This window comes from Variovorax fucosicus (assembly GCF_030316825.1).
Lineage (GTDB): Bacteria > Pseudomonadota > Gammaproteobacteria > Burkholderiales > Burkholderiaceae_C > Variovorax > Variovorax fucosicus.
This window is the reverse complement of the sequence record NZ_JASZYU010000003.1, coordinates 223672-452697: the sequence shown is the minus strand read 5'-3', so window position 1 is coordinate 452697 and position 229026 is coordinate 223672. Positions and strand designations below refer to the sequence as shown.

201 protein-coding genes and 1 pseudogene (2 of these 202 cut by a window edge) are annotated in these 229026 nt (G+C 66.5%); 86 read left to right on the top strand and 116 right to left on the bottom strand.

Translation table 11 applies throughout. From position 1 onward, the window contains the following. A protein-coding gene (locus tag QTI05_RS19670; protein WP_286620419.1) for an SDR family oxidoreductase crosses the window boundary here: on the top strand, positions 1 to 341 show its 3' portion. 481 nt of this gene lie to the left of the window's left edge; the window shows 341 of its 822 coding nt (coding positions 482-822); the start codon falls outside the window, past its left edge; it ends in the stop codon at positions 339 to 341. 327 nt (positions 342 to 668) lie between these two features. On the opposite strand, the gene QTI05_RS19665 is transcribed toward QTI05_RS19670, so the two are convergent. The 6 genes from QTI05_RS19665 to QTI05_RS19640 all read right to left on the bottom strand — a co-directional run bounded on the left by QTI05_RS19665 (position 669) and on the right by QTI05_RS19640 (position 6240). Further along, on the bottom strand, positions 669 to 1097 hold the full coding sequence (locus tag QTI05_RS19665) for a cupin domain-containing protein (RefSeq protein WP_286620417.1): 429 nt from the start codon (positions 1095 to 1097) through the stop codon (positions 669 to 671). An 83-nt stretch (positions 1098 to 1180) separates the two neighbouring features. Then, positions 1181 to 2200 (bottom strand): Gfo/Idh/MocA family protein, encoded by a 1020-nt coding sequence (locus tag QTI05_RS19660; RefSeq protein WP_286620416.1) that lies wholly within the window; start codon positions 2198 to 2200, stop codon positions 1181 to 1183. A 77-nt stretch (positions 2201 to 2277) separates the two neighbouring features. Beyond that, positions 2278 to 3135 (bottom strand): shikimate dehydrogenase family protein, encoded by an 858-nt coding sequence (locus tag QTI05_RS19655; protein WP_286544414.1) that lies wholly within the window; start codon positions 3133 to 3135, stop codon positions 2278 to 2280. After that, positions 3132 to 4454: an ABC transporter substrate-binding protein gene (locus QTI05_RS19650; RefSeq protein ID WP_286620414.1), complete on the bottom strand. Its 1323-nt coding sequence runs from the start codon at positions 4452 to 4454 to the stop codon at positions 3132 to 3134. Before QTI05_RS19650 ends, QTI05_RS19655 begins: the two co-directional genes overlap by 4 nt. A gap of 35 nt (positions 4455 to 4489) precedes the next feature. Continuing rightward, on the bottom strand, positions 4490 to 5323 hold the full coding sequence (locus QTI05_RS19645) for a carbohydrate ABC transporter permease (protein ID WP_286620412.1): 834 nt from the start codon (positions 5321 to 5323) through the stop codon (positions 4490 to 4492). A 5-nt stretch (positions 5324 to 5328) separates the two neighbouring features. Beyond that, positions 5329 to 6240: a carbohydrate ABC transporter permease gene (locus QTI05_RS19640; RefSeq protein WP_286620411.1), complete on the bottom strand. Its 912-nt coding sequence runs from the start codon at positions 6238 to 6240 to the stop codon at positions 5329 to 5331. 132 nt (positions 6241 to 6372) lie between these two features. Here QTI05_RS19640 and QTI05_RS19635 point away from each other — a divergent pair, with 132 nt between their 5' ends. From QTI05_RS19635 to QTI05_RS19625, 3 genes are all read left to right on the top strand, one after another. Next, on the top strand, positions 6373 to 7194 hold the full coding sequence (locus tag QTI05_RS19635) for an IclR family transcriptional regulator (protein WP_286620409.1): 822 nt from the start codon (positions 6373 to 6375) through the stop codon (positions 7192 to 7194). A gap of 92 nt (positions 7195 to 7286) precedes the next feature. Beyond that, the gene (locus QTI05_RS19630) at positions 7287 to 7964 is read left to right on the top strand and encodes a hypothetical protein (RefSeq protein ID WP_286620408.1); all 678 of its coding nucleotides are present in this window, start codon (positions 7287 to 7289) and stop codon (positions 7962 to 7964) included. A 77-nt stretch (positions 7965 to 8041) separates the two neighbouring features. Continuing rightward, positions 8042 to 9103 (top strand): ABC transporter ATP-binding protein, encoded by a 1062-nt coding sequence (locus QTI05_RS19625; protein WP_286544401.1) that lies wholly within the window; start codon positions 8042 to 8044, stop codon positions 9101 to 9103. A gap of 97 nt (positions 9104 to 9200) precedes the next feature. On the opposite strand, the gene QTI05_RS19620 is transcribed toward QTI05_RS19625, so the two are convergent. Then, a complete protein-coding gene (locus tag QTI05_RS19620) occupies positions 9201 to 10751 on the bottom strand; it encodes a UxaA family hydrolase (protein WP_286620407.1) in 1551 nt (516 codons plus the stop codon). 27 nt (positions 10752 to 10778) lie between these two features. After that, positions 10779 to 11951 carry a fumarylacetoacetate hydrolase family protein gene (locus tag QTI05_RS19615; RefSeq protein WP_286620406.1) on the bottom strand — a complete coding sequence of 391 codons (1173 nt, stop codon included), beginning with the start codon at positions 11949 to 11951 and terminating at the stop codon, positions 10779 to 10781. 85 nt (positions 11952 to 12036) lie between these two features. Between QTI05_RS19615 and QTI05_RS19610 the strand changes: the two genes are divergently transcribed. Genes QTI05_RS19610 through QTI05_RS19600 form a run of 3 tightly spaced genes read left to right on the top strand, consistent with a single transcriptional unit; the run spans position 12037 to position 14646 of the window. Beyond that, positions 12037 to 12846: an IclR family transcriptional regulator gene (locus tag QTI05_RS19610; protein WP_286620404.1), complete on the top strand. Its 810-nt coding sequence runs from the start codon at positions 12037 to 12039 to the stop codon at positions 12844 to 12846. Positions 12847 to 12899: 53 nt separating this feature from the next. Beyond that, positions 12900 to 13703, top strand: coding sequence for a hydratase (locus tag QTI05_RS19605; protein ID WP_286620403.1), 804 nt, complete (start codon positions 12900 to 12902; stop codon positions 13701 to 13703). A gap of 52 nt (positions 13704 to 13755) precedes the next feature. After that, positions 13756 to 14646 (top strand): fumarylacetoacetate hydrolase family protein, encoded by an 891-nt coding sequence (locus QTI05_RS19600; protein WP_286620402.1) that lies wholly within the window; start codon positions 13756 to 13758, stop codon positions 14644 to 14646. A 108-nt stretch (positions 14647 to 14754) separates the two neighbouring features. Here QTI05_RS19600 and QTI05_RS19595 read toward each other — a convergent pair whose 3' ends face one another. Next, positions 14755 to 15495 carry a Crp/Fnr family transcriptional regulator gene (locus tag QTI05_RS19595; RefSeq protein WP_286620401.1) on the bottom strand — a complete coding sequence of 247 codons (741 nt, stop codon included), beginning with the start codon at positions 15493 to 15495 and terminating at the stop codon, positions 14755 to 14757. A 194-nt stretch (positions 15496 to 15689) separates the two neighbouring features. Between QTI05_RS19595 and QTI05_RS19590 the strand changes: the two genes are divergently transcribed. Next, on the top strand, positions 15690 to 18044 hold the full coding sequence (locus QTI05_RS19590) for a DUF6351 family protein (protein WP_286620400.1): 2355 nt from the start codon (positions 15690 to 15692) through the stop codon (positions 18042 to 18044). Position 18045: 1 nt separating this feature from the next. Here QTI05_RS19590 and QTI05_RS19585 read toward each other — a convergent pair whose 3' ends face one another. Beyond that, complete coding sequence (locus QTI05_RS19585) at positions 18046 to 18456, bottom strand: hypothetical protein (RefSeq protein WP_286620398.1); 411 nt, start codon at positions 18454 to 18456, stop codon at positions 18046 to 18048. Between QTI05_RS19585 and QTI05_RS19580 the strand changes: the two genes are divergently transcribed. From QTI05_RS19580 to QTI05_RS19560, 4 genes are all read left to right on the top strand, one after another. Next, entirely contained in the window at positions 18433 to 18771 is a 339-nt protein-coding gene (locus QTI05_RS19580) for a hypothetical protein (RefSeq protein ID WP_286620396.1), read from the top strand. The genes QTI05_RS19585 and QTI05_RS19580 overlap by 24 nt on opposite strands. Positions 18772 to 18822: 51 nt before the next feature. Then, complete coding sequence (locus QTI05_RS19575; protein WP_286620394.1) at positions 18823 to 19260, top strand: Hsp20/alpha crystallin family protein; 438 nt, start codon at positions 18823 to 18825, stop codon at positions 19258 to 19260. A gap of 19 nt (positions 19261 to 19279) precedes the next feature. Continuing rightward, positions 19280 to 19690 carry an Hsp20/alpha crystallin family protein gene (locus tag QTI05_RS19570; RefSeq protein ID WP_286620392.1) on the top strand — a complete coding sequence of 137 codons (411 nt, stop codon included), beginning with the start codon at positions 19280 to 19282 and terminating at the stop codon, positions 19688 to 19690. Positions 19691 to 20356: 666 nt separating this feature from the next. Then, entirely contained in the window at positions 20357 to 21067 is a 711-nt protein-coding gene (locus QTI05_RS19560) for a gamma-glutamylcyclotransferase (protein WP_286620391.1), read from the top strand. Between the two features lie 70 nt (positions 21068 to 21137). Here QTI05_RS19560 and QTI05_RS19555 read toward each other — a convergent pair whose 3' ends face one another. The 9 genes from QTI05_RS19555 to QTI05_RS19515 all read right to left on the bottom strand — a co-directional run bounded on the left by QTI05_RS19555 (position 21138) and on the right by QTI05_RS19515 (position 31549). Then, a complete protein-coding gene (locus QTI05_RS19555) occupies positions 21138 to 21914 on the bottom strand; it encodes an enoyl-CoA hydratase (protein ID WP_286620389.1) in 777 nt (258 codons plus the stop codon). A gap of 80 nt (positions 21915 to 21994) precedes the next feature. After that, positions 21995 to 23773, bottom strand: a complete 1779-nt coding sequence (locus QTI05_RS19550; RefSeq protein WP_286620387.1) for an acyl-CoA dehydrogenase C-terminal domain-containing protein — start codon at positions 23771 to 23773, stop codon at positions 21995 to 21997. Positions 23774 to 23789: 16 nt separating this feature from the next. Continuing rightward, positions 23790 to 24974 (bottom strand): acetyl-CoA C-acyltransferase, encoded by a 1185-nt coding sequence (locus QTI05_RS19545; protein ID WP_286620385.1) that lies wholly within the window; start codon positions 24972 to 24974, stop codon positions 23790 to 23792. Between the two features lie 2 nt (positions 24975 to 24976). Continuing rightward, positions 24977 to 26755, bottom strand: coding sequence for an AMP-dependent synthetase/ligase (locus tag QTI05_RS19540; protein ID WP_286620382.1), 1779 nt, complete (start codon positions 26753 to 26755; stop codon positions 24977 to 24979). After that, positions 26752 to 27951 carry an ABC transporter substrate-binding protein gene (locus QTI05_RS19535; protein ID WP_286620380.1) on the bottom strand — a complete coding sequence of 400 codons (1200 nt, stop codon included), beginning with the start codon at positions 27949 to 27951 and terminating at the stop codon, positions 26752 to 26754. Before QTI05_RS19535 ends, QTI05_RS19540 begins: the two co-directional genes overlap by 4 nt. 15 nt (positions 27952 to 27966) lie before the next feature. Continuing rightward, entirely contained in the window at positions 27967 to 28749 is a 783-nt protein-coding gene (locus QTI05_RS19530) for an ABC transporter ATP-binding protein (RefSeq protein WP_286620379.1), read from the bottom strand. A 4-nt stretch (positions 28750 to 28753) separates the two neighbouring features. Beyond that, positions 28754 to 29518 (bottom strand): ABC transporter ATP-binding protein, encoded by a 765-nt coding sequence (locus QTI05_RS19525; protein WP_286620377.1) that lies wholly within the window; start codon positions 29516 to 29518, stop codon positions 28754 to 28756. Between the two features lie 80 nt (positions 29519 to 29598). After that, positions 29599 to 30672 (bottom strand): branched-chain amino acid ABC transporter permease, encoded by a 1074-nt coding sequence (locus QTI05_RS19520; RefSeq protein ID WP_286544373.1) that lies wholly within the window; start codon positions 30670 to 30672, stop codon positions 29599 to 29601. Positions 30673 to 30676: 4 nt separating this feature from the next. Further along, a complete protein-coding gene (locus QTI05_RS19515; RefSeq protein ID WP_286544371.1) occupies positions 30677 to 31549 on the bottom strand; it encodes a branched-chain amino acid ABC transporter permease in 873 nt (290 codons plus the stop codon). Positions 31550 to 31760: 211 nt separating this feature from the next. Between QTI05_RS19515 and QTI05_RS19510 the strand changes: the two genes are divergently transcribed. Then, positions 31761 to 32351 carry a TetR/AcrR family transcriptional regulator gene (locus QTI05_RS19510; RefSeq protein ID WP_286620375.1) on the top strand — a complete coding sequence of 197 codons (591 nt, stop codon included), beginning with the start codon at positions 31761 to 31763 and terminating at the stop codon, positions 32349 to 32351. A gap of 47 nt (positions 32352 to 32398) precedes the next feature. After that, positions 32399 to 32887 carry a MarR family winged helix-turn-helix transcriptional regulator gene (locus tag QTI05_RS19505; RefSeq protein WP_286621116.1) on the top strand — a complete coding sequence of 163 codons (489 nt, stop codon included), beginning with the start codon at positions 32399 to 32401 and terminating at the stop codon, positions 32885 to 32887. A 116-nt stretch (positions 32888 to 33003) separates the two neighbouring features. Here QTI05_RS19505 and QTI05_RS19500 read toward each other — a convergent pair whose 3' ends face one another. Next, complete coding sequence (locus QTI05_RS19500; protein WP_286620373.1) at positions 33004 to 33885, bottom strand: LysR family transcriptional regulator; 882 nt, start codon at positions 33883 to 33885, stop codon at positions 33004 to 33006. Between the two features lie 151 nt (positions 33886 to 34036). Here QTI05_RS19500 and QTI05_RS19495 point away from each other — a divergent pair, with 151 nt between their 5' ends. The 4 genes from QTI05_RS19495 to QTI05_RS19480 all read left to right on the top strand — a co-directional run bounded on the left by QTI05_RS19495 (position 34037) and on the right by QTI05_RS19480 (position 38042). Then, positions 34037 to 35011, top strand: coding sequence for a Bug family tripartite tricarboxylate transporter substrate binding protein (locus QTI05_RS19495; RefSeq protein ID WP_286620371.1), 975 nt, complete (start codon positions 34037 to 34039; stop codon positions 35009 to 35011). Positions 35012 to 35013: 2 nt separating this feature from the next. Beyond that, positions 35014 to 35817: an alpha/beta fold hydrolase gene (locus tag QTI05_RS19490; protein ID WP_286544363.1), complete on the top strand. Its 804-nt coding sequence runs from the start codon at positions 35014 to 35016 to the stop codon at positions 35815 to 35817. An 8-nt stretch (positions 35818 to 35825) separates the two neighbouring features. Next, positions 35826 to 37097, top strand: coding sequence for a lipase family protein (locus tag QTI05_RS19485; protein ID WP_286544360.1), 1272 nt, complete (start codon positions 35826 to 35828; stop codon positions 37095 to 37097). Between the two features lie 258 nt (positions 37098 to 37355). Beyond that, positions 37356 to 38042, top strand: a complete 687-nt coding sequence (locus tag QTI05_RS19480) for an arylamine N-acetyltransferase family protein (protein ID WP_286620369.1) — start codon at positions 37356 to 37358, stop codon at positions 38040 to 38042. Between the two features lie 136 nt (positions 38043 to 38178). Here the strand turns inward: QTI05_RS19480 and QTI05_RS19475 are convergent, their stop codons facing one another. From QTI05_RS19475 to QTI05_RS19465, 3 genes are read right to left on the bottom strand one after another with little or no spacing between them, the layout of a single operon-like run. Next, positions 38179 to 38949 (bottom strand): fumarylacetoacetate hydrolase family protein, encoded by a 771-nt coding sequence (locus QTI05_RS19475; protein ID WP_286620368.1) that lies wholly within the window; start codon positions 38947 to 38949, stop codon positions 38179 to 38181. A 9-nt stretch (positions 38950 to 38958) separates the two neighbouring features. After that, positions 38959 to 39936 carry a Bug family tripartite tricarboxylate transporter substrate binding protein gene (locus tag QTI05_RS19470; protein ID WP_286546553.1) on the bottom strand — a complete coding sequence of 326 codons (978 nt, stop codon included), beginning with the start codon at positions 39934 to 39936 and terminating at the stop codon, positions 38959 to 38961. Between the two features lie 13 nt (positions 39937 to 39949). Then, positions 39950 to 41191, bottom strand: coding sequence for a pyridoxal-phosphate-dependent aminotransferase family protein (locus QTI05_RS19465; RefSeq protein WP_286620366.1), 1242 nt, complete (start codon positions 41189 to 41191; stop codon positions 39950 to 39952). Positions 41192 to 41316: 125 nt separating this feature from the next. Between QTI05_RS19465 and QTI05_RS19460 the strand changes: the two genes are divergently transcribed. Both QTI05_RS19460 and QTI05_RS19455 read left to right on the top strand, forming a co-directional pair. After that, positions 41317 to 42006 (top strand): GntR family transcriptional regulator, encoded by a 690-nt coding sequence (locus QTI05_RS19460; protein WP_286546551.1) that lies wholly within the window; start codon positions 41317 to 41319, stop codon positions 42004 to 42006. Positions 42007 to 42029: 23 nt separating this feature from the next. Further along, positions 42030 to 45074: an FAD-binding and (Fe-S)-binding domain-containing protein gene (locus QTI05_RS19455; protein ID WP_286620365.1), complete on the top strand. Its 3045-nt coding sequence runs from the start codon at positions 42030 to 42032 to the stop codon at positions 45072 to 45074. A gap of 69 nt (positions 45075 to 45143) precedes the next feature. Here QTI05_RS19455 and QTI05_RS19450 read toward each other — a convergent pair whose 3' ends face one another. Then, on the bottom strand, positions 45144 to 48164 hold the full coding sequence (locus QTI05_RS19450) for a PAS domain-containing protein (RefSeq protein ID WP_286620363.1): 3021 nt from the start codon (positions 48162 to 48164) through the stop codon (positions 45144 to 45146). An 86-nt stretch (positions 48165 to 48250) separates the two neighbouring features. Then, entirely contained in the window at positions 48251 to 49420 is a 1170-nt protein-coding gene (locus QTI05_RS19445) for a citrate/2-methylcitrate synthase (RefSeq protein WP_286620361.1), read from the bottom strand. A 140-nt stretch (positions 49421 to 49560) separates the two neighbouring features. Between QTI05_RS19445 and QTI05_RS19440 the strand changes: the two genes are divergently transcribed. From QTI05_RS19440 to QTI05_RS19420, 5 genes are all read left to right on the top strand, one after another. After that, entirely contained in the window at positions 49561 to 50514 is a 954-nt protein-coding gene (locus tag QTI05_RS19440) for a 2-hydroxyacid dehydrogenase (RefSeq protein ID WP_286620360.1), read from the top strand. Positions 50515 to 50533: 19 nt separating this feature from the next. Next, positions 50534 to 51226 (top strand): fumarylacetoacetate hydrolase family protein, encoded by a 693-nt coding sequence (locus tag QTI05_RS19435; protein ID WP_286621114.1) that lies wholly within the window; start codon positions 50534 to 50536, stop codon positions 51224 to 51226. Between the two features lie 29 nt (positions 51227 to 51255). Next, positions 51256 to 52230 carry a Bug family tripartite tricarboxylate transporter substrate binding protein gene (locus QTI05_RS19430; RefSeq protein ID WP_286620358.1) on the top strand — a complete coding sequence of 325 codons (975 nt, stop codon included), beginning with the start codon at positions 51256 to 51258 and terminating at the stop codon, positions 52228 to 52230. A 122-nt stretch (positions 52231 to 52352) separates the two neighbouring features. Then, entirely contained in the window at positions 52353 to 54398 is a 2046-nt protein-coding gene (locus tag QTI05_RS19425; RefSeq protein ID WP_286620357.1) for a bifunctional metallophosphatase/5'-nucleotidase, read from the top strand. A 33-nt stretch (positions 54399 to 54431) separates the two neighbouring features. Continuing rightward, positions 54432 to 55637: a tetratricopeptide repeat protein gene (locus QTI05_RS19420; protein ID WP_286620355.1), complete on the top strand. Its 1206-nt coding sequence runs from the start codon at positions 54432 to 54434 to the stop codon at positions 55635 to 55637. Positions 55638 to 55724: 87 nt separating this feature from the next. Here QTI05_RS19420 and QTI05_RS19415 read toward each other — a convergent pair whose 3' ends face one another. Both QTI05_RS19415 and QTI05_RS19410 read right to left on the bottom strand, forming a co-directional pair. Beyond that, positions 55725 to 56225, bottom strand: a complete 501-nt coding sequence (locus tag QTI05_RS19415) for a low molecular weight phosphatase family protein (protein WP_286544337.1) — start codon at positions 56223 to 56225, stop codon at positions 55725 to 55727. A 67-nt stretch (positions 56226 to 56292) separates the two neighbouring features. Then, positions 56293 to 57216: a DUF3616 domain-containing protein gene (locus QTI05_RS19410; protein WP_286657841.1), complete on the bottom strand. Its 924-nt coding sequence runs from the start codon at positions 57214 to 57216 to the stop codon at positions 56293 to 56295. An 83-nt stretch (positions 57217 to 57299) separates the two neighbouring features. On the opposite strand from QTI05_RS19410, the gene QTI05_RS19405 reads away from it, so the two are divergent. After that, positions 57300 to 59090, top strand: coding sequence for a SulP family inorganic anion transporter (locus tag QTI05_RS19405; RefSeq protein ID WP_444812940.1), 1791 nt, complete (start codon positions 57300 to 57302; stop codon positions 59088 to 59090). Positions 59091 to 59234: 144 nt separating this feature from the next. Next, positions 59235 to 61064: a tannase/feruloyl esterase family alpha/beta hydrolase gene (locus QTI05_RS19400; RefSeq protein ID WP_286620350.1), complete on the top strand. Its 1830-nt coding sequence runs from the start codon at positions 59235 to 59237 to the stop codon at positions 61062 to 61064. Here the strand turns inward: QTI05_RS19400 and QTI05_RS19395 are convergent. Beyond that, on the bottom strand, positions 61009 to 63345 hold the full coding sequence (locus tag QTI05_RS19395; protein ID WP_286620348.1) for an ATP-dependent DNA helicase: 2337 nt from the start codon (positions 63343 to 63345) through the stop codon (positions 61009 to 61011). The genes QTI05_RS19400 and QTI05_RS19395 overlap by 56 nt on opposite strands. Before the next feature lie 108 nt (positions 63346 to 63453). Here QTI05_RS19395 and QTI05_RS19390 point away from each other — a divergent pair, with 108 nt between their 5' ends. From QTI05_RS19390 to QTI05_RS19365, 6 genes are all read left to right on the top strand, one after another. Continuing rightward, positions 63454 to 64089, top strand: coding sequence for a GDSL-type esterase/lipase family protein (locus QTI05_RS19390; RefSeq protein ID WP_286657840.1), 636 nt, complete (start codon positions 63454 to 63456; stop codon positions 64087 to 64089). An 86-nt stretch (positions 64090 to 64175) separates the two neighbouring features. Then, positions 64176 to 64532, top strand: a complete 357-nt coding sequence (locus tag QTI05_RS19385) for a hypothetical protein (protein ID WP_286620344.1) — start codon at positions 64176 to 64178, stop codon at positions 64530 to 64532. 133 nt (positions 64533 to 64665) lie between these two features. Further along, positions 64666 to 66831: a TonB-dependent siderophore receptor gene (locus QTI05_RS19380; protein WP_286620342.1), complete on the top strand. Its 2166-nt coding sequence runs from the start codon at positions 64666 to 64668 to the stop codon at positions 66829 to 66831. A gap of 19 nt (positions 66832 to 66850) precedes the next feature. Continuing rightward, the gene (locus QTI05_RS19375; RefSeq protein ID WP_286620341.1) at positions 66851 to 67615 is read left to right on the top strand and encodes an ABC transporter ATP-binding protein; all 765 of its coding nucleotides are present in this window, start codon (positions 66851 to 66853) and stop codon (positions 67613 to 67615) included. Continuing rightward, on the top strand, positions 67612 to 69039 hold the full coding sequence (locus tag QTI05_RS19370; RefSeq protein ID WP_286544352.1) for an ABC transporter permease: 1428 nt from the start codon (positions 67612 to 67614) through the stop codon (positions 69037 to 69039). The genes QTI05_RS19375 and QTI05_RS19370 overlap by 4 nt, the downstream gene beginning before the upstream one ends. Then, positions 69036 to 70412, top strand: a complete 1377-nt coding sequence (locus tag QTI05_RS19365) for an ABC transporter permease (RefSeq protein ID WP_286620340.1) — start codon at positions 69036 to 69038, stop codon at positions 70410 to 70412. The genes QTI05_RS19370 and QTI05_RS19365 overlap by 4 nt, the downstream gene beginning before the upstream one ends. A 6-nt stretch (positions 70413 to 70418) precedes the next feature. Here QTI05_RS19365 and QTI05_RS19360 read toward each other — a convergent pair whose 3' ends face one another. After that, positions 70419 to 71435 (bottom strand): LacI family DNA-binding transcriptional regulator, encoded by a 1017-nt coding sequence (locus tag QTI05_RS19360; RefSeq protein ID WP_286620338.1) that lies wholly within the window; start codon positions 71433 to 71435, stop codon positions 70419 to 70421. 192 nt (positions 71436 to 71627) lie between these two features. Here QTI05_RS19360 and QTI05_RS19355 point away from each other — a divergent pair, with 192 nt between their 5' ends. The 8 genes from QTI05_RS19355 to QTI05_RS19320 all read left to right on the top strand — a co-directional run bounded on the left by QTI05_RS19355 (position 71628) and on the right by QTI05_RS19320 (position 80394). Then, the gene (locus QTI05_RS19355) at positions 71628 to 72941 is read left to right on the top strand and encodes an MFS transporter (RefSeq protein WP_286544317.1); all 1314 of its coding nucleotides are present in this window, start codon (positions 71628 to 71630) and stop codon (positions 72939 to 72941) included. 11 nt (positions 72942 to 72952) lie between these two features. Further along, on the top strand, positions 72953 to 73843 hold the full coding sequence (ltnD, locus tag QTI05_RS19350; protein ID WP_353505961.1) for an L-threonate dehydrogenase: 891 nt from the start codon (positions 72953 to 72955) through the stop codon (positions 73841 to 73843). Then, on the top strand, positions 73840 to 75156 hold the full coding sequence (gene otnK, locus QTI05_RS19345) for a 3-oxo-tetronate kinase (RefSeq protein WP_286544311.1): 1317 nt from the start codon (positions 73840 to 73842) through the stop codon (positions 75154 to 75156). Before ltnD ends, otnK begins: the two co-directional genes overlap by 4 nt. Next, positions 75153 to 75800 carry a class II aldolase/adducin family protein gene (locus QTI05_RS19340; protein WP_286620335.1) on the top strand — a complete coding sequence of 216 codons (648 nt, stop codon included), beginning with the start codon at positions 75153 to 75155 and terminating at the stop codon, positions 75798 to 75800. The genes otnK and QTI05_RS19340 overlap by 4 nt, the downstream gene beginning before the upstream one ends. A gap of 35 nt (positions 75801 to 75835) precedes the next feature. Then, positions 75836 to 76921: an alpha/beta fold hydrolase gene (locus QTI05_RS19335; protein WP_444812939.1), complete on the top strand. Its 1086-nt coding sequence runs from the start codon at positions 75836 to 75838 to the stop codon at positions 76919 to 76921. Between the two features lie 36 nt (positions 76922 to 76957). Next, positions 76958 to 77752, top strand: a complete 795-nt coding sequence (gene otnI, locus QTI05_RS19330; RefSeq protein WP_286620334.1) for a 2-oxo-tetronate isomerase — start codon at positions 76958 to 76960, stop codon at positions 77750 to 77752. 173 nt (positions 77753 to 77925) lie between these two features. Further along, complete coding sequence (locus QTI05_RS19325; RefSeq protein WP_286620332.1) at positions 77926 to 79017, top strand: ABC transporter substrate-binding protein; 1092 nt, start codon at positions 77926 to 77928, stop codon at positions 79015 to 79017. A gap of 63 nt (positions 79018 to 79080) precedes the next feature. Then, positions 79081 to 80394, top strand: coding sequence for a lytic murein transglycosylase (locus QTI05_RS19320; protein WP_286620330.1), 1314 nt, complete (start codon positions 79081 to 79083; stop codon positions 80392 to 80394). Here QTI05_RS19320 and QTI05_RS19315 read toward each other — a convergent pair. The 6 genes from QTI05_RS19315 to QTI05_RS19290 form a co-directional block, all read right to left on the bottom strand. Beyond that, positions 80391 to 81500 carry an ATP-binding protein gene (locus QTI05_RS19315; protein ID WP_286620328.1) on the bottom strand — a complete coding sequence of 370 codons (1110 nt, stop codon included), beginning with the start codon at positions 81498 to 81500 and terminating at the stop codon, positions 80391 to 80393. The genes QTI05_RS19320 and QTI05_RS19315 overlap by 4 nt on opposite strands. Positions 81501 to 81590: 90 nt before the next feature. Then, the gene (locus QTI05_RS19310; protein WP_286620327.1) at positions 81591 to 82214 is read right to left on the bottom strand and encodes an ATPase; all 624 of its coding nucleotides are present in this window, start codon (positions 82212 to 82214) and stop codon (positions 81591 to 81593) included. Beyond that, positions 82211 to 82576, bottom strand: a complete 366-nt coding sequence (locus tag QTI05_RS19305; RefSeq protein WP_286620325.1) for a TA system antitoxin ParD family protein — start codon at positions 82574 to 82576, stop codon at positions 82211 to 82213. Before QTI05_RS19305 ends, QTI05_RS19310 begins: the two co-directional genes overlap by 4 nt. Before the next feature lie 88 nt (positions 82577 to 82664). Further along, positions 82665 to 85337, bottom strand: coding sequence for a PAS domain S-box protein (locus QTI05_RS19300; protein WP_286620323.1), 2673 nt, complete (start codon positions 85335 to 85337; stop codon positions 82665 to 82667). After that, positions 85334 to 86320 carry an ABC transporter substrate-binding protein gene (locus QTI05_RS19295; RefSeq protein WP_286620321.1) on the bottom strand — a complete coding sequence of 329 codons (987 nt, stop codon included), beginning with the start codon at positions 86318 to 86320 and terminating at the stop codon, positions 85334 to 85336. The genes QTI05_RS19300 and QTI05_RS19295 overlap by 4 nt, the downstream gene beginning before the upstream one ends. 4 nt (positions 86321 to 86324) lie before the next feature. After that, the gene (locus QTI05_RS19290) at positions 86325 to 87053 is read right to left on the bottom strand and encodes a response regulator (protein WP_286544286.1); all 729 of its coding nucleotides are present in this window, start codon (positions 87051 to 87053) and stop codon (positions 86325 to 86327) included. A 280-nt stretch (positions 87054 to 87333) separates the two neighbouring features. On the opposite strand from QTI05_RS19290, the gene QTI05_RS19285 reads away from it, so the two are divergent. The 4 genes from QTI05_RS19285 to QTI05_RS19270 are packed head-to-tail and all read left to right on the top strand — an operon-like array spanning position 87334 to position 91965. Further along, entirely contained in the window at positions 87334 to 88752 is a 1419-nt protein-coding gene (locus tag QTI05_RS19285; protein WP_286621108.1) for an FAD-binding oxidoreductase, read from the top strand. Continuing rightward, the gene (locus QTI05_RS19280) at positions 88749 to 90065 is read left to right on the top strand and encodes a tetratricopeptide repeat protein (RefSeq protein WP_286620319.1); all 1317 of its coding nucleotides are present in this window, start codon (positions 88749 to 88751) and stop codon (positions 90063 to 90065) included. Before QTI05_RS19285 ends, QTI05_RS19280 begins: the two co-directional genes overlap by 4 nt. A 41-nt stretch (positions 90066 to 90106) precedes the next feature. Then, the gene (locus QTI05_RS19275; protein ID WP_286657839.1) at positions 90107 to 90259 is read left to right on the top strand and encodes a hypothetical protein; all 153 of its coding nucleotides are present in this window, start codon (positions 90107 to 90109) and stop codon (positions 90257 to 90259) included. Then, a complete protein-coding gene (locus QTI05_RS19270; RefSeq protein WP_286620316.1) occupies positions 90256 to 91965 on the top strand; it encodes a phospholipase D-like domain-containing protein in 1710 nt (569 codons plus the stop codon). Before QTI05_RS19275 ends, QTI05_RS19270 begins: the two co-directional genes overlap by 4 nt. 29 nt (positions 91966 to 91994) lie before the next feature. Here QTI05_RS19270 and QTI05_RS19265 read toward each other — a convergent pair whose 3' ends face one another. Genes QTI05_RS19265 through mltG form a run of 6 tightly spaced genes read right to left on the bottom strand, consistent with a single transcriptional unit; the run spans position 91995 to position 96518 of the window. Continuing rightward, entirely contained in the window at positions 91995 to 92660 is a 666-nt protein-coding gene (locus QTI05_RS19265) for an ankyrin repeat domain-containing protein (protein WP_286620314.1), read from the bottom strand. Further along, positions 92657 to 93463, bottom strand: a complete 807-nt coding sequence (locus tag QTI05_RS19260) for a TatD family hydrolase (protein WP_286620313.1) — start codon at positions 93461 to 93463, stop codon at positions 92657 to 92659. Before QTI05_RS19260 ends, QTI05_RS19265 begins: the two co-directional genes overlap by 4 nt. A gap of 49 nt (positions 93464 to 93512) precedes the next feature. Continuing rightward, complete coding sequence (locus QTI05_RS19255) at positions 93513 to 93887, bottom strand: PilZ domain-containing protein (protein ID WP_286544272.1); 375 nt, start codon at positions 93885 to 93887, stop codon at positions 93513 to 93515. Beyond that, entirely contained in the window at positions 93884 to 94888 is a 1005-nt protein-coding gene (locus QTI05_RS19250) for a DNA polymerase III delta subunit-related protein (RefSeq protein ID WP_286620311.1), read from the bottom strand. Before QTI05_RS19250 ends, QTI05_RS19255 begins: the two co-directional genes overlap by 4 nt. Then, positions 94885 to 95523: a dTMP kinase gene (gene tmk, locus QTI05_RS19245; RefSeq protein WP_286620310.1), complete on the bottom strand. Its 639-nt coding sequence runs from the start codon at positions 95521 to 95523 to the stop codon at positions 94885 to 94887. Before tmk ends, QTI05_RS19250 begins: the two co-directional genes overlap by 4 nt. Next, complete coding sequence (mltG, locus tag QTI05_RS19240) at positions 95520 to 96518, bottom strand: endolytic transglycosylase MltG (protein ID WP_286620308.1); 999 nt, start codon at positions 96516 to 96518, stop codon at positions 95520 to 95522. The genes tmk and mltG overlap by 4 nt, the downstream gene beginning before the upstream one ends. Before the next feature lie 98 nt (positions 96519 to 96616). On the opposite strand from mltG, the gene ygfZ reads away from it, so the two are divergent. Continuing rightward, positions 96617 to 97534, top strand: coding sequence for a CAF17-like 4Fe-4S cluster assembly/insertion protein YgfZ (gene ygfZ / locus QTI05_RS19235; protein ID WP_286620306.1), 918 nt, complete (start codon positions 96617 to 96619; stop codon positions 97532 to 97534). Between the two features lie 4 nt (positions 97535 to 97538). Here the strand turns inward: ygfZ and QTI05_RS19230 are convergent, their stop codons facing one another. Next, entirely contained in the window at positions 97539 to 98408 is an 870-nt protein-coding gene (locus QTI05_RS19230) for a YbgC/FadM family acyl-CoA thioesterase (RefSeq protein ID WP_286620304.1), read from the bottom strand. An 89-nt stretch (positions 98409 to 98497) separates the two neighbouring features. Here QTI05_RS19230 and QTI05_RS19225 point away from each other — a divergent pair, with 89 nt between their 5' ends. Then, complete coding sequence (locus QTI05_RS19225; RefSeq protein WP_286620301.1) at positions 98498 to 99607, top strand: SMP-30/gluconolactonase/LRE family protein; 1110 nt, start codon at positions 98498 to 98500, stop codon at positions 99605 to 99607. A 25-nt stretch (positions 99608 to 99632) separates the two neighbouring features. Here the strand turns inward: QTI05_RS19225 and QTI05_RS19220 are convergent, their stop codons facing one another. Further along, the gene (locus QTI05_RS19220; protein ID WP_286544250.1) at positions 99633 to 100550 is read right to left on the bottom strand and encodes a LysR family transcriptional regulator; all 918 of its coding nucleotides are present in this window, start codon (positions 100548 to 100550) and stop codon (positions 99633 to 99635) included. Between the two features lie 160 nt (positions 100551 to 100710). On the opposite strand from QTI05_RS19220, the gene QTI05_RS19215 reads away from it, so the two are divergent. Genes QTI05_RS19215 through QTI05_RS19200 form a run of 4 tightly spaced genes read left to right on the top strand, consistent with a single transcriptional unit; the run spans position 100711 to position 104459 of the window. Further along, positions 100711 to 101874, top strand: coding sequence for a DSD1 family PLP-dependent enzyme (locus QTI05_RS19215; protein WP_286620299.1), 1164 nt, complete (start codon positions 100711 to 100713; stop codon positions 101872 to 101874). After that, positions 101850 to 102266, top strand: a complete 417-nt coding sequence (locus QTI05_RS19210; RefSeq protein ID WP_286657838.1) for a RidA family protein — start codon at positions 101850 to 101852, stop codon at positions 102264 to 102266. The genes QTI05_RS19215 and QTI05_RS19210 overlap by 25 nt, the downstream gene beginning before the upstream one ends. Continuing rightward, a complete protein-coding gene (locus tag QTI05_RS19205) occupies positions 102263 to 103138 on the top strand; it encodes a GNAT family N-acetyltransferase (protein ID WP_286620296.1) in 876 nt (291 codons plus the stop codon). The genes QTI05_RS19210 and QTI05_RS19205 overlap by 4 nt, the downstream gene beginning before the upstream one ends. Before the next feature lie 43 nt (positions 103139 to 103181). Next, entirely contained in the window at positions 103182 to 104459 is a 1278-nt protein-coding gene (locus QTI05_RS19200) for an NAD(P)/FAD-dependent oxidoreductase (RefSeq protein ID WP_286620295.1), read from the top strand. A gap of 64 nt (positions 104460 to 104523) precedes the next feature. Here QTI05_RS19200 and QTI05_RS19195 read toward each other — a convergent pair whose 3' ends face one another. After that, positions 104524 to 105438: an alpha/beta hydrolase gene (locus QTI05_RS19195; RefSeq protein ID WP_286621106.1), complete on the bottom strand. Its 915-nt coding sequence runs from the start codon at positions 105436 to 105438 to the stop codon at positions 104524 to 104526. Positions 105439 to 105467: 29 nt separating this feature from the next. Then, positions 105468 to 106343: a 2-keto-4-pentenoate hydratase gene (locus QTI05_RS19190; protein ID WP_286620294.1), complete on the bottom strand. Its 876-nt coding sequence runs from the start codon at positions 106341 to 106343 to the stop codon at positions 105468 to 105470. A gap of 64 nt (positions 106344 to 106407) precedes the next feature. On the opposite strand from QTI05_RS19190, the gene gbd reads away from it, so the two are divergent. Then, positions 106408 to 107544 (top strand): 4-hydroxybutyrate dehydrogenase, encoded by a 1137-nt coding sequence (gbd, locus tag QTI05_RS19185; protein WP_286620292.1) that lies wholly within the window; start codon positions 106408 to 106410, stop codon positions 107542 to 107544. Positions 107545 to 107548: 4 nt separating this feature from the next. Here the strand turns inward: gbd and QTI05_RS19180 are convergent, their stop codons facing one another. Next, positions 107549 to 108133, bottom strand: a complete 585-nt coding sequence (locus QTI05_RS19180) for a hemerythrin domain-containing protein (protein ID WP_286544217.1) — start codon at positions 108131 to 108133, stop codon at positions 107549 to 107551. A gap of 158 nt (positions 108134 to 108291) precedes the next feature. Between QTI05_RS19180 and QTI05_RS19175 the strand changes: the two genes are divergently transcribed. Next, a complete protein-coding gene (locus QTI05_RS19175) occupies positions 108292 to 109689 on the top strand; it encodes a trypsin-like peptidase domain-containing protein (protein WP_286620290.1) in 1398 nt (465 codons plus the stop codon). A gap of 21 nt (positions 109690 to 109710) precedes the next feature. On the opposite strand, the gene QTI05_RS19170 is transcribed toward QTI05_RS19175, so the two are convergent. From QTI05_RS19170 to QTI05_RS19160, 3 genes are all read right to left on the bottom strand, one after another. Beyond that, positions 109711 to 110490, bottom strand: a complete 780-nt coding sequence (locus QTI05_RS19170; protein WP_286620289.1) for an MHYT domain-containing protein — start codon at positions 110488 to 110490, stop codon at positions 109711 to 109713. Positions 110491 to 110627: 137 nt separating this feature from the next. Then, positions 110628 to 111698 carry a patatin-like phospholipase family protein gene (locus QTI05_RS19165; RefSeq protein ID WP_286620288.1) on the bottom strand — a complete coding sequence of 357 codons (1071 nt, stop codon included), beginning with the start codon at positions 111696 to 111698 and terminating at the stop codon, positions 110628 to 110630. Between the two features lie 66 nt (positions 111699 to 111764). Then, positions 111765 to 114140, bottom strand: a complete 2376-nt coding sequence (locus QTI05_RS19160; RefSeq protein WP_286620287.1) for a Tex family protein — start codon at positions 114138 to 114140, stop codon at positions 111765 to 111767. Between the two features lie 170 nt (positions 114141 to 114310). Between QTI05_RS19160 and QTI05_RS19155 the strand changes: the two genes are divergently transcribed. Together QTI05_RS19155 and QTI05_RS19150 are read left to right on the top strand one after the other, a co-directional pair. Further along, positions 114311 to 115600 (top strand): OmpA family protein, encoded by a 1290-nt coding sequence (locus QTI05_RS19155; protein ID WP_286620285.1) that lies wholly within the window; start codon positions 114311 to 114313, stop codon positions 115598 to 115600. 1 nt (position 115601) lies between these two features. Next, entirely contained in the window at positions 115602 to 118778 is a 3177-nt protein-coding gene (locus QTI05_RS19150) for a caspase family protein (RefSeq protein ID WP_286620283.1), read from the top strand. A gap of 50 nt (positions 118779 to 118828) precedes the next feature. Here the strand turns inward: QTI05_RS19150 and QTI05_RS19145 are convergent, their stop codons facing one another. The 5 genes from QTI05_RS19145 to QTI05_RS19125 are packed head-to-tail and all read right to left on the bottom strand — an operon-like array spanning position 118829 to position 135785. Then, positions 118829 to 120931 (bottom strand): site-2 protease family protein, encoded by a 2103-nt coding sequence (locus tag QTI05_RS19145; RefSeq protein WP_286620281.1) that lies wholly within the window; start codon positions 120929 to 120931, stop codon positions 118829 to 118831. Further along, on the bottom strand, positions 120925 to 122277 hold the full coding sequence (locus tag QTI05_RS19140) for an efflux RND transporter periplasmic adaptor subunit (protein ID WP_286620280.1): 1353 nt from the start codon (positions 122275 to 122277) through the stop codon (positions 120925 to 120927). The genes QTI05_RS19145 and QTI05_RS19140 overlap by 7 nt, the downstream gene beginning before the upstream one ends. A 25-nt stretch (positions 122278 to 122302) precedes the next feature. Next, positions 122303 to 123088 carry an efflux RND transporter periplasmic adaptor subunit gene (locus QTI05_RS19135; RefSeq protein ID WP_286620278.1) on the bottom strand — a complete coding sequence of 262 codons (786 nt, stop codon included), beginning with the start codon at positions 123086 to 123088 and terminating at the stop codon, positions 122303 to 122305. After that, positions 123085 to 124986 (bottom strand): TolC family protein, encoded by a 1902-nt coding sequence (locus tag QTI05_RS19130; RefSeq protein WP_286620276.1) that lies wholly within the window; start codon positions 124984 to 124986, stop codon positions 123085 to 123087. The genes QTI05_RS19135 and QTI05_RS19130 overlap by 4 nt, the downstream gene beginning before the upstream one ends. 29 nt (positions 124987 to 125015) lie before the next feature. Then, a complete protein-coding gene (locus tag QTI05_RS19125) occupies positions 125016 to 135785 on the bottom strand; it encodes a cadherin-like domain-containing protein (RefSeq protein WP_286620274.1) in 10770 nt (3589 codons plus the stop codon). Positions 135786 to 136102: 317 nt separating this feature from the next. On the opposite strand from QTI05_RS19125, the gene QTI05_RS19120 reads away from it, so the two are divergent. From QTI05_RS19120 to QTI05_RS19110, 3 genes are all read left to right on the top strand, one after another. Then, positions 136103 to 136618 carry a hypothetical protein gene (locus tag QTI05_RS19120; RefSeq protein WP_286620272.1) on the top strand — a complete coding sequence of 172 codons (516 nt, stop codon included), beginning with the start codon at positions 136103 to 136105 and terminating at the stop codon, positions 136616 to 136618. Between the two features lie 68 nt (positions 136619 to 136686). Beyond that, on the top strand, positions 136687 to 137253 hold the full coding sequence (locus QTI05_RS19115) for a DUF2239 family protein (protein ID WP_286620270.1): 567 nt from the start codon (positions 136687 to 136689) through the stop codon (positions 137251 to 137253). A 125-nt stretch (positions 137254 to 137378) separates the two neighbouring features. Beyond that, the gene (locus tag QTI05_RS19110; RefSeq protein ID WP_286545420.1) at positions 137379 to 138677 is read left to right on the top strand and encodes an MATE family efflux transporter; all 1299 of its coding nucleotides are present in this window, start codon (positions 137379 to 137381) and stop codon (positions 138675 to 138677) included. A 35-nt stretch (positions 138678 to 138712) separates the two neighbouring features. On the opposite strand, the gene QTI05_RS19105 is transcribed toward QTI05_RS19110, so the two are convergent. From QTI05_RS19105 to QTI05_RS19050, 12 genes are all read right to left on the bottom strand, one after another. Further along, positions 138713 to 138919: a DUF2783 domain-containing protein gene (locus QTI05_RS19105; RefSeq protein WP_286620268.1), complete on the bottom strand. Its 207-nt coding sequence runs from the start codon at positions 138917 to 138919 to the stop codon at positions 138713 to 138715. After that, positions 138894 to 140510, bottom strand: coding sequence for an FAD-dependent oxidoreductase (locus QTI05_RS19100; protein ID WP_286620267.1), 1617 nt, complete (start codon positions 140508 to 140510; stop codon positions 138894 to 138896). Before QTI05_RS19100 ends, QTI05_RS19105 begins: the two co-directional genes overlap by 26 nt. A 98-nt stretch (positions 140511 to 140608) precedes the next feature. Then, positions 140609 to 140842 carry a hypothetical protein gene (locus QTI05_RS19095; RefSeq protein ID WP_286544181.1) on the bottom strand — a complete coding sequence of 78 codons (234 nt, stop codon included), beginning with the start codon at positions 140840 to 140842 and terminating at the stop codon, positions 140609 to 140611. Beyond that, the gene (locus QTI05_RS19090) at positions 140829 to 141176 is read right to left on the bottom strand and encodes a hypothetical protein (protein ID WP_286544180.1); all 348 of its coding nucleotides are present in this window, start codon (positions 141174 to 141176) and stop codon (positions 140829 to 140831) included. Before QTI05_RS19090 ends, QTI05_RS19095 begins: the two co-directional genes overlap by 14 nt. 71 nt (positions 141177 to 141247) lie before the next feature. Further along, a complete protein-coding gene (locus QTI05_RS19085; RefSeq protein WP_286620265.1) occupies positions 141248 to 142831 on the bottom strand; it encodes an MFS transporter in 1584 nt (527 codons plus the stop codon). A 65-nt stretch (positions 142832 to 142896) separates the two neighbouring features. Beyond that, positions 142897 to 143532, bottom strand: coding sequence for a PqiC family protein (locus tag QTI05_RS19080; protein ID WP_286544176.1), 636 nt, complete (start codon positions 143530 to 143532; stop codon positions 142897 to 142899). After that, positions 143529 to 145172, bottom strand: coding sequence for a PqiB family protein (locus QTI05_RS19075; RefSeq protein ID WP_286620264.1), 1644 nt, complete (start codon positions 145170 to 145172; stop codon positions 143529 to 143531). The genes QTI05_RS19080 and QTI05_RS19075 overlap by 4 nt, the downstream gene beginning before the upstream one ends. Continuing rightward, entirely contained in the window at positions 145169 to 145855 is a 687-nt protein-coding gene (locus QTI05_RS19070; RefSeq protein ID WP_286620262.1) for a paraquat-inducible protein A, read from the bottom strand. Before QTI05_RS19070 ends, QTI05_RS19075 begins: the two co-directional genes overlap by 4 nt. Continuing rightward, entirely contained in the window at positions 145852 to 146469 is a 618-nt protein-coding gene (locus QTI05_RS19065; RefSeq protein ID WP_286544169.1) for a paraquat-inducible protein A, read from the bottom strand. Before QTI05_RS19065 ends, QTI05_RS19070 begins: the two co-directional genes overlap by 4 nt. Then, the gene (locus QTI05_RS19060; protein WP_286620261.1) at positions 146462 to 147901 is read right to left on the bottom strand and encodes an MFS transporter; all 1440 of its coding nucleotides are present in this window, start codon (positions 147899 to 147901) and stop codon (positions 146462 to 146464) included. The genes QTI05_RS19065 and QTI05_RS19060 overlap by 8 nt, the downstream gene beginning before the upstream one ends. A 23-nt stretch (positions 147902 to 147924) precedes the next feature. After that, positions 147925 to 149106 (bottom strand): multidrug effflux MFS transporter, encoded by a 1182-nt coding sequence (locus tag QTI05_RS19055; RefSeq protein ID WP_286621104.1) that lies wholly within the window; start codon positions 149104 to 149106, stop codon positions 147925 to 147927. Between the two features lie 341 nt (positions 149107 to 149447). Continuing rightward, positions 149448 to 151232: an adenylate/guanylate cyclase domain-containing protein gene (locus tag QTI05_RS19050; RefSeq protein ID WP_286620259.1), complete on the bottom strand. Its 1785-nt coding sequence runs from the start codon at positions 151230 to 151232 to the stop codon at positions 149448 to 149450. A gap of 138 nt (positions 151233 to 151370) precedes the next feature. Between QTI05_RS19050 and QTI05_RS19045 the strand changes: the two are divergent. Then, a pseudogene (locus tag QTI05_RS19045) lies at positions 151371 to 151547 on the top strand (transposase); the annotation flags it as partial. Positions 151548 to 151562: 15 nt separating this feature from the next. Here the strand turns inward: QTI05_RS19045 and QTI05_RS19040 are convergent. Further along, a complete protein-coding gene (locus QTI05_RS19040) occupies positions 151563 to 153365 on the bottom strand; it encodes a sigma-54-dependent Fis family transcriptional regulator (RefSeq protein ID WP_286620258.1) in 1803 nt (600 codons plus the stop codon). Between the two features lie 274 nt (positions 153366 to 153639). Here QTI05_RS19040 and QTI05_RS19035 point away from each other — a divergent pair, with 274 nt between their 5' ends. Together QTI05_RS19035 and QTI05_RS19030 are read left to right on the top strand one after the other, a co-directional pair. After that, complete coding sequence (locus QTI05_RS19035) at positions 153640 to 155127, top strand: benzaldehyde dehydrogenase (protein WP_286620257.1); 1488 nt, start codon at positions 153640 to 153642, stop codon at positions 155125 to 155127. A gap of 14 nt (positions 155128 to 155141) precedes the next feature. Continuing rightward, positions 155142 to 155909, top strand: a complete 768-nt coding sequence (locus QTI05_RS19030) for a coniferyl-alcohol dehydrogenase (protein ID WP_286620255.1) — start codon at positions 155142 to 155144, stop codon at positions 155907 to 155909. On the opposite strand, the gene QTI05_RS19025 is transcribed toward QTI05_RS19030, so the two are convergent. After that, on the bottom strand, positions 155900 to 156400 hold the full coding sequence (locus QTI05_RS19025; RefSeq protein ID WP_286620253.1) for a hypothetical protein: 501 nt from the start codon (positions 156398 to 156400) through the stop codon (positions 155900 to 155902). The genes QTI05_RS19030 and QTI05_RS19025 overlap by 10 nt on opposite strands. Positions 156401 to 156565: 165 nt before the next feature. Here QTI05_RS19025 and QTI05_RS19020 point away from each other — a divergent pair, with 165 nt between their 5' ends. The 4 genes from QTI05_RS19020 to QTI05_RS19005 all read left to right on the top strand — a co-directional run bounded on the left by QTI05_RS19020 (position 156566) and on the right by QTI05_RS19005 (position 160118). Continuing rightward, positions 156566 to 157516, top strand: a complete 951-nt coding sequence (locus QTI05_RS19020) for a YcjF family protein (RefSeq protein ID WP_286621102.1) — start codon at positions 156566 to 156568, stop codon at positions 157514 to 157516. Between the two features lie 130 nt (positions 157517 to 157646). After that, positions 157647 to 158765 (top strand): DUF3182 family protein, encoded by a 1119-nt coding sequence (locus QTI05_RS19015; RefSeq protein ID WP_286620251.1) that lies wholly within the window; start codon positions 157647 to 157649, stop codon positions 158763 to 158765. A gap of 11 nt (positions 158766 to 158776) precedes the next feature. After that, the gene (locus tag QTI05_RS19010) at positions 158777 to 159553 is read left to right on the top strand and encodes an alpha/beta hydrolase family protein (protein ID WP_286544115.1); all 777 of its coding nucleotides are present in this window, start codon (positions 158777 to 158779) and stop codon (positions 159551 to 159553) included. A gap of 19 nt (positions 159554 to 159572) precedes the next feature. Then, a complete protein-coding gene (locus QTI05_RS19005; RefSeq protein WP_286620249.1) occupies positions 159573 to 160118 on the top strand; it encodes a DUF924 family protein in 546 nt (181 codons plus the stop codon). On the opposite strand, the gene QTI05_RS19000 is transcribed toward QTI05_RS19005, so the two are convergent. Genes QTI05_RS19000 through QTI05_RS18975 form a run of 6 tightly spaced genes read right to left on the bottom strand, consistent with a single transcriptional unit; the run spans position 160115 to position 164909 of the window. After that, a complete protein-coding gene (locus QTI05_RS19000) occupies positions 160115 to 161284 on the bottom strand; it encodes an MFS transporter (RefSeq protein ID WP_286620247.1) in 1170 nt (389 codons plus the stop codon). The two genes, QTI05_RS19005 and QTI05_RS19000, sit on opposite strands and share 4 nt — an antisense overlap. Next, complete coding sequence (locus tag QTI05_RS18995; RefSeq protein ID WP_286620246.1) at positions 161281 to 162684, bottom strand: amidase family protein; 1404 nt, start codon at positions 162682 to 162684, stop codon at positions 161281 to 161283. The genes QTI05_RS19000 and QTI05_RS18995 overlap by 4 nt, the downstream gene beginning before the upstream one ends. Positions 162685 to 162711: 27 nt before the next feature. After that, positions 162712 to 163263 (bottom strand): methylated-DNA--[protein]-cysteine S-methyltransferase, encoded by a 552-nt coding sequence (locus tag QTI05_RS18990; RefSeq protein ID WP_286620245.1) that lies wholly within the window; start codon positions 163261 to 163263, stop codon positions 162712 to 162714. After that, on the bottom strand, positions 163260 to 164165 hold the full coding sequence (locus QTI05_RS18985; protein ID WP_286620244.1) for a LysR family transcriptional regulator: 906 nt from the start codon (positions 164163 to 164165) through the stop codon (positions 163260 to 163262). Before QTI05_RS18985 ends, QTI05_RS18990 begins: the two co-directional genes overlap by 4 nt. Positions 164166 to 164182: 17 nt before the next feature. Beyond that, positions 164183 to 164659: a type II toxin-antitoxin system VapC family toxin gene (locus QTI05_RS18980; RefSeq protein ID WP_286544101.1), complete on the bottom strand. Its 477-nt coding sequence runs from the start codon at positions 164657 to 164659 to the stop codon at positions 164183 to 164185. Position 164660: 1 nt separating this feature from the next. After that, positions 164661 to 164909, bottom strand: a complete 249-nt coding sequence (locus tag QTI05_RS18975) for a type II toxin-antitoxin system Phd/YefM family antitoxin (protein WP_286544100.1) — start codon at positions 164907 to 164909, stop codon at positions 164661 to 164663. 134 nt (positions 164910 to 165043) lie between these two features. Between QTI05_RS18975 and QTI05_RS18970 the strand changes: the two genes are divergently transcribed. Continuing rightward, complete coding sequence (locus QTI05_RS18970) at positions 165044 to 166228, top strand: MFS transporter (protein WP_286620243.1); 1185 nt, start codon at positions 165044 to 165046, stop codon at positions 166226 to 166228. Positions 166229 to 166276: 48 nt separating this feature from the next. Then, positions 166277 to 167308, top strand: coding sequence for an aldo/keto reductase (locus QTI05_RS18965; RefSeq protein WP_286620242.1), 1032 nt, complete (start codon positions 166277 to 166279; stop codon positions 167306 to 167308). Positions 167309 to 167321: 13 nt separating this feature from the next. Here the strand turns inward: QTI05_RS18965 and QTI05_RS18960 are convergent, their stop codons facing one another. After that, positions 167322 to 167597 carry a hypothetical protein gene (locus QTI05_RS18960; RefSeq protein ID WP_286620240.1) on the bottom strand — a complete coding sequence of 92 codons (276 nt, stop codon included), beginning with the start codon at positions 167595 to 167597 and terminating at the stop codon, positions 167322 to 167324. 247 nt (positions 167598 to 167844) lie between these two features. Between QTI05_RS18960 and QTI05_RS18955 the strand changes: the two genes are divergently transcribed. Genes QTI05_RS18955 through QTI05_RS18945 form a run of 3 tightly spaced genes read left to right on the top strand, consistent with a single transcriptional unit; the run spans position 167845 to position 172012 of the window. Then, positions 167845 to 169047: an acetate/propionate family kinase gene (locus QTI05_RS18955; protein WP_286620238.1), complete on the top strand. Its 1203-nt coding sequence runs from the start codon at positions 167845 to 167847 to the stop codon at positions 169045 to 169047. After that, on the top strand, positions 169044 to 171413 hold the full coding sequence (locus tag QTI05_RS18950) for a phosphoketolase family protein (protein ID WP_286620237.1): 2370 nt from the start codon (positions 169044 to 169046) through the stop codon (positions 171411 to 171413). The genes QTI05_RS18955 and QTI05_RS18950 overlap by 4 nt, the downstream gene beginning before the upstream one ends. 44 nt (positions 171414 to 171457) lie before the next feature. Continuing rightward, the gene (locus tag QTI05_RS18945) at positions 171458 to 172012 is read left to right on the top strand and encodes a DUF1003 domain-containing protein (protein WP_286620235.1); all 555 of its coding nucleotides are present in this window, start codon (positions 171458 to 171460) and stop codon (positions 172010 to 172012) included. A gap of 18 nt (positions 172013 to 172030) precedes the next feature. Here QTI05_RS18945 and QTI05_RS18940 read toward each other — a convergent pair whose 3' ends face one another. The 21 genes from QTI05_RS18940 to QTI05_RS18840 form a co-directional block, all read right to left on the bottom strand. After that, on the bottom strand, positions 172031 to 172936 hold the full coding sequence (locus QTI05_RS18940; RefSeq protein WP_286620233.1) for an SDR family oxidoreductase: 906 nt from the start codon (positions 172934 to 172936) through the stop codon (positions 172031 to 172033). 87 nt (positions 172937 to 173023) lie between these two features. Continuing rightward, a complete protein-coding gene (locus QTI05_RS18935; protein WP_286620232.1) occupies positions 173024 to 173485 on the bottom strand; it encodes a GNAT family N-acetyltransferase in 462 nt (153 codons plus the stop codon). An 11-nt stretch (positions 173486 to 173496) separates the two neighbouring features. Then, entirely contained in the window at positions 173497 to 175290 is a 1794-nt protein-coding gene (locus QTI05_RS18930) for an FAD-dependent oxidoreductase (RefSeq protein ID WP_286620231.1), read from the bottom strand. A 26-nt stretch (positions 175291 to 175316) separates the two neighbouring features. Continuing rightward, a complete protein-coding gene (locus tag QTI05_RS18925) occupies positions 175317 to 176255 on the bottom strand; it encodes a glutathione S-transferase family protein (RefSeq protein WP_286620229.1) in 939 nt (312 codons plus the stop codon). Positions 176256 to 176287: 32 nt separating this feature from the next. Continuing rightward, positions 176288 to 177961: an isovaleryl-CoA dehydrogenase gene (locus QTI05_RS18920; RefSeq protein ID WP_286620227.1), complete on the bottom strand. Its 1674-nt coding sequence runs from the start codon at positions 177959 to 177961 to the stop codon at positions 176288 to 176290. A 24-nt stretch (positions 177962 to 177985) separates the two neighbouring features. Further along, the gene (locus tag QTI05_RS18915) at positions 177986 to 179002 is read right to left on the bottom strand and encodes an NADP-dependent oxidoreductase (RefSeq protein ID WP_286620226.1); all 1017 of its coding nucleotides are present in this window, start codon (positions 179000 to 179002) and stop codon (positions 177986 to 177988) included. Between the two features lie 21 nt (positions 179003 to 179023). After that, the gene (locus QTI05_RS18910) at positions 179024 to 179458 is read right to left on the bottom strand and encodes a PaaI family thioesterase (protein ID WP_286620224.1); all 435 of its coding nucleotides are present in this window, start codon (positions 179456 to 179458) and stop codon (positions 179024 to 179026) included. After that, positions 179455 to 180252 (bottom strand): SDR family oxidoreductase, encoded by a 798-nt coding sequence (locus tag QTI05_RS18905; protein WP_286620222.1) that lies wholly within the window; start codon positions 180250 to 180252, stop codon positions 179455 to 179457. Before QTI05_RS18905 ends, QTI05_RS18910 begins: the two co-directional genes overlap by 4 nt. Before the next feature lie 42 nt (positions 180253 to 180294). Further along, positions 180295 to 181689 (bottom strand): DUF2252 domain-containing protein, encoded by a 1395-nt coding sequence (locus QTI05_RS18900; protein WP_286620221.1) that lies wholly within the window; start codon positions 181687 to 181689, stop codon positions 180295 to 180297. Continuing rightward, on the bottom strand, positions 181686 to 181919 hold the full coding sequence (locus QTI05_RS18895) for a hypothetical protein (RefSeq protein WP_286544061.1): 234 nt from the start codon (positions 181917 to 181919) through the stop codon (positions 181686 to 181688). Before QTI05_RS18895 ends, QTI05_RS18900 begins: the two co-directional genes overlap by 4 nt. Next, entirely contained in the window at positions 181919 to 183769 is a 1851-nt protein-coding gene (locus QTI05_RS18890; protein ID WP_286620220.1) for an acyl-CoA dehydrogenase, read from the bottom strand. The genes QTI05_RS18895 and QTI05_RS18890 overlap by 1 nt, the downstream gene beginning before the upstream one ends. A 138-nt stretch (positions 183770 to 183907) precedes the next feature. Then, positions 183908 to 185083 carry an acetyl-CoA C-acyltransferase gene (locus tag QTI05_RS18885; protein ID WP_286620218.1) on the bottom strand — a complete coding sequence of 392 codons (1176 nt, stop codon included), beginning with the start codon at positions 185081 to 185083 and terminating at the stop codon, positions 183908 to 183910. Positions 185084 to 185120: 37 nt separating this feature from the next. Then, positions 185121 to 186590 (bottom strand): M20 family peptidase, encoded by a 1470-nt coding sequence (locus QTI05_RS18880; RefSeq protein WP_286620217.1) that lies wholly within the window; start codon positions 186588 to 186590, stop codon positions 185121 to 185123. A 20-nt stretch (positions 186591 to 186610) separates the two neighbouring features. Further along, positions 186611 to 188713 (bottom strand): 3-hydroxyacyl-CoA dehydrogenase NAD-binding domain-containing protein, encoded by a 2103-nt coding sequence (locus tag QTI05_RS18875; protein ID WP_286544050.1) that lies wholly within the window; start codon positions 188711 to 188713, stop codon positions 186611 to 186613. A gap of 185 nt (positions 188714 to 188898) precedes the next feature. Continuing rightward, on the bottom strand, positions 188899 to 189594 hold the full coding sequence (locus QTI05_RS18870) for an ABC transporter ATP-binding protein (protein WP_286544048.1): 696 nt from the start codon (positions 189592 to 189594) through the stop codon (positions 188899 to 188901). 1 nt (position 189595) lies between these two features. After that, entirely contained in the window at positions 189596 to 190363 is a 768-nt protein-coding gene (locus QTI05_RS18865) for an ABC transporter ATP-binding protein (protein WP_286544046.1), read from the bottom strand. Then, a complete protein-coding gene (locus tag QTI05_RS18860) occupies positions 190363 to 191661 on the bottom strand; it encodes a branched-chain amino acid ABC transporter permease (protein WP_286544045.1) in 1299 nt (432 codons plus the stop codon). The genes QTI05_RS18865 and QTI05_RS18860 overlap by 1 nt, the downstream gene beginning before the upstream one ends. A gap of 1 nt (position 191662) precedes the next feature. Continuing rightward, complete coding sequence (locus QTI05_RS18855; protein WP_286544044.1) at positions 191663 to 192610, bottom strand: branched-chain amino acid ABC transporter permease; 948 nt, start codon at positions 192608 to 192610, stop codon at positions 191663 to 191665. A gap of 96 nt (positions 192611 to 192706) precedes the next feature. After that, positions 192707 to 193942: a branched-chain amino acid ABC transporter substrate-binding protein gene (locus QTI05_RS18850; RefSeq protein WP_286620215.1), complete on the bottom strand. Its 1236-nt coding sequence runs from the start codon at positions 193940 to 193942 to the stop codon at positions 192707 to 192709. A gap of 153 nt (positions 193943 to 194095) precedes the next feature. Then, complete coding sequence (locus QTI05_RS18845; protein WP_286544040.1) at positions 194096 to 195739, bottom strand: 3-(methylthio)propionyl-CoA ligase; 1644 nt, start codon at positions 195737 to 195739, stop codon at positions 194096 to 194098. A 117-nt stretch (positions 195740 to 195856) separates the two neighbouring features. Next, positions 195857 to 197617: a carboxylesterase/lipase family protein gene (locus tag QTI05_RS18840; RefSeq protein WP_353505965.1), complete on the bottom strand. Its 1761-nt coding sequence runs from the start codon at positions 197615 to 197617 to the stop codon at positions 195857 to 195859. 229 nt (positions 197618 to 197846) lie between these two features. On the opposite strand from QTI05_RS18840, the gene QTI05_RS18835 reads away from it, so the two are divergent. The 6 genes from QTI05_RS18835 (at position 197847) to QTI05_RS18810 (ending at position 202539) form a co-directional block, all read left to right on the top strand. Beyond that, entirely contained in the window at positions 197847 to 198923 is a 1077-nt protein-coding gene (locus QTI05_RS18835) for an AraC family transcriptional regulator (RefSeq protein WP_286620212.1), read from the top strand. 63 nt (positions 198924 to 198986) lie between these two features. Then, entirely contained in the window at positions 198987 to 200468 is a 1482-nt protein-coding gene (locus QTI05_RS18830) for a protein adenylyltransferase SelO (RefSeq protein ID WP_286620210.1), read from the top strand. Beyond that, complete coding sequence (gene msrB, locus QTI05_RS18825; protein WP_286544034.1) at positions 200465 to 200890, top strand: peptide-methionine (R)-S-oxide reductase MsrB; 426 nt, start codon at positions 200465 to 200467, stop codon at positions 200888 to 200890. Before QTI05_RS18830 ends, msrB begins: the two co-directional genes overlap by 4 nt. Next, a complete protein-coding gene (locus QTI05_RS18820) occupies positions 200887 to 201429 on the top strand; it encodes a septation protein A (protein ID WP_286544032.1) in 543 nt (180 codons plus the stop codon). The genes msrB and QTI05_RS18820 overlap by 4 nt, the downstream gene beginning before the upstream one ends. Beyond that, complete coding sequence (locus QTI05_RS18815; protein ID WP_286544031.1) at positions 201426 to 201704, top strand: BolA family protein; 279 nt, start codon at positions 201426 to 201428, stop codon at positions 201702 to 201704. Before QTI05_RS18820 ends, QTI05_RS18815 begins: the two co-directional genes overlap by 4 nt. A gap of 49 nt (positions 201705 to 201753) precedes the next feature. Beyond that, a complete protein-coding gene (locus QTI05_RS18810; RefSeq protein ID WP_286620209.1) occupies positions 201754 to 202539 on the top strand; it encodes a foldase protein PrsA in 786 nt (261 codons plus the stop codon). A 12-nt stretch (positions 202540 to 202551) separates the two neighbouring features. On the opposite strand, the gene QTI05_RS18805 is transcribed toward QTI05_RS18810, so the two are convergent. After that, a complete protein-coding gene (locus QTI05_RS18805; protein WP_286544027.1) occupies positions 202552 to 203499 on the bottom strand; it encodes an adenylate/guanylate cyclase domain-containing protein in 948 nt (315 codons plus the stop codon). 426 nt (positions 203500 to 203925) lie between these two features. Here QTI05_RS18805 and QTI05_RS18800 point away from each other — a divergent pair, with 426 nt between their 5' ends. Further along, entirely contained in the window at positions 203926 to 204162 is a 237-nt protein-coding gene (locus QTI05_RS18800; protein WP_286544025.1) for a hypothetical protein, read from the top strand. A gap of 22 nt (positions 204163 to 204184) precedes the next feature. Here the strand turns inward: QTI05_RS18800 and QTI05_RS18795 are convergent, their stop codons facing one another. Genes QTI05_RS18795 through QTI05_RS18780 form a run of 4 tightly spaced genes read right to left on the bottom strand, consistent with a single transcriptional unit; the run spans position 204185 to position 207075 of the window. After that, positions 204185 to 205120 (bottom strand): LD-carboxypeptidase, encoded by a 936-nt coding sequence (locus QTI05_RS18795; RefSeq protein WP_286544022.1) that lies wholly within the window; start codon positions 205118 to 205120, stop codon positions 204185 to 204187. Next, positions 205117 to 206205, bottom strand: a complete 1089-nt coding sequence (gene tadA / locus QTI05_RS18790) for a tRNA adenosine(34) deaminase TadA (RefSeq protein ID WP_286620207.1) — start codon at positions 206203 to 206205, stop codon at positions 205117 to 205119. The genes QTI05_RS18795 and tadA overlap by 4 nt, the downstream gene beginning before the upstream one ends. 11 nt (positions 206206 to 206216) lie before the next feature. Next, positions 206217 to 206432, bottom strand: a complete 216-nt coding sequence (locus QTI05_RS18785) for a hypothetical protein (RefSeq protein ID WP_286544018.1) — start codon at positions 206430 to 206432, stop codon at positions 206217 to 206219. Further along, positions 206425 to 207075 carry an FMN-binding negative transcriptional regulator gene (locus tag QTI05_RS18780; RefSeq protein ID WP_286544017.1) on the bottom strand — a complete coding sequence of 217 codons (651 nt, stop codon included), beginning with the start codon at positions 207073 to 207075 and terminating at the stop codon, positions 206425 to 206427. Before QTI05_RS18780 ends, QTI05_RS18785 begins: the two co-directional genes overlap by 8 nt. An 88-nt stretch (positions 207076 to 207163) precedes the next feature. Here QTI05_RS18780 and QTI05_RS18775 point away from each other — a divergent pair, with 88 nt between their 5' ends. Continuing rightward, positions 207164 to 208207 (top strand): DUF72 domain-containing protein, encoded by a 1044-nt coding sequence (locus QTI05_RS18775; protein WP_286620205.1) that lies wholly within the window; start codon positions 207164 to 207166, stop codon positions 208205 to 208207. A 6-nt stretch (positions 208208 to 208213) separates the two neighbouring features. Here the strand turns inward: QTI05_RS18775 and QTI05_RS18770 are convergent, their stop codons facing one another. Next, positions 208214 to 208795, bottom strand: coding sequence for a 2'-5' RNA ligase family protein (locus QTI05_RS18770; protein ID WP_286620203.1), 582 nt, complete (start codon positions 208793 to 208795; stop codon positions 208214 to 208216). A gap of 215 nt (positions 208796 to 209010) precedes the next feature. On the opposite strand from QTI05_RS18770, the gene QTI05_RS18765 reads away from it, so the two are divergent. Together QTI05_RS18765 and QTI05_RS18760 are read left to right on the top strand one after the other, a co-directional pair. Then, a complete protein-coding gene (locus tag QTI05_RS18765; RefSeq protein WP_286620202.1) occupies positions 209011 to 209607 on the top strand; it encodes a DUF6088 family protein in 597 nt (198 codons plus the stop codon). Next, the gene (locus tag QTI05_RS18760; protein ID WP_286620201.1) at positions 209600 to 210610 is read left to right on the top strand and encodes a nucleotidyl transferase AbiEii/AbiGii toxin family protein; all 1011 of its coding nucleotides are present in this window, start codon (positions 209600 to 209602) and stop codon (positions 210608 to 210610) included. The genes QTI05_RS18765 and QTI05_RS18760 overlap by 8 nt, the downstream gene beginning before the upstream one ends. A 273-nt stretch (positions 210611 to 210883) precedes the next feature. On the opposite strand, the gene QTI05_RS18755 is transcribed toward QTI05_RS18760, so the two are convergent. From QTI05_RS18755 to guaB, 5 genes are all read right to left on the bottom strand, one after another. After that, positions 210884 to 211678 (bottom strand): restriction endonuclease, encoded by a 795-nt coding sequence (locus tag QTI05_RS18755; RefSeq protein WP_286657837.1) that lies wholly within the window; start codon positions 211676 to 211678, stop codon positions 210884 to 210886. A 239-nt stretch (positions 211679 to 211917) separates the two neighbouring features. Further along, on the bottom strand, positions 211918 to 213534 hold the full coding sequence (guaA, locus tag QTI05_RS18750) for a glutamine-hydrolyzing GMP synthase (RefSeq protein ID WP_286544006.1): 1617 nt from the start codon (positions 213532 to 213534) through the stop codon (positions 211918 to 211920). 10 nt (positions 213535 to 213544) lie between these two features. Continuing rightward, positions 213545 to 213979 (bottom strand): type II toxin-antitoxin system VapC family toxin, encoded by a 435-nt coding sequence (locus QTI05_RS18745; RefSeq protein ID WP_286544005.1) that lies wholly within the window; start codon positions 213977 to 213979, stop codon positions 213545 to 213547. Continuing rightward, entirely contained in the window at positions 213976 to 214224 is a 249-nt protein-coding gene (locus QTI05_RS18740; protein WP_286544003.1) for a type II toxin-antitoxin system Phd/YefM family antitoxin, read from the bottom strand. Before QTI05_RS18740 ends, QTI05_RS18745 begins: the two co-directional genes overlap by 4 nt. Positions 214225 to 214388: 164 nt before the next feature. Next, positions 214389 to 215858, bottom strand: a complete 1470-nt coding sequence (guaB, locus tag QTI05_RS18735; RefSeq protein WP_286544002.1) for an IMP dehydrogenase — start codon at positions 215856 to 215858, stop codon at positions 214389 to 214391. A 180-nt stretch (positions 215859 to 216038) separates the two neighbouring features. On the opposite strand from guaB, the gene QTI05_RS18730 reads away from it, so the two are divergent. Beyond that, entirely contained in the window at positions 216039 to 216560 is a 522-nt protein-coding gene (locus QTI05_RS18730; protein WP_286620196.1) for a DUF4124 domain-containing protein, read from the top strand. Positions 216561 to 216613: 53 nt separating this feature from the next. Here QTI05_RS18730 and QTI05_RS18725 read toward each other — a convergent pair whose 3' ends face one another. Both QTI05_RS18725 and QTI05_RS18720 read right to left on the bottom strand, forming a co-directional pair. Then, positions 216614 to 216943: an RnfH family protein gene (locus QTI05_RS18725; RefSeq protein WP_286543996.1), complete on the bottom strand. Its 330-nt coding sequence runs from the start codon at positions 216941 to 216943 to the stop codon at positions 216614 to 216616. Beyond that, a complete protein-coding gene (locus QTI05_RS18720; RefSeq protein WP_286620195.1) occupies positions 216943 to 217392 on the bottom strand; it encodes a type II toxin-antitoxin system RatA family toxin in 450 nt (149 codons plus the stop codon). Before QTI05_RS18720 ends, QTI05_RS18725 begins: the two co-directional genes overlap by 1 nt. A gap of 63 nt (positions 217393 to 217455) precedes the next feature. On the opposite strand from QTI05_RS18720, the gene smpB reads away from it, so the two are divergent. The 5 genes from smpB to QTI05_RS18695 all read left to right on the top strand — a co-directional run bounded on the left by smpB (position 217456) and on the right by QTI05_RS18695 (position 220290). Beyond that, the gene (smpB, locus tag QTI05_RS18715; protein WP_286543990.1) at positions 217456 to 217935 is read left to right on the top strand and encodes an SsrA-binding protein SmpB; all 480 of its coding nucleotides are present in this window, start codon (positions 217456 to 217458) and stop codon (positions 217933 to 217935) included. A 26-nt stretch (positions 217936 to 217961) separates the two neighbouring features. Beyond that, a complete protein-coding gene (locus QTI05_RS18710) occupies positions 217962 to 218540 on the top strand; it encodes an LbetaH domain-containing protein (protein ID WP_286543988.1) in 579 nt (192 codons plus the stop codon). Positions 218541 to 218583: 43 nt separating this feature from the next. Further along, entirely contained in the window at positions 218584 to 219096 is a 513-nt protein-coding gene (locus tag QTI05_RS18705) for an RNA polymerase sigma factor (RefSeq protein ID WP_286543986.1), read from the top strand. Positions 219097 to 219106: 10 nt separating this feature from the next. Continuing rightward, on the top strand, positions 219107 to 219841 hold the full coding sequence (locus QTI05_RS18700; RefSeq protein WP_286543985.1) for an anti-sigma factor family protein: 735 nt from the start codon (positions 219107 to 219109) through the stop codon (positions 219839 to 219841). Positions 219842 to 219903: 62 nt separating this feature from the next. Then, positions 219904 to 220290 carry a COG4315 family predicted lipoprotein gene (locus tag QTI05_RS18695; protein ID WP_286543983.1) on the top strand — a complete coding sequence of 129 codons (387 nt, stop codon included), beginning with the start codon at positions 219904 to 219906 and terminating at the stop codon, positions 220288 to 220290. Between the two features lie 52 nt (positions 220291 to 220342). Here the strand turns inward: QTI05_RS18695 and QTI05_RS18690 are convergent, their stop codons facing one another. The 7 genes in view from QTI05_RS18690 to nusA are tightly spaced (at most 36 nt apart) and all read right to left on the bottom strand, a layout consistent with a single transcriptional unit that may run on beyond the window. Beyond that, on the bottom strand, positions 220343 to 221218 hold the full coding sequence (locus tag QTI05_RS18690) for a DMT family transporter (protein ID WP_286543981.1): 876 nt from the start codon (positions 221216 to 221218) through the stop codon (positions 220343 to 220345). Then, positions 221215 to 222000, bottom strand: a complete 786-nt coding sequence (locus QTI05_RS18685) for a hypothetical protein (protein ID WP_286620193.1) — start codon at positions 221998 to 222000, stop codon at positions 221215 to 221217. Before QTI05_RS18685 ends, QTI05_RS18690 begins: the two co-directional genes overlap by 4 nt. A gap of 36 nt (positions 222001 to 222036) precedes the next feature. Then, positions 222037 to 223878, bottom strand: coding sequence for a translational GTPase TypA (typA, locus tag QTI05_RS18680; protein WP_286543974.1), 1842 nt, complete (start codon positions 223876 to 223878; stop codon positions 222037 to 222039). Then, positions 223875 to 224834, bottom strand: coding sequence for a tRNA pseudouridine(55) synthase TruB (gene truB, locus QTI05_RS18675; protein ID WP_286543971.1), 960 nt, complete (start codon positions 224832 to 224834; stop codon positions 223875 to 223877). Before truB ends, typA begins: the two co-directional genes overlap by 4 nt. A 2-nt stretch (positions 224835 to 224836) precedes the next feature. Then, positions 224837 to 225208 carry a 30S ribosome-binding factor RbfA gene (gene rbfA / locus QTI05_RS18670; RefSeq protein ID WP_286543968.1) on the bottom strand — a complete coding sequence of 124 codons (372 nt, stop codon included), beginning with the start codon at positions 225206 to 225208 and terminating at the stop codon, positions 224837 to 224839. A 21-nt stretch (positions 225209 to 225229) separates the two neighbouring features. Continuing rightward, positions 225230 to 228142, bottom strand: a complete 2913-nt coding sequence (gene infB, locus QTI05_RS18665) for a translation initiation factor IF-2 (RefSeq protein ID WP_286543965.1) — start codon at positions 228140 to 228142, stop codon at positions 225230 to 225232. A gap of 24 nt (positions 228143 to 228166) precedes the next feature. Next, a protein-coding gene (gene nusA, locus QTI05_RS18660; RefSeq protein WP_286543963.1) for a transcription termination factor NusA crosses the window boundary here: on the bottom strand, positions 228167 to 229026 show its 3' portion. Its footprint extends 625 nt past the window's final position; 860 of the gene's 1485 nt are visible here — the last part of the coding sequence; its start codon lies off the right edge, out of view; the stop codon is at positions 228167 to 228169.

The window sequence follows — 229026 nt, the reverse complement described above, 5'->3', positions numbered from 1 at the left end:
AGGCCGGCGTCGACCAGTTCACGCGCGTGCTCGCGCTGGAGTGGGGCGGCGAGGGCGTGCGGCTCAATTCGATCTCGCCAGGCCCGATCGACGGCACCGAGGGCTTCCGCAAGCTCATGGCGCCGACCCCCGAAGACCGCGAGTTCGCGCGCACCCAGGTGCCGCTGCAGCGCTTCGGTTCGCTCGACGACATCGCCAATCTAGCGCTGTTCCTGGCCTCGCCCTATGCGGCTTACATCTCCGGCGCGATCGTGCCCTGTGACGGCGGCGGCGCGTTTGAGAGCGTCAAGCCTGCACTCGAAGCGGCGGGCAGATCGCTTTCAACTTCATGGGTCGCATAGCGTTCACTTGAATCGCCCTGGCATTGAACTGGCCCCCAGACGTTGGACAGTCACGATCCCGCCTATCAGGCGGTGCTTCGCAGCCGGTATTCCGCGGGGCTGAGCTCGCGCAATCCGCGCTCCAAGAGCAAAGTACTCGGCTTTTGGCGTACCGAAGAAGCGCTCGATCACCTCATTGTCAAAGCAGTTGCCCTTGCGGCTCATGCTTGCGGCACTCCGCGTCATCCACTTCCCGCACAGGCAAGGCCCCGATCGTGGGCAGGATGTCCTTGTCGAAAGTTCGACGGAGTTCGGCGTTCCCGTCGTGCCGACTGACGTCGCGGCCGCTCAGAGAGAACATTCGACCGTCACATAGTCTGCGGGCGTGTTGATCTCTATCAGCTCGAGGTCGTCAGACTGTCGAATGACGTTGTGCGCCACTCCGGCGGGCTGACTGAGGCAAGAGCCGGCAACGACGGTCACCGGTTCGGGTATGCCGTCAAACCTGAATTCGACCCAACCTTTCAGCACGTAAACGAAGTGCGCGGTCATGTCGTGCCAATGCCAACCGGTCTCCTTGCCGAACGGCTGGACAGCGCGGATGTGCTTGGCGCTGATGCGACCACCTGAAGCATCCGCCATTCCGAGATCCCGGTACTCAACATTGGCGCGAGGACCATCCCGATGAAAGCGGTTGTCCTCGAGAGGGGTGAGAACAAATTTGGATTTCGCCTGGTCAAGCGGCAATGGACCTGGGTATCGCGCAGTCTTGCTCATCGAATTTCCTTTCAGTTGATTGCTCAGCGACTGCGATAGAGATGCGCGGCGCTGGCGTAGGTGGCGAGGGGTGGTTGGTCGGATCACACAGCAATCGGCACAAGAGTCTGGAGCGCACCCCCTTGCCGCGCCGAAGCGTAGGCCGCGTCCATGACCTGCATCATTGCCTCGGCGTCGCGCAATGACGCGATCGGTTTTGCACCGGTGCGACATTCAGAAAGCACCCGTTTGACGAACAGCGGGTAGTAGGCGTCGGTTTCCAGCCCGAGACGCAGGCTCCGAGTGCCGGCGGCAAGATTGGTTCGGTCGCGGATCTCGATCCGATCGGGGCCCGATTTCGCGTACATGCGATCGGACGAAAGGGTGAATGAGAATTCGCGCTGTTCGTCTGAAGTGCTGGGGAAGCTGTATCCGGTCTCCACGAGTCCGATCACGCCATCCTCGGTTTGCATCGTCAGCAACGAGTAGTCCTCAATCGCGCCCCGGTGCGTCCGAGAGTTCATGGTGGCAGAGACGCGCGTGATCTCCTTGCCGGTCAGCAATCTAAAGAAGTCTATGAAGTGCGTCGCGACATTGATCGTGGACCCGCCACCTGAAAACGCGGGATCGAGCGCCCAGCCTGCGCCCGCGGCTTCATAACGACCGGGCGGACCTACGATGAAACGGAAGGACATGTAGTTGAAGTCCGACGGGACACGGCCCTCGGCACCGTTGACCGCGCTGAGCAGGTCGCTCATGCGAAAGATGAGCGGTACCGCGCAATAAAGATCGGCTTCCTCGGTCAGTTTCCGCAGCCGGGTAACCTGCGACATGGCGACACCGCAGGGCTTCTCCAGCGCAAACGGAATTCGCCGCGCGATCACCGCTTCCGCGAGCGTCGGCATTTCGGAATGCCGACCGAACACAAACGCGAAATCGACTTCCTCGCGCTCGAGCAGCTCATAGGCCGACGAGTACAGCCTGCTCCCGAATCGCGCGGCAATTGCCTCTCCCTTGGCATGCTCCGCATCCGAAACGGCAACCACCTCGATCCCGGGCGTCTCGAGCGCATCAAGATAGAGCGGAACATGCCAATGGCTGGCTTCCAGCAATGCGACTTTCATGCGTGTTTTCCCCTCGTGCAGCCAGCCGCACAGCATGCTGCGGCAACCCTGGCAAGCCTATTCATGACATCTTCCTTTCATTCAGATGGCCACAACTGCGTGGTTTCGGGCCCGTTCGGTAGTGACTTACCGTCAGGTCGGTAATCGAATCCAAGAAAGCGAAGGGCATGCAGTGCCTGCCCTTCATGCATCGGGCGTCCGCCTTGGGTACGACAACCGCGTGCATCGGCGGCGCGGCAAAGCGGCGTCGGCTCGGGCGCATTGATGATGTCTACGACGATGCTGCCGGGATCCAATCGCTCGGGATTCACGGGCAAGGGGTCGTGCGTGCGCATACCCAGCGGCGTGGCATTGATGACGATCTCGAATCCGCATGGATCGGCTGAACCGGAATTTGTGGTGCAACCGGTTGCGGCGGCGACGGATGTGGCGAGTTCATCGGCGCGGCGCTCGTCGATATCGAAGATGGTCAACGCCCGGGCCCCCGCAGAAGCGACTGCAAATGCGATAGCTCTGCCTGCACCTCCGGCGCCTACGAGAAGAACGGACTTGTTCACCGGGTCATTGCCTTCCCACTGCATGCCAAGCACACAACCGAGGCCATCGAAGATGGCCCCGACCCAACGCCCATCCTTGTCGCAGCGGATGACGTTGAGTGCGCCAACCTGACGAGCAGTCGGATGCAGTTCGTCGACAAAGGACAGCATCCGTTGCTTGTGGGGCATCGTGACCAGCACGCCGGAGAGATTCCCCAACGCCCGTGCACCGGTGACAAATGCGGGCAGGTCATCGTCCTTGACCGCGAATGGCACGCAAACCGCGTCTGCGCGCTGTTCGATGAAGAGCCGGTTCAACAGTTCGGGCGACTTGGCTGTCGTCAGCGGATCCCCCACCAATCCATAGAGGCGGGTGCTTCCTGTGATCTGGGCCATCATGCTTTGGACAGCGCTTCCGCGTAGCGCGTGCGCACCTCGAGCGCCACGGCGGCCGGCTGCAGGTCTTTCAGGATCATGCGCTGGAAGGCTTCGCCGCAGATCTGATTGAAGGTGGACTGGATGATGGAGTAGTTCACCATGCGGCCGCGTTGTTCGACCAACGCTTTCCAGCCCAGCTGGTCCTGCGCTTCCGGCGTCTTGAAGTAGGCATCGTTGTAAGCACTGGCGCGCGCCACCACTTCGCCGCCGCGTGCCGCAAGCGCCTGCGCCGCCGGGCTGGCCATGAACTTGACGAATTCCCATGCGCCAGCCTGACGCGGCGAATAGCGGTTGATGCACATCTGGAAGCCGTACACCGCGTGCTTGGCGTTTGGCTCCACCGAAGGGGCCGGTGCCCAGGCCAGGTCATTGGAAACGGCCGCCTTCAGGCCGCGATAGCGGTACAGCCCGAAGGTGGCGGAGGCGACCGTGCCCGCACGCATCCCATCCTGCAGCTCGTTGTAGGCGAACTGCAGGCTCACGGGTGTCGCAGCCTTCTTCTGGAACAGATCCTTGACGATGCTGGCGGCCAGCAGCAGCCGCTTCTCGCTAAAGCCGATCTCGCGGCCGCTCGGCACGAAGAAGGGGTCGCTGTTGCCCGCCACGATGGAGCTCACGATGAATTCCATGAAGGCCTGCGCACCGCCGATGCCGCCGCTCAGGCCGATCGGGACCCCGTAGGCCATCTGGTTCTGCTTCGTCAGCAAAGGGCCGAGGGCGCTCACCTCTTCGTACGTGCGCGGGGGCGTCGCGACCTTCGCTTCATCGAACTTGCTCTTGCGATAGACGTAGATCGGAATCCGGTAGTCCTGCTGCAAGCCCCAGATCTTGCCGTTGACGCGGGTCTGGTCAATGTTGATCAGCCAGTCCGTGATGTCCACTTTGTCGCGCGCGATCAGCTCGTCGATGGACAGCAGCGAGCCGGTGGACACGAACTCCGGCATCTGGAAGTTGTTCACCCGGATCACGTCTGGACTGTCCGACTTGGCGCGCGCCGCGCGCACGCCGTTCTGGCCCGCCGGATCCACGACGACTCGCACCTTCACGCGCGGCTGGCTGGCCTCGAAGGCGGCGATCATCTGCGTCTGCGCCGCCGCGCGCGGATCGTTGGTGTTCGCCGGGTCGAGGAAGGTGTCGTAGGCGATCGTCTCGGTGGTCTGCGCGAAGGCCCGGCCAGCCGGAGCGCCCAGCACGGCGGCCATGCCTCCCAAGAAGATGCGCCGGCTGGTGCGGGGTGCGCTCTGTTGTTCGGTCACGCAGATCGGGGGGTGTTCGTTCATGATGTCTCCTGTTATTGAAGTGGGCATGGGGCGGACTAGCCCTTTACGGCACCGGCGGTCAGGCCGTTGATGAACCATCGCTGCGCGAGAACGAAGATGGCGACGATGGGAAGGGAGGAGATCACGGCATAGGCCATGACGTAAGACCACGTGATGCCGATGCTGTCGAACACCTGGTTGACGAGCGCGACCTGCATCGTGCGGTGGGCGACCTCGGGGGCGAACGCGGCGACGGTGATGTAGTCGTTCCAGGTCGTGACCAGGCCGATGACAGCACTGGCGGCGATGCCGGGCCGCACCAGCGGCAGGATGATGCGGGTGAAGGTCTGCCAATGGTTGGCACCGTCCACCTGGGTGGCCTCGTCCAGCTCGCGCGGCACGGCGTCGACGAAGTTCTGCATGAACCACACCGTCTGTGGCACCAGTCGCGCCGCCTGCACAACGATGATGACGGCGGCGTTGTTCAGCAGGCCCAGGGCATCCAGCAGGAAGTAGGTGGGCACCAGCAGCGCGACGCCCGGAATCATGGAGGTGGCCAGGATCATCAGCATCACGGTGCGCTTGCCGCGAAACTCGAAACGCGACGCGGCGTAGCCTGCGGGTGCGGCCAGCAGCACAGCAAGCAGCACCGCGCCCACCGCATACAACACCGAGTTGAAGAGGTCGGAGCCGAAGGTCTGATTCCGGAACACGGCTGCATACGCGGACAGGCTCGGATCGGTCGGCAGGAAGGTCGGCGGGTAGGCCATGACGTTGGCCTCGCTCTTGAGCGAGGTGAGCACGGCCCAAGACAGCGGAATCATCACGGCCAGGACCAGGACGGCGAGTACCGCCCAGGACAGCATCTTTTCGGAGCGGCGGATATGCATGGTGTTCAGCCCGAAACGCGTCCGGTGAGGCGCGAGTAGAGGTAGCCAAGGAAGAGGTTGACGAGCAGCACGACGACCGAGATGACCGACGAGGGCGACAGGTCCACCGAGCGAAAAGCGCTGGAGAACACTTCGAAGCTCCAGGTGGCGGTGGAGCCCAGTGGCCCGCCGCCGGTGAGCACCAGGATCATCGTGATGAGCGTGAGGTAGAGGATGCCCAGGGTGAGCGCGGTGCTGCCCAGCGTGGGTGCGATGTGCGGCCACACGGCATGGCGCAGACGTGCGCGCAGCCCGCCGCCATCGATTTCGATGGCCTCGTAAAGCTCGGCCGGGATGCTTTGCAGCGAGGCGCTCATCATCACCATCACATAGGGAAACGACCACCAGGCCGTGACGGCGATCACCAGTACGAGAGCCAGCGACGGGTCGCCCAGCATCAGGCCGGGTTCCAGGCCCAGGGAGCGCAGCAGGAAACTGATCGGGCCATAAGAGGGGTTGAGCAGCCACAGCCAGAAGCAGCCCACCACGCCCATCGAAAGCGTCCAGGGCAGCAGCAGCAGGGTGCGCACCAGTGCCGCGCCACGCGCCAAGTTCTGCAGGGCCAACGCGCCGGCCAGCCCCAGCGGCAGCACCAGCGCCAAGGCACCAAACACGTACAGCAATGAGTTGATGCTGAGTTCGATGAAAGCGGGCGAGGTGATTACCGAGACGTAGTTGGCCAGGCCCACGCCTTCGATGACTTCATACAGCCGCGTGCGGTGCACGCTCAGCCACAGTACCACCGCAGTCGGGTAGAGGGTGACGGCCAGCAGCACGACGACGGCTGGCGCAAACCAGGCGAAACGCGACCAGAAGCCCGGCGGTCGGGGGTCCGCCTGCGCCACAGTCGCGGCCTGCGCGTAGGGAATGGCATTCATAAAAACGACCTCACATAGAACAGTGTTCCAATGTAGTTACTTGAATGTGCCTCGTCATGCGGGATATCCCTCGGTACCGGGTCAGGTTGCGGTGCTACATTGGAACTCTGTTCTAAATAGATGGAGATTTTGGTGGCCACTGGCGACATGATCGAGCGCGTGTTGGACATCCTCACGCTGCTGGCCGACTACCCCCAAGGGCTGCCGATCAGCGAGGTCGCGCGGCGACTGGAACTGCCCAAGAGCGCCGTGCACCGCCTGCTTTCCATCCTGGTGGGGCGTGGGCTGGCGGTGCAGGACGAGTACAGCCAGCGCTACCGCATGACAGTGAAGCTGGCCGCCATCGGCTTTCGCTTCCTCGCGGCCTCCGGCATCACGGAGATTTGCCAGCCCTCCCTGGACCGTCTGGCCGCGCGTACCGGCGAACTGGTGCGCCTGGCGTTGGTGGAAGACGATGCGCTGATCTGGATTGCCAAGGCTCAGGGTGCGCTCTCCGGCCTGCGTTACGACCCCGATATGGGCCAGCCCGTGGTACTGCACGCCACGTCGACCGGCAAGGCCTGGCTCTCAACCCTGGACGACGCACACGCCGTGGCCCTGGTGAAAGCGCGCGGCTTCGTCGTGCCTTCCCGGTTCGGCCGGCCAGTCGTGCGTGACGAGGCCAGCCTGCTTGCCGAACTTGCGCTGACGCGCGAGCGCGGCTATGGCACGTCCATCGAGGAAGGGGAGCCGGGCACGTGCGCGGTGGGGTGCGCCATCGTGGATCCGCAAAGCCGCCGCGCCATCGGCACCGTCAGCGTGGCCGGTCCCGTGGCGCGACTCCCGCCGGAGCGCATCGCCGCCATCGCGCCCGACGTGCAAGCCACCGCGGCGGAGATCGCCGACCTGTGGCCTAGCCGCAAGGTGATGGAGGCCATGATGGGGATTACGCCGCTGAAAGTCTCCAATGGATAAAGGACTTCCCCATCGGCAGCTCGCCGGAGCCGAGCTGCCCTGCGCGGCCGTCGCTCCAGGCGTCGTGCCCCTCACATTCAAGGAGCAAAACCATGCTGGCAGGTGAAGGTGCAGTGGCTATCTGGAACGACATCGCCGAGGCCGGCCGCGCAGAGTTTTACGCGTGGCATCTGCACGAGCACATGCCCGAGCGCGTGGGCATTCCCGGATTTGTGCGGGGGCGCCGCTATCGCGCTGCCGATGCAGCGACCCAGCCGGAGTTCTTCACCCTGTATGAAACCGCGAGCTTCCAGGTCATCCAGGGCAGCGACTATCTGTCGCGCTTGAACGAGCCCACGGAGTGGACGCGTGCGACCACCGCACATTTCCAGACGACCACGCGATCACTCACGCGCGTGGTGGCCAGCCACGGCGTTGGCTCGGGTGGCGCGATGCTGACCGTGCGCTTCGACATCGCGGAAGACACGGTGCGCGACGTGGTGCCGCGTCTCACCTCGGCGCTGGAAGCCGCTGCACGGCTGCCGCGCATCAGCGGTGCGCACCTGCTGGGCTCGGATCCCGGCATGTCGGGCCAGCGCACTGCCGAAAGCAAGGACCGCAAGGACCTGCAGGCCCCGGCTCGCTGGGTGCTGTTGCTGGAAGCATGTGATCCCGGCGCGTTTGACGCAGCCCTTGCGCTATTGCAGCAGTCCACCGAACTACGTGACGCTGCCGTGGGCCGCTATCTGCATGAATACACGCGGCTAAAAACCGCCTGGCAAGCGGGATGAGGGAGTGCGCGCAGCAGCACGCGGCCGGCTTAGCGCGACAACAGCTTCACTTTTTTTTGAATTGAGGAGACACCAAGATGGCAACAGTTGAGATCCAGGACGTAGCCAAGTCCTTCGGCAGCACGCAGATCATCCGCGGCGTGAGCATCGACATCCGCGACGGTGAATTCGTCGTGCTGGTCGGCCCGTCGGGCTGCGGCAAGTCCACGCTATTGCGCATGGTCGCGGGCCTGGAAGGCATCGACGGCGGCGAGATCCGCATCGGCGGGCGCCGCGTGAACGGCCTGCTGCCCAAGGATCGCGACATCGCCATGGTGTTTCAGAACTATGCGCTGTACCCGCATCTGACGGTGGCGGACAACCTCGCGTTCTCGCTGAAGCTGCGCCATGCGCCGCAGCAGGAGACCGAAGAGCGCGTGGCCCGGGCCGCCAAGATCCTGGGGCTGGAGCCACTGCTCACGCGGCTGCCCAAGCAGCTCTCCGGCGGCCAGCGCCAGCGCGTCGCAATGGGCCGAGCCATCGTGCGCGACCCGCAGGTCTTCCTGTTCGACGAGCCGCTGTCCAACCTGGACGCCAAGCTGCGCGTGGCAATGCGCGCTGAGATTCGCGAGCTGCACCAGCGCCTGAAGGCCACCACCGTCTACGTCACGCACGACCAGATCGAGGCCATGACGATGGCAGACAAGATCGTGGCCATGCACGATGGCATCGTGGAACAGGTGGGCACGCCGCTCGACTTGTTCGACCGGCCGCGAAACGTCTTCGTCGCGGCCTTCATCGGCTCGCCGTCGATGAACCTGCTGCCCGTCAAGGTGAACGGCAAGGGCGTTGTGGACAACGCGGGCAACCACTGGACCGTGCCCGGCGTGCCGGCCACAAGCGGGCAGGCCCTCACGCTGGGCGTGCGGCCCGAGCACCTGCGGCTGGACGCCGAGGGCGTGGAGGCGCAGGTGCTGGTGGTGGAGTCCACCGGCTCGGAGACGCATCTCATCGTCGATGCGGGCGGCACCAAGCTCACCTGCGTGCTGCGCGAACGGGTCAGTGTGCGCCCCGGCGACCAGGTGCGCCTGGGTGCGGACAGCGCGCATGTTCATCTTTTCCGCGCGGACTCGGGCGAACGGCTCGAGACGTTGCACTGATCCCTGCAAGGATCACAAGAGGAATGCGGCTCGTCCGATTCAGTGCTCGCGGCAGCGAGAAACTTCGGATGGCCGGCGTTCGCGGCCAAGTCAAAGACTACATCACCGCACCAAGTTGCCACGGCACGAATTCATCGGTGCCTATGCCGAGTGCTTCGCTCTTGGTCTTGCCACCGGAGGCCGTCTCCAGCATCAGCGCGAACAGCTGCGCACCGGCATCCTCAATGCTGGCCGTACCATCGAGCACCTCGCCGGCGTTGAAATCCATGTCTTCATTCATGCGCCGGTAAAGGCCTGAATGGGTGGCGATCTTCAGTGAAGGCGAAGGCTTGCAGCCATAGACCGAGCCTCGTCCGGTGGTAAAGCAGAGCAGGGTGGCGCCGCCGGCAACCTGGCCGGTTGCAGAGACCGGGTCATAACCGGGCGTGTCCATGAACACCAGCCCATGCGCTTGAACAGGCTTGGCATATTCGACAACCGCCATCAAGCCGCTGCTGCCGCCCTTGGCCACCGCACCGAGAGACTTTTCAAGAATGGTCGTCAAGCCGCCCGCCTTGTTGCCCGGCGATGGGTTGTTATTCATCTCGCCGTGGTTGCGCGAGGTGTAGTCCTCCCACCAGCGCAGGCGCTCTTCAAGCTTCTCGGCCACTGCCGGCAAGGCGGCGCGGGCCGTCAGCAGATGTTCCGCACCATAGATCTCTGGCGTTTCCGACAGGATCGCGGTTCCGCCATGACGCACCAGCAAATCCACCGCAGCGCCCAGCACCGGATTGGCCGAGATGCCCGAATAGCCGTCAGAGCCGCCGCATTGCAGGCCGACAACGAGATGTTTGGCAGCCACCGGCTGTCGCTGTACTGTGTTCGCCTCAGGCAACATCGACTCGATGGCCGCCACTCCGGCATCGATCGCCGCGCGCGTGCCCCCGCTGGACTGAATGCCCAGGGTGCGCAGCATCGGGCCTTCAGAAAGTTCACCGGCCACTTTCAAGGCATCAAGCTGGTTGGACTCGCAGCCCAGTCCAACGATCAGCACGCCAGCAAAGTTGGCATGCCGTGCATAGCCTGCCAGCGTGCGGCGCAGCAAAGCCAGCCCTTCGCCGTCGGGGTCCATCGCACAGCCGCTGCCGTGTGTGAGCGGTACAACGCCATCGACATTCGGATAGGCGGCGAGAGCCGCACCCTTGAAGCGCTCGGCAATCGCGTGCGACACATTGGCAGAGCAATTGACCGTTGACAGAATTCCGATGTAGTTGCGCGTTGCGATGCGGCCGTCGGCACGGACTATGCCCATGAAGGTTGCGGCGGGATTGATGAAACTTGTTGGCCGATAGGCCTCGCCCACACTGGAGCTGCGCGTGAACTCACCCATGCCGAGGTTGTGCACATGGACATGAGCACCGGCGCTGATGGCCTGCGTCGCCATGCCAATGACCTGGCCATAGCGGCGCACAACCGCACCTTTTGCGATGTCATGAAGGGCCACCTTGTGGCCGGCGGGAACGGGACCGGCACATACCGGCCCAAGGGGGGCGAGCGATTCGCCAGCAGCCAGGTCGCGCCTGGCAATACCGACGTCGTCTTGCGCAGCCAGCCTGATCAGCGGCGCCACGTCATTCACGGCTTTGGATGCAACGGTCGATTGATTCATGGAACTGTGGTCTCGCCTTGGTGTTGATCAGAGCAGCCCGCGCTGCGCCAGATTGCCCATCAGCGCGGTGATGCCGAAGGTCCAGGGCGCGATGCTGCTGCAGTGGTTGACGCGGTTGACCAGCATGCCGAGCCGGGGCGTGGCCACGCGCACCACATCGCCTACTTCATGGGTAAAGCCAAGACCGGGGCCGTGGCGGTCTTGCGTCGGCGCAAACATCGTGCCCAGAAACAGCATGAAGCCGTCGGGGTACTGGTGGTTCGGGCCGATCACCTGGGCCACGATGTCGAGCGGATCGCGGCTGATCTTGGCCAGCGAACTTGCGCCGTGCATGGTGAAGCCTTCGGGGCCGTCGACCCGCATCGCGAGGTCGGCGCGGCGCACATCGTCGATCGTGAACCCCGCATCGAACAGCCGGATGAAGGGGCCGATCGCGCACGACGCGTTGTTGTCCTTGGCCTTGCCGAGCAGCAGCGCGCTGCGCCCTTCAAAATCGCGCAGGTTCACATCGTTGCCCAGCGCCGCGCCGACGGCCGCGCCGCTGCTGTTGATTGCAAGCACCACCTCGGGCTCGGGGTTGTTCCACTTCGACTCCGCATGGATGCCGACCTGCGCGCCAGTGCCCACTGCCGACAGCACCGGTGCCTTGGTGAAGATTTCGGCATCCGGGCCAATGCCAACTTCGAGGTATTGCGACCAGACACCCTGCTCGATCAGGACCTGTTTGACACGCGCAGCCTCGTTGGAGCCGGGCACGATGCCGGCCAGGTTGTCGTCCAGGATGCCTGACAGCGCCGTGCGGATCGCCTGAGCACGCGAAGCATCGCCGCGCGCCTGCTCTTCGATCACGCGTTCCAGCAGGCTGGCGACAAAGGTCACGCCGCTGGCCTTGACGACTTGCAGGTCGCACGGGGCCAGCAGCCACGGATGCGATTCGTCCCGCAGTGCCTCGTCGGAGTTGGCCAGCACCGTGGCGAGCGGCGCCAGCGGGGTTGCCGTCGGCAAGGCGGCGCGCACGGCGCTCGCCACATGGGGCAGTTCCAGCAATTGACTGGCGGTGGCGCCCAGTCCCGACAAATCGAGCAGCATGCCGCCATGACAGGCCACTACCGTCGGACCGATGCCGGGCTGCCAGAGTCTGCCAATCAGCAGCGCATCGGCGGCGTCGTCCGGCAAGGTGCAGGAAAGATCGAGGGACATGGAAACTGTCTCTTGCGAAAGGATTGACACTTGTCTTGCGTGTCGTTAAAGTAACTCTGTTCCAACAAGAATTCTGTTTCTTCAAATGCGGCTTGTCAAGGGTTTATTGGAGAGATGTCTTGAGGTCATCGAGCTGCTGGCGGTAGAAGGTCAATGGCGACGCCTGTCTGACATCGCGACTGCACTGGACCTGCAAAAAGGCCCGGCGCATCGGCTGCTGACGGAAATGGCCACGCTCGGCTGGATAGAGCAGGATGCCGAAACCGACCGCTATCGCCTGACGCTGAAACTCGCCTTGCTGGGCCAGCAATATCTGCGCGGCACTGGCTTGCCTGGCATCGTGCAGCCCGTGCTCGATGAGGCGGCCAGGCGCTGCGGTGAGCTGGTGCGCCTGACCGTTGTGCAGGGCGACGCGCTGCACTGGTTCGCATCAGCTCAAGGCGCGCCGCCCGGCCTGATGTACCAGCCGGCACTCAATGGCCGGCCAGTGCTGCACACCACTGCCAACGGCAAGGCGTGGCTGGCCACCATGAGCAACGAAGCGGCGACCCGGCTGGCATTGCAAAACGGCTTGGGCCAGCCGGCCGCTCCCGGCAAACTCGCCGGTCCGCGTGCGATGCAAACCATTGATGAACTGCTGCGTGAACTGGACGCGACCCGCGCCCGCGGCTACGGGCTGGCAGTTGAAGAGGCAGAGCCCGGCGTGAAAGCGATTGCGGCAGCTGTGCGCGAGCCCGAAAGCCAGCGCGTGCTGGGAACGATCAGCATCGCCGGCCCGCTGCTGCGCATGGGCACCGAGCGCGACGCGGAGTTTCACGCCTTGCTGCAACAGGCCAGCGGCACGCTGGGCTTGGTCTGGCCCAGGGATGACAGCCCGGCGGCAAGTGCAGCATGAGATTCATAGACGGGCCAGACAGGTCATTTCGATCGACACAAGGAAACAGACAAATGAACGGCATCCAGATCGAGGGCGTCAAAAACATGGAGCCGAGCGCGATCGAGGCCGCAGCACGCTACCTGCACGCACTTCAGTCGTCGGGTCGCTTCGGTGCAAGGCTGGAAGCCGGCTTGCGCCCTGCCACACCGGAAGACGGTTGGCGCATCCAGCGGCGAATCAGCGAACTGCGCGGCAGCCCCGCCATCGGCTGGAAATGCGGGTTGCCCCCGGGCGATCGCTGGGTCGTCGCCGCGCTGCATGATGCAAGGCCATCGGGCGGCATGGCTGCCGCACCTGCCGGACCGACAGGCGCAGCACGCATCGAACCCGAACTGGCATTCGAGCTCAAGCAAAGCCTGCCGCCACGGGCCACCCCCTACACCCGCGCCGATGTCAACGCCGCCATCGGCAGCGTGCGGCTGGCGGTCGAGGTGCTTGGCTGTCGCTATGACGATACTGCAGACGCCAGCGGCCCTGAACTGATGGCCGACAGCCTGTGGCACCAAAGCGTGATGCTGGGGCCAACTGTCGCCGTGGACTTTGCGCAGGAGCCATTTCCGGGTCCCTTCGAGATTGCACTTTCGGTACAGGGCCATGACGACATCACATTTGCAGCCAGCCACCCCAACGGCGACCCGCGCTTGCCTCTTTACTGGCTTGCCGAGTTTCTGCGCAGCCAGGGCACGGGTCTAGAGGCCGGGCAGGCAGTCATCACCGGCTCATTTGCGGGGGCGATTGACCTGCCGTTCAAGCGTCCCGCCGTGCTTCGCTATGGCGACTTCGGCGAGCTTGCGCTGACGCTCGAGCAGCTTTGACAACGCGGCCTCAAACCTGAATACATAGTCTTAAAAGCCAAAAGGATTCCCCATGCGTCTCGTTCGATTCGGCCCCCGTGGCTCTGAAAAACCCGGCCTCATTGATGCACAAGACATCTTGCGCGATTTGTCTTCCGTTGTGAGCGACATTCACGGGCCAACACTTTCGCCCGAGAGCCTTGCCAGGCTGCGCGCGCTCGATACGTCGAGCTTGCCTGCCGTGCCCGCCGATACACGGCTCGGCCCCTGCGTGGGCCAGGTTCCGAATGTGGTTTGCATCGGCCTCAACTATTCCGACCATGCGGCAGAGACCAACACGCCGATTCCCACACAACCGATTGTCTTCAACAAGCACACCAGCGCGCTGGCTGGCCCCAACGACCCGGTCGTCATCGCGCCCGGCTCCGGCAAGCTTGACTGGGAGGTCGAACTCGCTATCGTGATCGGTCGTCCGGCCTGGCATGTCAGCGAAGCAGAAGCGTTGCAATATGTGGCCGGCTACTGCCTTTGCAACGATGTGTCAGAGCGTGCCTGGCAAATCGAAATGGAAGGCCAGTGGACCAAAGGCAAAAGCTACCTTGGCTATGCGCCTATAGGACCCTGGTTGCTGACGGCTGACGAAGTGCCGGACCCGCAGAATATCGACCTCTGGCTCGACGTGAACGGAACTCGCCGGCAGACCGGCAACACCCGCACGCAGATTTTCGGCGTTGCAACCATCGTGTCTTATCTCAGCCGCTTTATGGCGCTTCGGCCCGGCGACGTGATCCCGACCGGTACGCCGCCGGGTGTCGGTCTCGGCCAGAAACCGCCTGTGTTCCTGAAGGACGGTGATGTGATGACCTTGGGCAGTGACCTGCTCGGTACGCAGCGCCAGCAAACCATTGCCTACAGCGACGCCATGGGCGCCGCCTGGCGCGCCGGCCAACTGCCAGCGCTTTGAGGGGACAGCAAAAGGCAGCTGCCACCCAATGACGCGGACGACGTGAAGCGATATCGTCGTCTGCTGGTTCATATGAGCAAAGCCATTGAACCTTCTTGAACACGCCAATCAACTGTCGAGGGTGCTCAAGTTCGATCTCGCGCCCGCCTCTGACGCCGGGGGGACAATGCCAGCAAACTGATTGAGTGCTGGAACGTCAAGTACTCTCACCCCGCCATACTCGAGGGAAACGACCCCGGCGAGTTGCAGGCGCCTCAATGCGCCGCTTACGATCTGACGAGACAAGCCGCACAGCTTTCCGAGTTCTTCCTGGGAGATTCGCACCTTGCAGTCGGCGGCCGGGTTGAGAAGCGGGTTGAGCAGACTCGCCAAACCGAATGCGACTTGCGCCGGCGTCTCCGCCATCCGTGTTTTTTCAACCAAGGAAATGAACTGCCCCAGCCGCGCATTGAGCTGCTCGATCAGGAAATGGTTGAAGGAGAGACTGTTCTCGTACAGCCATAGGAAGGTCGAGCGAGGCATGAAGGCAATCCGGCTCTCCTGAAGAGCCACGATCTCGTACGGACGGGGTTCGCCTTTCAGCACAGATCCTTCGCCCAGCCAGCCGCTCTTCGATACCCCGATGAATGTGGTGGTGCGGCCATTGACCTCCATGGTGTCGACCTTCACCATGCCGCTTACCACGCCGATCCAATGATCGGCAGGCGCCCCCTTCGTCGTCACGATCGCGCCCGCGTTGAAGCATCGGTCAACGAGGCTTCGCTGCACGAGCAGCAACTCTTGAGGCCTGAGTCCCTGCGCCCATCTGGCGTCACGCAAAAAGATCGAAAGCTCGGCATCGGCAGACATGTTCGGACTCCCAGCAAGCGGAACCATTCTGCCTCGCCCGATGCGCTCCTGCGGGAAGCTCCGGCGATTTGGCCGCATCTAACACATAGGACTTACCCTCGAACTGTCAGCGTGACAACAGACGGCAGATGTGTAGATCACTTCAATGCTGGTAGCGACGCGTCTGAGCGTTGCCAACCTATATGGAGACGCTGATGAATCGCAACTTACTTGCTGGATGGACAACAATGCTTGCCGCGGCAGCCGCGCTGCTAGGCGGTTGCGGCGGGGGCGGCGGGGGAGGCTCGGGTGGCTTCTTTCCGCCGCCGAACCCGCCGGCGTCATCGACCGCCATTCCCTCTGCCGTCAAGACACTTTCCAATCGTGCCGACCTCGTCAGCGACGGCGACGCCTACGTTGAGGTGGTCTTGCCCTCGGGTTCGAGTGCCGCCGGCATCAAGGTCGAGCTCAACGGCGCGGACGTGACATCGAGGTTCGCCATCCGTTCGAACGGCAGAATGCTTGGGGTGCTGACCGGGCTGAAAGACGGCAGCAACACCGTGACCGCCACGGGTGCAAACGGCAAGGGCGCCAGGCTTTCGCTCACCAACCATCCCCGTGGCGGGCCGATATTCGCCGGCCCGCAGGTCAAGCCGTGGATCTGCGGCACGAAGGATGGCAAGGCAGTGATGCTTACCGTCGAAGGCACAGGTCTCTCTGACAGCGTGCCCACGCGAGTCAACGGCCTCGATTCCGACCCTACAGATGACCAATGCAACGCGCCGGCCAAGTTCATCTACTACTACGTACCCATGGCGAAGCAGGGCTCCGGCTGCACGCTGACGATTTCGGGGCCCAATCCCTGCTTCGTCGAATACCAGCCGGCCGCACGGCCTTCCAACGCGGAGATCGCCGACTTCACGAATGACCGCGGCGTTGTCGCGAAGCGGCTTCTTCGACTCGAAAAGGGAACTGTCGGCCGCGGCACCTACGCCGTGCTTGCGTATTTCGATCCCGCACAACCCTGGGCACCCTGGGCTCCGCAGGCGGGCTGGAACGGCAAGCTTTTCTGGAAGTTCGGGGCATCGGCATCCGGCAATCGATTCCAGCAGGACGCAGCGCTGAGCCCGTTCGGCGGATTGGTATGGGATGAAAATGCACTCGCAGCGGGTTTCATGGTCGCCAGTGCCCAGCTTACGAATCACAACGACAACAACAACGAACTGCTGGCGGCAGAGAACATGATGATGGTGAAGGAGCACATCATCGACACCTATGGCGAGATCCGGTACACGATGTCTGATGGCGGCTCCGGCGGATCGATGATGCAGACGGTCATCGCCTCCGTGATGCCCGGGCTGCTCCAAGGCATTCAAACAGGAGTGAGCTATCCGGACGCTGTGTCTACCTGGATCGAGACCAGAGACTGCGGACTGCTGGAACGCTATTACCAGACTACGAGCGGCAGCGCTCTGGCCGATGCGGCACGTGCCACCATCAATGGACACCCTTCGACTTATTGCAAGACCTGGAACAACGCGTTCATCAGCCCGCAGAACCCGACGCTTCCAGCGAACTGCGGGGCCGGCTTTCCGGCATCGCTGGTCTATATGCCGGGGACGCGCCCCAACGGTGTTCGCTGCTCGATTCACGACATGATGATCGCGATCTTTGGCACCGTGACGGACATTGACGGCAGCATCAAGCCGAAAATGCCCTACGACAATACCGGTGTTCAGTACGGGCTCAAAGCGCTTCGAGACGGCGCCATCACCGCGGAAGAGTTCGTTCAATTGAATGAAGGCGTTGGCGCCTTCACCGCCGACATGGCATGGACCGGGGGCGTGGTCACCGCGCCGACAGTTCCCGCCGCTCGTTTCAGGTCACTGCCTGATGTCTTTCCGCAGATCTATCGGAGCGGCCTGCACAGCAATGCAAGAAATCTCGCCAAGGTTCCAATCATCGACCTTCGTCCTGAACTAGGAGCGGACATCCACATGACGTGGCGCAGCTACCAGGCACGGGCGCGTCTGGATCAGGCAAATGGCGGGCATGGCAACCACATCCTTCGTGGCAGCAGCGGTTTCGGCGGGGCGGCACTTGCGGCTCAATCGTTCGGGATGATGGATCGCTGGCTCGCCTCTATCGAGGCGGACAAGAGCCCCGCGCCCCTCGAGACAAAGGTTCTTGCCAACAAGCCTGCTGATGTCAAGGATGGCTGCTTCGCAACACTGGGCAGCACCGATGCGGAGCTCGCGGCAGAACTTGCATTGAATGATCCGGCTTGCCCATTGAGGCCCACGCTTTCGCCGCGCCAGGTGGCAGGAGGCCCCGTGTCCGAGGACATCTATCAGTGCCAGCTCAAGCCCCTGACCTTTACCGGCCCTGACTACGGCGCCACCGTGTTTGCACCGGCGCAGCAGGCCAGGCTGGCAGCTGTCCTGCCGCTCGGCGTTTGCGACTGGTCAAAGCCGGGCGTCGGCCAGACCTCTGAATGGCAGTTCACCAACTTCAACGCTGGATCGGCTGGCGTGCCGATCGGTCCCGAGCCGAGTTCGGTGGCCTTCTGACTCAAAGGGGCCTGAAGCCGTCCGGGAACTCGCCGACGAAGTCGGCGAGTTCGTCGTTCTTGCGATCCCTTCCGCAACCATCCTGACCTCGCCAGCTTGTTTCGACCGCCACGGGCCTGCCACGCCCGAGGCCCTTAAGCGTGCTCGCAAAAATGGGATTTGTCTGACATTCAGCAGCCAAGGCGTTATCGTAAATTTCCGGCTCCTGCGGTCTACCCGCAGGCTTGCTGTAAACCTCCGCCCGGCCTTGTGGCCGGGCTTTTTTTCGTGCGCGCCGCAGGCCTGTGGAGCGATGGTGGCTGTCAAAACTTTCCCTCTTGAAATCGGGCAGCGAGACTCCTATCTTCTCTTCCGTCGGAAATTGGTCGACCGAAAAGGAGGTACTGAAATGACCATGAACTTGCTCAAGCAAATTGCCGGCTCTCGCCTACCTGTCACGTTCTATCGCTCGGGGGACATCGATCAGGTCAGGGTGTTGCGGGCCGCCGGGCTCGTGATCGCCCTAGTGCCCTCGCCCTCGAAACCGTTGTCGCTGTCCGGCCCACCCTCGGCCGCGCAGGTGCTCGCCGTCACCCAGAAAGGACGCGAGGAGCTGGCGAAATTCAACTATCCGGAATCGCGCCCTCCGCGCTGGCGAAACCACTCGTCCCGGATCACCGCAAGGCGCCGCTCGAATGCCGCGAGCGGCCCTCCGCCTCCGTCCAGCGCGTGCAGCCTGCTTCAGTGAGGGCCTCGGCCCATCCCTTGTTTCCTTCATTTCAGATTTGGAGATTCAGTCATGTACCGATCTTTCTTCCCACGCGACATGCTTGCAGAGATGGATCGCCTGCAGCGGGATATGCAGCAGGCGTTCGATCTGGCGCCCACCATCCGCGGCGTTGGCAGCAATGGCTTTCCCGCCCTGAATGTCGGCGCGACAGCGCAGGCGGTGGAGATCTATGCGTTTGCGCCCGGCGTCGATCCGGCCACTCTGGAGGTCAACCTCGAGCGCGGCCTCATGACCATCGCCGGCGAGCGCAGGAGCGTGCTGCCGCAACCGGATACCAAGGCCGCCGTGCACATCAACGAGCGCTTCGATGGGCCGTTCCGGCGAATGCTTACGCTGCCCGACGATGCCGACCCTGAAGCGGTCGACGCCAAGCTGCGCGACGGCGTGCTGCGCATCACCGTCCGCCGCCGCGCATCGGCCCACCCGCGCCGCATTTCCATCCAATGAGGTCAAGGAGATGAACACCATGAGCAACGACATCCAAACCCGTTCGGCCGGTGCGCCCGAAAGCACCGACGCGAAGCAACAGACGCCACGTTATGGCAACGCGGCACTGACGCCGCCTGTCGACGTGGTCGAGGACGAGGGCGGCATCACCCTCTACGCGGATCTGCCAGGGGTCTCGCGCGAGAACCTGAACCTTCATGTCGAGGCAGAAACCCTGACCATCGAAGCCGAGTCGAACCTGACGGTGCCCGACGGCCTGAAGACCAGCCACACCGAGGTGGGACTCGGGCGCTTCCGTCGCGTGTTCACCCTCAGTAAGGAGTTGGACACGGAGAAGGTTTCAGCCGAGCTCGCGCAAGGCGTGCTGAAGCTGCGGATTCCCAAAGCCGAGCATGCCAAGCCACGGAGGATCGACGTCAAGGTTGCCTAGGCGGCGCGTCGAGGGCGGGCACCAGCCATGGCAGCACGCTCTCGACCAGCGCCTGCGAGCGGCGCTACCTGACGACGCGGCAGCGGGCTGCTATCAGGCCCGGCTCCAACGTGCCTCTGGCGCGAATCGAGCAGGCGGGCGAAAGAATAGGAGCCGAGGTGCCGCCAAGGGTCGGGTGGGGTTCGTTGGGTCCTGGCGGGTGGCATTCCACCGCCGCGCGGCTGGAGTACCTGATGATGCCGATCGCCTTCGGTCTGGGGGCGCCCATGGTCGCTCTGGTGGGGGGCCAATCTCGGAGCCGGCCAGCCCGAGCGCGCGCGGAACATCGCGTTTGTCGGTGGCGCCATCGCTTTCGCGGCCGCCGAGATTGTGGGCTCAGGGCGTTTGAAATGGCCTGTTGGCGGGCGCGATGCGTTTGTCCTTGTACGCCGGATTGGGATGGGCGGTGCTTGTCGTGACGGGGTCTCTGACGTCATTTTTTGCGATAGGTGCGGCTGCAATGACCGTCTACGGTCTGCTCATTCTCTGGTCTGTCGCCTCTGGGCGTTGGTTTGGGAGCGAGCCACAGTCGCGATCGGTTGCTGAGTAGTTGCGGGGGCTGGCGTTTACTAAACGATATGTATGCTACCGTTTAAGTCCTGCGAACAAGATTCCCGAGGACAGCTCATGCGCTATCTCAGTCCGCGCGAGGATGACCGACCTGCGTCGAATGCGGTGATCGAGCCCGCGCGAGTCACCCGCGAAGAGCTCCTCGACGACGCCTTCATGGCCCAGGTCTATGCGCAGCTCCCGGCGGGAGTGCGGTTGCGTACGGCAGAGGAACTGGAAGAGTCGATGGAAAGCGTCCTCTCGCGGCACGATGGCGATACAGCCGTTCATGTGTTCGGGTATGGATCGCTGATGTGGAATCCGGCGATAGAGCACACCGGTGCACTTCCGGCAAAAGTCCACGGCTGGCACCGCTCGTTCTGCTTGCGCTCGATCATCGGGCGTGGGTCGCAAGAGTGTCCCGGACTAATGCTCGCCCTTGACCGAGGTGGTGCATGCCAGGGGGTGCTGCTGCAAATCGGTCCGCGCAAGGTGCGTGACGAGTTGCGGGTGCTCTGGCGAAGGGAGATGCTGACCGAGGTGTACCAACCACGATGGGTGACCGCCGACGTGGGTGGCCGGCCGGTGAGCGCCATTACCTTTACGGTCAACCGGGCGCATCCGCGCTACACGAAGACGCTCTCTCTTCACGAAATGGCCCGCATGATCAACACGGGTGCGGGCAGCCTCGGCACCTGCCGCGAGTACTTCGACGCCACGATTCAAAAGCTCGAGATGCTCGGCATACGCGACGCCGGGATGGAGCGCCTGCGCTTCGCAGCAGGCTGAAGCGCCCCATGATCGCACCCCCCGCGTAGCGAATGCAAACCTGCCTCGCCACATTCATGCCATTGTTCTTCTAGGCCGGCACGATGGTCGAAAAGTCAGGTTTGCGCTTTTGCAGAAAGGCGCTGAATGCTTCCTTGGCGGCGGGTTCCACCAGCATGCGCCTGAAAGTTGAGCCTTCCTCGTCCATTCTCTGCAGCACGGCAGCTTGCTGTCGGCTTTTCATCAGCCGCTTGATTTCCACCAGGCTGCTGAGGGGCTTCGCCGCCAGCTTGGCGGCTTGCCCTTGGGCATAGGCATTGACTTGAGATGGGGGAAGAACCTTGTTGACCAACCCGGCGTCCAAAGCGGCATCAGCGCTCAATGGCTCGCCGAACAACAAGGCTTCAGCGGCTCGGTGGTAGCCGAATAGTTGTGGCAACAAGAGACTCGAGGCAGCCTCTGGGCACAGCCCCAGGTTGACGAAAGGCATCGTGAAGGCGGCGTTGTCGCCAGCGTAGACGAGGTCGCAGTGAAGCAGCATGGTAGTGCCGATCCCCACGGCAGGTCCACACACGGCAGCCAGCAGGGGCTTGGGGAACGCGGCGAGGGCGCGCATGAATGGAAAAGCCGGTGCCTCGGAGTCCGTTGGCGAAGTCTTTGCGAAATCGCCCAGATCATTGCCGGCTGAAAATATGGTTTCGTGACCTTGCAGCACCGCAACATGAATCGAGGGATCTGTCGCGGCTGTGTTCAACGCTTCGGCCAGGGCCGCGTACATCGGCCCGGTGATCGAATTTTTTCGCTCGAGCCGGTCGAAAGAGATCGTGTAAACACGCGCTTGCGCGCGCGTGAGAATGCCGTTGTTCATGAGGATGTTCCTTATGGAAGGTAGCGGTTGCGCAGCAACTTCTCGAGCGCCAACCTTGCGGGCTGGTGGCGGCGCGGGTCTTACAACAGGTCGAGCGCGGGCTCCATGAGTGCGGACGATCCGGCCCGAATTTCCGCGCGAAGTGCCGCAGCCTGCGGCAGTAGGCGCTGGAAGTAGAAACGGGCGGTCGCAACCTTCGAAGCGTAGATCGGGTCCGTCGATTCGGGCTTGTTGAGCGACACTTCGGCCATGCGTGCCCAGGTCCATGCAAGGGCCAGGTGCCCGACCAGGCGCAGGTAGGGCACTGCCGCTGCTCCGCTTGCATGGGCGTCGTTGGCGGAGGTGCTCACGAGCTCGGCCGTAAGCTGCCTGACGTCGGCAACCAGTTGGGCCAATGGCTCGGCGAACTCGCGCATGGCTTTGCGCGGACTGCAAGCGTCGGCGAAGGCGCCCGCCATATCCAGAAAGGCGTTCATGCGGTGGCCCTGGTCCCCCAGCACCTTGCGTCCGAGCAAGTCCATGGCCTGGACGCCGTTGGTGCCCTCATAAAGTCCAATGATTCGCACATCACGCAGGTGCTGCTCGACTCCGTTTTCGCGAACGTAGCCGTGGCCACCGAACACCTGCATCGCGAGCAACGTGGACTCGACCCCGAGATCGCTGGCCAAGGCCTTCACGACGGGAGTCAGCAGGCCCAGCATCTCGCCAGCTTCAGTTCGTTTGGCGGCGTCGGGATGGAGGCGCTGCAAATCGCTGAGCTGCGAAGTCCACAAGGCAAGTGCGCGCGCGCCTTCCACATTGGCCTTCTGCGTCAGCAGCATACGCCGCACATCGGCATGGCCGGCAATCGGGTCCGCGCCCTGGTTAGACGGTTTCGCGCCCGCCACACGGCCCTGCAGGCGCTCCTTGGCGTAAGCCAGAGCCTTCTGGTACGCGGCTTCCATGACACCGATGGCGGTGACTCCGACCAGCACGCGCATGTAATTCATCTGCACGAACATGCCGGCCAATCCTCTTTCGGCCTCGCCGAGCAGCCAGCCGGTCGCCCCGTCAAAGTTCATGGTGCAAGTCGAGTTGCCGTGAATGCCGAGCTTGTGTTCCAGTGAGCCGCAGGTCACGGCATTGCGCGGACCCACGCCTCCGCTTGCGTCGGGGATGAACTTGGGCACGATGAAGAGCGAGATGCCCTTGACACCTTGTGGCGAATTGGGCATTCGCGCCAACACAAGGTGCATGACGTTCTCGGTCAGGTCCTGTTCGCCGCCGGAAATGAAGATTTTCGTGCCGCTGATGCTGTAGGTCCCGTCGGGTTGCGGGACGGCGCGGGTTCGAAGCAAGCCCAGGTCGGTGCCAGCGTTCGGCTCTGTGAGACACATCGTGCCAGCCCACTCTCCGGACGCGATCTTTGGCAGATAGAGCGCCTTCTGCTCGGCTGAGCCATTGGCAGCCACGTTGACGTATGTGGCATGCGACATGCCGGTATAGGCCGACCACGCCATGTTGGCGCCGCCGAGCATCTCCGTGACGGCGCTGTCGACCACCGACGGAAAGCCCTGGCCGCCGAACTCCTCGCTGCAAGCCAGGCCATGCCAGCCGTTCCTGGAGTACTCGTCGTACGCTTGCTTGAATCCTGGCGGTGTCTGCACCACGCCCGGGGCGGCCATGATGCACCCGTGCTGGTCACCCGCCGCGTTCAGGGGCGCGATCACCTCGGACGCGAACTGGCCGGCGGCGCTGAGTACCTGGTCGATCGTGTCGGCGTCGAAATGCGACTGGCCGCACGACTGCATCATGGAGGGGACCTGCAGCAATTCGTGCAGAACAAACTGGAAATCGCGCAAAGGGCTTTGGTAGTTCATCGTGCTGCTTCTTGCTTCAAGCGACTTCGAACAAGCCTGCGGCACCCATGCCGCCGCCGATGCACATGGTCACGACAACGTAGCGCGCGCCGCGCCGCTTGCCCTCAATGAGTGCATGGCCCACCAGTCTGGAGCCCGTCATGCCATAGGGATGGCCGATGGTGATGCCCCCGCCATTCACGTTGAGGAGGTCGGGATCGATGCCGAGTCGATCACGCGAGTAGATCACTTGGCAGGCGAAGGCTTCATTCAGTTCCCACAAGCCGATGTCGCTCACCTTCAGGCCATGGGTCTTCAGCAGTTTGGGCACAGCGAACACCGGCCCGATGCCCATCTCCTCAGGCGCCAGCCCCGCGACGGCGATGCCGCGATAAATCCCCAGGGGCTTCAGCCCGCGGCGTTCGGCCACGGCACGCTCGACCAGCACGCAGGCCGATGCGCCGTCAGAAAGCTGACTGGAGTTGCCCGCCGTGATCACGCCGCCCTCGACCACCGGTTTCAGATTTGCGAGTCCTTCCAGTGTCGTGTCCGGCCGGTTGCCCTCGTCACGGTCGAGCCGAACATCCCGGTAAGTTACGACGCCCGTGGCCTTGTCAGCCACAGCCATGGACGCGGTGATCGGCACGATCTCGGCGTCGAACAGTCGCTTGTCCTGGGCCATCGCTGTGCGGCGTTGCGCCTCAAGCGAATAGGCGTCCTGCGCTTCGCGCGAGATGCCGTACTTCTTCGAAACGATCTCTGCTGTCTGCAGCATCGGAATGTAGGCGTGCTGGACTTGCGAAATGAGGTTCGCATCGGCGGATTCCCCGACCCACTTGACGAACGGATTCTGGACGGCCGAGATGTTTTCCTGCCCCCCGCCCACGGTCACATCCATGCCGTCGACGATGATCTGCTTGGCCGCCGTTGCGATGGCCATCAGGCCGGACGCGCATTGCCGATCCATCGTCTGTCCGGGAACCGACTGCGGCAGACCCGCCGCGAGGGCCGCGAGACGCCCGATGTTCATGCCCGCGGTGCCGGCGGCCATCGCGCTGCCGACAACCACATCCTCGACTTCTTCAGGATTGATGCCCGCCCGCTGGACGGCGTGGTGAATCGCGTGGCCCATCAGGGTGGGCGACTTGATGTTGTTCAATGCGCCGCGGAATGCGCGGCCGATGCCCGTGCGTGCGGTGGAAACGATGACAGCTTCTCTCATGATCAGACTCCAAGGGGTTCGGTAAAAAGGTTGGCGTATCGGCTCGCCACGACGCTGCGGTTCAGGCGCAGCGCGGGCGTAAGTTCTTCGTCGCCTTGATGCAGCGAGCGCGGGATGACGCGAATGGTCCGCACGCGATGGTTCTCGGGCAGGCGCCCGTTCGCGATGTCCACTTGCGCCGCGATGAGCGCAGTGATTTCGGGAAGGCCGAGCAGGCTGGCGTAGTCGGTGAAGGGCAGGCGCTGTTGCTGCGCATACTTCCTGATCCGCTCCTCGTCCAGAGAGAGCAGCGCCGCCGAATGCCCGCCTTGCGCCGGTACGACGATCGCATCGGCAATGTAGGCACTGAGCCGGAACGCATCTTCTGCAATCTCCGGGCTGATGGACTCGCCGCGTGTTCCGATGGCCCGCGCGCGCACGCGGCCGAGCGGTTGCACGCGGCCGTGTTCGTCGACACGCCCGAGGTCGCCGGTGCGCAGCCAGCCGTCCGCAAGTGTGGCAGCGCTCAGTGTTCCGCGCACCCAGTAGCCCGGGCGCGGGATTGCACCGCGCACCAGCACTTCGCCATCGCGGGCCAACTTCAGCTGAGTGCCTGTTTCGAACGGCGCGGAGGCGGTTTTCATCGAACCGCTGGCGGGAGCGATCCTGCAGAAGCCAGCCTCGGCCATGCCGTAGCAGTCGAGCAGGGGAACGCCGATGGCGTCGAACCAGTCGGCCACCTGCGCGGGGCTGGAGGCTCCGCTCGCGAGGGCGACCCGCACGTTCCGCAAACCCAGGGCGGAGCGTATGCGCGCCTGCGTCCTGCGCTGCAGCCAGCCGGGCCGGTGCGCCGAAAGGCACGAGGCGTATGCGGTCCGGGCGACAGGCACGGCTTCCTGCATGAACAGCTCGGTCGTTCCTTGCAGCTTCTCGAAGAAGCGCGGGGCTGCGAACAGGAAGTGCGGCTCGACCTCGCTCATGTCGTTGAACACCGTGGCGCCGTTCTCCGGCAGGTGGAGCAAGGTTTCGTGCATGAGCATGGCCTTCTGGGCCAGCATGCGTTCGCCGTAGTGCGCCAACGACATGATCGACAGTGTCCGATCGCCCGGGCGCAGCTGCAGCCAATGACTCAGGGCGCGCACTTCCCACAAGAAGTCGTGCTGGCGCCGGGCCACCAGCCGCGCCGGCCCGGTGCTACCCGCCGTGCATGCGAGGAATGCGATCTGATCGCCGGTGCCGGCGTCGATGCGGCTGTCGAACAGTACCGGCTCTCTGGCCGCGGCTTGAGTGCCGCGCGCAAGCCATTCGTCGTATGCGCTGACCTGAGGGTCCGTGAAGCGCGAGAGCCCACGTGTCTCGAGGACCACGATGTGGCGCAGATCGGGACAGGTGTCGCGTACCGCGAGTACCTTCACCAGCTGGTCGGCGTTCTCGACGAAGACCACCCGAGATCCGGCTTCGACGAGCGCATGCCCGACTTGTGCGGCCGTGCTGCATGGATACATGCCGTGGGACACGTAACCCATGGCCTGTGCCCCCATGTCGACGATCAACCATCTGGGCCGATTGTCCGAAAGGACTGAAACCACATCGCCGGCCTGCAGCCCGGCATCGGCCATCGCGAGCCCGATGGCCCGTGCCTCGCTGAAGTAGCTGTTCCAGGACAGTCCCTGCCAGACGCCGCGTTCCTTGTGCCGCAGCGCGGGCCGATCGCTCCATTCCGCACATCGGCGCCGCCACAACTGGGGCAGGGTCGCGATGCGCGCCTCGTCTGCGGCCAGGGATGCCGACACGTGGATCACAGGGCGCTCTTGGCCGGATCGACCACGCTCGACCGTGCGGTCCAGCGGCCCTGCACGACCTGCTCGACCCGGGTCCATTCCGGGTCGATGTGGTTGTTGGCAAAGCGCTGCGTGTCGTACGAAGCCACGCCCTTGAAAGTGGATGCCTGCAACGCCTTGACCAGCTTGTCGGTCGTCAGGTCACGGCCCGCATTGCGCACTTCCTGCAGGAACCAGCTGGTGTAGTCGTAGAAGGCAGCGGCCACGTCGTCGGGCTCCGCCTTGAAACGCTTGCGGTAGGCCTCGGCCCACGACTTCTCTGCGGCGCTGGCCTGATCGGGCGTCGCGATGCGCCAGGTGCCGACGCCGTACACGCCTTCCATCGCATCTTTGCCGAGGGCCACGGTGAGGCCGGCGCGGCCCGGGCTGGCGGTCAGCACGTTGACGCCGGTCAGGCCGAACTTCTTCACTTCGGCCGCGACGGCAATGGTTTCGCGCGTCGTGGTTGCGCAGACGATGAGGTCGACACCCGCGGCCTGCATGCGCGCGACGTGCGAGGAAAAGTCGAGATCGCCGACCTTGTAGCTGGCTTCGGCGGCGAGCGGCATGCCCTTGGCTGCGAGCGCCGCTTTCACACCCTTGCCGACCAGGTCGCCGAAGGGGCCTTCCTGGTAGACGAAGCCGACCTTCTTGCTGCCCAGGTTGCCAATGGCCCACTTGACGGCAGACGAGGTCGTGCTGTCGTAGTTCAGGTTGGTCGTGAAAAGCAGCGGCGTCTGCCCGGCCGCCTGGCGCACCAGGCCCGAGGCCGCGTACGGCGCGAAACAGACCACGCCGGCATCCACCGCCTTCTTGACCGTGGCCACGTTCGGTCCGGAGCCGAAGGGACAGAGCAGGGCGAAGACCTCGTCCTTGCGGATCAGCTTGTCCACGGCGCGCACCGCCTGCGACGGCTGGCTCGCGTTGTCCTCGATGACCAGCCGCAGCTTGCGGCCGTTGATGCCGCCCGCCTCATTGGCCTCGTCGATGCCCATCTGGATGCCGTTGCGGATCACGGGCATGGCAATTGCCACCGGTCCGGAAAGGTCCAGGTGCGTGCCCAGGACGAGTTCCTTGTCGCCCACGCCCGCGGCGCGCGCGGATGTCGCGGTCCACAGAGCGCCCGGCGCCACGGCGGCGAGGCTTGTCTTCAGAAGGGTTCGGCGGTCGAGTGTCATGGCAGGGTCCTTTTCTCAGTTCCAGGAAGGGCGTCGCCGTGCCGGCCGGATCCCGCCAGCGACACCTTGCGGCAGGTGGTGCGAAGCGCCACCCAGGTAAAACTCCTTGATGTCTTCGCGCTGCGAGAGGGCCTCGCAGCTCCCGGCGGCAGCCACGCGCCCCAGTTCGATGACATAGCCGTGGTCGGCGGTGGCCAGCGCGATCGCCGCGTTCTGCTCGACGACCAGTACGGCGGTCCTGGTCTGCTCGCGGATGCGCCTGATGATGGCGAAGATGTCCTTGGTGAACAGCGGCGAGAGTCCCAGCGAAGGCTCGTCGAGCAGCAGCAGGCGCGGCCGCCCCATCAGCGCGCGGCTGATCGCCAGCATCTGCTGCTCGCCGCCCGAAAGCAGGCCTGCCTGCTGGCGCTGGCGTTCGCGCAGGCGTGGAAACCAGTCGTACATCTGCTCCATGTCCCGCGCGATTTCCGTATCTCGCCTTGCGAACGCACCCATGCGCAGGTTCTCCGCGATGGTGAGGAACGGAAATATCTGGCGGCCCTCGGGCACCAGCACGACGCCGCTGCGAGCGACTTCATCGGCGTCCTTGCCGCCGATGGGCCGGCCCTCGAACTCGACGCTTCCGTTGGAGGGTGCGAGCACGCCCGCGATGGTGTTGAGCAGGGTCGTCTTGCCTGCGCCATTGGCACCCAGCACGGTGACGATCTGCGCGGCATGCACTTCTAGACTCACGCCATGCAGCGCGCGCACGGGGCCATACCAGGTCTCGAGATTGCGGACGGAGAGCAGAGAAGTCATGAGGTCAGGTCCCCAGGTAAGCCGCAATCACGCGCGGATCGGCCTGCACTTGCGCCGGCGTGCCATCGGTCAGCACCTGGCCCTGATCCATCACCACCACCCGGTTGGCCACGGCGGCGACCAGCGACATGTCGTGTTCCACCATGACCACGGTGACGCCCAGTTCGGCCTGGATGTCTTCGAGCCAGTACGCGAGCCTGCGCGTCTCCTCGGGGTTCAGCCCCGAGGCCGGCTCGTCCAGCAGCAGCAACCTGGGCTCCGCAGCGAGCGCGCGGCCGAGCTCGACGACCTTGCGCACGCCGTATGGCAGTTCCGCCACCGGCCGGTGGCGAAAGGGCGCGAGATCCAGCAGGCGCACGACGTCTTCGACGCGTTCACGCGTGTGGGCTTCGGCCCGCTGCACCGATGGCAGGTTGAACATCTGCGAAAAGAAGTTGCCGTGGTTGGCCCGATGCCGGCCGAGCAGCAGGTTCTCCAGCACCGTCGCGCCTTCGAACAGCTCGATGTTCTGGAACGTGCGCGCAATGCCCTGGCGGACCACGTCGTGCCGCGCCAGGCGCAGGATGTCCTGGCCGTTGAAGCGGATGCTGCCGCTGCTGGCGTCGAACACGCGCGTGATGAGGTTCAGGAGCGATGTCTTGCCCGCGCCGTTCGGTCCGATCACCGCGAGGATCTCTCCCGCGCGAATCGAGAAGCTCACGTCGCGCACGGCCTTGACGCCGCCGAACGACAGGCTCAATCGCTCGACTTCGAAGAATGCGGGGCTCAATAGGGCCCCCACGCTCGTCACTTCGTGTACTGCGCTGCCCCCCAAGGGGGCCTTCGCCCCTTCGGGCGGCCGTGCGGCGCTCATCGGTAGCGCTCCGATTTCATGTAGACCTTGGTCTTGTGGACGCTGCTCTTGCGCACCCAGGGGAACTCGGCCAGGACCTTGCGCATGCGAACCCAGCGTGAGTTCAGGCCGCCCGGTTCGAGCAGGACGAAGAAGGTCAGCACGGCGCCGTAGACGAAAAGCTCCAGCCCGAACTGCGCGCCGAGTCTGGCGGGCAATGCCTCCTTCAGCGAGGATATGAACGAGGGCAGGAGGCCGATCAGGATGGCGCCCAGGATGGCTCCGCGCAAGCTTCCCAGTCCGCCGATGAACACCATCAAGACGAGCTGCAGCGACAGCGCCAGGCCGAACGCTTCCGGTGTGATGTGCTGCATCTGGTGGGCGAGCAATGCACCGGCAAGCCCGGAGCACGCCGCCGAAAGGCTGAAGGCCAGCACCTTGGTGCGCGCGACGTCGATGCCCAGGCCTTGCGCCGCCGCCTCGGAGTCGCGGATGCCGATGAAGGCTCGGCCGGTGGCGGAGCGCATCAGGTTGACCAGCAGGATCAACACCACCGCCAGCACCACCAGGCAAAGGAAGTAGAAGGCGCGCGGACCGCCGAGGCTGAGCCCGAACAGCGTCGGGTCCGGCACGGCCATGCCGCTGTGCCCCGCGGTGACGCTCTTCCAGCGGCCGAGCACATGCTCGCACACGATGGCGAACGCCATGGTCACCATCGCCAGGTGCAGCCCCGACACGCGGATGGCCGGCATGCCGACGAGCAGCCCGCCGAGCGCCGCGCCCGCGGTGGTCAGGAGCAGCGACACTGGCAGCGGCACGCCCTGGGTCAGCAGGATGGTGTGGATGTAGGCACCGATGCCGACGAACGCGGACTGGCCGAGCGACACCTGGCCGGTGAAGCCGGTCAGCATCATGAGGCCGAGGCTCGCGACGCACATGATGAGGATGAAGGTCGCCTCACCGATGTGATAGGCCGGCAGCACCCATGGCGCGGCCACCAGGGCCACGGCGAGCAGGCCGTACGCGAGCCGCTCGTGCTTGCCGCGCAGCAGCCGCCGGCCGTCTTCGAATCCCGTTTCGTAGCGAGCCATGGTGTCAGACCCTCCGGCCGTGGCTTTCGCCCAGGATCCCGCGCGGATACAAGACGAGAACCGCAATGAGCACGAGGTACGGGGCTACGTCCTTCACGCCGTCGGGCAGATAGACGCCCGCAAACTGTTCGATGAGGCCGATGAGGAGCCCGCCGATGACGGCGCCCGGCGCGCTCCCGAAGCCGCCGAGAACCAGCGCCGCCAGCGCCTTGAGCATGACGAACCACAGGCCCAGGTCGACCAGCGTGATGGGCGCGAGCAGCAGCCCGCACAGTGCCGCAATGGCACCGGAGATGGCCCACACCAGCGAGTTGAGCCGTTTCACGCGCACGCCGCAGAGATAGGCCGCCAGCTGGTTCTGCGACGTCGCGTGGATGGCGATGCCGAGCGTGGTGCGGCGCAGGAAGTAGTACAGGAGCGCGGTCACGCCCATGGCGGCGCCGACGATCACCAGGTTGAGCTCGGCCACCACGCTGCCGCCGAGCTGCATGGATTGGCCCGTCCACGGCGTGGGATAGCTGCGCGACTCGGGCCCGAAGAACATGCTGACGCCGCCGCGGATCATGAAGCCGATCCCGATGGTGAGCATAACGCCCGAGAACTGCGGACGGCCGACGATCCTGCGCATGATCTTCGCTTCCAGCAGGAAGCACAGCGCGGCCGAGATGCACAGCACGGCGACGAAGCTGAGCCAGAACGGGAGGCCCGCCGCGACGACGAGGCCCCAGCCGAGGAATGCGGAGAGCATCACCACGTCGCCCTGCGCGAAGTTGAGGACCTCGGTTGCCTTGTAGCTGAGCACGAGGCCGAGTGCGACGAGACCGTAGATCGCACCGCTGGAGATGCCTTGAACGATCAGCTGGGTCAGTTGCGTCATCACATCATTCGGTTGGTGGTAATTAACGATCGTTTGGTAAACGGTTGTGAACTATAGGTTTGCGCTGGGGGCAGCGTCAACACGGCAGAGCGGGTTTGCCGCAGGGGAAAACCCTCGGCCAGTGAGCCAAGCACCCCAGATGGAAGTTCGTTCGTTTACCAAACGATCGGAATGCTATGATGGCTGCTCCACGATCTGCGGAGACCCATTCATGCGCTATCCGACCACCCACAAAGAGGAAACCCGCAAGAAGCTGCTCGCGAATGCCCGTGGCATCGCCAAAAAAAGTGGCTTCGGAACCACCGGGGTCGATGAATTGATGGCGAGCATCGGCCTGACCGGGGGCGCGTTCTATGGACATTTCCCGTCCAAGGAAGCGCTGTTCGCCGAGCTCGTTGAACTCGAAATCTCGAACAGCGCAGAGATGCTGGCCGGGGATCGGGACTCGCCTCCCGACCACGTCGCGAAGCGGTTGCGCAGCTATCTGAGTTCTTATCATGCCCTGCACCCGGAAACCGGATGCGTCTTGCCGGCACTGGGGCCGGAGATCGCGAGGGCGGGGCCAGAGGTTCGTGCGGCGGTAGAGGAGGGCTTGAAGCGATTGCAGAAGAGCTGGAGCTCGCGCATCGGCGATCCGGATGCGGCATGGGCGCTGCTTGCTCAATGTGTTGGCGCACTGGTCTTGTCTCGCATAGTTGAATCCGAGCGCACCCGCAAGGAAATCCTGGCTTCCAGCCGTCGCTTCATCGACCAGACGCACGCGTTGGATGAGCCCCCGGCGAAGCCGTCGAAAGCATCGTGACGGCGACGGCCAACGTGCCCGGGCGCATCGCTCAGACACGTGCGCCAATGCATACGTTTTCCGCACCGAAGACGCACGCCGTCGCTGCCGAGGTAGCAGCGAGATCTGGGCTGAAGCCATCGGCCTGCACCGACACAACGCTCCACCAACTCGCGCGCCTGGTGAGGCGGCGCTATGACGTCGAACTCGGCAAGGTGGGTCTGCGAACCACGCAATACGGGCTGTTGACGGAAGTCGCTGCAAACGGGCCGATGCGTCCCTGTGACCTGGCTGACGCGATGGCGCTCTCCCCGTCAACGCTGACGCGCAATCTCAAGCCCCTCATCTCTTCGGGATTGCTGGAACTGGGCCCCGGCACTGACGGGCGTACGCGCAGTGTGAAGATCACCGCTTCGGGAAGGAGCAAGTGTGCCGAAGGCCTGCTTCACTGGACCGCGGCCCAAGCCAGAGTGCATCAGTTGATCGGGAGCCGAAATGTAAGCACGTTGCGTGCACTCGTTGAGGACTGCCTGGCAAGCATGTCAGCATCGGCATGACGTCGCGCCGGAAGAGGGCGCCTTGCTTGATCCCTCTTTCCGTCAGAACGGCGAGCCAGTCCTGCATGGCGGCCGCCACGCTGCCCACCAGTGGCTTCACATCCTCCCCGCCGACTTCAGGGTTCGAGCATTTGATTGGCGCGCAAGAACTCGCTCATCCGTTTGGCCGCATTGCTGACGCCTGCCTTTGGCTGCAAGATGCCGATCGGCTCCAGAGTCAAGGCCTCGCTTGACCACAGTTCTACCAGTGTCCCTTCGTCCAGAAGAGGGCGCACGAGGTTCAAGGGCAGCAGAGCGAGCAGCGGGCGCTGCCTCAGCAGGCGCCACAGCATCGCCACGGAGCGCGTGACCACAGGGTAGGCGCGTGGCGGATGCGGGAACTGCCGCGCAAATTCGTCGAAGCGCCGGCGCGCCCCCACCCCGGCGGGCAGCAAAAGCCAAGTCGGTTCTGCCAGTTCCGCCCATCCCAGCGGGCGTGAGCAAGCCATGGGATGGCCGGTACGAGCCACCACGACAAAGCGGTCGTCGCGCAGTGCGAGAAACTCCCAGCCTTCGGGCGTCACCGCAGGGCGGCGGCAGACGACCAGATCCACCTCACCGCGTGCAATGGCCAGCAACTGGTCATCGCCCTCGGCTTCCGCCAATTGCACCTGGGTGGCGGGAAAGCGGTCGCAGAAGTCTGCCAAAGTGTCAAGCAGCAGCCCGTTGATGGCGCCCACCGAACCCACCATGCGGACCACCCCTTCGCCTTGTTGCTGCCGGGCAGTGACGACCTCGGCGCTGTCCGCGATGCCCAGCATCAGGCGGCGGGCGACCGGCAGCAAGTCCGTGCAGGCAGGAGTGGGCCGCACACCGCGGGCGTGCCGCTCGAAGAGACGGACTTCCAGCAATCCTTCCAGATAGGCCAGGGTCTGCGTCACCGAGGACTGGGTCATGCCGATCGCGTCGGCGGTGCGCTGCACGCTTCCAAGTTCGGCAAGCTGCAGGAGTACCTGCACGTGGCGGAACTTTCCGCGGGCGAGCAGACGGTGTAGGAGAGCGGTAGCGGAGTCCGGCAAGGTATTGGTGAGTCTAATGGGTGGGGCGCCAAATTAATTTGGCACTGATAGCTAAGAAGTCGAAGATGCGCGCTCCAACAAGGAGACAAACGTGAGACCTCTGATTCGATGGGCCGCCGCCGTGGCCGTCCTTTCCGTGACGGTGACCGGCCCTGCGCTCGCTCAGGCGGACTGGCCGGCCCGCGCCGTTCGCATCATCGTCCCCGCGCCCGCCGGCGGCCCCTACGACCGGACGATCCGGCCTTTGGCGCAGCAGCTATCGCTCTCGTTGAGGCAACCTGTTGTCGTGGACAACAGGCCGAGCGCTGGCAACATCGTCGGCACCCAGGCCGGCGCGACCGCCGCCCCCGATGGGTATACGCTGACCATGACAGGCATGCTCAACACGATCGCTCAGAGCATGTACGACAACGTGCCGTTTGACATCGTGAAGGACTTCGAACACGTCGGCAGCATTGGTGAAGGCGCGCAGTGGCTCGTCGTGCGACCGGACGCCAACGTCAGCAGCTTTCAGGACCTTGTGGAGCAGGCCAAGCGTGAGCCGGGCAAGATCAACTATGCAAGCTCCGGCGCAGGCAGTAGCGGGCACCTGGTGATGGAGCTGCTGCAGCGCGCAGCGGGCATCCAGTTCACCCACGTCCCTTACAAGGGCGGCGCGCCGGCCCTGCAGGACGTGCTCGCTGGCGTGGTGCCCCTGACCATCCTGCCGATCAGCGCGGCGTTGAGCAGCGTCCAGGCCGGCAAGCTGAAGGTGCTGGCAGTGACCAGCGGGCAGCGCAGTCCGCTCGTCCCCAACGTGCCCACATTCGCTGAGCTGGGCTACAAGCAGCTCGCGGTGAATTCCTGGGTGGGGTTGTCGGCGCCGAAGGGCACGCCGGCACCGGTGGTACAGAAGCTGAATGCGGCGCTGCAGTCCGCGATGAAGGATCCGGCGCTTCTGAAGCAACTGGACGCTGAAGGCCTGATTCCGCTCGTCTCCACGCCCGAACAGTACACGCAGCTGGTGCGCAGCGACACGGAGCGCTGGGGCCAGCTCGTACGCAGCCTCAACATCAAGGCAAACTGAGCATGCCATTCATCGAGTCGCGCGGCCGGCGCATCTACTATGAGCGCCACGGCCAGGGCCCCGCCGTGCTGTTCTGCCACGGCGCCGGTTCCAACGCGGCCACCTGGTGGCAGCAGTTGCCCGCTTTCGGAGCGCGGCACAGCTGCATCACCATGGACATTCGTTGTTTCGGCCGGTCAGCCGCGCCGCTTGACGAGTTCTCGCTGGAGAACTTCGTGGCTGATGTCGTGGCCATTCTCGATCGCGAGGAGGTGCAGCGGGTCACGCACATCGGCCAATCGCTGGGCGGCTTTATCGGGCTGAAGCTGGCGCTGACGCATCCGGAGCGCGTGGCAGCGTTCGCGGCCTGTGATAGCTCGCTTGCCCTCGAGCACCCCGTCCTGCTGGACTCGATCGCGAAGCGGCAGATCACCCATCAGGCTGTGAGCATCGAGCAGCGCTCGTTGGGCCGCTGGTTTCTGGAGAACTGCCCGGAAAAGGCGTTGCTGTACGCGCAAATCAACCACTTCAACCCGAGTGCGTACGCTATTCCCGCGGAGGAGTGGGGCGGTGCGTTGGCCGCACTGCTGCAGCCCGCACGCCTGATCCCGATGGGGGCGCTGCGCGACGTCGCCTGTCCGACGCTGCTGCTTGTGGGCAGCGAGGATCCGATCGTGCCAGTGTCGGTGATGGAAGAGGTGCAGACGCTGGTGCGCGGCAGCGAGCTCGTCGTCGTGCAGGACGCGGGTCATTCGGCCTACTTCGAGAAACCGCGGGAATTCAACAGCATCGTCCTGGACTTCATCGCGCGCCGCGCGCAGTACTGAACTCACCCATGCAGATACTTCACCTTTCCCTTGTTGCACTGGCGACCGTGATGGCTGGCTGCGCCGCCATGCGGCCAGCGGGCACGCTGCCCGCGGGCCCCGCTGCCGGCGATCGCGTGCTGTCGCCTTTCTACGCCTGGACCGGCGCTCTTCCTTCGCGTCCCGGGGCCATGCTGCGCATGGAATCGCAGCCGCCCCAGCCGGAGATCACGGCCGCAAGCGTGCAGCAACGCATCCTCTACACCTCGACCGACGCGCGGTGGCGTTCCGGTGTCCTGCCGGTGACCGGGACGCTGTACCTGCCCAAGGGCGAGCAGCCGCGCGGAGGCTGGCCGCTGGTAGCGTGGGCGCACGGCACTCTGGGGGTGGCCGACGCTTGCGCACCCTCGTGGACTGGCCATCGCCCGCGGGACGCCACCTACCTCAATAGGTGGCTGGAGGAGGGCTTCGCTGTGGTGGCCACGGACTATCAGGGCCTTGGCGGTCCGGGCCCTCACCCCTACACCTTCTGGGAGGCCGAGGGCCGCTCCATTCTGGACAGCGCGCGAGCGGCCATCGCGGCATACCCTGGCCGCATTGCCAACGACCTTGCGATCACGGGCCAGTCGCAGGGCTCCGGCTCCTCGATCGGCGCAAGCCGCATCGCCGCCGCGTATGCGCCGGAGTTGAACCTGCGTGCGACTATCGCCACGGGCCTGCTTTCTTCCTTCCCGGAAGCCCGCTACAAGGCGCCGGAGGCTGTGCCCAGCCCTAGCGGCCCAGTGCGGTTCTCCATGCTGCGCCTGGTAGGCGGTTCCATCCCTGACGACGGGCCGCCGGCGGAATCCCTGGTGACGCCACAGGCCCAGTCCATGCTGAAAATGGCGCGCGAGACCTGCGTGGACGAGATGCGAGGCTATGAGCAGCAGCAGGGGCTGAACGCCGCAAATGCGTTCAAGCTCGAACCCGCTGCGCTGCAGACGCTGCTGGTGAAGACCTCAGACATGAGCCTCGTAGCCCTGCCGGCGCCGCTGTTCCTGGGGACTGGCCTTGCGGACCGCACGATCCCACCGCGCCGGCAATACGCTGCCGCCGCCGCGCTGTGTCAGGCCGGTAATCCGCTGGTGTGGAAGACTTACGCGGGCATCACACACAACGGCATCGTGAACGCCGCGTTCGAAGACGAACTTCGGTTTGTGCGCGCTGTTCGCGCGAATGCGCCGACGGAAAGCAACTGCGGAACAATGACTGAGCCCGGCCTGCCAGAACCTGCAACCGCGGGGATCCGATTCAACGACTAAGCCTCCTGCCGATTAACCTGGTGGCGGTCTCGAGGCAGCGAGGCCGATCGGTCGAAAAGGGGGGATGCAAGAACCGGCGCTGCGTGCTTCTTTCCAACCTCACGACGGAGCGCGACCTACATTTAACATAATATACATTGTATTATTTTAGTGCGTGGGAGGAAAGCAGACCGGATGGCGCGCGTCGGTCAGCCCAAACCTGCATGTTGCGTGAGGGCTTGGATCTGCGTGTCCACCCCGATGCCCCCGATTGAACTCATGCTGACACCGCCGAATTGCTTCCCTTGGAAAGGACTCCTCGATGAACGAAACGGAGATGGGCGCGGCGGCTACTGCTACGAGCTCAACCGCCTGTACCTGGCACTGCTTCGACGGCTGGGATTCGATGCGCGGGGCATCACCGGACGTGTCGTTATGGGCGGCCCCGAGGACGCATCGACGCCACGCACTCACATGCTGGTGACGGTTCTGCTCGACGGCTGCCGCTACATCACCGATGTAGGTTTCGGAGGCATGGTACCCACAGGACCTCTGCGCGTGGACACCGAAGAAGAACAGGCCACTGCGCATGAACCCTATCGCCTGACCCACCACGAGGGCAGCTATACCCTTCGGGCACTGGTCGCCGGCAGCTGGCGCGCCATGTATGTATTCGACCTGCAGCCGCAGACCGACATCGACTACGTCGTGGGCAACTGGTACGTGTCGACGCACGAGGACTCCCCGTTTCTCGGCCAACTGGTGGCGGCTCGCACTGGGCCCGGGCTGCGCCGGACGCTCGGCAATGGCAGCTACGCCATCCACCGATTGGGTGTGGCCAGCGAGCGACGGCAACTCACCGAGGTCGACGCCGTCATCGACGTGCTGCAGAGCGACTTCGGCATTCGCTTGCCTCAGCATCCGGACCTGCGGCACATCGTTGCGCGGCTTATCGCGGACCCTTGAGGCGTCCGCGCGCAACTCCGATCACGATGTGACGCCGCACGCATCGCCGCCGCTCAAGGGCACTCCTGAGCTTGAAGCGCTGCGTCCTGCCTCCGGCTGGCCAGGAATGCGACATTTGAGCTTGGCGTTGACATGTTCAGAACAGCGCCTCGGCCCGACCAATGCCCGGAAATTCGACTACAACCCTCTGTCCAGAGACTACCGGCAGGATGCCAACCCACGAGCCCGTGGTGACAACGGTGCCGGCCGGCACGCTGGCGCCATCCCGTGTCGCGTGCTTCAGCCACACCGGCAGCAGCCATGCGGGATCGCGCATGGGATGGGTGCCGATGCGGATCACCGGCTCCTGCGCATCGATGCACGCCTCGCACCGCTGAGCCGCCCAGTCGAGCTCGGCATACGGTACCCACGCGCCTAGCACCAGGGCGCCGTGCGACTGGGAATCGGCCAAGCGCAGCAGAGCCGGCGCGCGCGGCCCCTCTTGCCAGCGCGAGTCCACCACCTCGATCGACACGGCCATCGCATCAACCACCGAGCACGCGTTCTCCGGCGTCAGTGCGGCAGCGCGCTCCGGCGTCACGGCATCGCCTAGTCGCAAGGCAATCTCTGCCTCGATGCCGGGCCCGTTGAAACGCAGATCGGCAAAGTTCGCTGGGCTGATCCGCACGCCGACCGGTGGGAGCGGTGCATGGGTAAGTACCGCCTCGCGCGAGGGGCCACCCGACTTCCAGTGCTGCGGCATGGCGGCATCGAACCATCCCATGGCGCGCGCAACGTCGTCTTGCGCCCGATAGGCCTGCGCCGCGTCGGCGAGGCTGGCCTGCCATGCGGATGCGGCAACGGCGCGGCCGTCTTTGCGCGCCGTTACCAGCGCGCCCACGAGTTCGTCCAGGGTATTCGTATCCATCGCGGCAGCCTACCCGTCCACCCTGACCTTGCCGTCCTTGACCACCTTGGCCCACTTCGCGATCTCGCTCGAAATGAACTGCCTGAACTTCTCGCGCGAGCCGCCGCCGTCTTCGGCGCCGTAGGTGTCGAGCCGCTCCTGCACGTCGGGCATCGCCAGCACCGTGTTGACGTCGCGGTTGATCTTGTCGGCGATGGCCGCTGGCAGCTTCCCAGGGCCGGCCAGGCCGTACCACGTGGTGGCCTCGAAGCCCTCGAAGCCCTGCTCCTGCATGGTCGGCACCGAAGGGTGGCCCTTGGCACGCTTCAGGCGTGTCTGGGCCACGGCGATCACCTTGCCGCTCTTCACGTGCGGTGTGGCCGCGGTCATCGTTTCGAAGCTGTACTGGATCTGGCCACCCATGAGATCGGCCAACAGCGGCCCACTGCCTTTGTACGGCACGTGCAGCGCGTCCACCCTGCCCTGCAGCTTGAACATCTCGAGCGCGAGATGCTGCGCCGAACCGGCGCCGGCCGACCCGAAGCTCACTGTGCCGGGCGTCGCATTGCACAGGGTGACGATGTCTTTGACCGTGGCCGCCTTCTGCGCCGGGCTGGCTATCAGCAGATTGGGCGTTACACCGACCAACACGATCGGAACAAAGTCGCGCTCCACGCTGTAGCGAAGCTTGGGCTGCAGGCTGGGGGCCAGCGCGTGGCTGTTGATGTGCGCCATCAGCAGGGTGCTGCCGTCGCTCGGCTGCTGCGACACATACTCGGCCGCCAGCACGCCAGCCACGCCGCCCTTGTTTTCAACAATGACCGGCTGGTTCCACATGACGGTGAGCTTTTGCGCCACCACGCGCGCCAGCGCATCGGTTCCGCCGCCCGGCGGAAAGCCGACCACGATGCGAACCGGCGACGTGGGCCATTCCTGGGCGAACAGGCGAGGGACGCCCAAGGTGGCCGCGGCGGCGCCGGCGGCTTGGATGAGAGTGCGTCGTTGCATGGTCGATCGCACCTCAGGCCGCACGCTGCAACGCGACGGATGCTGCGTGACTGGCAAAGTGATCCATGGTCGCCTGCACACCGCTGCCCGCGAGCTTCACGCCTGCGAGCTTCAGGCCCATCTCGACGCCCGCCACCATGGCCACCAGCGTCAGGTCGTTGCTGTCGCCCAAATGTCCCATGCGGAACATGCGGCCCTTGAGCTTGCCAAGGCCGGTGCCCAACGAGAGATCGAAGCGCTCGTAGATCAGTCGGCGCAGCGCGTCGGCATCTACGCCCGGCGGCGTGATCACGCCGGTCAGTACAGGCGAATAGACGCTGGCATCGGCGCACTGTATCGGCAGGCCCCACGCGTTGACTGCGGCTCGCACGCCGGCGGCCCATCGCTCGTGTCGAGCGAACACGTTGTCCAGCCTTTCGCCGAGGATCATGTCCAGCGCTTCCGACAGGCCGTACAGGAGGTTGGTGTTGGGGGTGTATGGCCAGTAGCCGGATTCGTTCATCTCGACGATCTCGTCCCACGCCCAGAAAGCGCGCGGGAGCTTGGCGGACTTCATGGCCTCGAGTGCGCGCGGCGATATGGCGTTGAAGCTGATGCCCGGCGGCAGCATGAGGCCCTTCTGCGAGCCGCTGACCGTCACATCCACGCCCCACTCGTCGTGGCGGAAGTCGGCACTGGCCAGGCCCGAAATGGTGTCGACCATCAACAGCGCCGGGTGCCTTGCCGCGTCGATCGCCTTGCGAACCGCAGCGATGTTTGAGGTGACGCCTGTGGAGGTTTCGTTGTGAACCACGCACACTGCCTTGATGCGGTGCTCCGGATCCTTGCGCAGGCGCTCTTCTATCAGGTCTGCCTGTACGCCGCGGCGCCAACTGGGCGCATTGGGCAAGTGCTCGTCGCTGCCCTTCCAGGCCAGAAACTCGCTGGAGATGCCCAGCCGCGTTGCCATCTTGCTCCATAGCGTGGCGAAGTGGCCGGTCTCGTACATCACGACGTGATCGCCCGGGCTCAGCGTATTGGCCAACGCGGCCTCCCAGGCGCCGGTACCCGACGCGGGATAAATGATGACTGGATGCCTGGTCTTGAAGATCTCGCGCACGCCCGCTAGCACCTTGAGCCCCAGCGCGCCGAACTCAGGCCCTCGGTGATCGATCGTGGGCAGGCTCATCGCCCGCAGAATCCGATCGGGTACCGGGCTTGGACCGGGGATCTGCAGAAAGTGGCGACCGGTCGGATGAAAGTCAAGGTTGAGCATGGGCGGCGTCCTTTGAAAACCACGATTTTTGCATTCAAAATACAAACATGAATGCTCGATAACACTTAGACCTCTCTATTGTGTCTGCCATAATTTGTATGCAAAATCCGTTTTTGTGAGAACCCATGGCTGAAATTATTGAAATCTCGCGTCTCTCCCTGCACGACCAGGTGGCCGCGCGGTTGCGCACCATGCTGATCGAGGGGCGCATCGCGCCAGGCGCCAAACTCAACGAGCGCGAGTTGTGCGAACAGTTGCGCGTCTCGCGCACGCCGCTGCGCGAGGCCATCAAGCTTCTGGCGGCCGAAGGGCTTGTCGACCTGCTGCCCAATCGCGGGGCCGTGGCGGTGCGGCTGACGGAGGCCGACGTGCTCAACACCTTCGAGGTGCTGGCGATGCTCGAAGGCATGTCCGGCGAGCTGGCGGCGCAGCGCATCGGCGACGGCGACCTGGCCGAACTGCGCGCGCTGCACTACGAAATGCTGGCCTGCTACGCGCGCCGTGATCTGTCGGGCTATTACCGCCTCAACGCGCTGATCCACACTGCCATCAACAACGCCGCCGGCAACCCGGTGCTCACCGCTACCTACCGATCCATCAACGCGCGCGTGCAGTCCCTGCGCTTTCGCACCAACCAGAACGAGGCGAAGTGGAAGAGCGCGGTCAAGGAGCACGAACAGATGCTCGAGGCGCTGGATGCCCGCGACGGCGCGGCGCTGCGCAAGGTGCTGGTCGAGCATCTGCTTCGCAAACGCGACACCGTGCTCGACCTGCTGCGCGCCGGGGAGATCTATCCGAACGCCATCAAATCCTGAGCCCACGCTCCACACCGCACACCATGCTGATCGAATCCGCCCACGCCCTGCAGCCCGCCGGCACCGCCCTGCCCCCCAACGACATCTGCGAGGCACTGGCGCGCCGCCTGCGCGCCGAGACCGAAGGCGAAGTGATGTTCGATGCGGCCTCACGCGGACGCTATGCCACCGACGCTTCGATCTACCAGATCCAACCAGTGGGCGTTCTGGTTCCCAAGACCGAGCGTGACATCGCCACCGCCATCGACATTGCGCGCGAGCTCAAGGTGCCAATTCTGGCGCGCGGTGGCGGCACCAGCCAGTGTGGCCAGACCACCGGCGCAGCGCTGGTGATCGACAACAGCAAGCACTTTCGTCGCGTACTCGACATCGACGTGCAGGCGCGCACCGCTACCGTCGAGCCAGGCCTGGTGCTCGACCACCTGAATGCGCAGCTCAAGCCACATGGCCTGTGGTATCCGGTCGATGTGTCGACCAGCGCCCAAGCCACGCTGGGTGGCATGGCTGGCAACAACTCGTGCGGCTCGCGCTCTATTGCCTACGGCAACATGGTGCACAACGTGCTGGGCGCGAGCGCCTGGCTGTCCGACGGTGAGTTGGTGGACTTCGGGCCGGTGTCGACACTCGGATCCCGTGCCACCGACATCGCCAACCATGTGCGTCAGCTGGCCGCGCAGCACCGCGGCGAGATCGCCACGCGTTGGCCCAAGGTGCTACGCCGGGTGGCCGGCTACAACCTTGACATCTTCGACAACCAGAACGAGAAACCGTACACCACCGACGGCACCGTCAACCTGGCACACCTGCTGGTCGGCGCCGAGGGCACGCTGGCCTACACCCGCAGCCTGACGCTCAGGCTCAGCGAGGTGCCACGCGCCAAGGTGCTTGGCATCGTCAACTTCCCGACCTTCCACGCCGCGATGGATTCGGCGCAGCACATCGTAAAACTAGGCCCGACGGCGGTGGAACTGGTCGACCGCACCATGATCGAGCTGAGTCTGACCAACCCGGCATTCAGGTCGACTGTCGAGACGGCGCTGATCGGCAAGCCGGCAGCGATCCTGCTGGTCGAGTTTTCGGGCAATGACAAGGCGGCTCTGCTGCCGCGGCTCAAGCAGCTGGTGGAACTGATGGGCGACCTGGGCCTGCCCGGCAGCGTGGTGCAGATGGCAGACGACGCGCCGCAGAAGAACCTGTGGGACGTGCGCAAGGCCGGACTCAACATCATGATGAGCCTGAAGGGGGACGGCAAACCCGTGAGCTTCATCGAGGACTGCGCCGTGCCGCTGGAACACCTCGCCGAATACACCGACGGCCTGACCGAAGTCTTTGCCAAGTACGGCAGCCGCGGTACTTGGTACGCGCACGCCTCAGTCGGCACGCTGCATGTGCGCCCGATCCTCGACATGCGCACCGATGGCGGCGCCAAGATGCGCGCCATTGCCGAGGAAGCCAGTGAGCTGGTGCGCAAGTACAAAGGCGCCTTCAGCGGCGAGCATGGCGACGGCCTGTGCCGTGGCGAGTGGATCGAATGGCAGTTCGGGCCCGCCATCAATGAGGCCTTCCGGGCCATCAAGAACAAGCTGGACCCGATCAACCTGTTCAACCCCGGCAAGATCATCGACCCGCCGAGGATGGACGATGGCGCATTGTTCCGCTTCTCGCCGTCCACCGCACCAAGGCCTTACAAGCGCATTTCGCTGACGCCGATCCTCGACTGGTCGGCGTGGAACGTGCAGGCCGATCCGGTGACCGAAGTGACGACGGCGCCCGGTACAGGAGGCGACACCACGGGCGGCTTTGCCAAAGCCGTGGAGATGTGCAACAACAACGGCCATTGCCGCAAGTTCGACGCCGGCACAATGTGCCCGAGCTACCGCGTGACGCGCGATGAGCAGCACCTGACGCGTGGCCGCGCCAATACGCTGCGGCTGGCGGTCTCGGGGCAGTTGGGACCCGACGCCTTCACCAGCGCGGCGATGCACGACACCATGGACCTGTGCGTCGGCTGCAAGGGCTGCAAGCGCGACTGCCCGACCGGCGTCGACATGGCCAAGATGAAAATCGAGTTCCTCGCGCACTACAAGGCCAGGCATGGACACACCATCAAAGACCGGCTGGTTGCGCACCTGCCCGAATACGCCCACTTCGCGAGCCGCTGGCCCGGACTGCTGAACCTGCGCAACACGGTGCCGGGCGCTGCCTGGCTGGGGGAGAAGCTCCTGGGCTTTTCCGCCAAGCGTTCGTTGCCGGCGTGGCGCCGCGACACCTTCTGGCGCGCCCGCGACGCCGCCATGTTCGCCAGCCGCGACGACACCCTTGCAGCAGCCGGTGCTGGCCGCAAGGCGGCGGTGCTGTTCGTCGACACATTCAACGGCACCTTCGAGAGCGAGAACGCACTGGCGGCCGCGCGCGTGTTGAAGGCGGCCGGCTACACCCTGCACACGGTCGAGAAGGCCGGCGGCCACCATTGCTGCGGCCGCACTTACCTCGCCAGCGGCATGGTGGCCGAGGCCAAGGCGAAAGCCGGCGCGCTCATCGATGCGCTGCTCCCGTTTGCGGAAGCGGGCATCGCGATCGTCGGCCTCGAGCCCTCATGCCTGCTGACACTGCGCGACGAGACGCTGGTGATGGGCCTGGGCGACAAGGCTTTCACTGTGTCCAAGCAAGCGCTGATGTTCGAGGAGTTCGTGGCGCGCGAAGCCAAGGCCGGCCGCTTCGAGATCGTGCTCAGGCCCGCTGGCAAGCCGATCCTGCTGCATGGCCATTGCCACCAAAAAGCATTTGGCGCGGTCACGCCGATCCTCGAGGTGCTCAAGCTGATTCCCGGCGCCCGCCCCGAGTTGATCGAGAGTTCGTGCTGCGGCATGGCCGGCAGCTTCGGCTACGAGGCCTCGCACTATGCGGTGTCGATGCAAATGGCCGAAGCCAGCCTGCTGCCCGCAGTGCGCAAGAACCCGGATGCGATCGTAGTGGCCGACGGCACCAGTTGCAGGCACCAGATTGCCGACGGCGCCCAGCGCAAAGCGGTTCACGTGGCGCATCTGCTTGACACACTGCTGGCCTGACTCTGCCCCCTTGCCTTTCGTTCTGGCTCGCTCAATCGATCGGAGACCTTCCCGCCCGAGTCGGCAAGATCAAGGCTGATTGCCTTCGATCGGCAAAGATGCTGCCTGAACGTTGTTGCGGCCAGATCTCTTGGCTTGATAGAGCATCTCGTCGGCCCGCTTGATGAGCGCGGCAGCGGTCGCTGTGCCGCCTTGGTAGAACGCCAAACCGATACTCGTGGTGATGACGATCGTCCGCTGTTGGATGGCGAACGGCACCCGCATGGCGTTGATCAACTTCTCGGCGGCGGAAGCTGCAACGTCGGCATTGGGCAAGCCTTCCATGATCACCGTGAACTCATCGCCGCCCAGGCGTGCGCGGACATCGCTCGAGCGCAACGCCTGCGACAACCTCCCGGCGAAGCCTCGCAGCAGTTCGTCGCCCGCCTGGTGCCCGTACTGATCGTTGATCTGCTTGAAGCCGTCGATGTCCAGGTACATCAACGCCATCAACGCGCCTGTGCTGCGGCCGTGTTCCATCGCCTCTGTCAGGCGCACGTCGAACCCTGCGCGATTGAGCAGACCAGTGAGAGGATCGATCTGCGCCAGATTCACCAGGCGCTTCTCCTCGAGCTTTTGGCGCGTGATGTCGGTGATCACCGCATGGAAGCCGACGATGGTCTCGTCGTTCACCGCTGGCTGGGGGATGTACTGGGCTTCGTAGCAGTAGTAGCTGTCGCTCTTGGTGATTTCGCTCTGGAAGGTGACCGCCTCGCCGGCCAATGCGGCGAGTATGTGTTGCTGCACGGTCTGGTAGGCCGGCTCGCCCAGGAGCTCTTTGACGGTGTGCCCCTCAATCTGATCCCGGGAGAGTCCAAAGCCGCGCTCATAGGCCAGATTGTTGAATCGATAGCGCTCATCCGCATCGATGTAGGCCACACGCATCGGCAGCGCGTCGGCCACCGTGCGCAGGCGGGCCTCGCTTTCCTGCAGTGCCTCTTCCGCCTCGTGATGCGCGGTGATGTCGCTGTCCAGCGTATAGAGGCCCATCACCTCCCCATGTTCGTCGTACTCCGGAACCAGGGTCGCCTGGATATCGCGACGCCCGCCAGGCGTCACCAGCCTGCGCTCGTACGTGATCTGGCGCCCGGCCAGCGCCGCGCGCATGTGCGGCTCCATCTGCGCCCACGCCTCGTCACCGTAGAACTCATGAAGGCTCCGGCCGAGCAGCTGTTCAGGCTCGACGCCGAACCAGTCCTGGTAGGCCTTGTTGACGAACCGGAACCGCAGGTCGCGGTCCAGATAGGAGATCAGCGCCGGCAGGTGATCCGTCACCATGCGCAGGCGATGCTCGCTGTCGCGCAGCGCACGCTCCGCAATCTTGGCCGCCGAGATGTCGCGCATCAACCCCGAGAAATACTCCACCTTGCCGTGCTTGTCGCGGTGCGCGATCACCATGTGGCTGACCGGGAACTCCTGCCGCTCGGCATTCCACACCATCGACTCGCCCACCCAGACGCCGGTGCTCACCGCGGTAGGCACCACCTCCGACTTGAATCTCTCCATCGTTTTCGGTGGATTGAAGTCGGTGATCTTCAGCTGTTCGATCGGTGCGTTCATGTCCAGCCCCGTGCGGCGCCGCGCTGCCGGATTCATGTAGATGAGCCGCCCGGTCGCATCGAGTTGGACGATGTAGTCGGTCGTCATGTCGAAGATGGCGGTCAGCGTGCGAAGGGCCCGTTCGGCCTGAGTGCGCTCGGTGATGTCGGTCACGGTTCCGACATGGCCCATGACGCGGCCTTCGGCGAGTACAGGCCGGCTTCGCAATGTCACCAGTACCTGGGTTCCGTCCCTGCGGTGGAGCCGGCGCGTGGCGTTCATCGGGTCGGCTGCATTGACGATGCGAATCCATTCCTGGCGAACCTTTTCCCGAATCTCCTCGCGCACGAGGCTGAGCCAGCCCTCCCCCGCATCCTTCCGCTCGAGTCCGTGAATCGCCAGATACTCGTCGTTCACGTAGGTCATGCGACCGTCACTGTCGCAACGGAACAATCCCACCGGTGATGCATCGGTGACCGCCGACATCTCGAGCCGTTTCTCGCGCAGGTCGGCCATCAAAGCGTCGAACTCGCGTGCCAGATCGCCGCGCTCGTCGTTGGCGACGACATCGAGCTTTACCTGGCTGCCCGGCGAATGGCGGAGAGTGCGGATCGCGCTGCTCAACGCCTCCAGGGGGCGCATGAGCCAAGTGGTCCCCAGCCAGACCAGGAGCGCGCAGCCCAGGCCCAGCCAGAGCAATTGCAGCAGCAGGTTTCGCCTCGCCTGCTCCAGCGGCGCGTAGGCGATGCGGGCCGGCACGATCAGGCGCAGATCCCAGTCGGCACTGCGTACGGTGGCGTGCGTTGCCAGGTCGTTCTCGGTACCGCCAGTGAAGGCGACGGCGGCTGCGGCTGCGGGCTTGAGCAAAAGGTTCGCATCGGGGTGCATGACGACCTGCGGCGACTCGCCGCGCGTGACGATCTCGTAGTAGCCGCCCCGGCCGACGGTGGCGCGACTCAGATCGCCGAGCACGTTGGCGCGCTGCAGGTTCAACGCCGCACCCAGCACGCCGACGAGGCGGCCGTCCGATCCCGCGACGGGAACGGCCATGACAACGGCAGGCTGGTGCGAGCCCTTGGTGAGCAAGGGTGCCGAGATGGCGGGCTGGCCCAGGTCGCGCACGCGCCGGAAGTAGTCGCGGTCGGCGACGTTCGGGGGCTGGGTGGCAGGCGGGTTGATCGCGATGATGGCGCCGTCCAGCGTCGCGAGCGCGGCGTTGTCGAACATCGCGCGCAGATCCTTGTCCGCCAGGAAACGCTGCTGCGCCGCGGCGTCCGCGAAGCCCTGCGTGCCGAGCTCCCGGGCCGCACGCGTCAGAGCGGCCAGATGAACGCCAAGCTTGTAGTCGAGATCCGCCGCAGCGCTCTCGGTCAGCGCCTGCTGCTGCTCGCGCATCAGGTTGACGTACTCGCTGGACAGATTCCGGTACTGCCACCAGCCCGTCGCACCGACCAGGGCGAGGACGAGCGACGTGATCAGCAGCGCTGTCTTCGTTCTCAGCTTGAACCGCATTTGGTCTTCTTCGCTGGCACGGTTGTTCCTGGCTGCATCTTTCCATGATAGCAACCGCCATCATGTGTCACGGCATCGACAGCGACCTAGGGATGGGTGTTCTGCGCCTCGGGCATCGCACCCACATAGCGCCCGCGCGGACGAATCACCTGCCCCACGCCGAGTTGTTCCAGGCTGTGCGCCATGAGCCCCACGCCGCGCGCCGTTGCAAAGAGGCCGAAGGCCGCATCGGCGGGTAGCCGATAGTGGGCTACCAAGGCGGCCAGGGCCACGTCGATGTTGGGCTGCAGACCGGTCAGCGTCTCTACCTTTTCGATGAAACGCGCGATCACCTCCGGCGGCTCGAACAGCGCCAGCAAGGCAGCCGCGCGCGGATCGCCATCGGGATAGAGGTGATGTCCGAAACCCGCCAGCGGTAGACCAGTCGACAGGTAGTGGGCCACGACATGGTCTTCGCCCATTCGTTCCACTTCGCCGAACAGCGCCTGGACGCGACCTGAGGCATCGCCATGCAAAGGCCCCGACAGCGTAGTCAATCCGGCCAGAAGACATGCCGGCAGCGAGGCGCCGGTGGACGCTGCAATGCGCGCCACAAACGCCGAGCTCGTCAGCTCATGATCCACCAGCAGCACCATGGCCGTTCGCAGCAAATCAGCCACTTGGGTCGATTGCTTCCATCCTTGCGCGAATCGCAAATGCAGGGGCTTGCGCCCTTGCCGGGCCCCGAAAGCATTGGCCAACTGACCTACCAGGCCCTGGGCCTCGTTGTGCAACACCCGCGTCAGGCGTCCGCGGGTGGAATGTCCGACGGCCGCCAGGCCGGCCAGGGCAGTGAAGGCAGCGATTCGGCCGGGTTTGGCCAACGCCGTCGGCGCAGATGTGACAGGTGAAGAAAAGTCGACGGGCTGCTCGGCAGCCCACAACAGTTGCGCCACGTCTTCCAGTTCGGCCGACCTGGCCAGGCTCACGGCGTCCTGCCCCCTGTAGTACGGGCGCCCGCGAAAGAAGGCACAAAGGGCAGTCGGGATGCTGGGCTCCGAGCCGAACAGCGTGTTGGCGGCCAGCGTCTCGTGCTTGCGGCCGGCCTGCTTGCGCTTGGCCAGCCCCGCCACATCTTCGGCGCGGTAGAGGCTGCGACGCGTATCGGCCGGATCGGGCATCACTTCGAGCTTGCCGCGGCTCACGTACGCGTACACCGTTTGGGGTCGAACCCCGAGGAGGCGGCACGCCTCGTCCATTGAAATCCAGGAAGCCATGGCCGGTTGCAGAAAGTTTTATATATTGATTTTATACGTCAATATTGACTGATATATCAATCCATTTTTAACATGCACACATCCCTGAACACGCAGGCTCGAACGCAGGCCACGCTGCCTCCTCTCTTTGAACGCTCGACATGAAACCCCAGATCCTCCAGCTCAATCCGATCCTGATCCCCGAGATCAATGAGAAGCTCGCATCGCTCTACACCGTTCACAAGTTCTTCCAGGTGGCCGACCAGGAGGCCTGGCTGCGTGAACACGGCGCATCCATCGACGCCGCCATTACCGGCGGGCACACCGGCATCTCGCGCGCCATACTGGACCAGTTGCCGGGCCTGAAGGTGGTGGCCGTCAATGGCGTGGGTACCGACGCTGTCGATCTGGCGTACTGCCGCGACCGTGGCGTGCCTGTTACCGCAACCCTCGGTGCGCTGACCGAGGACGTGGCCGATCTGGCCATCGGCCTGTTGATCGCGGCTTGCCGCAACCTGTGTGCCGGCGACCGCTTCGTGCGCGACGGCCAGTGGGAGCTTCACCCTCAACCCAGCGCGATCCCGCTCGCCCGGCGCTTCAGCGGCATGCGCGTTGGCATCGTCGGCATGGGACGGGTGGGCCGAGCCGTCGCGGTTCGGGCGGCTGCGTTCGGCTGCCCGATCAGCTACACCGACTTGCGCCCGATGGACGACATCGCTCACCGGTTCGTTGCAGACCTGGTCGACCTCGCACGCGACGCCGACGCGCTCGTGCTGTGCGCTGCGGCCGACCAGGCCGAAGGCATCGTCGACGCGGCAGTGCTCGAAGCGCTGGGCCCGCGCGGCTTCCTGGTCAACGTCGCCCGTGGTCGCCTGGTCAACGAGGCCGACCTGACGGAAGCGCTCTTCGCCGGCCGCATTGCCGGCGCGGGGCTCGACGTGTTCGTGGACGAACCGCGCGTGCCGCCAACGCTGCGCCGGTCCGACAGCGTCACCCTTCAGGCGCACCGCGCCAGTGCCACCTGGGAGACCCGGACCGCCATGGGCGAGATGGTGTTGGCCGGCATCGCCCAGGCCCTGGCGGGCGAGCGCCCGACGATGAGCCTGACCACCTGAGCCCATGTCAAGCGCGACCATGACGGAATTCGTGTTCCCGGCGCTCGCGCCGACCACCTTGCCAGTGGCCGGCAGCACGGCGGTTTTCCCCGTGGGCCGCGTGTACTGCATCGGCCGCAACTACAGGTGGAGCCAGGACGAAGCGACACCTGTGGAAATGCCGGCCTGGTTCATGAAGCCTGCCAACGCGGTGGTTCCGGCGCGCGGCGTGCTGCCCTATCCCCCCGGCACCGGCGACTTCTGTCACGAGATCGAACTGGTGGTGGCCATCGGTCGTGGCGGGCGCGACATCGCCCCGGCGCGGGCGCAATCGCACCACATCTGGGGCTACGCCGCGGGGCTCGATCTCACGCGGCGTGACCTGCAGCAACAAGCCAAGCAGGCCGGTGGTCCTTGGGAGGCTGCCAAAGCCTTCGACCAATCGGCGCCCTGCACTCCCTTGTTGCCGGCTGCGGTGTTCGGCCATCCAAGCCAAGGGGCGGTGTGGCTGACGGTCAACGGCATTGAACGGCAGCGTGCCGACGTTCGCGACCTTTCGTGGCCTGTACCCGAACTGGTGGCCATGCTGTCCAGATCCGTGACGCTCGCGCCAGGCGATCTCATCTACACCGGGACACCCGCGGGCGTCGGCCCGCTGCAGCCCGGCGATGTCGTCAGCGGGGGCGTCGCGGGCATCGGGCAGTTCTCGATGACCGTCGGCAGCGCTTCATGACGATTTACCACCCACAAGAGGAGACTTCCATGCAACCCACATCCCTGTTCAAGATCCTTGCCGTCTCGGCATCCTTGGCCATGGTGCCGTCCCTGGCATCTGCGCAGGCCTACCCGACCCACGCGATCAAGATCATCGTGCCCGCCCCTCCCGGCGGCGCCATCGACACCATTGCCCGCGTCGTCGGGGACAAGCTGGCGTTGTCGATGGGCCAGCCGGTGGTCGTTGACAACCGGCCTGGCGCATCGAACAACCTCGGCACGGATGTTCTCGCCAAATCGCCGCCCGATGGCTACACGATCGGCATCGTGGGAGGCAGCCACAACACCAACAAGTTCCTGTTCAAGAACCTGGGCTGGGATCCGGAAAAGAGCTTCGAGCCCATCGTCTACACCCACGAGGTTCCATTGGTGTTCGCGATCTACCCCAAGATCCCCGCCAAGACCTTGCCCGAGCTGGTGGCCTGGATGAAGGCCAATCCGGATCAAGCCAAGGTCGCCACCTCCGGCCGCGGCAGTGCGCAGGAAATGGCGGCCGAGATGTTCCGCATGGCAAGCGGAGCGCAGGTGCTGCTGGTCCCCTACAAGGGCTCTTCCGCCGCCCAGCCGGATCTGCTGGCCGGGCGCACCGCGCTGTACATCGACACGATCAGCGCCATCCAGTCGCAGGTGAAAGCCGGCAACGTACGAGCCGTTGCGGTGTCGACGCGCAAGCGAACAACGCTGCTGCCGGATGTGCCGACCGCCGACGAACAGGGTCTCAAAGGCTATGACGCCAACACGAACGGCGGGTTTCTGGCACCTGCCGGCACGCCCAAGGCGATCGTCGCAAAGCTCAATGCCGAGATCAACGCAGCATTGAAGCTGCCCGACGTGCGCGCCAAGCTGGAGGCTGTCGGCATCGAAATCCAGGGCGGCACGCCGCAGGACTACGCCGCGCTGATCAAGTCCGACCTCGCCAAGTGGGGCAAGGTCGTCAAGGAGGCGGGAATCCCGATGGAGTAAGTCCTAAGGACGTGGACAGGCTCCAGGCGTCACGACACGGTCACCCACGATGGCGATAGTCAGCGCGAGCGCGGGCCCCGCGCCCTGCCCTTCGAAGCCGATGGATGAACCAGGAGTCCGCCATGCCGACGAACCGCTTCACGCTCGCCTGTGCATTGACCGCCGCTGCTGTCTGCGTCGGCGCTCTTCCGGCGCATGCCCAGCCCGGCCCGGCCGGGCTGCGGCAGTTCGTCGCAGCCAACGACGACCATCGCGACAGGGATCGCGACGATGCCCGTGGACGGGACCGGGACCGCGATGACGACCGCCACGGCCGTGGGCGCGAACCGATCAAGATCAAGATCATCGGTTTCAACGACTACCACGGCAACCTGCAATCGCCCGGCACCTTCGGCGTCAACACCCTGGTTCCGGCTGCGCAGCGGCCCGCCGTGGGCGGCGCCGAATACCTTGCGGCCTACGTGGCCCGATTGAAATCGCAGAACGTGATGAATGCGGTGGTCGGCGCAGGCGATTTCATCGGTGCGTCGCCGCTGATCTCGGCCTTGTTCTTCGACGAGCCTGCGATCGAAACGCTCAACAAGATCGGCGTCGACTTCAACGCTGTCGGCAACCACGAGTTCGACAAGGGTTCTGCGGAGCTCAAGCGCCTGCAGAATGGGGGCTGCAAGCTCACCGATGGCGTGCCGGATCCCAACAGCTGCAAAGGCCTGGGTTCGAATGCACCGGGCACCTTCGACGGCGCGAAGTTCAAGTGGTTGTCCGCCAACGTCGTCGAGACGGCCACGGGTCGCACCCTCTTCCCGCCCTACGGCATCAAGACTTTCCATGGTGCGAAGGTCGCCTTCATCGGCATGACCCTGAAGGGCACGCCGAGCATCGTCACGCCGACCGGCGTAGCCGGCCTCGAGTTCCGCGACGAGGCGCAGACAGTCAACGCCCTGGTGCCGCACCTGCGTGCACAGGGCGTGCAAGCGATCGTCGTGCTGGTGCACCAGGGCGGGTTTCAGACCAGCCCCAACGTCGGCGACATCAACGGCTGCGATGGCGACCTGAAGAACGCCGACGGCACCGACTCCGAGATCGCGAAGATCGTCAAGGGCCTCGGAAACGGCGTCGACCTGGTGATCAGCGGGCACACGCATGCCGCGTACAACTGTTCGTCGAACACTGTCGACGTGAAGAGCGTCAACGGCGCGACTGTGAGCACGCCGCGCCCGACCGGATTGCCGAACAGGCAGGGTCGGCTGATTCCGGTCACGAGCGCGAGCGCTTTCGGCCGCGTCTTGACCGACATCGATCTGACGCTGCATCCGCGCTCGCACGAGGTGATCGCCGTTTCAGCGACGAACCGGCTGGTGGATCGCACGGACGTGGCGATCAACCAGGCGATCGTCACCGACCCCAGCGTGAAGAACGTGGTCGACGGGTACAACGCACTGGTGTCGCCGCTCGCCAACCAGGTGATCGGCACCATCACCGCGCCGCTGCCCAATGCAGCAAATGGCGCTGGCGAGATGCCGGCCGGCAGCCTGATCGCCGACGCCCAGTTGCAAGCCACTCAGCCGGCGGCGCTTGGCGGCGCCGTGATGGCGTTCATGAACGCCGGCGGCGTGAGAAATCCTGGCTTCGCGGTCGCTGGGGCCAGCTATCCCTACAACGTCACCTACGGCAACGCCTTCACGGTGCAGCCCTTTGGCAACAGCCTGGTGACCTTGACGCTGACCGCGCAGCAGCTCAAGGACGTGCTGGAGCAGCAGTTCACCGGGTGCCGGGGCCAGACCGCGCAGCGCGTCATGCAGGTGTCGAACGGCGTCAAGTACGCATGGAGCGCGTCCGCCGCGCCTTGCTCCAAGATCGTCAGCATGGTGCTGACACCGACCGACGTCACTGTCACACCGCCCGTAGCGACAGGTGCCCCGGAGACGATCGTGGCCAACGGCGTGGTGCTGAACCCGACCAGGACCTACCGGGTCACCGTCAACAATTTCATGGCCACCGGCGGTGACGGCTTCACGGTGCTATTGGGCGGCACCAACGTGCTCGGTGGCGCCCAGGACATCGATGCACTCACCGCCTATCTCAACGCCGGCTACAAGGCGCCGAAGCCCGCCTATGACCCGACGCTGCCAGCGCTGGCGATCCCCCGCATCACGCAGTTGCCTTGACGGGCTCGACAGTTGAAGGCAAGCCTTCGAGATGTGTCCCTGGTCGCGCTCGCGGTGGTCGCATTGGGCGTGCCCGGCGCGCCTGTCGACGCACAGCCCGCGGCGAGCGGAGTCGCGCCACGCTCTGCCGCAGCGATCACGGACATGCGCGTGCTCGACCCGGCTGTGGTGGCCGCCCGTCTGGCGCTGCTGACACGCGCAGAAGCAGAACTCGCGCGCGGCGATACGGTGGCCGCCACGGATACATTCGACCGCGCCGCGATGATGCTGCACGCCCCCGACACCGAGATGGGGCTGGTGCGGGCCTACATGCAGGCCGGGCAATACCGGCGCGCGCTGGCGTTCTGCGCCCACGTTGCCGGCGCCCACCTCGAATCCGCGCCGGCGGGTGCCCTGTATGCGTGGTTGTTGCGCGCGGGTGGGCAAGCGGCGGTCGCCGAACGCTCGCTGCAAGGCACCCTGGAGCGCTCGCCGCATGACCCCGTGGCGTTCGAGGTGCGCCGGGCTTTCTCGGCGCCGAGGCAACTCGCGACCGGTCTGCTGCTGCAAGGCCCGCATCGGATGGCCCCACAGGCGTTGATGGAAGGTATGCAGGCCGCGGTGCCGGAGGCGGCGCGAGTCGTCTCCAGCGGCGTGCTGATCAACGATGGAACGATGGCTCTGGTACCCAGCGCAGTCGCGGGCCTCGCCCCATCCGGCGAGCTCTGGGTACGCAACGGGCTCGGGCGAACCACGCGGGCGCGGATCGATCCAGTGAAGCAAGGCTTCGAAGCCCTGGGCCTGAGCTTGCTGCGCCTGGATGCCGCGCTCGATGGCAGTGGAACGCAGCCCATGCCGGGTCGTGATCCTTTCGCCGGGAGTGTCGGCTTTGCCGTGGAATACGCGACATCCGACACCGCGGTGCCCGCTTGGCCGTCGCTGAGCCAAGGCTTCTTCGGCCTTGTCGAGGGCAACGCCAAACTCCGGCGATTGGGTATCGAGGTCGCCGACGGGCCGCACGGGGGACCGGTCCTCGATGCCAGTGGTCGTCTCGCAGGCATCGTCCTGCAAGGGGCCGGCGGCGAGGCCCTGATGCTGCCCGCTTCGCGGTGGCGCGAGCTGGTGGCAGCCACGCCAGACAGTTCGACGCGCGATGCACTCGACGCGAACCAGCCAGGACGGGCCGCTCGTGCGATATCGGTCGATGAGGCGTACGAGCACGGGCTGCGACTGGCTTTGCAGGTCATGGTGCTGCCCTGAATCACGCCATGACCGAAGCCGGCAAGTCCCACCTGCCGCCGCCAGCCGTCGCCCGGTGACGAAGGGCGGCTGCGCGGTGGCGCAGTGCTATCTCATGGTTCCCAAATCCCGGACATCGGCTCGGAGAGACGTCCGGTCACCTTTGGCCAGTGGCAGGTTGATGAACAACTCGAGTCTGCGTCGAAGGGCGTAGAGGGTTTGGATGGCGCCGTAGGCCGCCTTTTCCGGATCTTCCAATGCAGCAACGTCCGGCATCGACCAAAGTGCGGTATCTGGTTGCCCCGGCCAAGCCGGCTGTTCCCCGATAGTCTCATCGTCCAGCGTGATGATGAACGTGGCTCTGCCGGCACCTTGCTCCCTCAACTTCCCCCAACTTGTCGGGATACTGAGAGGCGGTCGCATCCGGGCGCTCGCCAGCGCACCAAGCGCTGCTGGATGAATTTCGCTGGCGAGGTGCTTTGGAGAGCCGCACGACAGGGCTGCAAAACGCTCACCGCCGATATGTTCGAGACATGCATGCGCAAGAACGCTTCGCAGCGAGTTGCGCTTCGAAACAAAAATGACCCGGACCTTGCCCACTGTTGACATATGGAGTTGAGCTTAGCGCAGGGGTGATGGTTCAATCCCGCCGGGCATTCCCCCGGGGCAGGCCGATTCAATGCGCAGTTTGCAGTTGGTCGAGATCCAGCAGAAGATAACTCGCTGATCGTCCTGCCTTCCGATTCCCATCGTCGCTGACGATGATGATTCGGGCGACCCCGTCGATGACGGCCGGGCTCACCCCTTCTGCGTGCTCCAGGCCCTGAAGACCCGGGACCGTGACACGGCGCGCCGCGCCGTCTTGCTGACCATTCCAGAGCCAGAGGGCGAACTGGCCTGGCTCGCGCGAAACCGGCCCACTGATGACCAGGTACTCGCCGATGGAGGGGACGTAAGACAACCCGCGAATTCCATGGCCGCCCAGGTCCAACTCGTCGAGATCAGCCGCCACCCCGGGTGCTTCGTCTGCCTCAAAGAGGCCACGCGGATTCTCGACGCTGGCAATGATCGCGCGGCCGTCGTGCAACGGGCTGCGAAAGCCGATCAGCAGTCGTTGCTGGTCCGGGCTGATCTCCAACGCTTCAATATTGAGCCCGCCGCCGACTTTGACATCCGGAATCCTGGCTGCCGAGGCCAGTACAGGATGCTTCGCCGTCAAGGCGCGCTTCAAGCCATCGACGACTTTTGTATCTGCAACCCGGCTCCCATCGATCCGGAATCGAACCAGTCGTTCACGGGACTTTTTTTCGTCGCCTTCGCCATCTCGAGAATGCGATGTGATGGCGTAGACGAAGCCTGCGCGATCCAAAGCAAGTCCTTCCAGATCATCGAGTTTCCAGAAGTCACTGAAGATCTGAAACAGTCCGGCAGTGATCTCGGTACTGTCGACACTTCCATCGGCGCCGATCACGACCAAACTGAAGGGATGGCTCTTTTCGTCCTCAACCACAAGAAAGCGCCCGTCCGGCAACTGCTGGATCGCCGACGGCTCATAGATGCCGGTCAAGGGCTGGAAAGCGGGAGGTTGTTTCTGCACCATCGAAGCATTGTCGACCCACCCGCATCTTCCCTCTTGCCTTTGCTCACGCGCATCTGCACTGTCGTCCAAGCGGCCAGCGGCTTATGAGCAATTTGGATCCTTCATCCCCTCTCCCGGAACCGGGCCGCATTGCGCTGCGGACGAAGGCCGCCGATCAGACCGGGTGGACCCGCTGGATGCCGGGACTTCGCACGCTGCGCGGGTACCAAATGGCCTGGTTGCGGCACGACATCGTTGCCGGACTGGTGCTGACCACGATGCTGGTGCCCGTCGGCATCGCCTACGCGCAGGCGTCGGGCGTACCCGGCATCTATGGGCTCTACGCGACCATCGTTCCGTTGCTCGCATACGCCGTGTTCGGACCCAGTCGGATTTTGGTGCTGGGCCCGGATTCCTCGTTGGCTGCCGTCATGCTCGCCGTCGTCCTTCCACTGTCTGGCGGCGACCCGCATCGCGCGGTCGCCCTTGCGGGCATGATGGCGATCGTTTCGGGGACGGTGTGCATCCTTGCCGGCGTCGCGCGCCTGGGCTTCGTCACCGAGCTTCTCTCCAAGCCGATTCGCTACGGCTACATGAACGGCATCGCGCTGACGGTATTGATCAGCCAACTGCCCAAGCTTTTCGGGTTTTCGATCGAAGGCGATGGGCCGTTGGGGAACCTGAGGGCCATCGCCAATGCGGTGATGGATGGAAAGACCAACTGGACCACGTTCATGGTCGGCGCGGGCACCCTGGCGGTCATCCTGCTGCTCAAGGGCAGCAAGCGCTTGCCGGGCACCCTGATCGCCGTTGTGGGAGCGACCGTGGTCGTTGGCGTGCTGGGCCTTGCGGCACGCGCCGGGGTGTCGGTTCTCGGCGCCCTCCCCCAAGGTCTTCCTGCCTTCGCCATCCCATGGATCACTACCGCCGACATCGTCCCCGTCCTGATCGGCGGTTGCGCCGTCGCTCTCGTCTCGTTCGCCGACACCAGCGTGCTCTCTCGTGTCTATGCGGCGCGGACCCACACCTATGTCGACCCGAACCAGGAGATGGTGGCGCTCGGCGCCGCCAACCTCGCGGCCGGATTTTTTCAGGGATTTCCTGTCAGCAGCAGTTCGTCACGCACGCCGGTGGCCGAGGCCGCAGGCGCCAAGACCCAGCTGACCGGAGTCGTCGGCGCGCTTGCCGTTGCCCTGCTGCTGGTGGTGGCGCCGGATCTGCTGAAAAACTTGCCCACCAGCGCATTGGCCGCGGTCGTGATCGCATCGGCCATCGGCCTGATCGAGGTCACCGACCTGCGACGGATCTATCGCATCCAGCGCTGGGAGTTCTGGCTGTCGATCGCATGCACCGTTGGCGTGGCCGTGCTGGGCGCGATTGAAGGCATCGGCCTGGCCATCGTGATCGCGGTCATCGAATTCCTGTGGGATGCCTGGCGCCCCCATTTCGCGGTGCTGGGACGCGCCGACGGCGTCAAGGGCTACCACGACATCACGCGCTATCCCGACGCGCGTCTCATCCCCGGTCTGGTTCTGTTTCGCTGGGATGCGCCGCTGTTTTTCGCCAACGCCGAGCTGTTCCACGACCGGGTGCTCGACGCTGTGGCTTCGTCGCCTACGCCAGTGCGCTGGCTGGTCGTTGCCGCGGAACCAATCACCAGCGTGGACGTGACCTCCGCCGACATGCTGGCCGAGTTGATCGAAACCCTGCACGCGGCTGGCATTCAGCTGTGCTTTGCCGAGATGAAGGATCCCGTCAAGGACAAGCTGAAGCGGTTCGGGCTTTTCGCGCAGCTTGGGGAAGCGGCGTTCTTTCCGACCATCGGCGCCACCGTCAGCCGATATCTCGAAACCCATCCGGTGGATTGGGTGGACTGGGAGGACAAGGGTCGCTGAGTGCACTCCAGATGCTCGACCCTGTGGGCGCCATTTTGGTGGAAACCCTGGAAGCGATCGATCATCGGTTGCCAGCGAACGATCATCGTGTTCCAGGCTCGCTCCCTGCCCTCCTCCTGGACGGGTCGATGACTACAGTCCACCATGAAATTCCAAACCCTGTGCGTGTTGTTCGCGGGCGCGTTGCTGCTGCCTGCCTGCGGTACGGTGGCGACCCCGCCGAGCAAGCCGCTTGCCTGCGACGATGGCCTCAAGTCCGCATTCAAGCCCGACGCCCTGACGACCGTGGTGGCCGTGCGCAACATCCGGAAGGGCACGCCGCTGGTGGCGGTGGACTCTCCGCAGCCGATCACGGCCGCCACCGACATGTGCCTGGTCAAGCTGCTTGTCGGCCCGGGCGCCACCGCGGAAAAGGACACGACGGCTCGCTCCTGGTCGCAAGGCATCGGCATCGAGGTCTGGCTGCCGGCGCCCGCTGTATGGAACGAACGCATCCGCAACTATGGCGGTGGCGGCTGGGTGGGCGGCGGGCACCGCTACCCTGAGCCGATCGGCAGCAAGGTGCCGGCCATCGTCAACGCCAACATGGGCTATGCCTCGGGCACGCACGACGGCGGCCAACCGCACTACCAGGACGCCTCATTCGCGTTCCTGTCGAACGGCCGGGTCAACGAGGAGAGCTTTCGCGACATGAGCAGCCGCGCCATCTACGAGCAGGCGATCAAGACACGCGCGCTGGTCGAGGTCTACTACGGCAGGACGCCGCGCTACAGCTACTACGATGGCCACTCGCAGGGCGGCCGCCAAGGCCTGAAGGTGGCCCAGGAACGTCCCGACCTGTATGACGGCTACCTGATCGCGCAGCCGGCCGTCAGCGTGACCCGCTTCAGCCTGGCCGGGCTCTATCCGCAGATCGTCATGAAGGAGGAACTCGGCATCACTGCGCTGGACAGGCCTGCGGCCGACGCCTTCGCGCGCAAGGTCGCCGCCGCCAATGCGCGCGCCGTGGCCAACTGCGACAAGGAGAAGCTCGGCTTCCTGGTCGACCCGTTCAGTTGCAGCTATGACCCGCTGCGCGATGCTGGCGCCCTGTGCACCGGCGTCACCGGACAGGGTGTGACCGGCAGCAACGCCGACGCGGCCACCTGCATGTCGGCCAAGGAAGCAGTGGCGCTCAACAAGATCTGGTACGGCCCGACCCGTGACGGCAGCTACGACCCTGCGCAGACCACCGACGGCCGTGCTGGCCGCGTGTTGGGCAGCAAGCAGTTGTGGTGGGCCCCCACGCGCGGCTCCAGCCTGAGCACCCAGATCACCAGCGTTGCCGGCAGCGACACGCTGGCACTGGCAATGCAGGACGTGGCCTATGCCGCCGCTGCGCCCGCGGCGTCGGGCATCCCGATCACCAACACTTCGACCACCGTGCGCAACCGCTGGCGCGAACTGACGCTGCCCGGCTATGCCGAGGCATTCCTTCGCATCGACACCCTGCCCTTCCTGCGCGACTACCTGACCGACAACGCCGACCTCGGCCGCTTCCGCAGCGGCAACCGCAAGATGATCCTGTGGAACGGCCTGGCCGAGGACGTGATTCCGGCGCAGGGCGCGGTTCACTGGTATGAGCGGGTGAAGGCGAGCGCAGGCGGAGAAGCGCAGGTGCAGCAGTTCCTGCGCATGTACAACATTCCCGGTATGGCACACAGCTCGCAGGGCCGTGCCTTCACGGTGGCCGGCAACAACAACGTCGTTCCCATGCCCTGGCTGCCGGGCAACGCCAACCAGACGCCGACGCGCGACAGGGACTTGATGTTCAGCGCGCTGGTCGACTGGGTGGAGCGCGGCGTGGCGCCGGGCGAGATGGTGATCTCTTCGCGCGACAACAGCGTGAGTTACCCGATATGCGTATATCCAAAGAGGATCACGTGGAAAGGGACGGGGACGGCGAAGGCAGCGGCGGACTACGAGTGCCGCTGAGCGCGGTCTCAACGCGCCACCACGATGGCAGCAGGCGGCGAATCTCGGGCCGCGCAAAACGATCGTCCATCAGATAGACCACGCCTGCATCCTGTTCCGTCCGGATAACGCGGCCCGCGGCCTGCACGACCTTGCGCAACCCCGGGAACAGGTAGGTGTAGTCGTAGCCCGTGCCGAACAACACTTCCATTCGGGCGCGCATCACCTCGTTCATGGCGTCGTGCTCGGGCAGGCCGAGACTGGCGATGAACGCTCCGATCAACCGGTCGCCGGGCAGATCCAGCCCCTCCCCGAAAGCACCGCCAAGCACGGCGAAGCCGATGCCTTGGCCACCCGCCACGAACCGTGCGGCGAAAGTCTCCCGTTCCGCCTCCGGCATGCCGCTCGACTGTGCCCATGTGGCGACGTCGGGATGGTGCCGCCTGAACACGGTGTGGGCCTGTTCCAGGTAGGCGAAGCTGCTGAAGAACGCGAGGTAGTTTCCGGGCTGCTCGCGGAACTGCGAGCCGATCAAGGCGGTCAGGGCATGCAGCGATTGGGCCCGGTCGCCGAATCGCGTGGACAGATCCAACGCGACGCGCACGTGCAATTGATCCGCCCGGAAGGGTGAGACCACATCGAGTTCAGCGCTGCCGTCAGGCAGGCCGAGAACGTCGCGATAGAAGCCGAATGGCGCGATGGTGGCGGAGAAGCAGACGGTCGTGATCGACCCGGAGAATCTGCCCTTGAGAAACGGTGCCGGCACCAGGTTGCGCAGCGAAAGCGTGCCCTCTTGCTCGGCTCCCAGCGAGCTCTCGAACACCGAATGCAGGCCGAAAGATTCGGCCATGCGCGCGAAATGCAGCATGTCGAAGAAGATGCGCAGCAGCGGCCCTTGCGCAGGAGGCGGACCCGCCGCCAGATGTTCGGCGATCGCGCTCACGGCAGCCTCGAGCGAATGATGGAATCGCTCGGGTATCGCATCTCGCGCCTCGTAGGTGCACTGCTGCGCGTTCTGGACGCCCTGCCACTCGCGTTGCACCGCTGCCAGCACGCGCCTGATGGGGCCCGGGGCCGCCTGCTGCGCGGTCGCGAGCAGCCGCTCGTCCAGCGTCGCCGAATACATGCCGCGCGCGCGTTCGAGCAGGTTATGCGCCTCGTCCACCAGAACCGCCACGCGCCACTCTTCCTGTTGCGTCAGTGCGAACAACAGCGCACTGCTGTCGAAGTAGTAGTTGTAGTCCGCGACCACCACGTCGCTCCAGCGCACCATCTCCTGCGCCAGGTAGTACGGGCACACCGAATGCGTCAGTGCGATCTCGCGCAGGCGCGCACGGTCCAGCCGGCGCGCAGTTGCTGCCGTGTCGCGCGCGGCCGCCAGCCGGTCGTAGAAGCCGCGCGCCAGGGGGCAGGTCTCGCCGCTGCAGGCACGGCCCGGGTACTCGCATGCCTTGTCGCGGGCGGTGAGTTCGAGCACCCGCAGCGCAGCGGCGCCGGCGCCGATCAGGTCGAGCGCCTGCAGCGCCACCGCGCGGCCGGGCGTCTTCGCGGTGAGGTAGAAGATCTTGTCGGTCTGGTGGGTCGACCATCCCCGCAGCAGCGGGTAGAGGGTCGCGACCGTCTTGCCGATTCCCGTGGGCGCCTGTGCGATCAGGCAGCGTTGTGCGCTCGCCGCGCGGTAGACACCCTGCGCCAGTTCGCGCTGGCCCGCGCGAAAGCCGGCGTGCGGGAAGGCCAGCGTGTCCAGTTGCGCGGCCAGCACGGCGCGCCGGGTGTCCTCTTGCTTGGCCCAACCCATGAACCGCGCGCAAAGCGCCTCGAAGTCGGCACGCAGCGCTTCGCGCGTGCAGCGTGCCTCGAGCACCGTCTCCTCGCCCGTCGCGATCTCCAGATAGACCAGCGCAACCGTGATCGAAGCCAGCGACTCCTGCTCGCACAGCATCCAGCCATAGCACCAAGCCTGCGCCCAGTGCAGCGCGCGGTGGTTCGAGCGCATGGCCTCCAAATCGCCGCGGAAGGTCTTGATTTCTTCCACGCGACCCTTGTCCGCATCGAACCCGTCGGCGCGCCCCCTCACCTGCAGCGAGTCGCAGCGGCTGGCCAGCGCCACTTCCTTCTGGTAGCCAAGGCCACGTCGGGCCTGAACCAGCCTGTGGCCGGCCATTCCCTCCAGCGCGCTTGGCGCGGGCACGAACCGGATGTCCAAATCGCCAGCCTTGGCTGCGAACGCGCAAAGCGTGCGCACCGACACCGTCATGGCGGCCACGGAGGGCCCGGCTGATGGCACCAAGGCTGTATGCATATCCAGTCATTGTGCCAGCGCATGAAGTCCTGGATGCACTGCTTCGCCGCGGACGCTGGTCTCGGATAATCGCGCCCGACAACGCGAGCTCCATGGACATTGACTGAAATGAACCGACGACACCTTCTCATGCTGGCTGGTCTGCAGTCGGCCTTGATCCTGATGGCCTGCGGCAAGCGCAAGGCAGCCGTTGCTGCGCTGAAATCCGATGCGCGCGTCCTGGCGCTGGGCGACAGCCTGACCGTGGGCTATGGTGCGGCGCCCGGGCAGGCCTGGCCGGCGCTGTTGGCGCAGCTGACGGGCTGGCGGATCGACAACGAAGGTGTCAATGGAGACACCTCGGCCGGCGCGCTGAAGCGGCTGGAGGCTTTGCTGGCGGCGGGCAGCTATGACGCGGTTCTGGTCGGCATCGGCGGCAACGACATGTTGCGCGGCGTGTCGCAGCAGGCGACGAAAGACAACGTGGCGGCCATCGTGCGTCAGGCGCTTGGGCATACGCCCTACGTGGCCGTGATCGCAACACCGGCACCCGAGCCGCTGCGGGCGACGGTCGGTGCGCTCAGCGATGCCGGGTTCTATGAAGAGGTGGCGGCGGCCGAGAAGGCACTTCTGATCCCGGACGTGTATTCCGCCGTTCTGTCCGATGCGGCGCTGCGTTCGGATCGCATTCATGCGAACGCGCAGGGCTATGCAGTCGTGGCGCAGCAGCTGGCAGACAAGCTCAAGGCGGCTGGCTGGCGCTGAGAGAGGCAAGAAGCCGGCCGTTTCAGGGCTAAGCCTTTCTTGAGAATCTATTCTCGATAGTATGATGCCAGCCCTTCGCCTCCCCCATGCGCCGCATCCTGCTCCGACTCCTGCTGCTCGCCGTGTTCTTCAACACGGCCGTCGGCATGCCCCTGCACGATGCGGAGCATCTGCGGCAGGTCGGGACGGACATCGCGCAGGAATGGCGCCTGCTGGAAGCGGACGAGGACACCGCATCCTCCGGGCACGACGATGAAGTCCCAGGGCTGTGTGCGCGGTGCCTGGCCTGCGCGCATCAGGCCGGCATGCCGGCAACCGCGCCGGCTCTCCTTCCTGCGTTGGCCGCGCCGGCCGCGCCCCTCGGGCTGCAGCCAGCGGCCGCCTTCGTTCCCAGTCCGGGCCGTTGGCCCTTCGCTTCGCGCGATCCCCCTGCACCGACCTGACACCCGCCGCTGAGGCGGGCTGCCGATTCCTCCTCCTGCCGCCCGGTGCTTCGCAGCCGCCCGGTGGCGTACCAGCTTTCGTGCCTTGCCGCGCCTTCGCAGCGCGGGCGGGCCGTCTTGTCGAGTGCCGTTCATGATCCCCATCTACTTCGCAGGGAACCGGGTTGCCGGGTTCCGTCTGCTCCCGCTTGCCCTGGCCATGGCGCCCTTGTTCGCCGGGCCTGCCATTGCTCAAACCGCTGAAGCTCCGGCCGCGGCCCAGCTGTCCACGATCGAGGTCGTCGGTCGCACCGAGTCCGGCGCCTACCACTCGGAAGAAGCCGCCGGCGCCAAGACCGCCCTGCCCCTGCGCGAGCTGCCGCAGTCGGTGCGCATCGTCACGCGCCAGGCCATCGACGACCTGGGCGCGACCCGGCTGGACGACGTGCTGGACTATGTCGGCGGCGTCTCACGCCAGAACAATTTCGGCGGCCTCTGGGACAACATCGCCATCCGTGGCCTGCCCGGCAACGAGAACACCGGCATGGCGACACTGCTCAATGGCTTCTCGTCTAATCGCGGCTTCAATGCGCCGCGCGACCTCGCGGGCGTCGAGCGCATCGAGTTCCTCAAGGGCACCGCCGCTGCGCTCTACGGCAGCAGCGAGCCGGGCGGCACGCTCAATATCGTGTCCAAGCGGCCACTCTGGAAGGCCGCGCACTCGGTCGAGGGCTACGTCGGCAGCTACGGTTTGAAGCGGGGTGCCTTCGACAGCACCGGCCCCATCGGCGAGAACTTCGCCTTCCGCCTGAACGTCGCGGTGGAAGACCGCGACAGCTTCCGCGACCATGTGGGCGCCAGCCGCCAAGTGATCGCGCCGGCTTTCACCTGGAAGCTGGGGCGCGATACGGTGCTGGAGTACGCGGGTGAGGTTCTGCGCCACAAGACCCCGCTGGATCGCGGCGTGGTCGCTGTCAACAATCAATTGGGCGCCATCCCGCGCAGCCGTTTTCTCGGCGAACCCACCGACGGCGACGTGACCGTCGACAACCAGACCCACCAGTTCATCCTGTCGCACGAATGGAATTCGACCTGGCGCAGCCGGCTGGGCCTGTCGTGGCGCGAAACCTCAGTGACCGGATTCTCGACCGAGGCGTCGGCCCTGCGCGCAGACAACGCAACGCTCACCCGCCAGCGGCGTTTCCGCGATTTCGACTCCAGCGATACCGCCTTGCAGGCGGAGCTGCAAGGCAACGTGAAAACCGGTGCCGTCGAGCACGAGTTGCTGATCGGCCTGGAGAGCTTCCGCTTCAGCATGGACTCGCTCATGCTGCGCGCCAATCCGACGACCGCACGGCCGTACGCCATCACCATCTACAACCCGGTTTACGGCCAGGCTCAGCCCACGCCAACGGCCAATACCGACACGCTGGAGCACCAGCGCGGCACGGCGTTCTATTTCCAGGATGCGATCAGGCTCGCCCCCGAATGGCGCCTGGTCGCCGGCGTGCGCGTGGACGACAACCGTCAGTCGCTGCTCAACCGCAGGACGAATGCCACGGCTCGCCAGGATCCGTCGTCCACCTCGCCGCGCGTCGGCCTGAGTTGGCTGCCAACACCGCAGTGGACCTTCTACGCCAACGCGGGCCGCTCCTTCCGACCCAACGTCGGCTCCGACTTCGCGGCCAACAGTTTCGAGCCGGAGACCGGCCGCGCGCTGGAACTCGGCACCAAATGGGAAAGCGCGGACAAGGGCATCGGGGCGACCGCCGCGCTGTTCGACATCCGTAAGCGCAACGTGCTGACGTCCGACCCGGTCAACACCGGCTATTCGGTCTCCGCGGGCGAAATCCGCAGCCGCGGCCTCGAACTCGACTTCGCGGGCCAGGTCACGAAGCACTGGCGCGTCAACGCAAGCCTGGTGTTCAACGACGTAGAGATCACGAAGGACAACAGTCTGGAGGTTGGCGGCCGCCTGCTCAACGTGCCCAAGGTCAACGGCAGCGTGCTCGCGGTCTACGAAGATGCTTTCGCCAACGGCCAGCGCTACGGCCTCGGCGGCGGCGTCACGCACGTGGGCAAGCGCCTGGGCCAGGCCCGCACCCAGGCCGAAGCCAACGCAGGCACGCCCGCCTTCGAACTGCCGGGCTACACCACGGCCAAGCTGGTTGCCTACTGGCGCCTGAACCCTGCGCTGCGGCTCACGCTGGATGTCGACAACCTGTTCGACAAGACCTACTACACCAGTTCCTACAGCCGCCTGTGGGTGACGCCGGGCACGGCGCGCACCCTCACCGTCGGCTTGCAGGCCCGGTTCTGAACACGAACGAATGCCACGCATGCCTCTGCCCCACCTTCCACCACCGCGCACCGCGGCCTCACCCCATCCTGCCCTGGAAGCCTCCGGCGTGGTCGCCGGCTATGGCGGGCACACCATCCTGCACGGGCTGGATCTCACGGTCAAAGCCGGTGAAATCTGCGCGCTGCTGGGTGCCAACGGCGCCGGCAAGACCACCACGCTGAGCCTGTTCCTGGGCTTCGTGCAGCCACGCAGTGGCCGCGTGCGCGTCGACGGCGCCGACCCCGTGGCCGACCCGACGGCTGCGCGGCGCCAGCTGGCATACATCCCCGAGAACGTGGCGCTCTATGAGCACCTGAGCGCGCGCGAGAACGTGGCTTATCTGCTCCACCTTGCGGGCCAGCCCGCCGGCGCGTCGGCCATCGACGCGGCCCTGGCGTCCGCCGGCCTGGACGCCGCGGCGCACCGCCGGCGCGTGTCGGGGTTTTCCAAAGGCATGCGCCAGAAGGTCTCGATCGCGCTGGCGCTCGCGCGCAAGGTGCCCGCGTTGTTGCTCGACGAGCCCACCTCCGGCCTGGATCCGCAGGCCACGGCCGAGTTCAACCGCCTTCTGGGGCTGCTGCGCGCACAGGGTGTCGCCATCCTCATGGTCACGCATGACCTGCTCAGTGCCGCCGACGTGGCCGACCGCATCGGCTTCATCGACGGCGGGCGGTTGATCGAAGAAGTCGCCGCTTCCGGCGCCGAGCGCTTCGACGTGCGTGCGCTGCACCGGCGCTACGCCGGCCAGGAGGCGGTTCAATGAGTGCCGCATGGCGCATCGCGCGCGAGGAGTGGCGCCTGCTGCGGCGCGACCGCGTGGCGGTGCTGGGCCTGGCATTGCTGCTGCTATTGACAGCCGTGGCCGCCTTCACGGCCTGGGATCAGCGCAGCACAACGGATGCCGAGCGCACGCGTCACCAGACGCAGGTGGATCACGAGTTCGAGACCCAGCCCGACCGACACCCGCACCGCATGGTGCACTACGGGCACTTCGTGTTCCGGCCGCTGAGCCCGCTGGCGGCCTTCGATTCCGGGGTCGACGCTTACACGGGCCATACGCTCTTCCTCGAAGGACATCGACAGAACAGCGCGAATTTCGGCGACGTGCGGCAGTCCTCGCTGCTGCTGCGCTTCGGGCAGCTCACGCCCGCCTTCGTGCTGCAAGTGCTGGCCCCCCTGCTGCTCGTCTTCGTGGGCCATGCGGCCCTGGCGCGGGAGCGCGAATCCGGCACGCTGCGCGTGCTGCTTGCCCAAGGCGTTCGACCGCGCCAGATCGTGGCGGGCAAGCTGCTGGCCCTGAGCGGCGTGGCCGCACTGGTGCTGCTGCCGGCACTTCTGGCGCTGGCCTGGATCGGCGCGGCAACACCGGCCCCGGCCAGCCTGGCCGTCGCGCTGGCGGCGGGCTACGGGCTGTGGCTGCTGATCTGGGTCGTCGGCATCGTGTGCCTGTCAGCACGGTTCGCGCGCGGGCGAGACGCGCTGGTGGCATTGCTGGCGGTCTGGGCGGTCAGTGTCGTGCTCGTGCCGCGGCTGGCGCCGGAACTCGTGGCCTCAGCCCTGGTGCTGCCCACGCGCTTCGAGACCGACATCGCGGTGGCGCGCGACCTGGCCGCGCTCGGCGACAGCCACAACCCGGACGACCCCTACTTCGCCGACTTCAGGAAGAAAGTGCTCGCACAGTACGGGGTCTCGAGGGTGGAAGACCTTCCCGTCAACTACAAGGGCCTGCTGGGCATGGAGGGCGAGCGGCTGACCAGCGCGCTCTTCGAGCGCTACGCCGACGCCAGCTTCGAGCGCCAGGATGCACAGTTGCGCCGCGTCGACGGCTTTGCTTGGCTGAGCCCGGTGATCGCGCTGCGCCGCCTGTCCATGGCAGCGGCAGGCACCGACCTGCACAACTACCGCCGCTTCGTCGAGCAGGCCGAGCGTCATCGCTATCGCCTGGTGCAGGCGCTCAACCGGCTGCAGGCCGAGAAGCTCAGCTTCGCGGGCGACCGTTCCAGCCGCGACAGTCGCATCGGCCACGCGCACTGGCACGGCGTTGCCGACTTTCGCTACGAGGCCGCACCGCCCGTCGAGGCGCTGCGCCGTACGGCACCTGCCGCGGGTGTGCTGCTGCTCTGGCTGACCGCGCTCGCGGGGCTGTTGGTGCCGGCCACGCGCCGGCTGGGGAGGATCACGCGATGAGTTGGCTCGCCCACGAATGGCGTCTCCTGGCGCGCTCAAGGCTGGCCCTGGCTGCGCTGGCATTGCTGCTGGTGCTGTCGACCCTGGCCGTGCTTTCGGGCACGCGCGAGGTTGCGCGCCAGCGGCAGACGATTGCGCGTCTGGCCGGGCTGCAGCAGCAGGATCTGACTGCGCAGGCACGCAAGTACACCCACGGCGGCGATCCCGGCTCGGCCGCGTACTACACCTTCCACAGCACCTGGGATGCACCGTCTCCCGCAGCCTTCCTTGCGCTCGGCCTGCGCGATGCCGCACCCTATGTGCTCCGCGTGCGCGCATTGGCGCTGCAGGCTCAGTTGCACGAGGGCGAGAGTTTCAATCCCGAACTGGCGCTGGCCGGACGCTTCGACTTCGCTTTCGTGCTGGTGTACCTGGCGCCGCTGTTCCTGATCGCATTGCTGTACGACCTGGTTTCGGGCGAACGTCGATCCGGCCGGCTGGGCACGCTGCTGGCCATGCCCGGCGCCGGCAGGCGCCTGTGGCTGCGCCGCGCGGGCCTGCGCGCGGCGCTAGTCTTCGGCGGCCTCGTGCTGCCAGTGCTGGTCGGTGCGCTGGCCAATGGAACCACGATGGCAGCCCTGGCCACCGCGCTGCTGGTCACGGCGGCCTATCTGGCGGTCTGGAGCGGCCTGGCGCTGATCGTGGCGACACGAAGCGCAAGCTCCGCCGCCAACGCAACGGCGCTCATGGGCTGCTGGGCCGTGCTGACCCTCGTCGTGCCCACACTCGCCAACGCCGTGCTTGCGCGCGCCGTGCCGGTGCACCAGGGCGTGGAGCTGATGCTGGCACAGCGCCAGACCGTGCATGGCGCGTGGGATCTGCCACCGCCGGCCACGATGGAGAAATTCTTCCGCACACACCCCGAATGGCAGCACACCGCGCCACTGCCTTCGGGCTTCCACTGGAAGTGGTACTACGCCTTCCAGCAACTCGGCGACGAGAGCGTGGCGCCGCAGGTGGCGGCTTACCGTGACGGCCTGCTCGCGCGCCAGCGCTGGACTGCGCGACTGGGCTGGCTGCTGCCGGGCGTCGGCGTGCAGGCCGTGCTGCACCGACAGGCCGACACCGACCTGCAGGCGCAGCTGGCCTATCAGGATCACACCGCCGATTTCCACGCGCGGTTGCGCGCCTTCTACTACCCCTACCTGTTCAACGACGTTCGCTTCGGCCCGCAGGACTTCGCCGCCCAGCCGCGCTTCATCTCGCCGGCCCGGTCGATGGAGACGCCTGTCGGTCAATTGTTGGGCCTGGTGTTGATGGGCGCGCTGGCCCTCTTGCTGGGTGCTGCCGCAGCCGGTCGAGTGCGCCCGACGGGCTGCGGAGGGCCCGGCTGACGGCACCTATGTTGTCTGCCCGGTGATGAACTCGTACCCCAAGTCCAGCCTGAGTGGTGGAGCGTTCCCGGCCAACCTCGCCAGGATGTGTTCGGCTGCGAGTTGCCCGATGCGATACCGCGGCGACCTGATGGTCGTCAGCCGCTGTGGTACGGCTTCGCCTATTTCCAGTCCGTTGAATCCCGCGAGCGCCAGGCGCCCGGGCACCTTCACGCCCGCGCCCATGCAATGCATCAGCCCACCGACAGCCATGTCGTCGTTCGAGAAGTAGACGGCATCCAGGTCCGGATGGCGTTCGAGCAGTTGCGCCAAACCGGCTCGCCCGAGCAGGAACGACGAGGCCTGCTGCGCCGTGAAGCTGGCCTCGAGTTCCAGGCCGTTTTCTGCCAGTGCCTGTTCAAAGCCCTTTCGCCGCTTGGCGGCGCGCAGGTCGCGACACAGGTCACCGCCAACGTAACCGACTCGGCGGCGCCCCGTGTCGGCAAGAAACTGACCCGTATCGCGGCCCGCTTGAGTGTTCGAGAACCCGACGGCCATGTCGATCGGCTCTCCGTCAGAGTCCATCACTTCAACCACTGGACTGCGAACCTCGCGCAGCATCTGCAGGGCGCGAGGCGTGTGCTCGAGGCCGGCAAGAATCCAGCCTGACGGACGCCAGGCCCGCATCGCGGCAATGATCCGTTCTTCCTTCTCGAGGTCGTAGTCCGAAACACCGATGACAGCCTGGTAGCCCGCGGCTTCGAGGCACTCGTTGGCGCCTCGAAGCACTTCCGGAAAGACGATGTTGCTGAGTGACGGGACTATCACTGCAATCAACCGCGTCTTCGCCGTGGTCAGTGCGCCGGCCAGGCGATTTGGCACGTAGCCGAGGGCAGCCACTGCGGCCTGGACCTTTGCTCGGGTCTGTTCGGAGACGTTGACGTGGTCTTGCAGCACGCGCGACACCGTCATGCCGCTGACGCCGGCGAGGCGCGCCACATCCTCCAGAGTAATGGAGGGAGTCTGTTCGGATTGCTCTTTCATTGGTCTCCTGGTTGCTTATTGCTTTAGGCAAGCATAGCGGGCCGATCGGATCAGCCCCTATCAGCGTCCTGGATCGATTCCAGGGTTTGTACCTATTTGTTGGCGCAAACATTACAACAAAAATCGCTTGTTTGCGCAAACAACCAAGATGGTTACGCAAACAAACTGATTGAACACACACAAGGAGACCCTATGACCGCATTGACCGCGACCTCCGGCGAGGAGGCTGGCCCCGTCGCCGAAACCGACAAAACCTACGCCAAGGTGTTTTGGCGCATCGTTCCGTTGCTGATGCTCTGCTACGTGGTTGCGTACCTCGATCGTGTCAATGTGGGTTTCGCAAAGCTGCAGATGTCCCAGGATCTGGGCTTCAGCGAAACCGTCTACGGTCTGGGGGCCGGCTTGTTCTTCATCGGCTACTTCCTGTTCGAAGTGCCGAGCAACATCCTCTTGCATCGTCTGGGCGCACGAGTGTGGATCGCCCGAATCATGATTACCTGGGGGTTGATGTCGGCCGCCTTCGCGTGGGTGCAAACACCAATCACCTTCTACGTGATGCGCTTTCTGCTCGGGATTGCCGAGGCAGGCTTCTACCCAGGCGTGATCCTCTACCTGACGTACTGGTACCCGGCCCAGCGCCGCGCAAAGATCATTGCCCTGTTCATGTCCGCGATTCCCGTGGCGGGCATTTTCGGCAACCCGCTGTCTGGCTGGATCATGGATCTCTTTCAAGGCGCCAGCGGCTTCCACGGCTGGCAGTGGATGTTCATCATCGAGGCCCTGCCTGCGCTGGTGATGGGGCTGGTCGTGCTGGCCTGTCTTGACAACGGCATTCGCAGCGCGAAGTGGCTCGATGAGCGCGAAAAGCAACTGCTCGAGCGCGAGATCGCCGCCGATCAGAAGGGCACCGAAAGCAAGCACGCCATCGGCGCCATCTTCAGCGACCGGCGCGTTTGGCTGATGTGCCTGATCTACTTCTGCTTCGTGATGGGCCAGTACGGCCTGACGTTCTGGATGCCGACGTTGATCAAAGCCACCGGCGTCACCGGCAACCTCAACATCGGGCTCTTCAGCGCGATTCCTTTTGGCTGCGCCATCGTGGCGATGAACTTGATCGGTCGCAGCGCCGATGCCCGACGCGAACGCCGTTGGCACCTGGTTGTGCCAGCCTTGTTCGGCGCGCTTGGCTTCGTCATCGCGGCTTCGTTCGTGCACAACACGGTCGTCTCCGTCGCGGCACTCTCGTTGGCCGCCGCTGGCGTGCTGACCTGTGCGCCGCTCTTTTGGTCGCTGCCGACTTCGTTTCTTTCGGGTGCAGCCGCTGCCGTAGGCATCGCGGCAATCAATTCGGTGGGCAATCTGGCCGGCTTTGTAAGCCCCTACCTGATCGGCTTCCTGAAGGATGCAACGCAAAGCACGCAAAGCGGCATGTATGTGCTGGCTGGCATGTTGGTCGTCGGGGCCGTCGCGGTGCTGAGGACGCCGGCCAAGTTGGTAAATCGTTGAGGAGAGAGTACGTGAGCAATATCGGAGTCATCGGTCTTGGCGCAATGGGTTCGGGCATGGCGAAATCACTGCGGCGTGCAGGTCACACCGTGCATGTGTGCGATGCGCGCCCGGGTGCAGCCGAGGCATTCGCCCGGGAAGGCGGCGTCGCGTGTGCCTCGCCCGCCGAGGTAGGCAGGACCTGCGCGGTCGTGGTGTCGGTGGTCGTCAATGCGCAGCAGACAGAAACAGTGCTGTTCGGTCCCGACGGCGCCGCCGCGGCCATGGCCACCGGCAGCCTGTTCGTGATGTGCTCCACGGTAGACCCCAACATGTCGATTGCCTTCGAAGCGCGGCTCGAAGCCCTTGGTCTGCACTATCTGGATGCGCCCATCTCCGGCGGCGCCGCCAAGGCGGCATCCGGCGACATGACGATGATGACTTCCGGAAAAGCCGCCGCCTATACCTGCTGCGAGGGACTGTTGGAAGCGATGGCCGCCAAGGTCTACAGGCTGGGCGACACCGCAGGCAACGGCAGCAAGGTCAAGATCATCAACCAGTTGCTGGCCGGTGTTCACATCGCCGCGGCCGCCGAAGCAATGGCCCTTGGCTTGCGCGAAGGCGTGAATGCCGCGGCCCTGTACGAGGTCATCACGAACAGTGCGGGCAACAGCTGGATGTTCGAGAACCGAATGGCCCATGTCCTGAAGGCCGACTACACGCCGCTCTCCGCCGTCGACATCTTCGTCAAGGATCTCGGGCTGGTGCTCGATACCGCGCGCGCCAGCAAATTCCCGCTGCCGCTCGCCAGCACGGCGCATCAGATGTTCATGCAGGCATCGACCGCCGGCTATGCCAAAGAAGACGATTCGGCAGTGATCAAGATCTTCCCCGGCATCGAACTGCCGAAAGGCGAGGAATGAACCAGCCCCAACGAAAACCCTTGCTCGGCTGCATTGCCGACGACTTCACCGGCGCCACCGATCTGGCCAATAACCTGGTGCGCGCCGGCATGCGCACCGTACAGATCATCGGTGTGCCCGAGGACGAAGCGGCAGCGGTCGAAGCCGATGCGATCGTGGTCGCGCTGAAATCGCGCACCATTGCGCCCACCGACGCAGTGGCCCAGTCCCTGGCCGCGCTGCGTTGGCTGCGTGCTCAGGGCGTGCAGCAGGTCTACTTCAAGTACTGCTCGACCTTCGACTCCACGCCCGAGGGCAACATCGGTCCCGTCACCGATGCGCTGCTCGACGCGCTGTCCGATCTGCCGCAGAGCGGCTTCACCATTGCCTGCCCGGCGTTTCCCGAGAACCAGCGCACCGTCTTCAATGGCCATCTGTTCGTCGGCGAACAGTTGCTTAGCGACAGCGGCATGCGCAACCATCCGCTGACGCCGATGACGGATGCCAACCTTGTGCGCGTGCTTCAGCTGCAGACGAAACACAAGGTCGGCTTGGTGGCCCATGACGTGGTTGCGAAGGGTGCACACGCCATTCGCGAACGCTTTGCGGTGCTGCAGGCCGAAGGGATTCGGATCGCAGTCGTCGATGCGGTCTCGAACGCGGATTTGATGCACCTTGGGGCGGCGCTGCAGGGCATGCCGCTGGTGACCGCCGGTTCCGGCGTGGCGATCGGCCTGCCGCAGAACTGGCCTTCCATCGAGCGGCGTGCTGCGGTCGCAAGGGCCGACACGCTGCCGCCAGCTGCCGGTCTTCGGGCGGTCGTGTCGGGAAGCTGCTCGCAGGCGACGAACGCGCAGGTGCTGCATTTCAAGCGCAGTGGCCGGCCGAGCTTTGCGGTCGACCCGCTGGCGATCGCTGCTGGCGACGACCTGGTCGGCGAGGCTTTGGCTTGGGCCGCCCGGCATGTCTCCGATGGGCCGGTGCTGGTGTATGCCACCGCCGAGTCGGCCGCCGTCAAGGACGTGCAGGCGCAACTCGGTGTCGCCCGGGCCGGTGAGATGGTCGAACAGGCGTTGTCGAACATCGCGCTGGGCCTGGTCGAGCGCGGCGTACGGCAATTGGTCGTGGCCGGCGGTGAGACCTCGGGGGCCGTGGTGCGCGAGCTCAACGTCCGCCAGATGAGCATCGGCCCGCAGATCGACCCAGGCGTACCGTGGACTGCCGTTCAGTCGCCCGCTTGTGCCGGCGAGACGCTGCATGTGGCGCTGAAGTCCGGCAATTTCGGAACTGCGGACTTCTTCACGAAGGCCTTCGATAGGCTGGAGGCGGCGTGACCCGCGCCCTGCGCGAGGAAATCTGCCGCGTCGGCGCGTCGCTGTTCGCTCGCGGATACGTGCACGCCACGGCGGGCAACATCAGTGCGCGCACCGACAGCGGCTTCCTGATCACACCGACCGACGCCTGTCTCGGCAGCCTCGACCCCGCGCAACTGGCGCAGGTGAACCACGAGGGCGTGCAGACGGGCGGCGACCGCGCGTCCAAGACGCTGACGCTGCATCGCCGCATCTATGCGGCCGATCCAGAGGCGCGTTGCGTGATCCACACCCACTCGACCCATCTGGTTGCATTGACGCTCGCGGGCGTCAGCGATGCGCATGACGTGGTTCCTCCCATCACGCCCTACTTTGTGATGAAGGTCGGCCACGTACCGCTGATCCCCTACCGCCGGCCGGGCGACCCTGCGATGGGTGACGAGGTGGCCCGGCGCATCGAGCACATGCGTGCGGCGGGCACGCCAATCCGCGCCGTGATGATGGATCGCCTCGGTCCCAACGTGTGGCACTCCGATCCGGCGCAGGCCAGTGCGGTACTCGAAGAACTCGAGGAGACCGCGCGGCTTTGGCTGATGGCGCGCCCCACACCCCTGACAGGGGCGCAGATAGATGAACTGCGCATGCACTTCGGTGCGCAGTGGTGAGCACGCCCTGCACAACGATTGAGGAGAACGACGAGATGAAATCCATGATTTTTCGGCTGAGCCGGATCGCACGACTGGGCTGTGGCCTGTTGCTGGGGCTGACGGTCCTGAGCGGCAACGCCGCGGACTTCCCCACGCCCCGCGAGGGGCATTGGGTGGCCCGGGACTTCCGCTTCCAGAACGGCGAGGTGTTGCCCGAACTGCGTCTGGCCTATACGACGGTGGGTGACCCGAACGGCGAGCCCGTGTTGATCCTGCACGGCACCACCGGGTCTGCAGGCAGCTTGCTCACGCCGGATTTCGCAGGTGAGCTCTTCGGTCCGGGTCAGCCCCTTGATGCAGCAAAGCACTTCATCATCCTGCCCGACGCCATCGGCACCGGGGCGTCGTCCAAGCCTTCCGACGGGCTGCGGACCGCGTTTCCGCACTACAACTACGACGACATGGTGACGGCCCAATACCGGCTGCTCACGGAACACCTCGGCGTGCGGCATCTCAGGCTGGTGCTGGGCAACTCCATGGGCGGCATGCAGACCTGGATCTGGGCCCAGAAGTACCCCGGCTTCATGGATGCGGCCGTCCCGATGGCGTCATTGCCCACCGAGATGTCCGGCCGAAACTGGATGATGCGGCGCTTGATCATCGACTCTATCCGCAGCGATCCGGCTTGGAAAAATGGTCAGTACACCGAGCAGCCTCCCAGTCTGCGGTTGGCCTCCGTTTTCTTCGCCATCGGGACCAATGGGGGCGATCAGGGCCTGTACAAGTTGGCGCCGTCCCGCGAGAAGGCTGATGCGGTGCTCGACCAGCGGCTGAACGCGCCGTTTCGCGGCGACGCCAACGACCACCTCTATCAGTGGGAGGCGTCGCGCGACTACAACCCGTCAGCCGGCCTGGAACGCATCGAGGCCGCCCTGCTGGCGATCAACTCGGCCGACGACGAACGGAACCCGCCAGCGCTTGGTGTGCTGGAGCGAGAGATCCGACGTGTCAAGAATGGCCGTGCCCTGTTGATTCCGGGCCAACCCGACACCTTCGGGCATGGCACCGTGGCGCGGGCCAGGTTCTGGAAGCAGGAATTCGAGGCGTGGCTGCGCGCCGTGCCCAGCAACGCGCGCTGAAGCGCGCATCCCATCTTTTTATGCCGGAGTTCACCAATGCCACGTTTTGCTGCCAATCTCAGCATGCTCTATCCCGAGATCGCCTTCCTCGATCGTTTCCGGGCGGCCGCCCAGGACGGTTTTACCGCGGTCGAGTATCTGTTTCCCTATGCCTTTCCGGCTGAAGCGCTGGCTCGGCAACTGGCCGACCACGGATTGCAGCAGGTCTTGTTCAATGCCCCGCCAGGTGACTGGGAGGCTGGCGAGCGCGGCATAGCCTGCCTGCCTGGTCGTGAGGCCGAGTTCCGCACGGGATTTGCCCTGGCGCTGGAATATGCGCAGGTGCTTGCGTGCCCTCGCGTCCATGTGATGGCAGGGCTTGCGCCTGAAGGCGTGGCGCGCGCGAGGCTCCAGGCGACCTATGAGGCCAACCTGGCTTGGGCCGCCGGGTTGGCCGCGAGCGCCGGCCGCGATGTTCTGATCGAGCCGATCAATCCGCGCGACATTCCCGCGTTTTTCCTGAACCGGCAGGACGACGCCCACCGCGTCGTGCAAGCGGTTGGCGCGCCCAACCTCAAGGTGCAGATGGATCTGTACCACTGCCAGATCGTCGAGGGCGATGTCGCGATGAAGCTGCGCCAGTACCTGCCGACCGGCCGCGTCGGCCATCTGCAGATCGCCGGCGTGCCCGAGCGGCACGAACCCGACATCGGCGAACTGAACTACGACTACCTGTTCGATGTGATCGATGAACTCGGATTCGACGGATGGATCGGGTGCGAGTACAGGCCCAAGGAAAACACGTCCGCTGGCTTGCGTTGGCTCACGCATCGCCTTGAACGCGAGTCTTGAATCCTCCGGCTCCGGAAAAGAAGCTAAATGCAGCGGGTACGTGCATTTCTCCACAGTTGTGGCCCGATCATGACGGGGGAGTGATTTTTTAGCTGGCGGGCGCTCGCGTTAAGATGAATTGTCAACAAATTATTACCATGAGATACAAAAAGATTCATCTTCTGGCTTCGGCCTTGACCGCCTTCGTACTGGGATATTCGGCGACCGCGCAGGCGCAAACCCAGCCGCTCGTGATCGGGCAAACCTATGTGCAGACCGGCCCGCTGGCGTCTTTGTCGACCGAGCCCCTGATCGGCATCCGTGCCATGTTCACGACGCTGAATGCGAATGGCGGCATCCATGGCCGGCCGGTCGAACTGCGCCAGCTCGACGACGCCTACGACCCCGCCAAGGGCTCCGAGAACGTCAAGACCTTCGTCAAGGACGGTGCCGTCGGCATCCTGATGCCCATCGGCACATCGTCCACGGCCGGCGCCCTGAAGGCGGCCAACGAACTCAAGGTTCCCGTCATCGGCCCTTACACCGGCGCGGGCCCCGTGGTGAAGTTCTCGGAATACGGCTTCCCGGTGCGCATCAGCTTCGACGAGGAATACAGCCGCATCGTGAATCACCTGTTCACGATCGGCATCTCAAGCATCGCCTTCGCGCACAACGACAACCCCGGCGCCCGCTCGGCGAGGGACAGTACGGAAAAGTTCATTGCCGAGCGCGGCGAGAAAATGGTCGGCAGCGTGGCGATCAAGAACGATGGCTCCGACGCCGCCGAGCGCGCCGCGGAGTTGGCCAAGCTCAAGCCCAAGGCGGTGGTGCTGGCGGCGACCAACGAAGTGGCGGCGAAGTTCATCACGGCCTACCGCGCGACTGGCACCCAGACGGCCTTCTATTCGTTCTCGTTCCTGAACGGGCAGAAGCTGTTCCAGGACATCCAGAAGGACGTGGCCGGCGTGGTCATCTCCCAGGTCGTGCCCTCCCCCTGGAACAGTGCAATGCCGGTGATTGCCGAGTACCAGGCGGCCATGAAGAAGATCGGCGCAACCGAGTTCAGCTATGCCAGCCTCGAGGGCTACGTGGCGGCCAAGGTCATGGTCGAGGGGCTGAAGCGGGCCGGATCGAAACCGACGGCAGAGTCGCTGCAGAAGGGCCTCGAATCGTTCAAGACGCTCGACATCGGCGGCATTGCGGTGTCGTACCGCCCCGGCGAACACCGCGGCCTGACGTTCTCCGAACTGTCGATGCTCAAGGCCGACGGACGCTACCTGCGCTGAGACCACGCGGGCCCGGGCTCGGCGCGGGGAACTGCGGCCGGCGTGGGGGTCAAAATCCCGGAGATGCATTCAGCCAGCACTCCTTCCCCGCGCTCCTCCGGCCTTGCCTTCATGGCGCTGGCCGTCGCTCTCCTTGCGGGCTGCGCGTCCGCACCCTCGACGGCACCGTCGCAGCCGACGCCCGGTTCAGCTTCGGGCGTCCGACCCGCAGTGGCCCCCGCCGCGCCGACGCCCGCCGGTGGCGACGAAGCAGCGCTCCAGCAGCGGTTTGCGAAGTGGATTGCCGACTTTCGCGCTACTGCGCGCGCAACCGGCATCAGCGAGGCGACGCTCCGCGCTGCCCTGGACGACGTCCAGTACCTGCCGCGCGTCATCGAACTGGACCGTGCGCAACCCGAATTCACGCGCACCGTCTGGGACTACCTCGACAGCAGCGTGTCGCCCCAGCGCGTCGCGACCGGCCAGGACAAGCTTCTGCAGGTTCGCGGCGAAGCCGACACGGCCGCTGCCCGCTACGGCGTTCCGCCCAGCATCGTGGTCGCCATCTGGGGCATGGAAAGCAACTACGGCAGCAACTTCGGCAACACCCGGACCATCGACGCGCTGGCGACGCTGGGCTTCGACGGGCGCCGCGAGGATTGGGCGCGCCGCGAATTGCTCGCTGCGCTGAAGATCCTCGACAACGGCGACATCGACCGCCAGCACATGGTCGGCTCCTGGGCGGGTGCCATGGGCCAAACCCAGTTTCTGCCATCGAACTTTCTGGCTTACGCGGTGGACGCCGACGGCGATGGCCGGCGCGACATCTGGGGCAGCATGGCCGACGTGATCGCCTCGACCGCGAACTTTCTGGCGCGCTCGGGCTGGCAGGCGGGCAAGCCCTGGGGCCTCGAGGTGCGGCTGCCGACCGGTTTCGACTACGGTCGCGCCGACACCGTCGTGCAGTCCACCGCGCAATGGGCCGCCGAGGGGTTGCAGGCTGTTGATGGCCAGCCGCTGCCGGCGTTCGACGGCGGCACGATCCTGCTGCCTGCAGGTGCCCGCGGGCCGGCGTTCCTGGTGGGGCCGAACTTCCGTGCGCTCCTGCGCTACAACAACTCGACCAGCTACGCGCTCGGGGTCAGCCTGCTGGCGCAGCGCCTCGGCGGCGGCCCCGACGTGCAGACACCCTGGCCGCGCGACTTGGCCGCCCTGCCCCGCAGCCAGATCATCGAGTTGCAAACCGCGTTGAACAAGCGTGGCTTCGACGCCGGCACCGCCGACGGCGTAATGGGGCCTGCTACCCGTGAAGGGCTGCGACGCTACCAGCGCAGCGTCGGCTTGCCAGCCGATGGCTATCCGAGCGCGGAGTTGATCCAGCGCCTGCAACAGCCCTAGACCGGACCTTGGTGCTTCCGGAGGTATTCGGCGAGCAACGGGTCGTCCACCGCGATCGGGGCGTTGGCCATCCTGCTCACCAGGTTGATGCGCAGCAGCCGATCGATGGCCGAGCGCACCTTGGCCACGGTGGCCGGCCCCGTGCCGAGCTGCCCGAGCTGCTCGAGCGTTTCACGTCCCAAGGGAGGCAGGCCGCGGGCGATCACCACCAGCACTGCGCGATCGAATGCATCGAGGGGCTGCAGCAGTGCGTTCCAGATCGTGCCTTGCGTGGCAAGAAACTGGTTCACGCCGACCTCGACATCGGTTTCTCCCTCGGCGGACATGCCCTTGACCACGTCCTTCAGAAGGCCTGGCTTGTGGCCGATGCGGACGTACAGCTTTCGAAGTGCCTCGAGTGGCAGGATCTTGCCGGGATGAATGCTGCCGAAATGATCGACCAGCAGTTGCAGGTACTCGTCGCCCAGCGGCGGGAAGTCGAGCAGTTGCGCGAACTGGTACATGGGCGCGCCTGCCGTCGAGAACATGCGCGCAAGTCCTTCTTGTGATGAACCGGTGAACACGGACTTGAGTGCGTCCCGCCGCTTGTGCAGCACCGCCCGCAGTGCGGCGATGGCGCTATCGCCCCCTTCTGCATCGCCCAGGGTCTGCACCTCGTCGAGCATCAGCAGGACGGGTCGTTCGGCAGCATCGACCAGACGCATGACCAGCGCGTCGAGCCGCAACTGCGGCACCGTCGGCAGCGCGCGACGCGCTGGCGCGTCACCGAGATCGAGCGAGGCGCCGATCAGGCCTATCTTCTTGACCGGCGTCTTGCCCAGGCGTGCGACCCGGCTCTTGGGCACGTTCAGGTCGTCGAGTGCCTCTTCGAGCGCGTGATTGATGGCTTCGAGCGGACTGGCCTTGTGGTTCCAGAGATCCGCATAGACCGGCAGCAGGTGGTGCTGCACCGCGGCCGGCGTGAGGTCGTGGTCCAGGAAGTGTGTCTTGCCGATGCGGCGGGCCGCGAACATTGCCAGCGGGCGGCCTGGCTGCGCATCGAGCAGCGCGAGGTAGCTTCTGGCCAGTTCGGGCCGACGCACTTGAAGGTCGTCAAACGTCGCCATTGTTGTTCGTTGTCGTAAAAGCAGCAATTGTCGCATTCACAGCAATTGCAGACAACAGATGCGCGTGGCGCAAACCACTGAACTCAACGGCTATGCGGCCGCATCGTCGCTCGTTGATCTGAGGAAAGCCTCGATTTCCGCGGCATAGAGTTGCTGCGCCCAGGCGGGTTGTGCCGCGGCGGCGGCGGTCACCCGGCCCTGGGTGAATGCCAGCAGGCGCTCTGGCGCCATGTTGAGCCTGGAGTTGTCGTAGACGAATGCGTAGTCGGCCTGCAACGCGGCCGCGCGGATCAGCGGCTGGTTGCGTTCGTAGCGTTCCCGGATCTTGTCCTCGGGCACATCATGGCCGCCCTCGCCCACCCGCTGCGCCACCCGGGCCACCGAAAGCTCGGGTCGGCGCACGTTCACGTGGTACAGAACCACCCGGAAACCGGCGCGCCGGGCTTCGGCCACGAGTTCAAGTTTGGAGGGGTGCGAGAAGGTGGATTCGGAGACGAAACTGATGCGCTGTCGCAAGGCCTGCTGTCGCCTGTTCTCGGCGATGCCGGCGGCCTTGTAGGCGGCAGCCATGGAAGGGTCCCGCAACTCCTCGCGCTGGATCAGATCGGCGTTGATGAACGGCGCCTTGATGCGCGGGGCGATGACGATCTCGTAGAGGGTGGACTTGCCGGCGCCGTTCGGGCCAGCCAGCAGGATCATCGTGGGCCGGCTCACCGGCGGCCGGGTGCCTTGACCGCGCTGCCCAATACCAGGTTGTCCTTGTCATCGAGGCCGACGCCGACGCCCCGGCGCTGGCGGTCGCGCCAAAAATCCTGTTCGACGGTTGTGGGTTGCGCCTCACCCATCTGTTCGAAAAAGGCGTTCTGCGCGGCCTCGTCGAGCGAGTCCAGCACCAGCGGCTCCAGCCCTCGCAAGGCCATCTCGATGCGGGAGTAGCCGATTGCAGGATCGCGTTCGATGGCACGTCCGATCCGGATCCAGTGCTCTGCCTGCCCGGAAATCGATCGGCTGCTCAACCGCGCCGCGTCGCGCAGTGCATTCATTTCAACGTCGGAAATCTTGACGGCTTGGGCCATGGCTGCTCCGGGGAGGTTCCGAAATGAAACCCATGGTTGTCATTATGCAACCGGCCGCGATTTTATGCACCTCGCCTGCCCGGCCTGTTCAGTCCGCAAACTCCACGACAACCCGCCGCACCTCGCTCGGGAGGAACGGCTTCTCGATCAGCGGGCGACCGCTGCATGCAACGAATTCGCGCAATGCGGTCGTCAACATGTCGCCCGTGACGAAGACAACGCGCTCGGCCTGGTGCGGCCAATGCTTCTGGATTTCGCGGTAGAGCGCACGGCCGTCGAGGTCGGGCATTCGCATGTCGGCAAAGATGACGTCGTAGCGCTGCGAAGCCATGCGCTCGAGAGCCTCGCGCCCCGAGGCGGCGGTGACGACTCGATGGCTCGCGCCTGCCAGTATCTCGGCCAGTGTCTCGCGAACCTCTTCCTGGTCGTCGACGACCAGGATCGTGCGCGCATGCGCGATGGGGTGGGCGGGCGGATCATCTGCCGGCTCGCCCGTGCCGCCTTCGCCGACCGGCAGCGAGATCAGGAACGCGGCGCCGGTTTCTTTCGGTTCCAGAGTGAGCGTGCCGCCGTGCGCTTCGACGAAGGCCAGGCTGACCGCAAGCCCCACGCCTGTGCCCACGCCGGTGGGCTTGGTGGTGAAGTACGGCTCGAACACGCGCGCACGTGCTGACTCGGGAATGCCCGGCCCGTTGTCGGCCACGGCAATTAAGACCCGGTGCGTCGCGCGGTCGAAGCGGCCGGAGATGTCGATGCAGCGTGACCCCTTGAGATCTTGCAGCGACTGCTGCGCGTTCAGGATCAGGTTGAGCAGCACCTGGTGAAGCTGGTCGGCATCGGCGTCGATCATCGGGATGTCGGCGGCCAATTCGATGGTCACCTTGATGCCGGTGGCGCGGACGGCGTAGCCTGCGATGTCGAGCGCTGCGGTGATCACGTCTTCGATGGCGACCGGGCCGCGCTGGGGCGGCTGCTGTCGGGCCATGGCGAGGAAGGTGCGCACGATGCGCGCGCAGCGCTCGGCCGCTGCACGGATCTTTGCCGCGGCGACCTGCGTATCCGGGTTGCCCTGTTCCTCGAGCAGCACCGCGCGCGCGACGACCACCGACAGCGGATTGTTGAGTTCGTGCGCCACGCCGGCCAGCAGCGAGCCCAGCGCGGCAAGCTTCTCCCGCTCATACGAAGACTCGCGCTCGCGTGCGAGGTCGGCCTGCGCGCGCTTCTTGTCAGTGATATCGCGCGCAAGTGCGAGCACCCGGTCGCGGCCATCGATGGTGACGCGCTTGCCGTGCAGCTCATGCCAGCGCAGCTTGCCTGAGCGGGTTCGGCACTGCCACTCGATGTGCATCGGCTCGCCGGCGACGACGCGCGCGAAATGGACCATGGCCTCTTCTTGCGTGTACGGGTAGGTGCCGGCACTGAGCGCGCCGATCGAGAGCTCCATGAATTCCTCGCGCGTGTAGCCAAATTCCGCGCAGGCCCTGGCGTTGACGTCGACGATCGCCGCGGTCTCGATGTCATGCAGGAAGATCGCGTCCTCCGTGGCGTCGAAGATCGCCCGGTAGCTCGCCTCGGAAGCGCGCAGCGCCTCGTCGGCGCGCTTGCGCTCGGTGATGTCGGTGGCGATCCCGCAAACGCCATGGGCCCGGCCCTCGGCATCGTGCAGCGGGAACTTGATCGAGATATAGGTGTGCAGCCCGTCTTCGCGCGGCAGGGTCTCTTCGAACTCCATCGTCATGTTGCAATCGATGACCAGTTGGTCGTGGGCGCGGTACGCCCGCGCGCGTTCCTCGCCGCGCACGTCGCGGTCCAGGCGCCCGACCACGTCGGCCGATTTGATGCCGAACACCCGCTCCCACTGGCGATTGACGAACAGGAAGCGGCTCTTCGCGTCACGGGCGAAGATCACCGCTGTCGAGTTGTTCAGGATCTGCTGCAACCGCTCGTCCGTGGCTTCCAGCTCCCGCTGTACCCGCGCCCGCACGGCGATGTCGTCGCGCAGGTGGGTCTGGGTCTCGGCGACCTGCAGCGCCATGGAGTCGAATGCACGGCCGAGCCGTCCGAGCTCGTCGTTGCCGCGCAGCCCGCTGCTCGCATCGAGTCGCCCGGCTGCCAGCTGTTCGGCGGCGCGCACAAGCCGCGCGGTGCGGCGCGTCAGCAGAAAGTGAAATACCGCCCACATCGCGAACGCGAGCATGGTCACCCAGCCAGCCCAGTACAGCGACTGGTGGATCACCTGCTCGCGCGCTTCCGCCTTGTAGCCTGCCAGGTCGTAGGCCACCATCAGACCGCCACTGCGCGACGGGCGCAGCGTATCGCCCTCGCTGCCGACCAGCACGGCAGCGTGCCCGATCAGCGAATTGCCGCCGGGCCCGATATCGATGCCGGAGCGGCCTTCGCGCAGCGCGCCGGCCACCTGTTCGAGCCCTACCTGCGGCAGCACCTCGGCGATCGGCCGCCCGAGCCATGCGCGTCGCGTCGCGGTGATCACGCGCTGGTCATCGTCAGTCAGCGCAGCGACGATGACGTCGTGGTTGTGGGCCAGCACCGAGATCTGGTGCTGCGCCGAGGCGAGATCGCCCTTGAGCAGCAGATACTCCAGCGTGCTCTGCAGCCGCGACATCTCCTGCGCGAGGCGCTTGCGGCTGTCCTCCTGTGCCACCTGCTCGGCCTGCGGCACGTGGTAGAGCAGGTTCACCGTCGACAGCACCGCCGCAAACACCAGCAGGATCAGCGGTACCGTCACTTTCAGGGAGGTCATGGCGACAGCTTCGACAACGGCTCCGGCGCCAGCAGGCTCTCGACGTCCACCGGCGCCCGCAGCAGTTTCGCTTCGAGCATCAGGTTCATCAGACGGGCGCCGCTCTGGGCCAGCGCCGGTGCCGAGCCGCCGAGCATGGCCAGATTCTCGGCCTGAGTCGGTATGCGCAGGCCCTGCAGCGCCTGCAGGAATTGATCGGCGCCGGTCTGCAATCGGATGCCCATGCGTCGCGCAGCGTCCTTCGGGTCATTGCGCATGAAATCGACGGCCGCGAACCAGCCGGTCAGAAGCGCTGCAACCGCGGGCGCGCGCTCGTGCAGCAGGCTCTTGCGCACCGCGACGAGGTCGACAATCTCGCCCGGGATATGCGTGCTGTCGAACAGCGTCTGGCCGCCGGCACGCAGCATCTGGACGCGATAGGGATCAAACGTCACCGCTGCGTCGACCTGACCTTTCGCGAACGCAGCTGGCTGCTCATTCGATTCCAGGTGCACCACCCGCACGTCGCCGGGCTGCATGCCCGACAGGGCGAGCGCGCGGCTGAGCACGTACGCGCCGAGCGCGCCGCCCTCCACTGCGATCGACTTGCCGGCCAGATCGCGCATTGATTTCATGCCGGCGCGGCCGATCACCGCATCGGCGCCGTGCGAGATGTCGACCACCAGCACGGCCCGCGGATCGAACCCGTCGGCGGCGAGACCGAACAGCTCGTCAAGGCTGATCACCATGCCATCGATCGCCTGGTTGCGAAATGCGCGCAGGACTTCGCTGGCCGAGGGGTACTCGACAAGCTGCACAAGCGCCGGGTCGAGCTTTCCCAGTTCGCGCGCGAGGTAGAGCGGTTCGCAGCCGATCCAGACGTTGGTGCCGATGCGTAGCCCCGGCTGCGCCTGGCGCGTGCAGCCGCCGAGGGCGGCCAGGGTCATCAAACCGGCGCCAGCGAGCGCCCAGCGGCGTCGCGCAAAGTCGAGCGGGTCGGCCATCACGTCAGTTCCCTTCGGGCACGAAAACGTAGCCCTCGTTGCGCACGGTGCGGATGAAGCGCGGGTGGTCGGGATCGGGCTCGACCTTCTTGCGCAGGCGCATGACGCGCAGGTCGACGCTGCGGTCGAACGGATCCCACTCGCGCGGCCTTCCCAGGTTCAGGATGCGCTCGCGCGACAGAGGCCGGTTCGGGTGCTGCGCCAAGGCCTTCAGCAGATCGAACTCGAGCGGAGACATCGCGACCTCGGCACCGGTCTCGTCGGTAAGCCGGTGCGCGGCCACATCGAGCACGCAGCGCCCGATGCGCACCCGCTCGGCGCCAATCTCGGCACGGTGGGCAGCGGCGGTGCGCCGCAGCACGCTCTTGACGCGTGCTACCAGCTCGCGCGGGTCGAACGGCTTTGGCACGTAGTCGTCTGCCCCGACCTCGAGACCCACCACACGGTCGACCACGGTCGCCGCGGAAGTGAGCATGATGATGGCGATGGCGGCATAGCGCTCGCGCAGATGGCGCGCCAGACTGAGGCCGTCCTCGCCAGGCATGTGAATGTCGATCAGCGCGAGGTCGACCGCGCGCTCTGCCGCGTGCGTTCGCGCAGCCGCCGCGCAATCGGCGCCGATGGTCGCGTAGCCGTGGGCAGCGAAGTACTCCTCGAGCACCTCACGCACATCGGGCTCGTCGTCAACGATCAGGATCGTGGGCTTCGCGGGTTCTGCGGCTTGCATCTGCATGACATCTCCTCGCTCTCCTGGAGCATATGCCTGCGCGGCGCGGCAGAAAAGGTGCGCGCTTTCCGCCCGAAACGAAAGAAACAAAACGTCCGAGTGCCCGGCGGACCCCAGCGAGGGCGCTTGAAACACAAGAAACAAGAGGCGTGGTCCTGCGAAATGTGGTTGCGACACGGTCTGCCTAGATTCACTAGACCCCCAACAACCCGAGGAGCCCCTCATGCACATCGCAACCTTGCCGAAAACCCTTTCCTTCACCACGCTGAACCGGGACACCGGGCAAATGCCGGCATCCGATGCCCAGGCATTCGCCGCGCAGATCTCGGGCGACGTGCTCGCCCCCGGCGACGCGCCCTACGAGGAAGCGCGCAGGGTGTGGAACGCAACGGTCGATCGGCGGCCGGCGCTGATCGCGCGCTGCCTGTCGGTGCGCGATGTCCAGACAGCCGTGCGCTTTGCCGCGGCGCATCGCATGTTGCTAAGTGTCCGCGGCGGCGGCCACCACATCGCCGGCCATGCGGTGGCCGACGGCGGCCTGATGGTCGATCTGTCGGGCCTGCGCGAGGTCCATGTCGACCCCGCGACACGTATGGCACGCGTGGGCGCCGGAGCGCTGCTCGGTGACTTCGACCGCGCTGCGCAGGCGCACGGCCTGGCCACGCCGCTGGGCATCAACTCCACCACCGGTGTGGCCGGCCTCGCGCTGGGCGGTGGCTTCGGCTGGCTGACCCGTCGCCACGGCATGACCGCCGACAACCTGGTCGGTGCCACCGTGGTCACCGCCGACGGGCGCGAGCGCACCGTGTCGGCCGAATCGGAGCCGGATCTGTTCTGGGCCCTGCGCGGCGGCGGCGGCAACTTCGGCATCGTCACCTCCTTCGAGTTCCGGCTGCATCCGGTGGGCCCGCAGGTGTACGCCGGCCTGGTTGTCTACCCGTTCTCGCAGGCCACCAAAGTGCTGCGGGCCTGGCGTGATTTCTGCGCCAGCGCGCCCGAGGAGTTGAGTGTGTGGGCGGTCATGCGAAAGGCGCCGCCTCTGCCGTTCCTGCCGGCCTCGGCGCACGGCAGCGAGGTGGTGATCTTCCCGCTGGTCCACTGCGGCGCAACCGATGCCGGCGAGAGCGCGGCGGCGCCGGTGCTCGCATTCGGCGAGCCGATTGGCGCGGCGCTGGGCCCACAGCCGTACAGCGCGTTCCAGACCGCGTTCGACCCCCTTCTTGCGCCAGGAGGCCGCAACTACTGGAAGTCGAACAACTTCAGCCGGCTCGACGACGCTGCGCTCGACCTGCTGGTGGACGCCGCCGGACAGCTGCCGGGGCCGGAATGCGAGATCTTCGTGGCCCAGCTCGGCGGCGCGATGTCACGCGTGGATGCGGCCGCAACGCCTTTCGTCGGCCGCGATGCGCGCTTCATCATGAACGTGCACGGCCGCTGGTCGGACCCCCGCGACGACGGGCGAGTGCGCGCCTGGGCGCGCCGCACCTTCGAAGCGGCGGCGCCGCACGCCACCGGAAGCGGCTACGTCAACTTCTTCACCGAAGACGAAGCCGAGCGCGTGAGCGCGAGCTACGGCGCCAACTACGCCCGGCTGCAGGCGCTGAAGCAGCGCTATGACCCGACCAACCTGTTCCGCATGAACCTGAACATCACGCCGCGGCACATGACACAGGGGGCCGCAGTGCCCTGGAAGGCATCACCATGACCCAGTTCGACTCCCGTGGCTGTCGCGTGTCCGGCGCTACGCCGGCTGCGCTCGCGGCCTACGAACACGCACTCTCGGATTTCCTGTCCTGGCGCAGCGGCGCCGCCGAGCCGCTTGATCTGGCCTTGGCGGAAGCGCCCGGATTCGCGATGGCACGGGTGCTCCAGGCCTACATGCGGCTGGGCAGCCGCGACCCGCGGCGCGTGCGCGAGGCGGGGGCGCTGCTGGCGGCGACCACCGGGCTGCCGGCCAACGCGTACGAGCAGCGCCATCTTGCGGTCATCGCGCGCGTGCTGGCCGACGACTACCGCGGCGCCGTGGGCCTGCTGGGCGAGGCGCTCGCGGCGCAGCCGCGCGACCTCCTCGCGCTGGCGGTAGCCCATGGCTTCGACTATCTGACAGGTGAGATCGCGCACCTGCGCGACCGCATCGAAAGCGTGCTGCCGGCCTGGCCCACCGACCTGCCGGGCTATCACAGCGTGCGGGCGATGCACGCATTCGGGTTGGCCGAATGCGGGGACTACGAGCACGCCGAAGAAGCGGCGTGCGCCGCGCTGGGTCTCAACGAGAACGACGCACGTGCCCACCACGCGATGGCGCACGTGTTCGAGATGACCGATCGGCCCGACGCAGGCGTGCGCTGGCTGAATGCGCACGCGCAGCGCTGGAGCGTCGAGACCGTCGTGGCTACGCACGGCTGGTGGCACCTGGCCCTGTTTCACCTGGCGTGCGGCGAAGTCAAGAGCGCAATGGCCTTGTATGACGGCCGCATTCGAGCCGGTGGCTCGCTCGACGTGGCCGACCTGATCGACGCAACCGCGTTGTTGTGGCGCCTGCATCTGCGCGGTGTGGATACCGGCACGCGCTGGAACGAACTGAGCGCGGCCTGGGAGCCGCACATTGAAGATGGCTTCTGCAGTTTCAGCGACTTGCATGCGATGCTGGCCTTCGTCGGCGCGCGCGACTGGACGCGGGCGCAGCGCCTCGAGCATGCGCTGGTGCTCGGCCAATTGAAGCCGACGCGCTACGGCGAGACCACGCGCCAACTCGGCCTGCCGGGGTGCAGCGGACTCGTCGCTTTCGGCCGCGGCAACCATCCGATGGCCATCGCGCTGCTGGGCAGCCTGCCCACTCAAGTCCATCGCCTGGGCGGGAGCCACGCCCAACGCGACGTGCTGCACCTCACGCTGCTGCAAGCGATCGAGCGCATTCGGCGTCCGGCGCACCGGCCGTCGACGCTGCGCCTCCCGGGCGCAACACATGAAACAAGACGGGCCGCTTCGCGAAATGAGGCGGCGACACCGGCGCCCTAAATTCGTTCTTGCCCCTTTCGTACTGATCTGAAAGCCCTGCCATGAAGCTCCACCCAATGCTCCTCACGCTCTCGACGCTCGTCGTCGCACTCGCGTCTGCCGTACTGCCAGTCATCACCCAATCCGGGGTGGCCGGCATGAAGATCCTCGCCGTTGCCGACCTCGGCGACTTCCGCCCAGCCTCCATTTTTTGAGGCTTTTCTTCCCATCGCAAATGCGTGGGCATGACTGGTTCATCATGTTGGAAAGATTTGTTTACCCGCTCTCGCAGCGGATCTCGATGGCCCTGTGGGGTATCGGATCCGCCCCACGACTTTCAGTGCGCTGGGTCTGCGCTGTTGCAGGCCTGGTCGGGGTGCTGCTGGGCGGTTGTGCGAGCCTTCCGGATCAGGTGGTGCGGCGGTACTCCGAGGCGCATCGGGATGTCGCCGATTCCGCGCTGGCGCGCATTGCCGCTGCGACGCTGGCCGAAACGGATGACCCGTCGACGCCGGCGCAGCGCGGTGCCGTGTCTGGCCTGCGCTTGCTGCCGGGCGGCGATGACGCTTTCGAGGCCAGACTTGCGCTCGTGCGCGCGGCCGAGAAAAGCATCGACGCGCAGTACTACCTGGTGGCCGACGACCGCTCAGGCCGCCAGTTCTTGCGCGGCTTGGCCGATGCGGCCGCGCGCGGCGTGCGCGTGCGGCTGCTTGTCGACGACCTGAACGCCGGCGCAACCAAGGGACTGCTGGCGGAATTTGCGAGTCGCGACAACGTCGAGTTGCGCATGTTCAATCCGCTGCCGGTGCGCACGGGCTCATTGCACTCCCGGGTGCTGCTGTCATTGCACAAGTTCGACCAGGTCAACCGGCGCATGCACAACAAGCTGCTTGTGGCAGACAACAGTTTCGCCATCACCGGAGGCCGCAACATCGCCGATGAGTACTTCGGCCGCAGCAAGCCCGCCAACTTCATCGACATGGACGTGTTGATAGCCGGCTCGGCCGTGCACGAGCTCTCCGAGGTGTTCGACGCCTACTGGAACAGTGCGCTGGCCTATCCGTTGCAAAGCCTCGTGGATGTGCAAGGAATGGCGAAGAAGCGCCCCGCCGTAGAGGCGGGCCTGCCCATCGAGTTCGTCCCGCGCGCCGCGCAGGAAGAGGTGCAACGCGACGGCCTCGGCGCGCAACTCGCGCGGCAGCGCGTCCAATTGCGAGCAGCGCGCGTGCGCGTGATTGCCGACGCGGTCGTCCATCCGGAGCCGAGCAGCCCGGACGTCGCCATGCGCGAAGGTTCCGTCATGCGCGCCAATCTGGAGCTGTTGCAGTCAGCGCGCCAGGAGGTACTGGTGGTTTCGCCCTACCTGATTCCAATGCCGAGCATGCTGGATGCGTTCGACGCCGCAAGTGCGGGCGGCGCCCGGATCTCGGTGGTCACCAATTCACTCGCCACCACGGACGAGCCGCTCGCGCACTATGGCTACGCACGCTATCGCGAGAAGCTGGTGCGGATGGGCATCGCGCTTTACGAGCTGATGCCGGTGAACGATCCGCGCATCGACAACTACAGCGGTGCGCATCAGGGGTCGTTGGCCCGCCTCCACGCAAAACTGGCAGTGGTGGACCGGCGCTGGTTCTACGTCGGTTCCATGAACATGGACAGGCGCTCGGCCCACTGCAACACGGAGTTGGGCTTGGTCGTCGAGAGCACGGCCATGGCGGGCGACCTTGTCGACATGATCCACCGCGAGCACTTCGACGCGAGCTACAGCGTGCGCCAGAGGCTGGAGACGGGCGGAATCGAATGGACAGTCCCCGATGGTGGGCAAGACCTCCGGATGACGCGCGATCCGGTGATCGGCTGGGCACAGCGCATCGGTTGGTCCCTGCTTTCGTCGTTGATCGACGAAGACTATCTGTAAGCGCGCAGCACGCTATGCGCGCCTCGCACTCACCACTTGCCGTCCTTGGGCAGCTTCTTTTGCATGGCCGCACCGATCAGCGTGGCCGCATCCGTGCGGTTGGCACGTCGGGCGAAATCGGCGGCGGTCAGGCCCTGCTCGTTCTTCATCATGGGATCGGCGCCTTCGTCGAGCAGCAGCTTGACGCTGTCGATCGAGCCGTACATCGCGGCCATCATCAGCGGCGTCGTGCCGTTCGGCGACTGGGCGTCGATGAAGGCGAACTTGTCGAGCAGCAACTTCATGATCGCGACCTGGCCGCTGCTGGCTGCGTAATGCAGCGGCGCCCAGCCGGTCTTGTTGACATCGGCATCGCGTGCCAGCAGGCGCACCACGATGTCCTGCTGACCCTTGATCGCGGCCAGCATCAGCGGGCTTTCGTCCTTGCTGGTGCGCGCCTCGACATTGGTTTGGGGCGAATCGAGCAGCACCTGGATCACCTTGGGTGAGGGCTCGCGCAGGGCGATCAGCAGCCCGGTCTGGTTGTGCTCGTCGGGCGTGTTCGGATCGAATCCGCGCGCGATCAGGTCGCGCACCGCACCGGCATTGTCGCTGCGCACGGCGCGGAAGAAGTCGTCATATGTTCCGGCATTGACTGCGCAAGAAACAAGAGCAAAAACAAATAGATATGAAAGCTTCTTAAACAAATACTTCATGTATTGATGGCACTGAAAAGGGTTTCGAAATTGCGGCTGGTGGCCTCGGCCACGGCCTCGACCGGCATTTGCCGCAGTTCGGCGATCTGCTTCGCCACGAAGGGCACGTAGGACGGGTTGTTGGTCTTGCCGCGGTAGGGCACTGGCGCCAGATACGGGCTGTCGGTTTCGATCAGCATCCGATCCATCGGCACGAAAGCCGCCACATCGCGCAGATCCTGCGCCTTCTTGAAGGTCAGGATGCCCGAAAACGAAATGTAGAACCCCAGATCGAGCGCCGCGCGCGCCACCTCGGCTGTTTCGGTGAAGCAGTGGAAGACGCCGCCGGCCGCATTGCCGGCGCCGGTTTCGCCCTCTTCCCTGAGGATCGCGAGCGTGTCGGCCGAGGCTTCGCGCGTGTGGATGATCAGCGGCTTGCGCGTCTGCTGCGCAGCGCGGATGTGCACGCGAAAGCGGTCGCGCTGCCACTCCATGTCGGCCACGCTGCGGCCGCCCTTGCGCTCTTCCATCTGGTAATAGTCGAGGCCGGTTTCGCCAATTGCCACCACCTTGGGCAGCGCTGCGCGGCGCACCAGGTCGTCGACGCTGGGCTCCAGGATGTCTTCGTTGTCGGGGTGCACGCCGACGCTGGCCCAGAAGTTGTCGTACTGGGCGGCCAGTGACTGCACCGCATCGAATTCCTCGAGCTTGGTGCAGATGCAAAGGGCCCGGTCGACCTGCGCGGCGGCCATCGCGGCGCGGATCTGCGGCAGGTCTTCGATCAGTTCAGGAAAGGTGAGGTGGCAATGGGAGTCGGTGAACATGCCCCATTGTCGCCAACTCCGCAGACCCGGCCGGGCGTGCGGACGGGCCTCAGATGGTCTGCGTGGGCCGGTCGGAAGCCATCGTGCTGCCGAGCGCTTCTTCAATGCGCGCCTTGAGCTGGCGCGATTTCTCGTCGGACGGAAAGCGGATGCCGACACCCGGCGCCCGATTGCCGGCGGCGCGCGCCGGCGTGATCCAGGCAACCTTGCCGGCCACCGGATAGCGCTGCGGATCGTCGGGCAGCGTGAGCAGCACGTAAACGTCGTCGCCCAACCGGTACTCGCGCGAGGTCGGGATGAAGATGCCACCTTCGGCAAACAGCGGAATGTAGGCCGCGTAGAGCGCGCCCTTTTCCTTGATTGCCAGCTGGATCACGCTGGGCCGCGGGGCATTGGGGGCTTGGGGTGCGGTGGTGGTGTTCATGGACGGCGTGGGGACGAGTGTAGGGTGGTTCGCGCCTCGCTCACAAGCGCCTCCAGCATCAGTCCCGCGTTGAACGGATGCTCCGCGGTTCTGGCCGCGTTCGCGAGTGACTTGGACCAGCGGGCAAGCGCGATACCGGTCGGTGCCGGCGGCAGATCGGCCGGCTCGAAAAAGCGCGGCGCAGCGCCCTGGCCTACCGCCATCAAGTCGTGGCAGAGCTTTTGCAGCGCATCGATGGCCTGGGCCGGCGCCTGGTCGGCCAGTGCCGCAACGTCGCCGCGCGCCATGGCTTTGGGCAGCAACGACCACGCCTTGGGCGAGCCACCGGCGCGCGCCTGGCGCAGCGCGTCGCTGGGCCGGCCACCGGCGGCGCGCAACAGGGCGCTCGCATCGTTCGCGGCAACGCCATGTTCCACCAGCCAGGCTTGGCCCTGCTCGGCTGCGGGCCAGGGCAGCGTGAAGCCGATGCAGCGGCTGCGAATGGTCGGCAGCAACTGCCAGGCCGCTTCGCTGGCCAGCACGAAGCGCACGTCGCCGACCGGTTCTTCGAGGGTCTTCAGAAGTGCGTTGGCAGTGATCGAGTTCATGCGCTCGGCCGGGTACACCAGCACGACCTTGCCGCGGCCGCGCGCGCTGGTGCGCTGGGCAAAGCCAACCGCCTCGCGCATGGCTTCGACGCGGATTTCCTTGCTGGGCTTGCGCTTCTTGTCGTCGATGTCGGCCTGCGATTTCTCGTCGAGCGGCCAGCCCAGTTCCATCATCGCAACCTCGGGCATCAGCACGCAGAGGTCGGCATGGGTGCGCACCTCTATCGCATGACAGCTGCCGCAATGGCCACACGCGCCCTGCCCAGTTGGCTCTTCGCAAAGCCAGGTGGCGGCGAGCGCAAGTGCCAGTTCGTACTGGCCCAGCCCCGACGGGCCCTGCAGCAGCCAGGCGTGGCCGCGCTGGCGCAACAGTTCGACCAGCGGTGGGTTCAGCCAGGGCGACAGGGTGCTCATGCGAAGCCCCGCGCCGCAAGGGTGGCTTCGATCTGCTGCCAGACCTGTTCGCGCGGGCGGTTCGCATCGATGCGCGCAAAGCGCACGGCGCCGGCTGCGCGATCGGCATAGCCCTGCGCCACGCGGCGGAAGAACTCGACCGGCTGCGACTCGAACTTGTCCGGCAGGCGTGCACCGGCAAGCCGTTCGGCCGCGATTTCGGGTGGCAGGTCGAACCACAAGGTGAGCGCAGGTTGCAGCAGCGCATCGGGCTCCGGTGCCCGCCCTGCCTGCACCCAATGCTCGAGCGTCGACAGCACATCAAGGTCGAAACCACGCCCCGCACCCTGGTACGCGAAGGTCGCATCGGTAAACCGGTCGCACAGCACGACGTCGCCGCGCGCCAGGGCCGGCTCGATCACCTGCAGCACGTGCTCGCGCCGCGCGGCGAACACCAGCAGCGATTCGGTCAGCGCGTCCATCGGCTGCGTGAGCACCAGCGTGCGCAAGGTTTCGCCGAGCGGCGTGCCGCCCGGTTCGCGGGTGCGCGTCACCGCGCGGCCGCGGGCCCGGAACAGCGCCTCCAGCGCATCGATATGGCTCGACTTGCCGGCACCGTCGATGCCTTCAAGCGTCAGGAACAGGCCTCGGGTCATTGACGGTTGCGCTGGTAGCGGTTGACTGCGGCGTTATGTTCGTCGAGCGAATTGCTGAACTGGCTGGTGCCGTCGCCGCGCGACACGAAATACAGCGACTTGCCCTGCGCCGGCTGCACCGCGGCCAGCAGCGCGGCTTTGCCGGGCATCGCGATCGGGGTCGGCGGCAGGCCGCTGCGGGTGTAGGTGTTCCAGGGCGTATCGGTCTGCAGGTCTTTCTTGCGCAGGTTGCCGTCGAAGCGCGTGCCGAGGCCGTAGATGACGGTCGGATCGGTTTGCAGCGGCATCCCGACGCGCAGGCGATTCGTGAACACCGAGGCGATCTGGGCCCGATCGCTGGCCTTTCCTGTCTCCTTTTCGACAATGCTCGCCAGAATAAGCGCCTCATCGGCCGATTTCAGCGGCAGATCGGAGGCGCGGGCGGCCCAGGCGGCTTCGAGCTTGCGATCCATCGCCCGCATGGCGCGCTGCAGCAGCGCCAGGTCGGTGGAGTTCTTGGAGTAGGTGTAGGTGTCCGGGAAAAACCGGCCTTCAGGGTGCTGGCCCGCACGGCCGAGCTTCTCCATGAGGGCTTGGTCGCTGAGCCCGACCGTTTCCGGCTTGAGCTGATCGGCCTTGGCCAGCGCCGCGCGCACCTGCCGGATGTTCCAGCCTTCCACCAGCACCAGGCTGCGGGTGGCTTCCTCGCCGCGCACCAGCACATTGAGCAGCGTGCGGGGCGTGATGCCGCGTTCCAGTTCGTAGCTGCCGGCACGGATCTGCCGATCTTGCCCGGAGAAGCGGAACCACCAGTAGAGCAACTGCGGCTCGACGGCCGTGCCCGTTTCGGCCACCGCCTGGGCAATGGCGCGCGGCGTGCTGCCGGGCTCGATCGACAGGTCCACATTCGGGGCCGGCAGCTTGAGCGGCTGGTTCACCCACCAGAGCCCGAACGCGCCCGCGCCGAGCACAGTCAGCGAAACGAGCAGGAACAGGGTGAGAAAGAAGCGGCGCACGGTGGAGGATGGAAAGCGGCTGGAGCGGCTCGATGGCAGATGCCGGCAAGGTAGCCCTGCAAGCCCAAAGGAACGAGGCCGACCATGATAATTCAGCGATGAGCTCCCCCGTCCTCCAAGGTGTCACCCCCCTCCTCTCCCATCTCGGCGTGATCCGCGCCGAGGGGCCCGACGCAGCCAGCTTCCTGCACGGCCAGCTGACGCAGGACTTCGCGCTGCTGGGTGCCGGCGAGGCCCGGCTCGCGGCGCTCTGCACGGCCAAGGGCCGCATGATCGCCAGCTTCATCGGCATCCGGCCCGAACCCGACCGCGTGCTGCTGGTCTGCAGCCAGGACATCCTGCCGGCCACGCTGAAGCGCCTGTCGATGTTCGTGCTGCGCGCCAAGCTCAAGCTGAGCGATGCGAGCGCCGAGTTCGCGCTGTACGGCCTGGCCGGCAGCGCATTGACCGCGAACGGCATCGACGCGATGGCCGCGCCGGGCCAACGCACTGCCATCGGCGACGCCAGCGTCGTCGCGCTCTATCCCGCCGACGGTGTGCCGCGCGCCCTGTGGATCGCACCGGCCGGCAGCGCCGCCCCGACCGGTGCCGCGCTCGACCCCGCGCTCTGGCAATGGAGCGAGGTGCGCAGCGGCATCGTGACGCTGACCACGCCGGTGGTCGAAGCCTTCGTGCCGCAGATGCTCAACTACGAGTCGGTCGGCGGTGTCAATTTCAAGAAGGGCTGCTACCCCGGCCAGGAGATCGTCGCGCGCAGCCAGTTTCGGGGCACGTTGAAGCGCCGGGCCTACCTTGTGACGGCCCAGGCGCCGCTGAGCACGGGCCAGGAGGTGTTCGCCCTCAACGATGCCGAGCAGCCAGTCGGCACAGTCGCGCAAGCAGCCCCCGGCCCTGATGGCCAATGGGCCGCGCTGGTGTCGATGCAGATCTCGGCGCTCGACGCGGGCGGCCTGCAGGCCGGCGGCACCGTGCTCACGCTGGAGCCGCTGCCCTACCCGCTGCTCGAAGACATCTAGGCCGCTAGGCCGGGTTGGCCAGCGACCGGCGCATTTCCTGGTGCGCGATACCGGCCTCTTCGAACGGCGCCCCGTGCGGCAGATAGCCCAGCCGCGCGTAGAAGCGCTCGGCCGAGCGCTGGGCGTGCAGCATCACCGCGGTGTCGCCGCGCGCAGCCGCCGAAGCTTCGAGCGCGCGCAGCACCGCTTCGCCATGCCCGCCGCTGCGCAGTGCGCGATGCACCGCCATGCGCCCGACGCGCGCCAGCCCCGGCGCCTCGCTGACCAGGCGTCCGGTCGCGATCACCTGCCCCAGCCGGTTGCGTGCGACCGCATGCACGGCCGTCAGATCGTGCTCGTCCCATTCGAGCTCGGCCGGGATGCGCTGCTCTTCGATGAACACCGCGCGCCGCAGTGCGCCGGCATCCTCGCCCAACGCGGCCCAGTCGCCGGTGGTGACATCGCGCAGGGTTTCGCCGGCCTCGTAGGCCGCGAAGATCTCGCGCAGCGCGGCGGGCACCGGCCTGGAGGTCTGCGTGGCCGGGTCGGCGAACACGTAGACCAGCTCACAGCTCACGAGCAGCTCGTCGCCACGGAACAGGCCGCCATGGAACACGATGGACGAGTTGCCGACGCGCATGCACTTCATGCCGACATCGAGCACGTCGTCGACGCGTGCCGAGGCAGCGAACTCGATCGTGGCCTTGCGCACGTAGAGGTCGCCGCCCAGGCGCTCCATGGCATCCTGGTAGGGCAAGGCCAGCGCGCGCCAGTAGTCGCTGATGGCGGTGTCGAAGTACATGAGGTAGTGCGCGTTGAACACGATCTTCTGCATGTCGACTTCGGCCCAGCGCACGCGCAGGCGGTGGAAAAAACGGAAATCACTGCGGGGCATCGATGTCTCCAGAGGCTCGGGGTTGTGGCAAAACGCGGCCGATTTTCGTCGAGACCACAATCGGCGGCACGACCAAGGAGACTACCCACATGCGCAAGAAGATCATGGCCGCGCTCGACCTGCTGTTGCTGGCCGCCATCGCCTATCTCGCGCTGTGGCCGGTGCCCGTGAAACCGGTCGCTTGGGTTGCGCCTGCTGCGCCAGGCTATGTGGGCGTGCATGCCGTCAACGACCGGTTGGCGCATCTCAACATGATCGATCTGGGCCGCGAGGAAGGCCCGGAGCACATCGTGATCGGCCCCGATGGCAAGCTCTACACCACGGTGGCCAGCGGCAACATCCTGCGCATGAATACCGACGGCAGCGGCCAGGAGGTGTTCGTCAACACTGGCGGCCGCGTGCTGGGCTTCGACTTCGACGCCGCGGGCAACCTGGTTGCCGCCGACGCCGTCAAGGGCTTGCTCTCGGTGAGCCCGGCAAGGCGGGTCACGGTGCTGGCCGACAAGGTGAATGGCCAGCCGATCCGCTATGCCGACGGCGTCGTGGTGGCGCGCAACGCGGGCGGCAAGATGTATTTCAGCGACGCATCGACGCGTTTTGCGCCGGCCGACTGGGGTGGCACCTTCGAGGCGAGCGTGCTCGACATCCTCGAACAAGCCGCCACCGGCCGCATTCTCGAATACGACCCGGCCACCAAGGCCACGCGCATCGTGGCCCGCGGCCTGGCGTTCGCCAACGGCGTGGCGCTGAGCGCCGACGAAAAAAGTGTGTTCGTTGCCGAAACCGGCAAGTACCGCATCTGGAAAATCGACCTGCAGGCCCGCGATCTCGACCTCGGCGCCGGCACCAGTCCTCAAGCCGTTGTGCTGCTAGACAACCTGCCCGGCTACCCCGACAACCTGATGCGCGGCCTGGACGGAAAAATCTGGGCCGGCCTGGTGAAACCCCGCAACCCGACCATCGACGGGATGGCCGACAAGCCCTTCCTGCGCAGCATGACCCTGCGCCTGCCGCGCGCGCTGTGGCCCGTGCCCAAGGCGTATGGCCACGTGATCGCGTTCAACGAAGACGGCAAGATCGTGGCCGACCTGCAGGACGCGACCGGCGCCTATCCCGAGACGACGGCGATCACGGAAACGCGCGAGCGGCTCTATGTGCAGAGCCTGCACGCCAAGGGGCTGGGCTGGTTGAAGCGCTAGGGCGCGAACGGCCCGAGACCCGGCGTCATCGCACGGTCCTTCGCCTCCAAGGTGGTGGCGCAAGAGATTGGCGCAGCATCGCCAGAAAGGCCGTTGCCCGCGCACTTCGCCCGAAGCGGGTGCCCAGCATGGCGACGACGTCGGCGGCAGGAACCTCCCAGCTCGCAAGCACCCGTTTGAGGCGACCGGCTGCCAGATCGGCAGCGACATTCCACTCCGACCGGATCGCGACACCCAGGCCTGCCACCGCCCAATCGCGCACCACCGCGCCGTCGTTGCTGCACATGGTGGGACGGATCCGGACGGTCTCCGGCTCGCGCGAAGCGTGCACGAAGCGCCATAGCGTGACGTCCTCGTCGTTCTCTCTGACCACCAGGCATCGATGCCGCAGCAAGTCTGAAGGCGACTGAATCGGCGAAGCACTGGCGAGATAGTCCGGGCTGGCGCAGAGGATGCGTCGGTTCGGTGCCAACGTGGTGACGATCTGGTTTTGGGCACCAGGCGGTCCGATGTGGACGATGACGTCGCTGCTCTCGACCAGGTGCGCGCCGGGATGGTCGGCAAGGTCCAGGGTGACCGTCACACCGGAATGCGCCTTTGCAAACGCCTCGACCACGGGTGCGACATGCAGCCGGCCGAAGCCATGTGGGGCGGCGATGCGCAGATGCCCGCTGACGGCCTTCTTGCGATTGGCCAATGCCTCGGACAGCGCCTCCATCGCATCGGCCACGATCGTTCCGTGGGATGCGACCAGATCGCCTTCATCGGTGAGGACCATCCTGCGGCCGGAACGGTCGATCAGCCGTATGCCAATCCGTGCTTCCAGCGCTTGCAGGCGCTGGGTGACGGCCGGTGGCGTGACATCCATCTTCCGGGCAGCTTCAGCGAGCGACGCGGACCGGGCCAACACGTTGAAGAAGCGCAGATCCTCAGAGCTGATCATTTAGTTGAGCCTTAACTCTCCATGCAGGTTCGATAAATTGTAGGTTCAATCGATCAGGCGCAACATCCGGCCATCTCACTTGCTCGGTTGCAGGTCCGCATCCAGCAGGCCGCATCGGACAAGCACAACTCGGAGCACGACATTGAGCCAGGCCATAGCCATGAAGCAGGCGCAAGCCGAACAGATCGCAACGACGCTGGGGGAACTGGCGACGCCTTGCCTCGTCCTCGACGCTGAGCGGATGGAGCGGAACATCGCACGCCTGAAAGGCAGGCTGGACGGCCTGGGCGTGATGCTGCGTCCCCATCTCAAGACGTCCAAATCGGTGGAAGTCGCGCGCCGCGTCATGACGTCGCCGTCGGGTCCGGCAACCGTTTCGACGCTTCTTGAAGCCGAGCAATTCACGGCGGCCGGCGTGCGGGACATCGTCTACGCCGTCGGCATTGCACCATCGAAACTGCCACAGGTGCTGGCGCTGCGCGCCCGGGGAGCCGACGTGACCGTGGTGCTGGACACAGTGGAGCAGGCGCAAGCCGTTGCGAAGGCCTCGCGCCAGGCCGGCACGCGCATTCCCGCGCTGATCGAGATCGACTGCGACGGCCACCGCTCCGGCGTGCTGCCGACCGACCGGCAACTGCTGCTCGACATCGGCCACGCCCTCGAAGACGGCGCGGAACTGCGGGGCGTGATCACGCACGCCGGGGACAGTTATTTGGCCCGCGGGGCCGAAGCCTTGCGTCAATGTGCCGAGGTCGAGCGCCGCAGCGTGGTCGACGCCGCCACCATCCTGCGCCAAGCCGGGCTGCCCTGCCCGGTGGTCAGCGTCGGCTCCACACCGACTGCGCACAACGCCGCCGACCTCACCGGCGTCACCGAAGTCCGGGCCGGCGTGTTCGTGTTCTTCGATCTCGTGATGGCCGGAATCGGTGTCTGCCAGGTCGACGACATCGCGCTGTCGGTGCTGGCGACGGTGATCGGCCACCAGCGCAACAAGGGATGGATCCTGGTCGACGCTGGCTGGATGGCGCTATCGCAGGACCGCGGCACGCGCAGGCAGGCAGTCGACCAAGGCTATGGGCTGGTGTGCGACGCCGCCGGTGTGCCCTATCCCGACCTGATCGTTGCCGACGCCAACCAGGAGCACGGGATCATCACCGTGCGTCCCGGCTCGGGGGGCAAGCTGCCCGATCTTGGGATTGGTGATCGTGTGCGGATCCTGCCGAACCACGCCTGCGCCACAGGCGCCCAGCATCGCGCCTATCACGTCGTGCGCGGGGCTCGCGACAACGTCGAAGCCGAGTGGTCGCGTTTCGGGGGCTGGTGATGAGCTCGGGCATCACCGGCATCCTGACGGACCGCGCACCGAAGCCGGCAGGTCACTACACGCAGGGCATTGTCTCGGGCGCCCACGTCTTCGTCTCCGGCCAGTTGCCGATCCGCCCGGATGGACGTCCGCTGGACGACGATGGATTCGAGGCGCAGGCCAGGCAGGCCATCCACAACATGCTGGAGATCGTGCGCGCCGCGGGCAGCTCGCCGCAACAGATCGTCAAGGTGACGGCGTACATCGTCGGTATCGCCAACTGGGCCCGCTTCAACGCGGTCTATGCGTCCATGGTCCCTGATGCGTGCCCCGCGCGCAGCGTGGTTCCGGTGCCGGAATTGCACTACGGATACCTGGTCGAGATCGACGCCGTCGCGGTGCGCGAACCATGATCGCCACAACGACCCGGCCCGCCGACCACCACAACGACGACGTCGTGCTGGTCCCGTTTGCCCCGGAACATCTGGAAGGCGCCCTCCAGCTTTCGCAGGAGATGTCCTGGCCCTATCGGCTTGAGGACTGGGCCTTCGCGCTCGAGCTCGGCCAGGGCTTCGTGCTCCGCAACAGCGCCGGTACGGTGATCGCGACCGCGGCCTGGTGGGCCTACGGCGAGGACGATGCTTCATGCGGGATGATCATCGTCTCCAAGGCGGCCCAAGGCCGTGGCCACGGTGCGCGGCTGATGGATGCGCTCCTCGCAGCGGCGCACCCGCGAACCATCACGCTGAACTCAACGGCCGAAGGCCTGGCGCTTTATGAAAGGCGCGGCTTTGTCCGCACCGGCGTCATCCAACAGCATCAAGGCGTTCCCCACGAGCGCCACCAGGCGCTGCCGGCCAGCCTTGTCAGGGTGATGGCGCCATCGGATGTCGAGGCGGTCGCGCATCTGGACCGCAAGGCCACCGGCTGGGCCAGGCGGCAGATGCTGGATCGGCTCGTCCAGGCTGGTGACGGCCACGTGCTCGTGCGTGATGGCGAGCCGCGCGGCTATGTCATTTCACGCCTGTTCGGCCGCGGGCACGTCATCGGTCCGGTGGTCGCCGAAAGTGCGGCCGATGCGCGCGTCCTGATCGAAGCCGCGCTCGCACGTCTCGGCCAGGTTTTCGTGCGCGTCGACACCGCTGACACCTCGCAGCTCGGGGAGTGGCTCGAAAGCATCGGCCTGCGCCAGGTCGGTGACGCCACCACCATGGTCAAGGGGCCGCACATCCCGCCGGCGGGGCCAGCACGCATGTTCGCGCTGGCCAACCAGTCCTTCAACTAGGAGACATCGCGATGCTGAGCTCGAAGACGCCGGAAAGGCAGCCATGAAGCTGACCTCGTATTGGCTGGACACCTCGGAACCCTTCCGCAGCGCCACTGCAGGACCGGTGCAGGGCAGCTGCGACGTGGCGGTGATCGGTGGCGGCCTGACCGGCTGTTCGGCTGCGCTGGCGCTTGCCAAGAAGGGGGCACGCGTCGTGCTCCTGGAAGCCGAGACCATCGGGCACGCCGCCTCCGGCCGCAACGGCGGCATGTGCAACAACGGCTTTGCCCAGGACTACGGCACGATGTCGGCCCAACTCGGCAAGGATGTCGCTGACCGGCTCTATCGGGCCTTCGACGCCGGAGTCGATACGGTCGAGCGCCTGGTGGCGGAAGAGAAGATCGACTGCAGCTTCGCGCGCGTTGGCAAGATCAAGCTCGCGGCCAAGCCCGAGCACTACGACAAGCTGGCGCGCAGCCAGGAACTGCTGGCGGCCAACGTCGACCCCGATACGGAGATGGTGAGCCCTGCGGACCTCGCCGGCGAGGTCGGGTCGAACCGCTTCTACGGCGGGCTGATCTACCGCAAAAGCGCCGGCATGCATGTCGGGCGCTTCGTCCGCGGCTTGGGCGTAGCGGCGGCGCGGCGCGGCGTGGAGATCCACGAGCATTCGCCGATGACCGGCCTGCGAGCCGCCCCCGGCGGAGGGCACCAGATCGAAACGCCGAAGGGTCGGCTCCACGCCAGGCAGGTTCTGCTGGCGAGCGGAACCTCGCAGACGGGGCCGCTGGGTTGGATTCGACGCCGCATCGTGCCGGTCGGCGCGTTCCTGATCGTCACCGAGCCACTGCCGAAAGAGACGCTTGACCGGCTGTTGCCACGGCGCCGGATGGCGGTCGATACGAAGAACCTGGTCAACTACTTCCGAACGACGCCCGACAACCGGCTGCTCTTCGGTGGTCGCGCCCGCTTCGCCGTCTCCAACCCGACCTCCGACGAGAAGAGCGGCGCGATCCTGCAGGCGGCATTGCACGACGTCTTTCCGGACCTTCGCCACGTGCGCATCGACTATTGCTGGGGCGGCATGGTCGACATGACGCGTGACCGCCTGCCACGCGCCGGCGAGCGCAATGGCATCTATTACTCGATGGGCTACAGCGGCCACGGCACCCAGATGTCGACCCTGATGGGGACGATCATGGCGGAAGTCATGGACGGGCGCGCCGAACTCAATCCCTGGAAAGACTTCCACTGGCCCGCGATCCCGGGCCATGTCGGACCACCGTGGTTCCTGCCGCTGGTAGGCGCCTATTACAAGCTCAAGGACAAGCTCGCCTGAGTGAAAGCCAAGGCGACCTCAATGTGTGCAGGTACGACGGGCGCTATGGCAGCGCTGGTAAGCGTTAGGGCGCGAGCGCCTCGCGCAGCGCCCGCGCCGCGTGGGCCTGCGCGGTCAGCGCCTCGGGAATGGCGCGGCCCATCTTGATGAACTCGTGGATCACGCCGCGATAGATCTCGAGGTCGACCGCCACGCCGGCGGCGCGCAGCTTGTCGGCATAGGCAATGCCTTCGTCGACCAGCGGATCGCATTCGGCCAGGCCGATCCAGGCCGGCGCGACGCCCTCCACATCGTCGGCATGGAGCGGCGCGAAGCGCCAGTCCTCACGGTCGGCCCGACTGCGCACATAGCCGGCAAAGAAGTAGCTGATCAGCGCTTCGGTCAGCAGGGGGCCGTTGGCAAAGAGGCGGTGCGAGTGGGTGTCCTGGTGCGCCGCCAGGCCCGGATAGAGCAGCAGCTGCAGCGCGACCGGCAACCCGGCGTCGCGCGCCATGATCGCGCCCGCCGCGGCGAGCGTTCCGCCGGCGCTGTCGCCGCCCAGCGCGAGCCGGCGGCTGTCGAGCCCGAGCGTTGCGCCCTGCGTTGCGATGAACTGCACCGCATCCCATGCATCGTCCGACGCGGTCGGAAACTTGTGCGCCGGCGCAAGCCGGTAGTCGACCGAGACCACGGCGCAGCCGCTGTCGCGGCTCAACACGCGGCACAGCGTGTCGTGCGTGCGGATGCTGCCCACCGTGAAGCCGCCACCATGGAAGTACACCAGCACCGGCAGTGCGGCGCGTGAAGGCGCGTAGAGCCGGGCCGGGATCGCGTGGCCGTCGCGCGCCCTGATGCTGAAGTCGTCGACCCGGTCCAGCGCGGGCTTCGGAACCTCGAGCACGCCCGCGCCCTTCTCGTAGGCGGCCTTGGCCTGGTCGGGCGTGAGCGCGTCGAGCGGCGGATGGCCGGCGCGCGCCATGCGCTCGACGACGCCGGCCATCTTCGGCGTCAGCGGCGGAATGCGGCCGCTCACCTGAAGTTCACCACCACCGGTTGCGCGCCCGGCAGGCCGTCGTAGGTGGCCTGCACGCTGAGCCCGGCCCTGGTCGGCGTGAGCGGCGAGAACGAGCCCAGGCTGATCAGGTCGCCCGGCTTCATCGCCAGGCCTTCCTTGCCCAGCGCGTCGGCCAGCCACACCACGGCGTTGAGCGGCTGATCGAGGATGTCGGAGCCTTTGCCGCGCGAAATCTCGGCGCCGCTCTTGCCGTCGGTCAGGCGCACCGTCATGTCGCGCAACGCATCGAGCAGGAAGGCCTGCGCGAAATCGGCCTGCGGCACCAGGATCGGCAGCCCCTTCACGCCGAGCCGCGCGCCGACGTTGATGGCCGCCACGCCGGGGCCGTTGAGCTTGGGCGGCGCCTGCACGACGAGATCCGGCAGTTCGATGAACGGAATGATCTGGTCGATCGCGGCCAGCACCTCGGCCGCAGTCCGGGCGCGGTTGATCGCCTCGCTTTTCACGCGCACCAGCAGGTCGGCCTCGAACAGCGGCCGCGCGCCGAAGCCGGCATCGACCACCGCGCCGGTGTCGAGCAGCATGCCCTGGTAGAGCACGCCCCAGACCGGCTTGTCGTAGTTGAAGCGCTTCTGCACGGCAGGGTTCGTCAGCCCGGCCTTGTAGCCGATCACCGCGCCGTAGCGCGCGGCCAGCAGCTTGTTGAGCTTGGCGCGCGTGCAGGTCGCGTCTGCCTCGCTGAAATCTTCGGGCGGGTTGGTGGCCGGCGTCTTCGCAGCCAGGGACGCCGCCAGCTCGCCCACCGCGGCATCGCTCAGGCATTCGGCCCGGGCGCCTGCGGCAAGAAGTGTTCCGAGCGCGACAGCGGCAAGGGTATGTTTCAGGTTCACGCCAGCCTCCTCTTTGTTAGATTGGACGGCCCGCATCGTACCGTTCGGCTCCCCCCACATTCCCATGGCCCTCATCCAGTACCTCACCCAGATCCAGTTCGAATTCGGCGCCATCAAGCTGCTGTCGTCCGAATGCGCGCGCATCGGCATCAACCGGCCGATGATCGTGACCGACGCCGGCGTGCGTGCCGCGGGCGTCCTGCAGAAAGCGCTCGATGCACTGGGCGATCTCGAGGTGGCGGTGTTCGACCAGACGCCCTCGAACCCGACCGAAGCCGCGGTGCGCGCGGCCGTCGAGTTGTACCGCAGCCAGCGCTGCGACGGGCTGATCGCGGTTGGCGGCGGCTCGGCCATCGACTGTGCCAAGGGCGTGGCGATCGCGGCCACGCACGAAGGCCCGCTCACCACCTACGCCACCATCGAAGGCGGCTCGCCGAAGATCACCGAGCGCGTGGCCCCGCTGATCGCCGTGCCCACCACCAGCGGCACCGGCAGCGAGGTGGCGCGTGGCGCCATCATCATCGTGGACGACCACCGCAAGCTCGGCTTCCACAGCTGGTTCCTGATGCCCAAGGCCGCCATCTGCGACCCCGAACTCACGCTCGGCCTGCCACCCCGGCTGACCGCCGCCACCGGCATGGACGCGATCGCGCACTGCATGGAAACCTTCATGTCGGCCGCCTTCAACCCGCCGGCCGACGGCATCGGCCTCGACGGCCTGGAGCGCGCCTGGCTGCACATCGAACGCGCCACCAAAAACGGCAGCGACCGCGAGGCGCGCATGAACCTCATGAGCGCGTCGATGCAGGGCGCGATGGCATTCCAGAAGGGCCTGGGCTGCGTGCACTCGCTGAGCCACAGCCTCGGCGGCGTCGACCCGCGCCTGCACCACGGCACGCTGAACGCCCTCTTCCTGCCTGCGGTGATCCACTTCAACGCGGGCGCCGAGTCGGTGCAGAAAGAACAGCGCCTGCAGCGCATGGCGCAGGCGATGCACCTCGACTCGGCCGGCGATCTGGGCGACGCCATCCGCGACATGAACGCGCGGCTCGGCCTGCCCGGTGGCCTGGCCGAAGTCGGCGTGACCAGCGACCTGTTCGAGAAGGTGATCGACGGCGCGATGGCTGACCACTGCCACAAGACCAACCCGCGCCTGGCGACGCGCGACGACTACCGGCAGATGCTCGAAGCGTCGATGTAGCCGATCAGGCAGCCACCCCGAGGCCGATCGGCGCCGGCACCATGTTCACGATGCGCGTGAAGAGCGCGCGATAGTCGGTTTCGGGTTCGCAGCCGGTCATCGGATCCCGGTTGGCAAGGAAGGCAGCGTCGACCTCCGACCAGTCCGCCTCAGTCAGAACGCGCTCGGCCAGCGGCAGGATCTCGCGCTCTTCCAGCGCCATGTGGGCGAGGTAGAAATCGGTGTAGCGCTCCATCGCCTCTTCGAACGCCGCGCGGCGCGGTTCCCCGAGCATCTCGAAGCCCAGCAAGGCGTGTTCGACGTTGCGGATCTTGCGCTCGCCGCGTTCGTGGTCATCGTCCAGGCGGTCGAGCAACTCGCGCGAGAGCGGCGTGCGCGCGCGCAGCTTCGGAAACAGCAGTTCCGATTCCTTGCGGTGATGGCGCTTCTCGGGAAATTCGTCGACGTAGAACAGCATGGCCCGCAGCGCTGCGAAGTCGGGCAGCGAGCCTTGCCGGCGATGCTGGTCCAGCAGCAGCAGGATGGAACGCAGCATCGCCGCCAGGGCGGCATGCTCCTCTCGGATGATGGTCGTGGCGCGATGGGTCATGGTGGGTCTCCGGGTGTAGACCACAGCCTCGCAGATCCATCGTTGCCCGGTACTGCGGTAGATCAACAAATGAGCTTGTGGCCGGACACAAAAGCCGGCATGTTCCACGACACTGTCGATGGCGAGTATTCGCCCGTGATTGCCATCAAGGAAAAGCAGTGCGTCAACTTCTCGCGGCCGTTGCGCTTGCCTGTTTGCTGGGTGCGTGCAGTACCGGCACGGTACCCTCGGGGCGCGATGCGCCCCGATTCGCGGCGCTGGTCGAAAGCCGCAGGGCCTCGGTGGTCGACATCACGGCCCTGCGCTTCGCCCGTGGCGCAGGCGCGCCGGACACCGACCTCGAGATCGCGCCGGAAAGCGACTTCGCCGACCGGCTGGCGTCGCCCTTGCCGGCCAGCCTGGCGCCTGGCCAGATCCGCGATCTCGCGTCCGGCGTCATTCTCGCCAGCGATGGGCTCATCCTCACCAGCGCCCATGTGGTGGCCGACATCGACGAGGCGCAAGTCCGGCTGGCCGACGGCCGGCGGTTCACCGGGCGGGTGGTCGGCATCGACAGGCGCACCGACGTGGCGCTGCTGAAGATCGCGGCGACCGGCCTGCCGACCGCGCCGTTCGGCGACTCGGCCCGGCTTGCCGCGGGCGACTGGGTCGCGGCGATCGGTGCGCCGTTCGGCTTTCGCGGCAGCGTCACCGCCGGCGTCGTCAGTGCCACGAACCGGTATCTGGCCGGTGGCGGGGACATCCCCTTCATCCAGACCGACGTGGCCATCAATCCGGGCAGTTCCGGCAGTCCGCTTTTCAACGAGCGGGGCGAGGTCGTGGCGATCAACTCGATGATCTACAGCGGCAGCAGCGGCGGCTACATGGGCTTGTCCTTTGCGGTGCCGATCAACCTCGCATTGAAGACGGCCGGGCAGTTGCGAAGCGACGGACGGGTGCGCCGGGCCTGGCTCGGCGCCGAGTTGCAGGAAGTCACGCCCGCGCTGGCCGGCGCGTTCGGGCTGCCCGACGCGGCCGGTGCACTGGTGGTGAAGGTCGATGCACGCAGCCCTGCACAGGCGGCCGGGCTCGCGCGAGGCGACATCGTGACGGCGCTCGACGGCGTGCGCGTCGACCGGTTCGCCGAGCTCGTGCAACGCATCGCCGATCGCCCGCCCGGCAGTCGCGCCACGTTTGGCGTCTGGCGCCGGGGATCTGCGCTCACGCTCATCGCAACGCTGGCCGAGCAAACGACGACCCGGAGTACGGCGCGCCCGGACGCCATGCGTGTCGGCGGCGACGACGGCCTGGGCCTGACCCTGGGTGAACTCTCGAAGGCGCAGCGGCTGCTGCTTGGCGTCGAAGCCGGCCTGCTCGTGCGCGAGGCATTCGGTGCGGCGCGCAGCGAAGGCTTGCGCGCTGGCGATGTCGTGGTGGCGGTCAACACCGCGACGCTCGAACGCGTGGATGACTTCGTCCGCGCCGTCGCACTCACTCCGGTCGGGCAGTCGGTGGCGCTGCTGGTGCTGCGCGACCGGCGGCTGGCCTATGTGGCTGTGCGGGTTCCGCCGCGGTGAGCCGTGAGTCAGGCGCCGGTTTCAGGCGGCCCGGCGCGCTGCACGAACCGGCGCCCGAACCGGCGCGTCGGACGTGCGGCCCGTCATCACCCAGAAGATCAGGATCAGCACTGCGCCCGACATGCCGAACACGCCTAGCGCGATGTTCGAGCCGCCGATGACGAACGGGTTGAGCGGGGCTTGCGCGGTGCAGACCATGTTGGCCGCCATCATCCCGACGAAGTGCATCGAGCACACCGCCACCCCCATGACGGCGGCGGCGACCACCTGGTCGATCACCTTCGTGAGGTTGAAGGCCAGCCACAGCGCGGCACCGGCCGCGCCGACGGCGATGACCGCCGAGCCCGCGACGATCATCGGGTCGAGCGTCATGGTCGCCCGCATGTTCATGGCGAACATGCCCATGTAATGCATCACGCACACGCCCACCCCGGCCAGCAGGCTGCCGAACAGCCAGCCCTGGCGCCGCCCGAGGCCGTGGCCCGACGCCAGGTACAGCGCGATGCCGGAAATGACGATGGCCGCCACCAGCGACAAGGCGGTCAGCGGGATGTCGTACGCGATCGAGATGGGCAGGCGATACGCGACCATGCCGATGAAGTGCATCGACCAGATGCCGATGCCGCCCAGTGACACCGCGGCGCAGGCCAGCATGCCCTTGTCGAGGGATCCGTCGCTGCGCACCAGCCGGTGCGCGCACAGCAGCGCAACCAGCGAGCCGAAGAACGAGATCACATACGAGAGAACAGACGTCCCGATGGAATATTGAGGCGTCAACACTTGACCGATGAGAGAGTCCACGGGCGTTCCTTTCGAGGGTGGCAGAAGCAAGTCAAAGCGAGTCTGTAACACTTGTAAATGAAAGGCAATTAAGCCGTTGGAACTCAAACCGGCACCAATGTGTGACGTATTCCTCGCTTTTGCTGGTGCGCCGCGCCCTACAGCGGAAGAATTTCACCGATGTCGTTGCTTTGCAGACGCTGCGCGAGTTCGTCGGCAAGCCGTTGGGCCTCGCGCGTGGCACGCCCCCAGGCGCTGATGCGCGCACCGGCGTCGTTCGCAAAGCGGATGAAGTCGTTGCGATCCGGCAGCTTTCCGTTGGGCAAGGTGCGGATCCATTCGGGGTCGGGCGCCAGCACCACCATGCGGTTCAGGAAACCGGTGGGGCGGTGCCGCCATTTCAGGCCCTTGTCGAGCCAGCCGGGCACCACGGCCTTCTGGAAGTGCGGGTAGAGCACGATGCCGTCGGCATTGTCGTAGTCCAGGTGCAGGTGGTAGTCGGTGATGCCGCCATCCCAATAGGCACCGGGCGGTGCGCCCGGAATGTCGTGCACGGCTTCGAGCATGAACGGGATCGAGCACGACGCCTGCAGGGCCGGCGCAAAGTTGGCCTCCTGCAAGGCAACCTGCCGCGTGCGGAAGTCGCTGGTGCCGAACGGCAACGCTGCGCCGGGGCTGGAAAACACCACGCGCTCCAGCCAGGCGCCCAGGCTGCGGCGGTGCACGCTGTTGGTCGCGAACGCGCCGAGGTAGCCCACCGGCGTGCGCACCCTGCCCTCGCGCCCGAGGATGTGGCGCCCGCGCGAAGCGATCACGTGCAGGCGAAAGCGCGGATGGCCCAGCACCTCTGCGGCGCGGCCGCCGTAGAAGCCGCGCAGTCCTTCGCCGAACTGCACGCTCACCTGCCTGGCTGTCATGCGCTTCTGGCCCTCCGGCACCTCGAAGTGCTGGTGGATGTAGCCATGCTCGAACTGCTCGAACGCGGTCTTCGCATCGTTCAGGCAGGCATTGGCCAGCCGCCAGGCGCCGATGGACGCGCCCACCAGGTGGATGGGCTGCGTCGATTGCGGCAGCCATTCACCGAACAGGAAGCGGTCGATCGGCCCGAGGATCAGGCCCTTGGGCCCGCCGGCCGCCCCGGGAATGGTGCGCACGTGTTGCGGCTGCAGGCCGTGCCGGGCAATGTGCTCGCGGGCCAACGGGCCGGCGTAGATACGAAGCGCTTTCATGCGAGTCTTCTAGCAAGAATCGGCCGCAGTGTCGCGGCTGTTCACCAACCCGAGCCCGCCCGGGCGCTACTTGCGCAGCCCCTGCAGCTTTGCGAACGCGCTCGCCATCTGCCCCGCGGGCTGCGGCGCATTGTCGCGGCGCGAACCCTGCTGCTGGCCGCGGCCAGCGCCTTCGAAGCGGTTGTCGCGTGGGCCGTCGCGGCGCGCCGGCGTGGCGTCGAGCTTCATCGACAGGCCGATGCGCTTGCGCGCCACGTCGACCTCCATCACCTTGACGCGCACGATGTCGCCGGTCTTGACGATCTCGCGCGCATCCTCGACGAACTTGTTGGCGAGCTGGCTCACATGCACCAGGCCATCCTGGTGCACGCCGATGTCGATGAAGGCGCCGAACTGGGCGACGTTGCTCACCGTGCCTTCGAGCACCATGCCTTCGACCAGATCCTTGATGTCTTCGACGCCGTCGTTGAAGCGCGCCACCTTGAAGTCGGGGCGCGGATCGCGGCCGGGCTTTTCGAGTTCGCCGAGGATGTCCTTGACCGTGACGACGCCGAACTTCTCATTGGCGAACAGTTCGGGCTTGAGTGTCTTGAGCATGTCGGCGCGGCCCATCAGCTCGGAAATCGGCTTGCCGGTCTTGACGATGATCTGCTCGACCAGCGGATAGGTTTCGGGGTGCACGCCGGTGATGTCGAGCGGATCGGCGCCGCCGCGGATGCGCAGGAAGCCCGCGCTCTGCTCGAAGGCCTTGGGGCCGAAGCCGGTGACGTCGAGCAGCTGCTTGCGCGTGGCGAAGGCGCCGTTGGCCTCGCGCCAGCGCACCACGGCTTTCGCCACGCTGCCCGACAGGCCCGAAACGCGGCTCAGCAGCGGTACGCTGGCCGTGTTGAGGTCGACGCCCACCGAGTTCACGCAATCCTCGACCACCGCATGCAGCGTGCGGGCCAGTTCGCTCTGGTTCACGTCGTGCTGGTACTGGCCGACGCCGATGCTCTTCGGATCGATCTTCACCAGTTCGGCCAACGGATCCTGCAGGCGGCGCGCGATGCTCGCCGCGCCGCGCAGGCTCACGTCCACGTCGGGCATTTCCTGCGAGGCGAACTCGCTGGCCGAGTACACCGAGGCGCCGGCTTCACTCACCACCACCTTGTCGATCTTCATCTCGGGCGCGCCGGCCTGCGCGGCCATCTTGCCGAGCAGCTTGATCAGGTCGCCGGCCAGCTTGTCGGTCTCGCGGCTTGCGGTGCCGTTGCCGATGGCGATCAGGTTCACGCCGTGCTTGGCGCAAAGCTTGCCCAGCGTGTGCAGCGATCCCTCCCAGTCCTTGCGCGGCTCGTGCGGAAAGACGGTCGAGGTTTCGACCAGCTTTCCGGTGCCGTCGACGACCGCCACCTTGACGCCGGTGCGAATGCCCGGATCGAGTCCGAGCACGACGCGCGGGCCGGCCGGTGCGGCCAGCAGCAGGTCGCGCAGGTTGTCGGCGAACACCTTGATCGCCACCTTCTCGGCATCTTCGCGCAGCCGCGTGAACAGGTCGCGCTCGGTCGAGAGCGACAGCTTTACGCGCCAGGTCCAGGCCACTGCCTTGCGGATCAGGTCGTCGGCCGGCCGCGCCGCGTGGCTCCAGCCTAGGTGCAGCGCGATCTTGCCTTCGGCGATCGACGGCTTGCCCGGCTCGGGCTCGACCGGCAGCACCAGCTTGGCGTCGAGGATCTCGAGCGTGCGCCCGCGGAACACGGCCAGCGCCCGGTGCGACGGCACGCGGCCAATCGGCTCGTCGTAGTCGAAGTAATCGCGGAACTTGGACACGTCGGCGTTGTTCTCGTCCTTGCCGGCCATCAGGGTGGACTTGAGCAGGCCTTCGTTCCAGAGCCACTGGCGCAGGCTTTGCACCAGACCAGCGTCTTCAGCCCAGCGCTCCGAGAGGATGTCGCGCACGCCATCGAGCACGGCCGGCACGGTGGAGAAATCGGGGCCTGGCTTGCCGTCGTCCAGGGTGGTCGCCGGTTTCAGGAAGGCCTGCGCCTCGGCAGCCGGGTCGAGCGTCGGGTCGGCCAGCAGCTTGTCGGCCAGCGGCTCGATACCGAACTCGCGCGCGATCTGGCCCTTGGTGCGGCGCTTCTGCTTGAACGGCAGGTACAGGTCTTCCAGTTCCTGCTTGGTCGGCGCGAACTCGATCGCGGCGCGCAATTCGGGCGTGAGCTTGCCCTGCTCATCGATGCTCTTCAGAACCGCGGCACGGCGGTCTTCGAGCTCGCGCAGGTACGACAGGCGCGCCTCGAGCTCGCGCAGCTGGACGTCGTCGAGGCCGTCAGTAGCCTCCTTGCGGTAGCGGGCAATGAACGGAACCGTGGCGCCGCCGTCGAGCAAGTCGATGGCGGCCTTCACCTGGTGCTCGCCGACCTTGATCTCGGCCGCGAGCTGGCGAATGATTTTCTGCATGTCTGAGGCGTGTCCCTGGGCGCGCGCCGCCAAGCGCAGCGCGGGTAAAACGCAGAAGTTTGCCATACCCATCCTGCGTGGCGGCGCCCCCTGTTCAGGGTATGAATGAGTTCACCGGCAACTGCTTCCGAGCGCTAAAGTGTTCGTCCGACCTTCTGAAGGAGCGCGCGATGAGCAAGATGACCGGGCTTCGTGGCGAGCGTGTGGTTGCGTGGGCTGGCACCGGTGCATTCGTTGCGCTGCTCGCGCTGGCGGGATGCGCGGCCAAGAAGCCGGCTCCTCCTCCACCGGCACCGCCGCCGCCGGTGGCTGCTGCAGTCGTCACGGTCGCGCCGCCGCCGGCGACGCCAGCCGCCCCACCGCCGCCGGTCGCAGTGGCTTATGAGCAGGCGGTGGCGCAGGCGGCCCGCGAGGTCTTCGGCAACGCCCAGCTCGCACCCGGCCAGACCTACACCGTCGTGGTGGATCCACTGGTCGACGGCACCACCGGCATGCAGACCGTGGGCACCGCGGCGATGGAAAAACGCGTGGCGACCATCGTCGCCAGCGACTATCCCCGCTACGAGATGAAGCCCTTCAATGCGGCCAACGTGGCCGCCGCGCCGCTGATCTTCATCGGCACCTTCACGCCGATCAACCTGCTGGGCAAGAGCGATGGCGAGAAGGATGCCTACCGCATCTGCTTTGCGCTGGCGGATCTCAAGACCGGCAAGATCGTCAGCAAGGGCTTCGCACGTTCGCAGACGGCGGGTGTGGATGCCACGCCGCTGCCCTACTTCAAGGATGCGCCGGTCTGGGTGGCCGACAAGATCGTCGAAGGCTATGTCAAGACCTGCCAGGGCACCAAGGCAGGCGACCCGATCAATGCGGCCTACTACGACAAGATCAGCGCCGCGACGGCCATCGACGGCGCCATCTCGGCCTACAACAGCAGGCAGTACCGCGAGTCGCTCGCGCTGTTCACCGCGCTGTTGCGCAACCCGGCCGGCGATCAGCCGCGCGTGCACACCGGCCTCTACCTCAGCAACTACCGGCTGGCCCGGCGCGAGCCGGCCATGCGCTCGTTCTCGCGGCTGGTGGAGTACGGCGTCGTCAACAACCGGTTTGCGGTGAACTTCAACTTCGAGGCCGGCGCGGCCAGCTTTGCGCGCGACCGTGTGCCCTATGACAGCTGGTTGCGCGAAGTGGCCCGCCAGACGACGCGATCCACCCCGAGCTGCTACGAAATCGGGGGCCACACCAGTCGCACGGGTTCGGCGGAGCTGAACCAGCGCCTTTCCCTGCAGCGCGCCGAGTACGTCAAGCAGCGCCTGGTGCGCGAGCGCAGGGATCTTGCAACGCGCTTCAACGCCCAGGGCTATGGCTCGCGGCAACCGTTGGTCGGCACCGGCAAGGACGACGGCTCTGATCTGCTCGATCGCCGCACCGAGTTCAAGCCGCAACCGTGCACAGCGACATGACGTGACCCACATTGCCTCCAGGTCATCCCCGTTTCGCCATTGGCTGGTCGGGGCATGGCTGGCCGGCACGGTAGCCCTCGGCCTGGCGCAGACGGGCAGCAGTGCCGGGGCGCCGCCCCAGTTGCGCATCGAGACCGGCGCGCATTCGGGCGCCATCCGGGCCATCGCCTCCGACGCCGCCGGGCGCTACGTGGTGACCGCGGGCGAAGACAAGACGGCCCGCATCTGGGAAAGCGAAACCGGGCGCCTGCTGCGAACCCTGCGACCGACGTCGGCGGCGGGCAACGACGGCAAGCTCTTTGCCGCCGCCATCGCGCCGGATGCGGGCGTGGTCGCGGTGGGCGGCTGGTCGGCCACCAACGATGTGTATGTGTTCGACCGCGCCACGGGCGCGCTGGTGCAGCGCATCACCGGGCTGCCGGACGTGGTGACCCGCCTGGTCTTCGCGCCGGATGGGCGCGCACTGGCCATCAGCCTGTGGGGCCGCAACGGCGTGCGCCTGTATTCGAGTACGGACGGCTGGCGCACCAGCCGCGAAACGGCCAGCGACACGGGCTACGGCGCTGAATCCTATGGCAGCGCTTTTTCCGCCGATGGCCGCCAGTTCGCCACCACCAGCTTCGACGGGCAGGTGCGCAACTATGCCGTCACGGGCGGTGCCGAGCGGCGCCTGGCCCTGGTCAAGGCGGCGCGGGTGGAAGGCGGCATGCAGCCCTTCGGGATCGCGTTTTCCCCGGATGGCCAGAGCCTTGCGCTGGGCTTCGGCGACGCGCCGGCCGTGCGGCTGCTGGCGTCATCGACGCTGGCCCCGCTGCCGCCTCCTTCTGCCGCCGGCAGCGCCGAGGGCAATGCCGGCGGCGCGCTGAGCACGGTGGCCTGGTCGGCCGACGGCCGCACGCTTTACGCGGCCGGCACCTGGAAGCGTGGCGACGGCCGGCATTTGCTGCGGCGCTGGCCCGTGGCCGGCGCGGGTGCGTTCGGTGCGCCGGCCGATACGCTGATTGCGAAGGACTCGGTGGCCGGCCTCGTGCCGCTGCGGAACGGCCGTATCGCATTCGCTGCGACGGACGCTTCCTGGGGTCTGCTGGGCGCCGCTGGCGAGCCTGTCGCGTTCCAGGCGGCAACGGCCCTTGCCGGCGCCCCGCCGCAGGCGGGCACGGTGGCGAGCGGCCTGACCGATCTGCGCGGCCCGCGCTCGGGCTTTCGCATCGCCCGCGACGGCGGTGCCCTTGCCTTCCCGGTCGGCGCTGCGGGTACGCGCGCCTTCGACCTGCGCAATGCCGAATGGTCCGAAACCGATCCGCAATGGAGCGCGCCGCAGGCCAGCGCGCGCGGCGTTGCGCTCGAGCAGTGGTTCGAAAGCCAGCAGCCCATGGTGAACCGCAAGCCGCTGCCGCTGGCCGACAACGAGCTGTCGCTGAGCGCCACGGTGGCGGGTGACGGCAGCGCCTTTGCCCTGGGCACCAGCTTCTTCCTGCGCTACTACAAGGCCGACGGCACGCTGCAGTGGCGCACCCCCGCACCCGGCAGCACCTGGCAAGTCAACCTCAGCGCCGATGGCCGCTGGGTGGTCGCGGGCTTCGCGGATGGGACGGTGCGCTGGTATCGCACCAGCGACGGCAGCGAGCAGCTGGCCCTGCTGCCGCACGCCGACGGCAAGCGCTGGGTCGCATGGACGCCGCGTGGCTTCTATGCCGCCAGCCCCGGCGGCGAGGATCTGTTCGGCTGGCAGGTGGACAACGGCCCGTCGCGCGCCGCCGATTTCTTTCCGGGCTCGCGCTTTCGGGCGAGCTATTTCCGGCCCGACGTGATTGCCAAGGTGATCAGCACCAGCGATGCGCAAACCGCGGTCGCCACCGCCAACCAGGACGCCGGCCGCAAGCAACCCGTGGTGATCGCGCAGACACCTGTGGCCGAGGTGCCACCCGTGGTGACGGTGCTGTCGCCTGGCGACGGCGGCGTGTTCAACAGCCGCGAAGTCGTGCTGCGCGTGGAAGTGCGCACGGTGCCCGGTGCGCCGGTGCTGGAACTCGCCGCGCGGCGCAATGGCCAGATCTTCAAGCTGCCGGAGGCGAGCGCTGCGGGCTGGCTTGACAAGGCCGTCGATGGCGATCCGCTGCTGCGGCGCTACGAGCAGCGCATCATGCTGCCGCCCGAAGACGCAGAACTCATGCTGTTCGCCGAGAACCGCAACGGTTTCTCGACTCCAGCCACCGTGCGCCTGCGCTGGAGCGGCGCGCGCGCGCCTGCCGAGCCGGTTGCCGCTGCCGCGCCGCCGGCGGTGGTCGCGGTGGCACCTCCGGCTGCAGCAACCGCTGCACCTGCTGTTGCAGCACCCGTTGCGCCGTCTCCGGCGGCCGCGCCTTCTGCTGCACCGGCACCGCCCCCGCGTGTCGCACCGTCCGGCGACGGCGACCTGCGACCGGCGCTCTACGTGCTGGCCATCGGCGTCAGCAAGTACGCCAGCCCCGACTATCAGCTCGACTACGCGGCGAAGGACGCAACCGACTTCAGCCGCGTGTTCCAGCAGCAGGAGGCCCAGCTGTATCGCAAGGTGGAAGTACGCCTGCTCACCGACGGCAAGGCGAAACGCGACGATGTGCTGGAAGGCCTGGAGTGGATCCGCCGGCAGGCCACCGCGCGCGACGTCGCCGTCGTGTTCCTGGCCGGGCACGGCGTGAACGACGACGACGGCGTCTACTACTACCTGCCGCAGGACGCGGATGCAGATCGCCTCAAGCGCACCGGCGTCATCTTCACCGAGATCCGCAACACCGTCACGGCGCTGCCGGGCAAGGTGCTGTTCTTCATCGACACCTGCCACGCGGGCAACGTGTTCGGCACGGCCCGGCGCGCGATGCCGCGCGATCTGACGGCGATGGTCAACGAGCTCTCGAGCGCCGAGAACGGCGTCATCGTGTTCGCCGCCTCAACCGGGCGGCAGTTCGCGCAGGAGTCCACGCGCTGGGGCAACGGCGCCTTCACGCTCGCCGTGGTCGAAGGCATGAACGGCAAGGCCGACTTCGCCGGCTCCGGCCGCGTCACCCACAAGATGCTCGACCTCTACGTGTCCGAACGGGTGAAAGAGATGACCCGCGGCAAGCAGTCGCCGGTGACCATCGTGCCGCAGGGTGTGCCGGACTTTCCGGTGGCGGCGGTGCGGCCTCGCGCCGGGTAGCGGCGTACCGTCCGCTTGGAGCTTGCGGCAACGCCTGCGGTCGCGGCTGCTCAGAATCCAGACTGTTGAATGACAACGGACAGGGCGCTGTCGAGCCAGCCATGCGCGAGGCTTTCGCGCACTCCCTCGAAATGAACGCGCACCTCGCGCACGGCGCTGAGCGGCTCGTCGGTCTCGCCCTCGACCGTCACGCGGAACCATGCTTCGGCCGGCCGCAGATCCTTCTTCGGCAGGGTCGGGTTCAGGGCGATCGGGCCGCCGTGATCCTGTGCCAGCAGCATGTGGGGCAGGCGCTTGACGGGGCTGTTGTCGATCGCAACCACCTTGCCCTCCAACTTGCGTGTGCGACCTTTCACGATGACGGTCGCCGGCATCGTGGTCGACAGACGCTGGCGGTCGCGCTCGGGCACCAGCGCCTCGACGCGCCAGCGCCGCCCGTCCACCACCATCGCGACCAGCTGCGACGGGCCGACCCAGGTACCCGCGCGCACCAGCGGATCGACATCCCGAACCTGGCCCGCGTAGGTCGAGACGAGGCGCAGCCTGAGCAGTTCGGCCTCGCGCGCGCGGCTCTCGGCATCCCATCGCACCGCGAGCTGTTCGGCCACGGCCAGTTTCGCCGCAGGGCCGTCGTCCAGACCCAGCGCCCCACGTGCCGTGCGCGTGTAGGCGGCCGCAAGTGCGCGTGCCTTGTCGCGCTCTTCGGCCTGGTTCGGCGCATCGAGCGTGAGCAGTTCGCTGCCGGGCGCGATGGCCTGCCCGTTCGTCATGTCGAGTGACACGAGCCGCGCGGCAAAGGGCGAGTAGACAGGCTGCTCCGCACCCGCCTTGACGACCCCCGCGGCCGAGATGCCGGCATGCCATGGCACCAGCACGAACAGAGCCGCCGCGGTCAATGCCAGCAGCCATCCGAGCCTGCGCCGGCGCGGTATTTCCGCGCGCCGTTCGCGCCAGACGCGCAGTTCGGCGAACACAGGGCGGCCGACGAAAACGCCCAGCTCCACGATGAACAGCAAGACGCCGAGCGCCTTGAAAAAGGCGTGGTAGACCACCACCGCGATGCCGACGAACAGCACCAGCCGATAGATCCAGGTGGCGAAGGCGAAGGCGATGAGGAAGCGCCGGAATCCGGCCGAGAGCGTCTCGGGCACCGGCTCGTTCAACCCGAGCAGCCAGTGCCGCAGGCAGCGCCGCGCCTGTTGGCCCGCGCGTTCGTGCAGGCCTGGGAAATCGAGCGCATCGGTGAGCATGTAGTAGCCGTCGAAGCGCATGAAGGGACTGGCATTGACCAGCAGGGTCAGCACCCAGGCCGTGGTCGCCAGGAAGAAAAGCGCGTTGCGCAGATCGCCGTCAGGCAGAAACGCCCAGAAGAAGGTGCACCAGGCCGCCAGTACCAGCTCGGACGCGATGCCGGCGGAGGCAATCGCAAACCGATGGCGCGAGCGCTCTAGCTTCCAGCTTTCGCCGGTGTCGGTGTACGCCATCGGCCACATCACCAGCAGCGCGACGCCCATGTGCCCGACCCGCACGCCGTGCCGTGTCGACACCAGGGCGTGGCCCACCTCGTGCAGCAGCTTGGAGAAAATGAGCGCGCCTGCGAAGCCGAGCACCCCTTCCCAGCTCAGCGCGCCGCGCAGGTTCGCCTCGACCGTGTCCCACTGGCGTGCCGCCAGCACGAGGCCGACCAATGCGGCGGCCGCGCTGAGCCCCGCGAACCAGCGCGTGAACAGCCAGCTCACCCACGGCAGCAGCCTGGCCAGCAAGTGGGCCGGACGTACCAGGGGGATGCGCACGAACAGGTAGTTGTTGAGCAGCCAGCGCCAGGCCGGCATCGGCGCCTTCTGGCGCACGGCGCGCAGCAGCTGGTGGCGCGCGAGAAAGCCCTGGAACTGTGCAATGTCCTGCGGCTCGGGTGCGAGGGTGGTGGCTTCGCCCACCTGCCTGGCGATCGCCTCGGCATCGGCGGCGGGCCAGCGCTGCAGGATCTCGAATTCGAGCCAGCCGATGCGGAAGAACAGGTTGCGCACCGGATCGCAGATGTGCCAAGCCGGCGAACCGTCGCGGTTGGCGCCAGCCGGGTGAATCTGGAGTTCTTCGCGCAGCGCCGGCCAGGGCGCCGTGCCGGCTGCCGCCGCGCCACTGCCGCTCAGCATCCGCACCACTCCCGCGCCGCGGAGAACGGCCGGCGGAACATCAGGTAGCCCAGCACGGTCCAGTCGCCCGAGATGCGTGCCGTGCCGCGCAGGCCGATCCGGGCGACCGTCGACGCTGCTTCGAGATGCCCGCGCAACTGGTAGCTCGCCACGCCGTTCGGCGCTTCGACCGCCTGGTACCCAGCGTAGTCGAGCTGTGCGGCAACCGGGTCGAGCGGCGCCACGCGCATGAACAGCGTCATCGGCGCGCCGATGGCCAGGTTGACCGCCTCGTTGACCGGTGCCCAGGCCTGCACGCCGAGCGATGCCGGATCGGCAAGAAGGCCGACACGCTCGCCGGTCTGAACTGGCCGGCCGGCCCAGTCGTCCGGGTCGGAATAGACGAACACGCCCTTGGCGGGCGCCTTGATCGACAGCTGGGCCACCTCGCGCTGCAAGGCGTCGACGTCGACCTCGCGCTCGCGCAGCTTGCCGTCGGCCAGGTTGAGTTCGGCCTTGGCGCTCTGCGATTCGATCGCGCGCTGGGAGGCCTGGTGCAGCTCGAGCCGTGCGCTCGACAAAGCAGCCTGCGCCACCGCCAGGCGGTTGAACAGCGTCGTGTCATCGAGCTCGGCGATGATCTGGCCGGCTTCGACCGGCGTGTTGGGCGGCACCACCATGCGCTTGATGACGCCGTCGCGCGGCGATGCAATCACCTGGCTGCGCAGCGAGATCACCTCGGCCTGCACCAGCGCGTATTCGCGCACGGGGATCAGCAGCACGAGCGGCAGCAACACCAGCGACCAGCGCAGTGCCTTGCGCGCCCACAGGGAGCGCCAGAGCGTCCCGATCGAGCGGCGTCGGGCGGTCAGCGCCCACCAGGCGTGGCCATACATGCCGGCAGCCTGCAGCAACAGGTATTCGGGCGCCTGGCTGTCGAAGTCGCTCGGCCAGGGGGTCTCGCGCGCCAGCAGCAGCAGCGCGTGGGCATGATCGTCCGGGCCGGCCAGCGGCAGCACCCAGACGTGATCCGGCAGCCAGTCGGCCCACGAGGCGGCGAGCGCAGGCGGCAGCATGGCGGGCGACAGCGCGAGCACGCGCGCGGCCGGTGGCAGCGCATCGAGCTGGGGCCGCAGGTGTTCGGCCAGCTCGGCCAGCCACAGCGCGTAGGGCGAATCGGCCTCGACATCCGCCAGTCCGGAATGCGCGACCAGCCGCGTGCGTCGTGCGCCGAAGTAGCCGACCAGCGCCGCCTGTCGGTAAGGCGCGAGCGCCTGGGTCTCGTTGCAGATGATGAAGGCCAGGTCGGCGGCGCGGCGGGCCGCACGCACCTTCGCGCCCAGCGCGTGAAAAGCCATATCGCTCATGGCGATCCTTTGCGTCGGCGCGCGCTCAACTCGGCGCGGGCGATCGAACCTGCCCGCTCATGCCGGGCAGCACCTGCCCGGTCGTGCTCGCGAGCTCGGTTTCGATCTCGACCGTCTGGCTCACCGCATCGACGCGGCCGGACACGCGCGTGACCTTGAGCGCGCAGACGCTGCCGGTCTCGTCCACCTTGCCCTCGAGGCTGTCGCCGATCTTGAGCCAGGCCAGCCACTGCGACGGCACATTCATGCGCGCCTTCAGCGGGCCGTTGCCCACCAGCTCCACCACCGGTGCGCCGGGATTCACGCCCTGCCCCACCTTCACGTGGACACGGGCGATCTTGCCGGCGAACGGCGCCACGAAAGCGCATTGGGCGACCTGCGCATCGAAGATGCGGATCTGGCTCTGCGCCTTGTTGACATTGGCGGCAGCAAGTTCGACCTCGACCTCGGCCGCCGACTGCAGGCCTTGCAGCTTCTGCTTGGCCTCGTACTGGACGCGGGCCGACTCGGCTTCGGCACGGGCGGCATCGCGCCGGGCCTGGATTTCGGCGCAGTCGAACGCAGCCAGCACCTGGCCGGCACGGACGGTGTCGCCGAGGCTCGCCGGCACCCTGGCGATGCGGCCAGCGACCGAAGCCGACAGGATGCTCTCCTGGCCGGCCACGACCAGGAAACGCACCGGTGCGCTGTTGGTCGCGTTCTGTGCCGGCGCCGGCTGTGCGGCGGCCGGCAGGCCGGCACCCAGCGCGGCCAGCACAACTGCGAAGGCGGCGGTACGGCGCAGGCCCGAAATTCCCGATGCGCGGCTCACGGCTTTTGCGCCACGGATGCGCTCTCGCGGGCCAGGCGCCGAACGTCCGAGATCACGGACAAGGCCGCCGCCTCGGCGAAGGCGCCGAGCGATCGTTCGGACGGCGTGTCCGGCAGGAAGCTCACGTAGCTTTGCGACAGCAGTTGCCGTCCGCCCGGCTCCGCCAGCGTCACGCGCCATTGCGCGCGCGCAGTGGCACGCGAGTCCACGCGTTCGAAGCTCAGCGTCAGCACCAGTGCATCGCTGCCTTGTGCGGTCCGCAGGTCGTTGCGTGTGACGATGCGCTCGACCGCGCTGCGGACAGCGGGTTCGCCCACGCCTGCGGGCAGGTTGACCACGCGCACTGCGATCGGACGCGAAAGGGTCTGTGCCGCGCCGGTCTGAACGAACACCATCTTCTCGCCTTCGAGCAGGCTCTTGTCGATCGCGCTGGCCAGCGTCGGGATGTCGGTTCCGGTCACGGTGTCGGGCAACAGGTCGATGCCGACCGAGTTCAGCACCCGGGCGTAGGAGGCCTGCGTGGCGGCGTAGGCCGTCGCAAACTGGAAGCGCGAAACCAGTGCACGCGAATCGGTGCGCAGGGTCTCGAGTTCGCTCTCCAGACGATTGCTGCTACCGGCGCGCGAAACGCTGGCCAGGCGCTGGTCGACGCGACTCGACTCGGCTGCCAGTTCCTGGTCGACCACGGCCAGCTTGTAGCGTTCGACGGACACGCGCACCTGCGTGATCACCGCCATCGCGAGCGCCTGGCGACGTGCCTCGTCGGTGCGCTTGCGCGCCTCGTTGGTCCGGTTGATCGCGGGAATGGCGGCCAGACGGAACAGATCCATCGACACGCTCAGGCCGGCATCGGCCCAGTTGCTGTTGTAGAGAAAGCTGTTGGAGTCGTAGCGCGGCCCGGCATAGAGGTTGAGGCTCGGGAACAGCGCTGCGATCTGCTTGCGCGTCTCGTTGATGCCGACGCGTGCCTTGTAGTCTTCCTCGCGCAGTTCCGGCCGGTTCTCCAGTGCCGAGCGCTCGAGCTTGTCGATGTCCAGCGCTGCGGGCGCGAGGCGATCCTCCGGCTTGTCCACCAGCGTGAACTCGGTGCCCGGCGGCAGGCTCATGAGGGCAGCAAGTTCGCGCTTGGCGAACTGCATCTCCTGGCGCTTTGCATTGACCAGCGTCATCGCGTCGAGCAGCGCACGCTGGTAGGCCAGGCCCTGGGTCGGCGGCAGCACGCCGGCGCGCTCGGCTTCACGCGACTTGCCCAGCGCATCGTCGATGCGCGTCGACAGCTGATCCGCCTCGGCCAGCAGGCGCTGCGCGCCGAGCGCGCGCCAGTAGGCGTTGCGCACGTCCTGCACGATGTTCTGCAGGATCTTGCGGCGGCGTTCCTCGGCAATGTTGACCTCGTCGGCGGCCTGCTTTGCACGGAAATAAGCCAGGCCGAAATCCAGCGCGTTCCACGACAGCGTGGCGCGGCCGTAGTAATGCGAGCGCTCTTCCGAGGTCGAGGGCCGCAGGCTCACGACGCGATCTTCGATGCCGACGCTGATGCCGCCCGAATCGTTGTTGCGCTCGTTGTAGCCCGCATCGGCGACCAGCTTGGGCAGCATGTCGGCGGCCGAGACATCGAGCAGGCCGCGCGCGAGCGAGCTCTCCATCATCTTGAGCCGGTAGTCGAGGTTGTATTTCAGCGCGCGCGCCAGCGCATCGGAGTAGCTGATCGGGCCGCCGAGCGGCACCTGATCCTTGTACATCTGCGTCTGGTCGTTGGTGACGCGCTGGGCGATCTCATCCTTGCTGAGCTGGACGGGGTTGACGCTGCAGCCCGCCAGCAGTACGGCGATGGCAGCGGCAGCCCAGGTGGGTGCGCCAGCGAGTTTCGATTTGTTCACGGTAAGGCTCTTGCTCATGTTGCTCTGCATTTCAAAAATGGATCTGTTCAAAGGGGGGCGGCAGGTACCTTGACGCGCACGGCGTCGCGCTGCTGCACCCGCACCACGTCGCGCACGGTGCCGCGCTCACCGGCGCTCGCCGCCAGCCGTGCCGTGAACGATCGCGCGGTGTCGGTTGATACCGGACGCCCCGCGGTTGGTGCGCGCGGTGCCGTTGTGGCACCCGGAACCACGATGCGCTCGCCCTCGCGCGGCGCTGATGCGTCCTTCGATGCCTCCGAGGCCTTTGCTTCCGGAACCGGCGCGGCGAAGTCCGCGAAATCACCGAAGAGCGCATTGCTGCCGTCAGGCAGTCCCGCGCCCAGGCCGCGCTGTGCCAGCGATTGCTGCACGTCGCCCAGCATGCGCAGCGAGAACCCGACTCCGTCGCGGCCCACGTGCTCGACGTTGGTCATGTCCTGCCTGATTCCGAACAGGTCGATGTCGTCGATCAACGTGCGCGATGCGCCGCCCGCCACGCGCGTGGCGATGCGCGCCGACATCGACTGGCTCGTGTGTTGCGATTCGCGTACCGAGAGTTCGATGAACAGCGCGGGCGTCATGCCCTGCGAGATGTGGCGCTGCTCCGAGGGGTACTGAACCGGGAAGATCTGGTCGCCGGCGAGAGGCCTGAACTGCGACGCGCCGCGGATCGTCACGACCAGTTGTGCGGTGCTGGTGCTGCCGTCGGCATCGGTGATGGTGTAGCTGAAAACGTCGGTCAGGGTCTGGCCATCGCCCAGCGAGGCGACCCGCGTATTGCTGTCGTTGACGGCGTAGGTGTAGCTGCCGTCCGCATTCAGGCGCAGGCTGCCGTAGGCACCGGCCAACGCCGGCCCGCCCACCACGCCGGCCCGGCCTTCGAACGAGAAGCCGATCACCGGTTCGGCGACCGCATCGGCGCCGAGGCGGTCTGCCACGTCGCCCGTGCCCTGCCCGGCCAGACCAGGCAGGTTGCCCTTGACCGTGGCACCCGGCAAAGCGGTGCCGAGGCTGGCCGCGTCGTCGCGCGCGGTCGGCACGTCGTCGAGCACCAGCACGCGCAGGGTGCCCGATGTGGTGTCGCCGTCGCGGTCGCGCACCGTGACGGCGATGTCGTCCGTAACTTCACTGCCACCGTGCTGCTGGTGACCGGTGAGCGTGTAGCTGTAGCTGACCGTGCCGGTGGCTGGATCGAAACCGGTCAGCGTGATCAGGCCCTTGTCGGTGGCGATCACGATCGGGCTCGATCCGAGGCTGGCCAGTTGCGCCGGCGTCAGCGTGGTACCGCCAACGTCGATGCTGCCAAGGCCGTCCGGCGTGCGAACCACGAAGGTGCCGGTGGTCGTCTCGCTGGCATCGCCGCCGTCGCCGAGCCCTCGCTCGCTCACCGTGGCCTGGCCGGTGGTGCCCGCGCCATTGCCGTCCGTCAGCGACAGCACCACGCCATCGTTGCGGCCGCCGATGGAGATGGTGAGCGTGGCGGCGGCGGTGTCGCCGTCGGCATCGGTGATGGTGTAGTTGACCGTCTCGGTCAGCGTCTCGCCGGGCAGCAGATGCTGCACCGCCGGATTGGCGTTGTCGAGCGTGTAGGTGTAGCTTCCGTCGGCGTTGACCACGATGCTGCCGTACGCAGTGGTGAGCGGGCTGCCCACGCTGCCCATGCTCGCGCCGAAGCTCACCGCGGTGACCGGCACGCCGTTGGCGTTGTCGGCACCGTCCGTGTCGTTGGCCTTCACGCTGCCGCTCACCGTGTTCGGCGTTCCGTCCTCAGTGATCGCTGCACTGTCGTTGCCCGCCTGGGGCGTGTCGTCGACGATGCGCACCTGCAGCGTTCCCGTGCTCGTTGCGCCGCCCGCATCGGTCACCTGCAGCGCGACGGGATCTGCGCTCTCGGTGGCGCCGGGCTGGCCGATCGGGTTCTTCAGCGTGTAGGTGTAGCTGAGCTCGCCTGCCGTGGGCACGCCGCCGACCGTGCTGGTCGCGGTGAAGCCGGTCAGCACCAGCGTGCCTTCGCCGGTGTCGATGGTGCGCGGCGTGGTGCCGAGCGCCTGCAGTTGCGCGACTGTCAGCGTGCTGCCGCCGACCGTCACCGAGGCGAGTCCGTCGGCCGCGCTGATGGAAATGGTGCCGCCGGTGCCTTCGCTGGCATCGGTGCCCCCTGCCCCGTCCGTGAGGCCGCGCTCGAAGACTTCGGCCTGGCCGGTGGCAGCGCCGTTGCCGTCGACCGGAACAATCGACGGGCCGCTGGCCACGTCCGTATGGCCGTTGATCGTGATGGTGAGCGTGGCGATCGACGTGTCGCCGTCCGCGTCGGTGATGGTGTAGCTCACCGTCTCGGTCAGCGTCTCGCCATCCTTCAGCGCATTGACGGTCGCGTTGTTGTTGTCGAGCGTGTAGGTGTAGCTTCCATCGGCGTTGACGACGACGCTGCCGTACGCCAAGGCGAGCGGTGCGCCCACGGTGCCTGCCGTCGCGCCGAAGCTCACAGCCGTCACCGGCACGGTGTTGCTGTTGTCGGCGCCGTTGCGGTCGTTGATCTTCAGGTCGCCGCTGACGGTGCCGGGTGCGGCGTCTTCCGTGATGCTCGCGGTGTCGTTTGCCGCGACCGGCACGTCGTCCACGATCAGCACGGTGAGCGTGCCGTTGGCAACGTCTCCGTCGCGGTCGGTCACGACCAGCGCAAATGGGTCGGTGACCTCGCCGCCGGCGTGGTTCTGCGGCTGCACCAGGGTGTAGCTGTAGCTCACGTCCCCGGCCGTCACCAGCGCGCCGACGGTAGCCGTTGGTGTGAAGCCGGTGATGCGCAGTTCGCCCGCGGCGCTGGTGATGATCACCGGCGCGCCCGGGGTCGCTGCCTGGAGCTGTGCGAGGCTCACCAGGGTGCCGTTGACCGTGATGCTGCCCAGGCCATCGGCCGCGGCGACAGCGAAGGTGCTGCCGGCGGTTTCGCTGGTGTCGCCGGGGCCGGTGAGGCCGGATTCATTCACCGTGAGGTGCCCGGTCGCGCCCGCATTCTGGTCGGGAACGGTGATCGACGGCACGTCGTCACCGCCACCACCGTTGGCAGCGCCGGTGATGGTGATCGTGAGCTGCGCCGTGTCGGTGCCGCCGGCACCGTCGGAAACGGTGTACGTGTAGACCTCGGTCAGCGTTTCACCGGCGATCAGCGCCTGCACGCGCGGATCGGCGTTGTTGAGCGAGTAGGTGTAGCTGCCATCGGCGTTGAGGACGACGCTGCCGTAGTTGCCCGCCAGCGGGCTGCCGACGGTGCCGGCCGTGCCGCTGCCGGCCTCGGGGCCGGTGCGCACCGCGCCGACGGTCAACGTCAGGTTGTCCAGGTCGGTGTCGCCCTGCCCGGCCACCCGGCCGGTGATCACGTTGCTTGCCACGCTCGCCACGTCTTCTGCGATGGCGTGGGTGTCGTCGTTGGCGGTCGGTGCGTCGTTGGTGGCGACTATCGTCAGCGTGCCGGTCAGCACGTTGCTGTTGAGCGCCGGGCCGCCTGCATTGCCGCCGGCCTGCACGTTGTTGCCGTCGTTGACGATGATCGTGTAGACGCGATCGGTGTCGGCGCCGTAGTTGGTCGGGTTGTCGCTGGTGCTGCGATAAGAAAGCGCATTCAGCACCGCCTGTACTTCGGCCACCGTGGTGTCGGCGTCGAACTGGACGAGCAGCGCGGCGCCGGCGCCACCGGAGACGGTCACGCCTGCAGGCAGGCTGCCATCGACCAGCAACACGTCGCCGGGCTGGTAGCCGTCGAGGCTGACCGTGATGCTGCCGGCACCGAAGGTGCCGGTGGCAAGGCCCGGGGTGGTGGCCAGGTCGAGGTCGGCCACGCTGGCGCCGGTGAGCAGCGCAGTCGGCGGGATGCTGATGCCGGTGCCGGTCTGGCCGTTCTCGGTGGCCGTTGCATTGGTCGGCGTTCCGGCGAGCACCGGCGCGTCATTGCGCGGCGCGACGCTGGTGGCCAGGGTGTGCACGGTCGACCAGTTGCTGGTCTGGCTGGCGACGGTCGCGCTGATGTCGCCGGTGCCGGCCACCACGGCGGTGTCGGACACGCGCACGGTCAGGGCACCGGGTGCGCCGTTGTAGTCGGCCGCGGGGACGAAGCGCAGTTGGGCGTTCGGCGCCAGCAGCGTGGCGCTGGTGTCGGATGCGTCCAGCGGCACCGCGGTCCAGCTGGCGCCGTTGTCGGTCGAGTACTGCCATGCACCCTGCGCGCTGGTGGACGCGTTGCCGACGATGGCAATGCCGCCGAACGGCGATGCCGCATTGCCGCCACCGGCAATGCCGGTCTGGTTGTCGGTGGCGTCGCTGTAGCCGCCGCCGAACAGGCTGCTGGCAGTGGCGGCAGGCGCCGGCTGGCCCTGCTGGTCTTCGACGCCGGCAGCCAGCGTGGCATTGCCCGCGGTCGGACGGTCGTTCACGTTGGCCACGCTGGTCGACAACACCACGGTGCCTGTGCTGTAGACCGAGGTTCCACCGGTGCCGCTGGTCAGGTTCACGGTGCTGCCCGAGGTCGGGTCGGCGGTGGCGCTGTCGTTGTTGGTGTCGGTCTCGACCAGGCGCACCGTGAGGGCGTTGGGCGTGCCGTGGAAGTCGGCGGCCGGCACGAAGCGCAGTTGCGCCGTGGCCGCGAGGACGAGCGCGTTCCCGTTGCCGCGCGCGCCGACGGCGAACCAGTTGCTGCCGTCCAGCGAGTATTGCCAGGCGCCCTGGGCCGGGTTGAGCGCGACGCCGGTGATGGCAACGCCGAAGAACCCGTCCGCCGAAGTGCCGCCGGTTGCACCTGTGCCGCTGTTGTCGATCTGGTCGGCCGCATCGCTGAAGTGGCTGCCGAACAGCGTTGCGACGGTCGCGCCCGCAGCCCCGCTGCCTGCGTCTTCGTTCACGGCTGCGAGCGTCTCGGTGCTGCCGTTGACCCTGACCGGTGCGTCGTTCACCGCGTTCACCGTGAAGTTGATGGTGCGCGTGGTGATCAGGTCGGCCGCAGCGCCGTCCTGGTAGGCGAAGGTGCCGGTCGTGCTGTTGTCGCCGGGAGCCAGGGAGCCGGGCCGACCGCCCGTGTTGCCCTGGTCATCGACCACGATGGTGACGGCGAACGCGCCGTTCCAGTCGGTTCGGGCGGGCGTGCCCGGCGCATCCGGCAGTTGCACCGCGATCGTGTTGATGCGGCTGTTGATCTGAGCCAGCGTGCCGGTGATGCTGACGGAAAGGCCGTCGCCGGCAATGCTGGCGCTGCCGCCAGTGCCGGCACCGATGCCGGTGATGGTGAAGCCGGCCGGTACCGACACTGTGGTGGTGAGCACGCTGGTGGCCAGCGCATCCTGGTCGGTCACGGTGATGCCGCTGAGCGTGACGCTGCTGCCGCCTTCATCGATCGCCAGGTTGCCGGCGGCAATGTGGGCCGGGTCGTTGATCGACGACGGGAACAGCGTGCGGTAGGTCGAGGCAACGTTGGCCGCGAGTCCGCCCGGCGTTGCCGCGTAGGGATTCACCGCCGTCTGCGCGGGCAGCGTGGTGCCGTTGCCGGCGTTGTCGTTCTGGCCGCCATTGGCGCCGGTTACCACGCCGCCGCCGTCGCGCACGCGGTCATCGGCGATCACCTCGACGCGATACATCACGTCGCCATTGGTCAGGTTGCCATGAAGGGCGACCGCCAGGCCGTCCAGATAGGCCTGCACCTGCGCCCGCGTGCCGCTGATCACCAGCGCGCTGCCGGTGCCGTCGTAGGTGCCGTCGATCGTGACGCCCGATGCGCCGTTGCTCGAGGTGATGGTGATGTCGCCGTTGGTGCCGTCATATGAGGTGGACGGCAAGGCATTGCCAGCCGCATCGGTGATGCGCACCGTCACCTGCAGGAAGTCGACCTCGCCATCGGTCACGTCAGAGGCCGCGCCGTTGGTGGCGATGTCGCCCTCGATGTCGATGTCGCCGAGCTGGAAGCCCGCGACCGCGGTCGGTGTGGCACCACCGGTCAACGTGACCGGTGTGGCGGACGTCACACCCCCGGTGAGCGTGACCGTCGGCGCGTCGTTCACCGGCGCGATGGTGAGGGCGACGTTCACGTCGGCCGGATTGTTCGCGACGCTTCCGGCGCCGACATCGTCGCCGATGCGCGATCCGGTGTCGTCGAACGATACGGTGAGCGTCACGTCGCCTGCAGCCGCGCCATTGGTGTCGTCGTTGACGTTGGCGGCGCTGCGATAGGTCAGGCCGATCGAGGCGCCGCCGTTGAGCAGTGCCTGGATGTCGCTGGCACGGCCGGTGAGAACCAGTGCGCCGGTGTTGTCACCGGTGATCGAGACCGCCTGGCCGCCGCCTGGCGTCACGCTGCTCTGGGTGCCCGCGCCACCGATGCCGAGCGTGCCGCTGGGCACGTTCAGGCGCACGGTGATCGGCGTGTCGAAGCCGGCCGACTCCGGATCCGCCACGACGAAGCCGCCACCGATGTAGGTGGCCTGGTCTTCGTTGACCGTGGCCGATGCCGGGGCGCCGAGTGTGCCCGGATCGTTCTGGCTCGACGCGTGGATGCGCACGGCCGCGGCCGATACGTTGCCCGTGATGTCGCCCGTGGTCGGCACGGCAGCGCTGTACCAGTTGAACTCGGTGGCGGGAACGGCAATGCCCGGCGCACCGGCCGGCTCGGCCTCGTTCACCGGGCCGCCGTTGGCACCGCCCAGCAGCGCGCCCGTGCCGGCGTTGCGCAGGCGGTCGTCCGCGATCACCTGCACTTGGTAGGCCGTGTCGCGATCGGTGCTGAACGTCACGTTCAGCCCGGCCAGCGCGGCATTGACCTGGGCGCGCGTGCCGCGCAGCGTCAGGTAGTCGCCGGCGCCGTTCTTGTCGCCATCGACCGTGACGCCGCCGAACGTGCTCGAGCTGATGGTCACGCCCGCGTACGCAGCGGCGTTGAAGGCATTGCCGGCGGCGTCCTGCAGGCGTACGGTGACCTGCAGGAAGTCGGTCTCGCCGGCGGTCGGTGTGTCGAAGTCGGTATCGGCCACGCTGAAGCCGGACACCGGGTTGCTGGTGCCGGTTGCACTGTCGATCGCGATCGGCCCCGCGGGCCCTGTCACCACCGGCGCGTCGTTGGCAGGCGTGACGTAGATCCAGAACTGGTTGCCCGGTTGCTCCTTGTCGCCATCGCCCAGGCTGAAGCTGAAAGAGTCGCCGGGCGGATTCGTGGGATAGCTCGCCCCGTTGGATTCGTCGCCCGAATGAAGGTAGTAGATGCGCCCGAGCGCGACGTCGGCCTGGCTGAACGAAGAGCCTACCCCCAGCGACAGGAAGGTGATGCCATCGGTCGAGTAGGCGATGTTGCCGTGCGCCGCGGCGCCGGTGATGGTGTACTGCACCTGCGTCGTGCTGCTGTCGGGGTCGAAGGCCGTGAGCATCGACGTGGAGATCTGGGCATAGCCGCCTTCTGCCACCGTCAGGGGGTTGTTGACCGAGGTCGCCGGGTCGGCCTGCGTCGGGTCGGGCGCGATCTGCGGCGCGTCGTTGACGTTGGTGATCTGGATACCGACATTCGCGGTGTTCGAGGTTGCGCCCCAGCGATCCACGGCCCGCACGGCGAAGGTGGTGCTTCGCACTTCCGACCCGTCGCTCACGAAGCGCAGCCCGGTGGTGCCCGCCGCTCCGGTGATCAGGGCCGCGTCGAGGTGCTGGCCGGCTGTCACGTCGATCCAGCTTGCGCCGCCATTGGTCGAATACTGCAGCGTACCGCCGGTCGGCAGCGTCATCACCTCGAACTGCAGCGCGCCCGCGCCGCTCGCCGCGTTGTTGAAAGCGTAGTCCGGGTCGCCGCTGCCGGGCAGCGTGGCGGCGGCTTCCAGGTAGCCTTCGCTCACTGCATCGTCCGGATCGGTGATCTGCAGCTGGCCGGTCGTGATGTAGGCCGTGCCGCCTTCCGGAATCACGGTGCTGGAAGAGCCCACCGTTTCGGGCGCGTCATTGATCGGGGTGGCATAGAAGGTGAAGCTGGTCACCCAGGCGTCGGGGCGCAGTCCGCCCGCGCCGTCCGATACCAGCACGCCGGCCGATGCCGAAAGCTGCACATTCGACTGGAAGTCTTCGCTGGCACCGTCGTGTACGAAGCGGATGCTGCCGGCGTTGAGGTCGGCCTGGGTGAACGTGTCATAGACGCCCAGGTCGACCCACGCGGTTCCGTTGAAGCGCTGCAGCGCGCCGTTCCACTCGCCGCTGCCGGAGCCTTCGAAAGCGAGCACCGTGTAGATCACCTGCGAAGGTGGCACGCCATCGGCCGTGTAGCTCAGCCCGGGGGTAATGCTGAAGTCGCTGCCGGTGCCAGCCAGCGTGAGGGTGCCGCCCTCCACCAGGGTTCCGCGCGAATTGCCCGTGGCGTCGGTGCCGCCATAGGTCGATTCGCCACGTGCCGTGACGGTGCCGATCGGTGTGAACGTACCGCCGTTGCCTGCCGGTGTTTCTGCCAGGTTGATCGTGAAGTTGAAGGTGCGCAGGCTGTCGTCGTTGTAGTTGCCCGGCGTCGCGTTGTCGCTGTAGACACCCCCGTTGCGCTCGACGCGTGTGCCGTCCGCGTTCCAGTGCACCGCCACCGTGCCGTCGAGCACCTGGAACTGGAAGTTGTCGGTCTGGTTCGGCCCGGCGCCGACCACCTGCACATACTGCACTCGGCCGGCCTTGACGTCGGCCACGGTGAAGGTGCCGCCGTTCGGCAGCCGCTGCCCGTTCAACAGCAGCTGGCCCTGGTCGAGTCCGGCCTGGGAAGTCACGGCAATGGTGAGGCGGTCATCGGCCGAATCGACGTCGAACGCGTTCAGCATCGCGGCTGTGAGCGTGACCGTATATGGCCCGGTCGCCGTGCCCACGGCTGTGACGGTGGCCTGCAGCGTGCTGAGCGGATCGAATGTCGGGTCGTCATCGACCGGCCGGACGTTGATTGCGATGGTCGTGCTGGCGGTCTGCACCGCGCCCGCTCCTGCGCCGCCGCCGCCATCTGCCAAGGTCACGCCGAAGCCGTCGGTGAAGGGATAGGTGCTGACCGGGTCGACATCGCTGTCCCGGTTTCCGGTGTTCGAATAGGTCAGGCCGCTGCGTGCGGTGTAGGCAAAAACGAAGCCGGCATTGATGTCGGCCTGTGTCACGGTCCGGTTGCTGACCAGCTGCGACACGCCGCCGATGGACACCGTGCCGCTGAAGAACAGCGTGCCATCCGTCGGCAGGCTGGTCAGCTGAACGGTGAGCGTGCTGTCAGCATCGTCGCCGCCACCTTCGGCCACAATGAAATTGCCGACCACCGAAGCAGGCAGGCCGTTCACGTCGAGCGCGTTGGCCGGCTGGCCTTCGAACACATTGCCCGCACCGCTCACGCTCGGCGCCTGGTTCAGTGGCGTGACGTTGAGGCTGATGGTGGCCGTGTCGGAGCGGGCAGTCGGCGTTGCGCCGTCGTTGACCCTGACGCCAAAGCTGTCGGGCGTGTTCTGGTTGGCTTCGGTGGCGGTATGGACATATGCCACCCTGCCGTCGATCACGTCCTGCTGGGTGAAGACCGCGCCGATACCGAGCCGGTTGCCATCGAGTGCGAGGTAGCCGTACGTTGGCGCAACCGCCAGCGAGTAAACCACCTGGCTCGGCACCTGTGTCCCGAACGACACCTCTGCGTCGAGCGCGTTCAGGGTGGCCACCGAAAGCACCGTGCTCCCGATTTCGTTCACGCTCTGCGTGCTGTCGGCGACGCTCGTCGGATCGTTGGACGGCGTGATGGTCACGTTCAACGCCCGCGTGGCCGTCAGTGCCGGCGTTTCGGAGTCGGTCACGGTCACGATGATCCGGGTGGACGCAGCCGAGTTGCCCAGCTCCACGTCGGCCGACGTGAACACCAGTTGATTGACCCAGGCATTGGCATTTGCCACGGTTCCGGTGAAGCGATAGCCGCCGGCCACCGAGGTCACGCCGGTGGTCGATGCGGAAGACAGAGTGCCCCGGCTCGGGTCTTCCACCACGACGTCCACGGTCACAATGCCGGATCCATCGTCGGTGATCGTCCAGCCGGTGAGCGTGGCACGGTCGGCGCCCGCGGCGTTCAGGCTGCTGGTCTCGGCCACAGTCAGTCCGGTCGCGGTGGTGTTCACCGTGGGTGCGGCCAGCACGCCGTCGAAATTCGCGTCGGCGAAACTGCGTGCCTCGATCGTGCCCGTGGCCGATTCGAGCGCCCAGTCCGCGCCGCGGCTCGCAGCGCCTGTTGCATCCGACGAGGAAGCCACGTCGGCGCCCGTCAGGTTGCCCAGCGCATGCGAAAACTGCTCGCCGTCGGCGGCAACGTCGCAGCCGTAGAGCAGGATGTCGCCATCCGCGCTCAGGCTGGCGCCGATGGCCTGCCAGGCTGCGGCGGATTGCCCGAGGCTGGCTGTGTCCACGCGCTCGTTGCCCAGCGTGATTTCCCCGGCGCTGCCGTGGCTCAGGATGTGGATTGCGGTGATGCCGGTCTGGCCCTGGAGCGCATCTGCCAGTTGCTGGACGCCGGACGAACCCGGGTCCAGCAGCACGAGTTGGGCGCCCGCCGGCACGGCTGCAACGAGCTGCTGCCAGTCCGCGACGTTCTTGTCGACGACATAGACCTCGTGCGACACGGACGGCGCCGGCAGCGCTGGTGCCCCATGCCCTGCTTCGGTGGCGACGTCCCGCTGCGCAGCGCCGGGTGTCAGCGGTGCCAGTTGCGCGACCGGCGCGTGGTGCGCTTCAGCGGGCGCTGCATCTGCGTGGGGAGCTTCCGCCTGGGAGGCCGCTTCGACGATGGCAGCGCCATCGAACAACTGACGACTTTCAAGTGCAAAACGGTGTGAGCGGGGCCGGAGAAACGCAGGCGTGGAGAAAGTCATTCAGAGCAGCTCAGGGAAAGTCTCGATGGAGTGCAATATGCAAGAAACGCATACCGCGCGACGCGAGGCGCATTGTTGTCTGACGACTGGCAATCGTTAACAAACGTGTCCCTCTAACTGTGACGTTGTTAACGATCGCAACAATTTTGGTTGCGATAACGCAACGGAGCAATTCCGAGCCTCCGGCGCGCTTGACGGGGGACCCATGTCGGGCCCGAATCCGCAGCCTGCGGCGCGGCTAAGCTGCACCCATGAAACCCGCGCCCCGCCCGCCGCTGCGCAGCTTGCTGCGCGCCGTGCTCACTGCCCTGCTGGTGCCGGTGTTGCTGTTCGAGGAATGGGGCTGGGCACCCCTGGCGGCCCTGGCGGCGCAGCTTGGGCGGTTGCCGCTGTGGGCGCAGCTCGAACGCAAGGTGGCCGGGTTGCCGCCCTGGGGCGCGCTGCTGCTGTTCTTTGCGCCGGTGGTTGCGCTGTTTCCGGTCAAGCTGTTGGCGCTCTACCTGTTTGGCCGCGGCCACTACACCAGCGGCCTGGTGCTGCTGATCGGCGCCAAGCTCGCGGGCACCGCGGTGGTGGCGCGGCTGTTTCAGCTCACGCTGCCCGCGCTGATGCAGATTCCGCTGTTCGCGCGCTGGTATCCGCGCTGGAAAGACTGGAAGGACAGCGTGCTGACCGCCGTGCGCCAAAGTGCGCCCTGGCGCGCGGTGCGCGCACTCAAGGCGGCCGCGCGACGCTGGTGGCGCGTGTTGCGCAGGCGCACCGACTGAATCCAGGTCGCATCTATTTTTACCCGGGTAGATTGAATTTCATGTTTTGCCCGGGTAAAATTCGGCGCATGCTGATCGAACCCGCTTCCCCCACCCTCACCGCCTTTGCAGATTTCCAGCGCATTGCCGCCGGAACGCGCGCCGAGGTCATCACACAACTGCGGCATCGCGCCGACACGATGCCGGTGTTCGTCTTCGATGACGCCACCGGTGAACCCCTCGATCTCGATCTGCGCGACAACGCGCCTGCTGCGGCCGCCGACAACGCCGCCGAGCCCTCTGCCCGCGCGGTCGGCCGGCCCAAGCTGGGCGTGGTGCCGCGCGAGGTCACCCTGCTCCCGCGCCATTGGGACTGGCTGAATCGCCAGCCCGGCGGCGCCTCGGTCGCGCTGCGCAAGCTGGTCGAAGATGCGCGCCGCGTGCATGCCGACCGCGACACGGTGCGTGCCTCGCGCGAAGCCACCTACCGCTTCATGAGCGCCATCGCGGGCCACCTGCCGGGCTTCGAGGAAGCCTCGCGGGCCCTGTTTGCCGGTCAACACGAACGCTTCGACACGCTCGTTGCCGACTGGCCGGACGATGTGCGAACGCATCTGAACAAACTCTCGGCCGCCGCCTGGGGCGAAGCCGCATGAAGCGCCGCGATGAACTCGAGCCCGTCGACCCGCGCGTTGCCGGAAAAATCGCCGAGCCGCCGCGCGGCCGTGGCGAGGTGCCAGGCCGTCCGCTCTGGAAGACCTTCCTGGTGTTCCTGGCGCCGATGCTGGTCAGCAACATCCTGCAGTCACTCTCGGGCACGCTGAACAACGTCTACGTCGGCCAGATGATCGGCGTCGGCGCGCTGGCGGCGGTGTCGAGCTTCTTTCCGGTGATGTTCTTCTTCATCGCCTTCACCATCGGCCTGGGCGCGGGCGCGTCGGTGCTGATCGGCCAGGCCTGGGGCGCACGCGATACGGCCAAGGTCAAGGTCGTGGCCGGCACCACGCTCTCGGTCGGCATTGCTTTCGGCCTGCTGGTGGCGGTGTTCGGCGGCGCCTTCACCACGCCGTTGCTCGCCGCGCTCGGCACGCCGCCCGACATCCTGGCCGACGCGACGCGCTACGCCCGCATCATGCTGATCGCGATGCCGGGCTTGTTCGTGTTCCTGCTGTCGACGGCCATGCTGCGCGGCGTGGGCGACACGGTCACGCCGCTTTTCACGCTGCTTATCTCCACCTGCATCGGACTGGTGCTGACACCGGCGCTGATCCAGGGTTGGGGTGGTTTGCCCAAGCTCGGCGTGGCGAGCGGCGCGGCGGCGACGGTCGTGTCGTTCGTGGTGGCGACCACCTGGCTTGGCTTTCGGCTGCGCGCCCGCAAGAGCCCGCTTGCGCCCGATGCCGAGTTTGCGCGGCACTTGCGCATCGATCCGAAGATCCTCAAGACGGTGCTGAAGGTCGGCGTGCCGACCGGCGTGCAGATGATCGTGATCTCGCTGGCCGAAGTGGCGCTGCTCTCGCTGGTGAACAGCTACGGCTCGAATGCCACGGCGGCCTACGGCGCGGTCAACCAGGTGGTGGCCTATGTGCAGTTCCCGGCTATTTCGATCGCGATCACCGCGTCGATCCTCGGCGCGCAGGCGATCGGTGCGGGCCGTGCCGACAAGCTCGGTGCCATCGCGCGCACCGGCCTGATGATGAACCTGGTGCTGACCGGCGGGCTGGTGCTGCTCGGCTACCTGTTCTCACGCCACCTGATGGCGCTCTTCATCACCAGCGAGCCGGTGATCGAGCTCGCGCAGACGCTGCTGCACATCATGCTGTGGGGCACCGTCGTGTTCGGCATGGCCTCGGTGCTCTCGGGGATCATGCGGGCCAGCGGCTCGGTGCTGATGCCGACGGCCATCGCGATCTTCTGCATCGCCTTCGTCGAGGTGCCGGTGGCCTGGTTCGCCAGCCACCGCATCGGCCTCAATGGCATCTGGGTAGCCTACCCGGCCGCGTTCGTGGCGATGCTGGCCCTGCAGACCGCCTACTACCGGCTGGTGTGGCGCAAGAAGGCGATCACAAGACTGGTCTGAGGCGGCAACAGCCTGCCCTCGATCGGCCGGGGAAGTCAGGGCAGCGCGCGGTCGAGCGGACGGCCGGCGAGCTGCGCGACCTGGGCGATGGCGCTTTCGACCGCGGCCGCGTCGTCGAGCTTCGCGGCCAGCACCAGCACCAGTTGGGCGAGCAGTGCGTTCTGCTGCTCGGGCGGCAGTCCATGCGTGAGCGCGATCAGCGATTCGAGCAGGTCGTCAAGCTGTTGTTGGGTGCAGGGCATCGGAATACGGCGCAAGCGCCTGTTGCAGATCGAACGAACCCGCATCGGCGCGGCGTGCCGCCAGATGCTGATCGGGCCGGATGAGCCAGGCCTCGCCACCGCCGGCATCAACGCCGAGCTGGCGCAGCAGCGCGGCGCGGCCGGAGGTGTCGCAGTGCGGGCCGACCGCCACCACCTGCAGCAGCGGATGCTGCAACGCCTGAGGTGCGCTGTCGCCGAACACCAGCAAGGTGAACCAGGGGCCGAGCAGGCGGTGCAGGCTTTGCCCGCCGCCCGCGTCGAGCAGCACGTCGGGCAAGGCGGTGCCGGCGTCCGCGCCCTCGATCAACGGCGAGTTGCGGTACACGCTGGGCGCCGACAGCCGGCCGGTGTTGATGAGCCGCGCGGCCCACGGCAGCGTGGGCGCCAGCGCCATGATCGCGTCGCGCCACAGCTGCACCGAAGCCTGGCCACGCGGATAGACGAAGCGCGACGAGCGCCGCGCCTGCCGGATGTTTTCGAGCGCGCCTTCGCGGCGCTCCTGCGAATAGCTGTCGAGCAGCAGGTCGACATCCGCACCCGGCTGCTGCAGCACCAGCGCGAGCTTCCAGCCGAGGTTGTCGGCGTCCTGCACGCCGCCGTTACCGCCCCGCGCGCCGAACGGCGCCACCAGATGCGCGGCGTCGCCCGCGAACAGCGCGTGCCCGTGGCGCATCGACTCCAGGCATTCGTGGCGATAGGCCCAGGCGCCTGACCAGGCCACGTCGAAGTCGAGCTCGTCGCCCAGCAGCGCCTGCACGCGCCGACGCATCGCCTCGGGCGTGGCGGCTGCGTGCGGATCTTCGTCCTCGCGCAACTGGAAATCGAGCCGCCAGGTGTCGTCGGCCATCTTGTGGCGCCATACTGCGCGGCCGTTGTTGCCGCTGGCGTCGAGCCAGGTCCAGCGCTCTTCGGCCCAGGTGCAGTCCTTCACCGTCACGTCGATGATGATCCAGCGGTCTTCGGTGCGGTCGTGCACCTTCGGCGCCAGGCCCATCAGCGCGCGGCAAGGGCTGAAGGCGCCGTCGCAGGCGACCAGCCAGTCGGCTTCCAGCGCGTAATCGCCCGCGGGCGTGTGCACGGTCAGTTCGACGTGGTCATCGCGTTGCGCCAAACCGGTGACTTCGCTGCGCCAGCGCAGGTCGGCCAGAGGCTCGGCCTGCAGCGCCTCGACCAGGTACTGCTCCACGTAGTACTGCTGAAGGTTGGCGAAGCCGTTGTGGCGCAGGTCGGGTTGATCCTGCAGCGTGAACGAGGTTACCGGCAGGTCGGCGCAGAGCACGCGGCCGACGTTCCAGCGCACGCCCTTGGCCACGATGCGCGGCGCCACGCCGAGGCGCTCGAAGATGTCGAGCGTGCGCTGCGCCCAGCAGATGCCGCGCGAAGCCAGCCCGCGCACGCCCACGGTGTCGTCGTCGTCCAGCAGCAGCACAGGTACGCCGCGGCGCGCCAGGTCGAGCGCGAGCGTGAGCCCGGTCAGCCCGCCGCCGACCACCACCACGGAATGGCGCGGCGCCGGCCCGCCGTCGAGCTCGCGCGGGCGACGAAACGGGTAGTGCGGCAACGCGTGCATGCGGCCACTTTAGGCAGCCGCCAGCGGCTTGTCTGCCCCTGCAAACGAGGACATGAAAAAAGCCGCTGGCAGCGGCTTTTTGCGGGTTGGCGGACGGATCAGGCCTTGTTGGCTTCGTCCAGCGCCTTGCACGAGGGCGAGCACACCGCCTGCGACTTGCCGAGCAGGCGCTTCATCTGCAGCGAGGCGCGTGCACGGTGCTTGCCGCACATGTAGCACGACATGGTGCTGCCGCCGAAGGACGAAACCTCGGCATAGGGCGAGCCCGAAGGCTTGGATTTGTAGCGCAGGCCGCCTTCGACCACGGCAGTCTTCGTATCAGCTTTGGCCATTCATGGCTCCCGGGTTCAGGGGGCGCATTGCGCGGGCAATGGCTTCCCTGGCTTTCAATTCAGCGCCAAGCGCCATGTCCAGCCCGCTGCGGCAGAGGCCCGCGTGCTGGTAATTCAGGTTTTCGTACAACTCGGCCGCAGCCGGGTGGGTGTCGAGCAGCACGCCCAACGCCGGATCCGGCGTGACGTCGTTGAACTCGTGCACCAGGTGCGTCACCACCGAGCGGTACTGATCGGCAGCGACCGGCACGGCGCTGTGCTCCAGTCGCTCGAGCAGTTCGGCGAGCGTGACCAGGTTCGTCATGTGCGCGGCGGTGGTGTGGGATGCGTTCATGCGGGGGAGTTGGGGCCGATTGGCGAGATTCCAAGCGGCGAACCCCCGATTGTAGCCGGGCTGCTATCGTTTTAAGAGCGCGGCGGGCCTGCGCGGCGTATCCACCACCAGGCGCTGAGTGCGCTCAGCAGCGCCAATACCGCGCTGATGCCCATGATCCAGCGAAAGCCCGCCACGAAGGCGCCTTGCACCACCTGCCGCAGTTGCGCCGCCGTCGCCGCCTCGGTGCCCGGCGGCAATTCGATGCCGGCCAGCTGGCTGCGCCGGGCCTGCAGGTAGCCGATGGTCTCGGGGGTTGCGCCAACCGCCTGCAAGCCTTCGGCCAGCCGCGCATCGAAGGCCCAGGCCATGACCACGCCGAACACCGCGATCGCCAGCACCGCCGCCGCCCGCGACACCGCGTTGTTGACGCCCGAGGCCGTGCCGGCCAGCTCCGGCCCGACCGCGTTCATGACCGTGGTGGTGAGCGGCGCCACGGTCACGGTCATGCCGAAACCGAGCACCAGCACGCCCGGCAGAAACCCCGTCCAGTAGTTGACCTGCAAACCCGGCAGCGCCAGCAGCGCGAAGCCGACGCCGGCGATCGCCGGCCCGATCACCAGTGGCAGCCGCGGCCCGAACCGGTCGACCAGCTGGCCCGCCCAGCCCGAGAGCAGGAACATGAGCAGGATGAACGGCAGCAGCGCCGCACCGGCCACGGTCGCCGAGTAGCCCTGCACCTGGATCAGGTTCAGCGGCAGAAAGTAGAGCCCCCCGCCCAGCGCCGCGTAGAGCAGCAAGGTCAGCAGGTTGGCCGCGCCGAAGTTCGCCAGGCGGAACAGGCCGAGCGGCAGCATCGGCGCCCGGCTGCGCCGCTCCACGGCCACGAAGGCCGCGCCGGCCACCAGGCCGAGCACCAGTGCGCCCGCCACGAGCGGAGCGCCCCAGCCCTGCGTCGGCGCTTCGATGAAGGCATAGACGATGCCGCCGAGCGCCAGCGTCGCCAGCACGGCGCCGGGCCAGTCGAGCGGGCTCGATGTGTCGGGGCCATGGCTTTCCGGCACATGGCGCCAGACGATGCCCAGCACCAGCAAGGCCATCGGCACATTCACCAGGAAGGCCCAGATCCACGAATAGTGGTCGACCAGCCAGCCGCCCAGCACCGGCCCGATCGCGGCCGTGATGCCGCTGAAGCCCGACCAGGTGCCGATCGCCTTGCCGCGCTCCTTCTCCGGAAAGGCCGCGCTGATCAGCGCCAGGCTGCCCGGCACCAGCAACGCCGCGCCGACGCCCTGCACTGCTCGCGCCGCGATCAGGTGCTGCACCTCGGTGGCGAGTGCGCAGCCGGCCGACGCCAGCGCGAACAGCGCAACGCCGGCCGCAAAAACGCGCCGCCGCCCGAAGTGGTCGCCGAGCGAACCGCCGACCAGCAGCAGCGCTGCGAGAAACAGCGCATACGACTCCACCACCCACTGCGCCTGGAAGGCGGTTGCATGCAGATCGCGCTGGATCGCCGGCAGCGCCACGTTGACCACCGTGCCGTCGATGAAAGCCATGCTGGAGCCGATGATCGCGGCGGCCAGCACCCAGCGCTTGGAGCCCTCAGGGCAAGGCGTCGCCGGGGCAGCATGCTGGATCAGCGTGTTGTCGCAGGGCGCCTTGCCGATCCCGATCATGCCGACACGCTATCGAATTAATAGCAATCAACGCCCGTCGCACGGGCGCTGGCGGCGCAGATTGCTTAAATCGGACAGGCCGCGTCCGGATTCTGCTGCAGCGCGGCCACGCTGCGCGCGATGGCCGCCGAGGCATTGGCCGTGAGCCGCTGCGCGCCCTGCGCGACGGCATCGATGCCTGTGCCGGCGACCGGCTCGCTGAGGGTGATGCGGCACACCATCGAACGCGGTTGCTCTGCGCGCCGCAGTGTCCAGCCCAGGTCGGCCTCGACCTTGCCACCCTCGACCGCGTCGAACTGCCGCACCTGCACCGCGATGCGCGTGACCGGCGCCGCGGCCGGCCGGCCCCCGCGGGTGCCGTCGAGCGCGCCCAGGCGTGCAGCGATACCGCTGGCCAACGCATCGCGCAATTCGTTCTCGAACGACGAAGCCCAGCGGTGCTGCTCCAGAATCTCCACCTCCGCCCGGCTGCCGTCACCGGCCGGGCGCACCACGAGTTGCGGCCGCGCCAGCCGCTCGGGCATGCCCAGCGGTGCGAGCTCGATCCACAGCGGCGCGGCTGCGGCAGGCGGCGCAGCCGGCGGCGCCACCGCCGACACCGGAGCGGCCAGCGTGTAGTAGCGCGTCGGCGGGCTCGCACAGCCGGCCAGTACCAGCATGCCCATGGCCGCACAGAAGGCGGTGGTGGTGATGAACTTCATTTCTTCTTGTCGTCCGGTTTGCCGCGCAGCAGCGACTCGGGGTGGCGCTCAAGGTAGTCGGTCAGCACGCGCATCGAACCGGCGGCCCGGGTGAGTTCCTGCAAGGTCTGGCGCACGTCCTGCTGCAACGGCGAATCGTCCGACAGCGTGCGGTTGGCGCTGTCGACGGTCTTGCGCACGTCCTTCAAGGCCGCCGTGATTTCGGGCGATACATCGTTGTTCAGCGTCTTCGCCAGCTGCTCGGCACCCGTGAGCGTCTTGTTGAGCGTGGCGAGCGAAACACGCATGTCCTTGCCCAGTTCCTCGAACGGAATCTTGTTGACCTTGGTCGCGATCTCCTGCACCTGCGTCTGCAAGTCTTCCAGGCTGCCCGGGATCGTCGGCAGCTCGACCGGCGTCTTCGACACGTCGACCTTGACCGGCCGCGCCTTCGGAAAGAAGTCGAGCGCCACATACATCTGGCCGGTCAGCAGGTTGCCGTTGCGCAACTGGGCGCGCAGGCCCTTGCCGATCAGGAACTGCAGGCGCTGCTCCTGCGAGTAGCGCGATTCGGGCGCCGTCTCGCCCGCCGGGCGGCGCAGCCGGTCGGGGTAGATCTGCACCAACACCGGCATGCGGAACTCGCGCTCGGTCCGGTCGAACTCGACGCCGATCGACTTGACCTCGCCGATCACCACGCCGCGGAAGTCGACCGCCGCACCCGGCGCGAGGCCACGCAGCGACTCGTTGAAGTACATCAGCATGGGCTGCGAAGGCCCGTCCGGCGCCTTCATGGCGAGCGACTCGTCCTCTGCCAGCGCGTACGCGGTGTTTTCCTTGGCGACCGGGCCCATCTCGCCTTCGGGCGCCTGGAATGCGATACCGCCGAGCAGGATGGTGGCGAGCGACTGGGTGCGCAGCTTCACGCCGCTGGCGGTGATCGACGCATCGAGCCCGCTGGCATGCCAGAAGCGTGTGTTGACGCCGACGAACTTGTCGTACGGCGCGTTGACGAACACCCGCAGCGTCACGCCGCGCCCGTCGGCATCGAGCTCGTAGGCCGCGACCTGCCCGACCTTGATGCGGCGGAAATACACCGGCGAGCCGACGTCGAGCGAGCCGATGTCGGCGGCGCGCAGCAGGTACTGCTGGCCGGAGGCGTCGCGCGTGACGATCGGCGGCACCTCGAGGCCAGTGAACTCGCTCGCGCTGTCTTCCGAAGTGCCGGCATCGGCGCCGATGTAGGCGCCCGACAGCAGCGTGCCAAGGCCAGAAATACCCGAGGTGTCGAGCCGCGGCCGCACCACCCAGTAGCGCGTGTCGCTGGCGGTGAAGCCGTCGGCTTCCTTGGTGAGCTGCACGGTCACGCGCACGTGCGAACGGTCGCGCGCAAGCCGCAGCGACTGCACGATGCCGATCTGCACGTCCTTGTACTTGACGGCGGTCTTGCCGGCCTCCAGGCCTTCGGCAGTCTTGAAGGTGAGCACGATCTCGGGGCCGCGCTGCATCAGGATGCGCGCAACCAGCGTCATGCCGACCAGCGCGGCCACGATCGGGATCAGCCAGATCAGCGAGGGCAGCCAGTCGCGCCGGCGCACCACCTTCGGTGCGGGCGGTGCGCCCGGTTCGGGTGGCGGAGGTGGCGTCGTTTGTTCACTCATGCGGTTGCGGTTTTCTTCTTTTCGACTTCATTGTCACCGGCTGGTGTTACCGGCCTGTCGTCCCAGGTGAGCCGCGGGTCGAAACTGATCGACGCCAGCATGGTCAGCACCACCACCGCACCGAAGGCCGCGATGCCGACGCCGGCCGTGATCACCGCAAAGCCCTGGATCTGCACCAGCCCGGTGAGCAGCGACACGACGAACACATCGAGCATCGACCAGCGGCCGATGATCTCGATGATGTGATAGAGCCTGGCCCGCTCGGGGCGGCGCCAAGCGGTGCGGCGCTGCGCCGTGATCAGCAGCAGCATGAGTGCGGTGAGCTTGAACAGCGGCACCAGGAAACTCGCGACGAACACGATCGCAGCCAGCCCGTAGGCGCCCGACACCCAGAAGTAGATGACGCCGCTCAGGATGGTGTCGTTCTGCGTGCCGAACAGCGTCTTGGTGATCATCACCGGCAGCAGGTTGGCCGGTATGTACATCAGGCAGGCCGCGACCAGCAGCGCCCAGGTGCGGTTGAGGCTATCGGGCTTGCGGCGCTGCAGGTGCGTGCCGCAGCGGCCGCAGGCGGCGCCCTCCTCTGCCTGCGCCCACACCGTGCCGCAATGGTGGCAGGCCAGCAGGCCGAGGCCGGCCACGGTCGGCACCGGGGCGTCTTCGTGGTGGCCGTGGGGGATCATGCGCCTTCCTGCCGCTGGAACACCAGTTCCCAGAAGCCGCGCGGATCGAACGACAGCACCGACGTCAGCAACACCGTGAGCGCCATGAAGGCATAGAGCGCCGGCCCGGCCACCACCGTGGCCATGCTCGACAGCTTGACGATCGCGACCAGCACGCCGAGCAGGAACACCTCGATCATTCCCCACGGCCGCAGCGACTGCATGGCCCGCACCAGCCAGGCGAAGCCGGGCGCCTGCCGCTCGCGCGCCAGCGGCACCAGCAGCCACACCAGGATGCAGAGCTGCAGCAGCGGAAACAGCAGCGTCGTGGCCAGCACCAGCATGGCCACCACCGACATGCCCTCGGCCATCAGCGCCATCACCGCACCGGCCAGCGTGGTCTGGCTGCGCAGGCCCTGCAACTCGATTTCGACGATCGGAAACAGGTTGGCAATGGCGAACATGATCAGGCTGGCCACCGTCAGCGGCAGGATGCGGCGGCGCTGGTTGCCGGCATGGCGCTCGAGCTCGGAACCGCAGCGCGGGCAGCGCGCCACGTCGCGTGGCTGCAGCGGTGCGCGCTGGTACACGGCATCGCAGCCTTCGCAGGCGATGGTGTCGGGCACCTCACGCACGGTGCTGCGGCACCGCGGGTGCCGTCGTCCGGAGGCGCAACGTGCTGAACACCGCGGCCGCGCCGGCGCAGCAGGCCGCCAGCACCAGCGCGATGACCGGGCCCTTGCCGCTCAACGGACTCCAGACGCTGAACACCGCCGCCACCATCACCGCGCCCGCGGTCTGGCCGGTGAGCCGCGCGGTGCCCAGCATGCCGCTCGCAGCGCCGCTGCGGTGCGCCGGCGGCGCGGTCACGATCGTGTGGTTGTTGGGTGACTGGAACAAGCCGAAGCCGAGCCCGCACAACGCCATGCGCCAGACGATGTCGGCATTGGCCGGATGCGGGGGCAAGGCCGCCAGCAGCGCCAGCCCGCTGGCCAGCAGGCCGAGGCCGATGCCGCCGAGCAGCCCGTCCGGGTAGCGGCCGATCAGCCGCCCCGCCACCGGCGCCATCACCACGATGGCCAGCGGCCAGGCGGTGATCAGCAGGCCGGCCTCGATGTGGCTGCGGCCATAGGTGTCGAGCAGCAGGAACGGCAGCGCGATGTACGACAGCATCTGCGCCGCGAAGGCCGCGACCGAGGTGCCCATCGACAGCGCGAACACCGGAATGCGCAGCAGATCGACCGGGAACAGCGGCAGTGCCAGCTTGCGTTGCCGCCGGATGAACACAAAGCCGACCGCGATGCCGGCCAGCAGCAGGCCCCAGGCCAGTGGCGACGCGCCCTGCGCGGCCTGCTGCTCCTCGCGCACGCCGAGCCGGTCGACGCCCACGAAGATCAGCGAGAACATCAGGATGTTGAGCACCACGTCGACGAGCGAGAACCGTGCCCCGGCCGGCGGCGGCGCGCTGTTGGCCGGCAGTGAGCGTGTGGCCAGCGCCAGCACGACGATGCCCAGCGGCACATTGAGCGCGAACAGCCAGGGCCACGACGCGACCGACAGGATCGCCGCTGCCATCGACGGCCCCGCCACCGCCGAGGTGGCGACCACCATCGAATTGAGGGCCATGCCGCGCCCGAGCTGCGCCCTCGGATAGATCAGCCGCACCAGCGCCGAGTTGACGCTCATGATGCCGGCCGCGCCCAACCCCTGCAGCGCACGTGCCGCGATCAGCGTGCCGAGTGAGTTGGAGAAGGTGGCGCCGAGCGAGGCCACCGTGAACAGCGCGATGCCTGCGATGTAGATGCGCCGGTAGCCGACGATGTCGCCCAGCGTGGCCAGCGGCAGCAGCATCACCAGCGTGGCGATCTGGTAGGCATTGACCACCCAGATCGAGTGCGAGGCGGTGGCCTGCAGCTCGCGCGCGATGCCGGGCAGCGCGAGGTTGACGATGGTGCCGTCGAGCACCGCCACCGTGATGCCGAGGATGATGACCGCCATCGCACGGCCGCGTGCCGGCCACGGCAGGCCATCAACGGCCACGGGAAGTACGGAAGAAGGAGGCGCCATGTTCTGCTTGTTCTGCCGTGAGCCTAGCGCGCCAGCGACGGCTCTGCGCGCCGGCCGCCGAGCGTGAACCAGGTCAGCACCAGCGCCACTAGCGCGCCGGCCGCCATGCCGACCACCATCGGCAACGGCCGCCCGTCGGTGAACAGGCCCACCAGCGCCATCATCAGCGCACCGGTGAGCATCTGCAGCGTGCCCATCAGCGCCGATGCGGTGCCGGCGATGGCACCGTGCTGCTCAAGCGCGAGCACGCCGGTGGTCGGAATCACCAGGCCCATGAAACCGCTGGCAATGAAGTACAGCACGATCAGCACCGCCAGGCGGTCACCGCCCATCGCGTAGTAGGCGAGCATGGCCAGCATCACCACGCCGCTGGCCAGCACGCCGAACTGCACCAGCCGCACCAGCCCGTAGCGTTCGCCCAGCGTGCCGGTGAGCTGCGCAGCAGCAAAGAACGCCGCCGCGTTGACGCCGAATGCCACGCTGTACATCGTGGGCGACAGTCCGTAATGGTCGATCAGCACGAACGACGAGTTGGCCAGGTAGGTGAAGAAGCCGGCCATCGCGAACGCGCCGATGAACACCAGCCCGAGGTAGTGCCCGTCGCGCAGTAGCAGCCAGTAGCCGGCCAGCGCACTGCGCAGGCCGCTGTCGACCCGCTGCGCCGGCAGCCGCGTTTCCTGCAGCGACGCGAACATCATCACGAGCCCGGCAATGGCCGCCAGCGTCACGGCCCAGAACACGCCGCGCCAGCCGGCCAGGGCGATCACCCCGCTGCCCGCCAGCGGCGCCAGGATCGGCGAGATGCTGAACACCAGCATCAGCAGCGACATCAGCCGCGCCGCGTCGGTGCCGGTGTGCAGGTCGCGCACCACCGCACGCGGAATCGCCATGCCGGCCGCAGCGCCCAACCCCTGCACGAAGCGCAGCGCGATCAGCGTCTGCACGTCGGTCGCCAGCGCACAACCGACGCTGGCCAGCGCGAACAACACCAGGCCGAAGTAAAGCGGCGGCTTGCGCCCCACCATGTCCGACACCGGCCCGTACAACAGCTGGCCGGCGCCGAGCGAGAGGAAGAAAGCAGTAAGGCTCATCTGCACCGCACCGATGCCGGCCCCCAGGCTTTGTCCGATTTCCGGCAAAGCCGGCAGGTACATGTCGATTGCGAACGGGCCGATGGCGGAAAGCAAGCCCAGCAACAGGGCCATCTTGAAGAAGCGGGAACTCATTGGCTTGATTGTGGCGACGGATGGATGGGCGTGCTGGTGGGTGGATTTAGTTCTGCTGGGCTGGCAACTCGGGCTCCACAGGCGGTGCTCATTTGCCGCATTGGAGTTGAGCGTCAAGCCGAGCGCTCATACCCCTTTCCTGATGCAGTCATTGCACGACGGCTCAGTGTTGTATGCCTGCTCTCATTCGCCTCAGCGGCTCTCGCGACGATTCCTCAGTCAACCGTGGCCTATTCGCTCAGTCCGGAGGGCGCAGCTTCTTCGTTTGGGTACCTGGAATTTTCCACGGATGTGGTCAGTTCCAGTCCGCGCTTGTGGGTTCAGGCGGTTAGCCCGGCCTTGCGCAGGCCCGCCACAAACTGCTCAAGAGGCGCGGGGTTGCTGTAGGGCAGGACGCGCAGCGTGAGTTCGATTGCATATTCGGGATGGATGTCCATTAGTTCGCTCCAGATCTGGTGCGCCTCCTCATGGCGACCGGTGTGACCGTAGAGCGAGGCTAGGTAGGCACGGGTAACGTCCGAACCCGGCATGTGGATGAGGCGCCGCTTAAAGCTCGCTTCGGCTTCTGCATATCGCGCAATGACGAATTGAGCCCGCCCCTGCGCATGCAGCCAAAGGCTGAACTGCGGGTCGAGGCGCAACGCCTTCGCGAGCGATTCGATCGCCTCCTCGTGGCGCCCGGCGAAATCCAGGATGACGCCGAGCGTCCCATAGCTCTGGGAGGAGTTCGGGTCGAGCGCGACCGAGCGACGTGCGGCGCTCTCGGCCTCGTCCAACCTGCGCAGCCACATCAGCGCGTTGGAAAGCGCATGGTGTGCCATGGGCTCAAGGGGATCGCATTCGCACGCCTTGCCTGCCAACGCCAGGTTCTCGTGCAGATCGTCGGCTGTCCGGCCATTCCAGGCGTTGGCGTATTCGATGCCGCCGGCGATCGCCAGGTAGGCATAGCCCAGCGCCATGCTCGGGTCGATCGCCAGTGCGCGCTCTAGCATCTCTCGCGTCTCGACCAGCGCCGGCGCCGTGAACTGAACGATGCAGCTCTTGGCGCGAATCAGGTAGTCGTAGGCCTCGCCGTTGACCTTGCCGCGTTCCTGCCGGCGGGCTTCCTCGTTGCCGGTGAGCCTGACCTCGAGCGTCTCGACGATCTTGCGAGTGACCTCGTCCTGCACCAGGAAGATGTCCTCGATCTCGCGGTCATAGCGGTCAGCCCAGATGTGCCCGCCAGACTCGGCATCGATGAGCTGCACGTTGATACGCACTCTCATGCCGGCGCGCCGCACGCTGCCCTCGAGCACGTGACGCACGCCCAGTTTGCGCCCCACCTCCTGGATGTCGACACTTTGCTTCTTGTAGACAAACGTCGAGTTGCGAGCGATGACGAACAAGCCCGAGATCTTGGAACAGTCGGTGATGATGTCCTCGGTGATGCCGTCCGCGAAGTACTCCTGCTCCGAGTCTCCACTCATGTTCGTGAACGGCAGGACGGCCAGCGAAGGCCGGTCCGGCAAGCGCAGTGCCGGCGCTCGCAAGGACATTGGCGCGGCGCGCGTCAGTTTGAAGGCGTGGACCGGGTGCGAAATGTTCTTCATCGGCTGCTCGCCCTGATCGACGAAGCCCTCGCCGATCCTGTCCCGCACGGCGCCGTACACCGCGTCGGACACGAGGATGCCGCCCGGCTCGGCCACGCCGCACAGCCGCGAGGCGATGTTCACGCCATCGCCGTACACCGTGCCGTCCGCTTTCTCGATAACGTCGCCCATGTGGATGCCGATGCGAAAAGGCATGCGCCGGTCTTGCGGCAGGGCGTCGATGGACGCGCCCAAGTCCTGCTGGACGACCATCGCCGCCGCCACCGCACCGGCCGCCGTCCTGAATACGGCGAGTACCGAGTCGCCGGCCATGTCGATCACGCGGCCATGATTGGCCTCGATGCGGCTGTGGAACACCGCACGAGCCGCGTCGAGGGCAGCCACGGTGGCGCGGTCGTCGACGGCCATCAGGCGCGAATAGCCCGCGGCGTCCGCTGCGAGGATCGCCACCAAGCGCTGCCTGAGATCAGCCGAGTTCACGTGCGCCGACTCCGTAGGGAAGGATGGCTGGCGCATATTAACCCTCGTCGCGGACATTTTGCGGTGCTCTATTCGCCAGGACTTCGTCTGAAAGACGTGCAACTCCAGCTATCGACGTGCATCGGCGAGGTTGCAAGCCATACCCGGTCCACGACGTGGGCTGGGGTGAGAGACCTGAACTGGAAGGCGCTGCTCAAAGTCATCGAGCCCCACTATCCAATGGCAGGCCGAGGCCGTCGGCCCTACCCGCTGCAAGCCATTCTGCGCGTTCACCTGATGCAGAACTGGTTCGCCCTGAGCGACCCAGCGAAGGAAGAAGCCCTGTATGAGATCGCCTCGCTGCGCACGTACCTGTTCAGACCTTCCCTAGCTGGGCGAATGCCCAGCCGATGACGCAGCACGCCCAAGCCGATAGGCCAGTTGCGCGCGGGTAAGCCCCAGCCGGCGCGCGGCAGCCGCCAGATTGCCCTTGGCCTGTGCGACCGCTTCGTCGAGCAGTTGCCGCTCGACCTCCGCGAGGCTCAACGTTTCGCTCCCCAGGCGCTGCTCCAGCAGCGCCAGCAGATCCGGCGCGACCTGGGTCGGCTGAACCGTCAGGCCGCCGTGTGCGCCGATGGCCAGCAGCGTCTCTTCGGACAACTGCTCGCGCCGGAACATGTGGGGCACGTCGATCGCGCTGCCGTCTTCGGCCGAGATGACGCCGCGCTCGACCAGGTTCTGCAGCTCGCGGATGTTGCCGGGAAAGGCGTACTGCAACAGTGCCCGCACCGCGCGCGGCGTAAAGCCCGCGACCTGGCGGCCGTGGCGCCGTGCCTCGCGTTGCAGGAAGTGGTTCATGAGCAGCGGCACGTCGTCGCGCCGTTCGCGCAGCGGCGGCAGGTGGATGGGGAATACGTTGAGCCTGAAGAACAGGTCTTCGCGGAACCGCCCTTCCCGCACCTGCGCCTGCAGGTCGACATTGGTGGCCGCGACCACGCGCACGTCGACTTGCAGGGTGCGCGTGCCGCCCACCCGCTCGATCTCCCCTTCCTGCAGCGCGCGCAGCAGCTTGCCTTGACTCACCGGGCTGAGCGTGGCGATCTCGTCCAGCAGCAATGTGCCGCCGTTGGCGCGCTCGAAGCGCCCCGGGCGCGAGGCGGTCGCGCCGGTGAAGGCGCCGCGCTCGACGCCGAACAGTTCCGACTCGATCAGCGTGTCCGGAATGGCGGCGCAGTTCACGGCCACAAAGGCCTGGTCGGCACGCGCGCTGATGCGATGCAGGCGGCGCGCAAAGGCCTCCTTGCCGACGCCCGACTCGCCGGTGAACAGCACGGTGGCCTGGGTGCGCGCCACCCGCTCCAGCTGGTGGCAGACCGAGTTGAAGGCAGACGAGGCGCCGACCATCTCATGCCGATCGAAGGGCTCGGCAGCACGCGCAGACAAGGCGCTTGGCGGCGTCGCGGCAGGTCGGACGACCGCGGTTGGCTTGGGCGCTTCGGTCAGATCACCCACCTGCAGATAGCGCAGATCCTCACTCACATCGCCCCAGGCTTCGGCATGTCGCCCGATGACGCGGCAGACGTGCGAGCCCATGGAGCGGCATTCGACCTCGCGAAACACCACGAGCTTGCCGAGCAGGCTGGTCACGTAGCCGGTGGCATAGCCGATCTGGGACCAGCAGGCCGGCTCCGTGCCCAGGCCGTAGGCCGCGATGTGTTCGTCGTCTTCGCTCGAGTGTTCCCAGAGAAACTCACCTTCGTAGATGCCACGGTCGATGTCGAAGTCGAAGGCCTTCGGCGTGACCTTGACCATGCCCTCGAGCGCGTGCAGCCGCGTGCCGGCCATGAACACCGACGCGGCGTCGCCCTGGGGCCAGCGCTCGCGCACCAGCTGGGCGTCGCGTGCACCCGAAACGTAGCCCGAGCGCGTCAGGAGCCCGCGCGCGCGCTCCAGTCCGAGGCTGTCGATCAGTTCGCGCCGCAGATGGCCCATCGACGAGCTGTGCAGCAGCAGCATGCGCTGCTCGTTGAGCCAGATGCGCCCGTCGCCCGGCGAAAAGAACAGCGATTCGGTCAAGTCGGCCAGGGTCGGCGCCTGCCCATCATCGAAATGGGCGCTGTCGCCCCGACGCAGCATGGCACCGGTCTTCAGCGCGACATCGGCCAGGGAAATGCGGGCGGGCTTTTGCATGCTGGATGTCTCCATGTAATTATTGTTTATAACCTTTTAAGAACTTTCCGGCTCTGAAAATTGCTCAAATGAGAAGTTTGCTGCCGTGGGGAAACCGCCTGTGCAGTGCAGCAATCGCCCTCCGGGAAAGTACCGACTTTCCCCGTGAAAAAAGCCAATGCTGCGAGGCAGCAAATGGAGCCTGGCGCAGCTTCTGGAATATGGATTGCGATGGGTATGCCATCCGCGAAAGCCGCGGCCATGCCATTCACCCACAACCATTCCGGAGATTCCAATGGGCGCTTTCGATGCCGTTTCCTTCCTCGACGCCACGCGCTGGCTCAGCCGCGTCTACGCGCCGACCTGGGTCGACGCCCTGGGCGGCACCTGCGAGGTCAAGGAGCCAGCCACCGGCGAGACCCTGACCACCGTCGGCCTGGCCAACGCCACCGACATTGCCGCGGCCACACAACACGCAGCCGAGGCGCAACCGGCCTGGGCCGCGATGGCGCCGCGCGAGCGCGCAGCCATCCTGCGCCGCGCCGGCGAGCTGTTCAGCCGGCACATGGTGGAGCTGGCGGTCTTCGTCGCCCGCGAAACCGGCGGCATCATGGCCAAGGCGGAGCACGAGGTGCGCGAGGCCGCCACGTTGTGCCACCTGGCGGCCGGGATGGTGTTGCAACCGCAGGGCCTGACGCTGCCGACCACGCCGGGGCGCCTGAACATCGCGCGCCGCGTGCCGCATGGGGTGGTGGGCGTGATCTCGCCGTTCAACTTTCCGTTGATCCTGTCGCTGCGTGCGGTGGCGCCGGCGCTCGCGGCCGGCAACGCGGTGGTGCTCAAGCCCGATCCGCAAACGCCCGTGAGCGGTGGCTTCATCATGGCGCGCGTATTCCAGGAAGCCGGCCTGCCGGCCGGCGTGCTGCAGGTGCTGCCCGGCGGCCCCGAGGCCGGCGAGGCGCTGGTGACCGACCCGCATGTGCGCATGATCCAGTTCACCGGCTCGACCGCGGTGGGCCGGCGCATCGGCGAACTCTGCGGCAAGCATCTGAAGAAGGTGTCGCTGGAGTTGGGCGGCAAGAGCTCGCTGATCGTGCTCGACGACATCACGAGCGAGGCCGACCTCGACCGCGCGGCCAGCAACGTAGCCTGGGGCGCATGGCTGCACCAGGGCCAGATCTGCATGGCCTCGGGCCGCATCCTGGTACACGAGAAGGTGGCGCCGGCGCTGATCGCGCGGCTGGTGGCCAAGGCCACCCATCTGCCCATGGGCAACCCCGCCACCGCGCAGGTCGCGCTCGGGCCGATGATCAACGCCAGGCAGGTGGCGCGCGCGCTGGCCATCGTGCAGGACTCGGTCAAGGCAGGAGCGAAGCTCGAAGCCGGCGGCACGCATGACGGCCTGTTCTTCAAGCCGACCGTGCTGAGCAACGTGCGCCCCGGCATGCGCGCCTTCCAGGAAGAGGTGTTCGGGCCGGTGGTCAACCTCACCACCTTCAGCACCGACGACGAGGCCGTGGCGCTCGCCAACGACACCGAGTACGGCCTGTCGGCGGGCGTGATTTCCAACTCGATCGCACGCGCCATGGCCATCGGCGACCGGCTCAAGACCGGCATGCTGCACATCAACGACCAGACTGTGAACGACGAGTGCACCAATCCCTTCGGCGGCATGGGCTGCTCCGGCAACGGTGGCCGCGTGGGCGGCCCGGCCGACCTCGACGAATACACCCAATGGCAATGGGTCACGGTCAAGGGCGAAGCCCCGCAATACCCGTTCTGAACTGAGGAGACACCATGAGCTTCCACGGCAAGACCATCGTCATCACCGGCTCGAGTTCGGGCATCGGCGCCGAAACCGCGCGGTTGCTGCGCCAACAAGGCGCGCGCGTGATCGGCGTCGATCGCAACGACCCGATGATCACGCTCGACGGCTTCGTGCGCGCCGACCTGTCCGAGCCATCGGCCATCGACGCGGCCGTCGCGCAACTGCCCGACCGCATCGACGCGCTGTGCAACATCGCCGGTGTGCCGGGCACTGCCAACGCGGATCTGGTAGCCCGGGTCAACTACCTGGGCCTGCGCCACCTCTGCCAGCGCGTGCTCGAACGCCTGCCCGAGGGCGGCGCGATCGTCAACATAGCCTCGATCCTCGGCGCCGAATGGCCGCTGCGCCTGGCGCAGCACAAGGCGCTGGCCGAGACGGCCAACTTCGAAGACGGACTGGCCTGGCTCGCCGGGCAGCCGGTGCCGCAGGAGACCTGCTACCAGTATTTCAAGGAGGCATTGATCGTCTGGACCGTGACGCAGTCGCAGAAGTGGTTCCTGGAAAAAGGCGTGCGCATGAACTGCGTGGCGCCGGGCCCGGTCTTCACGCCCATCCTGGGCGACTTCGTTGCCATGCTGGGCCAGGAACGCGTGCAAAAGGACGCCCATCGCATGAAGCGTCCGGCGCTGGCCGACGAGATTGCACCGGTGGTGGCCTTCCTGTGCTCGGACGCATCGCGGTGGATCAGCGGCGTCAACCTGCCCGTGGACGGCGGACTGGCATCGACCTACCTCTGAGTCCACCAGCGCGCCAGGCGGCGCAGCAGCGCAAGCGGATATCCCCCGGTCCGGACTTCGGGGCAATCCTCGCGATAGCGCGCACGCTGCGTGGCCGATGCTGCGCGCAGGGCGGCCAGGTTGTTTTCCGTGTACCTCCAGACGCCCCGGACCACGAAATTGCCCGGCCGACTCGGATCCGGCTTCAGCTGGACATGCACGCCCGTGGCACCGATGCTCCGGAGCAGCTCGGAGCGTGCCGTCGCAACCATCATGCCGTCGCCGTAGATCTCGATCTCGCGCGTCAAGGTAAAGCAAACGGTCTGGATGCTGGGGAAACGCTCCGCCAGGAACAGCGTGACATCGACCAGCAGCAGCGGGCCGAGGCTGCGCCGCTCGCTTCCCACCGACGGTGAAACCAGGAAGCGGCTGATGTGAACCGTCGACCCGTCGGCGTTGACTTCGATCGGGTCGAGCGAGCCAAGAAAGCGGCCGCGGTCATAGACGAGCATGGGCTCGCCCAGTTCGTAGCTCGACCGTCCGGGGCCCACAAGGTGCAGTTTCTCAAAGATCAAAATTAACCAGGATCGATTTACGGTCATTCTGCGGCTGGGGGAACCTTCGCGCCCTGCCCCACCCGAACAAAGCCTTTCAACTCTCAGGAACCCCCGAACGTGATCACCCCTTCCGAAAGCCGTGCCATTGTCACCCTGTGCCTCATGGCCGCCTATGTCGATGGCGACAAGCATGAGCGCGAGCGCGACGAGGTCAAACGCATTGCCGAAGGGCTGGCGCAGGCGGGCCAGGACATCAACCTGCAGTCGCTCTACCAGGATGTGCTGATGAAGCGCGTTTCGCTGGCCGACCAGAGCACAGCGCTCACCAGCCCCGAGGCACGCCAGCTCGCCTACGAGATGGCGGTGTGCGTCTGCGATGCCGACGGCGCCCAGTCGCAACCTGAACAACTGTTTCTGAACGATTTGCGCAGCTCGCTCGGCCTCGACGCGCGGGCCACGCAGGCTTTCGACACGCAGGCCGCAGCGATCGCGTCGGCACCGCTGGCCACCACCGCCGCAGCAGGCGCAGCAACCACCGCTCCACCCGCAGTCGACAGCGCCGAACTCGACCAGGCGATTCTCAACGCCGCAATCCTCAACGGCGCGCTCGAGCTGCTGCCCGAGACGCTGTCGACCATGGCCATCATTCCGCTGCAGATGAAGCTGGTGTACCGCATCGGCAAGGCGCAGGGCTACGAGCTCGACAGCGGGCACGTCAAGGATTTCATCGCCACGGTCGGTGTCGGCCTGACCTCGCAGTACCTCGAACAGGCCGGGCGCAAGCTGCTGGGCGGCCTGCTCGGCAAGGTCGGCGGCGGGCTGCTGCGCGGCCTCGGCAACCAGGCAGTGAGTTCGGGCATGAGCTTCGCCACGACCTACGCGCTGGGCCATGTGGCCAAGCGCTACTACGCAGGCGGCCGGACGCTGTCGACGCAGATGCTGAAAGAAGCCTACGCCAGCGTCACGCAGGAAGCCCAGGGCCTGCAGTCGCGCTACCTGCCGGCCATGCAGGAAAAAGCCCGCACGCTCAATCCGGCCAGCGTGCTGGCGATGGTGCGCGGCGGCGCCTGAGCTTGTAGGCATTGGCTGGCGCCGACGTGCGCCAAAAACTGATGCATTGAGGCGGCCGGAGGTTCATTCTTGGGGCAAGCCCGGCCCATGTCGTGATGCCGGTTCACCAATTCTTTAGTGAGCCACTCCCATGCCTGCCCTCGCGCCCCTGCACTCCCGCGCAGCCGACGTCGTCGCGCTGACCGCCAGCCACCGGATCTACGACAGCGACCAGGAACATGCCACGCGCGCGGAGGCCGCCCGGCGCCTGGCTGCGCTCAAGGGCGTCGCGTTCCGGGGTGAATACGTGCACGACCACCCGTACGACGCTCCGCTCTACCTCGTGCCAAGCGACACACTGACCGCCGATGTGGCACATGGCTTGGGCGTGCGCAGCGCCACCGACCTTTTCGGGGGCGTAGTGCCGTGGGGCTTCGTCGGCACCAAGGTCATCACGCACCCACTGGTGGATGCGGCCGCGGTGGCGCCGATTGGCTGGACGCCGGCATTTCCGGAACGGGTGGCGGATGCCGTGCTGCGCGGCTTCTCGGTGTTCTCGCACGACGACGCGCGCAAGGCCGGCGCGCTCCTGCTGGCCGACGGGCCGGTGCGCGCTAAGCCGGCCTGTGCCACGGGTGGCCGCGGCCAGACCGTGGTGCCGGACGCCGCGGCGCTGGATCGCTGCCTTGCGGAAATGAGCTCGGAGGAACTGGCCGAACATGGCCTGGTGCTCGAAGAAAACCTCTGCGAGCCGGTGATCACGCTGAGCGTGGGCCAGGTGACGGTCGGTGACTTGTGCGCGAGCTACCACGGCGTGCAGCGCACCACGCGCAGCAACCACGACAACATCGTCTACGGCGGTTCGGATCTGACGCTGGTGCGCGGCGGCTTCGATGCGCTGCTGCAGCAGCCCGATCTGGACCCCCGGGTACGGCTGGGGATCGAGCAGGCGCAGTGCTATCACGAAGCCGCACTCGACTGCTTTCCGGGCTTCTTCGCGTCGCGCATCAACTACGACGTGGCGCAGGGTCGTTCATCGGCCGGTGCCGAGCGCTCGGGCGTGCTGGAGCAGTCCTGGCGCATGGGCGGCGCCACCGGCGCCGAGATCGCCGGGCTCGAATGCTTTCGCGACCGGCCCGACTGCCAGCGCGTCGAGGCCTCCTGCTTCGAGGTGTACGGCACGCAGGAAGCGCCGCCTGGCGCCACCGTCTATTTCCGCGGCGTCGACAAGCAGACGGGGCAACTGGTCAAGTACGCGGTGGTGCGGTGAAATGAGGATCGATGCCCACTCGCCATAGCACCATCGACATTGCCGTTGGCACCCACCACATCGCCGGCACCCTGGTTGCGCCCTCTGCCGCCGTTCCCGGCGTGCTGCTGGTGCACGGCTGGGACGGCAGCCAGGCCCAGTACCTTGCGCGGGCGCACGAGATCGCAGCGCTCGGCTGCATCTGCCTGACGATCGACCTGCGCGGCCATGCACGGCACGAGGCGTTGCGCGAAGCAGTGACGCGCGAGGACAACCTGCAGGACGTGCTGGCCGGCTACGACACGCTGGTCGGCCACCCGGCGGTCGATCCGCAGTCGGTCGCGATCGTCGGCAGCAGCTACGGCGGCTACCTGGCGGCGCTGGTGAGCGCGCTGCGGCCGGTGCGCTGGCTGGCGCTGCGCGCGCCCGCGCTGTACCGCGACGAAGCCTGGGACACGCCCAAGGGCAAGCTGGCGCGCGAGGATCTGATGGTCTACCGCCGCAGCGTGATCGCACCGGCCGACAACCGCGCGCTGGCCGCCTGCGCTGCCTTCAAGGGCGATGCGCTGGTGGTCGAATCGGAGCACGACAAGACCGTGCCGCACCCGGTGATCGAGAACTACCTGACGGCCTTGAAGCGCGTGCACTCGGTCACCTATCGCGTGCTGTCCGACGCCGACCACGCGCTCTCGCAGGAGGCCTCGCGCCAGGCCTACGGGATGCTGCTGGTGAGCTGGATGACCGAGATGGTGCTCGGCGCCAAGGCCGCCACCGGCCTGCTGCGGCCGGCGCCGCACAGCCCGGCCTGAGGGCCCGGATACTCGGCGCATGAACGCACTTCCCACCGCGCACGACGTCGTTGACTTCTGGCGTGAAGCCGGTCCCCAAAAATGGTTCGCCAAGGACGAGGCCTTCGACGCCGCGTTCAAGAACCGCTTCGAAACCCTGTACCATGCCGCGGCGGCGGGTGCGCTCGACGGCTGGGCCGCCGATGCGGAAGGTGCACTGGCCCTGCTGGTGCTGCTCGACCAGTTTCCGCGCAACGCCTACCGCGAGACCGGTCACATGTTCGCGACCGACGGCAAGGCCCGGGCCATTGCGCGCGCCGCGATCGCGGCCGGCCTCGACGCGCAGGTCGAGGCGGCGCTGCGCCCCTTCTTCTACCTGCCCTTCATGCACTCCGAAGCCCTGGAAGACCAGGAGCGCTCTGTGGCGCTGAATGCCGCGCTCGATGCCAACACGCAGCGCTTCGCGCTACTTCACCGCGACATCGTGGCGCGCTTCGGCCGCTTCCCGCACCGCAATGCTGCACTGGGCCGCGCCAGCACGCCCGACGAGCAGCGCTTTCTGGACGAAGGCGGTTTCTCCGGCTAGGCAGACCGCGCGGCGAGCAGGCCGAGCACGCCCATCGCGAGTGAAAGCACGAGGATCAGGACACCCGTTTCACCGGCACCCGCGAACGCGCCGACCAGCACGCCAGCGAGCGGCTGCGTCAGGTTGTTGAGCATCACGATGACGCCAGTGGTCTTGCCGTAGTCGGCCGGCGGAATGATCTTCTGCCGGCGGCTGCGGATGTAGACGTTGAACATCTTGTCGAAGCCGATCACGAGCAGAAAGCCGAGCGCGTACACCGCAGGGTGCACGCCCAGCCCGGTCAACACGCCGCCGAGGAAGATCAGCGTGTACGACACCACGCCGAGCGTGCGCTGCGCGAACGCGAAGCGCGCAATGGTCAGCAGGATCACGATGGTGGCCACGGCGCCCATCGTCTGCAGCACGGCGTAGTCGCCGGTCGAGCGCTGGTAGAAGCCCGTGACCAGTGCGGCCGACGAGGCCAGCGTGACGCCGATGATGAGGTTCACTCCCGCGGCCAGCAGCACCAGCCGCTTCAGGCCGGGCAACCGCCAGACATGCGCGAACGCAACGACGATCGGCCGCAGCAGCGGCCCGCCGCCGGCCTCTGGGTCGCGCAGCCGAAGATGCGCGATGCGGCGCCACCACACGGTGGTCGCGTCGGCCAGCAGGAACAGCGCGGCGGCGGCGCCCACCACGCCCTGCCAGGGCCAGAGTTCGAGCAGCGCGGCCGCGAGCAGCGGCCCCAGCACGAAGCCGGTCTGGTCGGCCGCCTGCGACAAGGCCAGCACGCGGTCGAAACGCACCGCTTCGCCCTGCGCCGCGATCTGCGGCAACAACACCTCGCGCGCCATCATCCCCTGCGTGGTGAGCACGCCGCAGACGGCCGACAGCGCCACCAGCCAACCCACCCCGCCCGCCCATTCGTTGCCGAGCACGCCGGCCACGCAAACCGCAGCGCGCAGCAGCTGGCTCCACTGCAGCAGCTTCAGGGGCGAGCGGCGGTCGCACAGCGCTCCGCAGACCGGAAACGACAGGAAGCGAGGCAGCGCCTCGACCGCGAACGCAAGGCCCGACCAGGCCACGCTCTGCGTCGCCTGGAACACCACCAGCGGCACCAGGAACAGCAGGATCTGGTCGGCCAGCTTGGAGACGAACAGCGAGGCGAGAAAGACGCGGAAGCTCACGCTGCGACAGGGTCGATCGGCATCGGCGGCACGCCGCGCGCCTCGATCGCCTCGCCGGCCGCCAGGCACAGGTCTTCGCGGAAGCGCCCGGCCACGAGCTGCACCCCGACCGGGCTCTTGCCGACCATGCCGGTGGACACCGTGAGCGCCGGCAGGCCGGTGAGCGGCAGGCCGATCATCGTGAGCTGCGCCTGCCAGACCCGCGCATAGGCCACCGGCCCCTGCAGGTCCAGATCGGCCGCGAACGGCAGCTCGGCGCAGACCGGCAGCAGCACCACCGGATAGCGCTCCAGGAACATCTGCCACAGCCGCGTGATGGTGGCGCGCTTCACCAGTGCGGCCGAGAGTTGCGCCGCCGTGATGCCCTGCGCCAGCCCGGCCTGGCCGGCCAGCGCGGTGATCGCGCCCCGGTCGCCTTCGCGCTCGGCGGCACGCACCATTGCCTCGTAGCCATCGCCCATCCACAGCACCACCTGGCTGTCGAGCGCGTCGCGGATCGGCGGCAACGCGTCGACCTCGTCCACCGTCCAGCCGGCATCGCGCAGGCGGTCGGCCGCATCGCGCAAGGCGCTGACGATCTCGGGCTGTGTGTCGAGCCCGTCCGGCCGAAGGCACAGCGCCACGGTGCGCGGCGCATCGGGGCCGACGAGTGGCGCCGGGCACCACCACGGGTCGCGCGCATCGGGCGCCGCCATGGCCGCGAGCCCGAGGCGCAGGTCGTGCACGGTGCGTGCGATCGGGCCCGACATGGCCATGACCTGCCCGCCGATGCTGCGCTCGGGCAAGGCCGCATTCCACGCCGCCACACGGCCGAGCGAGGGCCGCAGCCCGTGCACGCCGCAGGCATAGGCCGGGTAGCGGATCGAGCCCGCGATGTCGGTGCCGTGCGCCAGGTGTCCGATGCCGGCGGCCACCGAAGACGCGGCACCACCCGACGACCCACCCGGCGTGAGCGTGGCGTCGCGCGGGTTCAGCGTGGTGCCGTGCAACTGGTTGCCGGTGAACCAGCGGTAGCTGAACGCCGGCGTATTGGTGCGGCCGACGATCACCGCGCCGGCTTTCAGCAGGTTGTCGACCACCGGACTGCTCGTGGCCGCGATCAGGTCTTTCTGCAGGTTGAGCCCGTTGCTGGTGGCAAAACCGGCCTGGTCGATGTTGATCTTGACCGTGACCGGCACGCCGGCCAGCGGCCCCGGGTCTTCGCCGCGCGCCAGGGCCGCATCGATCGCGCCCGCGCGTTGCAGCACCTCGTCCGGCCGCCAGTCGACCACCGCGTTGAGTTGCGGATTGACCGCATCGAGCCGCGCCAGCGCCGCCTGCGCGGCTTCGGTGGCCGAGAGCTTGCGCTGGCGGATCGAAGCGGCCACCTGCGAAGCGGACAAGCGCCAGATTTCGGACATGCGGTTTCCTTGGGTTGGTTGTTTGTTTCAGTCGAACAGCGACGGCGTGCCGCCGGGTGCGGCACCTTCGATGGCCAGCATGCGCAGCTTGGTCAGCGCACCACCGCCACCCGAGAAGCCACCGGGCTTGCCGTTGGCCGCGACCACGCGATGGCACGGAACGATCGGCGCGAAGGGGTTGCGGCCGAGCGCCTGCCCGACCGCGCGCGACAGGCCCTTGTCACCGAGTTCTTCGGCCACATCGCCATAGGTGCGCAACTGGCCGGGCGCGATGCGGCGCGCGATGGCATACACGCGCTGGTGGAATTCGGGCACGCCAGTCATGTCGAGCGGCACTTCGCACAGGTCGCGCGGGGCGCCCTGCATCAACGCCTGCACGCCTTCGATGGCGGCCTGCACGAAGGGCGGCGGCGTGCTCTCCGGCAGCGCGCCGGTCGAGCGCAGCATGCGCTCGCGCGTGCCAGCGGCCGTCGCTTCGGGCAGTTGCACCGCAATGACGGCTTGTGCGTTCCAGGCGATGCCGCAGGTGCCGATGGCGGTGTCGAACACTGCGCAGCCGCCGCTTTCCATTTCGCTCATGCCAGCACCACGTTCGCGACCAGGAAATCGAGCAGCGCCCGCACGCGCGCCGGCAGCCGGCCTGGCTTGCCGAGGTAGACCGCATGCATGGGCTCGCGCTCGTGCGGGTTGAATTCTTCCAGCACCGGCACCAGCCGCCCGGCATCGATGTCGGGCTGCACGTGGTAGAGCGACAGCCGGGCAAGGCCGACCCCATCGAGCGCCAGCCGGCGCAGGGTGGCGCCGTCGCCGGCGCGTGCATTGCCGGCCACCGGCACCAGCACCGCCCGTCCGTCGACCTGCAAGGGCCAGTCCGGCAGGTTGCGGCGGTAGTTGGAGCCCAGCCGGTTGTGCGCCTCGAGTTCCTGCGGCGTGCGCGGGGTGCCGCAACGCGCCAGGTAGGCCGGTGATGCGACGATGGCCTGGCCCGTGTCGCCAAGCCGGCGCGCGACCAGATCCGATGCCGGCAGTTGCCCCCAGCGCACGGCCACGTCGGTGCGCTCGTCCATCAGGTCGACCACGCGGTCGGTCAGGGTCACGTCGAGCGTCACCTGCGGATGCTGTTCAAGAAAGCGCGGCACCAGCGGCAGCAGCACCAGCTCGCCGAACGGCACGCTGGCATTGATGCTTACGCGACCGCGCGGCGCCGCACCGGCCGCCGCGCAGCGCTCGGCCTCGTCCATGTCGGCCAGCACCTGCACGCTGCGTTCATAGAAATGCTTGCCCTCGGGCGTGAGCTGCAGCTTGCGCGTGGAGCGGTGCACCAGCTGCGTGGCAAGCCGCGCTTCGAGCCGGCCGACCAGCTTGCTCACCGCCGAGGGCGTCATCCCGAGCTGCCGCGCAGCGGCCGAGAAACCGTCGCGCTCGACCACCTGCACGAAGGCTTCCATCTCGCCGGAACGGTTGACGTCGATGCGGGGCATGGCGGCGCGACCTCGTCTCAGGCGCCGTCGCCGAGCACGATGCGCAAACCCTCGAGGCGCGAGAAATCTCGGTCGTGCGTGACCAGGGCTACGGCGCCCACTTCCAGTGCAGTGGCCGCTTGCAGCGCATCCGGCAACCGCAGGCCGGTGCTCACGCGCAGGCGGGCAGCGGTGACGGCGATCTCCTGCGAGACCGGCACCACTTCGAAGCCGCTGAGCGCTCTTTCATAGCGCTTGGCCAGTACGTCCCGGCCGTGCTTGAAGGGGCCGGCCAGCACTTCCGCGATGGCGATCGTCGAAATGGCGATCTGCAGGGCACCCCGCTCGTACGCCTCGAACAAGCCTTCGAAACGAGGGCCGAATTCCGGATGGTCGTCGAGCAGGTAGATCAGCGGTGCCGAGTCCACCACCACCAGATCGCCCTCGTTCAGGCCACCCCAACGCATCGACCGGACGGCGGCAGGCCGGCCTGCGGTCTTCTTGCGGGTCGCCATGTCAATCCCATTCGTTGCGCAGCGCTGCGACATCCGTGGCGGGCGACTCGCTCCACAGACCCTTGCCACTGCCCCGCAAGACCAGGAAGCGCGCACGCGGGCGGGCCTTGTTGAGCATCTCGGGCGACACGATGGCCGCATAGGGCTTGCCGTGCCGCGTGAGCAGGCTCGGCTCGCCCGCGTGCGCGCGCGACGCCAGTTGAGGAAGTGTGCTGCGGCCCTGTTCGAGCCCTATCGTGCGCAAAGCCATGCTGCTGCTTCTTTCTGTACGGTCTGTACATTATATGTCTCTCCCCGATGTGGCGCATTGATGACTTCAGGTCACAAGTGCTTGTCCGAATGGCGGACTGGTCGAAAGCCAGCCTGAGCCGCACAGTAACAAGCATGCCCATCGCCCTCTTCGCCCTCACCGCCGGTGCCTTCGGTATCGGCACCACCGAGTTCGTCATCATGGGCCTGCTGCTGCAGGTGTCGACGGATTTCCATGTCTCCCTCCCGGCCGCCGGCCTGCTGATCTCGGGCTATGCGCTCGGGGTCGCGGTCGGCGCGCCGGTGCTGACCCTCGCCACCCGCCGCATGGCACGCAAGACCGTGCTGCTCGCGCTGATGGCGATCTTCACGCTCGGCAACATCGCCTGTGCACTCGCGCCCAGCTACGAGGCGTTGATGGCCGCCCGCGTGGTCACCTCGCTGGCGCACGGCACCTTCTTCGGCGTCGGCGCGGTGGTCGCGACCGGGCTGGTGGCGCCCGAGCGGCGCGCTTCGGCCATCGCGATCATGTTCACCGGATTGACGGCCGCCACCATCCTCGGTGTGCCGGCGGGCGCCTGGTTGGGCTTGCACTTCGGCTGGCGCTCGGCGTTCTGGGCCGTGGCCGTGATCGGCGTCGTCGCCTTCGCGGTGCTCGCGCTGTTCGTGCCGCGCGATGCCAAGATCGGTGCCCCGGCCACCGCGCTGCGCGACGAGCTTGCCGTGCTGGCCCGGCCGCAGCTGTGGCTCGGCCTGGCCATCACGGTGCTCGGCTTTGCCGGCCTGTTCGTGGTGTTCACCTACATCCAGCCGCTGCTCACGCGCGTCACCGGCCTGTCCGACGCGGCCGTGTCGCCGGTGCTGTTGCTGTTCGGCGGCGGCCTGGCCATCGGCAACCTGCTGGGTGGCAAGCTGGCCGACCGGGCGCTGGTGCCTGCCCTGCTCGGCACGCTGGCGGCGATGGCGCTGGTGCTCGGCGCAATGGATCTCGTGATTCGCATGCCGGTGCCCACCATGGTGTTCATCGTGCTGCTCGGCATCGCGTCCTTCGCCACCGTCGCGCCGTTGCAGTTGCGCGTGCTGGAGAAGGCGGCCGGCGCAGGCCAGAACCTGGCCTCGAGCCTGAACATCGCGGCCTTCAATCTCGGCAATGCCCTCGGCGCCTGGGTCGGTGGCATGGTGATCGAGCGCGGCCCGGGCCTCGTGGCGCTGGGCCGGGCCGCAGCTCTGCTGACGCTCGCGGGCCTCGGTATCGCGCTCTGGAGCCGTGCGCTGGACAGGCGCAGCGCATCGCCGCAAGGTGTCGCGGTTAACGCCTGAACCTCGGCCTGACTTTCGGCCTGAAATTCATCAACTCAAGGAAACTCCATGGAACAACGCCTGCTCGGCAACTCCGGCTTCAAGGTGCCCGCCCTCGGCTTCGGCGCCGGCACCTTCGGCGGGCAAGGCCCGCTCTTCAGTGCCTGGGGCAACACCGACGTGGCCGGCGCGCGCAGCATCGTCGACATCTGCCTCGAAGCCGGCGTGAGCCTGTTCGACACGGCCGACGTTTATTCGAACGGCGCATCGGAAAGCATCCTCGGCGCCGCACTCAAGGGCCGGCGCGGCCAGGCCATCATTTCGACCAAGCTCTCGCTGCGCATGGGCGACGGGCCGAACGACGTGGGCGCGTCGCGCCACCACCTGATCGAGGCGACGCACGCCGCGCTGAAGCGGCTCGACACCGACCACATCGACATCCTGCAGCTCCATGCCTTCGACGCGATGACGCCGGTCGAGCAGGTGCTGCGCACGCTCGACGACCTGGTGCGCGACGGCAAGGTGCGCTACATCGGCGTGTCGAACTTCTCGGGCTGGCAACTGATGAAGTCGCTCGCGGCCGCCGACCGGCTCGGCCTGCAGCGCTATGTGGCCAACCAGACCTACTACTCGCTGATCGGGCGCGACTACGAATACGAGCTGATGCCGCTGGGCATCGACCAGGGCGTGGGTGCCATCGTCTGGAGCCCGCTCGGATGGGGCCGGCTCACCGGCAAGGTGCGGCGCGGCCAGCCGCTGCCCGAAGGCAGCCGCCTGCACGAGACGGCCGGCTTCGCACCCCCGGTGGTCGACGAGCATCTGTACCGTGTGGTCGATGCCATGGACATCGTGGCCGAAGAAACCGGCAAGACCCTGCCGCAGATCGCGCTCAACTGGCTGCTGCAACGCCCGACGGTGGCGAGCGTGCTGATCGGTGCGCGCGACGCGGTTCAGTTGCGGCAGAACCTGGGCGCGTTGGGCTGGCAGCTCACGGCCGACCAGGTGAAGCGGCTCGATGCGGCGAGTGCCACGACGCCGCCCTACCCCTACTACCCGTACTGGAACGGGCAGTTTTCCGAGCGCAGTCCGGCGCCTGTTTGAGCCGGCACGGCGGCTAGAACGAGGGCGCGGCAGGTGTGCCCTCGACCCGGCTGAGGAGCAGCTGCTTTTCGACCTCGGCGAAGCGGTCGCCGATGTACATCGTCAGGTCGTCGCCCGCGGCGGGAAACTTCTCGGCATCCGAGATGATGCCCATGACGTTCTGGTATGGCGTCGGGTCGGCAGAGGTGGTGGACGCAGCCGTCGGCTGACCGCCCGAGGGGCCGCAGCCAGCGAGGCTTGCCGCCAGCAGCAACGCGAGCGGTGGTGCGAAAAAATAACGTGTGACCATGGTGAATCCGAATGTGGTTCGGCCGGGTCGGAGTGAGCCGGCATAGATGCGTCGATGGTTCACCTTGTGCGCCCAGCGCGCCAGTCCTCGGACGGCCTACCGCCGATGGGGCTTGTGCTTCTCTCTTGGCGTTTCGGGGTAGGGCCTGTGGGGTAGGCCGCCCTGATCCCACCCCGGACCCTCCAAGTCACGCCAATCGGGCCCATTCCTGACAGCGTCGGCCACGGGCACACCGCATCATGTGCCCATGGCCCGCGACGTTCTCCTGAGCTTCAATCCCGGCTCGTCGACGATCAAGCTCGGGCTGTTCGCGGTCGAGAGCGGTGCGCCGCGCGCTTTCGGCCGCTGCCTGATCGATCTGCGCCATGCGCCGCTGTCGCTGCACCTCGAGCAAGGGTCGCGCGTCGACGATGTGAAACTCAAGGCCGCCGTTACCGAAGACCTGCATGAGGTGCTCGAGGAAACGCTGGGTTGGCTGGCCCGCCATTTCGCGATCGATGAACTGGCGGCGGTGGCACACCGCGTGGTGCACGGCGGCGACCGCTTTGCCGGGCCGACACTCGTCACTGACGAAACGCTGGCTGCCATCGAGGCCCTGGCACCGCTGGCACCCCTGCACCAGCCGCAGAGCCTGCGCCTGATCCGCGCGCTGCGCCGCCTGCGGCCGAAGCTGCCACAGACCGCCTCGTTCGACACTGCCTTCCACCGCACCCAGAGCGATCTGGTGCGGCGCTTCGCGTTGCCGCGCGCGCTGTTCGACGAGGGCATCAAGCGCTACGGTTTTCACGGCCTTTCGTACAAGTACATCGCCGCGCAACTGCAGCGCCGGCATCCGCAGGCGGCCGCCGGCCGCGTGGTGGTGGCGCATCTCGGCAGCGGCGCCAGCCTGTGTGGCCTGGAAGCCGGCAAGAGCCGTGACACCAGCATGTCGTTTTCGACACTCGATGGCATTCCGATGGCCACGCGCGCCGGCGCGCTCGATCCCGGCGTGCTGCTGCACCTGCAAAAGGAACGCGGCATGTCGGTCGACGCGCTGGAAGACATGCTCTACCACCGTGCCGGGCTGCTGGGCGTGTCGGGCCTCTCGGCCGACAGCCGCGAGTTGGTGGCCAGCGACGCACCCGAAGCCGGCGAAGCGCTGGCGCTGCTGGCGCTGCGCACGGCCCGCGAGATCGCAGCCACTGCGACCACGCTCGGCGGGCTCAATGCGATCGTCTTCACGGCCGGTATCGGCGCGCACCAGCCGACGGTTCGCGAAACGATTTGTACGCATCTTGCCTGGCTCGGCGCCCGCATCGACACTGCGGCCAACAGCGCGCAGCGCGAACGCATCGACGCGGCCGACAGCCGGCTCGCGCTGTTCGTCATGCCCACCGACGAGGAGCAGGTGATCGCAGAAGAAGCCTGCGAAGTCCTCTGCACCCCACCTCAACGGATCCGACCCTCATGACACCTTCTCCCAACCCTTCGCCGCCCGAAAACTTCGACCTGCTGGATGCCTGGTGGCGCGCCGCCAACTACCTTTCGGCAGGCCAGATCTACCTGATGGACAACCCGCTGCTGCGCGAGCCGCTGACGCTGGCGCACATCAAGCCGCGCCTGCTCGGTCACTGGGGCACCACGCCGGGCCTCAACTTCGTCTACGCGCACATGAACCGCGCGATCAAGGCGCGCGACCTCGATGCGATCTTCATCGCAGGGCCGGGCCACGGCGGCCCCGGCGTGGTGGCCAACACCTGGCTCGAAGGCAGCTACAGCGAGGTCTATCCGCACGTCGGCTGCAATGCCGAGGGCATGAAGCGGCTGTTCACGCAGTTCTCGTTTCCGGGCGGCATTCCGAGCCACGTCGCACCCGAAACGCCGGGATCGATCCACGAAGGCGGCGAGCTCGGCTACTCGCTGCTGCATGCCTACGGCGCCGTGTTCGACAACCCCGACCTGCTGGCCTGCTGCGTGATCGGCGACGGCGAGGCCGAAACCGGCGCATTGGCCGCGAGCTGGCATTCGAACAAGTTCCTGAACCCGGCCAGCGACGGCGCGGTGCTACCGATCCTGCACCTCAACGGCTACAAGATCGCCGGCCCGACAGTGCTCGCGCGCATCGGCGACGAGGAGCTGGCCCAATTGATGCGCGGCTACGGTTACGAGCCGCATTTCGTCTCGGGGCATGAGCCCGAAGCGATGCACCGGCTGATGGCCGCGGCGCTCGATACCGCCCTCGACGTGATCCGCGCGATTCAGGTGGAGGCGCGCCAGGACGGCTTCAGCCAGCGGCGGCACTGGCCGATGATCGTGCTGCGCTCGCCCAAGGGGTGGACCGGGCCGAAGGTGGTCGACGGGCTGCCCATCGAAGACACGCAGCGCGCGCACCAGGTGCCGTTGACGGGCTTTGCCGACAAGCCTGCGCACGTCGGTCTGCTCGAAGACTGGATGCGCAGCTACCGGCCCGAAGAACTGTTCGATGCGGCAGGCACCCTGCGCCCCGACATCGCTGCGCTGTCGCCCGAAGGAACGCGCCGCATGAGCGCGAACCCGCATGCCAACGGCGGCCTGCTGCTGAAGGCACTGGCACTGCCCGACTTTCGCGAGCACGCGCTGGCGGTCGACCGGCCCGGCGCCACGCGTGGCGAAGCGACGCGCGTCACGGGCAACTATCTGCGCGAGGTGATGCGGCTCAGCGCCGGCGACCGCAACTTCCGGATCATGGGGCCGGACGAGACCACGTCGAACCGGCTGGGCGCGGTGTTCGAGGTGACCGACCGCACCTCCACCGCCGAGATCCGCGCCAGCGACGACCACCTCGCGCCCGATGGCCGCGTGATGGAGGTGCTCAGCGAGCACCTGTGCCAAGGCTGGCTCGAGGGCTACCTGCTGACCGGGCGGCATGGCTTCTTCTCGTGCTACGAGGCCTTCATCCACATCATCGACTCGATGTTCAACCAGCATGCCAAATGGCTGAAGGTGACGCGCGGCATTCCGTGGCGGCGGCCGGTCGCATCGCTCAACTACCTGCTGACCAGCCACGTCTGGCAGCAGGATCACAACGGCTTCAGCCACCAGGACCCGGGCTTCATCGACCACGTGGTCAACAAGAAGGCCGAGGTGGTGCGCGTCTACCTGCCGCCCGACGCGAACACCCTGCTCTCGGTGACCGACCATTGCCTGCGCAGCCGCGACTATGTGAACGTGATCGTCGCGGGCAAGGCGCCGGCGCCGCAGTGGCTCGACATCGATGCGGCGATCCGCCACTGCAGCGTGGGCCTGGGCATCTGGGACTGGGCCAGCAACGACGCCGGCGTGGCGCCCGACGTGGTGATGGCTTGCGCCGGCGATGTGCCGACGCTCGAGACCCTGGCGGCAGTGCAGCTGCTGCGCGAGCAGTTGCCGGACCTGAAGGTGCGGGTGGTCAACGTGGTCGACCTGATGGCGATGCAGTCGCCTTCGGCGCACCCGCACGGCCTGCCGGATGCGGTGTTCGATTCGATCTTCACCACCGATGCACCGGTGATCTTCGCGTTCCACGGCTACCCGGCGCTGATCCACCGGCTCACCTACAAGCGCACCAACCACGGCAGCTTCCACGTGCACGGCTACCAGGAAGAAGGCACGACCACCACGCCGTTCGACATGACGGTGCTGAACGAGCTGGACCGCTTTCACCTCGCCGCCGACGCGATCGACCGCGTGGCACGCGTGCGCAACAGCGCAGGCCATGTGCAGCAGCACCTGCGCGACCGCCTGCTCGAGCACCATGCGTACATCAGGCGGCACGGAGAAGACATGCCGGAAATCCTCGACTGGCGCTGGGCGAGCTGAGCGCGCCGGCCAGGTTGCAAGGCCTGTGTGAAAGGAGCCAAACCATGCGCAAACACAAGGAACCCGCTGCGTCCACGAGTGATGCGTCTCGCGACGACGCGCCGGCCAGAACGGTCGCGCGGCATATCGCACAGCGCACCCACATCGCGCGCAACATCGCCCGGGAACTCGAATCCGGCCAGAGCGTGGGACAGCGCGCAGCCGACGCGGTGGCGCGGTTCGGTGGCTCCTGGACTTTCGTCGGGCTCTTCGCGGCCACGATGCTGGTCTGGGTCGGGCTCAATGCCGTGCTTGCCGCAACGCGCGGCAGCAGCTTCGACCCCTACCCCTACATCCTGCTGAACCTGTTCCTCTCGATGCTGGCCGCCATCCAGGCGCCGATCATCCTGATGTCGCAGAACCGCCAGTCTGAAAAAGACCGCGTCCAGGCCGAGCACGACTACGAGGTCAACCTCAAGGCCGAGCTGGAAATCATGCTGCTGCACGACAAGGTCGACCAGCTGCGCGAAGCGCAGTGGCAGCAACTGCTGGCGCTGCAGACGGAGCAGCTCGCGCTGCTGACCCGGCTGGTCACAGCAACGGGCAGTGCGCCCCGCTGACGGCGCCCGAAGCCGGAATCAGCTCGCGCGCAGCGCCGCGCGCAAGCCGGCGCCGATGTCGGGCCGCTCCAGGAACGGATCGGCCGGGTTGGTCATGGACACGATGTTTTCCATGCGGCTCTTCACATTGCCCAGCGCCTTGGGGTGGCTGAACACGTAGAACTGGTTGGCAGTGATCGCGTCGAACACCTTGTTCGCCACTTCGACGGCGGTGACCTTGCCGCTGCTCACGGCCTTGTTGCTCATGGCCTGGCCGATGAGCTGGCTGCGGGTGAGCTCGTCGTTCTTCGGCGCGTTCGGTCGGTTGCGCTCGCTGCTGGTGATGCCGGTGGGCACGAAGTAAGGGCACAGCAGGCTGGCGCCGATCTGGTCGGTGACGAGCGTCAAGTCCTGGTACAGCGTTTCGGTGAGGCTCACCACCGCCGCCTTGGCCGCGTTGTAGATGCCCATGTTCGGCGGCGTCAGCAGGCCGGCCATGCTTGCCGTGTTGGTGATGTGCCCGCGGTACGACGGATCCTTGGCGGCGGCCTCCAGCATCATCGGCGTGAACAGGCGCACGCCGTGGATCACGCCCCACACGTCGACGCCCAGCACCCATTCCCAATCGGCCACGGTGTTTTCCCACACCAGGCCGCCCGCGCCGACACCGGCGTTGTTGAAGACGAAATGCGGCGCACCGAAGCGCGCCTTGACGTCGGCGGCGAGCTGCTCCATCTGCGCGGCATCGGCCACATCGACCTTGCGCGCCAACACCTGCGCACCGGCGGCCTCCATCTCGACCCGGGCCTTGTCGAGCGCGTCCTGCTGCACGTCGACCAGCACCAGGTTCATGCCGCGGGCGGCGCCGATGCGCGCGCATTCGAGCCCGAAGCCCGAGCCTGCGCCGGTGAGTACGGCGGTCTTGCCCTTGAAATCCTGAATCATGAAAGCTGTCCTTCGTCGGTTGATGTCTCTGGCATGCCGGGTATTGAACCCGCACCGGCCCCGATTTGCCTGTCTTGCGGGCGACGCCTACAGCTCGCGCACGTACACCAGAGACCCTTGGTGGCTGGCCACCTTGTCGTAGAGCAGCCGGCCTGCCGCGTTGCTTTCATGGGTCTGCCAGTACACCCGCGTCGCACCGGCCGCCGCGGCCTGCGCGTAGACGCCCTCGATCAGCGAGCGTCCGATCCCGCGGCCGCGCAGGGTCGGGAGCGTGAACAGGTCGCTCAGGTAGCACACGTCTTCGACCCGGATCATGCTGCGGTGGTACAGATAGTGCGCGAGGCCAACGACCTGCCCCTCGTCCTCCGCGACCAGCGCAAACACCGGTTCGCCGGGGTCGAAGAAGCGTTGCCATGTCGACAGCGTGACGTGCTCGGCAAGCGCCGTTTCGCCATGCCGGCCGTAGAAGGTGTTGTAGCCGTCCCAGAGCGGCCGCCAGGCGGCGTAGTCTGCGGGGGCGGCAGGTCGAATGGTGATCGAGCGGGTCATGAGTGCTTTTGCTAAAGCCGCGTGAAGCCGTTGGGACTCCATGCTTCGCTGCCCACGCCGTGGTGCACGAAGAACAGGCCGGCGGGGTCGTATTGGCGCTTCGCCGCCAGCAGCCGCGGATAGTTCGCGCCCCAGAAGGATTGTTGCCAGTTGGCCTCGAAGTAGTTGCTCTCCGACACATAGGAGCCGGCGTCGGGCACCAGCCGGCGCAGCTCGGCCATCGCCCGTTCCAGCGCCTGTGCCTGCTCGCGCGCCAGTGCCACGTCGGGCTCGCGGCCGGCGACGCCCGGATAGGCAGGTTGCCCCTGTGTCCCAAGGATGACCAATGCGAAGGCATCGAGCACGGCAGGGTTCATCGCCGTGTCGCGCGCGGCCGCAATCGCGGCGGGCGGTGCGCCGGCCAGTCCCTTGTTGAAGTGCAGGGAAACCGGCCAGTGGCGGGTCGCGGCGAACAGGGCATCGGCCAGCGCCTCCCGCCGATCCTCGCGCAGCAGCGCGGCCGGCAGCCAGGCCGACTGGAATCCGTGCAGCACCTGGCCCGCCTGCCCCTCGTCGCCGGGCCAGAACAGGTTGGTCTTCGGCGCGCCCGGGCGGTCGTCGGTGCTCATGAAGCCGAGCACCCGCTTGACCAGCGAAGGCGCCCAGAAGTCGCGCGCCGAGGTGGACACGATCGCCAGCGGCGCGAACTCCACGCTGAACTCATCCGGCGCGCGGGCCAGCGCGTCGCGAAACCGTTGCCAGACCGCCTGCGCCTGGCTGCGGGTGAGGCCCTGGAACACCATCGATACCTTGACCACGTTGTCGCGGCGCAGGCGGATCTGTTCACCCCAGTGCGGGTTCATCAAGGCCTGCCGGTAGAAGTCGAGCACCATCCCGATCAGGCGGCGAAACGCGGCCGGCGAGCTGGCCTTGATCGTCAGGTTCACCGCCCCGAAGTCTTCTGGCAGCTCGTGCACGCGCAGCGTGACGCGCGTGACCACCCCCAGGCTGCCGCCACCGCCACCCTTGAGGCCCCAGAACAACTCGGGGTGGGAGCAGGCGTTGGCGATGCGCACCTGGCCGTCGGCCGTGACGACTTCGGCTTCGAGCAGGCTCGCCGATGCCAGGCCGTAGGCTTTCGAAAAGCTGCCGAAGCCGCCGCTTTGCACCAGGCCCGCCACGCCGACCGTCATGCAGCCGCCGCCCTGCACGTAGCCGCCCGCCTGCGTGGTCACCGCGTCGTACACCTGCGACCAGATGGCACCGGCCTCGACGCTGACGGCGCGCTGCCCCGGCCCGGTGCAACCCTCGCCCACGAATGCATCGTGCAGGCGGATGCCGTTCATCCTGCGCGTCCAGACCAACAGGGAATCCGCCGCGTTCGACGTGCCCTGGTAGCTGTGCCCGCCGCCCTTGACCACCAGCCGCAGCCGGTGCTCGCGCGCGAAGTTGACCGCCGCGACCACGTCGGCCGTGCCGCGCGCCGCCACCGCCCAGGCGCTGGGCATCGATGTCCAGGCGTCGACCCAGCCCAGCGTCTGCGTGAGGGCCACGTCGTCGCCGATGAAGTACGGGTTCTTGAGCGACTTGAACAGCTGCGCGCAGGCTTCGCTGGCGGGCGCTGTGCGGCAGGCGACGACCGGCGATTGCACCTTGATCAGCGCCCCGTCGACCGCCATGCCGAGCTGGCGCCATTGCGCCTCCGGCGGCCACCCGGCCTCGCCGGGTCGAACCCGCGAACGCACTTCGGCCGCGCCGGCGAATCCGCTGGTTGCCGACAGAAAGGGGGCCGCGGTTGCGGCCTGGAGCAAGCGTCGCCGTTTCATCCCGTCACGCCGTCAACCGAAGCCGCTCAGGCCTCTGCCTTGCGCAACACGTAGCCGATGCGCGGGAAGTGCACGTGCACCGTGCCGACGCGATCGGCGCTGCGCTCCAGCGTGTAGTGCGTGCGCGTCGCGGCCACCAGCGTGCCGGCCGTCTCTTCCAGGCCGAAGCTCTCGGCGCGAACCGTGACCGGGCTGCCGAGCGCGATGCCATGGTCGTCCTGGAAGGTGCTGTCGGTCAGCAGCGTGTGCGGCTTCGCGGCCTTGGCCACCGCGATGGCCTCGTCGGCGCTGAACTTCTCCGGCACGCCATGGCCGATGGCTGCCATGCGGTCCATCCAGTCGACCACCGCGGGGGTGAGATCGAGAATGCGCCGCACCGCCTCGATGCGGCGCGTGTACCAGAGCGGGTGGTAGGCCGAGAAATCGGCGATGCACGGCACTTCGCCGAGCAGGTAGGGCTTGTCGTCGAGCATGTCCGACAGGCGGCGCAGGTACGACTTGTAGGCGCTCGTGGCATCGGCCGGGCGCAGGCGTGTCATGTTGCCGGCACTCATCTTGCCCCGGTCTTCACCGAAGGCCTTGGCGGCTTCGGGCGGCGCCTTGGCGAACACTTCGGCTGCGCCCACGGGCTGCAGGCTCCAGGCCATGGCGGCCCAGAACAAGGTGGTGTCGGCCCATTGCGCGAGGATGCGCGACATGCCCTTCTCGGGCTCGGGATACAGCGTGGCTTCGGGTTGAAGGTGCTCCAGCACGTCGGCGATCAGCGCGGTGTCGCAGTACATGTCGGCGCCGATCTGCAGGAACGGCGTCTTGCGGTAGCCGCCGGTGAGCACTTCCACATCGGGCTTGGGCATGATCGGCGGGATGAAGACCGACTTCCACGGCAGCTTCTTGGCGCCGAGGATCAGGCGCACTTTCTCGGAGAACGGCGAGGTGGTGTAGTGGTGGAGGATCAGGTCGGGCATTTGTTGTTCCTGTGGGTGCTTGACTGTAGTGTTCAGCGCGGCTGCGCGCGCTGGACGATCGAATCGAAATCGGTGCCGGTTCCCAGCGTGCCGAAGGCCTGGCCCCAGTCGCCGTCCAGGCGCGAAGCGCAGAAGGCACCGACCACTGCGGGCGGCGCGGTCTGCGCGAGCAGCGCGGCCTGCACGGCCAGCGCCACGTCCTGCGCGAGCCGGCGCGATTCCATCTCGGTGGCCATGGCCTCGACCCGTGCCGGCAGCGCGTCGGCAAGCCGGTCGAGTGCCACGTGCTGGCCGCGCGCCGGGGCCAGTTCCTTCGCAAGCGCCGCGGCGGCGTCGCCCTTGCGCAGGCCACGCAGCAGGTCGAGCGCCATGATGTTGCCGGCCCCTTCCCAGATCGAGTTGAGTGGCATCTCGCGGTAGACGCGCGCCATCACGCCTTCACCGCCCTCTTCCACGTAGCCGTTGCCGCCAAGGCACTCCATCGCCTCCTGCGCAAAGTGGCTGCCGCGCTTGCAGATCCAGAACTTGGCGACCGGCGTGAGCAGCCGCGCCATCACGCGCTCGTGTTCGTCGCCGGGGTGGTCGAAAGCACGGGCAAGGCGCAGCACGAGCGCTGTCGCGGCTTCGCTCTCGAGCGCGAGATCGGCCAACACGTTCTTCATGAGCGGCTGCGCGATCAGCGGTTTGCCGAAGGCGCTGCGCTGTGCCGTGTGGTTGAGCGCCAGGCTCAGCGCCTGCCGCATCAGGCCGCTGGTGCCGAGCGCACAGTCGAGCCGCGTCATCGTGCCCATTTCGAGGATCTGCGGAATGCCGCGGCCCTCTTCGCCCACCGCCCAGGCGGTGGCGCCGTGGAACTCGACTTCGGAACTTGCATTGGCCTTGTTGCCGAGCTTGTCCTTCAGACGCTGGATATGGATGGCATTGCGTTCGCCGTCGGGCAGCACGCGCGGCAGGAAAAAGCACGACAGCCCGGCCGGCGCCTGCGCGAGCACGAGGAAGGCATCGCACATCGGCGCGGAGAAGAACCACTTGTGGCCCGTGATCTCGTAGCGCTCGCCCCATGCATCGCTGCCGGTGCGCACGGCGCGGGTCGTGTTCGCCCGCACGTCCGATCCACCCTGCTTCTCGGTCATGCCCATGCCCATGGTCACGCCGGGCTTGTCCTTGAAAGATTTGAGTTCGGGGTCGTACCAGAGGCTTGTGAGCTTCGGCCCCCAGTCGGCGTAGATCGCGGCATTGCTGCGCAGCGCCGGCGTGACCGCGTAGCTCATCGAGATCGGGCACAGCATCGACGGCTCCAGCTCAGTGAAGAGCATGAAGCCAGCGGCGCGCTTGACGTGTGCGGAGGCATTTGCTCCCTCTCCCTCCGGGAGAGGGCTGGGGTGAGGGCTGCCCCAAGGCGTGCCATGCAGCCCAGCCCCCACCGCCGCCTTCATCAGCACGTGATAGCTCGGATGGAACTCGACCTCGTCGATCCGGCGGCCGAAGCGGTCGTGCGTGTGCAGCTGCGGCGCGTGCACGTTGGCCAGCCGCGCATGCATCTGCATGTCGGGCGAACCGATGGTTTCGCCGAGCTCGTGCAGCGCAGCCGTCTGCAGCGCGGGTGCGTTGAACTTCAGCGCATCGCGCAGGGCTCGGTTCGTCTCGAACAGGTTGTAGCCCGCGAGGGGTGCGGGCTGGTTGAAGACTTCGTGTGTCGTTTCCATCGCCAACCCCCTTCGCGGTAAAGACTAGATCAGCTTGACCAATTGCTTGCCGAAGTTCTTGCCCTTGAGCAGGCCCAGGAAGGCCTCCGGCGCCGCCTCGATGCCCTGCGCGATCGACTCGCGCGGCCTGAGCTTGCCGGTGGCCACCAGCTTGCCGAGCTCCGCCAGCGCCTCGGGCCAGACTTCCATGTGCTCGCTCACGATAAAGCCTTCGAGCTTGATGCGGTTGATCAGGAACAGCGCCGGGTTGGCGAGCGGCATCGGCGCGCCGTCGTAGCCGGCGATCATTCCGCACAACGCCACGCGCGCAAACGCATTGCAGCGCAGCAGCACCGCGTCGAAGATGTAGCCGCCGACGTTTTCGAAATAGCCGTCGATGCCATCGGGGCAGGCTTCTTTCAGCGCCGTGCTCATGCTCTTCACGTCCGGGTGCGCGCGGTAGTCGATGCACGCGTCGAAGCCGAGCTCGTCGGTCACATACTTGCACTTGTCCGGCCCGCCTGCAATGCCGACCACGCGGCAGCCGCGCGCCTTGGCCAGCGCACCGAAGGCGCTGCCGACCGCGCCCGAGGCGGCGGTGATGACGACGGTTTCGCCCTCTTTCGGCGCGATGATCTTGACCAGGCCGTACCACGCCGTCACGCCCGGCATGCCGACCGCGCCGAGGTAGTGCGACAGCGGCACATGGGTGGTGTCGACCTTCTTGAGCGCACCGGGCAGCGAGGCATCGACCACGCTGTATTCCTGCCAGCCGCCGAAGCCGACGACCTTGTCGCCAACGGCATATCTGGGGTGCCGGCTCTCGACCACCTCGCCGACCGTGCCGCCCTGGAACACCTGGCCGACGGGCTGGTTGGCGGTATAGCTCTTCGAGTCGTTCATGCGGCCGCGCATGTACGGGTCGAGGCTCATGTAGTGGTGGCGCACCAGCACCTGGTTGTCCTGCAGCGCAGGGGTTTCGCCGGTCACCAGCTTGAAGTTGCCGGTGGTGGCTTCGCCTTCGGGGCGGTTGTCGAGATGGATCTGCTTGTTGACTGGCATGGTGGTTTGTCTCTTGAAAAATCAGTCGGTGGAGAGCGGCTGCATGGCGTGCACTTCGGTGCCGCCAACCGGCAGGCGCTTGACGTACTTGAAGGTGCCGGTGCTGTGGGAGCAAAGGCGCCCGGCGCTGTCGTAGATCTTCGCTTCGGTAAAGGCCATGGTGGCAGTGCGGTGCAGCAGCCGGCCCTTGCCCACCAGGGGGCCGCGTGCCGGCTGCATGAAGCTGGACTTCATCTCGATGGTGACCACGCCCATATCCGGCTGCACGCTGCGCGCCGCCGTGGCCATGGTCACGTCCATCAGCGTCATGCAGGCGCCGCCGTGCGTGACGAAGAAGCTGTTGAGGTGCTCGGGCCGCGCCGTGTAGTGCAGCTCCGACTCGCCATTCTCGAAGCGCTCGAGCGTGAAGCCTAGGTGGTCGACGAACGGGATCGCGACACCGAATGAAAGGCTCACGCAGCCCCCAGAACCACGCTTACGCCACCGTCCACCGCCAGCCACTGGCCGGTGATGTGCTTGCCGGCATCGCTCGCGTACAGCAGCGTCAGGCCCTTCAGGTCTTCGTCGTCGCCCAGGCGCCTGAGCGGCGCGGCGTTGGCCATCTTTTCCTCGCCGATCGACTTGATCAGCGTGGCCGCCATCTTGGTCATGAAGAAGCCCGGGCAGATCGCGTTGACGTTGATGTTGTACTTGCCCCATTCGGCCGCGAGCGTCCGGGTGAAACCGATCACCGCCGTTTTCGAGGTGTTGTAGGCCAGCGTGCTCATCTCGGGCGGGTTGCCGTTGAGGCCGGCGATCGACGCGATGTTGATGATGCGGCCGGTCTTCTTCGGGATCATGTAGGCGTTGGCGATCTGCTGCGACAGGATGAAGTAGCCGCGCACGTTGAGGTTCATCACCTTGTCCCAGGCCTCGACCGGGTGGCTCTCGGCCGGCGCGCCCCAGCTGGCGCCCGCGTTGTTGACCAGGATGTCGACCGCGCCCATGCGCTCCAGCGTCTCGTCGGCCAGGCGGCGCGTGTCTTCTTCTTTCGAGCAGTCGGCGGCGATCCAGCGGGCATCGATCCCGGCCGCCTGCAGCTCGGCCGCAGCCTGCTCCAGGTCGTCGGCCTTGCGCGAACTCAGCATGATCTTTGCGCCGGCTTCGCCGAGCGCATGCGCCATCTGCAGGCCAAGGCCGCGCGAGCCGCCCGTGATGAGCGCGGTCTTGCCGGTGAGGTCGAACAGTTGCTGGACGGTGCGGGGGTTCATGGTGTCTCCGAAGATTGAGAAAGGAATGGGATCGAACGGCCGTCAGGCGGCCTTGTCCTCTGTCACGAAAGCGGCAAAGCGGCCCGCGGTCACGGCGGCAGCAAGCTGCTGCCAGTCGGCCAGGTTCACATCGGCATAGGCCTCTGCAAAGCCGGCCAGCGCCGTGTTGAAGCGTTTCGAGCGGCCGAGGTAGCCGGTGATGGCCCAGGCGTCGCCGCCCTTGGCATGTGCGCGTGCCAGGCCGTAGCCACAGGCTTCGGCGAACTCGACCAGGTCGGCCGGGGTGAAATCCTCGAGCTTGTAGGCGGCTTTCATGTCGCGCAGCTGCCGCACGTAGAAACCGCTGGCACCCGGCACGTCGGCCCAGCCCAGGAACACGTCGCTGGCGGCCTGTGCCAGCCGTTGGCCTTCCACGACGCGCTGGCCGGGCGAGCCGGCCGACGACGCGCCAAGGTGCGCTTCGAGGACCGAGGCGCCGGCCTCCTTGCATTGCAGGAACAGCGGATGGCGCTGGTCGGCCACCAGCAGCAGCAAGAAGCAGCGCCGCCCGACCGAACCAACGCCCGGAGTGAGCACGGCCACGTCGTGCAGCTCGTAGCGGTCGAACAGGCGTTGCCGTTCCGGCGGGAGGCTGGCGCGGTACTGCGCCAGAAAGGCCGGCAGCCCGGCGCGAAAACGGCGGATCTCGCGTTGCGTGGCAGCCGCGTCGTGGTAGACGAACGGCGGCTGGTCGCGAATCATCAGGCGGCCGTCGACTACCTCCGTGGCCTCCTGCGCGAACACGCGCGCGGTGCTGTGGCGCGCCTTCTTGATGACGGCCAGCTCGGCCTCGTCTTCGGCCCCTAGCTTCAGCAGCGTCTGCGAAGTGAGGCGCAGGTACCAGGCTTCCAGCGTGTCCATGCGGGCGAAGCGGCGCATGCGCTCGCGGTAGGCATCGACCAGCCGGTCGACCGCATCGCGGCCGACTCGCGGCTTGAAGCCGAGCTCGCGCGCCGCCACCACGAACGAGGTGGCCAGGCGGCGCAGATCCCAGTCGAAGGGGCCTTGCAGCGTTTCGTCGAAGTCGTTGATGTCGAACACCAGCGCGCGTTCCGGGCTTGCGAAAAAACCGAAGTTCGCAAGATGGGCGTCGCCGCAAAGCTGTGTCATGACACCGCTGTGCGGCAGGCTTGCCAGGTCGTTCGCCATCAGGCTGGCGGCGCCCCGGTAAAAGGCCAGCGGGTTGGCCAGCATGCGGCCATGGCGCACCGCCACCAGCTCCGGCACGCGGCCGCGGTTCGAGGCCTTGAGCCAGCCGAGCGGGTCGCGCCCCGCGGCGTTCGGCACGGGCGCCTGCGCGAGTTGCTCGCGCTCGAAGCGCTTGCGCTGGCCGCGGCCGAAAGCCTGCCGCTCCGCGGGCGACGGCAGTGGCGTCGGGCGCGGCCGGCGGGTGGTCATGAAGGCAGGCGCGAGCGCACGTAGATCAGCACGATGCCGACCGCGGCCGCCACCGCGCCGGGGATCGCCAGCAGCCAGCCGATCGTGGCGTCGGTGCGGCCGCTGGCGAGGCCGAGGATCACGAGGAACAGGCCGCCGTAGATCAGGATCCAGATCCAGTTTTCGAGCCGGGCGTGGGGCTTGGGTGGCTTGCTTGAATTCAGTTGGGGCATGTAGCTTCCGGCGTTCATCAGAACGCTTCCTCAGACAGTTCGGTGCAGGTCGCGTCGCGGCTTTCCACCACGTTGAGCCAGGCGCCGATCTTGGGCAGTTCGTAATGGAAGAAATAGGCTGCAGCGCCCGTTCTTCCGGCGGTGGACGGGTTGGATTTTGCGCCGTCGAGCGCCAACGCGCGCGCGGCCACGTCGAGCCAGATCCAGGCCAGCACAGTGTGGCCGAAAGCCTGCATGTACGGCACGGCATTGGCCAGTGCGGCCTGCGGGTCGCCGGTCGACCAGGCGGCCTGCGTCGCGCTGCCCAGGCGTTGCAGCGCTTCGCCCAGCGCCCGGGCATGCGGCGCCAGCTCGGGCACCTGCGCGGCGCGCGCGATGGTGTCGGTGATGCGGCCCGCCAGCAGCTTCAGGCCGCGGCCGTTTTCCATCAGCACCTTGCGGCCCAGCAGGTCGGCGGCCTGGATGCCGTGCGTGCCTTCATGGATCATGTTCAGGCGGTTGTCGCGCCAGTACTGCTCCACCGGGAAATCGCGCGTGTAGCCGTAGCCGCCGTGGATCTGGATCGCGAGCGAGTTCGCTTCCAGGCACCACTCGCTGGGCCAGCTCTTGGCGATGGGCGTGAGCACTTCGAGCAGCAGGCGGGCATCGTCGGCTTCCTCGGCATTGCCGGTTTTCTGGACGTCGACCAGCCGCGCGCAATACAGCTCCAGCGCCAGCGCGCCTTCGCAGTAGGCCTTCTGCGCGAGCAGCATGCGGCGCACGTCGGCATGCTCGATGATGCGAACCTGCGGGCTGGCCGAATCCTTGACCACGCCGCCGCCGGCATCGGCCTTCTGCACCGCCCTGCCCTGCGGCCGCGATTTGGCGTAGTCGAGCGAGGCGTAGTAACCCGCCATGCCGAGCATGGCCGCCGCCGTGCCCACGCCGATGCGGGCCTCGTTCATCATGTGGAACATGCAGTGCAGGCCCTTGCCGGGCGCGCCGACCAGGTAGCCCACGGCCCCGGCCTTGCCGTCGACCGGGTACTTGCCCTCGCCGAAGTTCAGCAGCGTGTTGGTGGTGCCGCGCCAGCCCAGCTTGTGGTTGAGGCCCGCGAGCGCCACGTCGTTGCGCTCGCCGGTGAGCTCGCCCTCGGTGTTCACCATGCGCTTGGGCACGATGAACAGCGAGATGCCGCGCGTGCCCGGCACGAGTTTGCCGTTCGCGTCGGGGATCTTGGCGAGCACGATGTGCACGATGTTCTCGGTCAGTTCATGGTCGCCCGACGAGATCCACATCTTGTTGCCGGTCAGGCGATAGCGCGGGCCGAGCGGGTCGTCCTGGTAGTCGGCATCATCGGGCACGGCGCGCGTGGCCACGTCGCTCAGCGACGAGCCGGCCTGCGGCTCCGACAGGCACATGGTGCCGGCCCAGCGGCCCGAAAATTCGTTCTTGGCGAACACCTCTTTCTGCGTCCCGGTGCCGTGCACCATCAGCAGGTTGGCATTGCCGCTCGTCAGCATGCCCGACCCGATGCTGACCGACGCCATCGCGAAGAAGCTGTTGGCCGCTGCCTGCAGCGTGTAGGGCAACTGCATGCCGCCGATGTCGTAGTCCTGCGCGGCGCTCAGCATGCCGGACTCGACGAAAGCCTTGTGCGCGTCGTGCGTGGCCTGCGGCAGGATCACCTTCTCGCCGTCGAAGTGTGGCTCCTGCGTATCGACGATGCGATTGGCCGGCGCATACTTTTCGCGCGCGATGCGCTCGCAGGTGTCGAGCACCGCGTCGAAGGTTTCGCGCGAATGGTCCGAAAAGCGTTCACGCTGGCTCAGCGACGCGGCATCGAGCCAGTCGTAAAGCAGGAAGTCGAGGGTGGAACGCAAGCTCATGGTCGGTCTCGATCACAACGCCGGCAGCCGGCAAAAATTCGTGGAACGCCGCAGAACCGGCTTCGCCGGGCTGCTGGCGTTGCCCCCGGAAGGGGGTTGGCGGAGGCGACACGCAGTGCGCCGCAGCCTGGGGGAGAGTCAAAGAACTTCGAACACGCCCGCGGCACCCATGCCGCCGCCGATGCACATCGTGACCAGCACCTTCTTCGCGCCGCGGCGCTTGCCTTCGATGAGCGCATGGCCGGTCAGGCGCTGGCCGCTCACGCCGTAGGGGTGGCCCACGGCGATGGCGCCGCCGTCCACGTTCAGGCGGTCGGCCGGGATGCCGAGCTTGTCGCGGCAATAGATCACCTGCACAGCGAAGGCTTCGTTGAGTTCCCACAGGTCGATGTCGTTGACCGTGAGGCCCAGGCGCTTGAGCACCTTGGGAATGGCGAAGACCGGGCCGATGCCCATTTCGTCGGGCTCGCAGCCGGCCACCGCAAAGCCGAGGAAGCGGCCGATTGGGTTCAGGCCCTTTTGCTGCGCGTACTTCTCGTCGACCAGCACGCAGGCGCCGCCACCGTCCGAGAACTGGCTGGCATTGCCGGCCGAGATCAGACCGCCGGGCATGGCCGAGCGGATGCCGCTGATGCCTTCCTTGGTGGTGCCGGCGCGGATGCCCTCGTCGTTCTCGATCGTCACTTCCTTGGTGCGCAGGCCCATCACCGGGTCGGCCACGCCGGCCAGCACGGTGATCGGTGCGATCTCGTCCTTGAAGCGGCCGGCTTCGAGCGCGGCGGTGGCCTTCTGCTGGCTGGCGGCGCCGTACTCGTCCATGGCGTCGCGGCCGATGTTGTAGCGCTTGGCAACCTGTTCTGCCGTCTGCAGCATGTTCCAGTAGATCTCGGGCTTGTGCTTCACCAGCCAGGGGTCGGCCAGCATGTGCTTGTTGGCTTCGTTCTGCACGCACGAAATGCTCTCGACGCCGCCGGCCACATACACGTCGCCCTCGCCCGCGATGATGCGCTGGGCTGCGGTGGCGATGGTCTGCAGGCCCGACGAGCAGAAGCGGTTGATGGTCATGCCCGAGGTCGTCACCGGCAGGCCGGCGCGCAGTGCGATCTGGCGCGCGATGTTCGAACCGGTGGCGCCTTCGGGCGTGGCGCAACCCATGATCACGTCGTCGACCGATGCCGGGTCGATGCCGGCCCGCTGCACGGCATGCTGCACAGCATGGCCGCCGAGCGTGGCGCCGTGCGTCATGTTGAAAGCGCCTTTCCAGCTCTTGGCGAGCGGGGTGCGGGCGGTGGAGACGATGACGGCGCTGGTCATGGTGATGTCCTTTGAGAAAGAGGAAAAGAAGGAAGGGTCAGTCCGGCTGCGCCGTGTTGCGCAGCAGCTGGTGATAGAAGCCGATCATCTCGGCGTAATTGGCGATCGACACGCGCTCGTTGTTGCCATGAAAGCGCGGCAGATCCTCGCTCTTCACGCGGATCGGCGAGAAGCGGAACACCGCCCTGCTCACCAGGCTGAAGTGGCGCGAATCGGTGGCCGCGGTCATCAGGCCCGGCGCGACCACGGCGTCGGGGAACACCTGGCGCACCGCCTGCTGCACTGCGCGGTAGCCGGTGCTGTCGATCGACGACACCGGCGAGGGCTCGGAGTTGCCGGGGTAGGCCTTGACCTGGATCGCGTCGTTGCCCAACGACTTGCGCAGATGCGCTTCGACGCTGGCCAGCGTGTCGCCCGGCAGCACGCGGAAATTGACGGCCGCCTCGGCCCGGCCCGGCAGCACGTTGTCCTTGTTGCCGGCGCGCACGATGGTCAACGCGGTGGTGGTGCGCAGCATCGCGTTGCTGCTCGGGCTCTTCGCGAGCTGACCCGCCACCAGTGGGCCGGTGAGCCAGAGGTTGGACAGCATCACGCGGTTGATGCCGCCCATCTCGGGTGCCAGCGTGCCGAACATCTCGCCCGCAACGCCCTGGATGGCGCCCGGCATCTGGTTGGCCTCGAGCCGGGCCAGCGCGGCGCTCATGCTGCCGATCGCGCTGTGTTGCGGCGGCATCGAGGAATGGCCGGGCGCAGTGTCGAACGAGAGGAAGAACGTCGCGTAGCCCTTCTCGGCCAGGCCGATCAGTGCAGCCGGCTTGCCAAGGCCCGGCAGCACGCCGTCGAGCACCAGCAGGCCTTCGTCGAGCACCCAGTCGAGCTCGACGCCGCGCGACTTCAGCAGTTCGGCAATGGGGCGCGCGCCGCGCAGGCCACCGACCTCCTCGTCGTCGCCCATCACGAGGTAGACGGTCTGTTTTGGCTGGAAGCCGCTGCCGATCAGCAGCTCGACGGCTTCCATCTGGGCGAACAGGTTGCTCTTGTTGTCGAGCGTGCCGCGGCCCCAGATGTAGCCGTCCCTGATCTCGCCGGCAAAGGGGTCGACCGTCCAGGCCTTCTCGGTGCCCGGCGCGATCGGCACCATGTCCTGGTGCGCCATGAGCGCGATCGGTTTGGCCGCCGGGTCGGTGCCCGGCCAGGTGTAGAGCAGCGCCTTCTGGCCGACCACTTCCTTCTTGAGCGTGGCATGCACCTTGGGGAACTGCTGCGCGAGGTAGGCGTGCAGCTTGTCGAACTCGGCGTCGTTGCCCTTGGCATCGTCGAAGCTCGACACCGTGCGCATCGGGATCGCGCCGGCCAGCCGTTTGGCGGCGGCCTGCGCATCGATGGCGAGACGGGGCGCGGGCGCCACCGCGACCTGGCGCGACGGCGTGCGCAGCGTGTTGACCGCAACCGCAGCCGCCAGTGCCACAAGCACCAGCAGCAGCGCGAGAAAAACGCGTTTGATCACGGTTGCGGCCTGTCTCGGCTTCAGCTGAAGTTCTTGCCTTCGGCCACCAGCTTCTGGATCAGCGGTGCCGGCTGCCAGAAGCTCGCGTCGTCGTGCGGGTTCTTCGCAAAGCGCTTCATCGACTCGGACACGTTGTAGAGGCCAACCTGGCTGGCGTAGTGCATCGGGCCGCCGCGGAAGATCGGAAAGCCGTAGCCGGTCAGGTACACCATGTCGATGTCACCCGACTTGCTGGCGATGCCGTCTTCGAGGATGTGCGCGCCTTCATTGACCAGCGCGTACACCAGGCGCTGCACGATCTCTTCGTCGCTGATCTTGCGCGGCGTGATGCCTTCGTCCTTGCGGTGCTTCTCGATCAGGTCGAGCACGACCTGGCTCGGGATCGCATCGCGCTTGCCAGCCTGGTAGTCGTACCAGCCGGCGCCGGTCTTCTGGCCGAAGCGCCCCAGTTCGCAGAGCTTGTCGGCCGTGCGGCTGTACTTCATGTCGGCGCGCTCGGTGGCGCGACGCTTGCGGATGGCCCAGCCGATGTCGTTGCCGGCCAGGTCGCCCATGCGGAACGGGCCCATGGCGAAGCCGAACTTCTCGACGGCCTTGTCGACCTGCTGCGGCGTGGCGCCTTCGTCCAGCAGGAAGCCGGCCTGGCGGCTGTACTGCTCGATCATGCGGTTGCCGATGAAGCCGTCGCACACGCCCGAGACCACCGAGGTCTTCTTGATCTTCTTGCCAATCGCCATCACCGTGGCCAGCACGTCCTTGGCAGTTGCCTTGCCGCGCACCACTTCGAGCAGCTTCATCACGTTGGCCGGGCTGAAGAAGTGCATGCCGACCACGTCCTGCGGACGCTTGGTGAAGGCGGCGATCTTGTCGACGTCGAGCGTCGAGGTGTTGGAGGCCAGGATGGCGCCGGGCTTGGCCACGCGATCCAGCTCCTTGAACACCGCTTCCTTGACGCCGAGCTCTTCGAACACGGCTTCGATGATCAGGTCGCAGTCCTTCAGGTCGTCGTAGCTCAGTGTGGTGGTCAGCAAGGCCATGCGCTGGTCGTACTTGTCCTGCTTGAGCTTGCCCTTCTTGACCTGGGCTTCGTAGTTCTTCTTGATCGTGGCGACGCCGCGGTCGAGCGCCTCCTGCTTCATCTCGAGGATCTTGACCGGGATACCGGCGTTCAGGAAATTCATCGAAATGCCGCCGCCCATGGTGCCGGCGCCGATCACGCCGACCGACTTGACGGCGCGCTGCGGCGTGTCGTCCGCCACGTCGGGGATCTTGCTGGCCGCACGTTCGGCCATGAACAGATGGCGCAGCGACAGCGATTCGGGTGTGAACATCAGCGCGGTGAACAGGCGGCGCTCCTCGGCCATGCCTTCGTCGAACTTCATCTTGGTGGCGGCCTGCACGGCATCGACGCACTTGAGCGGTGCCGGGTAGTTCTTCGACATGCCGCCGACCATGTTCTTGGCGAACTGGAAGTAGGCATCGCCCTGCGGGTGCTTGCACGGCAGATTGCGCACCAGCGGCAATTCGCCGCCCTTCGCCGCCACCGACTTGGCGAATTCGACCGCTTCGTCGAACACCGACTCGGGCGAGGCGGCCAGTTTGTCGAACAGCTTTTGCCCCGGGGCCGAAGCCAGCAGTTCGCTCTTGACGGCCTCGCCGCTGACGATCATGTTCAGCGCGGTCTCGACGCCCAGCACGCGCGGCAGACGCTGCGTGCCGCCGGCGCCAGGCAGCAGGCCCAGCTTGACTTCGGGCAGCGCGACGCTGGTGCCGGGCGAGACCACGCGATAGTGGCAGCCCATGGCCAGCTCGAGCCCGCCGCCCATGCAGACCGAATGGATCGCCGCCACGATCGGCTTGGGCGAGGCTTCGAGCGCCAGGATCACGCTCAGCAGATTGGGATCCTGCAGCGCCTTGGGCGTGCCGAATTCCTTGATGTCGGCGCCGCCCGAGAACGCCTTGCCGGCGCCGGTGAGAACGATCGACTTGACGGCTGCGTCGCTGTTGGCCTTGGCCAGGCCGTCGGTGATGCCGATGCGGGTCGAGTGGCCGAGACCGTTGACCGGGGGATTGGTCATGGTGATCACGGCGACATCGCCGAGCACTTTGTATTCAGCCGTCATGCTGCGTTCCTTAAGTAGGGAATTGAAAAATGAAAGAGCCGATGAGAGAGCGCAGGACACCGGCGGCGCATTGCGCACCCCCGGTTGCCTCCAAAAAGCACGAGTGTTCTTTTTTGTGAAATTCTAGGCGTTTTGCATGACCGCGCAAAACGCCCCAGTCGCTGCCGGGACAACGACCGAAGCCGTCAGACTTCGAGCCACTCTTTGCGGGTGGCCGCATCGGCCCGAAGGCTGTCGGGTGTGCCGTCGAACACGATGCTGCCGTGCCCCATCACCAGCGCACGGTCGGAGATGTGCATGGCGATGGTGAGCTTCTGCTCGATCAGCAGCACCGAGATGCCCTTGGCCTTGAGCGTTTGCAGGTACTGGCCGACCAGTTCGACGATCTTGGGCGCCAGGCCTTCGGTCGGCTCGTCGATGATGATCAGGTCAGGGTCGCCCATCAGGGTGCGGCACAGGGTGAGCATCTGCTGCTCGCCGCCCGAAAGCACGCCGGCCTCGGTGTGCTCGCGCTCCTTGAGCCGCGGGAACATCTCGTACATGTCCTTGAAGGTCCAGCGGCTGCCCTTGCCGGCGCCCTTTTGGCCCAGCAGCAGGTTCTGCGACACCGTGAGCTTGGGAAAGATGTCGCGGTTCTCGGGCACGTAGCCGATGCCCAGGTGCGCGATCTCGTAGGCCTTCTTGCGCAGGATGTCCTGGCCTTTCCAGTGGATCTGCCCTTCGGCATGCACCAGGCCCATGATGGCCTTGGCCGTGGTCGACCGGCCGGAGCCGTTGCGTCCCAGCAGCGCGACGATCTCGCCCTGCCCGACCTCGAACGAAACGCCGTGCAGCACATGGCTCTTGCCGTAGTAGCCGTGAATGTCCTGAAGTTTCAACATATCAGTGCCCCGCCTGCGCATCTGCCACCGAGGAGCCCAGATAGGCCTCCTGCACCTTGGCGTTGGCACGCACCGCATCGGGCGTGTCGAAGGCGATAACCTCGCCATAAACCACCACGGCGATCTTGTCGGCCAGCCCGAACACGACGCCCATGTCGTGCTCGACCGTGAGCAGCGTCTTGCCGATGGTCACCTGCTTGATCAGCGCGATGAAATGCGAGGTTTCCGTCTTGCTCATGCCGGCCGTCGGCTCGTCGAGCAGGATCACGCCGGCGCCGCCGGCGATGGTCACGCCGATCTCGAGCGCGCGCTGCTCGGCATAGGTCAGGTTGACCGCGTGCACATCGCGCTTCTTCTCGAGGCCGACCTGGCGCACCAGTTCTTCGGTGCGCTCGTTGGCATCGTCGAGGTTGGAGAGAAAGCGCAGGAAGGTGTACTTGTAGCCCAGGCTCCACAGCACGCCGCAGCGCAGGTTCTCGAACACGCTGAGCTTGGGAAAGATGTTGGTGATCTGGAAGCTGCGCGACAGGCCCAGCCGGTTGATCTCGTAGGGCTGCTTGCCGTCGATGCGCTGGCCGTTCAGCAGCACCTCGCCGCTGCTCGGCATGAGCCGGCCGCTGATCAGGTTGAACAGCGTCGATTTGCCGGCGCCGTTGGGGCCGATCACCGCGATGCGCTCGCCCGCGCTCACGGCGAGGTCGACGCCGCGGATGATGTCGGTCTTGCCGAAGCTCTTGCGCAGAGCCTTCAATTCCAGTGCGTAAGGCATCAAGCCGTCTCCCGCCGTTTGATCTCGGCTTCTATTTCTTCCTGCGCCTGCCCCCAGACCCGCGCGAAGCGCCGGCGAACCACTTCGACCAGCGCCACGCCGATGGCCAGCAGCGCGGCGACGCCGATCCAGCTGGTGGCACGGGTCGTGTCGAGCTCGACGCCCATGAAGTTGACGGTGTCACCGAGGGCCGCATTGAGCTGCATGTGATAGACCATTTCGACGATGGCGGCGGCGGCAACGACCATGACCGCACCGGTCAGGAGCAGCCCGCCATAGAGGCCCCAAAGGCGGTTGAACTTGCCGAACCGGGCAACCCGCAGGTTCATCATGATCAGGCTGGCCACGCCGCCCGGCGCGTACATCACCATGAACAGGAACACCAGCCCCAGGTAGAGCAGCCAGGCCTTGGTCATTTCCGACAACAGCACCGACGCCAGCACCAGCAGCACGGCGCCGATGATGGGGCCGAAGAAAAAGGTGGCGCCGCCGAGGAAGGTGAACAGCAGGTAGCCACCGGAACGCAGGCCGCTCAAGCTGTCGGACGCGTTGACGATCTCGAAGTTGATGGAAGCCAGCGCCCCCCCGATGCCCGCGAAAAAGCCCGCGATGATGAAGCCGAGGTAGCGCACCCGCTGCGTGTCGTAGCCGATGAACTCCACCCGCTCGGGGTTGTCGCGCACCGCATTGAGCATGCGCCCCAGGGGCGTGCCGGTGAACGCGAACATCAGCGCGGTGCAGATGAAGCAGTAGGCGGCGATCAGGTAGTACACCTGGATCTGCGGCCCGAATGTCCATCCGAAGAACGAACCGTAAGTGCGGTTGGTCGTCACGCCGCCCTCGCCGCCGAAGAACCCCGGAAACATCAGCGACATGGCGGCCACCAGCTCGCCGATGCCCAGCGTGATCATGGCGAAGGTCGTGCCGGACTTCTTGGTCGTGACATAACCCAGCAGGATCGCGAACAGCAAGCCTGCAAGGCCGCCCACCAGCGGTATCGCCACCAGCGGAATCGGAACGCCCCCCTTGGCGGCGGCCAGGTTCATCGCGTGGACGGCAACGAACGCGCCCAGCCCGGTGTAGACGGCGTGCCCGAAGCTCAGCATGCCGCCCTGCCCCAACAGGATGTTGTAGCTCAGGCAGATGATGGTCAGGTAACCCATCTGCGACAGCATGGTGAGCGCCAGGCTGCTGCGAAAGATCAGCGGCGAGACGATCAGCATCAGCGCGAACAAGGTCCAGATCAGCACGCGCCCGATGTTCCAGGGCTTGAAACGGTAGTAGTTGGTAGAGGTCATCTCAACCTTCCCGCTTGCCGAGGAGACCCTTGGGCCGGAATATGAGGATCAGCACCAGCAGCAGGTACGGCAGGATCGGCGCCACCTGTGCGACGCTGAGCTGCAGCAGTTCGTAGCCAAAGGTCTTGTCGGTCACGGGGATGCCGATCGCCTGGAGGCCCGACGCCATCGACTGGTCGATCGCCACGGCGAAGGTCTGCAGCACGCCGATGAGCAGCGACGCCAGGAAAGCACCCGCGAGCGAACCCATGCCACCGACCACCACGACCACGAACACGATGGATCCCACCGCGCCCGCCATGGCCGGCTCGGTCACATAGGTGTTGCCGCCGATCACGCCGGCCAGCGCGGCGAGCGCAGCGCCGCCGCCAAACACCAGCATGAAGATACGCGGCACGTTGTGGCCCAGTGCCTCCACCGTTTCGGGATGAGTCAGCGCAGCCTGTATCACCAGCCCGATACGGGTGCGCGTCAGCAGCAGCCAGACCGACAGCAGCATCAGCATGGCGAGCAGCATGATGAACGAGCGCGACTTGGGGAACTGCGTGCCGTACAGCGAGAACAGCGGACCCTGCAGTTGCTCCGGCAGGCCGTACGGAACCGTTGCCCGCCCCCAGATCAACTGCACGAGCTCCAGGATCAGATAGGACAGGCCGAAGGTGACGAGCAGTTCGGGCACATGTCCGAACTTGTGAACGCGTCGCAGGCTGTAGCGTTCGAACAGCGCGCCGAGCACGAAGACCACCAGGGGCGCGATCACCAATGCCGGCCAGAAACCCAGCACGCCGGAGATCGTGTACGCGAAATAGGCGCCGAGCATGTAGAAGCTGGTGTGCGCGAAATTGAGCACGCCCATCATGCTGAAGATCAGGGTCAGGCCCGAACTCAGCATGAACAACAACAGCCCGTAGCTGAGCCCGTTCAGCAAGGAGATGACAAAGAATTCCACGGTATTTGTTCGTTGTTGGCGCTCGCAAAAGCCGGTGTACAAAAAAGCCGGTGAGCGACTCCCGTCACTCGCCGGCCTGCTGTGTTGTGGTGCGCCTCAGAACGGGCGCTTCATGTCGCAGCTGGTGGGCGTGCTCGCGATGTAGGGCTCGAGGTATTTCACCGGTGCAAAGGTATAGCCGGTGTTCTCGACGCTGTATTTGTTCTTGGCGTCGACCTTCTGCCACTTCGAGATCCAGAGCCCCTGCTGCAACTGGTGATCGGACTTGCGGATTTCGCTGTCGCCGTTGAATCCCTTGAACTTCAGGCCTTCCATCGCAGCCGCGACCTTCATCGGATCGGTGGACTTCGCCTTGGCCATCGCCTCGCCCAGAACCACGACGCCGTTGTAGATCGAGAACGTGTAGAAGTCGTCGTTGAACTTCTTCTTGAAATCTGCCATCAGCCGGCCCATTTCGCCGGTGTAGTTGGAGTGGTTGTAGGCGATCTGATAGACCTCCAGCTCGCCACCCGCGGCCAGCGCCGTCGGGGTGCCGGAAACGCCGGCGTAGTACGCGTAGATCGGAATCTTCAGGCCCGAATCGTTCAGCGCCTTGATCAGCAGGGTCATGTCCTGACCCCAGTTGCCGGTGACGATGGTGTCGGCGCCCGACTGCTTGATCTTGGCCACGTAGGGCGCGAAGTCCTTGACCTGCCCCAGCGGATGCAGGTCGTCGCCCACGATCTTGGCATCCGGCCGGTTGCGTGTCAGGCCTTCCTTGAAGAACTTGGAGACCTGCTGCCCGTGCGAATAGTTCTGGTTGATCAGGTAGATCTTCGAGATCTTGGGCTGGTCCTTCATGAACGCCGTCAGCGCTGCCATCTTCATCGAGGTGTCGGCATCGAGGCGGAAGTGCGCGAAGCTGCATTTCTCGTTCGTGAGCACCGGATCGACCGCGGCGTAGTTCAGGTAGACGATTTCCTTGCCCGGGTTGCGCTCGTTGTGTTTGGCGACGGCATCGGCCAGCGGAACGGCCACATTGGATCCGTTGCCCTGCGTGACGTAGCGAAAGCCCTGGTCGCTGGCGGCTTTCAGCAGATTCAGCGCTTCCTGCGGCGAGCTCTTGCTGTCCATCCCGACGATCTCGAACTTGACTCCGGCCGGATTCTTCGCGCCGCTCAGTTCCTGGGCCATCAGTTGCCAGCTCTTGAGCTGGTTCTGCCCCACATTGGCGAACGGACCCGAAAGCCCCTCGATCATGGCGATCTTGACGGTTTCGCCCTTCTGGGCGAGGGCACCCGCAGCGGCGGCCATCATGACGCCGGCGGCTACAAATTTGAGTGTGAATTTCATGGGAATCGGTCTCCTGATCATCAGTATTCGAACGCGAGGTGAGAGTACAAGTCTTTACTAGACCCCCCCTCAGGGAATGCCCGTAAGAAAGGCAGCACCGAAGTCGTTTCTATCACCCATGCGACAGACGATGCTACCGGTCGGTAGGGCGTTTCAGAGGCCGGGCAACTTGTAGCCCTTGAGCTGCTCGCGCAGCTTGGTCTTCAGGATCTTGCCTGTGGCGCCGAGCGGAATGGCTTCGACGAAGACCACGTCGTCCGGGATCTGCCACTTGGCGGTCTTGCCTTCGTAGAACTGCAGCAGTTCTTCGCGCGTGACTTCGCCGCCCGGCTTTTTCGCCACCACCACGATCGGGCGCTCGTCCCATTTGGGATGGAACACGCCGACGCAAGCCGCCAGGGCGACGGCCGGATGCGCGACCGCGATGTTCTCGATCTCGATCGAGCTGATCCATTCGCCGCCGGACTTGATCACGTCCTTGCTGCGGTCGGTGATCTGCAGGTAGCCCTCGGCATCGATGGTGGCGACGTCGCCGGTGGGGAACCAGCCGCGGCCCTGTTCGTCGGGAATGAGCGGGTCGCCGCCCTCGCCCTTGAAGTATTCCTTGACGATCCACGGCCCCTTGACCAGCAGGTCGCCGTAGGCCTTGCCGTCCCAGGGCAGCTCCTTACCGTCGCCGTCGACGATCTTGAGGTCGACGCCGAAGATCGCGCGGCCCTGCTTCATGCGGATCTGCAGTTGCGCATCGGGCGGCAGCGACAGGTGCTTGTTCTTGAGTGTGCACAGCGTGCCCAGCGGGCTCATCTCGGTCATGCCCCAGGCATGCAGCACCTCAACGTTGAATTTCTGCTGGAACGCAGTGATCATGGCCGGCGGGCAGGCCGAGCCGCCGATGACGGTGCGGTTGAGCTTGCTGAACTTCAGGCCGCCAGCCTGCATGTGGCCGAGCATCATCTGCCACACGGTGGGCACGCCGGCGGCGAAGGTCACGCCTTCGGATTCGATCAGCTCGAACACCGACTTGCCGTCAAGCGCCGGGCCGGGGAACACGAGCTTGCAACCCACGAGTGCGGCCGAGTACGGAATGCCCCAGGCGTTGACGTGGAACATGGGCACCACCGGCAGCACCGAGTCGCGCGCCGACAGGCGCATGACGTCGGGCAAGGCCGCCGCGTAGGCGTGCAGCATGGTCGAGCGGTGGCTGTAGAGCGCGGCCTTCGGGTTGCCCGTGGTACCGCTCGTGTAGCACATGCTCGAGGCCGAGTTCTCGTCGAAGGTGGGCCAGTCGTAGTCGGCGGACTGCTTGCCCATCCAGCTCTCGTAGCTCACGAGATTGGGAATGCCGCTGTCGACCGGCAGCTTGTCGGCATCACACAGTGCAATCCATTTTCGGATCATGGGGCACTTGGCATGCACCGCCTGCACCAGCGGCAGGAAAGTGAGGTCGAAGCACAGGATCTGGTCTTCGGCATGGTTGGCGATCCAGGCGATCTGGTCAGGGTGCAGCCGCGGATTGATGGTGTGCAGCACGCGGCCGCTGCCGCTCACGCCGTAGTACAGCTCCAGGTGGCGATAGCCGTTCCAGGCCAGCGTGGCGATTCGGTCGCTGAAGAGCAACTGCTCGCCGTCCAGCGCATTGGCCACCTGCCGGGCACGCGATGCGATTCCACCCCACGTGGTGCGGTGAATGTCGCCTTCGACCCGGCGCGAAACGATCTCGCCATCGCCGTTGTGGCGCTCGACGAACTCGATCAGCGACGAGATCAAAAGCGGTTGGTCTTGCATCAAACCCAGCATCTACGGACTCCTAAAGAAAATGACTTCATGAAAGCTTGCGAACAACAGATTCACGCAAGCTTCGGCCACTTGCACAATGACACAAACCCGCACTGCACGATGGAACGACGCGGCTCTTCAAGGCACGTTCACCGGTGTGATCCTGGCTGCCGAGGGCGTTGCATCGAGCAGCATCTGCGAGGGCCACGGTGCCCAGGTTGCACCAAGTTCGGGCGTGTTCGGATCGCCCTTGCGCATGAAGGCGCCGATGCTCGCCATGACGGCGTTGGACAGGGCGATTCGCCCCGACTGGTTGACCTTGCCGCCCATCACGTTGCTGAGCAGCGAGCCGCCGAAGTTGCCGAACACAAAAGGCAGATCGAAGGCGTGCGAGGCACCGTAGACATCGTTCCACGGCGAGGGCTCCTGCGCCCAGTCGAGGCGGTAGTGCCAGATGTTCGACTGGCGCGTCTTCATCGTGTTGAGCAGGTTGTCGCGGTTGGCCTCGAAGAGGCCCTTCGTGATGAACGCCGTGGCCGCGTTGTAACCGGTGCCCGGCTTGTCTACCGGAAGGTAGAACGGGTCGATGATGTCGGCCACCGTGAGCGCAGGGGCGGCATCCGGGTCGAAGTTGAACATCATCGAGAAGCGCTGGGCGTCGGCGACGATCCAGCCCGGCTTCGGAAAACCGATCGAACCCAGCAGCGATGCGAAGAGCTTGCCCTCGTCGCGCGTGTTGCCCGCGAGCATGGGCACCTTGACGTACTGGTCGGCCGCAACGGCGCCGATCGGGTCGGTCGGGAGCACCGTGCCGTCGGGAATGGGCGCGACGCTGCCCAGCCCGGCGGCGACCACCGTGGTCAGCAGCGCGCTGCCATCCTGGGCACGCAGGTAGTCGGCAATCTGGGCCGGCGTGCGGGTGGCGATGTAGATCTTGGCGGCGGCCGCATCGGCGGCGGTTCCGTCGGCCACGAGCAGCTTCTCCAGGATGGCGGCGCCCTGCGCGAGCGAGACCGATGCCGGAGAAAGCGTGGGGAGTGAACCCGGTGGCAGGTTGCTCGCGAGCGAGATGCCCCCGCTCATCTCGAAGGCCTTGTGGAACAGGCCCTTGGCCATCGGCGAGGTCATGACCGCCAGCAGGTTGGTCGCGCCGGCCGACTCGCCCGACAGCGTGACGTTGCCCGGGTCGCCGCCGAAGTTGGCGACGTTGTTCTTGATGAAGCGCAGCGCCGCCATGTTGTCGAGCAGCGCGAAGTTGCCCGAGTCGTCGCCCGCGCTGCCGCCCGGCCGCAGTTGCGGGATGTTCAGGAAGCCCAGGATGCCCAGCCGGTAGCTGGCGGTGATGACCACCGCGTTGGCTGCCTTGGCCAGCGTGGCGCCGTCGTACAGCGGGTCGGCCGTGTAGCCCGAAATGTTGCTGCCGCCGTGCACGAACAGCAGCACCGGCAGGTTCTTGTCGGTCGTGGCCGGGCGCCAGATGTTGACGAACAGGCAGTTCTCGCTGCCGACCGGCTTGCCCAGCATGGCGCCGATGGTGGCGTCGTAGGTGTTGTTGGCGCCGGGTCCGAACAGGCGGCCGATCTGCAGGCAGGCATTGCCGAACTTCACGGCCGGGCGGATGCCGCTCCAGGCGGTGGGTTCCGCCGGCGCGCGCCAGCGCAGCGCACCGACCGGCGGCTGCGCGAACGGAACGCCCTTCCAGAACCAGGTGCCCGACCTGGCGCTGTCATCCACGCCTTCGATCTTGCCGACCGTGATCTGGCGCACCATGGGGCCGTCGACGACCGTGGCTGGCGCCGGCGGCTCTGCCGCGGGCGGCGCGACCGGCGGGAGAAGGAAGCCCGAGCCCGATGAGCCGCCGCCGCAGGCCGCGAGGGCCATGCAGGCCGCTGCCGCCATGGCCCTGGCCACCGTTGCCTTTGCCTTTACCTTTGCCTGCCGTACCGCGCCCTGGTTTTCCGTTGTCTCTGCTGTATTCATTCTTTGTCTCCACACCGGGTTAATCGGAATTCCTGCATCGGTGTCCGGTGGCCATACTCCGGCCCGCCGAGCCCGCAAAAATTCTAGGAACGCACGCCGTTTCCCCCGCTATCGCAAGCGCGCCAATTCAATGACTTCAGGAACCTCCATGTCGCATCACCAGCGCCGGTCGCAACGTCGGCCGGGCTGCGCGCAGCAGCCGGAACTGCGGACCAGCTCCGCAGCCTGGCTCGAAGGCGTGCTCTCGATGTTCGAGGCCGAGGGGCTCGACGTGCCCTCGCTGCTGCGCGATGCGGGCTTCGACCCCGACTCGCTGCATCGGCAGAACACGCGCGTGCCGGTGGATGAGATCTCCGTGCTCTGGCAGCTCGCGGTGGCGCGCGGCGGCAAGCCCACGTTGGGCCTGCACCGCGACCTGGCCGCCACGCACAGCAAGCTGGGCACGGTTGGCCACGCCATGGCCTGCAGCCCCGACCTGGGTGCCGCGCTCGCACGGCTGGCGCGCTACATGGCGGTGATCTCGGATGCGACCGCCTTCTCGCTGCAGCCCGAGGCGCGCGGCTGCTGGATGGTGATGGAGCACACCGGCGGCAGCCTGCCGATACCGCGCCAGCGCGTCGAGTACGCCTTGCTGACCGTGCTCATGCAGTGCCAGTGGCTCACGCGGCGCGAGCTCCAGCCGCTGGCGATGGAGTTCGTCCATCCCGCGCCGGCCAACGACCGGCTGCACCGCGAGGCCTTCGGCTGCGAAGTGCGCTTCAACGCCGTCGCCAACCGACTGCTGCTGTCGACCGCAGACATGACGATGCCGCTGCCCACCTTCCACCCCGCCCTCGGCGAGATGCAGGAGCACCTGCTGGACGACCAGCTCGGGCTGCTGGGCCAGACCACCACCAGCAGCCTGGTGTGCGCCGAGATCGCGCGCCGTCTGCAACTGGGCGAGCCGCGCCGGCAGGACGTGGCGGCCGGTCTGGGGCTGGCGGAGCGCACGCTGCAACGGCGGTTGCAGGAAGAGTCTGTGTCGTTCCAGTCGCTGCTCGACCGCACTCGCCGCGAGCTGGCGCAGCAGTACCTGGCGGAAGACCGCCACACGCTCACCGACGTGGCGGACATGCTCGGCTTCGTCGACAGCAGCAACTTCTTCCGGGCCTGCAAGCGCTGGTTCGGCCTGCCGCCCGCGCAGTACCGGGCGCGGATCTGGGACACCCAGGCACTCGCCCATTAACCCGGCTGGGGCCGCGATGGCCCCCTCGGCAAGGGGTTTCGCGCTCTGCCGGACAATCCGGGCATGAGCCTGCTTGCTGAAGACACGGACGTCGCGGACCTGGGGTTGCGCTGGAAACCTGGTTTCCAGACCCTCGGCACCGCCTTTCTCACCCACCTGCGACCGACGCCACTGCCCGATCCCTACTGGGTGGGCCACAGCGAATCAGCCGCCCGCGAGCTTGGATTGCCGGCCGACTGGCGGCGATCCGACACCACGCTGTCGGCGCTGACCGGCAGCCTGCCAATCGCTGACACCAATCCTTTCGCCACCGTCTACAGCGGCCACCAGTTCGGTGTCTGGGCCGGCCAGCTCGGCGACGGGCGCGCGATCCTGCTCGGTGAAACGGAAAGCGGCTTCGAAGTGCAGCTCAAGGGCGCCGGACGAACACCCTACTCGCGCATGGGCGATGGCCGTGCGGTGCTGCGCTCGAGCGTGCGCGAATTCCTTTGCAGCGAGGCGATGCACGCGCTCGGCATCCCGACCACGCGTGCGCTGTGCGTGACCGGCTCCGACGCGCGTGTGCGCCGCGAAGAACTCGAAACCGCCGCGGTGGTGACGCGCACCTCGCCCAGCTTCATCCGCTTCGGCCATTTCGAACACTTCTCGGCCAATGAGCGCTACGACGAACTGCGTGCGTTGGCCGACTTCGTGATCGATCGCCACTACCCGGAGTGCCGGGCCACCGAACGCTTCGGCGGCAATGCGTACGCGGCGCTGCTGGAAACCGTGAGCGAGCGCACCGCGGCGCTGATGGCGCAGTGGCAGGCGGTCGGCTTTTGCCACGGCGTGATGAACACCGACAACATGAGCATCCTGGGGCTCACGATCGACTACGGCCCGTTCCAGTTTCTCGACGGCTTCAACCCGCGCCACATCTGCAACCACAGCGACAACGGCGGCCGTTATGCCTACAACCAGCAACCCAACGTGGCCTACTGGAACCTCTATTGCCTCGGCCAGGCCCTGCTCCCGCTGATCGGTGAGCAAGAGGTGGCGATCGCCGCGCTAGAGTCGTACAAGACCGTGTTTCCGCGCGAGTTCGAGCGGTGCATGGGGGCCAAGCTGGGCCTTGCCGACACGCGCGATGGCGACCGCGGGCTCATCGAGGGTGCGCTGTCGCTGCTGGCAAAGGAGCAGACCGACTGGACGATCTTCTGGCGCCGCCTGTCGCAACACAGGGCCGGCGCGGATGCGCAAACCGTGCGCGACCTGTTCGCCGACACGGCCGGCTTCGATGCATGGCTGCTATTATTTTCAGAGCGGCATGCGACTGTCCCGCAGGCGTTGGCGGCCGATTTGATGCTGGCAACCAACCCTAAATTCGTGCTGCGGAACCACTTGGGCCAGCAGGCAATCGAATCGGCGCACCGCAAGGACTTCGCGGGCGTCGCAACCTTGCTGAAACTCCTCGAAACCCCATTTGAGGAACACGCCGGGCAAGATGCCTACGCCGGCTTCCCGCCCGACTGGGCATCCTCCATCGAAATCAGCTGTTCATCATGACCTCCCCCGTCCAGAAAACCGACGCCGAATGGAAAGCCCTGCTCGCCGAAAAAGGCGCTGAGCGCGGCGCCTTCGAAGTGACCCGCCATGCCGCCACCGAGCGCCCCTTCACCGGCAAGTACGAAGCCCACTGGGCCGACGGCACCTACCACTGCGTCTGCTGCGGCGCCAAGCTGTTCGAATCGGGCACCAAGTTCGACGCCGGCTGCGGCTGGCCCAGCTTTTCGGAAGAAGCGGTGCCGGGCGCGATCAGGAACATCGTCGACCGTTCGCACGGCATGACGCGCACCGAAAACGTCTGCGCCAACTGCGGCGCGCACCTGGGCCACGTGTTCCCCGACGGCCCGACCGAAACCGGCCTGCGCTACTGCATGAACTCGGCCTCGCTCGATTTCACACCCAGCACCAAGACAAACGAATGAAACTGCTGCTCGACTTCTTTCCGATCCTGCTGTTTTTCGGCGCCTTCAAGCTGTACGACATCTACGTCGCGACCGGTGTGCTGATGGCCGGCACCGTGCTGCAGATGGCGATCATCTGGTTCACCACGCGCCGGCTGGAGCCGATGCAGAAGGCCACGCTGGTGCTGATCCTGCTGTTCGGCTCGCTCACCCTCGCACTGCACGACGACCGCTTCATCAAATGGAAGCCGACCGCGCTGTATGGCGCGATGGCGCTGGCGCTGGCCGTCGCGTACTGGGGCTTTCGCAAGAATTTCCTGCAGGTGATGCTCGGCAAGCAGTTGCAGTTGCCCGACCGCATCTGGACGCACCTGAACGTCGCCTGGATCGGCTATTGCGTGTTCATGGCCACGGTCAACGGTTATGTGGCGATGTACTTCAGCACCGACGCCTGGGTCAACTTCAAGCTCTGGGGCTATGCCTTCCCGATCGCCTTCCTGATCGCGCAGGGGCTCTACATTTCGCCCCATCTGAAGTCCGACGACACGCCCGCCGCATGAGCATGACCACCACGCCACTGCCGCGAACGGCCGACCTCGAAGCCGCGCTGCGCGAGGCGCTGAAACCGACGGTGCTCGAAGTCATCGACGAGAGCGCCGCGCACGCCGGCCATGCCGGCGCCGGCGACGAGGGTTACGGCACGCACTTCCGGGTGCGCATCGCCAGCCCGTTGTTCGCCGGCAAACCGCGTGTTGCGCAGCATCGCCTTGTGTATGATGCGTTGCACATTTTTATCGCACAGGGCCTTCACGCCATTGCCATCGAGACGCTCTGAGCGTCACGTCTTGCGGCCGTCGCGCCCCTCTTTACTCCCCCGTTCATCCATGAAAAAACAACTCCTGCAGGCCATCGCGGCCGCGGCGCTCATCGGCGCCATTCCCGTGGCTGCCTTCGCGCAGAACGCCGCCATCGTCAACGGCAAGGCCGTGCCCAAGGCCCGCATGGACATGCTGGCCCAGCAGCTCGCCGCTGCCGGCCGCCCGGTAACGCCTGAAATGCAGACGCAGCTGCGCGAGGAAGTCGTCACGCGCGAAGTGTTCATGCAAGAAGCCCAAAAACAGGGCATCGACAAGAGCGACGAGTTCAAGGCGCAGCTCGAACTCGCACGCCAGGCGATCCTGATCCGCACGCTGTTCGACAACTACCGCAAAACCAGCCCGGTGACCGATGCCGACGTGCAGGCCGAGTACGACAAGTTCGTGGCGGCCAACGGCGGCAAGGAATACAAGGCGCGCCACATCCTGGTCGAGAAGGAAGACCAGGCGATCAAGATCCTGGCCGACCTGAAGAAGGGCGCCAAGTTCGAAGACCTCGCCAAGAAGCAGAGCAAGGATCCGGGCTCGGGTGCCAACGGCGGCGACCTCGACTGGGCCAACCCGGCGAGCTTCGTGCCCGAGTTCTCGGAAGCCATGATCAAGCTCAAGAAGGGCGAAACCACGCCGGCACCGGTCAAGTCGCAATTCGGCTATCACATCATCCGCGTCGATGACATCCGTCAGGCCACGCTGCCGAAGCTCGAGGAAGTCAAGCCGCAGGTCACGCAGCAGCTGCAGCAGCAGAAGCTGCAAAAGTACCAGGAAAGCCTGCGCGCCAGCGCGAAGGTCGAGTAAGCGGCAACGCCCCTAGCGGGCGTTCTTGCGCCCCAGCAGCACGTTGTTGCCGGTGGTATTGAACGAGATGGTCGGCGCACTGAAGTCGCTCAACGGTGCGCCCAGACCGATTTCTCCGCTGCCGTGCAGCACGCACTCGTCGCGCCGCAGCGCGATTTCGCCACTGGCCCCGGCGGTGCCGTGGAAGCGAACCCAGGTACCGTAGGTGCTGACATCCACCAGCACACAACTGCCCTGCCGCGCCTCGATGCGTGCATGCAGGCGCGACACGCGCGGGTCGTTGACCACGAACTGGGCTTCGTCCACGCGCCCCAGGTGGATCGGCAGTTCATCCGCCCGAAACAGCGAGCGCACATCGAGCCACGACAGCTCGATCTGGCCGAACGACGAGTCGGACGGCCGTGGCTGGTGTGCCAGCGACGCTGGCATAGTGAGGAACTCCGACACTTCGTCCTGCCAGTCGATGCGGTGCACGATCGGCGTTTCACTCTTGCCGCGGATATTGATCGGTCCCAGGTTGCGATGCCGCACGCCGATTTCACCGAGCTGGTCGATCACCGATTCGGTCGCCCAGATCTGGCCCGGGCCGGCCAGATCGCTCAGTCGGGATGCCAGGTTGACCGCGTCGCCATAGGAGTCGCCGTCGACCTCGAGCACCTCGCCGCTGGCCACCCCGATCTGGAGATCCATGCGCAGCGGCGCCGGCCAGACCATCAGCCGCTTCTGGTGGTTGCGCTGCAGTTCAAGCACAGCGCCGACAGCGGATGCTCCGTCTGGAAATATCGCAAACACGCCATCGCCGAGTGTCTTGACGACGCGCCCATGGTGCGATTCGCAAACCCCACCGATCCACTGGACCAGCCGGGTAACCGTTTCCGTCGCACGCGCATTGCCCATGGCCTCGAACACGCGAGTGCTCCCGGTCAAATCAGCAAACACAACGGTGGGTGGGGCGGCCATTTTTATGAACTTGGTATCGATCGCACTGAAATTATGGCAAAGCCGGCCTCATCGCTGTCGATGTGCTCCTACTGACAACCGCTGTTGACCAGTTCAAAAAGACTCTGTGCATGTGAAGTACAGGGTACGCGGGCTTTGCCATATTGGTTTCACCAGTTTCGCATTCTCACGAACAAGGTAGAACTTAGGTATCCATTCCTCAGAAGACGCATAAGGACTTTCGTGAAGTATGTTGTTTTTAAACATTAAAAAATGTGCCCCCGCTTGTGCCGAGGGTGCGTTACCCGTAACGTAGCGCCATCAACTGCTCCGGCACTTCGCCTTTGCGCCATGATTTCACTCAGTGGTTTCTTTCGACTTCTGTCTATTCCGGGCCTCGGATCGCGGGGTTCGGAGCCACGCCACACAAGTCGCATCCGCAATGCCATGCTCTCCCTGCTCCAGGTGCATGGCGGCCATGGCGTTCAGCGCGTGGCCCAGCGGGTGCGCTTCGCCGATGACCTCGAAGCGCTGTGGTACCTGCGCCAGGACGTGATGTCCGCGCTGGTCGAACTCGACGGCGAGGCAGCGGCGCGTCGGCAGCTTCGCCCCATCAACGTCATGTTCAAGGGGCGCCTGCCCGAAACAATGGGGCCACGCACCCACCATCGCTTCGGCGTCTGACGCCAGACGCCTCTGGCACCGCTCAATGGTGATGAGCGTGCCGATGTCCCCACACCATGAACACATCGCGGCCCTCGGCCGCGATTTCCACTTTTGCGCCGACAGGTAGCAGCACCTTGGTCGGCACATGGCCGAACGGCAGGCCGGTCAGCACCGGCACCTTGATCTGGCCGCGCAGGCGCTCCACCACCCCCTGCAGACTGAAGCCGCGGTCGTTCGGCACCTTGCGGTAGCCGGTGAACTGGCCCATCAGGATCGCTTTCTGACGCGCCAGCACGCCCGCATGCCGCAGTTGCTCGAGCATGCGTTCGATCCGGTAGGGATGCTCGCCCACGTCTTCGAGAAACAGCACGCCCTTGTCGATCACCGGAAAGTAGGGTGTGCCGAGCAGGCTGGTCAGCACGCAGAGATTGCCGCCCCACAGCTGCGCGCCATGGATGCTGCGCATGCCGCTCGCGGCTTCGGCGTCGCGCGCGGGCAGGCGCCAGCCGGTGCCCTCGCCCTGCCCGGACAAGAGGTCGTCGAAGCAGGCTTCCATGATGTCGTCGGGACCGGCCTCGGCACCGAAGTCTTCGCCGACAGCCGGACCCGACCAGCTGACGGCACCGGTCTTGGCCAGCAATGCTTGCTGGAACGCGGTGAAGTCGCTCAGGCCGACGAACTCGGTGCCATGTGCAATCGCCTTGGCCACGGCCTTGTACGGCAGTGCATCAAGGATGCGCGTCAGGCCATAGCCGCCCCGCGAGATCAGCGCAACGTCGGCACCGCTGGCTGCGGCGCGGGCGATGGCGGCAAGCCGCGTGGCGTCATCGCCGGCAAAGCGTTGGTGGGTGGCGAGCGCGGCTTCGTCGATCTCCACGTCATGGCCCAAGGCCTTGAGTCGAGCCACGCCGCGCTTGAATGCAGCCTTGTCGCGCACTGCGCTCGACGGCGAAAAAATGTAGATGTGTTTGGTCACGGCGCGAAGTATCCCATTGCGGCCTGGGCCACCTCGGACGCCTGCGCGGGCGCGAGATCGAACACCTGGCCCCGGGGCGCCTTCCATGCACGCAGACCGGCCTGGTAGCCGGCATCGACGAATGGCAGGCGCCAGGCCGCTTCGCTGGCCGCGTCAGGCTGGCTCCCGGCACCGAGGCGGCCAACGATCCGCTGCGGCAGGGACGCGGCGAGCAACGCAGCCAGCACGTCGTCTCCGGCGCCATGCACCAGCAGCACCCGCGGCAATGCCAGTTGTTCGATCCACTCGCGCAACACGCCGGCATGCCATTCGGGCCGATGCACCGCTTCGCGCTTGGGCTTGTCGCTGCGCCCGAAGCCGATCAGGTCGGGAACCAGCACGCGTGGCCCGTCGAGCGCCACGAGCCTGTCGATCAGGTGCCTGTACAGGTAACCCCACTGGCCGGGCCCATGCAGCGCGACCACGGCCAGCGGCGCATCCGCCGGCCCCTCGTCGACGAAGTGCAGGCGCCAGCCATTCAGGCTCGGCAGCTCGCTCAGGTAGTGCGGCGTCCAGGGCCAGTCGGCCAGCGCGGCAAAACGGTCGTCGGGCGTGCGCAGGGCATCGTCACGCAATGGCTGCGCCTGCTCGCGTGCCTGGTCGCGGCGTGCACGAAAGAACTGCTGCAGCAGCGCCGCGCATTCGTGCGCCAGCACCCCGCCCTGCACCACCGTTCGATGGTTCAGTTGCGGCTGGGCAAACAGGTCGAGCACCGAGCCTGCAGCGCCGGTCTTCGGATCGGCCGCGCCGAACACCACGCGCGCAAGCCGCGCGTGCAGCATTGCGCCGGCGCACATGGCGCACGGTTCGAGCGTCACATACAGCGTGCAGCCGTCGAGCCGGTAGTTGCCGAGCGCGGACGCCGCGGCGCGCAGCGCATTGATTTCGGCGTGGGCACTCGGGTCGTGCTGCGCCACCGGCGTGTTGCGGCCGCTCGCGATCTGGACGCCGTCCTTCACGAGCACGGCGCCGACCGGCACCTCGCCCGCGTCGGCCGCCAAGCGCGCTTCGCCGAGTGCGCGCTGCATCCAGTCGGCATCTGTCATGGAGGGGTCGGCTACTTGGCGTCGTCCGGCAGGGGGCGGGCCTGCATCGCGGCATCGACCTGCTCCCGCACCTGCTGCTGGATCTGCTGGCTTTGCGCACGCGCGGTGGGCGCCGGTGCGCCGGACTGCGGCGCCGCCGCAGGCACCACGCTGTTCATCTGCTTCTTGACCAGCACGCCGACGATCAACAATGCCAGCACCAACCCGATCAACCCCAGGCTACGCATGCTCGGTTCCTTTTTCGATGGCCATGCCGAGCCGCTGCATCCAGACGGCCAGCGCCCGCTCGTCGGGCGTGCCCTGGCTGTAGGTGGCGTGCATCGCGGCATGCGCCTCCTTGCGGTGCTGGTTGAGCTTGACCTTGCACTGGAGTGCCGTCACGCGCAGCTCGAAACCGACGATGCCGGCCAGCATCTTCTGTTGAAAGTCCTCGCCCAGATCGCGCCACTGCTGTGCATACGCCGGTTCGTGCTGGCCGATCAGGCGCTTGAGCAGCGCGTCTTTTTCGGCCGGTGCCTCGACCAGCCTGGCCTCGACCGTGCAATGCACCGCCAGGTAGTTCCAGGTCGGAACGCGGGCCAGATCCGGGTACACCGACGGCGACAGGTAGGCGTGTGGGCCGAGGAACGTGACAACGGCCCGGGGCCGTGCCTGCAGGTAGCGCCAGTGCGGATTGGGTTTGGCGCAGTGGCCCCAGAGCACCAGCTCGCCGTCGCCGCCCTCCCCGCGTTCTTCGAGCACGAGAGGCAGGTGCGTCACGCTGGGCACGCCTTCGTCGTCGTTCGAAATGAGACTGGCGAAAGCGTGATCGCGCATCAGCTCGACGGCTGTGGCGCGATCCTTCATGTTGAATTGGGGTGGCAGGTACATGGTCCCGCAATTGTCGCCTCGCGCCCCGACCGACGGGCGCTGCGGCCCTATTTGGCTTGATCCAGAATCGGTGTCACGCAGCCCCCTCATGCAAGACGCCCTCTTCGACGACCCGGACATGCCGCCCGCGCCCGTTGCGACCGCGGGCACTGTGCGCAAGCGTGCCGGCGCGCCGAAGGTGTTGCCGGCGCCGATCGATCCGGCACAGCAGACATTGGCCACCGCATTGCCGCCGCAGTTGCGACTCGGCACTTCGTCCTGGTATTTCCCGGGATGGGCCGGCCTGGTCTGGGACGGCGAGTACGGACAGCCGGTGTTGTCGAAGCACGGACTGGCCGCCTATGCACGGCATCCGTTGCTGCGCAGCGTGAGCCTGGATCGCACGTTCTACCGGCCGCTCTCGGCCAGCCAGTTCGCCGCCTATGCAGCGCAGGTGCCGGACGACTTCCGCTTTGTCGTGAAGGCGCCGAGCCTGGTGGCCGATGCGATGGTGCGGGCGGAGGACGGGCGGGGCGAGCAGCCGAACCCGGCCTTTCTCGACCCCGCGCTCGCAGCGCAACAGTTCGTGCAGCCCGCGCTGGACGGCCTTGGCGACAAGGTCGGTGCGCTGGTGTTCCAATTGAGCCCGTTGCCGGGATCGATGCTGGCGCGGATGCCGGAGATCCTGCAACGCCTGCGCGCGATGCTGGCCGCCCTGCCCGCGCTGCGGCCCTCCGCGCCCGACGGCGTGATCGCGGTCGAAGTGCGCAACCCGGAATTCCTGACGCCCGCTTTCGTGGAAGTGCTGCGCGAGGCCGGCGCCACCTACTGCCTCGGCCTGCATCCCAAGCTGCCGCCGATCGCCGCGCAACTGCCGCTGTTGCGCGCACTGTGGCCGGGGCCGCTGGTCTGCCGCTGGAACCTGAACCGCCTGCACGGAGGCTATGGCTACGAGCAGGCCAAGGCGCTCTACGAACCTTTCGACAAGCTGGTCGACCCGGACCCGGAGACACGCGAGGCACTGGCCCGCGTGATCGCCGGCACCACGGGTGCGGGCCACAACGCCTACATCACGATCAACAACAAGGCGGAAGGGTCGGCGCCGCTGTCGGTGCTGGCACTGGCGCGCGCGGTAGAGCGCCTGGGCGGGTGACCACGCTCAGCGGCGCAAGGGCCAGCGCGCCAGGGTCTCGTGCCCGTGCTTGCGCTGATTGATCGCACTGTGAACCAGCACGAATTCGCGCGCAATCCAGGTGATCGGCGCCACGTCGTGTTCGGGCACCGCCTGTTCGTCGTACAGCAGGCTCAGGTGCGGCACGAAGTTGCCGCTCGCGCGCCCACCGATGGCGGCCAGCAATGCCTGCTGAAACGCCACCAGCCCCGCCACGCCGCTGCCATGCCCGCCCAGAACCACCGGCCGTCGCCCGACCTTGCCGAAGGTCATGACGCGATCCAGCACCACCTCAAAGGGCGGGAAGCGGAGCGCCGACAGGGCCGGGCCAGCCGCCGCCACGATGTCCTGCGGCAGGCCTGCGTAGTCGCCCAGGTGATGCAGCGTGACGTGAAGCCGCTCCGTTGCGAGCGGCGTGCCGCTCAAGCCGTGTGCAGCGGTGATTTGCTGCGCGAGCAGCCCGGCGTGCACAGCGGCATCGGCGTCCGGAAGGATCGCGAAGAACAGCCGATCGGTCGGCAGCGGGGCGGCGCCGATACCGTCCAGTGAAAGCTGTGTCGGGTGTCTCATGTCGCACTCCACGCGGGTCTTGCCGCGGTCACTCCCACTCAATGATTTCCGAAGGCCGGAAACCCGGATGGATGCTGGCTTTGTGGGGTCGAAACATCGTACTTTACCGAGGCGCTGAAGCTGTTCTGTCGACCCCGCCAATCGCTGCGATAACCAAGGACGTTGAAAACTGTCAGAAACTACGTCATACTTCTACCAACGCTAAAGTTATCGCCATGCAGACCCTCGCCAAACAAGTTCTAGAGCTCGCCGCCGGCCTGCCGGAAGGCACGCCCTTGGTCGCAAAGGAACTGCTGCACCTAGGGAATCGGGCCGCCGTGGACCAGGTTCTGTCTCGGCTTGTGCAGCGCGGCGCCCTGCTTCGCGCGGGCCGCGGCATTTATGTCCTGCCGGTCGAGAGCCGCTTCGGTTCCCGTGCGCCCTCGACCGCGAAGATGGTCGAGGGGCTGGCCAGCCAGCGCGGGGAAACCATCGTGTCGCATGGTGCGTCCGCCGCCAACGCGCTCGGGCTCACGACTCAGGTGCCGATGCGGTCCGTCTATCTGACGTCCGGCCCCAGCCGCCGCTTGAAGCTGGGCGCTCAGACCGTGGAGTTGCGGCACGCGCCGGTGTGGCAGCTGATCTTTCCTGGCCGCGCTGCCGGCGATGTAGTGCGGGCGCTGGCGTGGTTGGGGCCCGAAAAGGCCGGCGCCGCGCTGCGGGCGCTGCGCGCCAAACTGCCGCCGGCCGAGATGAAGGAAGTGGCGTCGGCACGGGCGCGCCTGCCGACGTGGATGGCGCAGGAGGTGAGCGCGCTGGTACCGCATGGCTGAGTTCTTCGACCTCTCTGCCGACGAACGCCTGGAGGCCCTTGCCCAGGCCGCCGACGCGTCTGGGCGCCCGCCCCACCTGCTGGAAAAGGACGTTTGGGTGGTGTGGTCCCTGCGGCATCTTTTTGCCGCACCCTATGCGCCCCATCTTGTCTTCAAGGGTGGCACCTCCCTGTCAAAGGCCTATGGCGTCATCCAGCGGTTCTCGGAGGACGTAGATCTCACCTACGACATCCGCGCCATCGCCGCTGATCTGATCGGCGATGCGGGTGTGCCGCTCCCGGCCAGCAAGAGCCAGGAAAAGAAGTGGAGCAAGGAGATCCGCGCCCGTTTGGCTGACTGGGTGGCCACCAATGTCGTTCCGCTGCTCCAGCAAGACCTTGGACAGCATGGCCTGCCCGCCACGGTCCGGGCCGAAGACGACAAGGTATTCATCGACTACAGGCCCCTGGCCTCGGGAACGGGTTATGTCCCGTCGACGGTCATGCTCGAATTTGGCGCGCGATCCACCGGCGAGCCTTGCGAACTGCGCTCCGTTCGCTGCGATGCAGCCGCACACCTGTGGGGCGTCGAGTTTCCGGAAGCGACGCCACAGGTGATGCGTGCCGAGCGGACCTTCTGGGAAAAAGCTACCGCGATTCACGTTTTCTGCGCGCAAGGTGCGTTTCGAGGCGGGGATAGGTTCGCTCGCCATTGGCACGACGTGACGCGGCTGGATGCCGGCGGCTTCGTTGACTCGGCGATTGCGGACACGGCGCTGGCGAACGCGGTGGCCGATCACAAGAGCGTCTTCTTCTCGGAGAAGAACCTGGATGGTGGACTGATCGACTACTACGCCGCAGTCGCGGGCGGTCTTCGCCTCGTTCCCGACGACGGCGCCCTGGCCAAGTTGGCCGCTGACTATCAGCACATGATCGACGATGGCTTGTTCCTCGATGAGGTCGAGTCGTTCGACACCCTTCTCCAACACTGCCAGACCATTCAAGAGAAGGCGAATGCAGCATGACGCCTGGACTACCAGACACCCTGGACAGCATCGACCTGCGATGGACGCGCCACGGCTGATCTTTCGTCCATTGAACGGCGCAAGCTTGAACGGCTGTTCGAATGGGCGGCGGCTATGTAACCATGTGGCCAACTCGGTGCGGTTCATCAAATCGCTCGAGGCCAGGGCCAAGCCAACGATGCCCCCGAAGTCGAAGGTTGGGTTCGACGGCGACTTGCCGTTCTAGAGATCGCGTCAACCAACAACCTATATCAGTAGCTCAACGACGCTTGACTACAGGGCATTGAGGTGACAGCAGTCGTGTCCGTGGAACGTCAGTGGCTTTGCCCGGGTGATATTGCAGTCCTCCGGTCTCGGTCGGTGCCTTAACTGGGCATAGCCGAGCATGTCAAAGAAGCGGCCCGCATCGACGAGCTCGATGGGCATAACCGCTTGTGTACTGCGGCGCGCCGCCTTGTGCGCGCCGCGGCTAAAGCGCGATGCGGACACATACACGCCGCGGGTATAGCCCCCCAGCACGAGGGCCCCCAGAAATGCCCTGACTTGCTCCACTTCCACTGCCTCCCTCCGCCGCTTGACTTGAACGCCAATCCTCGCGCCCGAACCATCCTCCAGGATCACGTCGACCCCGCCGTCGTTCGAATAGCCGGTCGCATGCGCTAGGTACCCGAGATCACCGAAAACGCTGGCCACAGTCAACTCGAACAGCCGTGGGTGCATCGACGCACGCGCCTCGAACTTCTGCATCAGGTAGCGTCGCACCTGCTGAAGAGGCGCGCCGATGTCGTTGAGTGCAAGTTCTTCTAGGACTGGTGCCGAAGCCAGCGTCACGGCCCAGTGCTGCCAATGCATCGCTGGCAGAACCGCTCGATCCTCGGCGATCCACCAGCCGCAAGCAGGGCAGATATGCAGGCACACCTTCCTCTCCACGATGTCCCCTCCCAATACCACATGAGGATGTCCGAAGGGAGGGCCATTGAAGTAGGGATCCCGAATCATTACTTCGTGGAAGGCCGCGAAATCCTCGAAGGCGACATCCCACAGGTCAAGGTCGTAGTAGTCATCCATCCCGGCACCGCAGTAGATGCAATGAACCGGGTCCTCCTCCTCGATGCTTCCACGCCAGAAGGGAAGCTCGCAACGCGAGGGAATGTTGGATGGAATGTGCCGCCTGGGTTGGTTCATGCGCTACCCCACTTAGTCAGTGCCCGCAAAGCGGCTTCCACAGCAAGTCCGCTAGACGATGTCGGAGCAGACGGCCGCGATCGTCGACGTTCCGGAGAATCCGCTGCTACCGCTCGATCCCCTCACTCCCACTCGATCGTCGCCGGCGGCTTGCTCGACACGTCGTAGGTCACGCGGTTGATCCCGCGCACCTCGTTGATGATGCGGCCCGACACCTTCTTGAGCAGCGCATACGGCAGCTCGGCCCAGTCGGCCGTCATGAAGTCGCTGGTCTGCACCGCGCGCAGCGCCACCACGTAATCGTAGGTGCGGCCGTCGCCCATCACGCCCACGCTCTTGACCGGCAGGAACACGGTGAAGGCCTGGCTCGTGAGGTCGTACCAGCTCTTGCCGGTCTCGTCCTTGAAGTTGCGCAGCTCCTCGATGAAGATCGCGTCTGCGCGGCGCAGCAGGTCGGCGTATTCCTTCTTCACTTCGCCGAGGATGCGCACGCCCAAGCCGGGGCCCGGGAACGGATGGCGGTACACCATCTCGGGCGGCAGGCCGAGTGCCACGCCCAGTTCGCGCACTTCGTCCTTGAACAGGTCGCGCAGCGGCTCCAACAGCTTGAGGCCGAGTTGTTCAGGCAGCCCTCCCACGTTGTGGTGGCTCTTGATGGTGACGGCCTTCTTGCTCTTGGCACCGCCCGACTCGATGACGTCAGGGTAGATCGTGCCCTGCGCGAGGAACGTGGCACCCTTGTGCCCGCCGTCGCCGGCCTTGAGCTTGGCGGCTTCCTGCTTGAACACGGTGACGAATTCGCCGCCGATGATCTTGCGCTTGGCTTCGGGGTCGCTCACGCCGGCGAGCTTGCCGAGGAACAGGTCGCTGGCGTCGACACGAATCACCTTCGCGTGCAGCTTTCCTTCGAACATCTCCATGACCATGTCGCCTTCGTTGAGACGCAGCAGGCCGTGGTCGACGAACACGCAGGTCAGCTGGTCGCCGATGGCGCGGTGGATCAGCGCAGCGGCCACGCTCGAATCGACACCGCCCGAGAGGCCGAGGATGACCTCTTCATCGCCGACCTGCTCGCGGATCTTCTGCACGGCTTCGGCGATGTGGTCGCGCATGACCCAGTCGGGTTTCGCTTCGCAGATGCCGAGCACGAAGCGTTCGATGATCGCCTTGCCCTGCACCGTGTGCGTGACTTCGGGGTGGAACTGCAGCGCGTAGTAGCGGCGCGCTTCGTCGGCCATGCCGGCGATCGGGCAGCTGTCGGTCGAGGCCATGAGCTTGAAACCTGGGGGCAGCGCGGTGACCTTGTCGCCGTGGCTCATCCACACGTTGAGCATGCCGTGGCCTTCGGGCGTGGTGAAGTCGGCAATGTCCTTCAGCAGCGCGGTGTGGCCATGGGCGCGCACGGCGGCAAAGCCGAACTCGCGCTTGTGGCCGCCTTCGACCTTGCCGCCGAGCTGGTGGGCCATGGTCTGCATGCCGTAGCAGATGCCGAGCACGGGCACGCCGAGGTCGAAGACGGCCTGCGGGGCCTTGTCGGTGGTCTCTTCATAGACGCTGGCGTGGCTGCCCGAAAGAATCACGCCCTTGAGGTGGCCATCGGCCGCGTATTCGCGCACCCATTCGTCGGTGACGTCGCAGGGGTGCACTTCGCTGAGCACATGTGCTTCGCGCACGCGGCGTGCGATCAGCTGCGTGACTTGCGAGCCGAAATCGAGGATGAGGATCTTGTCGTGTTGCATGGGCGAAGACTCAGAGCGTTGAAATGTCGAACAGCTTCACGCCCGCCTTGGGCGCTGCCTGGATGAGTTGCTCGTCGAAGGTGGCGAGCGGGAGATTGAGCGACTTGGCGAGCCAGAGATAGCCCGCGTCGTAGAGCGAGACGCCGACGTCGATGGCCACCGCGAGCACGGCCTTGTGCTGGGCGGGTGCGAGTTCGTGCAATTCGACGCGGTGGCGGATGGCATCGAGCACACTCCACAACCCCTCGACCGCGGACGATGGAATGCGGCCGCTGCGCACGCCATTGGCGAGGATGTTGGCGCACTCCCATTGCCAGGCATTGGGCGCCTGCGGCTCGACCTCGTCGCGCCGGATGGCGGCGTAGAGCCTGCGGGTGTGTTCGCTGGCCTGGTCGGGCAGTAGCCAAGCGGCGGTGACGGAGGCGTCCATGACGAAGGCTGTCATGACTGGCGCCCTTCTCCCCGCAATGCACGCGGAGAAAGGCCTGGCTTGATGGTGGCGTGGAGCGCGTCGATCTGGCCGAGTTCGCGCTCGATCTGCTCGTCGGTGATGACCGGCTTGCGCCGCACCGGCAGCATGCGCACGACTTCCTTGCCGTGGCGGGTGATGCGAACCTCTTCGCCCTTTTCGACCAGGTCGATCAGGGCCGAGAAGTTGTTCTTGGCTTCAGCGATGCCGATGGATTGCATTTGGGCCAGAAAAATTGAATCTGGCCCAAATTCTAATGCCAATCTGGCCCGACTTTCAAGGTCTGGCCAGATTGGATCGAGGCCGGCGCCGGGCCGCCCCAAGCCGGCCTGCGGCCCCCTCGGGGGGCAGCGACCCACACGCAGTGGGGGAGCGTGGGGGCCACTTACTCGGCGCGGTAGTTCGGCGCTTCCTTCGTGATCTGGACGTCGTGCACGTGGCTCTCGCGGATGCCGGCCGTGGTGATCTCGACGAACTCGGCCTTGTTCTTCATGTCCTCGATCGTGGCGCAGCCGCAGTAGCCCATGCTGGCGCGCACGCCGCCGGCCATCTGATAGACGATGGAAACGATCGAGCCCTTGTAGGGCACGCGGCCTTCGATGCCCTCGGGCACCAGCTTGTCGGTGTTGGGGTTGCCAGTGCTCGACTCCTGGAAGTAGCGGTCGGCGCTGCCCTGCTGCATGGCGCCGATGCTGCCCATGCCTCGGTAACTCTTGTAGCTGCGGCCCTGGTACAGCACGATCTCGCCGGGCGCCTCTTCGGTGCCGGCGAACATGCTGCCCATCATCACGGTGCTGGCGCCTGCGGCGATGGCCTTGGCGATGTCGCCCGAGTAGCGCACGCCGCCGTCGGAGATCAGCGGCACGCCGGTGCCCTGCAAGGCGGTGGCGACGCTGTCGACCGCCATGATCTGCGGCACGCCGACACCGGCCACGATGCGCGTGGTGCAGATCGAGCCGGGGCCGATGCCGACCTTGACCGCATCGGCGCCAGCGTCGGCCAGCGCACGCGCCGCGTCGCCGGTTGCGATGTTGCCGCCGATCACGTCGACCTGCGGATAGTTCTTCTTGACCCAGCGCACACGTTCGATCACGCCGGCACTGTGGCCGTGCGCGGTGTCGACCACGATGGCGTCGACGCCGGCCTTGACCAGCGCCTCGACGCGCTCCTCGGTGCCCTCGCCCACGCCGACCGCAGCGCCCACGCGCAGGCGGCCGTTGGCATCGCGTGCGGCATTGGGGAAGCTGGTCTGCTTGGTGATGTCCTTGACGGTGATCAGGCCCTTGAGCTCCCAGTCGCCGTTGATGACGAGCAGCCGCTCGAGCTTGTACTTGTTGAGCAGCGCCTTGGCGTCGGCCAGCGTGGTGCCGTCGGGCACGGTGATGAGCTTGTCGCGCTGCGTCATGATCTCGCTGACCGGCACGTCGTAGCGCGTTTCGAAGCGCAGGTCGCGCCCGGTCACGATGCCGACCACCTTGCCGCCGTCGATGACCGGAAACCCCGAAATGCCGAGCTGGTCCGACAGCGCCATCACCTGCCGCACAGAGTGCGTCGGCGTGATCACCACCGGGTCGCGCAGCACGCCCGATTCATAGCGCTTCACGCGGGCCACCTCGGCGGCCTGCTGTTGCGCAGTGAGGTTCTTGTGCACGATACCGATCCCACCCTCTTGTGCGATCGCGATCGCGAGGCGCGCTTCGGTCACGGTGTCCATCGCCGCGGACACCAGTGGCAGGTTCAGCGCGATGTTGCGGGAGAGTCGGGTGGCGAGGGAGGTGTCCTTGGGCAGGACCTGGGAGAACGCTGGCACCAACAACACATCGTCGAAGGTGAGCGCTTTGCCGAGAAGGCGCATGGGTGAAGCTCCAAAAGACGGATTGTAACGATCGCTCCGTAGTTACCCGGACGACCCGGGCCTTGCCCCCGCGCCGAATGCCCCCTACGTCTTCCGCAACTGTTGCCGAATGCCCGCGTTACACGGTAAATGCGCCGTCGACGGCGTTACAAACCCTCACACAGCGCTAAACTTCCTGCCATGAAATTTTTGCACGTCTTGATTCTCGGATTCGCCTGCGCATTGCCGCTGGCGGCCAGCGCGCAATGGCAGTGGATCGACAACACCGGCAAGAAGGTTTTCAGCGACCAGCCGCCGCCGCTCGACGTGCCCGAAAAGAACATCCTGCGTCGCGCAGCCGGCGCTTCGCAGCGCGCGAGCGTCGCGCCCGCGCCCAGTGCTGCATCTGCCCCGGACGCAGCTGCGGCAGGTGCCGCGCCTCCGGCCGGTCTCCCGAAGCCGGCCGGCGTCGACAAGGAACTCGCGGAAAAGACACGCAAGGCCGAGGAGGCCGAAAAAGCCAAGCAGGCCGCCGAGGCCCAGAAGGTTGCGCAGGCCAAGTCCGACAACTGCGCCCGTGCCAAGCAGGGCAAGGCCACTTTCGACAGCGGCATCCGCGTCGCGCGCGTCAACGCACAGGGTGAGCGCGAGATCATGGACGACAAGGCGCGGGCTGCCGAAGCACAGCGCGTGCAGTCGGTGATCGACAGCGACTGCAAGTAAAAAAGCGCGCTATCGAAAAGATAGCGCCCTTTGCCTTTCGGCTTTCGGAAGGCTCAGTAGCCAGCCTTGCCGCCGTCGCGCCGCCGGGCAAACAGCCCCGTCGCACGCGCACCTTGCCGGCGGAAACGCTCACGCCGTGCCACTTTGGGATCGACGACAAGCGGCCGGCACAGCTCGATGCGGTCGCCGTCGCTCAACGCACGATCCCACGCGATGGCGCGGCCCCAGAGACCAGCGGGCAATGCCGCCCAGTCCAGCGCCGGAAACTGCGCCGGCAGTGCGCTGGCAAGCACCGCATCGCGTGCAGTGGCCCCTTCGGGCAGCGTCAGCAGCGCTTCGAACACTTCGCGCGGTGCCGGCGAATAGACCAGCGTGATCTGCATCAGGCGGGCTTGCCGTAGACCTGTTCCGCGCGCTTGACGAAGGCTTCGACCAGGCTGGAGGCGATCGTGTCGAACATCGGGCCGATGAGAGTCTGCAAGCCGAAATTGCTGAACCCGTAGCTCAGGTTCAGGTCGATGCGGCAGGCGCGCTCGGCCTTGCCGCCCACCGGCAGGAACTTCCAGACGCCGTCAAGCGTGGAGAACGGGCCGCTCACCAGTTTGAGCCGCACTTCGCGGCCGGGCACGTGGGTGTTGCGCGTGGTGAAACTCTGGTGAATGCCACCGAAACCGAGGCCGACTTCGGCCGTCATGCCGGCCTCGTCCTCCTCGATGACTCTGGAGCGGTCGCACCAGGGCAGAAACTCGGGATACTTCGCGACGTCCGTGACGAGCGCATACATCTCTTCGGCGCTGTACCAGATCAAAACGGACTTGTGAACTGTTTTCATAGAATGGGCACGAGCGTGCGCGACGGATTGTATTGAAGCCATGCAGACCCCAAATCAAGCGCCATGGCCACCAAGAAAAAACAAGACCCCTCCACCCGCATTGCCGACAACAAGAAGGCGGCCTACAACTACTTCTTCGAGGAACGCTTCGAGGCCGGAATGGTGCTCGAGGGCTGGGAAGTCAAATCGCTGCGCGAGGGCAAGGTGCAACTGACCGACGGCTACGTCATGATCCGCGACGGCGAGATGTTCATCGTCGGCTGCCAGATCAATCCGCTGCGCAGCGCTTCGACCCACACCACGCCTGACTCGATCCGCACCAAGAAGTTGCTGCTGCACAAGGAACAGATCCGCCGCCTCACCGGCAAGGTCGAGCAAAAGGGCTACACGCTGGTGCCACTCAACCTGCACTGGAAGGCCGGCAAGGTGAAGTGCGAGATCGCGCTCGCCAAGGGAAAGGCCGAGCACGACAAGCGCGACACCATCAAGGACCGCGAAGGCAAGCGCGAGGTCGAGCGGGCGATGAAAAGCCGCAGCCGCTGAACCATCCATACCGTCCCTCCCCCACCATGGCACTCCAACCCCTCGATGCCCGGCAGGTGCGACCGCACCAGGGCGGCCCCAGCTTCACGCTGTCGAACCGGCTGTTCCGTGCCGCATGGGGCCTCGCGTGGGCCGTGCTCGCCTCGTGGACGCCGCCGCCGCTGCGTGGCTGGCGCCGTTTCCTGTTGAAGCTCTTTGGCGCGCAGATGGGCGAACTCGCCGACGTGCGCGGCAGTGCCACCGTCTGGTATCCGCCGCACCTGCAAATGGCCGACCGGACGTTGCTGGCCGAACGGGTCAACTGCTACAACATGGCGCCGATCTCTCTCGGGGAAGGCGCACTGGTGTCGCAGGGCGCACACCTTTGTGCCGGCACCCACGACATCTCCACGCCCGAGTTCCAGCTGTTCGCCAAACCGATTGCGATCGGCGCCAAGGCCTGGATCGCAGCCGAGGCTTTCGTCGGCCCCGGCGTGACGGTGGGCGAAGGCGCGGTGCTGGGGGCGCGGGCCGTCGCCTTCAGTGCGCTCGAGCCCTGGGGGGTCTACACCGGCAACCCCGCCGTGCTGCTCAAGCGCCGCGTCCTCCGAACAGAAACTTCCTGAGGACGAGGGAATAAACGGGGCACCGGCGGCGTTTGTGCTCTTCATGGACACCGCGCCCCTCGTCGACCACATCCCGAGCCTGCGCCGCTACGCGCGGGCGCTGACGGGCGACGCCTGGGCGGCCGACGACCTGGTGCAGGACACATTGGAGCGCGCCTGCAGCAAGTGGCGCCTCTGGACGGTCGGCAGCGACCTGCGCGCCTGGCTGTTCACGATCATGCACAACCTGTTCGCCAGCCAACTGCGCCGGTCGCCTCCGCGCGCGGTGGTCGACATCGCCGATGCCGCGCACGAACTGCGCAGCGTCGACAGCCGGCACGACGACGGCATCGACCTGCAGCGCTGCCTGCTGCTGCTGCCCGAAGACCAGCGCGCCGTGCTGCTGCTGGTGGCCCTCGAAGACCTCTCCTATGCCCAGGTCGCCAAGGTGCTCGGCATCCCGGCCGGCACCGTGATGTCACGCCTGTCGCGGGCCCGCCGCCGGCTGCATGAGCTGATGGACGGCGGCCCGGCCCCGATGGCCGCCAACCGCCCGGGCCTGCGCCGGCTCAAATGACACCCGCACCATGAACCGCCCTCCGCTGCCCCCCGACGACGACGCGCAAACCTGGCACGCCCAACGCGACGCGCTGCGCCGGTTGCATGCCGAGGTGCTTGACGAACCCGTGCCTCCCGCGCTGCTGGCCGCGGCCCGCATGGCGGCACGTCGGCAAGCCGACCGGGCGCGATGGGTGCGTTGGGGCGGCATGGCTGCGGGCGTGCTGATGGCCTTCGGCGCCGGCTGGCTCGCCAATGCCCAGTGGTCGGCCATGCCCGCAGGCATGCAGCTCGCGCGAACCGGTGCCACCCGCGAGTTCGTGCATGCGGCCGCGGTCGCCCACGCCGTCTATGCGCCCGAAAAACGGCATCCGGTCGAGGTTGCCGCCGCCGAACAGCAGCATCTGGTTCAGTGGCTGTCGAAACGGCTCGACAAGCCGCTCAAGGTGCCCGACCTCGGCGCCCTCGGCTACACGCTGGTGGGTGGGCGTCTGCTGCCGGGCGAGGCCGGCGCGCGCGCACAGTTCATGTTCGAGGATGCGGCAGGCGAACGCGTGACGCTCTACATCGGCACGCTGGTTCGGCCGTCTGATCCGGCCCGGGCCGGCGAGTCGGCATTCCGCTTTTCGTCGGACGGCCCGGTGCCGAGCTTCTACTGGGTCGATCAAGGCTTCGGATATGCGCTGGCCGGCAAACTGCCGCGCGAAACCTTGCTGGGTCTTGCCACGGTGGTGTACCGGCAGCTCGAGGGGCGCGCCGGTTAGTCGGGGCTAGACTGTCCGTCGCGCATTTGTTTATCGTTTTTTTAACTGAAGGAGAAATCTTCATGAAATTGCTCAGCGCTTCCATCCTCGCCGTCGCCCTTCTCGCAGGCTGTGGCGGCATGAAGACCGCCACGGCACCGGACACCCCGACCCGCACGGTCGATGGCGTGTTGATCGGCCCGACCGGCATGACGCTCTACACCTTCGACAAGGACGCTGCAAACAGCGGCAAATCGGTCTGCAACGGCCAGTGCGCCACCAACTGGCCGCCGCTGATGGCGCCCGAAGGCGCCAAGCCGATGGGCGGCTACAACATCGTGACCCGCGACGACGGCAAGAAGCAGTGGGCCTACAAGGGCTGGCCGCTCTACTACTGGATCAAGGACACCAAGGCCGGCGACAAGACCGGTGACGGCGTCGGCGGCGCTTGGAAACTCGCAAAGCCCTGAAAGGCCTCGCCCTGAAAAAAGCCGGCTCCAGCGCCGGCTTTTTTTCGGATGCTCAAGCGTCGCGGCGCCGCCAGCCCAACCATTCGTTGACCACCAGTGCGCCGACCACCAGCGCCCCGCCGGCCAGCACGCTCGGAGCCGGCTTCTCGTCGGCGCCGATCCATGCGAAGGCGATGCCGAAGATCACTTCGAGCAGCGCCAGCAATGCCACCTCCGGCGCCTTGAGCACCTTGGCGCAGACCATCGAGAGCACGCAGGGAATGGCGAGCTGGAACAACCCCAGAAACGCCAGCAGGCCGAGGTCGTGCGCATTGGCGTGGAACGGCCAGGCCAGCGGCAGGGTGAGCAGCGCCGACAGCGCAGCCCCGATCAGCACCGCCGGCACCAGGTCGATGTCGTGGCCCTGCGCGTGGGCGTGTTGCACCACCGTCCAGTTGCAAGCCAGCGCCAACGGCACGCAGAGCGCGACGAAGGTGCCCGTCATCGGGCCCTGCCCGAACTGCTGGCCGTACATCCACGCGATGCCTGCGCCGGCCACTGCGATCGCGCCCCAGGTGCGCGCGGCCAGCCGATGGCCGATGAAGATGCGCGCCGCCAGCGCCGTGAACAGCGGCCCGACGGCCATCGTCACCAGCACGTTGGCGGTCGAGGTCATCGTGAGCGCGACCATGAAGGCGGTGAACATCACGCACCAGCAGACACCCGACACCCAGAGTGCCGTGCCGCCATGGCGGATCTTGCCGAACACGGCCCGCCCCTGCCAGGCCGGCAGGATCACGAGCAGCGCCAGCACCGTGAACAGACTGCGCCAGAACGTGACCTCGAAGCTGCGCGCCGCCTCCAGATGGCGCGTCACCACGCCGGCCGTGGCCCACAACAAGGTGATGCCGACCATCAGCCAGACGGCCCGGTGATGCGACAACTTCATGGAGCGGTGCCCAGGAGGCACAGTGCGGTGCACCGGTCGTCGCTCATCGCGTCGACGATGCGCTGCACGGCCTCGCGCTGCGGGCCCGCGGGAAGCTGCTGCAGCGGCGGCAGCAGACGGATTGCCATGGTTCGCGACGCCAGTGGCAGCGCACGCGCGTGCACCGGCGCCAGTTCGGCCATCAGGTCGAGCAGGCCGCAGTAGGCCGGGCCGAAGCGCGGGTCCGAAAAGCAGGTGGCAATGCCGGCGTAGAGCTGAAGCAGCGAGGTCTGGCTGCGCTTCAGGCCCCCGAGCCGCAGCTGAGAGGCCTGGCGCTCGCCCATCTGCCGCAGCATGGCCTCGGCAATCGGCACCTGACGCGCGATGCAGCGCGCCAGGAAGGGTTGCAGCACCGCCAGCTCATCCTGAAACTCCAGCACATTGCGCACTACCACCGAGGCGTCGATGCCGCTCGGCTGAACGGCGCCGAAGCTGATGTAGGCCGTGATCGCCGCCTTGTTGCGGTCGCACAGATCCGAAAGCACGCCGAGCTCGGCCGGCGTGTAATTCATGTCGTCCAGGAAGCGCGGCGCGTCGCCCAGCACCCGCAGCAGGGTGCCGGCTTCTGCCTCGGCCAGACGCGGCATGCGCCCCGGCTGCGCCGCGCGCAACGCATCGAACGCGCGGCCCGCTTCGGCGTGCGCGGCCAATGCCGGTGCGGAAGCCGCGCCGGCGAAAGACGGTGCCAGGGCCGCGAGAACCATCGCACCGATGGCCAGCCCCGACCGCCACCGCAGCCCCATGCTCACGGCTTCACGCCCTGCGAGTCGTGCTGCGACTCAGGCGGCGACGGTGTCGCGGCCTGCCCGCTTGCGCTCGTGTTCCTTCAGGAAGCGCTTGCGCAGGCGCACGCTCTTGGGCGTGATTTCGACCAGTTCGTCGTCCTCGATGAATTCCACGCCGTATTCGAGCGTGAGGTCGATCGGTGGGGTGACCTTGATCGCGTCTTCCTTGCCCGAGACCCGGAAGTTGGTCAGCTGCTTGGTACGCGTGGCGTTGACCACCAGGTCGTTGTCGCGGCTGTGGATGCCGACGATCATGCCTTCGTACACCGGGTCGTTGGCGCGCACGAACATGCGGCCGCGGTCGTCCAGCTTGCCCAGCGCGTAGGTGAAGATTTCGCCGTCGTCCATCGAGATCAGCACGCCGTTCTTGCGGCCGCCGATGTCGCCCTTGTGCGGCTCGTAGCTGTCGAAGATGTTGCTGATCAGGCCGGAGCCGCGGGTCAGATTCAGAAATTCATTGGTGAAGCCGATCAGGCCACGCGCCGGAATGCGGTACTCGAGGCGCACGCGACCGCGGCCGTCCGGTTCCATGTTGACCAGCTCGCCCTTGCGCTCGCCCAAGGCCTGCATGACGCCGCCCTGGTGCTGGTCTTCGATGTCGGCGGTGACCAGTTCGATCGGCTCGTGCTTCTCGCCGTCGATGGTGCGGAACACCACACGTGGCTTCGACACGGCCAGCTCGTAGCCTTCGCGGCGCATGTTTTCCAAGAGGATGGTCAGGTGCAGTTCACCCCGGCCCATGACTTCGAAGATGCCTTCCTCGTCGGTTTCCTTGACGCGCAGGGCCACGTTGTGCTGCAGCTCTTTCTGCAGGCGATCCCAGATCTGGCGGCTGGTGATGTACTTGCCTTCGCGGCCGGCCAGCGGGCTGGTGTTGACGCAGAAGTTCATCGTCAGCGTCGGCTCGTCGACCTTGAGCATCGGCAGCGGTGCCGGATTGGTCGGGTCAGTGACCGTCACGCCGATGCCGATGTCGGACAGGCCGTTGATCAGCACGATTTCGCCCGGGCCAGCTTCCGTCGCCTGCACGCGCTCCAGACCCTGGAAGGTCAGCACCTGGTTGACGCGGCCCTTCACGACCTTGCCGTCCGGGCCTTCCATCACCACCACGTCCATCATGGGCCTGATGGTGCCGGCGCTGATGCGGCCCACGCCGATGCGGCCCACGAAGGTCGAGAAGTCGAGTGCCGAAATCTGCAGTTGCAGCGGCGCTTCAGGGTCGCCCTCCTGCGCCGGCACGTGCTTGAGCACCGTGTTGAACAGGGCCGACATGTCGGGGCCCCATTGCTCGCCCTGTTCGCCCTCTTCCAGCGACGACCAGCCGTTGATGCCCGAGGCATAGACCACGGGGAAATCGAGCTGCTCATCGGTCGCGCCGAGCTTGTCGAACAGGTCGAAGGCGGCGTTGACCACGTAATCGGGGCGCGCACCGGGCTTGTCGACCTTGTTCACCACCAGGATCGGCTTCAGGCCCAGGGCCAGCGCCTTCTTGGTCACGAAACGCGTCTGGGGCATGGGGCCTTCCTGCGCGTCGATCAGCAGCACCACGCCATCCACCATGCTCAGTGCACGTTCCACTTCGCCACCGAAGTCGGCGTGGCCGGGTGTGTCGACGATGTTGATGTGCGTGCCTTCCCAGGTTACGGCGCAGTTCTTGGCCAGGATCGTGATGCCCCGCTCTTTTTCGATGGCGTTGTTGTCCATCACGGTGTCGACCACCTTCTCGTGCTCGGCAAAGGTGCCGGACTGGCGCAGCAGCTGGTCGACCATGGTGGTCTTGCCATGGTCCACGTGGGCAATGATGGCGATGTTGCGGATTTGCTTGGGAGTGCTCATGGTGTCGCTTCAGTCGAAAGTAATGTTTGCTGGATTTCGATGGGGTTCAGCAAGCGCCCCGGGATCAGTTCGCCGGACACGACGTGCGCCGTGCCCAGAAATGCATGCGGCTCGGCGCCGAACACGGCCACTTCGGCCGCGTCGGCCCATTCGCCGCGCCGGCGCAGGCCGGACAGGAAACGTGCCGCATCTTCCGTGCCGAGCATGACGTGGCTGTGGCCGGCGACGAGCGATTCGACCGGCAGCAGCTGCGCCAGGCGTTCTTCTTCGCTCATGGCTTCGAGCGCCTCGAGCGTCACGCACTGCGACACGTCGAAATCGCCGGTCGCGGTACGGCGCAGCGCCGTCAGGTGCGCGCCGCAGCCGAGCGCCTCGCCGATGTCTTCGCCGAGCGTGCGGATGTAGGTGCCTTTGCTCACGGTTGCGGTCAATCGGATGGCCGACTGCCCGGGCAGCGCGGGCGCTGCAGCCACTTCGAGCTTATAGATCACGACGTCGCGCGCGGCGCGCTCGATCTCGATGCCTTCGCGCGCGTACTCGTACAACGCCTTGCCGTCTTTCTTGAGGGCGCTGTGCATCGGCGGCGTCTGGCGGATCGGGCCGGTGAACTGCGCCTCGACACGGGCAAGGTCATCGGCATTCACATTCACCGGGCGCCCGGCGATCACTTCGCCCTCGGCGTCGCCGGTCGAGGTCTTGACGCCCAGGCGCGCAGTGGCCTCGTAGGTCTTGTCGGCATCGAGGTGCAGCTGGCTGAACTTGGTCGCCGCGCCGAAACACAGCGGCAGCACCCCGGTCGCGAGCGGATCGAGCGTGCCGGTGTGGCCGGCTTTTTCGGCGCGCAGCAACCACTTGGCCTTCTGCAAGGCCTGGTTGCTGGAGAGACCCAGCGGCTTGTCGAGCAACAACACCCCATGCACAGGGCGCCGCTGCACCCGTGTGCGTGGCGCGTTCATCGCTATTCGTCTTTCGAACGGGAAGCGACGGCTTGCGCGATGAGCGCATTCATGTCGGCCGCACGCTCAGTGGTGCGGTCGAACAGGAAGTGCAGCGTGGGCACGGTGTGGATGTGCAGACGCTTGAACAGGCCGTTGCGCAGAAAACCTGCAGCCTGGTTCAGCGCTTCGGTCGTCGCGGCCGGGTCGCCCGTGAGCACGCTGAAGAAGATCTTCGCGTGCGCATAGTCGGGCGTGACCTCGACCGCCTGGATGGTGACCATGCCCACGCGCGGGTCCTTCAACTCGCGCGCTATCAACTCCGTCAGATCACGCTGGATCTGATCGGCGACCTTGAACGCACGGTTGGGGGCTGCGGCTTTTCTCTTGGGCATGGACTCTCTCGCATCGAACGCTTACAGCGTCCGCGCGATTTCCTTGATCTCGAAGAATTCGAGCTGATCGCCTTCTTTGATGTCGTTGTAGTTCTTGAGCTTGATACCGCACTCGAAGCCTTCGCGGACTTCGCGCACATCGTCCTTCATGCGCTTGATCGAGTCGACTTCGCCGGTGTAGATCACCACGTTGTCGCGCAGCAGGCGGAAATGCGCGCTGCGGTTGACCGAACCCGAGGTGACGTAAGAACCCGCAACCGTACCGATCTTGGAAGCCACGAACACCGTGCGAATCTCGGCCGAGCCGATGATCTCTTCGCGGCGCTCGGGTGCCAGCATGCCGGACATCGCGACCTTGATCTCGTCCACGGCGTCGTAAATGATGCTGTAGTAGTTCAATTGCACGCCATTGCCTTCGGCGAGCTTGCGCGCGCCGGCATCGGCCCGCACGTTGAACCCGATCACCACCGCCTTGGAAGCGATCGCGAGGTTGATGTCGTTCTCGCTGATGCCGCCCACGCCTGCGTAGACGATCTGCACCTTGACCTCTTCGGTCGCCAGCTTGAGCAGCGACTGCGCCAGCGCTTCCTGCGAACCCTGCACGTCGGCCTTGATGATCAGGCGCAAGGTCTGCACCTCGCCCGCCGACAGGTCGGTGAACATGTTCTGCAGGTTCGACGCCTGCTGCTTGGCCAGCTTGGTGTTGCGGAACTTGCCGGCACGGTAGGTAGCGATTTCGCGCGCACGGCGCTCGTCGGACATCACCATGAACTCGTCGCCTGCCTGCGGCACTTCGGTCAGACCCTGAATTTCCACCGGGATCGACGGGCCGGCCGTCTTGATGCTCTTGCCGTCTTCGTCCAGCATGGCGCGCACGCGGCCATAGGTCGAGCCGGCCAGCACCACGTCGCCGGTCTTGAGCGTGCCGGACTGCACCAGCACCGTCGCGACCGGGCCGCGGCCCTTGTCGAGTTGGGCTTCGATGACCAGACCCTTGGCAGCGGCATCGACCGGCGCCTTGAGTTCGAGCACTTCGGCCTGCAGCAGCACCTGCTCGAGCAGCGCATCGATGCCCTGGCCCGTCTTGGCGGACACCGGCACGAACGGCACGTCGCCGCCGTACTCTTCGGGCACGACTTCTTCGGCCACCAGTTCCTGCTTCACGCGGTCCAGGTTGGCGTCGGGCTTGTCGACCTTGTTGATCGCGACCACGATCGGCACACCAGCCGCCTTCGCGTGCTTGATGGCTTCCTTGGTCTGCGGCATGACGCCGTCGTCGGCCGCCACCACGAGGATGACGATGTCGGTGGCCTGGGCACCACGGGCACGCATGGCGGTGAACGCCTCGTGGCCGGGGGTGTCGAGGAACGACACCATGCCGCGCTCGGTTTCGACGTGGTACGCACCGATGTGCTGCGTGATGCCGCCGGCTTCGCCCGCAGCGACCTTGGCGCGGCGGATGTAGTCCAGCAGCGAGGTCTTGCCGTGGTCGACGTGGCCCATGACGGTCACGACCGGTGCGCGGGGCAAGGCTTCGGCCGTCGATGCAGTGACGTCGTCGTCGGTAAAGGCTTCCGGATCGTCCAGCGCGGCAACCACCGCGTTGTGACCCATGTCCTCCACGATGATCATCGCGGTGTCCTGGTCGAGCGACTGGTTGATGGTTGCCATCATGCCGAGCTTCATCAGCTGCTTGATGACTTCCTGCGCCTTGACGGCCATCTTGTGCGCCAGTTCGGCCACAGTGATGGTTTCGGGCACGTGCACTTCGAGCACGCGCGCTTCCACCGGTGCGGCCTGCGTGTGGTCTTCATGACCCCCGCGGTCGTTGCTGCCGCGGCGGCCACGCGGGCCTCCACGCCAGTTGCCGCGGCCGACACCGCCGCTGGCATCGCCGCGGGTCTTGATTTCCTTCTTCTTGGCCGGATCGCCAGCCCAGCTCGACGAAAGCTTGGCCGACTTGACGTCCTTGCTTGCGCCGGGCGCAGTGCTGCCCGGAGCTGCGGGGGCGCCGGGGCGTGCGGCCGGCGTGGCCGGCTTGTGCAGCGTGCCCTTGACGGCCGGCTTCGGCACTTCCTTTTCGGGCGCCTTGTGCGGCACCAGCACGCGCGCCGGTGCATTCATCATTGCGCGGATGGCTTCGGCTTCGGCCAGCGCCTTGCGGCGACGCTCGTCGAGATCCTTGGCGCGCGCGCTTTCCTCGTCGGCACGTGCCTTCGATTCGGCGGCCGCCTTGGCCTTGGCGTCTTCCTTGGCCTGCGCCACCGTGGCCTCGGCCGCGGCGCTTTCAGCTGCGGCGGCGTTGGTGGCTTCTTCGGTTGCTACTGGGGCTTTGGCAGCACCCTTTGCGGGCGCTGCGGGCGCTGCAGCCTCTTTTTTCCGGGCAGCTTCGGCCTTGGCCTGCTGCTCTGCCTGTTCGGCGCGCTCGGCCTGCTCGCGCTCGCGGGCTTCCGTTTCCTCGCGAACACGGCGCTTTTCGACCAGCTCTTCTTCCTGGCGACGGATCAGCTCGGCCTGGCGGCGCGCATCTTCCTCGCGGCGGGTCAGCTCGGCTTCATCGATCTGCGGTGCGGCCGGGGCCTGTGCAACCGGTGCCTCGACCGGTGCCGCTTCGGGCGTGGCCGGGTGGCCTTCGTCGCGCTGGATGAAGGTGCGCTTCTTGCGCACTTCGACCTGGATGGTGCGTGCGCGACCGGTGGCGTCAGCCTGCTTGATCTCGCTGGTCGACTTCTTGACCAGCGTGATCTTCTTGCGCTCGGGCTCGGCCGTGCCGTGGCTGGCCTTCAGGAAACCGAGCAGGCGCTGCTTGTCCGACTCGGTGAGCGCATCGGTTGGTGCGGCTTTGGCCACACCTGCGCTCTTGAGCTGGTCAAGAAGGGTTTCGGGGGTCTTTTTGAGTTCGTTCGCGAACTCGGCGACTGTGGTGCTGGACATATGTGCTTTGAGCCTCCATGACCGTCAAGCCTGGCCGGCGAACCAATGTTCGCGGGCTTTCAGGATGAGGGTTTTGGCGTCATCGGCGCTCTGGCCGGTGATCTCGGTGAGTTCGTCGACCGCGAGGTCGGCCAGGTCGTCACGGGTGTGGACACCCGCCTCGGCCAACTTGGGAATGAGTTCGGCGTCGAGGCCTTCGAGGTCGCGCAGATTCTGCGAAACGGTTTCGACGCCCTCTTCCCTGGCAATTTCCATCGTGAGCAACGCATCCTTTGCACGGGTGCGCAGCTCGTTGATCGTGTCTTCGTCGAAGCTTTCGATCTCGAGCAGCTCGGAGATCGGCACATAGGCCACTTCTTCGAGGCTGGTGAAGCCTTCGGAAATCAGGATGTCGGCGATTTCCTCGTCGACGTCGAGCTTTTCCATGAACAGCTTGCGGCTCGCATCGGTTTCGACGGCCTGCTTCTGGGCCGACTCGTTCGCGTCCATGATGTTGATCTTCCAGCCCGTGAGGTCGGAAGCCAGGCGCACGTTCTGGCCGCCGCGGCCGATGGCGATGGCGAGGTTTTCCTCGTCGACCACCACGTCCATGGCGTGCTTTTCTTCGTCCACCACGATCGACGACACGTTCGCCGGTGCCAGGGCACCGATCACGAATTGGGCCGGGTCCTCGCTCCACAGCACGATGTCGACGCGCTCGCCGGCCAGCTCGTTGGTGACGGCATTGACGCGGGTGCCGCGCACGCCGACGCAGGTGCCGATCGGGTCGACACGCTTGTCGTGCGAGAGCACGGCGATCTTGGCGCGCGAACCCGGGTCACGGGCGCAGCTCTTGATTTCGAGCAGGCCCTGCTCGATTTCGGGCACTTCCTGGCGGAACAGCT

Bases quoted from the DNA above. Each gene is read 5' to 3' on its own strand.
- QTI05_RS19505 (WP_286621116.1), top strand. From the start codon at position 32,399: ATGCATACGTTTTCCGCACCGAAGACGCACGCCGTCGCTGCCGAGGTA.
- QTI05_RS19015 (WP_286620251.1), top strand. From the start codon at position 157,647: ATGCCTGCCCTCGCGCCCCTGCACTCCCGCGCAGCCGACGTCGTCGCG.
- tmk (WP_286620310.1), bottom strand. From the start codon at position 95,523: ATGACCCGAGGCCTGTTCCTGACGCTTGAAGGCATCGACGGTGCCGGC.
- QTI05_RS18830 (WP_286620210.1), top strand. From the start codon at position 198,987: ATGAGCCTGCTTGCTGAAGACACGGACGTCGCGGACCTGGGGTTGCGC.
- QTI05_RS19365 (WP_286620340.1), top strand. From the start codon at position 69,036: ATGAGTTGGCTCGCCCACGAATGGCGTCTCCTGGCGCGCTCAAGGCTG.
- QTI05_RS18970 (WP_286620243.1), top strand. From the start codon at position 165,044: ATGCCCATCGCCCTCTTCGCCCTCACCGCCGGTGCCTTCGGTATCGGC.
- QTI05_RS19070 (WP_286620262.1), bottom strand. From the start codon at position 145,855: ATGATCCCCCACGGCCACCACGAAGACGCCCCGGTGCCGACCGTGGCC.
- QTI05_RS18955 (WP_286620238.1), top strand. From the start codon at position 167,845: ATGGCCCGCGACGTTCTCCTGAGCTTCAATCCCGGCTCGTCGACGATC.
- QTI05_RS18960 (WP_286620240.1), bottom strand. From the start codon at position 167,597: ATGGTCACACGTTATTTTTTCGCACCACCGCTCGCGTTGCTGCTGGCG.
- QTI05_RS19385 (WP_286620344.1), top strand. From the start codon at position 64,176: ATGCGCCGCATCCTGCTCCGACTCCTGCTGCTCGCCGTGTTCTTCAAC.
- QTI05_RS18925 (WP_286620229.1), bottom strand. From the start codon at position 176,255: ATGCCCGACCTGATCCTCCACCACTACACCACCTCGCCGTTCTCCGAG.
- QTI05_RS18980 (WP_286544101.1), bottom strand. From the start codon at position 164,659: ATGGCGACCCGCAAGAAGACCGCAGGCCGGCCTGCCGCCGTCCGGTCG.
- QTI05_RS19370 (WP_286544352.1), top strand. From the start codon at position 67,612: ATGAGTGCCGCATGGCGCATCGCGCGCGAGGAGTGGCGCCTGCTGCGG.
- QTI05_RS19055 (WP_286621104.1), bottom strand. From the start codon at position 149,106: ATGGCCCTGTTGCTGGGCTTGCTTTCCGCCATCGGCCCGTTCGCAATC.
- QTI05_RS19080 (WP_286544176.1), bottom strand. From the start codon at position 143,532: ATGAAGTTCATCACCACCACCGCCTTCTGTGCGGCCATGGGCATGCTG.
- QTI05_RS18740 (WP_286544003.1), bottom strand. From the start codon at position 214,224: ATGCAATCCATCGGCATCGCTGAAGCCAAGAACAACTTCTCGGCCCTG.
- QTI05_RS18835 (WP_286620212.1), top strand. From the start codon at position 197,847: ATGTCGCATCACCAGCGCCGGTCGCAACGTCGGCCGGGCTGCGCGCAG.
- tadA (WP_286620207.1), bottom strand. From the start codon at position 206,205: ATGACAGATGCCGACTGGATGCAGCGCGCACTCGGCGAAGCGCGCTTG.
- QTI05_RS19375 (WP_286620341.1), top strand. From the start codon at position 66,851: ATGCCTCTGCCCCACCTTCCACCACCGCGCACCGCGGCCTCACCCCAT.
- QTI05_RS19110 (WP_286545420.1), top strand. From the start codon at position 137,379: ATGCTGGTCAGCAACATCCTGCAGTCACTCTCGGGCACGCTGAACAAC.
- QTI05_RS19265 (WP_286620314.1), bottom strand. From the start codon at position 92,660: ATGAAGTATTTGTTTAAGAAGCTTTCATATCTATTTGTTTTTGCTCTT.
- QTI05_RS18690 (WP_286543981.1), bottom strand. From the start codon at position 221,218: ATGAAGTTGTCGCATCACCGGGCCGTCTGGCTGATGGTCGGCATCACC.
- QTI05_RS19455 (WP_286620365.1), top strand. From the start codon at position 42,030: ATGCTGATCGAATCCGCCCACGCCCTGCAGCCCGCCGGCACCGCCCTG.
- QTI05_RS18935 (WP_286620232.1), bottom strand. From the start codon at position 173,485: ATGACCCGCTCGATCACCATTCGACCTGCCGCCCCCGCAGACTACGCC.
- QTI05_RS19465 (WP_286620366.1), bottom strand. From the start codon at position 41,191: ATGCTCAACCTTGACTTTCATCCGACCGGTCGCCACTTTCTGCAGATC.
- QTI05_RS18815 (WP_286544031.1), top strand. From the start codon at position 201,426: ATGAGCATGACCACCACGCCACTGCCGCGAACGGCCGACCTCGAAGCC.
- QTI05_RS19220 (WP_286544250.1), bottom strand. From the start codon at position 100,550: ATGATCAGCTCTGAGGATCTGCGCTTCTTCAACGTGTTGGCCCGGTCC.
- QTI05_RS19060 (WP_286620261.1), bottom strand. From the start codon at position 147,901: ATGGCGCCTCCTTCTTCCGTACTTCCCGTGGCCGTTGATGGCCTGCCG.
- QTI05_RS19415 (WP_286544337.1), bottom strand. From the start codon at position 56,225: ATGTCAACAGTGGGCAAGGTCCGGGTCATTTTTGTTTCGAAGCGCAAC.
- QTI05_RS18840 (WP_353505965.1), bottom strand. From the start codon at position 197,617: ATGGCGGCAGCGGCCTGCATGGCCCTCGCGGCCTGCGGCGGCGGCTCA.
- QTI05_RS19005 (WP_286620249.1), top strand. From the start codon at position 159,573: ATGAACGCACTTCCCACCGCGCACGACGTCGTTGACTTCTGGCGTGAA.
- QTI05_RS18875 (WP_286544050.1), bottom strand. From the start codon at position 188,713: ATGACGGCTGAATACAAAGTGCTCGGCGATGTCGCCGTGATCACCATG.
- QTI05_RS18990 (WP_286620245.1), bottom strand. From the start codon at position 163,263: ATGAGCGAAATGGAAAGCGGCGGCTGCGCAGTGTTCGACACCGCCATC.
- QTI05_RS19445 (WP_286620361.1), bottom strand. From the start codon at position 49,420: ATGGCTTCCTGGATTTCAATGGACGAGGCGTGCCGCCTCCTCGGGGTT.
- QTI05_RS19290 (WP_286544286.1), bottom strand. From the start codon at position 87,053: ATGCAGATGCAAGCCGCAGAACCCGCGAAGCCCACGATCCTGATCGTT.
- rbfA (WP_286543968.1), bottom strand. From the start codon at position 225,208: ATGCCCAAGAGAAAAGCCGCAGCCCCCAACCGTGCGTTCAAGGTCGCC.
- QTI05_RS19130 (WP_286620276.1), bottom strand. From the start codon at position 124,986: ATGAGCAAGAGCCTTACCGTGAACAAATCGAAACTCGCTGGCGCACCC.
- QTI05_RS19305 (WP_286620325.1), bottom strand. From the start codon at position 82,576: ATGGCCCAAGCCGTCAAGATTTCCGACGTTGAAATGAATGCACTGCGC.
- QTI05_RS18945 (WP_286620235.1), top strand. From the start codon at position 171,458: ATGCGCAAACACAAGGAACCCGCTGCGTCCACGAGTGATGCGTCTCGC.
- QTI05_RS19435 (WP_286621114.1), top strand. From the start codon at position 50,534: ATGACGGAATTCGTGTTCCCGGCGCTCGCGCCGACCACCTTGCCAGTG.
- QTI05_RS18860 (WP_286544045.1), bottom strand. From the start codon at position 191,661: ATGACCTCTACCAACTACTACCGTTTCAAGCCCTGGAACATCGGGCGC.
- QTI05_RS18810 (WP_286620209.1), top strand. From the start codon at position 201,754: ATGAAAAAACAACTCCTGCAGGCCATCGCGGCCGCGGCGCTCATCGGC.
- guaA (WP_286544006.1), bottom strand. From the start codon at position 213,534: ATGCAACACGACAAGATCCTCATCCTCGATTTCGGCTCGCAAGTCACG.
- QTI05_RS19620 (WP_286620407.1), bottom strand. From the start codon at position 10,751: ATGAATCAATCGACCGTTGCATCCAAAGCCGTGAATGACGTGGCGCCG.
- QTI05_RS19485 (WP_286544360.1), top strand. From the start codon at position 35,826: ATGCAGATACTTCACCTTTCCCTTGTTGCACTGGCGACCGTGATGGCT.
- QTI05_RS18745 (WP_286544005.1), bottom strand. From the start codon at position 213,979: ATGACAGCCTTCGTCATGGACGCCTCCGTCACCGCCGCTTGGCTACTG.
- gbd (WP_286620292.1), top strand. From the start codon at position 106,408: ATGGCCCTCATCCAGTACCTCACCCAGATCCAGTTCGAATTCGGCGCC.
- QTI05_RS18885 (WP_286620218.1), bottom strand. From the start codon at position 185,083: ATGACCAGCGCCGTCATCGTCTCCACCGCCCGCACCCCGCTCGCCAAG.
- QTI05_RS19470 (WP_286546553.1), bottom strand. From the start codon at position 39,936: ATGCAACGACGCACTCTCATCCAAGCCGCCGGCGCCGCCGCGGCCACC.
- QTI05_RS19590 (WP_286620400.1), top strand. From the start codon at position 15,690: ATGAATCGCAACTTACTTGCTGGATGGACAACAATGCTTGCCGCGGCA.
- QTI05_RS19550 (WP_286620387.1), bottom strand. From the start codon at position 23,773: ATGAACTACCAAAGCCCTTTGCGCGATTTCCAGTTTGTTCTGCACGAA.
- QTI05_RS19645 (WP_286620412.1), bottom strand. From the start codon at position 5,323: ATGCATATCCGCCGCTCCGAAAAGATGCTGTCCTGGGCGGTACTCGCC.
- QTI05_RS19535 (WP_286620380.1), bottom strand. From the start codon at position 27,951: ATGACACTCGACCGCCGAACCCTTCTGAAGACAAGCCTCGCCGCCGTG.
- QTI05_RS18720 (WP_286620195.1), bottom strand. From the start codon at position 217,392: ATGAAAACAGTTCACAAGTCCGTTTTGATCTGGTACAGCGCCGAAGAG.
- QTI05_RS19545 (WP_286620385.1), bottom strand. From the start codon at position 24,974: ATGAGAGAAGCTGTCATCGTTTCCACCGCACGCACGGGCATCGGCCGC.
- QTI05_RS19610 (WP_286620404.1), top strand. From the start codon at position 12,037: ATGCGGCTTGTCAAGGGTTTATTGGAGAGATGTCTTGAGGTCATCGAG.
- QTI05_RS18905 (WP_286620222.1), bottom strand. From the start codon at position 180,252: ATGAACCCCCGCACCGTCCAGCAACTGTTCGACCTCACCGGCAAGACC.
- QTI05_RS18705 (WP_286543986.1), top strand. From the start codon at position 218,584: ATGGACACCGCGCCCCTCGTCGACCACATCCCGAGCCTGCGCCGCTAC.
- QTI05_RS18775 (WP_286620205.1), top strand. From the start codon at position 207,164: ATGCAAGACGCCCTCTTCGACGACCCGGACATGCCGCCCGCGCCCGTT.
- QTI05_RS19085 (WP_286620265.1), bottom strand. From the start codon at position 142,831: ATGATCGGGATCGGCAAGGCGCCCTGCGACAACACGCTGATCCAGCAT.
- QTI05_RS18710 (WP_286543988.1), top strand. From the start codon at position 217,962: ATGGCACTCCAACCCCTCGATGCCCGGCAGGTGCGACCGCACCAGGGC.
- QTI05_RS18950 (WP_286620237.1), top strand. From the start codon at position 169,044: ATGACACCTTCTCCCAACCCTTCGCCGCCCGAAAACTTCGACCTGCTG.
- QTI05_RS19335 (WP_444812939.1), top strand. From the start codon at position 75,836: ATGAAATCCATGATTTTTCGGCTGAGCCGGATCGCACGACTGGGCTGT.
- QTI05_RS19230 (WP_286620304.1), bottom strand. From the start codon at position 98,408: ATGCCCCGCAGTGATTTCCGTTTTTTCCACCGCCTGCGCGTGCGCTGG.
- QTI05_RS19180 (WP_286544217.1), bottom strand. From the start codon at position 108,133: ATGACCCATCGCGCCACGACCATCATCCGAGAGGAGCATGCCGCCCTG.
- QTI05_RS19600 (WP_286620402.1), top strand. From the start codon at position 13,756: ATGCGTCTCGTTCGATTCGGCCCCCGTGGCTCTGAAAAACCCGGCCTC.
- QTI05_RS19115 (WP_286620270.1), top strand. From the start codon at position 136,687: ATGCTGATCGAACCCGCTTCCCCCACCCTCACCGCCTTTGCAGATTTC.
- QTI05_RS19665 (WP_286620417.1), bottom strand. From the start codon at position 1,097: ATGAGCAAGACTGCGCGATACCCAGGTCCATTGCCGCTTGACCAGGCG.
- QTI05_RS19490 (WP_286544363.1), top strand. From the start codon at position 35,014: ATGCCATTCATCGAGTCGCGCGGCCGGCGCATCTACTATGAGCGCCAC.
- smpB (WP_286543990.1), top strand. From the start codon at position 217,456: ATGGCCACCAAGAAAAAACAAGACCCCTCCACCCGCATTGCCGACAAC.
- truB (WP_286543971.1), bottom strand. From the start codon at position 224,834: ATGAACGCGCCACGCACACGGGTGCAGCGGCGCCCTGTGCATGGGGTG.
- QTI05_RS18940 (WP_286620233.1), bottom strand. From the start codon at position 172,936: ATGATTCAGGATTTCAAGGGCAAGACCGCCGTACTCACCGGCGCAGGC.
- QTI05_RS19050 (WP_286620259.1), bottom strand. From the start codon at position 151,232: ATGCGCCAGCCATCCTTCCCTACGGAGTCGGCGCACGTGAACTCGGCT.
- QTI05_RS18780 (WP_286544017.1), bottom strand. From the start codon at position 207,075: ATGTACCTGCCACCCCAATTCAACATGAAGGATCGCGCCACAGCCGTC.
- QTI05_RS18755 (WP_286657837.1), bottom strand. From the start codon at position 211,678: ATGGATGACTACTACGACCTTGACCTGTGGGATGTCGCCTTCGAGGAT.
- QTI05_RS19475 (WP_286620368.1), bottom strand. From the start codon at position 38,949: ATGGATACGAATACCCTGGACGAACTCGTGGGCGCGCTGGTAACGGCG.
- QTI05_RS19640 (WP_286620411.1), bottom strand. From the start codon at position 6,240: ATGAATGCCATTCCCTACGCGCAGGCCGCGACTGTGGCGCAGGCGGAC.
- QTI05_RS19195 (WP_286621106.1), bottom strand. From the start codon at position 105,438: ATGGCCGGCGTCGTCGAGCGCATGGCGCGCGCCGGCCATCCGCCGCTC.
- QTI05_RS19300 (WP_286620323.1), bottom strand. From the start codon at position 85,337: ATGACCTCCCTGAAAGTGACGGTACCGCTGATCCTGCTGGTGTTTGCG.
- QTI05_RS19595 (WP_286620401.1), bottom strand. From the start codon at position 15,495: ATGTCTGCCGATGCCGAGCTTTCGATCTTTTTGCGTGACGCCAGATGG.
- QTI05_RS19520 (WP_286544373.1), bottom strand. From the start codon at position 30,672: ATGGCTCGCTACGAAACGGGATTCGAAGACGGCCGGCGGCTGCTGCGC.
- QTI05_RS19400 (WP_286620350.1), top strand. From the start codon at position 59,235: ATGAAATTCCAAACCCTGTGCGTGTTGTTCGCGGGCGCGTTGCTGCTG.
- QTI05_RS19480 (WP_286620369.1), top strand. From the start codon at position 37,356: ATGCTGACACCGCCGAATTGCTTCCCTTGGAAAGGACTCCTCGATGAA.
- QTI05_RS19555 (WP_286620389.1), bottom strand. From the start codon at position 21,914: ATGAACAACGGCATTCTCACGCGCGCGCAAGCGCGTGTTTACACGATC.
- QTI05_RS19105 (WP_286620268.1), bottom strand. From the start codon at position 138,919: ATGCCCTGCACCCAACAACAGCTTGACGACCTGCTCGAATCGCTGATC.
- QTI05_RS19225 (WP_286620301.1), top strand. From the start codon at position 98,498: ATGCGCAAGAAGATCATGGCCGCGCTCGACCTGCTGTTGCTGGCCGCC.
- QTI05_RS19630 (WP_286620408.1), top strand. From the start codon at position 7,287: ATGCTGGCAGGTGAAGGTGCAGTGGCTATCTGGAACGACATCGCCGAG.
- QTI05_RS18730 (WP_286620196.1), top strand. From the start codon at position 216,039: ATGAAATTTTTGCACGTCTTGATTCTCGGATTCGCCTGCGCATTGCCG.
- QTI05_RS19570 (WP_286620392.1), top strand. From the start codon at position 19,280: ATGAGCAACGACATCCAAACCCGTTCGGCCGGTGCGCCCGAAAGCACC.
- QTI05_RS19205 (WP_286620296.1), top strand. From the start codon at position 102,263: ATGATCGCCACAACGACCCGGCCCGCCGACCACCACAACGACGACGTC.
- QTI05_RS19120 (WP_286620272.1), top strand. From the start codon at position 136,103: ATGAAACCCGCGCCCCGCCCGCCGCTGCGCAGCTTGCTGCGCGCCGTG.
- guaB (WP_286544002.1), bottom strand. From the start codon at position 215,858: ATGCGCCTTCTCGGCAAAGCGCTCACCTTCGACGATGTGTTGTTGGTG.
- QTI05_RS19320 (WP_286620330.1), top strand. From the start codon at position 79,081: ATGCATTCAGCCAGCACTCCTTCCCCGCGCTCCTCCGGCCTTGCCTTC.
- QTI05_RS18820 (WP_286544032.1), top strand. From the start codon at position 200,887: ATGAAACTGCTGCTCGACTTCTTTCCGATCCTGCTGTTTTTCGGCGCC.
- QTI05_RS19295 (WP_286620321.1), bottom strand. From the start codon at position 86,320: ATGGCCGACCCGCTCGACTTTGCGCGACGCCGCTGGGCGCTCGCTGGC.
- QTI05_RS19010 (WP_286544115.1), top strand. From the start codon at position 158,777: ATGCCCACTCGCCATAGCACCATCGACATTGCCGTTGGCACCCACCAC.
- QTI05_RS19215 (WP_286620299.1), top strand. From the start codon at position 100,711: ATGAAGCAGGCGCAAGCCGAACAGATCGCAACGACGCTGGGGGAACTG.
- QTI05_RS19605 (WP_286620403.1), top strand. From the start codon at position 12,900: ATGAACGGCATCCAGATCGAGGGCGTCAAAAACATGGAGCCGAGCGCG.
- QTI05_RS18870 (WP_286544048.1), bottom strand. From the start codon at position 189,594: ATGTTGAAACTTCAGGACATTCACGGCTACTACGGCAAGAGCCATGTG.
- typA (WP_286543974.1), bottom strand. From the start codon at position 223,878: ATGAGCACTCCCAAGCAAATCCGCAACATCGCCATCATTGCCCACGTG.
- QTI05_RS19660 (WP_286620416.1), bottom strand. From the start codon at position 2,200: ATGAAAGTCGCATTGCTGGAAGCCAGCCATTGGCATGTTCCGCTCTAT.
- infB (WP_286543965.1), bottom strand. From the start codon at position 228,142: ATGTCCAGCACCACAGTCGCCGAGTTCGCGAACGAACTCAAAAAGACC.
- ygfZ (WP_286620306.1), top strand. From the start codon at position 96,617: ATGAGCTCCCCCGTCCTCCAAGGTGTCACCCCCCTCCTCTCCCATCTC.
- QTI05_RS19650 (WP_286620414.1), bottom strand. From the start codon at position 4,454: ATGAACGAACACCCCCCGATCTGCGTGACCGAACAACAGAGCGCACCC.
- QTI05_RS19530 (WP_286620379.1), bottom strand. From the start codon at position 28,749: ATGACTTCTCTGCTCTCCGTCCGCAATCTCGAGACCTGGTATGGCCCC.
- QTI05_RS19560 (WP_286620391.1), top strand. From the start codon at position 20,357: ATGCGCTATCTCAGTCCGCGCGAGGATGACCGACCTGCGTCGAATGCG.
- QTI05_RS18920 (WP_286620227.1), bottom strand. From the start codon at position 177,961: ATGGAAACGACACACGAAGTCTTCAACCAGCCCGCACCCCTCGCGGGC.
- QTI05_RS18965 (WP_286620242.1), top strand. From the start codon at position 166,277: ATGGAACAACGCCTGCTCGGCAACTCCGGCTTCAAGGTGCCCGCCCTC.
- QTI05_RS19025 (WP_286620253.1), bottom strand. From the start codon at position 156,400: ATGCTCGTCTATGACCGCGGCCGCTTTCTTGGCTCGCTCGACCCGATC.
- QTI05_RS19410 (WP_286657841.1), bottom strand. From the start codon at position 57,216: ATGGTGCAGAAACAACCTCCCGCTTTCCAGCCCTTGACCGGCATCTAT.
- QTI05_RS19255 (WP_286544272.1), bottom strand. From the start codon at position 93,887: ATGAACACCACCACCGCACCCCAAGCCCCCAATGCCCCGCGGCCCAGC.
- QTI05_RS19250 (WP_286620311.1), bottom strand. From the start codon at position 94,888: ATGAGCACCCTGTCGCCCTGGCTGAACCCACCGCTGGTCGAACTGTTG.
- QTI05_RS18770 (WP_286620203.1), bottom strand. From the start codon at position 208,795: ATGAGACACCCGACACAGCTTTCACTGGACGGTATCGGCGCCGCCCCG.
- QTI05_RS18995 (WP_286620246.1), bottom strand. From the start codon at position 162,684: ATGTCCGAAATCTGGCGCTTGTCCGCTTCGCAGGTGGCCGCTTCGATC.
- QTI05_RS19035 (WP_286620257.1), top strand. From the start codon at position 153,640: ATGGGCGCTTTCGATGCCGTTTCCTTCCTCGACGCCACGCGCTGGCTC.
- QTI05_RS19160 (WP_286620287.1), bottom strand. From the start codon at position 114,140: ATGCAGAAAATCATTCGCCAGCTCGCGGCCGAGATCAAGGTCGGCGAG.
- QTI05_RS19625 (WP_286544401.1), top strand. From the start codon at position 8,042: ATGGCAACAGTTGAGATCCAGGACGTAGCCAAGTCCTTCGGCAGCACG.
- QTI05_RS18975 (WP_286544100.1), bottom strand. From the start codon at position 164,909: ATGGCTTTGCGCACGATAGGGCTCGAACAGGGCCGCAGCACACTTCCT.
- QTI05_RS18725 (WP_286543996.1), bottom strand. From the start codon at position 216,943: ATGCAGATCACGCTGGTCTATTCGCCGGCACCGCGCGAAGTGTTCGAA.
- QTI05_RS19200 (WP_286620295.1), top strand. From the start codon at position 103,182: ATGAAGCTGACCTCGTATTGGCTGGACACCTCGGAACCCTTCCGCAGC.
- QTI05_RS19275 (WP_286657839.1), top strand. From the start codon at position 90,107: ATGAAGCTCCACCCAATGCTCCTCACGCTCTCGACGCTCGTCGTCGCA.
- QTI05_RS19315 (WP_286620328.1), bottom strand. From the start codon at position 81,500: ATGGCGACGTTTGACGACCTTCAAGTGCGTCGGCCCGAACTGGCCAGA.
- QTI05_RS19425 (WP_286620357.1), top strand. From the start codon at position 52,353: ATGCCGACGAACCGCTTCACGCTCGCCTGTGCATTGACCGCCGCTGCT.
- QTI05_RS19380 (WP_286620342.1), top strand. From the start codon at position 64,666: ATGATCCCCATCTACTTCGCAGGGAACCGGGTTGCCGGGTTCCGTCTG.
- QTI05_RS19450 (WP_286620363.1), bottom strand. From the start codon at position 48,164: ATGCGGTTCAAGCTGAGAACGAAGACAGCGCTGCTGATCACGTCGCTC.
- QTI05_RS19355 (WP_286544317.1), top strand. From the start codon at position 71,628: ATGACCGCATTGACCGCGACCTCCGGCGAGGAGGCTGGCCCCGTCGCC.
- QTI05_RS19280 (WP_286620319.1), top strand. From the start codon at position 88,749: ATGACCCAGTTCGACTCCCGTGGCTGTCGCGTGTCCGGCGCTACGCCG.
- QTI05_RS19090 (WP_286544180.1), bottom strand. From the start codon at position 141,176: ATGAACGCATCCCACACCACCGCCGCGCACATGACGAACCTGGTCACG.
- QTI05_RS19040 (WP_286620258.1), bottom strand. From the start codon at position 153,365: ATGCAAAAGCCCGCCCGCATTTCCCTGGCCGATGTCGCGCTGAAGACC.
- QTI05_RS19405 (WP_444812940.1), top strand. From the start codon at position 57,300: ATGAGCAATTTGGATCCTTCATCCCCTCTCCCGGAACCGGGCCGCATT.
- QTI05_RS19140 (WP_286620280.1), bottom strand. From the start codon at position 122,277: ATGAGCGATATGGCTTTTCACGCGCTGGGCGCGAAGGTGCGTGCGGCC.
- QTI05_RS18985 (WP_286620244.1), bottom strand. From the start codon at position 164,165: ATGCCCCGCATCGACGTCAACCGTTCCGGCGAGATGGAAGCCTTCGTG.
- QTI05_RS19430 (WP_286620358.1), top strand. From the start codon at position 51,256: ATGCAACCCACATCCCTGTTCAAGATCCTTGCCGTCTCGGCATCCTTG.
- QTI05_RS19075 (WP_286620264.1), bottom strand. From the start codon at position 145,172: ATGAGTGAACAAACGACGCCACCTCCGCCACCCGAACCGGGCGCACCG.
- QTI05_RS19095 (WP_286544181.1), bottom strand. From the start codon at position 140,842: ATGGCCAAAGCTGATACGAAGACTGCCGTGGTCGAAGGCGGCCTGCGC.
- msrB (WP_286544034.1), top strand. From the start codon at position 200,465: ATGACCTCCCCCGTCCAGAAAACCGACGCCGAATGGAAAGCCCTGCTC.
- QTI05_RS18785 (WP_286544018.1), bottom strand. From the start codon at position 206,432: ATGCGTAGCCTGGGGTTGATCGGGTTGGTGCTGGCATTGTTGATCGTC.
- QTI05_RS19510 (WP_286620375.1), top strand. From the start codon at position 31,761: ATGCGCTATCCGACCACCCACAAAGAGGAAACCCGCAAGAAGCTGCTC.
- QTI05_RS18930 (WP_286620231.1), bottom strand. From the start codon at position 175,290: ATGAAACGGCGACGCTTGCTCCAGGCCGCAACCGCGGCCCCCTTTCTG.
- QTI05_RS18845 (WP_286544040.1), bottom strand. From the start codon at position 195,739: ATGCTGGGTTTGATGCAAGACCAACCGCTTTTGATCTCGTCGCTGATC.
- QTI05_RS19515 (WP_286544371.1), bottom strand. From the start codon at position 31,549: ATGACGCAACTGACCCAGCTGATCGTTCAAGGCATCTCCAGCGGTGCG.
- otnI (WP_286620334.1), top strand. From the start codon at position 76,958: ATGCCACGTTTTGCTGCCAATCTCAGCATGCTCTATCCCGAGATCGCC.
- QTI05_RS18900 (WP_286620221.1), bottom strand. From the start codon at position 181,689: ATGACCACCCGCCGGCCGCGCCCGACGCCACTGCCGTCGCCCGCGGAG.
- QTI05_RS19460 (WP_286546551.1), top strand. From the start codon at position 41,317: ATGGCTGAAATTATTGAAATCTCGCGTCTCTCCCTGCACGACCAGGTG.
- QTI05_RS18685 (WP_286620193.1), bottom strand. From the start codon at position 222,000: ATGGGGCTGCGGTGGCGGTCGGGGCTGGCCATCGGTGCGATGGTTCTC.
- QTI05_RS18760 (WP_286620201.1), top strand. From the start codon at position 209,600: ATGGCTGAGTTCTTCGACCTCTCTGCCGACGAACGCCTGGAGGCCCTT.
- QTI05_RS19100 (WP_286620267.1), bottom strand. From the start codon at position 140,510: ATGCACGCGTTGCCGCACTACCCGTTTCGTCGCCCGCGCGAGCTCGAC.
- QTI05_RS18805 (WP_286544027.1), bottom strand. From the start codon at position 203,499: ATGGCCGCCCCACCCACCGTTGTGTTTGCTGATTTGACCGGGAGCACT.
- QTI05_RS18695 (WP_286543983.1), top strand. From the start codon at position 219,904: ATGAAATTGCTCAGCGCTTCCATCCTCGCCGTCGCCCTTCTCGCAGGC.
- QTI05_RS18765 (WP_286620202.1), top strand. From the start codon at position 209,011: ATGCAGACCCTCGCCAAACAAGTTCTAGAGCTCGCCGCCGGCCTGCCG.
- QTI05_RS19360 (WP_286620338.1), bottom strand. From the start codon at position 71,435: ATGAAAGAGCAATCCGAACAGACTCCCTCCATTACTCTGGAGGATGTG.
- QTI05_RS19030 (WP_286620255.1), top strand. From the start codon at position 155,142: ATGAGCTTCCACGGCAAGACCATCGTCATCACCGGCTCGAGTTCGGGC.
- QTI05_RS18890 (WP_286620220.1), bottom strand. From the start codon at position 183,769: ATGAGCTTGCGTTCCACCCTCGACTTCCTGCTTTACGACTGGCTCGAT.
- QTI05_RS19575 (WP_286620394.1), top strand. From the start codon at position 18,823: ATGTACCGATCTTTCTTCCCACGCGACATGCTTGCAGAGATGGATCGC.
- QTI05_RS19260 (WP_286620313.1), bottom strand. From the start codon at position 93,463: ATGTTCACCGACTCCCATTGCCACCTCACCTTTCCTGAACTGATCGAA.
- QTI05_RS18800 (WP_286544025.1), top strand. From the start codon at position 203,926: ATGCTCTCCCTGCTCCAGGTGCATGGCGGCCATGGCGTTCAGCGCGTG.
- QTI05_RS18700 (WP_286543985.1), top strand. From the start codon at position 219,107: ATGAACCGCCCTCCGCTGCCCCCCGACGACGACGCGCAAACCTGGCAC.
- QTI05_RS19285 (WP_286621108.1), top strand. From the start codon at position 87,334: ATGCCGGCATCCGATGCCCAGGCATTCGCCGCGCAGATCTCGGGCGAC.
- QTI05_RS19655 (WP_286544414.1), bottom strand. From the start codon at position 3,135: ATGATGGCCCAGATCACAGGAAGCACCCGCCTCTATGGATTGGTGGGG.
- QTI05_RS19395 (WP_286620348.1), bottom strand. From the start codon at position 63,345: ATGCATACAGCCTTGGTGCCATCAGCCGGGCCCTCCGTGGCCGCCATG.
- QTI05_RS19145 (WP_286620281.1), bottom strand. From the start codon at position 120,931: ATGCTGAGCGGCAGTGGCGCGGCGGCAGCCGGCACGGCGCCCTGGCCG.
- QTI05_RS18915 (WP_286620226.1), bottom strand. From the start codon at position 179,002: ATGCCAGTCAACAAGCAGATCCATCTCGACAACCGCCCCGAAGGCGAA.
- otnK (WP_286544311.1), top strand. From the start codon at position 73,840: ATGAACCAGCCCCAACGAAAACCCTTGCTCGGCTGCATTGCCGACGAC.
- QTI05_RS18865 (WP_286544046.1), bottom strand. From the start codon at position 190,363: ATGCCTTACGCACTGGAATTGAAGGCTCTGCGCAAGAGCTTCGGCAAG.
- QTI05_RS19440 (WP_286620360.1), top strand. From the start codon at position 49,561: ATGAAACCCCAGATCCTCCAGCTCAATCCGATCCTGATCCCCGAGATC.
- QTI05_RS19155 (WP_286620285.1), top strand. From the start codon at position 114,311: ATGAGCAAGATGACCGGGCTTCGTGGCGAGCGTGTGGTTGCGTGGGCT.
- QTI05_RS18895 (WP_286544061.1), bottom strand. From the start codon at position 181,919: ATGAACGCCGGAAGCTACATGCCCCAACTGAATTCAAGCAAGCCACCC.
- QTI05_RS19580 (WP_286620396.1), top strand. From the start codon at position 18,433: ATGACCATGAACTTGCTCAAGCAAATTGCCGGCTCTCGCCTACCTGTC.
- QTI05_RS19615 (WP_286620406.1), bottom strand. From the start codon at position 11,951: ATGTCCCTCGATCTTTCCTGCACCTTGCCGGACGACGCCGCCGATGCG.
- QTI05_RS19165 (WP_286620288.1), bottom strand. From the start codon at position 111,698: ATGAAAGCGCTTCGTATCTACGCCGGCCCGTTGGCCCGCGAGCACATT.
- QTI05_RS19390 (WP_286657840.1), top strand. From the start codon at position 63,454: ATGAACCGACGACACCTTCTCATGCTGGCTGGTCTGCAGTCGGCCTTG.
- QTI05_RS18850 (WP_286620215.1), bottom strand. From the start codon at position 193,942: ATGAAATTCACACTCAAATTTGTAGCCGCCGGCGTCATGATGGCCGCC.